We start from the raw sequence: 218025 nt of genomic DNA, 5'->3' as shown, positions 1-218025 counted from the left end.
GTGACCGAGCCGCTGGAGATCATCGTCAAGGGCATCAACGGGGTGGAGCACGTCTACAGCAACACCCGCGACGATGCGGCGATGGTGACGGCGCGCTACGAGGTCGGCACCAGGTCCGAGGACGCCATCCTGCGGGTGCACGAGAAGCTGCGCGCCAATATGGACCGGATGCCGCTCGGCATCGGCGAACCCTTGGTGATCGGCCGCGGCATCGACGACGTGGCGATCCTGTCGCTGACGCTTTCGGCTGCCCCGGGGCAGGAGGTCACGGCCAACGACCTGACCCGGCTGGCGCGGGTGTTGCAGGCGGAACTGGCGAAGGTGGACGAGGTCGGGCTGACCTATCTGGTGGGCGAGGCGCCCGAGGCGATCCGCATCGCGCCCGACCCCGACCGGCTGGCGCTTTACGGCATCACGCTGCAACAGCTGGCGGGCAAGGTGGCGCAGGCCAACCGCACCCTGAACACCGGACGCTTGCGCGACGGCGGCGGGCAGGTCGATCTGGTCGCCGGCCAGACCCTGCAGGCCCCGGCCGAGGTGGCGGGCCTGTTGCTGACCGCCCGCGACGGGCGGCCGGTCTATGTGGCCGACGTGGCCGAGGTCTCCTTCGTTCCCGACACCTCGGACCATATCGTCCGGCGGGTGGAGAAGGACGCCGAAGGCGCGATCCACGACAGCCCGGCGGTGACGCTGGCCATCGCCAAGCGGGCCGGGGCCAATGCGGTGGTGGTGGCCGAAGAGGTGCTGCACCGGCTGCATGCGCTGGAGGAGGGGCTGATCCCCGATACGGTGCAGGTCTCCGTCACCCGCGACTACGGCGAGACGGCGAACGAGAAGGCCAACGAGTTGCTGTTCCACCTCGGCCTGGCGACGGTCTCGATCATCGCCTTGGTCTGGCTGGCCATCGGCCGGCGCGAGGCGCTGGTGGTCGCCATCGTCATCCCGGTGACGATCCTGCTGACGCTCTTCGCCGCGCAGGTGATGGGCTACACGCTGAACCGGGTTTCCCTGTTCGCGCTGATCTTCTCGATCGGCATCCTGGTGGACGATGCCATCGTGGTGATCGAGAACATCGCCCGCCACTGGGGGATGCAGGATGGCCGCTCGCGCCGCGACGCCGCCATCGCCGCGGTGGCCGAGGTCGGCAACCCCACCATCGTCGCCACGCTGACGGTGGTGGCGGCGCTGCTGCCGATGCTGTTCGTCAGCGGCATGATGGGCCCCTACATGTCGCCGATCCCGGCCAATGCCTCGGCGGCGATGATCTTCTCCTTCTTCGTGGCGGTGATCATCACCCCCTGGCTGATGGTCAGGATCGCCGGGCGGGCGAAGCTGGCCCATGGCGACCACGCGGCGGGCGGCGTCCTCGGCCGCGCCTATGCCGCGGTCGCCCGCCCGGTGCTGCGCAGCCGCGGCCGGGCGCTGGCCTTCCTGCTGGCGACGGTGGTGCTGTCCTTCGGCTCGCTCGGCGCGCTTTACACCCGCGACGTGACGGTGAAGCTGCTCCCGTTCGACAACAAATCCGAACTCGCGGTGATGATCGACCTGCCCGAGGGCGCCGCGGTCGAGGCCACCGACCGGGTGGCGCAGGACGTGGCCCGCGCGGTGCTGGCGCTGCCCGAGGTGCTGTCGGTGCAGACCCACGCCGGCACCCCCGCGCCCTTCGACTTCAACGGCCTCGTCCGCCACAGCTTCAACCGGGCCGAGCCTCAGCTGGGCGAGGTCTCGGTGCTGCTGGCGCCCAAGCACGACCGCGACCGCAGCAGCCATGCCATCGCGCTGGACCTGCGCCAGCGGCTGGACGGGCTGGCCCTACCCGAGGGCACCAGCCTGAAGGTGGTGGAGCCGCCGCCCGGCCCCCCCGTGCTGGCCACCCTGCTGGCCGAGGTCTACGGCCCGACGCCCGAGGCGAGGCGGGAAGCGGCGGCGAAGATCCGCGCCGCCTTCGAGAGCGTGCCCTTCATCGTCGACGTGGACGACAGCTTCGGGCAACAGGCAAGGCGGCTGCGGCTGGTGCTGTCCACCGACCAGCTGGAATTCTTCGGGGTGCAGGAACAGGATGTCTTCGACACCATCGCCATCCTGAACGGCGGCCAGGTGCTCGGCTATTCCCACCGCGGCGGCGGCCGGCACCCGATCCCCTTGCAGCTTTCGCTGCCCAAGGGCGCGAAGGTGCTGGACGAAGGCTTGTTGACCACGCCAATCCCGGCCAACACCCTGCCGGGCGCGCGGGGGGTGGTGGAACTGGGCGACGTGGTGACGGTGGCGGAGGAGCTGTCCTCCTACCCCGTCTTCCGCCACAACGGCCGCGCCGCCGAGATGGTGACGGCGGAACTGGCCGGCGATTTCGAGGCGCCGCTCTACGGGATGCTGGCGGTGGGCGAGGCGCTTTCGGCGATGGACTGGCCCGAGGGCGCGCCGGTGATCGCGCTGCACGGCCAGCCCGAGGACGAAAGCCATGTCACCCTCTTGTGGGACGGCGAATGGGAGGTGACCTGGGTCACCTTCCGCGACATGGGCGCGGCCTTCGGGGTGGCGCTGCTGGGGATCTACATCCTTGTCGTGGCGCAGTTCGGGTCGTTCCGGCTGCCCTTGGTGATCCTGACGCCGATCCCGCTGACCTTCCTCGGCATCATCTTCGGCCACTGGGCCTTCGGTGCACCGTTCTCGGCCACCTCGATGATCGGCTTCATCGCGCTGGCGGGGATCATCGTGCGCAACTCGATCCTGCTGGTGGACTTCATCCGCCATGCCACCCCGCCGGGCGCCCGCCCCTCTGTGGACACGCTGATCGAGGCCGGGTCGATCCGGTTCAAGCCGATCCTCTTGACCGCCATCGCCGCGATGATCGGGGCGGTGGTGATCCTGGCGGACCCGATCTTCCAGGGCCTCGCCCTTTCGCTGCTGTTCGGACTGCTGACTTCAACCCTGCTGACGGTGCTGGTGATCCCCGCGATCTACCGGGTCTTCCGCAGCTGACCCCTCAGGAAAGGACCCTGACATGAACCTCGACCGCTCCGTCACCCTCTTCGCCGGCATCATGGTGCTGGTCTCGGTCGCGCTGACCCTCTGGGTCTCGCCGCTGTTCGTCTGGCTGACCGTCTTCGTCGGCGCGAACCTGATCCAGTCGTCCTTCACCGGCTTCTGCCCGGCGGCCATCGTTTTCCGCAAGCTGGGCATCAAGTCGGGCTGCGCGTTCCAGTAACGGTTTCGCTCGTCGTGCGCCTTCGGCTTCTCCTCGCGAGGAGCGTCGAAGACGCCGACGAGACCCTCACAGCCGCGCCAGCGCCTCGGCCAGCAGCGCCTCCGGCGGCAGCCGGGCGTCCAGCGTGAGCGCTTCGTCGGGGCCGGGCGGCTCCAGCGTTTCATACTGGCTGTCCAGCAGGCTGGCCGGCATGAAATGCCCGCGCCGCGCCGCCATCCGCGCCGCGATCGCCTCCTTCGGTGCGGCGAGGTGCAGGAAGCGCACCCCGCCCGCCTCCCGCAGCCGGTCGCGGTAGGCGCGCCGCAGCGCCGAGCAGGCCACCACCACCGGCGCCCGGTCGCGCAGCACCGCGGCCACGCGGTCCAGCCAGGGCGCCCGGTCGGCATCGGTCAACGCCTCGCCCCGCGCCATCTTCGCCCGGTTGGCGGGCGGGTGCAGGTCGTCGGCATCGACAAAATCGGCCCCGAGGCGCTCGGCCAAAGCCTCCCCCAGCGTGGTCTTGCCGCAGCCCGAGACGCCCATCACCACCAGCCGCAGCATCGCCTAGTCCTTCAACAGCAGCGCCAGCGCGGCGCAGGTCAGCACCACGCCAAAGGCCACCAGCGCCGGCGGCCAGCTGCCATGCAGCGCCAGTTCCCACAGGATCACCCAGGAGGGCACCAGATAGGTATAGGCCATCACCTTCGCCGCCGGCAGCCGCAGCGAGGCGAACTGCACCAGCCAGGTGGTCGAGGCGGTGGCGGCGATGGAGACATAGGCCAGCGTGATCCAGACGATGCCGGGCAGGGCGGCCCAGTCGGTGTCCCGCAGCGCGGGCGCGGCCCAGAGGGCCAGCACCACCGTCCCCCCGGCCATGGTCAGGAAGGTGGACACGATGGCGCTTTCGCCGCGGTTCAGCCGGCGGACCAGCGCGGCATAGGCGGCATGGGCGGCGCAGCCCCAGAAATAGATCGCCTCGCCCCGGCCGATCTCCAGCCGCATCAGCGCGCCGAGGTCGCCGCGGAAGATCACCCACAGCGCCCCGGCGGCGCCGAGCGCCAGCGCCAGCGCCATCCGCGCGGTGGTGCGCTGGCGCAGGAACAGCCAGCCGAAGCCCGCCGCCATCACCGGCGTCAGGGTGAAGACGGCGGCGGTGGGCACGGCGGCGGCGGTCTTCAGCCCCTCGAACATCAGCACGAAATAGGCGGCCATCAGGCCCCCGAGCACCGCCCACCGCCAGGGCGCGTTGGTGGCCGCGGCCCGGGTGCCGCCCGCCGTCCGCGCCACCCCGGCCAGGATGCCGGCGGCGATGGCGAAGCGCAGCGCCGACAGCACCGCCGGATCGACATGCGGCGCGGCCATGGCGCCGAGCGAGAACGACCCGGCGACGAGGGCCGAGAAGGCCAACATGGCGGCATGGCCCTGCCGGGATCGCGTCATTGCAGGCGGCCTTCGGAGAATCGCGATGCGGGTCCCTTGGCGAAGGCCATCGCCTTCGCCACAGCGCACCATCGCAACCCTCCCGGCCGGGCCCCAAAGGCCCGGCCAGCGCCCGGCCCGGCGGGCGCTACTCGCCCGCCGGGCCGGGCGCTGGCCTCACAGGGTCTCTCGCCGGGATGTCTCCGGGTGAACCGCTGCGCACGGGCGAGGGCGAGGCAGTGCCTCGCCTTCTTCCGCCCGAAACCGCCGCCGCCTCGCTTCAGTTGCACAGCCGCCAGCCCTTCGCCGCGTCTTTCAGATGCGCGAGGAAGGCCTGCACCTTGCGGGTGCGGTGCAGGTCGACATGGGTCACCAGCCAGAGCGGCGATTCCCACTCCGGCCGCGGCGCCATCACCTCGACGAGGGACTCGTCGCCATGGGCGCGGAAGGCCGAGAGGAAGCCGATCCCCGCCCCCTGCCGCAGCGCCTGCTCCATCGCCTGCGGCTCGCCGGTGCGGAAGGTCAGCGCGGTCTCCGGCACCCTTTCGCGCAGCCAGCGGTAGAACGGCGCCCGCGCCGCCTCGCTGTCGGCGACGATGAAATGGTGCGCGGCAAGGTCGTCCTCGGTCGCCGGCAGGCCGTGGGCCTCGGCATAGCTGCGGGCGGCGTAGAGGCCGGTCCTGATCCGCACCAGCGGCTGCACCACGTTGTCCGGTTCCTCCGGCGCCGACCCGGCGCGGATCGCCACATGCGCCTCGCCATAGTCCAGCCGGAACAGCCGCATGTCGGTCAGGAAGCGCACCACCAGCTGCGGATGCTGGGCCTGGAACTCGGCCAGCACCGGCACCAGCAGGTCGGCGATCCCGGCGATGGAGGTGACGATCAGCTCGCCCTGCACCGTCTCGCCATGGCCCTTGATGCGGTTGGCCAGCTGGACGAACTGCTCGTCCGCCGCCTGCGCCACCGTCAGCAGGTCGCGCCCCGCCTCGGTGGGGGTATAGCCGCGGGCGTGGCGCTGGAACAGCTTCACCCCCAGCCGGGCCTCCAGCGCGTCGATGTGGCGGATGACGGTGGCGTGATGCACCCCCAGCACCTCCGCAGCGCCCGAGACCGTCCCCAGGCGCGCCACCTGATAGGCGGTGCGCAGCTCGTCCCAGTTCTGCATGGTTCCTCCCTGTGCGCTGCCGCACATCTGAATCCGCCGCGGCGGGAAAGGCAAGGGGGAGGGAGCGCGGCAGCGAGGTCCGCCCCGGCCCTCACTGGCGAAGGCGCGTGCCTTCGCCACGGCGCACCGCTTCCCCTTGTCCGGCCGGGCCTCAAAGGCCCGGCCAGCGCCCGCCCCGCCCTCGGCGGGCGCTTCTCGCCCGCCGGGTCGGGCGCTGGCCTCTCCGGGTTCAGGGCTGACCGGTTTCCGGGTGCAGCCGCCGCGCACGGGCGGGGCGAGGCAGTGCCTCGCCTTCTCCCGCCCGCCCCTACGGTCCGGTCAGCAGGCTCCGAACGGCCGATGCATTGCTCGGGCCGCCCCGCCATCGGGCGGCATGTGCCTTGACTCCCGCCCCCGCCCGGCGTATCGCCCGAGCCAATTCCCCGGAGGCCCAGGCTTCCGGTCCCATGGGCATTGCCCGGGATCGCCATCCGTCAGCGCGTCGCGCCCACGGGTGCCTTCCGGCTTTGCAGACGGGAACCGCCGCCCCATATCGGGGCAAACCGCAAGATGAGGTGACGCGATGTTCGAAAGCCTGTCAGAACGCCTCGGCGGCGTCTTCGACCGCCTGACCAAGGCCGGCGCGCTGACCGAGGCCGATGTCGTCACTGCCCTGCGCGAGGTGCGGGTGGCGCTGCTGGAAGCCGACGTCTCCTTGCCGGTCGCGCGCGACTTCATCAAGCGGGTGCAGGAAAAGGCCACCGGCTCGGCCGTCACCAAATCCATCACCCCAGGCCAGATGGTGGTCAAGTTCGTCCATGACGAGCTGACCCGGGTGCTGAAGGGCGACGGTCCCGCCGAGGCGCTGAAGATCGACAACCCGCCCGCCGCGATCCTGATGGTCGGCCTGCAGGGCTCGGGCAAGACCACGACCACGGCCAAGCTGGCCAAGCGGCTGAAGGAGAAGAACGGCAAGAAGGTGCTTCTCGCCTCGCTCGACACCAACCGCCCGGCGGCGATGGAGCAGCTTGCCATTCTCGGCACCCAGATCGGGGTGGACAGCCTGCCCATCGTCAAGGGCGAGACCGCGGTGCAGATCGCGAAGCGGGCGAAGACGCAGGCCAGCCTCGGCGGCTACGACGTGCTGTTCCTCGACACCGCCGGTCGGCTCCACATCGACGATGTATTGATGGACGAGGTCCAGGCGGTGCGCGACATCGCCGTTCCGCGCGAGACGCTGCTGGTGGTCGACGGCCTGACCGGGCAGGACGCGGTGAACGTGGCCTCGGAATTCGACGGCAAGGTCGGCATCTCCGGCGTCGTCCTGACCCGGATGGACGGCGACGGCCGCGGCGGTGCGGCGCTGTCGATGCGGGCGGTGACCGGCAAGCCGATCCGCTTCGTCGGCCTCGGCGAGAAGATGGACGCCATCGAGCCCTTCGACCCCGAGCGCGTCGCGGGCCGCATCCTCGGCATGGGCGACATCGTGGCGCTGGTCGAGAAGGCGCAGGAGACCTTCGAGGCCGAGCAGGCCGAGCGGATGGCCCGGCGCTTCTCCAAGGGCCTGTTCAACATGAACGACCTGCGGATGCAGCTGGAGCAGATGCTGAAGATGGGCGGGATGCAGGGCCTTATGGGGATGCTGCCCGGCATGGGCGGCATGGCCAAGAAGGCCGAGGAGGCCGGCTTCAACGACCGGATGCTGCGCCGGCAGATCGCGCTGATCAACTCGATGACCAAGCGCGAGCGGGCCAACCCAGACATGCTGCAGGCCAGCCGCAAGAAGCGGATCGCCGCCGGGGCGGGGCTGGACGTGTCCGACCTGAACAAGCTGCTGAAGCAGCACAAGCAGATGGCCGACATGATGAAGAAGTTCGGCAAGGGCGGCGGGATGAAGCAGATGATCCGCCAGATGATGGGGAAGGGCGGGATGCCCGACCCGTCGAAGATGTCGCCCGAGCAGCTGGCCGAGGCGGCCAAGGGGATGCAGCAGGGCCTGGGCGGCATGGGCGGCGGGATGCCCCCGGGCATGGGCGGCCTGCCGCGCGGCATCACCCTGCCCGCGGGGCTTTCGGGGCTGATGAAGAAGAAATGACTTGGCGTCTGGCGCAGGATGATGACGGCTGCCCGGTCCTTGAGACCGCGCGCCTGCGCCTGCGCAAGCCGACCATGGCCGACATCGAGCCGAGCTTCCGCTTCTGGTCCTCCGACCGTTCCCGCCTGATGGGCGGGCCGTGGACGATGGAGAAGCTGCGTGCGGAAACGCAGGGCCTGCTGGACCAATGGGCGAAGCAAGGCTTCGGCCTCTTCACCGTCACCCGTCCTGGGTCGGACGAAGGCATCGGCGGCATCGGTCCCTTCTTCCCCGACACCCACCCCGAGCCGGAACTGGGGTGGAGCCTGTGGAACCCGCAGGACGAGGGCCGGGGCCTTGCGCACGAGGCCGCCGCGGCGGCCCGCGACTGGTTCTTCGCCACCTCCGGCCACCGCACCGCGGTCAGCCATACCGATCCGCAGAACCACCGCTCGCACCGGCTTTGCGAAAGGCTGGGCGGCGTGGTCGATCCCGACGCGCCGCATCCCTACGGCGACGAGCCGAACCTGGCCTACCGCTACTTCGGGGGCACCGCATGATCGCCCTGTCCGGTATCCCGGTGATCGAGACCGGACGGTTGCGCCTGCGCGCGCCGCGGCTGGCGGACTTCGACCATTGGGCGGAGTATTTCGCCTCGCCCCGCTCGGTGCACGAGGGCGGGCCGAAGGACCGATATGCCGCCTGGCAGCATTGGGCCGCCGATGTCGCCCTTTGGGTGCTGAAAGGCTACGGCCCCTTCGGCGTCGATGACCGCGCGACCGGTGCCTATATGGGCGAGGTCGGCATCTACCACGGCGAGGGCTATCCGGCCCCGGAACTCGGCTGGTTCGTGGTGCCCGCCGCGGAAGGCCGCGGCATCGCGCTGGAGGCCGCCCATGCCGTGCTGGGCTGGGTCCGCCAGACCTTCGACTGGCCCCATATCACCAATATCATCGAGCCCGCCAACACCCGCTCCATCGCCCTCGGCCTGCGGCTGGGGGGCGTGATCGACCCCGCGCTGCCCGGCATCGACCCCGGCGACGTGGTGATCCGGCACGACCTGCGGGGTGCCGCATGATCGCCCTGTCCGGCATCCCGGTGATCGAGACCGAACGGCTGCGCCTGCGCGGGCCGGAGCCTGCGGATTTCGAGCCTTTCGCCGCCTTCATGGCCAGCCCCCGCTCCGCCCGCGTCGGCGGGCCGGTCTCGCGCGCGCAGGCCTGGCGGTCCTTCGGGCATCTGGCCGGCCACTGGCTGATGCGCGGCTATTCGATGTTCGTCCTGGCCGACCGCGCCAGCGGCGCGCCGCTCGGCATGGCCGGCCCCTGGTTCCCCGAGGGCTGGCCCGAGCCGGAGATCGGCTGGTCGATCTGGGCGCCCGAGGCCGAGGGCAAGGGCCTGGCGCATGAGGCCGCGCTGGCCGCCCGCCGCTTCGCCTACGATAGCCTCGGCTGGACCACCGCGATTTCGCTGATCGTCGAGGGCAATGCCCGCTCCGAGGCATTGGCCCGCCGGATGGGCTGCATCCACGAGGGCGAGTTCACCCACGAAAGCCTGGGCGGCAGCCGGATCTTCCGCCACCCCGGCCCGGAGGCCCTGGCATGACCCGCGCCCCGCACGAGACCCCGATCCCCGGCCCTGCCGCCGATTTCGCCGCCGCGCTGTCGGCGCATCTGCCGGTGCTGGAGACCGAACGTCTGCGCCTGCGCGCGCCGCGGCTGGCGGATTTCGACGCCTGGGCGGAAATCTTCTGCGGCCCGGCCGGCCCCGACCTGGGCGGCCCCTTCACCCGGGACGAGGCCTTCACCGAATTCGCCGCCACCGTCGGCACCTGGCTCCTGCGCGGCCACGGCCCCTGGGCGGTGGAGCCGCTCGCGGGCGGCGATGCCCTCGGCTTCGCGCTGATCGGGTTCGAGCCGGGGGACCGCGAGCCGGAACTCGGCTGGCTGTTCCGCCCCTCCGCGCAGGGACAGGGCCTGGCGCAGGAGGCCGCCGCTGCCGCGCTGGCCCATGCCCGTGCGCTGAACCTGCCCGGGCTGGTCAGCTATGTCGCCACGGGCAATGAACGCTCGGCCCGGCTGGCGCAGCGGCTGGGGGCGACGGCGGAAAGCGAGGAGGACGGCGCGATGCTGTTCCGCCACGCCATGGCCGGGGAATCCCGCAAGGACACGCAGACCGGAGGAGCCGACTGATGGACGCCGCGACCAGAGCCGCCAGCCTTCTGCTGGAACACCGCGCCTCGATCGACCGGCTGGACGCCATCCTCGTCTTCACGCTGGCCGAAAGGTTCAAGCGCACCCAGGCCGTGGGCAAGCTCAAGGCCGAACACGCCCTTCCGCCGTCGGACCCGGCGCGCGAAGCCCGGCAGATCGAAAGGTTGCAGCGCCTGGCCGAAGAGGCCGACCTCGACCCGGAGTTCGCCCGGAAATTCCTGAACTTCATCATCAGTGAAGTGATCCGACACCACGAAAGTTTCCAGAAGTAGGGCGGGGTTCCCCGTCCAAACCAGCCATCCAAAGGAGAAAACCCATGGCTATGAAAATCCGTCTCGCCCGCGGCGGCTCGAAGAAGCGCCCGTTCTACTCGATCGTCGCCTCCGACTCGCGCATGCCGCGCGACGGCCGCTTCATCGAGAAGCTGGGCACCTACAACCCGCTGCTGGCCAAGGACGACGAGAAGCGCGTCGTGATGAACCTGGAGCGCGTGCAGCACTGGCTGTCGCAGGGCGCCCAGCCGACCGACCGCGTGGCCCGCTTCCTGGAAGCCGCCGGCGCCCGTCCGAAGACCGAACGGTCGAACCCCAAGGCCGCCGTCCCCGGCAAGGCCATGGCCGAGCGCGCCGCCAAGAAGGCCGCCCGTTCCGCGGCGCCCGCCGAGGAATGATGATCCCCGGCCTGGGCCTCGTCCGGCGCACGATCACGCTTGCCCTCTGCGGCGCCGCCTTCTGGGCGGGGCTGAAGATCGGGCAGGCGGGGCAGGCGGATGCCTGCCTCGATGCCGGCGGGGCCTGGGACCGGCGCGGCTTCTGCAACGGGGTTGCACCATGAGCGAAGAGCGCGTCTGCGTCGGCGCCATCGCCGGGGCCTTCGGGGTCCAGGGCGAGGTGCGGCTGAAAAGCTTCTGCACCGAGGCCAGCGACATCGCCTCCTACGGCCCGCTGTGGACGAAGGACGGCAGCCGCAGCTTCACGGTCAGGCTGACCCGCCCGGTCGCGGGCGGCCTCGGCGCCCGGCTTTCGGGCGTCGCCACCAAGGAGGAGGCCGATGCCCTGAAGGGCACCGAGCTTTACGCCGACCGCGCCCGGCTGCCCAAGCTGCCGGACGACGAGTTCTACCATGCCGACCTGATCGGCCTGCGGGTGCGCGATACTGGCGGCGCCGAGATCGGCACGGTGACGGCCGTGCACAATCATGGGGCGGGCGATATTCTCGAAATTCGCCTGAATGGTCCCAAATCCGCCCTTCTTCTGCCATTTACGGTTGCAACGGTCCCGACTGTGGATGTTGCAGGTGGTTCGATGGTCGTCGACGTGCCCGAGGGGCTGGACTGACAGCCGCTTCCCTCGGGCCGGGCGGCCAGGCCCCTGCCCGGGTTGGAGAGGGATCGGATGGCCATTCGGGCAAGACTGCTGCAGGCGGCGACGGCGCTGCTGTATTTCGGGCCGCTCCTGGCCGGGCTGTCCGGCTACGGCTGGGCCATGCTGCCGCCCTTCGTCTCGCTCTTCGTGTTCTGGCTGGTGCTGTTGCGCCCGCATCACTGGCCGCAGCGCAACCGCGACTGGCTGGACCCGCAGATGCTGCTCTCGGCGTTGACCCAGGTGCTGACGCAGGTCCTGCTGGTCGCCGTGCTGTTCGGCATCGGCCGCGGCATCGGCGGCGTCACCGGCCACCTGCCGATGCTGCACCCCTTCCTGCCGCTGGCGGTGTCCTTCCTGGCGGTGCCGGTCTCGCGGCTGGTCTGGAACGGCGAGAGCGCGCTGGCCCGCGGACTGACGCTGGACCGGGCGCTGAAGCCCGGGCCCGCGACGCCCCGGCAGCCTCCCCATGCCAGCCCCGAGGAGGAGGTGGCACCGCTCCTCGCCCTTGCCGGTGACGCGCCGCTGGCCGAGGTCGGCCCGCTGCTGGACGACGTGCTGGACGAAGCCGACGCCTGGCAGCGGCTGGCGCTTCTGGCCGATGCGCTGGAGGCCGCGCCGTCCCGCCACGCCGCGCTGCGCGAGGCGATGATGATCTGGGCGACCGAGCCCGAGCGTTTCGCCGCCAACACCACCCCCACCGCGATGCGCGCCGCCTTCCGCGCCGCGGGGACCGACCGGGCCGCGCTGCGCCTGCTGCTGCCGCGCGCCGCGGCGCTGGCCCGGATGCTGCCCGACCGCCAGCCGCAATTCCCCGACCGCGCCGCGCTGGAGGCGCTGGCCGCCGGCGGCCTGCCCGGCCAGCTGGCCGCCGACCACGCCGCGCTGATGGGTGCGCTCGGCCACCGCGCCGCGCCGCGGGCCAAGGTCCGTCCCCGGATCGGAACCCTGCTGCCGACCTAGCCCCCTTGATGCCGGGCCGGAATCCCCGGATAACCCGGCCATGACCGATCCCGCCGCCCCTCCGAAGCCGAAAAGCCACGGCCGCCTGTCGATCGGCGCCAGCCTGACGCCGCGCGACCTGATGGCAGGGCCGCCGCGCCTGCAGGGCGCCTTCGAGGCACGGGTGATCACGCTGTTCCCCGAGGCCTTCCCCGGCACGCTCGGCCTGTCGCTGACCGGCAAGGCGCTGGACAGTGGCCTCTGGCGGCTGACGCCCATCCCGCTGCGCGACTTCGGCCAGGGCCGCCACCGCAATGTCGACGATACCCCGGCCGGCGGCGGCGCCGGCATGGTGCTGCGCGCCGATGTCGTGGATGCCGCGCTGGCCGCCGCGATGCAGGGCGCGCCGGAGGACCGGGCGCTCTGGCCCGTCCTCTATCTTTCCCCGCGCGGGCAGCGCTTCGACCAGCCGATGGCCCGTCGCCTGGCCGCCTGCCGCGGCCTCACCCTGCTCTGCGGCCGGTTCGAGGGGGTGGACCAGCGCGTCCTCGACGCCCGCGGCATCGAGGAGGTCTCCTTGGGCGATTTCGTCCTGACCGGCGGCGAGATCGCCGCGCAGGCGATGCTGGACGCGGTGGTGCGGCTTCTGCCCGGCGTCCTCGGCAATGCCGCCTCGACCGAAGAGGAAAGCTTCTCCGACGGCCTGCTGGAACACCCGCAGTTCACCCGCCCGCAGGTCTGGGAAGGCCGGGAAATTCCCGCGGTGCTGACCGGCGGCAACCATGCCGAGATCGCCCGCTGGCGCCGCGCGCTGTCCGAGGCGCTGACGGCCGAGCGCCGCCCCGACCTCTGGGCCGCGCATCGGGCCCGCAAGGGCAGCTGAAGGCCCCACGCCGCGCTTGACCCGGGCCCCCGCCCGCCCTATACGCCCCCGGTCCGGGGCCATCAGGCCGCCGGACCCGATTCCCTTTGCCTGCCCGCCTTCTTCGGCGGGGCCACCGCGAAGGGGCGGCAGATCGAAAAGCAGGCGCCACCTCCGGCGGGCTCGTCGCAAGACGGGGACCCGAGAGAAGACCGGGAGCTCTGGCACGGCATCACCTCTGCGGGACCACCGCAGGCAGATATGGAGACCGGCGCATGAACCTCATCGCCCAGATCGAGGCGGAGCAGATCGCCGCCCTCGGCAAGACCATCCCCGACTTCAAGGCCGGCGACACCGTGCGCGTCGGCTACAAGGTGACCGAAGGCTCGCGCTCGCGGGTGCAGAACTACGAAGGCGTCTGCATCGGCCGCAAGGGCGGCGCCACGCTGGCCGCCTCGTTCACCGTCCGCAAGATTTCCTTCGGCGAAGGCGTGGAACGGGTGTTCCCGCTCTACTCGACCAACATCGACTCGATCGAGGTGGTCCGCCGCGGCCGCGTCCGCCGCGCCAAGCTCTACTACCTGCGCGCCCGCCGCGGCAAATCCGCCCGGATCGCCGAAGACAGCACCTACAAAGCCAAAGCCGAATAAGGAGGGCCGGAGAGATGAAAGAGGGCATTCACCCCGACTATCACTTCATCGAAGTGAAGATGACCGACGGCACCACCTACCGCACCCGCTCCACCTGGGGGAAGGAAGGCGAGACGCTGTCGCTGGACATCGACCCGCTGTCGCATCCGGCCTGGACCGGCCAGTCGGCCAAGCTGATGGACACCGGCGGCCGGGTGTCGAAGTTCAAGAACAAATACGCGGGCCTCGGCTTCTGAGCCTTTCCGCCGCGAAGGACAGGGGCGCGCCGCAGGGCGCGCCCTTTTCCGTTGGGGGAGCTCGTCGCCGGCTTCGCCGCTCCTCGCGGGGCGGCGACGGGCGCATGAAATGCGACGAGGAGCGTTTCGTCGAGCTGTGCCCATCTCTCCTGACACCACGCTGTCAGCAGCGCCGTGATCTTCCTTGCCTCCCCAAACCTGCGAGGACGCAAGATGATGAACCGCACCCCCGTCAATCCCTGGCCCTGGTCGCTGGCGCTCGGCTACAACCAGGCCGAACTGGTCGCCGGCGCCCGCCGCCAGCTGACCTGCGCCGGGCAGACCGCCGTCGATGCGACCGGCGCGCCGCAGCATCCCGGCGACATGCGCGCGCAGCTGGGGCTGGCGCTGGATAACCTCGGCCAGGTGCTGGCCGCCGCCGGGATGGGCTTTGCCGACATCACCCGGCTGATGGTCTATACCACCGATGTCGATGCCTGCATGGCCGCCTTCGACCTGCTGGGCGCCCGCCTCGGTGCCGCCGGGGCCCGCCCGCCGATGACCCTGCTCGGCGTCGGCCGCCTTGCCCTGCCCGGCCTGCTGGTCGAGATCGAGGCCACGGCGGCGGATTGACCTTCCGGCGCGGTGCTGCCGGCTTGCGCCCGGCCGGTGTGCCATGGCAAGCTTGCCCCATTCACCGGACCCCGACCGATGCGCCGCGCCGAACGTCTTTTCCGCCTCGTCCAAGAATTGCGCAGCCGGGGCGTCAGCCGGGCCGGGGATCTGGCCCGGCATCTGGAGGTCAGCCCCCGCACCGTCTACCGCGACATCGCCCATCTCCAGGCCTCGGGCCTGCCGATCGAGGGCGAGGCCGGGATCGGCTATCTGCTGCGCCCCGGCTTCGACCTGCCCAATGTTGCCTTCACCCACGACCAGATCGCCGCCCTTGCCGCCGGCCTGTCCTTCGTGGAACGCAACGGCGACGGCGACCTGGCCCTTGCTGCCCGCGAGGTGCGGGCCAAGCTGCAGGCCGGGATGCCGCAGCCCGAGGCCCGCGTCCTGGCCGATGCGCCCTATTTCGCCGTTCCCCGGCCTGCGGCGACGCCGCCCCATGCCGCCGCCCTGCGCCGGGCGATCCGCAAGCGGCGCGTGGTCCTTTTGTCCTACGCCGACGGGGCCGGCCTCCGCTCGGACCGGCGCCTCCGCCCGCTGGCGCTCTGGACCTTCGCCGAGGGCTGGATGGTCACCGGCTGGTGCGAGCTGCGACAGGATTTCCGCACCTTTCGGCTGGACCGCATCCGCAGCCTGACCCCGACCGAGGAAACCTTCGCCGAGGAAGAGGACAAGAGCCTGGCCCTGTTCCTTGCCCGCGACGCCTGCCACGGGCCGCAGGGCTGACCCGCCAAGGCCCCCTTGCCCCCGAGCCTTTCCTTGAGTAGCCCCCTTCCCCTATAGTCGCCCGGCGGAATGTCGCCGAACAGGGGACGCGCGGGGCAGGGGTTCAGGCATGGCGCATATCATCGTTGTCGGCAACGAGAAGGGGGGCTCGGGCAAGTCCACCACCTGTATGCACGTCGCCACCGCGCTGGCCCGCATGGGCCACCGGGTCGGCGCGCTGGACCTCGACCTGCGGCAGAAGACTTTCGGCCGCTATGTCGAGAACCGCCGCGCCTGGATGGCGAAATCCGGGGTGAAGCTGCCCTCGCCCGATTACCGCGACCTGCCCGAGGCCGACCCCGCCACGCTGGCGCCGGGCGAGAACCCCTTCGACCAGCGGCTGACCGCGGCGGTGGCGAACATGGACCCGGTGAAGGACTTCATCGTCATCGACTGCCCGGGCAGCCACACCCGGCTTTCGCAGGTGGCGCATTCGCTGGCCGATACCCTGGTCACGCCGATGAACGACAGCTTTGTCGATTTCGACCTGCTGGCCCGGATCGACGCCGAGACCGGCAAGGTGAAAGGCCCCTCGATCTATGCCGAGATGGTCTGGGGCGCGCGGCAGTTGCGGGCGCAGGCCGGGCTGCGGCCGATCGACTGGATCGTGCTGCGCAACCGCCTCGGCGCGCAGCAGATGCACAACAAGAAGAAGGTGGGTGCGGCGCTGGAAGATCTGTCGCGGCGGATCGGCTTCCGCGTGGCGCCGGGCTTTTCCGAACGGGTGATCTTCCGCGAGCTGTTCCCGCGCGGCCTGACGCTTCTGGACCTGAAGGACACCGGCGTCGACCAGTTGAACCTGTCGAACATCGCCGCCCGGCAGGAATTGCGCGACCTGATGGCCGCGCTGCGGCTGCCTAATGTGACAGTCCAGTTCTGAACAGCACGGCGCGGGCGACGGTGACCTGTCTCACCCCGCCCATCCGCTGCAGGCGCAGGTCGAAGGCGGATTGCGCCTCCGCCTGTTTCGGGCGGAAGAGGCCCAGCTTCTGCAGGATCGTCAGTGCCTTCGCCATGGTGCGTCTCCTTCCGTTCGCGCTTTCGATGGCCCCGTTCTGCCGCCGGAGCCGGGCAGCTTTGTGGCGGGGCGAAGGGGAAAGCGGGGCTTTCTTCGACCCTGCGGTGACAGATTGTTTCCCGGGGTTGAGCAGCCGGGGCGGAAGATGCCAGATGGCGGCAAGGACAAGAAGGGGCCGGGACCATGGCGAACATGCTCTACGACGCGCTTTTCGCGCCGCTGCGGGGGCGGGAGGGGGCGTTCCTGATCCTGGCGGACGGCAGCGCGCTGTCGGGCCGGGTGTTCCATGCCATGCTGGCGCGGGCGGCCCATGCGCTGCGGGCGGCGGGGGTGAAGCCCGGCGACCGGGTGGCGGTGCAGGTGGCGAAGTCGCCGCAGGCGCTGGCGGTCTACGGCGCGGCGGTGGCGGCGGGCGCGGTCTTCCTGCCGCTGAACACCGCCTATACCCCGGCCGAGGTGGCGTATTTCCTCGGCAACGCCACGCCGCGGGTCTTCCTCTGCGACCCCGCCCGCGAGGAAGCGCTGACGCCCGTGGCGGCTGGGCAGGGCGCGAGGCTGATGACGCTGGACGGGACGGGGCAGGGGTCCTTCGCCGAGGCAATGGAGGACCAGCCGGAGGAGATCGCGGCGGAGCCGCGGGGGCCGGAGGATCTGGCGGCGATCCTTTATACCTCGGGCACCACCGGGCGGTCGAAGGGGGCGATGCTGACGCACCGCAACCTGCTGTCGAATGCCGAGGTGCTGGCCGACCTCTGGCGCTTCACCGAAGACGACGTCCTGCTGCACGCCCTGCCGATCTTCCACACCCACGGCCTGTTCGTGGCCTCGAACATCGCGCTTTTGACCGGCGGCAGGATGATCTTCCTGCCCGGCTTCGACCTGGAGGCGGTGCTGCGCCTGATGCCGCAGGCCACCGCGATGATGGGGGTGCCGACCTTCTACACCCGGCTGCTGGACGATCCCCGCTTCACCCGCGACCTGACCGCGGGGATGCGGCTGTTCGTATCCGGCTCGGCGCCCCTGCTGGCCGAGACCCACCGGGCCTTCGAGGCGCGGACCGGCCACCGCATCCTCGAACGCTACGGCATGACCGAGACCAACATGAACACCTCCAACCCCTATGAGGGCGAGCGGCGGGCCGGGACGGTCGGCTTTCCGCTGCCCGGGGTGGACCTGCGGATCATGGCGGAGGGCGCCGAAGTGGCGCCGGGCGAGGCCGGGGTGATCGAGGTGCGCGGCCCGAACGTCTTCGCCGGCTACTGGCAGATGCCGGAGAAGACGGCGGAGGAACTGCGGCCGGACGGTTGGTTCATCACCGGCGACATCGGGAGGCGGGATGCCGAAGGTTACGTGCAGATCGTCGGCCGGGCGAAGGACCTGGTGATCTCGGGCGGCTTCAACATCTATCCGGTGGAGGTGGAGGCGGAACTGGACGCGCAGCCCGGCGTGCTGGAAAGCGCGGTGATCGGCCTGCCGCACCCGGATTTCGGCGAGGCGGTCTTCGCGGTGCTGGTGCCGCAGCCGGGCGTCACGCTGGACCCGCAGGCGGTGCTTGACGGATTGCGCGACCGGCTGGCGCGGTTCAAGCAGCCGAAGGCTGCGGTGGTGGTCGAGGCGCTGCCGCGCAACGCCATGGGCAAGGTGCAGAAGGCGGACCTGCGCAAGACCTATGCCGGGTGGTTCGCCGGCTGACGAATTTTCTCCGAAAATTCAGGCTATTGAACGGATTCCACGCCTGTTGCCGATGGCGGATCGAGTATTTGGACCAAGGTGAAAGGGCTTCATCTTGGTCCAAATACTCCCGCCGGAGGCGCAGGTTTCAACCCTCGCTGCCTTCGGAAAGCTCGCTCTCCAGGAACCGCTCGAAGGCATCCAGGTCCAGCGGCTCGAACTGGCCGAAGCCCTGCATCCAGACGGTGGCGGCGCGCATCGCGTCGGGCTCCAGCTTGCACCAGATCACCCTTCCGCGCTTCTCGCGGCTGATCAGCCCGGCTTCGGCCAGGGTCTGGAGGTGCTTGGAGATCGCGGCGAGGCTTTGCTGGAACGGCTGCGCCACGTCGGTGACAGCCATGTCGTCCTCCAGCAGCATGGTCAGGATGGCGCGGCGGGTGGGATCGGCCAGCGCGGCGAAGATGGTGTCGAGGCTGGGGGCAGGGGGCGGAGCCATGCGGCGACTATCGGGGCGCCTGGCGGATTGTCAACCGGATGGTTGAATATGCGCGGGGTGCGGGATGGGCGCGGCGGGGCTGCGACCGGCCCGATCCATGGTTACAAATCCAAGCTATATCAATGGGTTGGTTCCGGGATGCCCCTGCTTGACTCGGCCCCCTCGCGCCCCTATTACCGCCCGTGACTGCCGGAAGGGGGCATCCATGGCTTCGGAACCCGATCCTGAGCGACTGCGGGCGCTGGAACAGCGTCTTGCCGCCGCGAAGGGCAAGCCGAAGCCGGAACGTTCCCGGACGGCGAAGGGCTTCTCGCAGGGCGAGGTCGCCTACAGGATGGTGATCGAGCTGGCGACCGGCATTCTGGTCGGCGTCGGCATCGGTTACGGGCTGGATGTGCTGTTCGGCACCCTGCCCGTCTTCCTGGCGATCTTCTCCCTGGTGGGCTTTGCCGCGGGGGTGCGCACCATGCTGGGCACCGTGCGGCAGGTGCAGGAAAAGACGGACGCGGCCGAGGCCGCCGGGCGTGAGAGGGACTGAGACGTGGCGACGGGCACCGAAGAACACGGCGGCGAGGCAGGCGGTCTGGCCATCCATCCGATGGACCAGTTCATCGTCAAGCCGCTCTTCCGCGACATCGAGCCGGGCACCTGCGTCCCCGCCGACGGCATCACCGAGGGCTGCGTCAAGTGGTATGAGGTGACCAACGTTACACTGTGGATGGGCATCGCCGTCCTGGTGCTGATCGGTCTCTTCGTGCTGTCCACCCGGCATCGGGGCATCGTGCCCTCGCGGCTGCAATCGGTGGCCGAGCTGTTCTACGGCTTCATCCACAACATGGTCGAGGAAGTGACCGGCCACGAGGGCGCGAAGTTCTTCCCCTATGTGATGACGTTGTTCATGTTCATCTTCCTGGCCAACATCCTGGGCCTGATCCCGATGAGCTTCACCACCACCTCGCATATCGCGGTGACGGCGGTGCTGGCGATGATGGTGTTCCTGACCGTCACCCTGGTCGGCTTCTGGCGCAAGGGCATCGGCTTCCTGTCGATGTTCTGGGTCTCTTCGGCGCCGCTGATCCTGCGGCCGGTGCTGGCAGTGATCGAGGTGATCTCCTATTTCGTGCGCCCGCTGTCGCACTCCATCCGTCTCGGCGGCAACCTGATGGCGGGCCACGCCGTGATCAAGGTCTTCGCGGGCTTCGCCGGCGTGATGGGCGTTGCCTCCATCGTTCCGATCGCCGGGATCGCCGCGGTCTACGGGCTGGAAGTCCTCGTCGCGGCCGTCCAGGCCTATGTCTTCACCATTCTGACCTGCGTCTATCTTCGCGACGCGGTGGGCGACGCCCATCACTAAGGTCCGATACCCAACCTCAAGCCATTCCAATCCATAGGAGAATCATCATGGAAGGCGAACTCGCGCTCCTCGGCAAATACATCGGTGCCGGCCTGGCGACCATCGGTCTCGGCGGCGCCGGCATCGGCGTGGGCCACGTCGCCGGCAACTTCCTGGCGGGCGCCCTGCGCAATCCCTCGGCCGCTGCCAGCCAGACCGCGACCCTCTTCGTCGGCATCGCCTTCGCGGAAGCCCTCGGGATCTTCTCGTTCCTGATCGCGCTCCTGCTGATGTTCGCCGTCTGATCTTCCAGGCCTGATTTCCGGGCCAGTCCATGGGCTGGCCCTGGTTCCAAGGGTTCAGGAGAGACGACATGGCAACCGACGCAACTGCCGAGGCGGGAAAGTCAGCGGGCCTGCCCCAGCTGGATTTCACGACTTGGCCGAACCAGATCTTCTGGCTTCTGGTCACGCTGGTCGTGATCTACCTCGTGCTGTCCAAGGTGGCCCTGCCGCGCATCGGCGCGGTGCTGGCCGAGCGCAAGGGCACGATCACCAACGACTTGGCGGCGGCGGAAGAGCTGCGGCAGAAGGCGGTGGAGGCCGAGCGGGCGTTCAACGAGGCGCTGGCGACGGCGCGGGCCGAGGCGGCGAAGATCGTCGCGGCGGCCAAGGCCGACATCCAGAAGGACCTGGATGCCGCCACCGCCAAGGCGGATGCCGAGATCGCGGCCAAGGCGGCGGACTCGGAAGGCAAGATCGCCGAGATCCGCGCCGGTGCGCTGGAGGCGGTGGAAGCCGTCGCCAAGGACACCGCCAGGGAACTGGTGACGGCGCTCGGCGGCTCTGCGGATGCGCGGGCGGTCACGGCGGCGGTTTCCGCCCGGCTGAAAGGGTGAGGCGATGAAGAAGCTTTCGGTTCTTTTCGCGCTGGCGGGTTCCCCGGCCCTTGCGGCCTCCGGCCCGTTCTTCAGCCTGCAGAACACCAACTTCGTGGTGCTGGTGGCCTTCCTGCTCTTCGTCGGCTTCCTGGTCTACATGGGCGTGCCGAAGATGCTGGCCGGGATGCTGGACAAGCGCGCGGCCACCATCAAGGCCGAGCTGGACGAGGCCCGCGCCCTGCGCGAGGAGGCCAAGTCGGTGCTGGCCTCCTACGAGCGCAAGCAGAAGGAAGTGGCCGAGCAGACCGAGCGCATCATCTCGACCGCGAAGGAAGAGGCGATGGCGGCGGCCAAGCAGGCCAAGGCCGATCTGCAGGCCTCCATCGCCCGGCGCCTGGCCGCGGCCGAGGACCAGATCGCCAGCGCCGAGGCGGCCGCGATCAAGCAGGTGCGCGAGCGCGCGGTTGCAGTGGCGGTGGCTGCGGCGGGCGACGTGCTGGCCAAGCAGATGACCGCGGACAGCGCTGCGGCCTCCATCGACGAGGCCATCGCCCAGGTGGATGCCAAGCTGCACTGAGCCTTCGGGCCGCATGATACCGAGACCCCGGTGCCGCAGGGCGCCGGGGTTTTCGATTTTTCGGCGAAAAATCGAGATCAGCGCGCGTTTTCGTGGTCCAGCCGCTGGCGGGCGATGGCCTCGTTCCGCTCGGCCCGCAGCACGTCCTGGAAGCTCTGCTCGACATAGCTCAGATGCGCCTCCACCGCGGCGCGGGCGGCGGCGGCGTCGCGAGACTGCAGCGCCCGGTCGATTGCCCGGTGCTGCTCCAGCAGCAGGTCGCGGGTGGTGCGGTTGCGGAACAGCATCCGGCGGTTGTAGAACACGCCCTGCCGCAGCAGATCGAACATCGAGCGCATCATGTGCAGCATGATGACGTTGTGGCCGGCTTCGATGATCGCCATGTGGAACTCGGCGTCGAGCGCCGCCTCGTCGGCGGGGTCGCGTTTCAGATGCGCGGCCTCCATCCGGGCGAGGATCGCGCCGATCACCTTCAGGTCGGTGTCCGATCCGTGCCGCGCCGCACGTTCGGCGGCCAGCCCCTCGATGTCGCGGCGGAAGGCGAGGTAGTCGAAGACCGCCTCCTCGTGGCCGGCGAAAAGCCGGGTCAGCGCCGGCGGGAAGGCGGGGGCAAGCGTCTCGGAGACGAAGACGCCGGAGCCGGCCTTGCTGGACAGCAGGCCGCGGTCGGAAAGCTCGGCGATGGCCTCGCGCAGCGAGGGGCGCGAGACGTCCAGCCGCGCGGCTAGGTCGCGTTCGGCCGGCAGGCGTTCGCCGGGACGCAGGATGCCGCGCAGGATCAGCTGCTCGATCTGGCGGACGACCGAGGCCGAAAGCTTCTCCGGCGTGACTTTCTGGAACGGCATGGCACCCCCGCGGCTGGTGCGAAAATATGGCCGCCTCGCCCGGGGTCAATGGAAAAGGGGCCGGAAGACCGGCCCCTTTCGCGCGGATGCGGGCGGGATCAGGCCGTCGGCCGGATGATGATCTCGACCCGGCGGTTCTTGGCGCGGCCCTCGGGCGAGAGGTTCGAGGCGACCGGCTGGTCCTCGCCGCGGCCATAGGCGGTGATGCGGCCGTTCGGCACGCCGCTTTCGCGCAGGATGTTGGCGACCGAGACGGCGCGGCGCTGCGACAGGTCCTGGTTGTAGGCGGCCGAGCCGGTGTTGTCGGTATGGCCGATCACCTCGACCCGGCTGTTGGGGTATTTCACCAGGCTGGCGGCGACGGTCTTGATGTCGCGGGTCAGGTCGGGGCGCAGGCTGGCGCTGTCGGTGGCGAAGAGCAGGTCCTGCGGCATGTTCACCACCAGGTAGTCGCCGTGGTTGGTGACCGAGATGTTCGACGACAGCGAGCCGCGCAGTTCGGCGGCCTGGCGGTCGAGGTCGGCGCCGATCAGCGCGCCGGTGCCGGCGCCGATGGCGCCGCCGATCAGCGCGCCCTTCAGCTCGTCGCCGTCGCCCGAGGCGGCGACGCCCGCTGCGGCGCCCAGAAGGCCGCCCACGACGGCGCCGCTCTTGGTGCGGGCGTTGGGGTCGTTGGGATAGGCATTGGGATCGACGCAGGCCGTCAGGGTCAGGAGGCCGGCCGCAGCCAGCAGGATCGGGGTCTTGGTCATGGATACGCTCGTTGCCAGTTGTTCTGGCCCGGTGCTCCGGGCTTGGCCTCAGCCTATAACATGCGCGGGCGGGACGGCACAGGGGCAAGCCCCGATGCGCGGGGTTCTGCCGAGCGCCGCGCCGGTCACATCCTTGTGCGGTCACATCCCGGTCCGCGCCGCCTCCCAGGCCAGCATGGCGCGCTTGCGCGGGAGCCCCCAGTGATAGCCGCCGAGCGCGCCGTCGCGGCGGATGGCGCGGTGGCAGGGGATCAGGAAGGAGATCGGGTTCCTGCCGACCGCCGTTCCCACCGCCCGGTGCGCCGCCGGATGGCCGATGGCGCCGGCGATGTCGGCATAGGTGGTGACATGGCCGGTGGGGATGGCCAGCAGCGCCTCCCAGACCTTGATCTGGAACGGCGCGCCGATCAGGTGCAGCGGCGCGCGGCGGCCCTCGCCGGCGCCGAAGGCGGCCTCGGCCCAGGGGGCCAGGGCGGTGGGGTCCTCGGTGAAGGTCGCGCGGGGCCAGCGGCGGGTCATGTCCTCCATTGCCGCCTCGGCCCCGCGGTCGTCGGCAAAGCCGATGCCGCAGATGCCCTTGGCGGTGCCCATCACCAGCGCCTGCCCGAAGGGGCTGTCGAACCAGCCCCAGCGGATCTCCAGCCCTTCGCCGCCGCGGGCATAGTCGCCGGGGCTCATCGCCTCCCAGGTCAGGAACAGGTCGTGCAGGCGGCCGGTGCCGGAGAGGCCGAGTTCATGCGCCGTCTCCAGCGTGGTGTGGCGTTCGGCCAGCAGGCGGCGGGCGTGGCCGAGCGTCAGGTATTGCTGATAGCGCTTGGGCGAGACGCCGACCCACTGGCTGAAGGTGCGCTGGAAATGCGCCGGGCTCATGTTCATCCGGGCGGCGAGGCCGTCCAGGGTGAGGCCCGGAGGGGCCTCGTCGATCACCCTCAGGGCGCGGCCGATCACGGCGTAATGGTAGGCGGGGGACTGGTCGGTCATGGCGGAACTCCTTGTCAGTGAAGATAGGAGGGGTGAAGGATGTCCGCGACCCGTTTCCTGCGGCTAAGAGGCTGGCCCATCTGGACCGGGCGGGAAAAGGCGAGGCGCTGCCTCGCCGCCGCCCGTGCGCGGCGGCTGCACCCGAAAACGGTGGGGCATGAAACCCCGAGAGGCCAGCGCCCGACCGGGCGGGCGTGAAGCGCCCGCCAGGGGGCGGGCGGGCGCTGGCCGGGCCATTGAGGCCCGGCCGGTCCTGGTCGAACCGTGGCGATGTGGCGAAGGCACGCGCCTTCGCCAAGACGGTCTTCCACCCCCACCTTGCCGCCGCTGCGCATTCGTGCTGGAAACGACCCATGGTCAGGCAGCTCGAATACCCCGCCATGAAGGCCCTGTTCACCCGGTTCCGCGAGGCGGAGGCCGAGCCGAAGGGCGAGTTGGAACATCTCAACGCCTTCACCCTGCTGGTGGCGGTGGCGCTGTCGGCGCAGGCCACCGACAAGGGCGTGAACCGGGCCACCCGCGCCCTCTTCGCCATCGCCGACACGCCGGAGAAGATGCTGGCCCTGGGCGAGGCGGCGCTGACCGATTACATCAAGACCATCGGCCTTTACCGCAACAAGGCCAGGAACGTCATCCGGCTTTCCCAGCGGCTGATCGAGGTCTACGGCGGTGAGGTCCCCTCCTCCCGCGCGGCGCTGATGTCGCTGCCGGGGGTGGGGCGCAAGACCGCGAACGTGGTGCTGAACATGTGGTTCCGCCTGCCCGCCCAGGCGGTGGACACCCATATCTTCCGCGTCGGCAACCGCACCGGCATCTGCCCCGGCAAGGACGAAACCGCGGTCGAACGCGCCATCGAGGACAACGTCCCGGCCGAGTTCCAGCAGCACGCCCACCACTGGCTGATCCTGCACGGCCGCTATATCTGCTTGGCACGCAAGCCGAGATGCGGCATCTGCCCGATCCGGGAATGGTGCCTATACGAGGACAAGACGACATGAAGACCTATCAGGTGGTGGGCATCGGCAACGCGATCGTGGATGTCTTCTCGACCGCGGACGACACATTCCTGGACCTGATGGGCATCGGGAAGGGCATCATGCAGCTGGTCGAGCGCGAGCGGGGCGAGATGCTCTACGCCGCGATGAAGGACCGGCGGCAGGCGCCCGGCGGCTCGGTCGCCAATACCATCGCCGGGATCGGCGCGCTCGGGCTGTCGACGGCCTTCATCGGCCGGGTGCACGACGACGCGCTCGGCCGGTTCTACGCCCAGACCATGGCGGCCGAGGGCACCGATTTCGTCAATGCCCCGGTGCCGGGGGGCGAGCTGCCGACCTCGCGCAGCATGATCTTCGTCTCGCCGGACGGCGAGCGGTCGATGAACACCTACCTGGGGATCTCCTCGGAGCTCGGCCCCGACGACGTGTCGGAAAGCGTGGCGGGCGGGGCGGGCATCCTGTTCCTGGAGGGCTATCTCTACGACAAGGACAAGGGCAAGCAGGCCTTCGAGCGGGCGGCGCGGCTGACCCGCGCCGGCGGCGGCAAGGCCGGGATCGCGCTTTCCGATCCGTTCTGCGTCGACCGCCATCGCGACAGCTTCCGCCGGCTGGTGAAGGAACTGGACTACGTGATCGGCAACGAACACGAATGGACCTCGCTCTATCAATGCGACCTGTCGGCGGCGCTGGAGCAGGCGGCGGCGGATGCAGGCACGGTGGTCTGCACCCGGTCCGGCCACGACGTGGTGCTGGTGCGCGGCGACGAGCAGGTGGTGGTGCCGGTCCGGCGCGTGGTGCCGGTGGATGCCACCGGCGCAGGCGACCAGTTCGCCGCCGGCTTCATCTACGGCTTGGCCACCGGCGCCCCGCTGGAGGTGGCGGGCCGCATGGGCTGCGTCGCCGCGGCCGAGGTGATCGGCCATTTCGGCGCCCGGCCCGAGGTGGAGGTGATGGCGCTGTTCCGCAAGGCCGGGCTGGTCTGACCGTTTCGGCGGGGAAATCCCGCAGTTGTTCATGGCCGGAAGTGGTTATATGATCTGACCAATTCACCGGGGATCAGCCATGGACATGCCGTCGCCCGACGCCAGCATCCTTGCCCGCAAGGCCCGCATCTTGGCGCGGCTGGCCGCTGTCCTGCCGAAAGACGCGCTGATCGGCGACGAGGCCGAGACCCGGGCCTACGAATGCGACGCGCTATCCGCCTATCGCTGCCTGCCGCTGGCCGTGGTGCTGCCGCGGACGACCGCCGAGGTCTCGGCCGCGCTGCGGGTCTGCCATGAGGAGGGCGTCCCGGTCGTGCCCCGCGGCGCCGGCACCTCTCTGGCCGGGGGCGCGATGCCGACGGCGGATTCGGTGATCCTCGGCCTTGCGCGGATGACCGCGGTGCTGGAGACCGATTACGACAACCGCTTCGTCCATGTCGAGACCGGGCGGACCAACCTCTCCGTCACCGGCGCGGTGGAGGCGGAGGGGTTCTTCTACGCCCCCGACCCCTCCAGCCAGCTGGCCTGCGCCATCGGCGGCAACATCGCCATGAATTCCGGCGGGGCGCATTGCCTGAAATACGGGGTGACGACCAACAACCTCTTGGGGGTGCGGCTGGTGCGGATGGATGGCACCGTGATCACCCTGGGCGGACCCTGGGGCGAGCCTTCGGGACTGGACCTGCTGGGCGTGGTCTGCGGCTCCGAAGGGCAGCTCGGCGTGGTGACCGAGGCCTGGCTGCGCATCCTGCCGAAGCCCGAGGGCGCGCGGCCGGTGCTGGCGGGGTTCTCCTCGAACGAGGTGGCAGGGGCCTGCGTGGCCGACATCATCCGGGCGGGCATCCTGCCGGTGGCGATCGAGTTCATGGACCGCCCCTGCATCCGCGCCTGCGAGGCCTTTGCCCGCGCCGGCTACCCGGAGTGCGAGGCGCTGCTGATCATCGAGGTCGAGGGGTCGGAGGCCGAGATCGCCGAGCAGCTGGGGCGCATCCGCCAGATCGTGCTGGCCCACGACCCGGTGGAGTTCCGCGAGGCCGGCGACGAGGACGAGGCCCGCCGCATCTGGCTGGGCCGCAAGTCGGCCTTCGGCGCCATGGGGCAGATCAACGACTACATGTGCCTGGACGGCACCATCCCGGTTTCCGCCCTGCCGCTGGTGCTGCGGCGGATCGGCGAGATGAGCCGCGACTTCGGGCTGGAGGTCGGCAACGTCTTCCACGCCGGCGACGGCAACATGCACCCGCTGATTCTCTACGATGCCAACAGGCCCGGCGATCTGGAGCGCTGCGAGGCCTTCGGGGCCGAGATCCTGAAGCTCTGCGTCGAGGTGGGCGGTTGCCTGACCGGCGAGCATGGCGTGGGGATCGAGAAGCGCGACCTGATGGGGGTGCAGTTCTCGGCCGCTGATCTGGAGGCGCAGATGCGGGTGAAGGATGTGTTCGATCCGGGCTGGCTGCTGAACCCGGCGAAGGTGTTTCCGCTGGCGGCAAGTGCCGGGCGGCGCGCGGGTTGAAAGCGCCGGGGGCCAGCCCCCGGACCCCCGGAGTATTTTTGTCGAAAGGAAGACAGGGGACATGCGCCCGGCAAGCGAAGCGGAACTGGCGGAGGCGGTGGCCGGGTCGGTGGGGCCTCTGGTGATCCGTGGCGGCGCGACGCGGTTTGTCGGCGGTGCAGAGGGGGAGGTGCTGCAAACCTCTGGCCTTGCCGGCGTGGTCCTCTATGAGCCGGCGGCGCTGACGCTGGTGGTGCGGGCGGGGACGCCGCTGGCCGAGGTGGAGGCGCTGCTGGCGTCCGAGCGGCAGCGGCTGGCCTTCGAGCCGCCGGACCTGCGGGGGCTGCTAGGGCGCGAGGGGGTGTCGACCATCGGCGGGGTGGCGGCGGCCAATGCCAGCGGCCCAAGGCGGGTGCAGGCGGGGGCTTGCCGCGATGCGATGATCGGGGTGCGCTTCGTCACCGGCCGCGGCGAGGTGGTGAAGAACGGCGGCCGGGTGATGAAGAACGTCACCGGCTACGATCTGGTGAAGCTGATGGCCGGCAGCCATGGCGTCCTCGGGGTGCTGAGCGAGGTCTCCTTCAAGCTGCAGGCGATGCCGGAGGCGGAGGCGACGCTGGTGCTGGAGGGGCTGGACGATGCCGCCGGGCTGGCGGCGCTGCGCCGGGCGCTCGGCTCGCCCTTCGATGTTTCGGGCGCGGCGCGGGTGGCCGGGCGCTCGCTCTTGCGGGTCGAGGGGATGGCGGGGTCGGTCTCCTATCGCCTCGGGCGGTTGCGGCAGATGCTGGCGGGGGATGCGACGGTGCTGGAGGGGACCGCAAGTGCCGCACTGTGGCGGGAGGTGCGGGAGGTGACGGCGCTGGCCGGCAGGCCGGGCGACCTGTGGCGGCTGGCGCTGGTGCCCTCGGCGGCGGCGGAGGTAGCGGCGGCGGTCGGCGGCGAGGCGGTGTTCGACCGCGGCGGCGGGCTGGTCTGGCTGCTGCTGCCGGAGGGGCAGGGGGAGGCGCTGCGGACGGCCATCGCCGGGCGCGGGCAGGCCGCGCTGATCCGGGGCGCCGGGGCCTCGCCCTTCGCACCGGAGGCGGCGGAGGTGGCGGCCCTGTCCGCCGGGCTGAAGGCCGCGTTCGATCCGCGCGGCATCCTGAACCGGGGGTTGATCTGATGCAGACCTCCTTCACCCCCGAGCAGTTGCAGGACCCCGGCATCGCCCGGGCGAACGAGATCCTGCGGGCCTGCGTCCATTGCGGCTTCTGCACCGCCACCTGCCCGACCTATCAGGTGCTCGGCGACGAACTCGATAGCCCCCGCGGCCGCATCTACCTGATCAAGGACATGCTGGAGGCCGGGCGGCCCGCCGACGAGAAGACGGTGAAGCACATCGACCGCTGCCTGTCTTGCCTCGCCTGCATGACCACCTGCCCGAGCGGGGTGCATTACATGCATCTGGTCGACCACGCCCGGGCGCATGTGGAGCGGACCTATCGGCGGCCGCTGATGGACCGGCTGCTGCGGGCGGTGCTGGCGCGGCTATTGCCCTATCCCGAGCGGTTCCGGCTGGCGCTTTTCGCCGCCAGGCTGGCGCGGCCGGTCCGGCGGCTGGTGCCGGATGCGCGGGTCAGGGCGATGCTGGAGATGGCGCCGAAGCGCATTCCGCCGGTCAGCCGCAACGACGATCCGCAGGTCTTCCCGGCGGAAGGCGCGGCAAGGATGCGGGTGGCGCTGCTGACCGGCTGCGCGCAGAAGGCGCTGGACACCGACATCAACGATGCCACCATCCGGCTGCTGCGAAGGCTGGGCTGCGAGGTGGTGGTGGCGAAGGGCCAAGGCTGCTGCGGGGCGCTTACCCACCACATGGGCAAGGAGGCGCTGGCCCACACCTCTGCCGCCGCCAATATCCGCGCCTGGATGGCCGAGAAGCGCGGGGCGGGGCTGGATGCGGTGGTGATCAACACCTCCGGCTGCGGCACCACGGTGAAGGACTATGGCCACATGTTCCGCAACGATCCCCTCGCCGAAGATGCGGCCACGGTGGCCGGAATGGCGAAGGATGTCAGCGAGCTGCTGGTCAGGCTGGGCCTGCCCGAGGGCGCCCCGAAGGGCCTGCGGGTGGCCTATCACGCCGCCTGCTCCCTGCAGCACGGCCAGCAGGTGAAAGCCGCGCCGAAGGACTTGCTGAAGCGGGCGGGCTTCGAGGTGGTGGAGCCGGCGGACAGCCACCTCTGCTGCGGCTCGGCCGGGACCTACAACCTGTTGCAGCCGGAGATCAGCGCCGAGTTGAAGCGGCGCAAGGTGGCGACGCTGGAGGCCAAGGCGCCGCAGGTGATCGCTGCCGGCAACATCGGCTGCATGATGCAGATCGGATCGGGCACCGGCGTGCCGGTGGTGCATACCGTGGAACTGCTGGACTGGGCCACCGGCGGGCCGAGGCCGCGGGCGCTGGCGGAGTGACCCGCCACAAAAGTGCCCGAATTTTCCCCTAGCCCGCAGGGACACCAGCAGGAGACGCCATGCGCCCGATCTTCGCCCTCGTCCTCGCGCTCCTGGCGGCCCCTGCGACGGCCCCCGCGATTGCCGAGGACAGCGGGCTGGTGGGGATGCTGACGGCGGACGACGCCCGCGGCTGGGAGTCGGTCGGCAAGCTGATGATGGGGCGGCGGGGCTTCTGCACCGGGGTGCTGATCGACCCGCAGCGGGTGCTGACCGCGGCGCATTGCCTTTACGACAAGGAGACCGGCGCGCGGACGCCGGACGACCAGATCAGCTTCCAGGCCGGCTGGCGCAACGGAAGGGCCGAGGCCTATCGCGGCGTCCGCCGATCCGTGCCGCATCCCGACTACATCTATTCCGGCGAGGACGAGATGGAGCGGGTGGCCTATGACCTTGCGCTGCTGGAGCTGGACCAGCCGATCCTGCTGCCGCAGCTGCCGCCCTTCGCCACCGACGTGCGGCCCGGCACCGGCGCCACCGTCAGCGTGGTCAGCTATGCGATGGACCGCGCCGAGGTGCCCTCGATCCAAGAGGGCTGCGCGGTCATCGCCTCCACCCGGCCGGCGCTGATCCTGTCCTGCGACATCGACTTCGGCTCCTCCGGCGCGCCGGTGTTCTCGGTCGAGGGCGGGGTGGCGCGGGTGGTCTCGGTGATCTCGGCCAAGGCCGAGATGGAGGGCCGGAAGGTGGCGCTGGCGGTGCCGCTGGAGGAGCCGCTGAAGGTGCTGGAGGCCGAGATGGCGAAGGAAGGCGCAGGCCGCGCCGCCGGGGTCCGGGTGATCAAGGGCGGGCTTTCGGGCGGCGCCAAGTTCGTCTCGCCATGAGGTTTGCGGTCCTGCTGGCAGCCCTGGCAGCGCCGGCGGCGGCCGACAATACCGGCCTGGAGCCACTGACCCGGCGCGAGCAGTTGCTGGGCTGGGAGGCGGTGGGGCGGCTGGACCTCGGCGGCGGCAATTTCTGCACCGGCACGCTGATCGCCACCGACCTGGTGCTGACCGCGGCGCATTGCGTCCATGGCGCGGACGGCCAGCCCGAGGACCCGGGGCGGATGGTCTTCCGCGCCGGCTATGCCGGGGGCGAGGCCATCGCGGAATCGCTGGTGCGGCGGGTGGCGGTGCTGCCGGGTTATGATCCGCTGTCGCCGGTGTCGCAGCGGAACGTGCAGAACGACGTGGCGCTGCTGCAGCTGACCTCGGCGATCCCGGCGGCGGTGGCGGCGCCCTTCGTGGTGAAGGCGCCGGGCACGGGCGATGCGGTCTCGGTGGTCTCCTACGCCGTGGGGCGCGAGGAGATGCTGAGCTGGCAGCGCGAATGCCGGGTGCTGGAGCGGTCGGGGCCGCTGGTGGCGCTGGATTGCGACGTGACCTTTGGCGCCTCGGGCGCGCCGGTGCTGGACCGGAGCGGTGGACGGGCGCAGATCGTGGCGATCATCTCGGCGGGTGGGCCGACCGAGCGCGGGCAGCTGGCCTTCGGGATGGAACTGCCGGGCGCGGTGGCGGCGCTGAAGAAGCAGCTGGCGACCGGGCAGGCGCTGGTCGGAATCTCCGAGCCGGTGTCCCGGCCCGGCGTCCGCCGGATCGGCACCGGCGACGGCAGCAGCCGCGACATCGGCGCGAGGTTCGTCTCGCCGTAGGGGCGGTCCCGGGCTTGACCCAAACGCTTCCGCTCGGGCCGGCGGTCTCGCAGGGTGGGGGCGACCCTACCACCGCCGGCTGCCTTGGCGAAGGCCATCGCCTTCGCCACCGCGCACCGTTTCAACCGGGACCGGCCGGGCCTCAAAGGCCCGGCCAGCGCCCGCGGCCACCGTCTCCGGGCGAACCCATCCGCACGGGCGGGGGCGAGACAGCGCCTCGCCTTCTCCCGCCCGCCTCCGCGTCGCAGAAGCTCGTCCCCCGGGGGTCTTGAATCCCCGCCCCGCCTTCCCCAGATCATCCGCATCCGGGCGCCACGACAGGGCCCGGGGAACCCGCCCGGCCCCGCGATGGGGCGGGCACCAGACGCATCGCTTTCGTGAAAGGATGACCCATGCGCAGCTTCGATTTCGCTCCGCTCTACCGTGCCACCGTCGGCTTCGACCGGGTGGCCGACCTGATGGATCGGGTGCTGTCGGCCGATGTGGCCCAGCCGACCTATCCGCCCTACAACATCGAGAAGACCGCCGAGGATGCCTATCGCATCTCGATCGCAGTCGCGGGCTTCACGCCCGAGGAACTGTCGGTCGAGGTGAAGGACGGCCATCTCTACGTCGCCGCCCGCAAGGCCGAGGCCGACGCCGAGAAGACCTACCTGCACCGCGGCATCGCCACCCGCGCCTTCGAGCGCCGCTTCGCGCTGGCCGACCATGTGAAGGTGACGGGCGCGTCCCATGAACACGGGATGCTGCACATCGACCTGGCCCGGGAAATCCCCGAGGCCGCCCGTCCGCGCCGGATCGAGATCTCCCGGCCGGCCGAGGCCGCCCCGGCCATCGAAGCCAAGGCCGAAACGGTGAACTGATCCCGTCCGACGGATGAGGAAGGCCCGGGCATCGCCGCCCGGGCCTTTTTCTTTTGCTCCTCGTGCGCTTCGCTTCTCGTCGCCGACGACAAGCCGAAGGCGAAGGAGGAGGGGCTCAGCGGTCCAGCGTGGCCGCCAGCCGCATCAGGTTCACCGCCTCGATGCGGTAGCCGTAGGGGTCCTCGCCCCGGGCCGACAGCGCCAGCTCCACCGCCTGGTCCCACCCCCAGTCGCCCAGATAGACCGACCCTTGCAGCAACTGGCCGAAGCCGGCGACGGCGGCGGCGAAGCGGGCCTCGTCGGTGGCGGGCTCCTGCCCGGTGATCGGCGTCTCGATCAGCTGGCTGTCCTCGGCCCCCGGCGCCTTCCAGCGCAGCCGCAGGAAGCCGAGTTCCCCTTCGGTCGGCCCGGCCGGGGCCGCGCCATAGCGCAGCGGGTCGTTCAGCAGCGCGTCCGACCCCGGGGCCGTCACCTCGTAGATCGCCGTCACCTGCAGCCCGGCGCCGATCTCGCCCGCGTCCACCTTGTCGTTGTTGAAATCCTCGCGCTTCAGCGCCCGGGTCTCGTAGCCGATCAGCCGGTATTCCGCGACCTGCGCCGGGTTCCATTCGACCTGCACCTTCACATCCTCGGCGATGGCGAAGAGCGCGCCGGTCAGCTGGTCCACCAGCACCTTCCGCGCCTCGGACAGCGTGTCGATATAGGCGGCCTGGCCGTTGCCGTTCTGCGCCAGCGCCTGCATCGTGGCATCGTCCAGGTTGCCGCGCCCGAAGCCAAGGACCGAGAGATACACCCCGTCCTGCGCGCGCTTCTTCGCCACATAGGCCGTCAGCCCCTCGGGGTCCGACACGCCGACGTTGAAGTCGCCGTCGGTCGCCAGCAGGATGCGGCTGACCTCGCCTTCCGCCTGCATCCCCTTCGCCACCTGATAGGCCAGTTCCAGCCCCTCCGCCCCGGCGGTGGAGCCGCCGGCGGTCAGGTTGTCCAGCGCGGCAAGGATGGCGTCGCGGTCGGCGGCCTTGGTCGGCGGCAGCACCTGACCGGCGGACCCGGCGTAGGTGACGATGGAGATTTCGTCCTCGGGCCGCAGTTCCGGCAGCATCAGCGCCAGCGACTGTTTCAGCAGGCCCAGCTTGTTGGGGTCCTCCATCGACCCGGAGGTGTCGATCAGGAACACCAGGTTCAGCGGCGGCCGCGCCTCGGTCTCCGGCAGGGCGCCTTGCAGCCCGATGGTCACCAGCCGCGTGCCCTCGTTCCAGGGCGTCGGCATCACCGAGACGGTGGTGCGGAAGGCCTGGCCGGGTTCCGGCACCGGGTAGGCATAGGGGAAGTAGTTCACCATCTCCTCGACCCGCACCTGCTCGGGCGTTGGCAGCATCCCCATGTTCAGGGTCGACCGCACGATGGCGTAGCTGGCGGTGTCGACATCGGTCGAGAAGGTGGAGACCGGCTCCTCGGCGGTGATCTTCACCGGGTTGGCCTCGGCGGTGGAATATTCCTCGGTGTCCGGCAGCGGCAGCGGCTGGATGTCGGGAACCGGGGCCGGGGCGGCGGCGGGTGCAGCCAGATAGGGTGCGCCCGCTTCCTCGGCCATGATCCCGTCGGCTGCGCGTTCCTTCCTGACCCGGGGCTGGCCGCCGGAGCCCAGGTCGGCCTCCGCCTCGGCGACGACCGCGGCCGCATCGGCCCCGGCCGGAGCCTCGACCGCCGGGGCGGCGTCGGCGGAAGGTTCGGCGGGCTGGTCCGGGGCCGGGGCGGCAAGGCGCGCGTCGTCCTCGGCCGGGGCAGCGGCGGTCCCTGCCGGTGCGGGGACCGGGACCGGCGCCGTGGGGGCTTCGGTCTTGGGGGCCACCGGCGGGGTGTTGTTGCGGGTGGCGGGCAGGATGACGGCCACGCCGATCACCAGCGCCGCGACGGAGGTGGAGGCCGCAAGGGCGGGCCGGGAGGTGAGGAAATTCAGCATGGAAAGCACTCCGTTCAGGAACCCCGCCCTTTGCGGGCGGTCCTGACTGGAACGCGAAGGCGCGGTGCTTCCTTGGAGGCGGTCGAAATTTTCCATCGCCAGCTTCAGCGCGGCCTCGCGGGCCTGCGGATCGGCGGCGGGAGCGGCGCGCAATGCCGCCTTGAGGGCCTTGAGATCGAGGTCGTCGCTCATTTCGCTTCCTCCGCGGCCATGGCCTTCAGCCGCTTCTTCACCTCCGACATGCGCCAGGCGATGGTGCCTTCCGAAACCCCGAGGACTGCGCCCGCCTCGGCCTGGGTCATCTCTTCCCCGAGGACAAGCGCCACCGTGTCGCGCAGTTCCGGCGACAGCCGCCGCATCGAGACGGTCAGCCAGTCCAAGGCTTCCGCCTGGGTGGCGATCTCGTCCTGCCGGGCGATCTCCCAGTCGCCCCAGCCCTGCGCAGCCCTGGCCCGCGTGGCCTGCCGCCGCCGCAGGTCGTGCGCGGCGTTGACCACCACGCGGTAAAGCCAGGTGGTGAAGCGCGCCTCGGCCCGCCAGCCGCGCAGCTTGGCGGGCAGGGCGGCGCAGATGTCCTGGGTCAGGTCCTCGGCCTCGGCCTTGCTGCCGGTCAGCCGCCAGGCCAGGCCGTGAATGCGGTCGTAGTGGCGCGCGACCAGCGTGGCGAAGGCCGCGCGGTCGCCCTGCGCGGCGGCAAGTCCAAGGGTTTCGTCGGCCGTGTCCATCAGCATGATGGATAGCAGACGCGCGGGCGGCGGCAATCCTTGGGCCGCGCGGGGCCGATTTCCTCTCTCCGCCGATCCCCCGGCCCTCGCCTTGCCTGCCCCGCCCGGCTCGCCTAGGCTGGCGCCATCCCCAGACATGCGGTGGTTCATGCGTGCCCTGATCGCCCTTTGCGCCTTTCTCTGCCTCGCCCTGCCCGTGCTGGCGCAGGACGCCGGACTGGTCCGCGCCGATGCGCCGGACTGGGTGGACGACCTGCCGCTGCCGGCGGTGGACGAGACGCTGCTGGCGCAGTCGCTGGACGGAGTGCATTACATCCTGTCGGACCACCAGCGGCACTGGCAGGGCGACACTGCGCTGTCCTATGCCCGCACCGCGCTTCTGGTCACCGACCGGGCGGGGCTGGAGCGGGCGGCGACGATCAGCTTCGACTACGATCCCCGCTTCGACCGGGTGGTGCTGACCCGGCTGGCGGTGATCCGCGGCGGCAAGGAGATCGACCTGCGCGACAGCCTGCGCGAAGAGGTGCTGCGGCGCGAGGAGCGGCTGGAGCAGGGCATCATCGACGGCACCCTGACCGCCTGGATCCAGGTGCCGGACCTGCGGGTGGGCGACATCGTCGACTATGCCAGCATCCGCGAGATGAAGCCGATGGTGGCCGAGGGCGAGCGGGCGGTCTGGTCGGTGCTGGAATGGGGCGTGCCGGTGCAGCTGTCGCGCACCGTGGTGCTGTGGCCCGAGGACTGGGGCTTCAACCAGGCGCCGCTGCCGGAGCGGGTGACGCATGTCTCCTCGCCGGTCGCCGGGGGGCTGGTGCGGCACGAATGGCAGCGGGTCAACCATGTGCCCGAGCGGTGGGAGGACAACATTCCCCCGGGGCATGAGGAGGGCGCGATCCTGCGGCTGTCGGCCCTGACGGACTGGGGCCCGATCTCTGCGGCGGTGACGCCCTACTATGCTGCCGACTATCCGCTGACCCCGGAATGGGATGCGAAGGTGGCCGCCATCGCCGCGGCCAGTGAAGACCCCGAGACCCGCGCTTTCGCGGCGCTGCGGCTGGTGCAGGACGAATTGCGCTATGTCTCGCTGTCGGTGGGCGCCGGCGGCTACTGGGCGCGCAAGCCGCAGGAGGTGATCGCCTCGGGCTTCGGCGACTGCAAGGACAAGGCGCTGCTGCTGGCGGTGATCCTGAAGCGGCTGGGGCTGGAGGCGGCGGTGGCGCTGACCGACGTGGACGCCGGTCCCGCCCTGCCCGGGGAAGTGCCGATGCTGGGCGCCTTCGACCATGCCATCGTCCGGATCTGGCACGACGGCCGCGCGCATTGGGTGGACCCGACCGCCAGCCACCAGGGCGGCGGCTTCGACACCGCCGCCCCGCCGCCCTTCGGCTGGGCGCTGCCGCTGACCGGCCCGGAGCAGCTGGAGCTGGAGCCGATCCCGGTGACGCCCGAGCAGGGCTGGTCCACCGACGTGACCGAGACCTATGCCTTCACCGCGCTTGGCCTGGGGCTGGAGGTGCGGTCGGTCTATCGCGGCGGGGCGGCGGATTCGATGCGGCAGAAATGGGCGACCAACCCGGCCTCCGCCCTGTCGCGCGACTACCTGGACTATTACGCCGGGCGCTATCCCGGGCTGGTGATGGTCCGCGAGATGGAGATGCGGGACGACCGTGCGCAGAACCGGCTGGAGATGGTGGAACGCTACCTGCTGCCGCAGGAGGCGCTGCGCGGATCGGCGGTGGAGCGGGACTTCCCCTTCGGCACCGAGGATTTCGCCTCCAACCTGCCGGAGCGGCTGACGGGGCCGCGGCGGGCGCCGCTGGACGTAGGCGGCCCGGCGATCTTCCGGCACCACATCCGGGTCGGCAATGCGCCGATGGAGTTCATCGCGCCGGACCCGGTGCGGTTGGCCAACCCGGGCTTCCGCTTCAGCCTGACCGCCGGCGACAGTCCGGCCGGGACGCTGGCGCTGGACTGGGAATACCAGCGCAGCGGCGCCCCGGTGCGGCCCGAGATGGCGGCGGCGGTGATCACCGACGGCCGCCAGGTCAGCGACGCCACCTGGTTCAGCTGGGATGTCTCGCCCGATCCGGGCTTCGGCCCGTAAGCGAAAAGGCCCCCGTCCCGCGAAGGGACAGGGGCCGGGGCCTGCCCGGCGGGGGCGTCAGTAGAGCAGGCCGTCGTAGAGCGCATAGACCCCGCCGGCCGAGTTCAGGTGGCCGGAGGCGCCCGAGGCGCGGGCATAGGCGACGATGGCATTGTAGGTGCCCGGGCCGAAGGACCCGTCGATGCCGCCGTGGTAATAGCCGTAGGCCCGCAGGCTGCGCTGGATCGCCTTGCGCTCGGCCCTGGAATAGCTGTTGAAGGCCTGCGCCGCCGGGGTCGAATAGACCGAGCCGTAGCGGGGCGTGTCGTAGCGCGGCCCGGGGTCGCGGTAGACCGGCTCGCGGTAGGTGGGCGCGGCCTTGCGGTGGCGGTTGTTCTCGATCAGTTCGTCGATGATGATCGCGGTCAGGGCGCCGGCGACGAAGCCCTGTTCCTTCTTGCCCCAGGCATGGGCGGGGGCGGCGGCGGTTGCGGCCACCGCAAGCGCGGCGGCGGTGGCGATGGCCTTGGTGTTGAAGAGCGGCAGCATGTCCGGTCCTTTCCATGAACGGTTCTGCACCCGAGCAGTGGTGCGATGGGGCCAATCTGGGACGCCGCGCCCTGCTAGGCAAAATCGCCGGGGCGTTATCGGATAGCGGCAGGGATTCCAGAGGGTTGCACGGCGCCGGACAGCGAAAAGGGGCGGGTCCCCGCGGACCCGCCCCCTGCCGTTTCCTGCCCCTGAAGCGGGACTCAGATGCTGAGGCAGATGTATTTCATCTCCAGGAAGTCCTCCATCCCGTGGCGGCTGCCCTCGCGGCCGAGGCCGGATTGCTTGACCCCGCCGAAGGGCGCGACCTCGGTCGAGATGATGCCGGTGTTCACGCCGACGATGCCGTATTCCAGCGCCTCCTGCACCCGGGTGATGCGGCCGATGTCGCGGGCGTAGAAATAGGAGGCCAGGCCGAAGATGGTGGCATTGGCCTTCTCGATCACCTCTTCCTCGGTCTCGAAGCGGAAGAGCGGGGCGACCGGGCCGAAGGTTTCCTCGTTGGTCACGATCATCTCGTCGGTGACGCCGGTCAGCACGGTCGGCTGGAAGAAGTTGCCCCCCAGCTCGTGCCGCGCGCCGCCGATCTCGACCTTGGCGCCTTTCGAGGTGGCGTCGGCGATATGCTCCTCGACCTTCTCGACAGCGGCGAAGTTGACCAGCGGGCCGAACTGCACCTCTTCCTTCAGGCCGTCGCCGACCTTCGACCGCGCCACCGCGTCGCGCAGCTTGGCGGCGAAGGCGTCGTAGACGCCGGACTGGACATAGATCCGGTTGGCGCAGACGCAGGTCTGGCCGTTGTTGCGGAACTTCGACATCATCGCGCCCGCCACCGCCGCATCCAGGTCGGCGTCGTCGAAGACGATGAAGGGCGCGTTGCCGCCAAGCTCCATCGAGCATTTCAGCACCTGCTCGGCGGCCTGGCGCAGCAGGATGCGGCCGACCTCGGTGCTGCCGGTGAAGGTCAGCTTGCGGATCAGCGGGTTCTCGCAGAACTCCTTGCCGATCTCCGAGGATTTCCGCGAGGTGATCACCGAGAAGATGCCCTTCGGCAGCCCGGCCCGTTCCGCCAGCACCGCCAGCGCCAGCGCCGACAGCGGCGTCTCGGCGGCGGGGCGGGCGACGAAGCCGCAGCCTACGGCCAGCGCCGGGCCGCATTTGCGGGTGATCATCGCGTTGGGGAAGTTCCAGGGCGTGATCGAGGCGACGACGCCGATCGGCTGGCGGATCACGGTGATCCGCTTGTCGCGCTGGTGGCCGGGGATGGTCTCGCCGTAGACGCGCTTGGCCTCTTCGCCGAACCATTCGATGAAGCTGGCGCCATAGGCGATCTCGCCCTTGGCCTCGGCCAGCGGCTTGCCCATCTCGGCGCAGAGGATGATGCCCAGGTCGTCCTGGTTCGCCATCATCAGGTCGAACCACTTGCGCATGATGACGGCGCGTTCCTTGGCGGGGCGGGCGGCCCAGTCCTTCATCGCGGCATGGGCGGCCTTGATGGCATGGGCGGCCTCGGCGCGCGACAGGTCCGGGACCTCGCAGATCACGTCGCCGCGGGCGGGGTTGACCACCGGGAAGGTGGCGCCGTCGGCGGCATCCACCCATTCTCCGGCGACATAGGCCTTGGTGGCCAGCAGCGAGGGATCATTCAGCAGGTCGCGCAGGTTGGTCACGGAATCGAGCATGGGAGCCTCCGTTCGAAAGGGATGCCGCGGGATGCCACGGCGGGGGCCGTGTTGTCCAGTTCCGTGCCGGGATTAGGTCCAGTTGGCGCCGCAAGTCGCCGGGGGCTGGAGGGATGCCGGGCACTCGTCGGGCACTTCGTGTCCTCCTCGTGAGATCTCGCGAAGAGTGCACGAAGTGCTCGATGAGCCTTGTCAGCCGTTGGCGTGCATCCGCTCGATATAGGCGCGCATCTCCTCGGCCTCCTGCCGGGCGTCGCGCAGCCCGTCCATCGCGGCGCGCAACTCGGCCTCGGTCTGGGCGATCTGGTTCATCAGCTCGCCCTCGCGCTGCTCCAGGTAGATCACCGCCTGGTCGCGGACCTCCTCGGCCTCGTGCAGGGCCTGGGCCATGCGGTCCATCTCGGCCAGGTCGTTGCCGGCCACCCGGGCGAAGCGGTGCAGGAGCCAGTGGGTGAACCAGCCCATGGCGAAGGCCAGAAGCAGGATGATCGCGGTGGCGATGACGAATTCGGTGCGGTTCATGCCCTGTCTTGTCCTGTCTTCAGCCGTCCTGCGTCTCGGGGCGCGGCTTCGGCCGTATCGTCTTTTCCGTCGGCGCGACAGAGGGCGAGGTGTCGCCCGAGAAGTCAGGCCCCTCCGCCGCAGGCGCGGCAGCGGGGGCGGCGGCGGCGGTTTCCCCGGCCGGCGCGGCGGCGGCCAGCTTCGGCACGAATTCGATCCGCCGGTTGGCCTCGCGCCCTTCCTCGGTGCCGTTGTCGGCGATCGGCACGCCCTCGCCATAGCCGACCGCGGTCATGCCCGAGACATCGACCCGCCGCCCTTGCAGCGCCAGAAGCACCGCCTCGGCCCGGGCCTGGCTGAGGGCCTTGTTGCCGCTCTCCGACCCTTGCGCGTCGGTATGCCCGGCGATCTCCATCGGCAGGGCGGGGCAGTCCTTCAGCACCTCGGCCAGCTTGGCGATCACCGGCAGCGAGTCGCTGCTGATCTCGGCCGAGCCGGGGGTGAAGGTGATCTTCTGCGCCGAGACCACGGCCTTGACCTCGGCCGCGCATTCCTCGGGCGTGGGCAGAGCGGCGAAGGGGTCCAGCTCCTCGTCATAGGTCACGTCGACGCGGAAGGTCTGGCCTTGGCCCAGCTTGCCCGACAGGATCTGCGTCACCCGGGCGCGGGCGTCCAGGCTGCCGGCGACGCCCTTCACCTCGACGGTGTCGGCGCGCACCAGGAGGTTGCCGTCGTGCAGCACCGCCAGCGCCTCCAGCCCGGCCAGCACCCGGATCGGCCAGCCGTCGGGCAGGTCGGGGTCCAGCCGGGTGGCGACATAGACCTTCGAGGCGCCGAAGGAGGCGCGGGCGAAGGCGTCCACCGCGGCCTGCTGCGCCTCGTCGGTCAGCCGGCCGCGCAGTTCCACCCGGCCTTCGGGCGTCAGCTTCGCGGTGAATTCCGCCGGGCCCTGCGCCGCTTCCTTCTTCGGCAGCTGCGCATCCAGCGAGAAGACCGGCGGCAGCGCCGCGCGCAACTCGCCCACCACCCGGTCGAAATCGCCCTGCGCCACGCTGTCGCCCGCCAGCAGGCTGACATCGGCGTCGGAGAAGGTCAGCGTGGCATTGCCCAGTTCCGCCACCGCCTTGATCCCGGCCGCCACGCCTTCGGCCCAGCGGGGGGTGGGGACGCCCAGGCCGATGGTGCAGTCGGCCCCCGCGGGCAGGCCCGCCGCTTCGGCCGCGCGCAGGATGGTCAGGCGGGCGCGTTCGCTGTCGGCGGCGCAGGCGTCGAAGCGGGCGCCCTGGTCGTCCTTGATGAAGCGCAGGGTGAAGGGCGTCAGCACCGGCCGCGGCGCCGAGATCTCCAGCACCAGCCGCAGCCCCTCGGGCCGCCGGGCGTTCAGCGCGGCTTCCAGCTGGCGCTTCTCGGCGGCGCTTTCGGCGATGGCCGTCACCTCCACCCGGTCGGCCGCGACCGAGACCTTGGAGCGTTTCAGCATCTTCAGCGCCTCGATCCCGAAGGTCAGCGCGTCGTTCCAGGCCTCCGGCGCCGGCCAGGCGGCGGCCTCCAGCAGGTTGTCGACCTCGATCCCCGGTGTCATCGCCTCGGCGGCGGCGACCAGCGCGGCCTCGTCGATGCCGCCGGCCTCGGGCTGTTCGGGCAAAAGGCCGATCAGCTGGATGCCGTCGTCGTTGCGCAGCATCTCGACCGAGAAGCGCGGGGCAGCCAGCGCCGAGGCCGGCGTCACCTCCAGCGAATCGCGGATGCGGCTGGAATCGACCAGGGTGCCGACCAGGTTCAGCGCCCGGAACCGCGCCCGTTCGTCCGGCGCGGTGCCGGCGAGATGCACCTGCAACCCGTCCGAGGCCACCGTCACCCAGTCCATCCCCGCGGCCTGCAGGCCCGAGGAGACCACGGCATCCGACCGCATCTCGATCACCAAGGCCGAGAGGAAGGCGACGACCAGCATCACCACCCCCGCGGCCGCGAAAGCCGGCGCGGCCAGAAGCGTGGAGGACAGGCGGAGAAGGCGCTTCGGCAAGGGTCACTCGTGCAGGCGGGAGTCGGGCAGGCGGGGAGTCGGGGGCCGGCCCCCCCTGCTTCCTAGGGCGATTGTCCGGCCGGATCAATCAGACCAGCGCGGCTGCGGCAAGAAACAGCACAAGGATCAGCCCGGCGTCGCGGTTGGACTTGAAGATGCGCAGGCAGGAGGCCGGGTCGTCGGGGCGCAAGAGCCGCATCTGCCGGACCATATGCGCCCCCATCGCCCAGACCCCGGCCAGCACCAGCAGCATCGGCCAGGGGCCGCGGGCGGCGGGCAGGGTGGCGATGACGGCGGCCATCAGCAGCAGCACCGCCAGCAGCAGGAAGCCCGCCAGCCAGCGCCCGGCATTCTTGCCGAACAGCCGGGCGGTGGACTTCACCCCGATCAGCGCGTCATCCTCCTTGTCCTGCAGGGCGTAGATCGTGTCGTAGTAGAGCGTCCAGCTGATGCCGGCGGCATAAAGCAGGAAGGCTCCGGGCGGGACCTGCCCGGCATGGGCGGCCCAGGCCAGCAGCGCGCCCCAGTTGAAGGCGAGGCCGAGGAAGGCCTGCGGCCACCAGGTGAAGCGTTTGGCGAAGGGATAGATCGCCACCAGCGCCAGCGAGCCGACGCCCAGGGCGATGGCGAGGCGATTGTAGCTGAACAGGATCAGCGCGCCGATCAGGGCCTGCACCGCCATCCAGACCAGCGCCTGCTTCACCGTGACCTGGCCGGAGGGCAGCGGGCGGCTTCGGGTGCGGGCGACCGAGCCGTCGATGTGCCGGTCGGTGATGTCGTTCCAGGTGCAGCCGGCGCCGCGCATCAGCAGGGCGCCGATGCCGCAGCCGGCGGCGATCCACAGGTCCCAGGGCCGGAAGCCGTCGACATTCGCCGCCAGCGCCACGCCCCAGAGGCAGGGGATATAGAGCAGCCATGTCCCGATCGGCCGGTCCGCTCGGCTGAGCCGCAGGAAGGGGCGGGTGCGGGGCGGGGCGAAGCGGTCCACCCAGTTGCCTTTCGGCGCATCGGCGACTTGCCCGGGCTGCGCGGGCTCTGGCGTTCCGGTGTTATGGGACATAGGTTTCCCCCATGGCAGAGCGACAGGTCCGACTTCACATAGACCAGCCCCTTCGCCCGGGGCAAGCCGTGGCCCTGTCCGAGGGCCAGGCGAACTATCTTTTCGCGGTGATGCGGCTGCCGGTCGGCGCCCCGGTGCTGCTGTTCAACGGCCAGGACGGCGAATGGCGGGCCGAGGTGGCCGAAGCGGCGAAGCGCCGGGGGGTGCTGGTCTGCCGCGAGCAGGTCCGGCCGCAGGTCCTGCCCCCCGACCTCTGGCTGCTGTTCGCGCCCCTGCGCAAGGAGCGCACCGCCTTCCTGGTGGAAAAGGCTGTGGAGCTGGGAGTGCGGCGGCTTCTGCCGGTGGCGACCCGCTACCTTTCCGGCGACCGCTTCCGCGCCGAGAAGGAGCGTGCCCATGCGGTGGAAGCCGCCGAGCAATGCGGCGCCACCTTCGTGCCGGAGGTCTGCGCGTTGCAGCCGCTGGAGAAACTGCTGTCCGGCTGGGATGGCCGCCGCCTCTACTGGGCCGACGAGGCGCTGGCGGGGCAGGGGGCGGACTGGCCCGGCGCCCCGGGCGACCCGGCGGCGATCCTGATCGGCCCCGAGGGCGGCTTCGCGGCGGAGGAACGCGAGCGGCTGCGCGTGCTGCCCTTCGTCACCCCCGTCTCGCTCGGCCCCCGCATCCTGCGGGCCGAGACCGCGGCGCTGGCGGCGCTGACCCTATGGCAAGCCCGCTTCGGGGACTGGCAATGACCCCTCGTGCTTTGGCCGGGCGGGAACAGGCGAGGCACTGCCTCGCCCCCGCCCGTGCCCGGCATGTCACCCGGAAACCTGTCGGCACGAAACCCCGGGAGGCCAGCGCCCGACCCGGCGGGCGAGAAGCGCCCGTCGGGGGCGGGGCGGGCGCTGGCCGGGCCTTTGAAGCCCGGCCGGGAAGGTTGAACCGTTGCGCTGTGGCGAAGGCGATGGCCTTCGCCAGACCGGCCGGGCAGGCCCCGCGATGACCGGCATCCGTCCCGAGATGCGCGACCGGCTGGAGCGCTGGTCGGAGCCTGCCCTCGGCGCGGCGGTGCTGGCGCTCGGCCTCTGGACTGCCACCCGCGGTGGCTGGCTGCTGGCGGCGGGGGGCGGCATGGTCGCGGCGCTCGGCGCCGGCTGGCTGGTCCTCGGCCTGCGGCGGCTGCGCTTCCGCGGCCAGGGCGATGCGCCGGGCCTGGTGGAGCTGGACGAGGGCCGCGTCACCTACATGGGCCCGCGCATCGGCGGCAGCGTCAGCCTGGATGAGTTGACCGAGATCCGCCTGCTCACCCTGCGGGGCCGCCGGGCCTGGCGGCTGCGGCAGGCCGACGGGGAGGTGCTGCTGGTGCCGCTGGATTCCACCGGGGCCGAGGCGCTGTTCGACGCCTTCTCCACCCTGCCGGGCCTCAGCTCCGCCGCGCTGGTCGCCGCCCTGTCGGGCGAGGGCCCGGCCACCGGCCAGACCCTTCCCGCCCCCGGCGCGGCCGACCGGCTGGTCTGGCGGCGTCCGGGCCGCGGCATGGCCCCGCTGTAATTCTGCCATGACCTTTTGTGATGATTTCGCCGGGTCCCTTGACTATCCCTGATCGGCAAGACACCTGTGTCCGCCGAAACGACCTGTCCCCCAGACGGAGCCTGCCCATGTCCATTCCCCAGTCCGGCGGCGGACCGATCGAGAGCTTCGACCAGCTGGCGGGCCTGCTGGAGTCCGGCTGCAAGCCGCGCGAGCAATGGCGCATCGGCACCGAGCACGAGAAATTCGGCTGGCTGACCGACTCGCGCCTGCCGCTGCCCTATGCCGGCGACCGCTCGATCTCGGCCCTGTTCGCGGCGCTGGAGGCGCGCTTCGGCTGGTCGCCGGTGCGCGAGGGCGACAACACCATCGGCCTGACCCGCAACGGCGCCAACATCAGCCTGGAGCCCGGCGGCCAGTTCGAACTCTCCGGCGCGCCGCTGGTCTCGGTGACGGAGACCGCGGCGGAGCTGGACAACCACCTGGAGGAGGTGGCGCAGATCGCCGGCCCCCTGGGCATCCGCTTCATGTCCATCGGCGCCGCGCCGGACTGGACCCACGCGCAGATGCCGGTGATGCCGAAGGGGCGCTACCGGCTGATGACCGATTACATGGGGCGCGTCGGCACCCATGGCACCCAGATGATGTATCGCACCTCCACCGTGCAGGTGAACCTCGACTACGGGTCCGAGGCCGACATGGTGCAGAAGCTGCGGGTGGCGCTGGCGCTGCAGCCGGTGGCGACGGCGCTGTTCGCCTCCTCCCCCTTCTTCGAGGGCAAGGAAAACGGCCACAAGAGCTGGCGCTCGCGCATCTGGCGGGGGCTGGACGACAGCCGGACCGGGATGCTGCCCTTCGTGTTCGAGGACGGGATGGGCTTCCAGCGCTATGCCGACTGGGTGCTGGATGTGCCGATGTATTTCGTCTACCGCGACGGGAAATACATCGACGCGCTCGGCCAGTCCTTCCGCGACTTCATGGCCGGGAAGCTGCCCGCCCTGCCGGGCGAGAAGCCAACGCTGTCGGATTGGGCCGACCACCTGACCACCGTCTTCCCCGAGGCGCGGGTGAAGAAATACATCGAGATGCGCGGCGCCGATGCCGGCAGCCGGGCGCATCTGGTGGCGCTGCCGGCGTTCTGGACCGGGCTGATGTATGACCAGACCGCGCTGGACGCCGCCTGGGACCTGGTGAAGGGCTTCGACGCCGAGACCCGGCAGGGCCTGCGCGTCGCCGCCTCGGTCTCCGCCCTGCAGGGCGAGGCCGGCGGGGTGAAGCTGCTGGACCTGGCGCGCGCTGCGGTGGCCTTGTCGCAGGCCGGGCTGGCCGCGCGCGGCCATGGCGAGGAGCGGCTGCTGGCGCCGCTGATGGAAAGCCTGGCCTCGGGCAGGGTGCAGGCCGACCGCTGGCTGGAGCTGTATCGCGACGAATGGGGCGGGTCGCTGGCCCCGATCTACGAGGCGGCGAGCCTTTAGGGACGATTTCCGCGCGGATTTCGGTGCGTCACCGCTCCGGCAGATCCAGCCAGGGCTTGCCGTCCTTCCAGCCGCCGCGGACGAGGCGTCCGGGCCGGCCCATCTTCGGGAATTCGGCGATCCGGTCGCGGAAGCGGTCGTTGCTGACCACGATGGCATCGGCGTCGCTGGCGTGGGTCAGCAGGAACGGGTCGGCCTGGGTGCCCTTCGGCACCACCAGCACGCGATCCGCGCCGATCCCCAGCAGCGCGCCGAAATCGCCGTCATGCAGGTAGCGGCCGGTCAGCTTGTAACCGGCATTGGCATCGAAGATCACCCCGGCGCGGTAGCCGCGGCGGTCCAGCAGGTCCAGCACCGCGATCACCGGGCCGAGCCGGGGCGTGTTGTCCTGCCAGTGCATGACGTTCGAGCCGTCCACCACCGCCTGCGGCCGTGCATCCGCCTCATGTGCCGATCTCCGGCTCCGGGCCAGCAGAAGCAGCAGGATTGCCAGCAGCACCAGCCCGAACAGCCCAAGGAGCAGTCCGTCGCTCATGTCAGCCCTGCGGCTTCTTCTGCCCGATCTTCGGCTCGGTCCCGGCCTTGAGGCGGGCGAGGTTGGCGGCGTGGCGGATGTAGATCAGCACGGTCAGGATCATGGTCAGCAGCAGCATCCGGCCGTGGTCGAAGGCGAAGAGCCAGAGCGGCGACAGCGCCGCCGCCACCAGCGCGCCGACCGAGGAGATGCGGGTCACCGCCACCGCCACCGCCCAGGTGGCGCAGCAGGCCAGCCCGACGCGCCAGTCCAGCGCCAGCATCAGGCCGAGGAAGGTCGCCACCCCCTTGCCGCCCTTGAACCCCAGCCAGACCGGATAGAGATGGCCGAGGAAGGCGGCCAGCCCCGCCAGCTGCGCGGCATCCTCGGCGCCCAGGAAGGCCCGCGCCAGCACCACCGCCAGCGCGCCCTTGCCGCCGTCCAGCAGCAGCGTCGCCAAAGCCGCGCCCTTGTTGCCGGTGCGCAGCACGTTGGTGGCGCCGATGTTGCCCGAGCCGATCCGGCGCAGGTCGCCCAGCCCCATCGCCCGGGTCACCAGCACGCCGAAGGGGATCGACCCCAAGAGATAGGCCAGCACCGCCGTCAGGACCAGCGTGTCGGTTGCAGTCACCAGTTCCGGCATGTCCGTCCCCTCAGGCGGCGAAGACCTGCGCGCCGCCGACCCATGTCGCCAGCACCTTACCCTCCATCCGCGCGCCGTCGAAAGGGGTGTTCTTCGACTTCGAGCGCAGGGCGAAGCGGTCCAGCTGGAACGGCGCGTCGGGGTCGAACAGCACCAGATCGGCCGGGGCGCCTTCCGCCAGCCGCCCCTGCGGCAGGCCCAGGCGGCGGGCGGGGTTCAGCGCCATGGCGCGGAACAGCGCGGGCAGCGTCAGGTGACCGCCGTGGTAAAGCCGCATCGCCGCGGGCAGGAAGGTTTCCAGCGCCACGGCGCCGGTGGCGGCCTCCTCGAAGGGCCGGCGCTTCGATTCCTCGTCGGCCGGGGTGTGGAAACTGGCCACCACGTCGATGGTGCCGTCCGCCAGCGCGGCGATGACGGCCTGCCGGTCGTCCTCGGATCGCAGCGGCGGGGTCAGCTTGAAGAAGGTGCGGTAGTCGCCGACGTCGAATTCGTTCAGCGTCAGGTGGTGGATCGAGGTCCCCGCCGTGACATCCAGTCCCGCCGCCCGGGCGCGTTGCAGGGCGGGCAGGGCGGCGGCCGTGGTGATCTGGTCGGCGTGGTAGCTGGCGCGCGTCATCTCGACCAGCGCGAGGTCGCGCTCCAGCCCCATCCGTTCCGCCAGCGGCGTCACCGCGGGCAAGCCGCGGAGAGAGGCGAACTTGCCGGAGGTCGCCGAGGCGCCCTTCGACAGGCCAGGCTCCTGCGGGTGGCCGACGACCAGCGCGCCCAGGGAGCGGGCATAGGTCAGCGCGCGGGACAGCGCCTTGGTGTCGGGCGCCACCGCGAAGACATCGGTGAAGGCCACCGCGCCGGCGTCCAGCAGGAAGCCGATCTCGGTCATCTCGCGCCCCTCGCGGCCCTTGGTCAGGGCGGCCATGTGGCGGATGCGCACGGGGGCGGATTCGGCGGCGCGGCGGGTGACGAATTCCAGCACTTCAGGGGTGTCGATGGCGGGCAGGGTGTCGGGCCGGGCGATGATCGTGGTCACGCCGCCCGCCGCCGCCGCGAGGCCCGCCGAGCGGAAAGATTCCCGGTGCCGCTCGCCGGGCTCGCCGATCTTCACCCCCCAGTCGATGATGCCGGGGGCCAGGCACTTGCCGCCGCACTCCACCACCTCGGCCCCCTTCGGCAGCTTCGCGTCGCGGCCGAGGATCGCGCCGTCGCGGACCGTCAGGCTGCCGGGGCTGTCGGTCCCGGCCTCGGGATCGATCAGGCGGGCGTTGGCGAAATGCAGCGTGGTCATCTGTCCGGTCTCTGTCTGGCCCGTCGGTCCGGGCGTGTAGGGGCGGCGGCGGCGTCTGTCCAGCCGGTCTAGGGCCTGCCGCGGCGGCGGAAGAGGTAGAAGGCCGCCGCGCCCATCAGGAAGGGGATCGGCGAGCCCTCGGAGATGGAGAGCGCCAGCGTCGCCACCAGCCCCAGCCACAGCGCCCAAGGTGGCGGGCCGCGCCGCGGCTGCGGCCGGTCCCGCGCCGGGTCGAGCCGCTGGCCCCGGCCGGCGGGGGGCGGCTCCGCGCGGTCGGCCTCGACCGTCTCTGGCGCGGGATCGGGCCGCACGGGCTCGGGCAGGAAGACCGGCGGGCCGTCGCGGTCGGCGTCGGGGCCGGTCATCCGCGCCCCGCCACGGTCAGAATCCGCCGGGCCGCGGCCTGCGGGTCGGAGAGGTATTTCATCAGATGCTTGTCTCCTGACAGGGTGACGATCTGCACGGCGCCGAGGAAGGGTCGGGCAAGGCGCAGCTGCGCCAGCGGAATGCTGCGGCCCGCCGGGCCGATCAGCCGGCGGCCGGTCAGCAGCCAGCGGTCGGACAGCGCCTCGGAGGCCAGATAAGCCGCCCGCGCCGCGATGGCGATCGCCGCGCCGATCGGGCCGGCCGCCGGAAAGGGATTGCCCTGCCAGATCAGCACCAGCCCCGCGACGGTGCCCAGGACCACCGCCATCACCAGATGCGCCTTCCAGTAGACCAGCCGGTCGGCGCGGAACTCCTCCAGCACCGCCTCGTCCGGGTCCGGCCGGACCGCGTGCCCCATGATCCCGTCCGGCTCGATCCGCGCCATCGCTATCCCATCAACACGAAGAGAGTGGTGAAGACGGCCAGGAAGACCAGCACGGCCACGGCTACCATGCCGCCCTTGCGCATGTCGTCCTTCGAGGGCTTGCGGTCAGGGTTCATCGCGGGGCCTTCCCGTCCGGGGCGGCGTAAAGCGCGATCAGATGCGCCATGGTCTTGCGATTCAGCAGGCGGAAATGCAGGCGGCTGCCATCGGGGGCGGTGAAGGTCAGGCCGCGCCAGCCGCCGGACCAGTAGGGCTGGGGCCAGGTGCCGGCCCGCGGCAGCGACTGCAGCCGGGGCGCCCCGGCGAAGGGATGGCGGCGGACGAGGATGCGGCGGTCGGTCAGCGCATAGGCATCCCGCGCGAACAGGAAAAAGGCGCCTGCGGGAAAGGCAAGCACCGGCAACACCGCTGGCCCGGCGACGAGGCTGAAGAGGAAGACCGAACCGGCAAAAATCGCGGTTCCGGTAAAGTCCGGCCGGCCGGACCACAGAAGCACCTCGCCGGAGGTAAGAAGACCGGGCCAGTCGGGCGTCGCCGCCGGGTCCGCGGTGACCGATGCTCCGGCAGGTTCAGGCGCCAGCAATCCGCTCACACCATCGTCCCCACGATCTTCCGCCCGCGTTCCGCCCGCAGGTTGCGGGCCAGCAGGTCCATGCAGGCCATGCGCACCGCCACGCCCATCTCCACCTGGTCCTGGATCACCGAGCGGTTGATGTCGTCGGCCAGGTCGCCGTCGATCTCCACCCCGCGGTTCATCGGTCCTGGGTGCATCACGATGGCCTCGGGGCTGGCGTGGGACAGCTTCTCGGCGTCCAGCCCGTAGCGGTGGTAATACTCGCGCTCCGAAGGGATGAAGCCGCCGTCCATCCGCTCCTTCTGCAGCCGCAGCATCATCACCACGTCGGCGCCCTTCAGCCCCTCGCGCATGTCGTCGAACAGCTCGCAGCCGAAGGCGTCGACGCCCGAGGGCATCAGCGTCGGCGGCGCGATCAGGCGGATGCGGTTCTCCATCTTGTTCAGCAGGATCAGGTTCGACCGGGCCACGCGGCTATGCGCGATGTCGCCGCAGATCGCCACCGTCAGCCGCTGGATCCGCCCCTTCGCCCGCCGGATCGTCAGCGCATCCAGCAGCGCCTGGGTCGGATGCTCGTGCCGCCCGTCGCCGGCGTTCAGCACCGCGCAGTTCACCTTGGACGCCAGCAGGTTCACCGCTCCCGAAGAGGGATGCCGGACCACCAGCAGGTCCGGGTGCATAGCGTTCAGCGTCAGCGCGGTGTCGATCAGCGTCTCGCCCTTCTTCACCGAGGACTGGGCCACCGCCATGTTCATCACATCCGCCCCCAGCCGCTTGCCCGCCAGCTCGAAGCTGGCCTGGGTGCGGGTGGAGTTCTCGAAGAACATGTTGATCTGCGTCATCCCGGCCAGCACGTCGGACTGCTTCACCGTGCGGCGGTTCAGGTCGACATAGCGGTCGGCAAGATCGAGGACGGTGGTGATTTCCAGCGGCGCGAGCGGTTCGATGCCAAGCAGGTGGCGGGCGCGGAAGGCCATGGGGGAGGTTCCCTTCGGTTTCGCCCGGCTTAGCGCAAAGCGGGCGAGGGGGGCAAGCCTTGCCGCCCCAGCCGCCGCGGCCTACCCTCCGGCCCATGGGAATCGCCTCCGACATCGCCGCCGACTGGCACGCCGCGCTGGCCGCGCTGGCCTGGCAGCTGGACGCGGGGGTGGACGAGGCGCTGTCCGATACCCCGGTGGACCGCTACGGCCTGCCCGAGGCGCAGCCGGCGCCGCGGCCGGCCGCCGCTGCCCCTGCCGCAAGGCCCCAGACCCCGACGCCGGAGCCGGTGCGCACCGCACTCGACCCGGTGGCCGTCGCCGCCGCCGCCGCTGCGGCCGCCCGGACTCTGGACGACCTGCGCGAGGCGGTGGCGGCCTTCGACCTTTGCGAGTTGAAGAAGGGCGCGCGCAACACCGTCTTCTCCGACGGCAACCCCGCCGCGCGGCTCTTGATCCTGGGCGAGGCGCCGGGGCGGGACGAGGACCTCGCCGGCCGCCCCTTCGTCGGCCGGGCCGGGCAGCTCTTGGACCGGATGTTCGCCGCCATCGGCCTCAGCCGGCAAAGCCCGGATGCCGAAAGCGCGCTCTACATCACCAATGTCATGTTCTGGCGCCCCCCCGGCAACCGCGACCCGGAGCCGGCCGAGATCGCCATGATGAAGCCCTTCGTCCTGCGCCATATCGAGCTGGCTGACCCGCAGGTGATCGTGGTGATGGGCAACACGCCGCTCTCCTGCCTGACCGGCCACCGCGGCATCCTGCGGGCGCGGGGCAACTGGACCACCGCGCTGGACCGGCCGATGCTGCCGATGACCCACCCGGCCTATCTGTTGCGCAACCCCGCCGCCAAGCGCGATGCCTGGGCCGACCTGCTGGCGATCCGGGAAAGGCTGCGGGGATGAGGCCGGCCTTGCAGCGAGGGAGCAGAGCATGGGCATAGACGAGAGCAAGGACTTCATCCCGGTCCGCATCGCGGTGCTGACCGTCTCGGACAGCCGCGGGCCGGAGGACGACCGCTCGGGCGACACGCTGGCCGAACGGCTGACCGGGGCGGGCCACATCCTTGCCGCCCGCGACCTGCTGCCCGACGACCGCGACCGCATCGCCGCCCGGCTGCGCGACTGGATCGCCGATCCGGGCGTGGATGTGATCCTGACCACCGGCGGCACCGGCCTGACCGGCCGCGACGTGACGGTCGAGGCGCATCGGGACGTCTACGAGAAGGAGATCGAGGCCTTCGGCACCGTCTTCACCCTGGTCTCGATGCAGAAGATCGGCACCTCCGCCGTGCAGAGCCGCGCCTGCGGCGGGGTGGCGGGGGGGACCTATCTCTTCGCCCTGCCGGGCAGCCCCGGCGCCTGCCGCGACGCCTGGGACGAGATCCTGCGCTGGCAGCTGGACTACCGCCACCGCCCCTGCAACTTCGTCGAGATCATGCCGCGGCTGGAGGAGCACAAGCGGCGGAAGTGAGGCGGGGAGAGCTGCTCGGGCGGAAAGAGGAGCAGGAAGCTCCATTCTCCGTCCTGCAAATATCCCCGCCGGAGGCTCTCCCGGCAGGGCCGGGCGCTTGCCTCAGACCACCAGGAAATTGGTGAACTGCCAGGAATCATCTTCGTCGCGGTCCTCGGCGAAGCTGTTGATCCGGTGCGCAAGCGGGGTCCAGTCGGTGTAGTGGCACTCGATCCGGCCCAGGTAGGGGCGCTGGACCTCAAGGCAGCGGGCGTGGTCCATCTCGTCGGCCTCGACGATGCCGGCCCGCGGGTTCTCGGCCGCCCAGACCATGGCGGCCAGCACCGCGCTGGTGACCTGCATCCCGGTGGCGTTCTGGTAGGGCGCCAGGGCCCGCGCCTCGTCGCAGGAGAGGCGGGAGCCATACCACATCGCCCCTTTCGCGTGGCCGTAAAGGAGCACGCCGAGGTCGTCGCCGCCTTCGGTGATCTCCTCGGCGGTCAGGATATGGGTCCGGGTCGGCAGCTGCCCGGCGCCCTTGACCTCGTGCAGCGAAAGGATGGCGTCGTTGCAGGGGTTGTAGGCGTAGTGGCAGGTCGGGCGGTAGATGGCGCGGCCGTCCTGCCAGACGGTGTAATAGTCCGGGATCGACAGCGCCTCGTTATGGGTGATGACATGGCCGAACTGCGGCCCGTCGGGGCACCAGCTGCGCACGCGGGTGTCGGCGCCGGGGCGGTCGATCCAGATCGCATAGCCGGGGCCATGGTCGAAGGCGTGGCCCTGCGGCGGCAGCTTCTTCTCATGCGTGCCCCAGCCCAGTTCGGCGGGCTGGAAGCCTTCGGACAGCAGGCCGTCCACCGACCAGGTGTTGACGAAGACGCCCTTCGGCTTCGGCCGGGCCGAGACCTGGGTGTCGCGCTCGGCGATATGGATGCCCTTGACGCCGAGGCCCTGCATCAGCGCCGCCCAGTCATCGCGGCTGCGCGGGTCAGCCGGAACGCCGGTATCCGCGGCCAGCCGCAGCAGCGCCTCCTTCAGCAGCCAGGACACCATGCCGGGATTGGCCCCGCAGCAGGAGACCGCGGTCGGCTTGCCCTTCGACGCCGCGGCCAGCGCCCGCACCTTCTCGCGCAGCGGATAGTTGGTGCGGTCGGCGTTCGGCAGGGCCGAGCCGAAGTAGAAGCCGGGCCAGGGCTCCACCACCGTGTCGATGTATTGGACGCCGATTTCCTGCGCCAGCAACATCAACTCGATGGAATCCACGTCGACCGACAGGTTGACGATCATCCCCTTCCCCTCGGGGAACAGGCCGCGCAGGGTTTCGGCGAAATTCTCCGGCGTCAGCGCCAGCTGCAGGTGGCGGATGCCGTGGTCGCGCAGGAGATGGGAGAAGTCGCCCGAAGGCTCGATCACCGTGAACCGGCTGCGGTCGAAGCCGATGTGCCGCTCGATCAGCGGCAGCACGCCCCTGCCGATGGAGCCGAAGCCGATCATCACCAGCGCGCCGTCGACCGTCGCGTGAACCTCCTGCGTCATCCGCCCGTCCTTTCCTTCAGTGTTCCTTGGCCTTCGAGGTCAGCCAGTCCATCAGCGCCAAAAGCACGCCGGAGACGACGAAGGTCAGGTGGATGATCACCATCCACTGCATCGTCTCGGCGCTGGCGGCATGGGCCGGGTCGCCCTTGCCGAGCGACATGAAGACCTTCAACAGGTGGATCCCCGAGATCGCCACGATCGAGGCGATCAGCTTCATCTTCAGCCCGGAGAAATCCACCTTGCCCATCCAGCCCGGCCGGTCGGCGCCGGTGTCGAAGTCGAATTTCGACACGAAGTTCTCGTAGCCCGAGAACAGCACGATCAAGAGCAGGTTCGCCGCCAGCGACAGGTCGATCAGCGTCAGCACCGCGAGGATGGCCTGGTCCGCCGTCAGCTCCAGCACCTTCGGCAGGTAATAGGCCAGCTCCTTGACGAAGATCACCGCCAGCAGCGCCAGCGAGACCGAGAGGCCCAGATACATCGGCGCCATCAGCCAGCGGCTGGCGAAGAGCGTGCGCTCGAAGCTGTTCTCGATGGAGGGTTTGCCGCTCATGCTGTCCTCGGGCGCGTGGAATGGAAAGGGCCGCAACCTCGCGGCGCGGCCCCTGTGGGATGGGTGCGCCGGGCGCACCTTATCCGTTAGTTCTTGGCGTAGTATTCGACCACCAGGTTCGGTTCCATCTGCACCGGATAGGGCACGTCGCCCAGGCCCGGGGTGCGCACGAAGGTGGCGGTCAGCTTGTTGTGGTCGACTTCCAGGTAGTCGGGCACGTCGCGTTCGGTCAGGGCGATGGCCTCGGCGATGGCGGCCATCTGGCGCGACTTCTCGCGGACCGAGACCACGTCGCCTTCCTTCACCCGGTAGGAGGCGATGTTCACCGGCTTGCCGTTCACCAGCACATGGCCGTGGTTGACGAACTGGCGGGCGGCGAAGACGGTCGGCACGAACTTGGCGCGGTAGACCACCGCGTCCAGGCGGCGCTCCAGCAGGCCGATCAGCATCTCGCCGGTGTCGCCGCGGACGCGCTCGGCCTCGGCATAGATCTTGCGGAACTGCTTTTCGGTCAGGTCGCCGTAGTAGCCCTTCAGCTTCTGCTTGGCGCGCAGCTGGGTGCCGAAGTCGGACAGCTTGTTCTTGCGGCGCTGGCCGTGCTGGCCGGGGCCGTATTCGCGCTTGTTCAGCGGCGATTTCGGGCGGCCCCAGATGTTTTCGCCCATGCGGCGGTCGATCTTGTATTTGGCAGCGGTGCGTTTGGTCATCGCTGATCTCCTTCTTTCGGTTCCAGAAGGGCGTTGTCCTCTCCTCCGGACCTGATCCGGGGGCGACAGGTCATCCCCTTGCGGGGGCCGCCAACACCAATGAAAAGCCCCGGAATCGCTTCCGGGACCATGGGGGGCTTATAGGGGCGATTCCGCCGGTGTCAACCATAGGCTCGTCGTGCGCCTGCGGCTTCTCCTCGTGCGCGCCCCGAGGAGGAACGAAGTTCCCGGCGAGGCTTCATGCCGCCCGCGTCTCGTGCCGCAGGATCGCCGCCTCCGACGACGACAGGTTGCGCCGCGCGTAGTCGCCGTAGGAATGCGGGTTGACCTCGATCCCCGGAAACAGGCCCAGCAGGCCCGCGCGGTCGTGCGGGTCGATGGTGTCCAGCGCGGTGTTCGACGGGTGGAAGCTTTCGGTCTCCATCCCGTTGGCGAAGATCACGTTGTGGCGGTCCAGCAGCAGGTGGATGTAGGTCACCTCGCGCGCGGCCAGGTCGACGGCGATGGACTGGTCGTTCACCAGGTCCTCGGCCGCCACCAGCACTTCGGCGCTGTTGAACAGCGCCTGCGCCGCCGGGCCGCGCAAGAGCATCCGGTGCTGCGGCGAGACCCAGAGGTCGTCCTCCGGCCTGCCCTGGCCAAGCGCCCCGGCGCGGAAGCGGATCGGCCGCAGATGCGGCATGGCGTAGAGCCGGGCGCCGGTCATCCGCCGGCTGCCGCGCCACAATATCTCCTGCGGGCCGTTGTCCTTGGTCTGGATCAGGTCGCCCGGGCGCAGGTCGTCGATCAGCCGCGGGCCCTCGGGGGTCAGGATGCGGGTGCCGGGGGTGAAGCAGATCACCCCGCCGCCCGCGCGGTCGCCCGCCGCCCCGCCGGAGCGGTCGATCTGCGCCCGCACGATCCAGAGGTCGCGGTCGGCCGGCGGCGGCGTGCCCAGGAACATCAGCAGCCGGGCGCCGCTGTCGGGCACCGGCAGGATGGTGACCGGATAGCTTTGCAGCCCGTCGGTGACGATGAAGCACTGGTCCGGCATCTCCTCCGGCTCCTCGCGCGTCTCGTCCCGCTCTTCCGTCCCTACCGCGACACCGATCAACCGCTGAACCATGCGCGCCGCCCGCTGGCGCATGTCCGCCGCCCCTTCGGCCCCTTCCAGAAGCAGAACCCCGCCCGGCGCGTCGATGCGCACGGCATTGCCCGTCCAGCGCCAGGCGGCGCCGACCGTCAGCATGTCCAGGGTGGCGGCGCTGACGCCGTCCACTTCGGTCTGTGACCAGGAGATGACGAACGTGGCTTTTACGCCCGTTCCCATAGCCTGTTTGCCTGCTCGTTCTTATTCTTTTATTGGGCCGAGGTTAGCAGGCGCGGGCCGGCTTGGCTATGACGTTCCTGCCACAGTTTTGCCGTAAAATCGGTCAGAAATTCAACTGAAGGTTGATGGAGCCGACCGTCTGCGCCTCGGGCTGGCCCTCGAATTCTTTGCCGAGCCGGGTCAGCCCGAACAGGACCGAGCGGCGGTCGCCCTGCCAGGCGATGCCTGCCCGCAGCCGCGAGCGGCTGTCGCTCAGCACCGCCGCGCCGCCTTCGGGCAGCAGCTCGCTGTCGAAGACATGCGCCACGTCGCCGCCGAGGAGGAAGCTCCACCCCGGTTCCGGGCTGCCGGCCACGGCGCGATAGCGCTGGCCGGTGGTGTGCTCGCGGATCATCAGCGCGCCGCGGCCGTAGCTGCCGAAGGCAAGGTCCAGCCCGCCGCGGACGAAGGTCTCCAGTCCCGCCTGCGCCTCGGCGAAGGGGCGGATGGTGGCGTCGCCCAGGCGGAAGCTGCGGCCGGTCTCCAGCACCAGCGTCGGGTGGAAGCCGTTGGCGATCTGGTCCGAGGCTACCCGCGGCCGCGACATGCCGAAAAGGTCGTGCAGCGCGTCCTGCAGGTCGCTGATCCCCGTTTGCTCGCCGCTGATCGCGAGGTCGAGGCCCAGGCTGGTCTCCAGCCCCGCCGTCTGGAAATGGCTGTGGACGCCGAAGGCCAGCACGCCGGCATAGCGGCGGTCGCCGGGGGCGGCGACGGTCAGGTTCTCGGGCGCGATGATCTCGGCCCGGGCGCGGAATTCCAGGATCTCGCCGAAGCGGCCGGGCAGTTCGCCCGACCAGGACGGGCCGCGGACCCGGCTGACCGTGTAGCTGCCGGTCCGCCAGCGGTCCTCGAGGTCGCCGAGGCCGTCGTTGGTGAACATGCGGCCCCAGCCCAGCGTCACCCGCTCCTGCGTCGAGGCAGGCGCCGCCAGCCCGCACAGCAGCACCGCCGCCAGAAATCCCCTGATCTTCATTCCGTCCCCTGCCCTTGGCCGTTCCGGTCCAGCCAACACGGCGACTGTGGCCGGGATCGGGCGGCTCTGTGGCCTTTCGCAGGTCTTTGCCTCATGCCCGCCCCGCCGCCCCGGACAGTGTCACCGGGTCGATCCCCAGCAGCCGCAGGGCGCCGGCCCATTTGGCGGGGTTGGCCTCGCGGAACACCAGCTCCGCCCCCGCCTCGCAGACCAGCCAGTCGTTGCGCAGGATCTCCTCCTCCAGCTGCCCCGGCCCCCAGCCGGAATAGCCGAGCGCCAGCAGCGCCAGTTCCGGTCCCGCGCCGCTGGCCAGCGCCTCCAGGATGTCCAGCGTGGCGGTCATCCGGTAGCCGCCCGGCACTTCCATCCCCGGCTCGGCCTGGCCGTTCCAGTCGTCCGAATGCAGCACGAAGCCGCGGCCGCGTTCGACCGGGCCGCCGAAATGCACCCGGATGTCGCGGCCGGGGGCGGAGGCGCGGATGCCCAGATGCTCCAGCAGCCCGGCGAAGGACATCTCGGCGGCGGGCTTGTTGACGATCAGGCCCATGGCGCCCTCGGCGGAATGGGCGCAGATCAGGATCACGCTGCGCTGGAACCGCAGGTCGCCCATGCCCGGCATGGCGATCAAGAGCTTGCCCGCAAGGTCCCCCGCGATCTGTTTTCCGGCCATGGGCGCCTCCTCGCCCCCAGAATGCCCGGCGGGCGAGGGATGCTCAAGCGCGAAGGGGCTGCGGCAGCGGCGCCACAGATCACGTCTCGTCGCCCGGAAGTGATTTCCAGCCCCCGCCCGGGCCGCCTATCTTGCCCGCCATGATCCGCCTTCCCGCCCTTGCCGCCCTGATGCTGCTTGCCCTTCCGGCCCTGCCGCCCGCCGCGCAGGCGCGCACCGCCAGCCAGGACGAGGTGCTGTCGGCCGCCCTGCTGCCCGGCTGGCAGACCGGGACCGGCGCGCATATGGCCGGGCTGCGGCTGGACCTGGCGCCGGGATGGAAGACCTACTGGCGGTCTCCGGGCGACGCCGGCATCCCGCCGCAGTTCGACTGGTCGGGGTCCGAGAACCTGAAGTCGGTGCGCATCCACTGGCCGGCGCCGACGGTGTTCCACACCAACGGCTACCAGACCATCGGCTACAAGGGCGGCGTGGTGCTGCCGGTCGAGCTGGTGGCGCGCGACCCCTCGCGCCCGGTGGTGCTGCGCGCCCGGGTGGAGCTGGGAATCTGCCGCGACATCTGCGTCCCGGCCTGGCTGGACCTCTCGGCCGAGGTGGCCTCTCCGGGCGCCCCCGACGCGGCGATCCGCGCCGCGCTGGCCGCCCGCCCGGCCACCGCGGCGGAGGCGGGGCTCACCGGCATCTCCTGCGCCGTGGAGCCGATCGCCGACGGGCTGCGGGTGACCGCCACGCTGGCGCTGCCGCGCCAGAGCGGCGCCGAGGCGGTGGCCTTCGAGACCGGCGACCCGCGGGTCTGGGTCTCGGAGGCGCAGACCGGGCGGCAGGGGGACAGGCTGGTCTCCACCGCCGAGATGGTCGGCCCCGGCGGCCAGCCCTTCGCGCTGGACCGCTCGGCGCTGGTGCTGACGGTGATCTCGGACCGCGGCGCGGTGGAAATCCGCGGCTGCCCGGCGCCGTGAGCCGCCGCACCCTTTATCGCAACGGCTGAGGACGGCTCCGGTGACGATGGAGCCTGATCGGGACGGAATGCCCCGGGCAGGCGCTTGCGGAACCCTCTGGCCTTGCCGGGGCGGGGCGGGTAAGAACCGGGCCTGTCCCTGGGGGAGAAGATGACCAACCTGATCCGTCCGCAGCCCGGCATCCTCGAGATCGCGCCCTATGTCGGCGGCAAGGCGGCCGTGGCCGGCGTCGCCAATGCGGTGAAGCTGTCCTCGAACGAGAACCCCTTCGGCGCCTCGGAAAAGGCGCGCGAGGCCTATCTGCGCGCGGTGCACAGTCTGCACCGCTACCCCAACACCGACCATGCCGAACTGCGCGAGGCCATCGCCGAGGTCCATGGCCTCGACGCCGCCCGGGTGATCTGCGGCGTCGGCAGCGACGAGATCATCCAGCTTCTGGCCCAGGCCTATGCCGGGCCGCGCGACGAGGTGGTGTTCACCGAGCACGGCTTCCTGATGTATCGGATCTCGGCGCTGGCGGTCGGCGCCACGCCGGTGCAGGTGGCCGAGCGCGAGCGGGTGACCGATGTCGACGCCATCCTTGCCGCCTGCGGCCCGCGGACGAAGCTGGTGTTCATCGCCAACCCGAACAACCCCACCGGCACGATGATCGCCCCGGCCGAGGTGGAGCGGCTGGCCGACAAGCTGCCGCGGCAGGCGATCCTGGTGCTGGACGGCGCCTATGCCGAATATGTCGAGGGTTTCGACGGCGGCCTCGCGCTGGTGGAGGCGCGGCCGAACGTGGTGATGACGCGGACCTTCTCCAAGATCTACGGCCTCGGGGGCTTGCGGATCGGCTGGGGCTACGGCCCGGCCGAGATCGTCGACGTGCTGAACCGCATCCGCCAGCCCTTCAACCTGTCGGCGGGCCAGATGGATGCCGCCACCGCGGCGGTGCGCGACCAGGACTGGGTGGCGAAATGCCGGGCCGAGAACGCCCGGATGCGCAGCTGGCTGGCCTCGGCGCTGGCCGAGGCGGGGGTGCCTTCGGACGTCTCCGCCGCCAACTTCATCCTCGCCCGCTTCGCCAGCGTCGAGGAAGCGCAGGCCTGCGACGCCTTCCTGCAATCGGAAGGGCTGATCGTGCGGCAGGTGGCGGGCTACAACCTGCCGCATTGCCTGCGCATCACCATCGGCGACGAGGCCAGCTGCCGCCGGGTCGCCCATGCCGTCGCCCGCTTCAAGGGGGCGAAATGAGCGCGGTCTACCAGCGGGTGGCGCTGATCGGCCTGGGGCTGATCGCCGGCTCCATGGCCCATGCGATGCGCGCCCGCGGGCTGGCGGGCAAGATCGTCGGCCATGCCCGCTCGGCCGAAACCCGGGCCATCGCGCGGGAACTGTTCTGCGACGAGGTCTGCGAGACGGCGGCCGAGGCGGTGCGGGACGCCGACCTGGTGGTGCTGGCGGTGCCGGTGGGCGCGATGGAAGAGATCGCGGCCGAGATCGCCCCGCATCTGAAGCCGGGGGCGGTGGTCACCGACGTGGGGTCCGTCAAGGGCGCGGTGGTGGAGGCGGTGGCGCCGCACATGCCGGACGGCGTGCATTTCATCCCCGGCCACCCGCTGGCGGGGACGGAATATTCCGGCCCCCGCTCGGGCTTCGCCACCCTGTTCCAGAACCGCTGGTGGCTGCTGACGCCCTTGCCCGGGACCGATGTCACGGAAATCGCCCGGCTGCGCGGGCTGCTGGAAGCCATCGGCGCCAATGTCGACGAGATGGACGTGGCGCACCATGACCTGGTGCTGGCGGTGGTCAGCCATGTGCCCCATGCCATCGCCTATACGATGGTCGGCGTGGCCGACCACATGCGCCGGGTGTCGCAATCCGAGGTGATCAAGTATTCCGCCAGCGGCTTCCGCGACTTCACCCGCATCGCGGCCTCGGACCCGGTGATGTGGCGCGACGTGTTCCTGACCAACAAGGAGGCGGTGCTGGACATCCTCGGCCGCTTCGCCGAGGAGCTGTTCGTCCTCCAGCGCGCCATCCGCATGGAGGACGGCGACCACCTGCACGCCTATTTCACCCGCACCCGGGCGATCCGCCGCGGCATCATCGAGGCCGGGCAGGACACCGCCGCACCGGACTTCGGCCGGGGGGCCGAGCCGCCCAGGGGGGCGTGACGATGCGGGCGGCGCTGCTGCTGGTCCTGCTGGCCTGCGCCGGAATGGCGCGGGCGGAAGAGATCGGCAGTTCGCCGCGGCCGCCGCCCAATCCGGCCTATGCGCAGCCCGCGGCGGCCGCTCCGGCGGCAGAGCCCGAAGCCGCGCCCGAAGCGGTGATCGCGGTCTCGCTGCGGCCCCGGCCGCGGCCGAGGGCAATCGCCGAGATGGTGGCGGCCGCCGGCGCCGGGGCGGGCGGCAAGGGGCTGGACCTGGCGGCGATGGTGCCGGAACCCGACGAGCCTCCCCCGCCGCCGAAGAAGAAATCGAAGGCGGACCGGGCGAAGGAACGGGAGACCGCCTCGAAGAAGGGCTCGGTCTGCGGGGTGGCGGCGATCAAGGGCGAGAAGATTGCCCCGATCAAGGCCAAGGTGAAGGGCTGCGGGCTGAAGGACGGGGTGCGCGTCACCAGCGTCTCCGGCGTGCGGCTGAGCCAGGGCGCGACCATCGACTGCGCCACCGCCAAGGCGCTGAACACCTGGGTGCGCGAGGTGCTGCAGCCGGCCTATGGCGGCCATGTGGTGGAGCTGCGGGTGGCGGCGCATTACATCTGCCGGCCGCGCAACAACAAGAAGGGCGCCAAGGTCTCGGAACACGGGCGCGGCAAGGCCATCGACATCGCCGGGATCGTGCTGGACAGCGGCAAGGCGGTGATGGTGCTCGGGGGCTACGACAAGCGGCTGCGCAAAGTGCACAAGGGCGCCTGCGGCATCTTCGGCACCACGCTGGGGCCGGGCTCGGACGGCTATCACGAGGACCACCTGCATTTCGACACCGCGGATTACCGCAGCGGGGCCTATTGCCGGTAAAGCGGATTTTCGTCGAAAATCCGGGCACGATCCTTCGGCGAAGGATCGTTCAGCCGACGGGGCGGCGCAGCATCGGCGCCGGGCCCAGCGGGAAGGGGCCGAGCGACATCCGCCCGCCCTCCATCACCAGGGGCAGGGCCAGCACCTCGGGGTCCTTGCTTTCGGCGGCGATGGCGCGCAGGAAGTTCCCGATGGTGGGGGCGACTTCCGGCTTGATGGTGCCGGTGGCGACCAGCAGCGCCGGCAGCCGGTCCCAGCCGCGCAGTTCCAACAGGATGCGGCCTTCGGCATGGCCCTCGGCATCGGCGGCGATGCCGCCTTCGGCATGGAGCGTCAGGGCGCCCCAGCCGAGGTCCAGCGCGCGGATTTCCACCGCGTCCAAGAGCGGCGGCAGGCTGCCGGAGTGGCGGTTCAGCGGCGCGGTCAGGCGCAGGCCGATGTCGCCCTCGATCCGCTCCGCCTCGGCGGGCAGGTCGGCGCCGGCAAGGGCGGCAAGGAAGGCCGGACCGGGCCGCAGGGGGGCCAGGTCGAAGGCCAGCGCATAGCTAGCGGGGCCGCGGGCGGGGTCCTCGGTCAGGGCGAGGGCGATCTCGCCGAAGCCGATCTGCCAGCCGAGGTCCGACTGCGCGGTCAGCCCGGCGGCCGAGGCCCCCAGCCGCCGCAGCGGCAGGTCGGGATCGGGGGCGGAGGTCAGCCGGACGCGCAGCGCGTCGGAGGTCAGCGCGACGGTCTGGCCGGACAGGGTGACGACCTGCTGCGGCGGCAGTTCTGCCGTCAGCACCCAGGGCGCCCAGGTCGCGGCATGGAGGCGCAGGGAAGGCGCCTGCCAGCCGGCGCCGGAGACCGGATCGGCCAGCTTCACACCCGTCGCCCGCAGGTCCAGCCGGGCGGGGAAGCCGCCGACCGAAAGCGTGGCGACCTCGGCCTGCATCCCCTGCGCCCGGGCCCCGGCCAGTGCCTGGTCCGCCCCGCGCTCGATCGCCAGCTTGGCGGCGAACCAGCCGCCGCAGGCGACAAGCAGCAGCACGACGACAAGCCATTTCAGAAACCGCATCGCCCGCCCTTTCTCATGGCCTTGCCCCGTGATCTACAGGGCGGGCTACAGGAGGGCCAGCCTTGCGCGAAACCATGTGGGTTTTCGGCTATGGATCGCTGATCTGGAACCCGGAATTCCCGGTGGCGGAGCGGCGCATCGCCCGCGCGGCCGGCTGGCACCGCAGCTTCTGCATGAGGTCGATCCACCACCGCGGCACGGTCCGGGACCCCGGGCTGGTGCTGGCGCTGGACCGGGCCGAAGGCGCGCATTGCGACGGCGTGGCCTTCGCGGTGGCGCCGGGGGCAGAGGCGGAGACTCTGGCCGGACTGCGCGCGCGGGAGCTGATCTCCTCGGCCTATCTGGAGACCACCTTGCCGCTGGCGACGGCGGCGGGCGAGGTGCAGGCGCTGGCCTATGTGATCGACCCCGACCATGTGCAGTATTGCGGCGGGCTGGACCTGGAGGACCAGGCGCGGATCATCGCTCGGGCCGCGGGCGGGCGCGGGGCGAACCGCGATTACCTCTGGTCCACCGCCGCGCATCTGGCGGAGCTGGGGATCGCCGACCCCGATCTGGAATGGCTGGCGGAGCGGGTGCGGGCGCTGGCCGGGTAGGCCTCCTCGTCCGGCTTCGCCGGCTCGTCGGCATTTCGTCGTAGGGTGAGGATGTCGTTCCGCGGTTTCCATGGCGAAGGCCATCGCCTTCGCCACAGCGCAACGCTTCCCCTTGTCCCGGCCGGGACCATAAGTCCCGGCCAGCGCCCGCCCCGCCCTCGGCGGGCGCTTCTCGCCCGCCGGGTCGGGCGCTGGCCTCTCGGGGTCTTGGGACACCCGTCTCCGGGTGCAACCGTCCCTCACGGGCGGGGGCGAGGCAGTGCCTCGCCTTCTCCCGCCCGAACACAGGGGAGGGGGGTGAACCCCGCCCTACGGGTTCCGCCGCGGGAACCTCCGCCGCGCCGGAATCGCCTTGGGCCGGCGCGGGCGACCTGCTAACCTGCCGCCAACCAGACAACGAGGGCAGGCAGAGCCGGAATGCAGCGACCCGAGACCGAGCCGGGCACCACCTTCAGCCAGCCCATCCGCGCCATCACCACGATGCTGGTGGTCTGCCTTCTGGTGGGCACAGGGGCCTGGGTGATCCACGGGATGGTGATCGACATCATCCGCACCAACCCGCTGCTGAACGGGCTGATCGCCTTCGTCTTCGTCCTCGGCGTGATGACCTGTTTCTGGCAGGTGCTGATCCTGGCGCAGTCGGTCAGCTGGATCGAGAATTTCGTCCGCCGCGTCCCCGGCGCCGAAGAGGCTGCGCCGCCCCGCCTGCTGGCGCCGCTGGCCGCGCTGCTGCGGTCGCGCGGCGCGGCACGGATGACGCTTTCCTCCTCTTCCGCGCGGTCGATCCTCGACTCGGTGGCGCAGAGGGTGGACGAGGCGCGGGACATCACCCGCTACCTGATCAACCTGCTGGTCTTCCTTGGCCTTCTCGGCACCTTCTGGGGGCTGGCGACCACCGTTCCGGCCGTGGTGGACACCATCCGCAGCCTCGCCCCGGAAGAAGGCGAAAGCGGCCTCGATGTCTTCGGCAAGCTGATGACGGGGCTCGAAAGCCAGCTGGGCGGGATGGGCACGGCCTTCTCCTCCTCGCTGCTCGGCCTTGCCGGGTCGCTGGTGGTGGGGCTCTTGGAACTGTTCGCCGGCCATGGCCAGAACCGATTCTACCGCGAGCTGGAGGAATGGCTGTCCTCGATCACCCGCATCGGCCTCGGTTCGGACGGGGCCGAGGGCGACCAGTCGGCGGTGGCGCAGGTGCTGGACCATATGGCCGGGCAGATGGAAAGCCTGCAGGAGCTGTATGTCCAGTCCGACGCCGCCCGCATGGGGGTGGAAGAGCGCATCGGGGCGCTGGCCGCGGCGGTGGACCGGCTGGCGGCGGGGATGGAGGCCGACCGCAACCAGACCGCGCAGCAGGGCGCCGCGCTGGCCGAGGTGATGGGGCGGCTGGCCGAGGGGCAGGAGCGGCTGATCCGGGCGCTGGCCGCGGCCGAGAACGGGGTGGATGCCGAAAGCCGGATGCGGCTGCGGTCGATCGACACCCAGCTGCTGCGGATCCTGGAGGAGATGTCGGCCGGCCGGCAGGAGGCCGTGGCCGACCTGCGCAGCGACATGGCCGGGCTGGTGGCGGCAATCCGCCACCTGGGCCGCGGCGCCGTCGGCCGGGGCTGAGCCATGGCCCTGTCGCGCCACCGCCGCGATTCCAGCATGATCTGGCCGGGCTTCGTCGATGCGGTGACGACGCTCTTGATGGTGCTGATGTTCGTGCTGACCATCTTCACCGTCATGCAGTCGGTGCTGCGCGACACCATCACCACCAAGGACAACGAGCTTTCGGCGCTGACCGATCAGGTGGCGGCGCTGTCCGAGGCGCTGGGGCTGGAACAGAAGCGGGCGGCGGGATTGCAGTCCGAGGTGGGGGAATTGCGGGCCTCGCTGACCGCCGCGCTGGCGGAGGGGGAGCGCCGGGCGGGCGTGATCGCTGGACTGGAGGCCGATCTGGCGGCGCGGGAGGGCGAACTGGCCGAGGCGCGGGTGCGGATCACCGATTTCGAGGCGCAGGTGGCGGCACTGCTGGGCCAGCGCGACAAGGCGCTGGCCGATCTGGCGGTGGTGACCGGGGAGCGTGACGAGTCGCAGGCCCGGGCCGAGGGGCTGGCGGCCTCGGTCGCCGAGCTGGAGGCGGCGAAGGCGAAGCTGATCACCGAGGCCGAGGCGGCGCAGCTGGCGCTGGCCTCTCTGCGCGACGAGATCGACGCGCAGGCCGAGGCCGCCCGGCTGGATGCGGCGAAGCGCGCGGCGCTGGAGGCGCTGGTCAAGGACTTGCAGGCCAAGGGCGCGGAGGACGCCGCTGCGCTGGAGTCGGCGAAGACGGAGCTGTCCGAGGCCGAGGCGGCGCGGCTGGTCGATGCGGCGGCGCTGGACGCCCTGCGCAAAAAGCTGGAAGGCGCCGATGCCGAACTGACCGCGATGACGCTGGCGCTGGAGGAGGAACGCAGGCGGGCGGAGGAGACGCTGACCCTGCTGGCGGCCGCCCGGACCGAGGCGGCGCAGGCGGCGGGCGAGAAGGATGCCGCGCTGGCGGCGGCGGAGACCGCGCTGCTGGCGGAGCAGGAGAAGGCGCTGGCGGCGGCGCGCGAGGTGGAACTTCTGAACCAGCAGATTGCGGCCCTGCGGTCGCAGCTGGGATCGTTGCAGCAGGTGCTGGACGAGGCCGAGGCGCGGGATGCCGAGGTGCAGGTGCAACTGGAATCCTTGGGGACGCAGCTGAACTCGGCGCTGGCGCAGGTGGCGGCGGAGCAGAAGCGCCGGGCGGAACTGGAAGAGGCCGAGCGCAGGCGGCTGGAGGCCGAGAAGGCCGACCTCGAACGCTTCCGGTCGGAATTCTTCGGCCAGCTCTCCACCCTGCTGCAGGGCCGCGAGGGCGTGCGCGTGGTCGGCGACCGCTTCGTCTTTTCCTCGGAGGTGCTGTTCAACCCGGGCTCGGCCGACCTGGCGCCGGAGGGGCGGGCGCAGATCGCCGGGGTGGTGCAGATCCTGGACGAGATCCGCGGCGAAATCCCCGAGGGCATCGACTGGGTCATCCGGGTGGACGGCCATACCGACAACATCCCGCTGTCCGGCACCGGCGAGTTCCGCGACAACTGGGAATTGTCCCAGGCCCGGGCGCTGTCGGTGGTGCGCTTCATGCAGCAGGAGTTGGGCTTCCCGCCCGAACGGCTGGCCGCCACCGGCTTCGGCGAATACCGCCCGGTGACGCCGGGCGACAGCGCCGAGGCCCGGGCGCAGAACCGCCGGATCGAGCTGAAGCTGACGGAGAGATGACGTGACCCTTGCCGCCGAGATCGAAGCCTGCGAACGCGCGGTCTGGCAGGCGCTGGCCGATGGCGATGCGGCAGCGGACCGGGCTGCGCTGGCGGCGGATTTCCTCGGGCTTTACCCGGACGGCTTCGCCGGGCGCGAGGACCATGCCGGCCAGCTGGCCCGCGGGCCGACGGTGGCGGAGTTCGCGCTGTCGCAGCTGCGGGTGCTGCCGCTGGGGCCGGACCATGCGCTGATCGCCTATGCCGCCCGCTACCGCAGGCCGGGCCGCGGCGCCGACGAGGACATGTATGTGAGCTCGGTCTGGCGTCGCCGCGGAGGGGGCTGGGAAAACCTGTTCAGCCAGGACACCCCCGCCATGGGCGACCGCCTGCCTTGAGGCCGGTCAGACGCCGGTGAACAGCAGGTCGAGGGCGCGGATGATGCTGTCGCGGCAATGGGCCAGAGACCCGCATGATTTTTTCAGCAGCGACGCAGGCACGGCGGCCAGCGACTGCACCAGAATCGCATGAGGCTGTTCGGCAAAATGCACGACGGGCGAAATTCCGGCGGGCTGGGGCCGGGCCTTGCTCAGGGGGACCAGAGGCGCAATCACCCTGGTTGCCAAACCCTCGTGCAGGTCATCCTGCAGCAGCACGGCAAGAGAGCCGTTCGGCAAGCGGAAGACATCGAACTGCGCCGCCATTCCAGTCAGAACACCCGGTATTCGGCCAGCGGAAGGCCGTTCTCCTCGATCCAGGTGTTGTAGTTCTTGATCGCCTCGGCGTTCTCGCGCTTCCAGGCCTCGGCCCGGGCCGCCTTCAGCGCGGCGGCGACGCCCTGTTCGGCAGCGCGGGAGACGTTGACGCCGAGCGCCTTCGCCTCGTCCAGCAGGGCGGCGTCGAGGGTCATCGAGGTGGAACGGCGGGCGGGCATGGCGGGGCCTTTCGGGGGAACCGTGAAATCATAGCGGAAAACATACCGCAGGACCATACCGCCTCGCAAAGCAAAACCCCCGCCGGAGCGGGGGTTTTCGGTCTCATTCCGCCGTCAGCAGCGGCGGCTTCTGGTTGGCGATCCGCGGTTTCTGCGGCTCCTGCACCTGCAGGTCGATGGCGCCGTCCTTGACCGCCACCTTCACCACGCCGCCCTTGACCAGCCGGCCGAACAGCAGCTCCTCGGCCAGGGGCTTCTTGATGTGCTCCTGGATCACCCGGGCCAGCGGGCGGGCACCCATCTTGTCGTCGTAGCCCTTGTCGCCCAGCCAGGCTGCCGCTTCCGGCGTCAGCTCGATATGGACGTTGCGGTCGATCAGCTGCGCCTCGAGCTGCAGCACGAACTTCTCGACCACCTGCAGGATCACCTCCTTCGGCAGGGCCGAGAAGCTGATCACCGCGTCCAGGCGGTTGCGGAACTCGGGGGTGAAGGTGCGCTCCACCGCCGCGGTGTCCTCGCCCTCGCGCTTGTCGCGGCCGAAGCCGATGGCGGCCTTCTGCATGTCCGCCGCGCCGACGTTCGAGGTCATGATCAGGATCACGTTGCGGAAATCCACCGCCCGTCCGTTGTGGTCGGTCAGCTTGCCGTGGTCCATCACCTGCAACAGGATGTTGTAGACATCCGGGTGGGCCTTCTCGATCTCGTCCAGCAGCAGCACGCAATGCGGATGCTGGTCGACGCCGTCGGTCAGCATCCCGCCCTGGTCGAAGCCGACATAGCCGGGCGGCGCGCCGATCAGGCGGGAGACCGCGTGCTTCTCCATGTATTCCGACATGTCGAAGCGCAGCAGTTCCACCCCCAGCACCTGCGACAGCTGCTTGGCCACCTCGGTCTTGCCCACCCCGGTCGGGCCGGTGAAGAGATAGTTGCCGATGGGCTTCTCCGGCTCGCGCAGGCCGGCGCGGGCCAGCTTGATCGAGGCGGACAGCGCCTCGATGGCCTTGTCCTGCCCGAAGACCAGCCGTTTCAGCGTCTTCTCCAGGTCGCGCAACACCTCGGCATCGTCCTTCGAGACGTTCTTCGGCGGGATGCGGGCGATCTTGGCCACCACGGCCTCGATCTCGCGGGTGCCGATCACCTTCTTGCGCTTCGATTCCGACAGCAGGTGCTGCGCCGCCCCGGCCTCGTCGATCACGTCGATGGCAGAGTCGGGCAGCTTGCGGTCGTTGATGTAGCGCGAGGCCAGTTCCACCGCCAGCTTCACCGCATCGGCGGTGTAGCGCAGGTCGTGGTGGGTCTCGAAATGCGGCTTCAGGCCCATCAGGATCTTGATGGTGTCGGGAATCGAGGGCTCGTTCACGTCGATCTTCTGGAAGCGCCGCGAAAGCGCGCGGTCCTTCTCGAAGTGCTGGCGGAACTCCTTGTAGGTGGTCGATCCCATGCAGCGCAGCTTGCCGCCCTGCAAGGCCGGTTTCAGCAGGTTGGAGGCATCCATCGCCCCGCCCGAGGTCGCGCCGGCGCCGATCACGGTGTGGATCTCGTCGATGAAGAGGATGGCGTCGGGGTGATCCTCCAGCTCCTTGACCACGGCCTTCAGCCGTTCCTCGAAATCGCCGCGATAGCGGGTGCCGGCCAGAAGCGCGCCCATGTCGAGCGAGAAGATCGTGGCGCCGGACAGAACCTCCGGCACTTCCTTCTTCACGATCTTCCAGGCCAGCCCTTCGGCGATGGCGGTCTTGCCGACGCCGGGGTCGCCCACCAGCAGCGGGTTGTTCTTGCGGCGGCGGCAGAGGACCTGGATCGCCCTTTCGACCTCGGCCTCGCGGCCGATCAGCGGGTCCACGTCGCCCTTGATCGCCTTGATGTTCAGGTCGACGCAATATTTCGACAGCGCCGATTCCTTGGCCTCGCCGGCCTCGGCCTTCGGGGTCTCGTGATGTTCCTCGGCCCCCTGCACCGGGCGGGATTCGCCGAAGGACGGGTCCTTCGCCACGCCATGGGCGATGAAGTTCACCGCGTCGTAGCGGGTCATGTCCTGCTCTTGCAGGAAATAGGCGGCGTTCGATTCGCGCTCGGCGAAGATCGCCACCAGCACGTTCGCGCCCGTCACCTCGGTCCGGCCCGAAGACTGCACATGGATCGCCGCGCGCTGGATCACGCGCTGGAAAGCGGCGGTCGGCACGGCTTCCGACCCTTCGACATTGGTCACCAGCGTGGACAGGTCGTCGTCGATGAAATCGGTCAGGGTCTTCCGCAGCTCGTCGAGATCGACCGAGCAGGCGCGCATCACCCGTGCGGCATCGGGTTCGTCGATCAGCGCCAGCAGCAGGTGTTCCAGCGTGGCGAGTTCGTGGCGGCGGGCATTGGCCAAGGCCAGCGCGCCGTGGATGGCTTGCTCGAGCGTGGACGAGAATGACGGCACTTTCGCGTGCTCCTGTAACTCGGGGCAGGTCGGGCCGCTGCAAGGGCCTGATCCAACCGTGGCCTCATGTGGTTAAGGATCGGTTTTATTCCGCGCACTTCAAGGGCAATTTCACAGCAAGGCCCTTTTCGGCAACCAAAGTCATCAATTGTGATGACGGGGACTCATGAAGCGGGTCAGAACCTGTCCTTCCGTTTGCGGATTTCGGCGAAGACCTCGACATCGGGCGCATCGGGCATCCCCACCGCGGCCTTCATCCCGGGCAATCCTGCACGGAGGAAGGGGTTGGTTGCCAGTTCTTCGGAAAGCCGCGAGGGCATGGGCAGGCGGCCTTCGCGGCGCATCCTCTCCAGAGCCTCGACCCGCAAGATAAGCGCGGGATTGTCGGGTTCAAGGGTCGCGGCGAAACGCAGGTTGCCGGTCAGGTAGTCGTGGCCCGAGCAGACCAGCGTTTCCGGCGGCAGCGCGGCGAGCTTTCCGAGGCTCTGCCACATCTGGGCGGCGCTGCCCTCGAACAGCCGGCCGCAGCCGGCGGCCATCAGGCTGTCGGCGGTGAAGGCCAGGCCGGAGGCCGGGAAGTGGAAGGCGAGATGGCCGCTGGTGTGGCCGGGCACCGCGATGACGGTGCCCTCCTCGCTGCCGACGGCGATGCCGTCGCCCTCGCGCAGCGCCCGGTCCAGGGGGGGCAGGCGGTGGCTGTCGGCGGCGGCGCCCCAGACCTGCGCGCCGGTGGCGGCGCCGATCTGCGGGACGGCCTGGATATGGTCGTCGTGGTGATGGGTCAGCAGGATCAGGTGCAGCGGCCAGCCCCGTTCGCGCAGCTTGGCGAGGATCGGCCCGGCCTCGGGCGCATCGACCAGCGCCACGGTGCCGGTTTCGCCGTCGCGGACCAGGAAGGCGAAGTTGTCGGTCAGGCAGGGGATGGTGACCAGTTCGAGCGCCATGGTTTTTTCCGCCTCCGTCGCTAGATTGGGCACCAGAGTGACCCCAAGGGCGGCGGACCGCAATGCACCTCGACGTGCTGGACCTGCGCAACTTCTATTACCGGACCCAGCTGGGCCGGGTGGCGCAGCGCGCGATCCGCGACCAGGTGGTGCGGCTGTGGCCGCCTGCCGCCGGGCAGACGGTGGTGGGCTTCGGCTTCGCCGTGCCGCTGCTGCGGCCCTACCTGGCCGAGGCGCGGCGGGTGATCGGGCTGATGCCGGGGCCGCAGGGGGTGATGCCCTGGCCGGCGGGGATGGCGAATGTCTCGGTCCTCTGCGAGGACACCTCCTGGCCGGTCTCCACCGGCTTCGTCGACCGGCTGGTGCTGATGCACGGGCTGGAGACCAGCGAGCAGCCCTCGGCCGTGCTGGAGGAATCGCACCGGGTGCTGGGGCCGGGGGGCAAGGCGCTGTTCGTGGTGCCGAACCGGGCTGGGCTGTGGTCGCGGCGGGACGGCACGCCCTTCGGCTATGGCCGGCCCTATTCCGGCGCGCAGCTGGAGGCGCAGCTGAAGCGCCACGGCTTCACGCCCGAGCGCAGCCTGACCGTGCTGCACGCCCCGCCGAGCAACGCGCCGTTCTGGCTGCGCACGGCGGCGTTCTGGGAAAGGGCGGGGCGGCGGCTGCCCTGGCTGTCGGGCGGCGTGCTGATGGTCGAGGCGTCGAAGCAGGTCTATGCGCCGACGCGCGGCGGCCTGGGCGCGGTGGTGAAGAAGCCGCTGAAGGTGCTGGAGGGCATCCGCGGCGGCACCGGCGAGCCGGCGCTGAACCGCGGGCCGGGGGCGGCGGGCTGACCCTTCAGATCACCCGCACCCGGGTGCCGACCGGGCAAAGCTCGAACAGTTCCGCGATCATCTCGTTGTAAAGGCCGATGCAGCCGTCCGAGGATTTCCGCCCGATCTTCCGCGTGTCGTGGGTGCCGTGGATGATATAGGCCGGCCAGGAGAGATACATCGCATGGGTGCCCAGCGGATTCTCCGGCCCCGGCGGGATCGGCTTCCAGTCCGGGTAGCGCTCCATCTGCGAGGCGGTGGGGGTCCAGCTCGGCCCCACCTTCTTGCGCACGATCTCGGTATGGCCGCGCTTGGTCAGCTCGTCCGAGATCGGCACCGAGGTCGGGTAGAGCCGGTGCCCGCTGCCGTCCGCGTTCCACCAATGCAGCGCGCGCGAGGCGGTGTCGGCCACGATCATCGGCCGGCCCGCCGCATCGAAATGGTCTCGCCAGTCCTGCATCCGGAAGCCGGAGGCGTTGTTGCGGTTGGTCTGGCCGGTTTCGGCCCGTGCCATCGCGGGAACCGTCAGCGCGACCGCCGCTCCGAGGGTCAGCACGCCGCGGCGGGTCAGGGAATGGGTCATGCGGGCCTCCTGCCTGTTCTGCCTGTCTTGTCCGGTCCGTTGTGTCGGCCGGGAGGGAGCCGGGGTCAACCGCCGCGGGGGCCGGGTCACGCCCAGTTGAAACCGCCGTGAGGCGGCATTTTCAAACCGCTTGCGGGAGGCAGCGCTAACAGCGGCGAAATGACGTCCGCCAAGGTCAAGTTTCGGTGAGCAACCCGGTTGCGGGGTCGGGATTGCTCTGCTAAGGACGCCCGCGATATCGGGATTTGAACGGGCTCTCTGCGCCATGGCGGCCATCGCCATGACCGGCAAGGTAAGGCCCGCGACATGGGAAGGGATGACGTGTCCGAACCAGCTTCTGTTTCCGCAGGAATCGCCGCCCGCTACGCCAGCGCGCTTTTCGAGCTGGCCAGGGATGCGGGCGCGCTGAAGGCGCTGGACGCCGATGCCGAGGCGCTGAAGTCGGCGCTGGCCGCCAGCCCGGAGCTGTCGGCGATGATCGCCTCGCCCGTCATCAGCCGCAGCGAGCAGGCCGCCGCCATTTCGGCCATCGCCGCCAAGATGGGGCTGAACCCGCTGACTGCCAACACGCTGGCGCTGATGGCCGACAAGCGCCGCCTCTTCGTGCTGCCGCAGTTCCTGGCCGAACTGGCCAACCTGATCGCCGCCGAGAAGGGCGAGATCACCGCCGAGGTCACCTCTGCCGCCAAGCTCACGGCCGCGCAGGCCAAGAAGCTGGCCGAGACGCTGAAGGCCAAGGTCGGCAAGACCGTGAAACTGAACGCCACCGTCGATGAAAGCCTCATCGGCGGACTTATCGTCAAGCTGGGCTCGACCATGATCGACACTTCGGTCAAGTCGAAGCTCGCTTCCCTGCAGAATGCCATGAAAGAGGTTGGGTGATGGGAATCCAGGCTGCTGAGATCTCTGCGATCCTGAAAGAGCAGATCAAGAACTTCGGCAAGGACGCCGAAGTGGCCGAAGTCGGCCGCGTGCTGTCGGTCGGCGACGGCATCGCCCGCGTCCATGGCCTCGACAACGTGCAGGCCGGCGAGATGGTGGAATTCCCCGGCGGCATCCGCGGCATGGCGCTGAACCTGGAAGTCGACAACGTCGGCATCGTGATCTTCGGCTCCGACCAGGACATCAAGGAAGGCGACACCGTCAAGCGCACCAAGGCCATCGTGGACGTGCCCGCCGGTGACGGCCTGCTGGGCCGCGTGGTCGACGCCCTTGGCAACCCGATCGACGGCAAGGGCCCGATCGCCGCCACCGAGCGCCGCGTCGCCGACGTGAAGGCCCCCGGCATCATCCCGCGCAAATCGGTGCACGAGCCGATGGCGACCGGCCTCAAGGCCGTGGACGCCATGATCCCCGTCGGCCGCGGCCAGCGCGAGCTGATCATCGGCGACCGCCAGACCGGCAAGACCGCCGTGGCGCTGGACACGATCCTGAACCAGAAGACCTACAACGAGGCTGCCGGTTCCGACGAATCGAAGAAGCTCTACTGCATCTACGTCGCCGTCGGCCAGAAGCGGTCGACCGTGGCGCAGCTGGTGAAGAAGCTGGAAGAGACCGGCGCCATCGCCTACACCATCGTTGTCGCCGCCACCGCCTCGGACCCGGCGCCGATGCAGTATCTGGCGCCCTTCTCGGCCACCGCGATGGCGGAATACTTCCGCGACAACGGCCGCCACGCCCTGATCATCTACGATGACCTGTCGAAACAGGCGGTGTCCTATCGTCAGATGTCGCTGCTGCTCCGCCGCCCGCCGGGGCGCGAGGCCTATCCGGGCGACGTGTTCTACCTGCACTCCCGCCTGCTGGAGCGTTCGGCCAAGCTGAACGAGGATTTCGGCGCCGGCTCGCTGACCGCGCTGCCGATCATCGAGACCCAGGCCGGCGACGTGTCGGCCTATATCCCGACCAACGTGATCTCGATCACCGACGGCCAGATTTTCCTTGAGACCGAACTGTTCTACCAGGGCATCCGCCCGGCCGTGAACACCGGCCTCTCGGTGTCGCGCGTGGGCTCCTCGGCCCAGACCTCGGCGATGAAGTCGGTGGCCGGCAAGGTGAAGCTGGAGCTGGCGCAATACCGCGAGATGGCGGCCTTCGCGCAGTTCGGCTCCGACCTCGACGCGGCGACCCAGCAGCTGCTGAACCGCGGCGCGCGTCTGACCGAGCTGATGAAGCAGAACCAGTATTCGCCGATGACCAACGCCGAGATCGTCTGCGTGATCTACGCCGGCACCAACGGCTATCTCGACAAGATCGCGGTCAAGGACGTCAGCCGGTTCGAGGCTGGCCTGCTGCAGCACCTGCGCACCAAGGGCAAGGCGCTGCTGGACGACATCACCAGGAACGACCGCAAGGTTGCGGGGGATCTGGAAAAGGCGATCCGGGCAGAACTGGACGCCTTCTCCAAAGACTTCGCCGTCTGAGCGCCCTGAAGGAGAAGCCAGATGGCCAGCCTCAGGGACCTCAAGAACCGGATCTCCAGCGTCAAGAACACGCGGAAGATCACCAAGGCGATGCAGATGGTCGCCGCCGCGAAACTGCGCCGGGCGCAGGAAGCGGCCGAAGCCGCACGTCCCTATGCCGAGCGCATGGGGGCGGTGATCGCCTCGCTTGCGGCGGGGCAGGGCAATGACGGGCCGAAGCTGCTGGCCGGCAACGGCCGGGACCAGGTCCACCTTCTGGTGGTGATGACCTCGGAGCGCGGGCTCTGCGGCGGCTTCAACTCGTCGATCGTCAAGCTGGCCCGGGCTCGGGCCAACGAACTGGCGGCGGCGGGCAAGACGGTGAAGATCCTCACCGTCGGCAAGAAGGGCCGCGAGCAGTTGAAGCGCGACTGGTCGTCGGCCTTCGTCGGCCATGTCGACCTCAGCGAGGTGAAGCGCCTCGGCTATGCCAACGCGCAGTCCATCGCGCGCGAGGTGATGGCGGCCTTCGAGGCCGGCGAAGCCGATGTGGTGACGATCTTCTACAACCGCTTCCAGTCGGTGATCGCCCAGATCCCGACCGAGCAGCAGATCATCCCGGCCAGGTTCGAGTCGACCGGCGCCACCGCGCTTTACGACTACGAACCCTCGGAAGAGGCGATCCTCGCCGACCTGCTGCCGCGCGGGGTGGCAACGCAGATCTTCACCGCTCTGCTGGAAAACGGCGCCTCGGAACAGGGCGCGCGGATGTCCGCCATGGACAACGCGACGCGCAACGCGGGCGACATGATCAACAAGCTGACGATCCAGTTCAACCGGAGCCGTCAGGCCGCGATCACCACCGAGCTTATCGAAATCATTGCGGGCGCCGAGGCGCTCTGACGAAACCGGAGTAACAGACAATGGCAAGAGCCCCGAAAGCTTCCGCCGCCGCGGGTAGCGGCAAGGTCACCCAGGTCATCGGCGCCGTCGTCGACGTGCAGTTCGACGGTGCCCTGCCCGCGATCCTGAACGCGCTGGAGACCACCAACAACGGCAAGCGCCTGGTGCTGGAAGTCGCGCAGCACCTGGGCGAGAACACCGTCCGCACCATCGCCATGGACGCCTCGGAAGGGCTGGTCCGCGGCACCCCGGTGACGGATCTCGGCGCGCCGATCTCGGTGCCGGTGGGCGACGCCACCCTGGGCCGCATCCTGAACGTCATCGGCGAGCCGGTGGACGAGAAGGGCCCGGTCGTGGCGACCGAAACCCGCGCCATCCACCAGCCCGCCCCGGCCTTCAGCGAGCAGGCGACCGAAAGCCAGGTGCTGGTCACCGGCATCAAGGTCATCGACCTGCTGGCTCCCTATGCCAAGGGCGGCAAGATCGGCCTGTTCGGCGGCGCCGGCGTGGGCAAGACCGTGCTGATCATGGAACTGATCAACAACATCGCCAAGGTGCACTCGGGCTATTCCGTGTTCGCCGGCGTGGGCGAGCGGACCCGCGAGGGCAACGACCTCTACCACGAGATGATCGAGTCGGGCGTCATCAAGATCGACAACCTGTCGGAGTCGAAAGTGGCGCTGGTCTACGGCCAGATGAACGAACCCCCGGGGGCCCGTGCCCGCGTCGCGCTGACCGGCCTGACGCTGGCCGAGCAGTTCCGCGACCAGTCCGGCACCGACGTGCTGTTCTTCGTCGACAACATCTTCCGCTTCACCCAGGCCGGGTCCGAAGTGTCCGCCCTTCTGGGCCGTATCCCCTCGGCTGTGGGCTACCAGCCGACGCTGGCCACCGACATGGGCGCGCTGCAGGAGCGGATCACCTCGACCAAGGCGGGCTCGATCACCTCGGTGCAGGCGATCTACGTGCCGGCCGACGACCTGACCGACCCGGCGCCGGCAACCTCCTTCGCGCACCTCGACGCCACCACGGTGCTGTCGCGCGCGATCTCGGAACTCGGCATCTACCCGGCGGTGGACCCGCTCGACTCGACCTCGCGTCTGCTGGACCCGGCGGTGATCGGGCAGGAGCACTATGAGGTGGCGCGTTCGGTGCAGGGTATCCTGCAACGCTACAAGTCGCTTCAGGACATCATCGCCATCCTCGGGATGGACGAACTGTCCGAAGAGGACAAGCTGACCGTCAGCCGCGCCCGCAAGATCCAGCGCTTCCTGTCGCAGCCCTTCGACGTGGCCAAGGTCTTCACCGGCTCGGACGGGGTGCAGGTGCCGCTGGAGAAGACCATCGCCTCGTTCAAGGCCGTGGTTGCCGGCGAATACGACCACCTGCCCGAGGCCGCCTTCTACATGGTCGGCGACATCGAGGAAGTGAAAGCCAAGGCCCAGAAACTCGCCGCGGCTGCGGCGTAAGGGGGAGAGATGGCAGGCACCCTGCAATTCGACCTGGTTTCCCCGGAGCGGAGGCTCGCCTCCGTCCCGGCGACCGAGGTGCAGATCCCGGGCGCCGACGGCGACATGACGGCGATGGAGGGGCACGCCCCCACCATCACCACCCTGCGCCCCGGCATCCTGAAGGCCGTCTCGGCCGAAGGGACCAAGGCCTATGCGGTGACCGGCGGCTTCGTCGAGATCGGCGCCGGCTCGGTCTCGGTCCTGGCCGAGCGCGCCGTGCCGGTGGAAGAGCTGAGCGCCCAGCTGATGGACCAGCTGATCGCCGATGCCTCCGAGGCGACCGCCGTGGCGGTGGACAAGGACAGCGCCGACAAGGCGATGGCCGACCTCCTGGCGATGAAGGCCGCCGCCGGCTTCTGATCCCGGCCTCCTGCGACCGAAGGCCCCGCCCGCCGGGGCCTTTCTTTTTTCATTCCATCATTTTGCCGCTTTCGGGCAATATCCCGCGGCGGGTTACGGAGACTGGCGGCATGAAGCGCATCGGCAACGGCATCGGCATCCTGCAGGGATCGCGGGTGCTGTTTTCCGATTTCGCCGACGGCGGTGTGATGTGGACCGGCAGCGGCGACCGCGAGAGCCGCTTCCTGGTCTCGTTCAAGCCGCCCTTCCGCGAGGTGCCGGCGGTGACCGTGGGCATCTCGATGTGGGACATGGACCACAAGACCAACTCCCGCGCCGACATCACCGCCGAGAACGTCACCGCCAGGGGCTTCCACATCGTGTTCCGCACCTGGGGCGACACCCGCGTGGCGCGGGTGCGGGCCGACTGGCTGGCCATCGGCGCGGTGAAGGACGACGACGACTGGGACGTGGCGTAGGGCGAAGCCCGGCGCCACAGGCCCGGGTTTCACTCCTCCGCTTTCTCCGACCCCGGAGGAAGCATCTTGCCGGTCAGCCAGAGGCTGATCAGGAAGACCAGCGTCCCGCCGATCAGGTCGATCAGATAATGCCCGCCCTGCGCCAGCGTGGCAGGGATCATGAACAGGTTTGCCAGCGCCAGCGGCGCGAAGACGAAGGTCCGCCAGGCGAACCACGTCACCATCAGAGCCATGATCATGTGATAGGAGGGAAAGGCGACCACGCCCGAGATGCTTTGCAGAGTGATGACGGGAAGGCCGTTGCGGACCAGCTCCATGAAATAGGCCCCGACCGCGGGCGAGATGTTCATCTGCATCAGCAGGTTCTTGTCCATCCCGGCCGGCACATAGGCCGAAGGGCCGATGCTGGGCAGCAGCCACCAGATGCCGATGGCAAGCACCATCGTCACGATCCCCATCGTCAGCAGACGGTAGAGCGCCCGGTCGCGCCGCAGGAAGGCCAGCAACAGGACGAGGAAGACGATTTGCCCTAGGGCGGTCGGATAGAGATACCCCAGCCCTTGCAGGACGCCCGGAAAGCCGCCCAGCCAGGCCACGAAATCCGGCCAGTGATAGCCGAGGGCGGCATCGACGGCCTGCAACTGGTGGTCGATCAGAGGATTGGCCAACGGGAACAGCGCGAAAATGAAGATGGCCGACAGGGCGGTGAAGCCCATGAAGATGCCGATGCTTATGGCCGCCAGCCCCAGCCGCGGCGCAGCCTTCCGGTTGCGGGCGTAAAGCCCGGTTGCCACCAGCGCCAGCGCAGCGGCAATGCCCGGTGCGAACTCGTCCCATGCGACGGCGGTTCCCTTGACCCAAGCCAGAAGCAGGGTGGCGAGACCGAGCAGACCGATCGCTCCTGTCAGAAGCCGTTCCTCCGCCCGCATGTGCAGGAAGGCCGGAGGGGGCAGCAGGCCCCCCGCCGTTGCGTGTCCCGCACTCACAACCGGTTTCGCCGTCATTCCAAGCCGCCCCTTTGCCATGGCTGTCGGGCGGCAACCTGCCGGGGCAATATGGCCCGATCAGGGCGGAAAATCCGCGAAAGCGCGGCGGTTACCCCCGCGGGTAAAGCCCCTCGTAGATCGGGGTCAGCGTTTCGGTCTCGAACAGGCTGGAGACCGACATGCCGCCCCAGATGTTCAGGATCGCCTGGGCGAACATCGGCGCCGTCGGCACCACGCGGATGTTCTTCGCCGCCAGCACCTTCTCGCCCTGCTCGATGGAATCGGTGATCACCAACGATTTCATCACCGAGTTCGACACCCGCTCCACCGCCGGGCCGGACAGCACGCCATGGGTGATGTAGCTGTGGACCTCGGTCGCCCCCGCTTCCATCAGCGTCTCGGCCGCCTTGCACAAAGTGCCGGCGGTGTCGCAGATGTCGTCGACGATGATGCACTTGCGGCCCTTCACGTCGCCGATGACGGTCATCCCCGCCACCTCGCCCGCCTTCTCGCGCCGCTTGTCGACGATGGCGAGGGGGGCGGTGATCCGCTTCGCCAGTTCCCGCGCCCGCGCCACCCCGCCCACGTCGGGCGAGACGATCATCAGGTCCTCCATCTGGCCCTTGAAGTGGTGCTCGATGTCCAGCGCGAAGACCGGGCTGGCGTAGAGGTTGTCGACCGGGATGTCGAAGAAGCCCTGGATCTGCGCCGCGTGCAGGTCCAGCGTCAGCACCCGGTCCACCCCGGCGCCGGCGATCAGGTTGGCGACCAGCTTGGCGCTGATCGGCGTGCGGGCCTTGGCGCGGCGGTCCTGGCGGGCATAGCCGAAATAGGGGATGACGGCGGTGATCCGGGAAGCAGAAGACCGACGCAGGGCGTCGGTCATGATCAGCAGTTCCATCAGGTTGTCGTTGGCCGGGTTCGAGGTCGGCTGGATGACATACATGTCCTCGCCGCGGACGTTCTCGAACACCTCGACGAAGATCTCCTGGTCGTTGAAGCGTTCCACCCGCGCGTCCACCAGATTGACGCTCATCCCCCGGTGCATCGACATCCGCCGGGCGATCGACTTCGCCAGGCTGAGGTTGGCATTGCCGGAGATCAGCTTCGGCTCGGTGATGGCGGGCATGGGAAACTCCGGGAGCAGGGGCGGAATCGGTTGCGCGCGGGATAGCACCGGCAGGGGGCCGGGCAAAGGGGCCAGGGCAGGAAAACCGGCTTTGCGGCAGGAAGACTTGATCCTGCCGCGGCGGGCGGGCTATTCCGGCCCGGCTGATCCGAAGGTGTTCCCCCATGACTGCCGATCCCCACCCCACCGCCGAGGCCCCGCACCGCCATTGGGACTGCGGCGGCGCGCGTCCGGTGCTGGCGCTGCATTGCAGCCTGGCGCATTCCGGGGCCTGGGCCGGGCTGGCGATGCGGCTGCGGGGGATCACCCTGACCGCCTCGGACCACCCCGGCCACGGAAGGGCGGCGGATTGGGACGGGGTGCAGGACTACCATGCGCTGTGCACCGCGACGGCCACGGCGCTGGCGCGGCAGCTGGCGGTGGACGGCCGGATCGACCTTTTCGGCCACAGCCTCGGCGGCACCGTCGCGCTGCGCATCGCGCTGGAGAACCCCGGGCTGGTGCGCAGCCTGGTGCTGGTGGAGCCGGTGCTCTTCGCCGCCGCCCGCGGCAGCGCGGCCTTCGACCGGCTGCCGCTGTTCCACGGCGACCTCATGCGGATGATCGCCGAGAACCGCCCGGCCGCCGCCGCCCGCTTCCATGCCGAATGGGGCGCGGCCCCGGCGCTGGCCGACCTGCCCGAGCGGCAGCGGCGCTACATCACCGAGCGCATCCACCTGATCCCCGCCGCCAACCCGGCGCTGGTGGAGGACAATGCCGGCATGACGCGGCCCGGCGGACTGGAGGGGCTGGAGATGCCGGTGCTGCTGGTCGAGGGGGCGGAAAGCCCCGAGATCGTCGGCGCGATCCACGACGCGCTGGCGGCGCGGCTGCCGCGGGTCGCACGGTTGGCGGTGCCGGGGGCGGGGCATATGGTGCCGATCACCCATGCCGGTGCGGTGGCACCGGCGGTGCAGGCGCATCTGGACGCCAGCTGAGCCGATTTTTTCGGAGAAATCGCCGGGATCAGCCGGCGCCGAAGGCCCGCAGGAAGGCGTCCACCTCCGCTTCCGTCGTGGACCAACTGGCGACCAGCCGCGCGCCCTCGCGCCCTTCGGGCAGGGTCCAGTCGTAATAGTCCGCGCCCGCCGCCTTCAGCCGCGCATGGGTGCCCTCGGCCCATTCGGGGAACATCATGTTGGCCTCCACCGGATGGTTCTGCACCACCTCGTTGCGGCCGGCCAGGCCCTCGGCCAGCCTTGCGCCCATGGCATTGGCGCGTTCGGCCAGCCGCAGCCAGAGGCCGCCGTCCAGATAAGCGTCGAACTGTGCCGACAGGAAGCGGTGTTTCGAGAACAGATGGCCGCCGCGCTTGCGCCGCAGCTCGAACTCCCGGGCGCGGGCGGGGTCGAAGATCACCACCGCCTCCACCCCCAGGCAGCCGTTCTTGGTGCCGCCGAAGGAGAGGACGTCGATCCCCGCCTTCCAGGTCATCCCGGCCGGGGTGGCGCCGGTCGCCACCAGCGCATTGGCGAAGCGCGCGCCGTCCAGGTGGCAGGGCAGGCCCTTGGCCTTCGCCAGGGCGGTCAGGGCGGCGATTTCCTCCGGGGTATAGGCGGTGCCGGCCTCGGTCAGGTTGGTCAGTGTCAGCATCCCGGTCTGCAGCGAATGCACCCCGCCGGCGCCGATCCGGTCCAGTTGCGCGGACAGGGCGGCGGGGGTCATCTTGCCATGCGCCCCGTCCACCAGCACCAGCTTGGCCCCGCCGGCGTAGAACTCCGGCGCGTTGCATTCGTCCTCGGCGACATGGGCATGGCGGTGGCAGAAGACCGAGCCCCAGGGCGGCGTCGTCAGCGCCACCGACAGCGCATTGGCGGCGGTGCCGGTGGCGACCAGGTAGACCGCGGCCTCCGGCGCCTCCAGCACCTCGCGCACCCGGTCGCGGACCCGCTCCATCAGCGCATCCGCGCCGTAGCTGCGGGCATAGCCTTCATTCGCACGGACCAGCGCCGCCATGATCTCCGGCGCGGCGCCGGAGGTGTTGTCGGAGGCGAAGAACATCAGGGCGTCTCCTCGATGATGTAGTCTTCCCAGTCCTCCTCGGGGACCGCATGTTCGGGCACGGTCATGCCGCGCACCGAATGGCCCGAGGCATGGGTGCTTTCGGGATCGCCGGTGATCAGCGGATGCCAGTCGGGCAGCCGCTCGCCCTGCCACAACAGCTTGTAGGCGCAGGTGGCGGGCATCCAGTAGGCCACCTTCGGCAAGGTCTTGGGCGTCAGGAACACGCATTCCGGCACGAAGCGGCGGCGGTTGGCATAGTCGGTGCAGCGGCAGGTGGCGTCGTCCAGCAGGCGGCAGGCGATCGAGGTATAGGCGACCTCGCCGGTATCCTCGAACTCCAGCTTGTTGAGGCAGCACTTGCCGCAGCCGTCGCAGAGCGCCTCCCATTCGCCGGGGGTCATCTGCTTCAGCGGGACGGTTTCCCAGAATTTCGGGCGCAGCGCGGTCATGGGCCGCAAAGTGCGATTTCCGCGCGGAAACCGCAACCGGACTTCGCGTGAAGTCCGACGGTCAGAGCGAAAGGCGCATCAGCGGGCGGCCGTCCTTCACCGCCGCGACTTGCCGGAACCCGGCCTTGAGAAAGACCGAGGTCGAGCCGACGAAGAGGCCCACCGATTTCGACTGCTTGGCGCGGTCCATCGGCGCGGCCTCCAGCAGGCGCGCGCCGCCCTGCCGGGCGAAGGCGATGCCTTCGGCCAGCATCGGATGGCTGAGGCCCTTTCCGCGCTGATCGCTGCGGAAGAAGAAGCAGGAGACCGCCCAGACCTGCGGGTCTTCGGCGGGCGCGTCGGGCAGCGGGCTGGAGACGCGGCCGGGGTTGTTCCATTCCGGCACGTCGGCGCGCGGGCCGATCTGCATCCAGCCGACCGGCTGCCCGCCGCGGAAGGCCAGCAGTCCCGGCGGCGGGCCGCGGCGGATGCGGTCCAGCATGACCTCGCGCTTCTCCTCCCCGCTCATCGCCTGCCGCTGCTTCGGCCGCAGCCGGAAATGGGTGCACCAGCAGCCGTAGCAGGCGCCCTGCGGGCCGAAGAGCGCCATGAAATCCGGGATCAGCTCCGGCGTCAGCGGCTGGATGCGCAGGTCTTCCATCGGGCTCTCCTGTGGCCCCCGCAGGATGTTGGCGTTGCGTCCGGCCGTCAATCAGGCCGAAAGGATCGCCGCGCCCGGGCGCAATCGGCGTTCATCTGCTCGATCAGCGCCGGCAGGCCGTCGAACTTCATCTCGTCGCGCAGGTAATCCACCAGCGCGACCGAGAGGTGATGGCCGTAGAGGTCGCCCTTGAAGTCGAGGAGGAAGGTTTCCAGGTTCGGCACCTCGCCACCGAACATCGGCCGCACGCCAAGCGAGGCCGCGCCCATGTAGCTGCCGGCCTGCGGGCCGGTCAGCACATCGACCTTGACGGCATAGACCCCGAAGCGGGGCAGGTGCAGCCCGGTCAGCGCCATGTTGGCGGTGGGGAAGCCAAGCTCGCGGCCGCGCTTCTCGCCATGGACGATCTCGCCCTCGATCCGGTGCAGGTGGCCCAGCATGTCGGCGGCGTCGCGGGGGCGGCCCTCGCTCAGCGCCTGGCGGATGGCGGTGGAAGAGACCTCGCGCCCGCCGATCTGCACCAGGGGCGCGATGGTGGTGGCGAAGCCGAGGCGCCGGCCGAGCGCCGTCAGGTCGTCGGCCGTTCCCGCCCGGCCCTTGCCGAAGCGGAAGTCGGCGCCGACGACGATGTGGCGGATGCCGAGGCCGCGGGCCAGCACCTTTTCGGCGAAGTCCTCGGGCGTCAGCGCGGCGAGGGCGCGGTTGAACTGCAGCTGATACAGCTGCTCCACCCCCAGCTTCGCCAGCCGGTTGGCCCGCGATTCGGCGTTCATCAGCCGGAAGGGCGGGCTGTCGGGGGCGAAGACCTGGCGGGGATGCGGCTCGAAGGTGATGATGCCCAAGGGCCCCTTGCCGCGGGCGAGGTCGATCACCGACTGGTGCCCCAGATGGACGCCGTCGAAATTGCCCATGGCGACCGAGGCGCCGCGCGCCGCGGGGTCAAGCCATTGCCAGTCCTGGTGAATCTGCATCCGCGCCCTTTGGTCGGGCGCGGTCTGCGCCCCTAGTCGAACTTGCGGCTCGGCGCCAGAACCAGCGCCTCGCCCTTCAGGACCACGGTTTTACCCACCGAGGCCCAGGTTTCAAGGGTCACCCGGCGTTTCGCGTGGTCGATGGCCAGCACCTTCACCTCGGCCGTCACCCGGTCGCCGGGGCGGACGGGGGCCATGAACTTCAGGCTCTGGCCCAGGTAGACGGTGCCGTGGCCCGGCAGCTGCTCGCCGATCACGGCGGAAATCAGCCCGGCGGTCAGCATCCCGTGGGCGATGCGGCCCTCGAAGATGGTGTCCTGCGCATAGGCATCGTCCAGATGCACCGGGTTGCGGTCGGTGGAGACCTCGGCGAAGAGCTGGATGTCGCGGTCGGTGATCTCCTTGGTCAGGGAACGGGTCATCCCGATCTCCAGATCCTCGATGCAGATCGTGCCGCGCGGCAGGTTGTGGGTGCTGTCCAGCATCATGGCGAATCCCTTGGTTGCGGGAAGGGTAGCAGATGCTGCGGCGCAGAACAAATTCTTTGCGCAAGAAACGAATACTTGGACGCAGGGCGGCGTAATTATGTTTCCGCTGCGCTGCGGTAGGTCAGCGCAGGTGCCCCATGGCGAAGCTGGGCGACAGCCGGCGTTCGGTCAGCCAGGCCTCCAGCAAGGCCTTGTCGGGGCGGGCGGACTCCGTCCCGAAGGCGGAGGTGTCGATGCCGCCGGTGATGAAAAGGGTGTCCAGCCCCTCGGCGATGCCGCCCTGCACGTCGGTGGCGATGCCGTCGCCGATGCAGAGCACCTGCGGCTCGCCCGGCCGGATCGCGGCAAGGCGGCGGCGGGCGAGATCGTAGATCGGCGGATGCGGCTTGCCGAAGTAGAGCGCGCGGCCGCCCATCTGTTCATAGTCACGCGCCAGCGCGCCGGCGCACCACAGCCGCTGGTCGCCCATGTCCACCACGATGTCGGGGTTGGCGCAGAGCATCGGCAGGCCGAGCGTCTTGCCCATCAGCAGCGCGGCGCGGTAGTCGGCCGGCGTCTCGGTCAGGTCGTCGCGCAACCCGGTGCAGACGATGCCCTCGGCCTCCTGCATCGGCACCCGCCGGATCGGCGGCTGCGCGGCGGCGTATTCGGCGATGTCGGCGGCGAAGTCGGTGAAGAAGGGCTCGTCCTTTGCGGCGCCGATGTGGTGGACCCTGCGGCCGACGGCGCCCGAGACCAGCGCATATTGCGCGGCATCGCCGGAGGTGACCACCTCGTCCCAGGCGTCGCGCGGCACGCCCATCCGGTCCAGCTGCGCCACCACCGAGGGTTGCGGCCGCGGCGCGTTGGTCAGCAGCACCACGGCGCCGCCGCCGCTGCGGAAGGCTCGCAGCGCGGCGACGGCGGCGGGGAAGGGGGCCTTGCCGTTGTGCAGGCAGCCCCAGAGGTCGCAGAAGACGGCATCATAGCGCGGGGCGATCTCGGCGAGGCTGGCGATGATCTCGGTCATGGGCGGCCCTTTCCCGCGGTGCGCGGATTTTCGACGAAAATCCGGGCGCTTACAGTTTCAGCGCCGGAATGATCTGCTTCTTGCGGCTCATGATCCCGGGCAGAACCACGGTGTTGCCGGAGACCTTCGCACCGAAGGACGCCTCCGCCAGCTGCTTCACCAGATCGTTCGGCACCAAGAGCGTCGCCTCTTCCTTCAGGATGTCGACCACGAACAGCAGCACCTGGTCGGCGCCGTCTTCCTTCGCCACCGCTTCCATCGACGCCATCAGGCTGTCCTTGCGGTCCAGCACCAGCTTCGGCGCGGTGGTTTCCAGCACCGAGACCCGCAGTTCCTTGCCGGCGACGTTGTATTCCTTGCTGTCCATCCGCAGCAGTTCGGCATCCGAGAAGGCGGACACGTCGGACTTCGCCTCGAACATCGCGGTGGCAAGGTCGGCGATCTTCACGCCCAGGTCGGCGGCCAGCTTCTCGGCCACGGCCTTGTCATGGGCGGTGGTGGTGGGGCTGCGGAATTCCAGCGTGTCCGACAGGATGCAGGACAGCATCGCGCCCTTGATCCCCTTCGGCGCCTTGGCCACCGCATCGCCCATCAGGTCGTGCATGATGGTCGCGGTGCAGGCCAGCGGGCGGATGGTGATGTCGATCGGGGTCTTGGTCTTCAGCCCGCCGACCAGCATGTGGTGGTCGATGATGGCCTGGATCCTGGCCTCGTTGACCGAGGGCGGCAGTTCGGCCGGGTTGTTGGTGTCGACGATCACCACCTTGTCCTCGGCGGTCACGTCTGCGATGATTTCGGGCTTGTCGAGGCCCCAATGCTTCAGCACGAAGGCGGCCTCGGTGTTCGGCTCTCCCAGCAGCACGGGCTTCGCGGGGGTGCCCTGCACCTCGTTCAGATACCAGGCCCAGATGATGGGCGAGCCGGTGGAGTCGGTGTCGGGGGATTTGTGGCCGAAGACGAGCGTGGTCATGGTTTTCTCGCGGGGTATGTGGGTCTGGCGCGGCTTATAGGGGCCGGGGCCGGGATTGTCATCCCCGGCGCGGGCGGAGGGCGGCGGGATGCTGCAATGCAGCAGCGGCGGCGCTGACTTCCTTGGCGAAGGCCATCGCCTTCGCCACGGCGCGACGGTTCAACTGGACCGGCCGGGCCCCAAAGGCCCGGCCAGCGCCCGCCCGCCCCTCGGCGGGCGCTTCACGCCCGCCGGTCGGGCGCTGGCCTCTCCCGGTTTCGTGCTGCCACAGTCTCCGGTCGAACCCTCGCGCACGGGCGGGGCGAGGCAGTGCCTCGCCTGTTCCCGCCCGAACCGGCGGCAGCTCAGCCCCGGCGTGCCGACCACAGGATATGGCCGACCACCGCCGCCAGCACCAGTCCGCCGCCGACCAGCGTCGCGGGGCCTGGCGTCTCGCCGAAGACCAGCCAGACCCAGAGCGGCGTCACCGGCACTTCCAGCGCGCCCACCAGCGCGGTCTCCACCGGGCTGACGCGGCGCGAGCCGAAGACGAACAGCGCGAAGGCCAGCGAGGAATTGATCAGGCCGAAGGCGGCGGTCAGCGACAGGTCCCAGGCGGTCAGCCCCGCGGTGGTGGCGAAGGGCAGGCAGATGGTCGAGGCCCACAGCGCCGAGACGATACCCGCCGCCAGCGCCGGCAGGCCCGGATTGGCGCGCGAGATCAGGATCAGCGCCGCCATCGACAGCACCATGCCGAAGCTCATCAGGTCGCCGGCCAGGGTGCCCTCGCTGCCGAGGCCGACCATGACCGCCGACCCCGCCGCCGCCACGACCGCGGCGACCAGCGCCGCCAGGCCCGGCGGTTCGCGCAGGATCAGCCAGCCGAGACCGGCGGCGACGAAGGGCAGGGTGGCGTAGATGATGGCGACATGGGCGATCGAGGTGGATTTCAGCGCGCCGACGAACATCAGCATCCCCAGGCCCGAGCAGAAGGCATAGGCCCACCCCGCCCGGCCGAGGCGGGCGAAATCGCCGATCCCGGCCCGGCCGCGGGTCAGCGCCAGCAGCAGGACCAGCCCGGCCGCGCCGGCCCATCCGCGCCACATGATCACCGTGGGCGTGTCCAGCGCGATGGCGCGGGCGAACAGGCCCGCCGTGCTCCAGGCAAGGGTGGCGCCGAGAAGGAGGAGAAGGCCGAGCCTGCGCTCGGCCGTCATTGCGGCCCGGTCAGCGGGGTGACGGTCCAGCCGTTGCCTTGCAGCAGGTTCAGCACCCCTTCCTCGCCCGACAGGTGCAGGGCGCCGAAAGCCACCACCACCGGCCCTTCGGCCGCCGCCGCCTCGATCACCGGAATCCAAGCGCGGTTGCGGCTGTTCATCAGCACCTCCTCCAGCACCGCCATCTCGGCATCCACCTGTTCGCGGGTATAGCCGGGCGCGTCGTAGGACATGTGGCGCATCAGTTCCCACATCAGCCGGCCGTCGCCGTCGAAATAGGCGTCGGCGAGGGTCTCGGAGAAGTCGGTGATGCTGTCCTCCATCGCCAGCGTCTGCTCGATCATGGCGATCTGGTCGGCTTCCGACATGGCGCCGAAGATCGAGAACACGGTGTCGTAGGGCTCCAGCGCGCGGACGGGCACGCCGGCGGCAAGGGCGCTGTCGATCAGCTGTGCGTCGAGGCCGTTCGGATCGACCATCGCCTCCATCGCGCAGGGCGGCACGGCGAGGAGGACGGTGACATACCAAGGCCGGAACTTGGCGGCCATGAAGGGCGGCACGCCGCGGGCGCGGGCGGCCTCGGCCAGCCGGTCCCAGGTCTCGGGCGGCAGGATCTGGTTCAGCGCCGGGCCGTCGGTGATCACCATGACCGAAGGGTCGCGGCCCATGTGCTGCTGCAGCGCCTTCTCCTCTTCCGGCCCGGCCTCGACCAGCAGGGCGGTGGCCCCGGCGATCTCGGGCGCGAAGCGGGCGACGGTGGCGCCGTGGCGCGGGTCCTCCAGGTGATAGGTGCCGAGGATGATGATCCGGTCCTCCCCGCGCTCGGCCTGCCAGAAGTTGCCGCGGGCGAAGGGCTGGGCATCGGCCAGCGCGGTGACCGCCGCGCGCTCCTCGGCCGGCATCAGGTCCAGCAGGTTCAATCCATGGCATTCGGCCCCCGCGGAGGGGGCGGCGAAGGCGGCGGCCAGCAGCGCCAGACCGGCCAGGGCGTTCGGGAAACGGACCATCGGATACCTCCTGCGACGGCCGGCAGGATGGCATTGCGGCGCGGGAAGGGAAAGCGCCGCGACCGGCGATTTTTCCGCGCCGCTTGGGTGTTGACTCGAAGCGCCCTCTTGCCTAGATCATCCGCCGTTAGCACTTGCCTGGGGTGAGTGCCAACAGTTTCAACCTGGAACCCAAGGGAGAGTTGCCAGATGGCTTTCAAACCGCTGCATGACCGCGTTCTGGTCCGTCGCGTCCAGTCCGAGGAAAAGACCAAGGGCGGGCTGATCATCCCCGATACCGCCAAGGAAAAACCCGCCGAGGGCGAGATCGTCTCGGTCGGCGAGGGCGCGCGCAAGGATTCGGGCGAACTGATCGCCCCCTCGGTCAAGGCCGGCGACCGCGTGCTGTTCGGCAAATGGTCGGGCACCGAAGTCACGCTGAACGGCGAAGAGCTGCTGATCATGAAGGAAAGCGACATCCTCGGCATCATCGCCTGAGATCGCTTTCCCAACCGCAATAAATTCCAAGGAGAACAGCAATGGCTGCCAAGGACGTCAAATTCCAGTCGGATGCCCGCGACCGCATGCTGCGCGGCGTCAACATCCTCGCCGATGCCGTGAAGGTCACCCTGGGCCCGAAAGGCCGCAACGTGGTGATCGAGAAGTCGTTCGGTGCGCCCCGCATCACCAAGGACGGCGTGACCGTCGCCAAGGAGATCGAACTTCAGGACAAGTTCGAGAACATGGGCGCCCAGATGGTGAAGGAAGTCGCTTCCCGCACCAATGACGAGGCCGGCGACGGCACCACCACCGCCACCGTGCTGGCCCAGGCCATCATCAAGGAAGGCCTGAAGTCGGTTGCGGCCGGCCTGAACCCGATGGACCTGAAGCGCGGCATCGACCTTGCCACCACCAAGGTCGTCGAGGCGATCAAGGCCGCCGCCCGTCCGGTCAAGGACTCGGATGAAGTCGCCCAGGTCGGCACCATCTCGGCCAACGGCGAAGCGGAAATCGGCCGCCAGATCGCCGACGCGATGCAGAAGGTCGGCAACGAGGGTGTGATCACCGTCGAAGAGAACAAGGGCCTGGAAACCTCGACCGACGTGGTCGAAGGGATGCAGTTCGACCGCGGCTACCTGTCGCCCTACTTCGTCACCAACGCCGACAAGATGATCGCCGAGCTGGAGGATGCCTACATCCTGCTGCACGAGAAGAAGCTGTCGTCGCTGCAGCCGATGGTGCCGCTGCTGGAAGCCGTGATCCAGTCGCAGCGCCCGCTGGTCATCGTGGCCGAGGACGTGGAAGGCGAGGCTCTGGCGACCCTGGTCGTCAACAAGCTGCGCGGCGGCCTGAAGATCGCCGCCGTCAAGGCCCCGGGCTTCGGCGACCGCCGCAAGGCCATGCTGCAGGACATCGCCATCCTGACCGGCGGCCAGGTGATCTCGGACGACCTCGGCATGAAGCTGGAAAATGTCGGCATCGACATGCTGGGCCGGGCCAAGAAGGTGTCGATCAACAAGGACAACACCACCATCGTCGACGGCGCCGGTGACAAGGCCGAGATCGAGGCCCGCGTGGCGCAGATCCGCGCGCAGATCGAGGAAACCACCTCGGACTACGACCGCGAGAAGCTGCAGGAGCGTGTGGCCAAGCTGGCGGGCGGCGTTGCCGTCATCCGCGTCGGCGGCATGACCGAAGTCGAAGTGAAAGAGCGCAAGGACCGCGTCGATGACGCGCTGAACGCCACCCGTGCGGCGGTTCAGGAAGGCATCGTGGTCGGCGGCGGCGTGGCGCTGGTGCAGGCCTCGAAGGCTCTGGACGGCCTGAAAGGCGCGAACAGCGACCAGGAAGCCGGCATCGCCATCGTCCGCCGCGCGCTGGAAGCGCCGCTGCGCCAGATCGCCGAGAACGCCGGCGTCGACGGCGCCGTGGTCGCGGGCAAGATCCGCGAATCCTCGGACCCCTCGTTCGGCTTCAACGCCCAGACCGAGGAATACGGCGACCTGTTCAAGTTCGGCGTGATCGACCCGGCCAAGGTGACCCGCACCGCGCTGGAAGACGCGGCTTCGGTGGCCTCGCTGCTGATCACCACCGAGGCGATGATCGCCGACAAGCCGGCAGACAAGGCCGCTGCCCCGGCGATGCCCGGCGGCGGCATGGGCGGCATGGACTTCTGATCCATCCCATCCGGGAAACAGGGAAGGGCGGCCCCCGGGCCGCCCTTTTCCTTTGCCAGACGGGTCCGGTTCTGCGCAGACTGGCGCATTTCCAGCCGGAGGACGCGACGATGGCCGACCCCGCCAAGCAGATGAAACACAACCAATATGTCATTATCTTCATGAGTGCGGTGCTGCTGTTCGGCGCCTTCAATGCCGTGATGGTCACCGCAGACGAATACGATCCCGGGTTCTATGTCTGGTTCAAGATCGCGCTGGATGCGGCGATGACCGGGCTTCTGGTCGTTCTGCTGATCGTCGTCGCGCGCGGGGCGGACACCGGCGGGTTGAAGGGGCTGGCGCTGCTGGTGGGGCTGGTCGGTCTCGCCGCCGGGCTGGTGAAGCTGGCGGCGCGGTTCTCCAGCGACCACGGCTGGTGGACCGGGCATTTCAACTACGCGCTCGGCTGAGCCGCCGGTCAGGCGGGGTCGGGGCGCGAGATCGCCACGATTTCCAGCGCCATGTCCCCCGCCGGCCGCTTCCATGTCACTTCGTCGCCGACCTGTGCGCCCAGAAGCGCGCGGGCCAGCGGCGAATGCGGGGCGATGCGGCCGAGGGTGGCATCGGCCTCGTCCTCGCCGGTGATCTCGTAGGTGGTCTCGGCGCCGTCTTCGTCCGCCACCGTCACCCGCAGGCCGAAGGCCACCTCGGACAGGTCGTGCGCCGCCGGATCGACGAGGATCGCCGATTTCAGCCGAGCCTCCAGCCAGCGGATGTCGCGTTCCGCCGCCGCCTCGGGCAGCTTGTCCAGCCGGTCCTCCCGCGCCTTCAGCGCCGCGAGGTCGGCCTGACGCGCCGCCAGCCGGTCCTGCAGATCGCGCAGGCCCCGAGGGGTGACGTAGTTCGGATGCGGCGACAGCGGCAACTCCGGCAGGTCGGGCCGGTCGGCGCCCGCATCCTCGTTCACGAAGGCGCGGCTCATCGGACGATCTCTTCCAACGGATCGTAGAGACAGGTATCGCCCCAGGCGGCCTCGGGCAGGAGGTCTGGCTTGAACCGGATTTTCCCGGAGGCGAGTTCCACCCGCGAGAAGAACCGGCGCTCGGTCACCACGCCCTCGGGGTCCTGCCAGGCGTCGTCCAGCGCGCCGGAGCGCAGGGTGCAGCGGAAGTAGAGGTCGACCTGATGGAAGCCGGTGGCGGGGTCGTGGAATTCGTTCACCAGCGCGGCGGGGCCGACCTCGACCTCAAGCCCGGTCTCCTCGCGCACCTCGCGGATCAGGTTCTCGGGCAGCGACTGCCCGGCCTCGCAGCCGCCGCCGGGGGCGCACCAGAGGTCGGAGCGGCCCTCGGGGTAGGCGTTGACCAGCAGCAGCCGTTCCTCGGCATCGAGGATCAGGGCGCGGACGGCAAGGCGGGGCTTCGGGCGGATCATCGGCGCAGGGTGCGACGGCGGGCGGGGCTTGTCCAGCCCGCGCCGGCTCTTGCGCCCGCCGGGGATGCGGGCATGATCGGCGGCATGAGCGATCCCGCATCCCCCGCCGCCGAGAGGGTCATCCTGGTCCACGGACTGGCGCGCAGCAAGCATTCGCTGGCGGCGATGGGGCTGGCGCTGAAGGCCGCCGGCTATGCGGTGGAAAGCGCCGCCTATCCGTCCACCAAGGCGCCGCCGGACGACCTGGTGCAAGGTGTTGCCCGCGCCTTCGCCGCGCCCTGGCAGGGGGTTACGCATTTCGTCGCCCATTCGATGGGCGGCATCCTGTTGCGCGACTGGCTGGCGCGCGGCCATCCGCCGGGGCTGGGGCGGGTGGTGATGCTGGCGCCGCCGAACCACGGATCGGAACTGGTGGATGCCCTGGGCGACTGGCGGGTGTTCCGGCTGGTGAACGGGCCGGCGGGGCTGGCGTTGGGGACGGGGCCGGACAGCTGGCCGAACCGCCTGCCGCCGCCCGACTATCCGCTGGGGGTGATCGCCGGCAGCCGCTCGGTCTCGCCCTGGTTCTCGCAGTTGCTGCCGGGGCCGGACGACGGCAAGGTGACGGTGGCGAGCACAAGGCTGGAGGGGGTGGCGGACCACATCACCCTGCCGGTCAGCCACACCTGGATGATGGTGAACCCGACGGTGATCCGCCAGGTGCTGCATTTCCTGCGCGAGGGGCGGTTCCAGCGCGAGGGGGAGGCCGGGACGGAGGGGTGAACTTGGCCCATGACCCGGTAGGGCGGGGTTCACCCTGCCGTCCGCGGTTTCCTTGGCGAAGGCGCGTGCCTTCGCCATAGTGGGTCATTTCAACTGGACCGGCCGGGCCTCAATGGCCCGGCCAGCGCCCGCCCCGCCCTTGGGCCAGGCGCTTCTCGCCCGCCCGGTCGGGCGCTGGCCTCTCGGGGTCAGGCTGATGAGTTTCCGGTTGATCCGCCACGCACGGGCGGGGGCGAGGCAGTGCCTCGCCTCATCCCGCCCGAGGCAATGCGATGGCGGGGTGAACCCCGCCCTACCCCCGGACCACCCGGTTCGCATGCCCCATCTTCCGGCCCGGCCGGGCCTCGCCCTTGCCGTAGAGGTGCAGCGCCACGTCGCGTTCGCGCAGCAGGGCAGGGATGCGGGCGATGTCGTCGCCGATCAGGTTCTCCATCACCACATCGGCGAAGCGGCTGCCGTCGCCCAGGGGCAGGCCCGCCACGGCGCGGATGTGCTGCTCGAACTGGTCCACCGCGCAGCCCTGCTGCGTCCAGTGGCCCGAGTTGTGGACCCGGGGCGCGATCTCGTTGACCAGAAGGCCGCCGGGGGTGACGAACAGCTCCACCCCCATGACGCCGACGTAGTCCAGCGCGTTGAGGATGCGCGCCGCCAGCAGCACCGCGTCCGAGCGCTGCGCGGCGGACAGGCGGGCGGGGACGGTGGTGCTGCGCAGGATGCCCTCGCGGTGCACGTTCTCGCCCGGGTCGTAGGCGGCGACCGAACCGTCCAGCCCGCGGGCGGCGATGACCGAGACCTCGCGGTCGAAGGCTATGAGCCCCTCCAGCACCGAGGGCGCGCCCTGCATGGCGGCCCAGGCGGCGGGGATCTCGGCCTCGCCGTTCAGCCGGACCTGACCCTTGCCGTCATAGCCGAGCCTTGCGGTTTTCAGGATCGACGGGCAGCCGAGCCGGGCCACCGCGGCGCGCAGGTCGTCCTCGGACGTCACCGCGGCCCAGGGGGCGGTGTGCAGCCCGAGGTCGTTCAGGAAGGACTTCTCCGACACCCGGTCCTGGCTGACCGCCAACGCCCGGCGGTCGGGGCGGATCGGGCGGAGGCTTTCCAGAAGGTCCAGCGCCGAGGTGGGGACGTTCTCGAATTCATAGGTGATGACATCGACCGCGGCGGCGAAGGCGCGCAGGGCGGCCTCGTCTTCGTAGGGCGCGGTCGTCACCGCATGGGCCACGTCGCCCGCCGGCGCCGCGCCGGGCTCGAAGATGTGGCAGCGGTAGCCCAGCCGGCTGGCCGCCACCGAGAGCATCCGGCCCAGCTGGCCGCCGCCGAGGATGCCGATCACCGATCCGGGGGGCAGTTCACTCATCCTTCGGCTCCTCGGGGATCGAGGCCGACAGCGCCGCCCGCCAGGCGTCCAGCCGCTCGGCCAGCGCGGGGTCGGAGACCGCAAGGATCGCCGCCGCCATCAGCCCGGCATTCGCGGCCCCCGGCGCGCCGATGGCCATGGTGGCGACCGGATAGCCCTTGGGCATCTGGAGGATCGAATAAAGGCTGTCCACCCCCGACAGCGCCTTGGTCTGCACCGGCACGCCGATCACCGGCAGCCGGGTCTTCGAGGCCATCATCCCGGGCAGATGCGCCGCGCCGCCGGCCCCGGCGATGATCACCTTCAGCCCGCGCGCCACGGCGGTCCGGCCGTAGTCCCACAGCCGGTCCGGCGTGCGGTGGGCAGAGACGATCTTCGCCTCGTGGCCAACGCCCAGCTGGTCCAGGATCAGGGCTGCCTCCTTCATCGTGGCCCAGTCGGACTGGGACCCCATGATGATGCCGACGGGTGGGGTCATGCGTGCCTCCGTTCCTCGCTCGGGCCGCGCATATACCGCCGGCCTGCGCGGGGCAAGGTTGCGCGCAAAAGGGAAGGGGCGCGGCCCATTCGCCGCGCCCCGCTGCCCCTGGGGTTCTGCCCGGGTATGCCTCCCGGTTGCGGCCCTGGCCCGCCTCAGAACTTCATCACATAGGAAATGCCGGCGACCAGCGGATCGACCTCGACCTTGCCGATCGGCGAGCCGTCCAGCGTCACGTCGCTGTCGATGTCGATGTAGCGCAGGTCGAAGCGCACCGCGCGCTTGTCGTCCAGCGCCCAGTCGGTGCCCAGATGGGCGGCAAGGCCGAAGCTGTCCTCGATCTTCAGCTCGTGCCCGGCCATGCGCTCCTCGAAGAAGGCGGTGTAGTTGACGCCGAGGCCGACGAAGGGCTTCAGCGCCCCGCCGGTCGGGAAGTGCCAGTTCAGCGTGACGGTGGGCGGCAGGTGCTTGGTCTCGGCGGCATAGGCGCCGGCGAGGTTGATGCCGTGCTTGAACGGCAAGGCGCCCAGAAGCTCGATCCCCAGGTTGTCGCGGATGAAATATTCGACGGTGATCGAGGGGCGGGTGCTGTTGTCCACCGTGGCGGCCGCGCCGGCCAGGGTGCCGTTGTCGCTTTTCGGGGCCACCACCGCGGCACCGAAGCCGATGGTCAGGTCGCCCGCCGACTGGGCCAGCGCCGGGCCGGCCAGCAGCGCGGCGGCAAGGGCGGTTGCGGAGAGGAGGGAGGAATGCGTCTTCATGGTCGGAACCTTCTGTCTTGTGCAGGCGCAGGCTTGGACCGGCGGCCGGCCCGCGACGTTGACGTGGATCAAAAAGGCCCCGGTTCCGCCTGCGGCATTCCGTAGCGGTAAGATATTGATCTGGAATGATTAAATATATCTCAAGAATGTTCGTTTCCGCCGCCGCCGCCCCTTCCCCCCGGCCCGGCGGCGGACTAGTCTTTCCCGGCGGGCAATCGGCAGAAGGTGCGGGATGCGGGGTGTTCTCGGGGCGGTGATGGCGGGCTTCCTGGCGACCGCCCTGCCTGCGGCAGCCGAGACCGCGGCGATCTGCCAGCGCGGGGCGCAGGCCGGCACCGTGCCCCTGGACTACCTGCTGCACCTGGAGGGGCGGGAATATCACGACCTGGTATTGCAGCGGATGGACCCCGCCGCCTTCGACCCAGGCCCCTCTGCGGCCTGGGAGGAGTATCTGCGCGGCGCGGTGCTGGCCGAGGCGATCGAATGGCCGGGGGTGCTGGCCGACAAGGCCGCCGACCTGCCGCCCGCGGCGCATGACCTGCCCTGGCTGGTGATGCTGGCCGATCTGGAGACCGGCATCTTCGGCCCGGCCGAGGTGCTGCTGACCCGGCCGCAATCCATCCTGTTGCCCGACATCCTGCCGCTGATGGAGCGGCACGGGCTGGCGGAAGAGGTGGCGGTGCTGCGCGAGGGCATGGCGCTGTTCCCGGAATGGGGGCTGAACCCGGCCGAGCGGCAGCTGGCGATCTACAGCGTCGAGGGCGAGATCGTCGACGCCCGGCGGGAAGAGGCGCTGCGCGACCTGGACGCCCGCTATCCGCGTAATGGCCGGGCGATGGCCGCCGCGGTGGCGCTGCTGCAGGGCCAGCCGGAACTTGCGCAGCTCTACCGCGCCCGGCTGGACGCCATGGGCGACGAGGCGCGGCTGGACCACCTGGTGCTGGTGCTGCGGCGCGATTGCCTGCCGGCCTGGCTCTATGCCGCCGAGGAGGTGGAGGCGGCCTATCTGTCGCTCGGCTCCGCCCAGGCGGGGCTGTTGATGATGGACGATCTGGCGCAGGGGCTGGACGGTGCCCTGCCGCAGATCTGGCTGGACAGCAGCGGCTCGGCGCTGGCGCTGCATCTGTTGCGGGTGCTGGAGCTGCGGAACGAGACCGCGCTGGTCGAGGGGCTGCGCCGGGTGCTGGCCGAATTCCCCCGACCCTTCCCGCGCGACGGCGAGGCGCGGTGGTCGGCGATGGACGGCTTCGGCCCCGAGACCTGGAACCGGCTGGACACGGCGCTGCCCGAGGATGCCTACGACCTGATCCGCAGCGCCATGCTGTCGCTGGCACGGGATTCGGGGTTGCTGCCGTAGGAGCGCCCCTCCGCCCCACCCGGTTTCTGTGGCGAAGGCCATCGCCTTCGCCACAGCGCTACGGTTCAACCTTCCCGGCCGGGACCATAAGTCCCGGCCAGCGCCCGCCCGCCCCTCGGCGGGCGCTTCTCGCCCGCCCGGGCGGGCGCTGGCCTCTCGGGGTTTGGCGTGACCAATGCTTCCGGGTGCAGCAGCCGCGCACGGGCGGGGGCGAGGCAGTGCCTCGCCTTCTCCCGCCCGCGGATGACGGGCAACGGGGTGCCCCCCGGCGTAGGGCGGGGTTCACCCCGCCATTCCACCGCCCTTACGCGATGATGTCGGGGATCAGCTGGTCCTCGATCCGGGTGATCGCGTCCTTCAGCGCCAGCTTCTGCTTCTTCAGCCGCCGCAGCGTCAACTGGTCGGGCCGGCCGGTGGTCTCCAGCGCGTGGATCGCCTCGTCCAGGTCACGGTGCTCGCGGCGAAGCACTTCCAGCTTCACCTTCAGCATTTCCTCGAAGCTCATCTCGGAGGGCGCGTTCATGGCTGCGACTCGGGGTCCCCTGGCTCTTTTGATCAATCATATAGCGCGTCCGCGGCAATTTTTGAAGGAATCTCGGGGGCTGCCCGCCGATTCCGCAGCGCGGCGACTTGCGGCGCGCCAGCCGCTTTCCCATATTCATTCCAAGGACGCCGGTGCCCGCGAAGGGGCCGCGCTCCGGGCATGTCGCTTGAACCAAGGGCAGACCGATGACGAAACTGAGTTTTGGGGCCCACCCCTTCCTTCTGGGCTTCGAGCAGCTGGAACGGCTGGTCGAGCGCACCGCCAAGTCCGGGGCCGAGGGCTATCCCCCCTACAACATCGAGGCGGTGACCGAGAACGCCTATCGCATCACCCTTGCGGTGGCGGGCTTCCGCGAAGAGGATCTGTCGATCACGGTCGAGGACCGTCAGCTGGTGATCCGCGGCCGCCAGGCCGACGACAGCGGCGAACGGGTCTTCCTGCATCGCGGCATCGCGGCCCGGGCCTTCCAGCGCAGCTTCGTGCTGGCCGACGGGGTCGAGGTGGCGGGGGCCGGCATGGAGCATGGCCTGCTGAACATCGACCTGCGCCGGAACGTGCCGGAGACCGTGGTCCAGACCATCCGCATCGGCAAAGGAGGTGCGAAATGAACACGCCTTTCGACGCTCTGCCCCAGGGCAGCAACCGTATCGTCTATGTCCGCCCCGTGCAGGTGGCGGACCTGCCGGAAGAGGTCCGCGCGCAGATCGAGGGGACGGATGTGATCTATTCCGTCCATGCGCCCGACGGCCAGCGGCTGGCGCTGGTGGCCGACCGCAGCATGGCCTTTCACCTGGCGCGCGCGCATGACTTTGCGCCGGTGAACGTCCACTGACCGCCCTCTGACGGGCCCCGGCGCGGCGACGGAAAGCCGCCGCGCCGCCGTATCACCTTCGGAAACGCGCCCGGCCGAAGGAGAGAAGGCATGAAGACGACCACCGGCTACAGCGGCGCACAGATCGCGCTGCACTGGCTGATCGCGGGCGGGGTCCTGTTCAATTACATCGTCAGTTCCGGCATGGGCCGGGCGCTGCATCAGCGGCTGGAGGGCGCGGAGATTTCCGTCCCCATCGCCGGGCTGCATGTCTGGATCGGCGCGGCGGTGCTGGCGCTGGTGGTCCTGCGCATCGGGCTGCGGCTCTTGCGCGGCGGCCCGGCGGTGGAGAAGGGGGCCTTGGGCAAGGCGGCCTCGGCCGTGCATGGCCTGTTGTATCTGCTGATGCTGGCGGTGCCGGTGTCCGGCGCCGCGGCCTGGTTCGGCGGGGTGGAGGCGGCGGGCGATCCCCATGGGATGCTGGCCAACCTGCTGGTCCTGCTGGCCGGCGCCCATGCGCTGGCGGCGCTGTTCCACCACTACGTGATGAAGGACGGCGTGCTGCGGCGGATGCTGCGGCCGGCGTAAGGAACGCAATTTTCTTGGAAGAAAATTGTCAAATTCCTTCCAAGGAATTTGGGCGCGGTCAGAGGCCCGCGCCCTCGTCCAGCCCCAGCATCAGGTTCAGGTTCTGCACCGCCGCGCCCGAGGCGCCCTTGCCCAGGTTGTCCAGCACGGCCACCAGCACGGTCGCCCCGGTCTCGGGGTTGCCGTGCACCGAAAGCTCCATCCGGTTGGTGTCGTTCAGCGCCTGCGGCATCACCCGCGGCTGGTGGGCGGCCGCATCGACCACGGTCACGAAACGCTCGCCGGCGTAATGCGCCCGCAGCGCCTCTTCGGCGCGGGCGGCCCCGCCGGGCAGCGACAGTTCCACCGCCACCGCCATGCCTTGCGCATACTGCCCGACCGAGGGCACGAAGACCGGCGGGCGGACCAGCCTGGCGTAGCCGGTGATCTCGGGCAGGTGCTTGTGGGCCTGCCCGGTGCCGTAGAGGAAGGAGCCGGTGACGGCGCCCGACTCGAATTCCTCGATCATCGCCTTGCCGCCGCCGGAATAGCCCGAGACGCCGGAGATGGCGATCTGCGCCCCGGCCTCCACCACGCCGGCATCGACCAGCGGGCGCAGGAGGGCGATGGCGCAGGTGGACCAGCAGCCGGGGTTGCTGACGCGGGCGGCCGCACGGATCGTCTCGCGCTGGCCCTGCGCCAGTTCGGGGAAGCCGAAGGTCCACCCGGGGGAGGTGCGGTGGGCGGTGGAGGCGTCGATCAGCCGGGTCTTCCCGCCGGCGGCGTCGCAGGCCGCGACGATCTCCTTCGCCGCCGGGTCTGGCAGGCAGAGGATCGCCACCTCGGCCTCGGCGAAGGCGGCCAGCCGGGCGGCATTGTCCTTGCGCAGCGCGGGGTCGATGCGGACCAGCGCGATGTCGTCTCGCCGCTCCAGCCGCTCGCGGATCTGCAGGCCGGTCGTGCCGACATCGCCGTCGATGAACACCTTGCGCGCCATGGTCGCCTCCTTGCCGTCCGCCCCGGGGGATATAGTCGCTTGCGGCGGGCGTGCAATGCGAAACGGCCGCTGCAAGCCGGGGGAGCCGCGGTTTGGCCGGGCGGGATGAGGCGAGGCATTGCCTCGCCCCCGCCCGTGCGGGGCGGTTGCACCCGGAAACGGGAGTGACAAGAGACCACAGAGGCCAGCGCCCGCCCGGGCGGGCGAGAAGCGCCCGCCGAGGGGCGGGCGGGCGCCGGCCGGGTGCTTTGGGCACCCGGCCGGGAAGGTGGCAATGGCACCGCATGGCGAAGGCGATGGCCTTCGCCAAGGGGGGCGGGGCGGGGGAACCGCCAACCGCCTCCGGCTCAGGCCTTGATCAGCCCCATGCTTTCCAGCTTCAGGATCACCTGATGGGCGCAGTGGTCGACGTCCACGTCCTGGGTGTCCACCCGCAGTTCGGGGTTCGCCGGGGTCTCGTAGGGGTCGGAGATGCCGGTGAATTCCTTGATCTTGCCCTCGCGCGCCAGTTTATACAGGCCCTTGCGGTCGCGGCGCTCGCATTCCTCGATGCTGGTCGCCACATGCACCTCGACGAAGGCGCCATAGGCCTCGATCATCTCGCGCACCGCCCGCCGGGTGGCGGTATAGGGCGCGATCGGGGCGCAGATGGCGATGCCGCCGTTCTTGGTGATCTCGGACGCGACATAGCCGATCCGCTTGATGTTGATGTCGCGGTGTTCCTTGCTGAACCCCAGTTCCGAGGACAGGTGCTTCCGCACCACGTCGCCGTCCAGCAGCGTCACGGGGCGCCCGCCCATCTCCATCAGCTTGACCATCAGCGCATTGGCAATGGTGGACTTGCCCGAGCCGGAAAGCCCGGTGAAGAACACCGTGAAGCCCTGCTTCGCGCGCGGCGGCGAGGTGCGGCGGAGTTCGGCCACCACCTCGGGGAAGGAGAACCAGTCGGGGATCTCCAGCCCCTCGCGCAGGCGGCGACGCAGCTCGGTGCCGGAGATGTCCAGCACGGTCGATCCCTCGGGAACCTCGTCTACCGGGAAATACTGCGCCTTTTCCTGCACATAGACCATCTGTTTGAAATCGACCATCTGGATGCCGATCTCCTCCTGATGCTTGCGCACCAGCTCCTGCGCGGCATAGGGGTCGTAGAAATCCTTGCCCTGGCTGTTCTTGCCCGGTCCGGCATGGTCGCGGCCGACGATGAAATGCGTCACCCCGTGGTTCTTGCGGATGATGGCGTGCCACAGCGCCTCGCGCGGGCCGGCCATGCGCATCGCCAGACCCAGAAGCGACATGGTGGTGGTCGAGGCCGGATACTTGTCCAGGATCGCCTCGTAGCAGCGCACGCGGGTGAAATGGTCCACGTCGCCGGGCTTGGTCATGCCGACGGTCGGGTGGATCAGCAGGTTGGCCTGCGCCTCGCGGGCGGCGCGGAAGGTCAGTTCCTGGTGGGCGCGGTGCAGCGGGTTGCGGGTCTGGAAGGCGACGATCTTCTGCCAGCCCATCTTGCGGAAGAAGGCGCGCAGCTCGTTCGGGGTGTCGCGGCGGCTCTTGAAGTCGTAGTGGACCGGCTGCTGGATGCCCGTCACCGGCCCGCCGAGATAGACCTTGCCGGCGGTGTTGTGCAGGTAGTTCACCGCCGGATGCGCCACGTCGTCGGCGCCGAAGACCTTCTCGGCCTCGTTCGCCTTGTTCGGCACCCATTTGTCGGTGACCGACAGGATGGCGAGGATCACCCCCTCGGCATCGCGCAGCGCGATGTCCTGGCCGGGCTCGATCTTCTCGGCGAAGACCTCGGTGACGTCCAGCGTGATCGGCATCGGGAACAGCGCGCCGGAGGCCAGCCGCATGTTCTCGACCACGCCGTCGTAATCGGCTTCGGACATGAAGCCCTTCAGCGGGGTGAAGCCGCCGTTCATCAGCAGTTCCAGGTCGCAGACCTGCCGCTGGGTCAGGTCCCAGGACGGCAGCGCCGCCGCCTCGTGCTTCAGCTTCTGGGCGGATTCGTAGGAGACGTAAAGCTCCGGGATCGGCGCAAGGTTGTTCTGCATGGCCTCTGTCCTGTGTTTTGCGGGGAGGAGAGTCGCGTCCTCACCCGTCAGTTCGGCGTGAAGGGCGTGATATTCGGCAAGTTTCCCTGCCAGAAAGCGGTCGACCAGCCGCGCCTTCTCGGCGCCGCCGCGGGGGGTCAGCGCATAGGCGAGGCGCTGGCGCCGGTCGGTGATGGCGTTGCGGTCGGTCACCTGAATCAGCCCGGCCTCGGCCGCGGCGCGAAGCTGGGCGTTCAGGCTGCCCAGGCTGATGCCGAGCGCCTGCGCCGTGGCGCGCTGCGAAGCCTCCGGCGCGCGGTCGAGCTGGCGCAGGAGGCGGAAGAGCTGGTCTTCCTCGGGCAGGGCGGGGCGGGAGGAGGCGGGCATCGGAGCGGGGACTGTGGCATTCGCAACTGTGTTCAATGATGAACATATTCCATATGGCGCCGCCGGAGGAAAGCGAAAGCTGCATTTGCCGGCGAAAAAGGCGATTTTCCCGCTAAGGGCGCGGCAGAAGGGTCACAGTCCCGCGGGGAAAGGCCGCGGCGGACCGGCCTGTCGCAGCAGCCCGGGCCGGAAGATCACGACATGCGTCAACTCGGGCCGCGAGCGCGAGGAATAGAGCATCCCTTCCGCCCCCGCCGCCCGCGCCGCATCGGAAAAGGCCCAGGTCGGGGAAGGGACGCCCGCCGCCCGGAGGTCCTGCCAGACCGCGGAAACCCCGGGCTGGCCGCGCAGGTCGGCCAGCCGGGCGGCGGCAAGCTGCAGGGGCACGATCTCGCGCGGCGGATCATCGGCGCGCAGATAGCGGCGGATCGCCACGGCGCAGCCCTCGGGCGTCAGCGAGGCGTAAAGGGCGAACTGCCCGGACTGGTGGAAGCGCCCCTCCGGGGCCGAAGCCGGCGCCAAGGGGTCGGCGCCGCGGAAAATCGCCCGGAACAGCGGTCCGGCATGGGGCAGGAGGGGCGGCGCCTCGGGGGCAGGACCTCCCGTCATCGCTCAATGCCCCGCCAGGAACCTTTCGGCGTCCAGCGCGGCCATGCAGCCCATGCCGGCGCTGGTCACCGCCTGGCGGTAGATGTGGTCGGTCAGGTCGCCGGCGGCGAAGACGCCGGGGATCGAGGTGCGGGTGCTGCCCGGCTCCACCTTCACATAGCCGCCGTTGTGCAGCTCCAGCTGGTCCTTCACCAGTTCCGACGCCGGGGCATGACCGATCGCCACGAAGAAGCCGTCGCAGGGGATGTCGGTCACTTCGCCGGTCTTGACGTTGTGGGCGCGCACGGCGGTGACGCCGAGCGGCGCCTCGGTCCCCAGCACCTCTTCCACCGTATGGTTCCACAGCACCTGGATCTTCGGGTGCTTGAACAGCCGCTCCTGCAGAATCTTCTCGGCGCGGAAGCTGTCGCGGCGGTGGATCACCGTCACCTTGCTGGCGAAATTGGTCAGGAACAGCGCCTCTTCCACCGCGGTGTTGCCGCCGCCGATCACCACCACTTCCTTGCCGCGGTAGAAGAACCCGTCGCAGGTGGCGCAGGCCGAGACGCCGAAGCCCTTGAACTTCTCCTCGCTGGGCAGGCCCAGCCATTTCGCCTGTGCGCCGGTCGCCAGGATCACCGCATCGGCCAGATAGGTGGTGCCGGAATCGGCATGGGCCTTGAACGGCCGGGCCGAGAGGTCGAGCGAGGTGATATAGTCGCTGACCACCTCGGCCCCCATGGCGCGGGCATGGGCCTCCATCCGCACCATCAGGTCGGGGCCCTGCACCTCGGTGTCGCCGGGCCAGTTCTCCACTTCGGTGGTGATGGTCAGCTGGCCGCCGGGTTGCAGGCCCTGCACCAGCACCGGGTTCAGCATGGCGCGGGCGGAATAGACCGCCGCGGTATAGCCCGCCGGGCCGGACCCGATGATGAGAACCCGCGTATGTCTTTCGGCCATGACCGTCCCCCGGAATTGCAGCCTGCCCGATATAGGCAAAGCCTTGCCGGGCCGAAAGCCCCGAATGCTTGCCGAAAAGGCGGCTGCGACGAAACGCGGCGCGGTGCGCGGGGGCAGTGGACGAAAGAATATTGCGCGGATCGGCGCAACCGCCTAGAAGGCGGGCAACCAGGGAGAGAGCAATGGCCGGACACAAGCTGGACCCGATCGACCGGCGCATCCTTGCCGAGTTGCAGGCCGACGGCCGGATGACCAATGTGGAACTCGCCAGCCGCGTCGGCATCTCGGCCCCGCCCTGCCTGCGCCGGGTGCGCACGCTGGAGGAGGCGGGCTACATCACCGGCTACCATGCCGAGATCGACGCCCGCGAACTGGGCTTCGAGGTCGCCGTTTTCGCCATGGTGCGGCTGAACTCGCAGGCCGAGGCCGACCTGTCCGCCTTCGAGGCCCGCTGCCGCGCCTGGCCGCTGGTCCGCGAATGCCACATGCTGAACGGCGAGATCGACTTCATCCTGAAATGCGTCTCGCCCGACCTGTCCACCTTCCAGAGCTTCCTGACCGGGGAACTGCTGAAGGCCGAGAACGTGGCGAACGTGAAGACCAGCCTGGTGATCCGCTGCGCCAAGGACGAGCCCGGCGTGCCCTTCGACGTGCTGGAGGCGCGGCTGGCCCGCAGCGCCTGAACGCCGCTCGTCGATGGCCTTCGGCCACTCCTCGCCGGGACCCGCGAAGAGCGCATGAAATGCGGCGATGAGACTGTCCCAAAACGGAAAACGGCCCCTTGTGGTGCCAGAGGAGCACCGGGGCCGTCTTTCCCGTCTCCCCCGAGCAGGGGGCGGGCACATTTCCAGCGGCCTGGCCCTTGCGGGTCTTACACGCCTGCCGGCACTGATACTGTCGCAGCGGGACAACTGCTGCGTGTAAATCTGTCACCAATATGGCCCGCTGTCAAACCTCGGGCGCGTTTCGGGCCGCGTCCCTGGACGATGCCGGTTGCCCGCCCGGCATTGTCCCCTTCTTTCGCACAATCGGCCGGGGGACCGGCGCGAATTGTGGCAAATCGATTCGGATCAGCGGGCGGCGAGGGCGGTCTTGCCGAAGAGCCCGACCTCGCGGCGCGGTGCCGGGCGTTCCTGCGGCGCGGCGGCTTCGGCCGTCGCGGCGGGGCGCCTGCGCTGGCCGCGCATCCAGGGAAAGGCCGGCAGCGGCTCGGCCGAAGCGGCGATCACCGAGCGAAGCCAGCGGCGTTCGGTCCTGATGTCCTGGGTCATGGTCTGTCTCCTCTTGGCTCTGCGGCCTTGAACTGAGGATCGCGGACCAATGCGGCGGCTGTTGGACGGATATTTGCCGGATTGGGGCCAATTCCGGGCGGGCGACAATCCGGCGCAAAAGCCGCCATCGTTGCCGGAATTGCGAGTTTTCGGCGAAAACTCGGGACAATCGGGCCGGTGTTGCCCGAACTGTTTCCCGGATTGCGGCAATCCGGTGGCGGCTACAGCCGGATGGCCGAGATCAGCCTTCCATAGTCGGCCTCGCCGGCATGGGTGGTGCGGCGGTAGGAATAGAACCGCTCCGAATCGCGGTAGGTGCAGTGGCGCACCCAGTCCGCCTGTCCCACCCCGGCCGCGCGCAGCCGGTGCAGGCCGAAGCCGGGCAGGTCGAACAGCAGCCGATCGCCCTGGCCGTTGGCGAAGAAACGGGTGTAGGCCGGGTCCTCGTCGCGGAAGGCGTCGAGGAATTCGGGGCCGACCTCATAGGCGGCCTGGCTGATGCAGGGACCGATCACTGCGGAAATCGCTTCGCGCTTCGCGCCGAGAGTCTCCATCGCCGCCACCGTCGCCTCCAGCACCCCGTCCAGCGCGCCGCGCCAGCCGGCATGGGCGGCGCCGATCACCCCGGCCTCCGGATCGGCGAACAGCACCGGCTGGCAATCCGCCGTCAGCACCGCCAGCGCCAGCCCGGGCGTGGCGGTCACCATCGCATCCGCCCGCGGCCGGTCGGACAGCGGGCCGGCGACCGTGACCACATCCGCCGAGTGCACCTGGTTCACCGTCACCAGCGCCTGCGGCGCCACCCCCATCGCCTCGGCCGCGCGGGCGCGGTTGATCGCCACGATCTCCGCCTGGTCCGACGAGCCCGCGCCGCAGTTCAGCCCGGCGAAGATGCCCGAGGAGGCCCCGCCCTTGCGGGTGAAGAAGCCGTGGCGGGCGGGCAGGGCGTCGGAGGTGATGATTTCCAGCATCATGGTCAGGGGGCGAATCCGGGCGGCGGCGGGGCGGCGGGCGGAAAGACGGCGAGCGCCTTGAACAACTCACCCATTTCCTCCGGGTCGGTCAAGCGCCGCTCTGCCGCCCGATGCGCGGTGAGCGCTTGACCGTCCAGACCGGCGGCCAGCCGGTCGGCCCGGGCGGCAAGGCCGAGGGCAGACAGCAGCGCGCCCTGGGTGGTGTAGCGCGTGGCGGCGGGGGCGGCGGCCAACGCCAGCGCCTCGAAATCGACATGGGCGGTCAGGTCGGCTTCGCCGGGGGCCTCCAGCGGATCGGCGAAGGCATGGGCCCGCAGCGCCTGGAAGGTATCGCCGCGCGAGCGCCAGCCGCCATAGTCCACCACCAGCGCCAGCCCGCCATGGCCGGCGATGCGGGCCGCCAGTCCGGCCATGATCGGCGCGGCGGCGGGGCAGGTCTCGACCACATCGCCTTCCTGCGTGTCGGCCAGCCGGTGTGCCAGCAGGGCCAAGGGGGCAGGGGGTGCGCGGCCGAGGGTCAGCCGGCCGGCGTCCAGCCCGACCATGGTCTCGGACCAGCCGTCGCCCGCCCGGGTGAACTGGCGGATCGGCAGGGCGTCGAAGAATTCGTTGGCGACCAGGAACAGCGGCTGGCCGGGCAGGTCCTCCACCCGGTCCAGCCAGTCCACCGAATGGGTCCCCAGCGTGGTCCGCTGCACCTGCCGCAGCCGGGGAGAAACCTCGACCAGCATGACCCGCGCCGCGTCCTGGAAGCCCGGCACGCCGCGGGTGGCGCGCAGCAGGTCGGCCATCAGGGTGCCGCGGCCGGGGCCGAGTTCGGCCAGGGTGAAGGGCGCGGGCCGGCCGAGGTCCAGCCAGTATTGCGCCAGGCAAAGGCCCAGCAACTCGCCGAACATCTGCGAGATTTCGGGGGCGGTGGTGAAGTCCCCGGCGGCGCCGAAGGGCGCGCGGCTGGTGTAATAGCCGTGCTGAGGGTGCAGCAGGCATTCGGCCATGTAGTCGGACAGCCGCATCGGCCCGGTGGCGGCGATGCGGGCGGCGAGAATCTCCGCCAGCGCCGTCATGCCGCCTGCCGGGCGCGGGTCAGGACCCACAGGCCGATGAATATCATCGGCAGGCTGAGGCATTGCCCGGCGGTCAGCCCCCAGCCGCCGACATGCAGGTAGAGGCCGAGCGGATTGCCCTCGGCCACGAATTGCGCATCCGGCTGGCGGACGAACTCCACCAGGACGCGCGCCGTGCCGTAGCCGGCGACGAAGAGGCCCATGATCCGCCCCGGGAAGCGCAGCCAGCCGCGGCGGTATGCCAGCCACAGCACCGCGGCGCCGAGCAACAGCCCCTCCAGCGCGGCTTCGTAAAGCTGGCTCGGGTGGCGGGCGCAGAGGCCGGCGATGCCGGGGCAGGTCTGGGCGGCGTCGCCGGGGAAGACCACGCCCCAGGGCAGGTCGGTCGGGCGGCCCCAGAGCTCGGCATTGATGAAGTTGGCGAGACGGCCGAGCAGCAGCCCCGGAGGCACCGAAAGACCCATCAGGTCGCCCAGCCGCAGCATCGGGATGCCCTCGGCCCGGGCGAAGAGGACGCCGGCGGCGGCGACGCCGAGGAAGCCGCCGTGGAAGGACATCCCCCCCTCCCAGACCCGCAGGATCGCCAGCGGCTCGGCGGCGAACTTGGCGGGCTCGTAGAACAGCACATAGCCGATGCGGCCGCCGAGGATGACGCCGAGGATCACCCAGGTCATCAGCCGCTCCAGCTGGTCGCCGGTCATCGGCGCTGCGCCGCCCCAGAGATCGGCGCGGCGCAGGGTGCGGGCGGCGATCCACCAGGCCAGGACGATGCCGACCAGATAGGCCATCGCATACCAGCGCAGCGCGAAGGTCATGCCGAAGACGGAAATGGAGAAGATCTCGGGCGAGATGTCGGGGAAGGGGATCATGCCGGTCTCCGCTGCTTCGGGGCTTGATGCGGGCCGGGTGCGGCGAAGTCAACCGGCTGGCAGCCTTGTGAAGGGGGACGGGCCGGCGCATATAGGGGTGGTGACAGGAGGCCCTTCCATGCAGACGCGCAACAAGTTCCTCGACGACATCAGCCAGCTGATGACCAATGCCATGGGCGTGGCGCAGGGCGCGAAGACCGAGGCGGAGACGGCGATGAAGTCGCTGGTCGACCGCTGGATGGCCGACCGCGACTTCGTCACCCGCGAGGAATTCGACGCGGTGCGGGCGATGGCGCAGAAGGCCCGCGAGGAGAACGAGGCGCTGAAGGCCCGGCTGGATGCGCTGGAGGCTGCGGCGGCGAAGAAGAAGGGCTGACGATCCTGTCTAGCGAAGGATAGGGGCGGAGGCGTGTGTCGTCTGTCGGCCTGCCCCCGCCTGTCCTCCCTGCGCAGGCGGGAATCCATCTTCCGACATCCGTTTCCTGGGTCCTCGCCCGCGCGAGATGACAGTTCTTGTTGTGGTGAGGACAGCGGGAAGCCCCGTGCCGCGGGTCTGCCGCCTGTAGGGCGGGGTTTAACCCGCTGCTCCACGGTGTCCTTGGCGAAGGCGCGTGCCTTCGCCATAGCGCAACGTATCAGCCAGACCTGCCGGGCCCCAAAGGCGCGGCCAGCGCCCGCCCCGCCCTCGGCGGGCGCTTCTCGCCCGCCGGGTCGGGCGCTGGCCTCTCGGGGTCTCGTGCTGCCACCGTCTCCGGGTGCATCCGCCGCGCACGGGCGGGGGCGAGGCAGTGCCTCGCCTGTTCCCGCCCGCGGCGGGGTGAACCCCGCCCCTACATGCTTGCGCTTAACCCCGCTCTACGCCCGGAACAGCCGGAACGCGGCCGAGGCGGCCCAGCCGGAGACGGCCGCCAGCATCAGCGAGACCAGCCCGTAGATCAGCGGCTGTTCGCGGGCCATGTTGTAGACCATCCGCTCCAGCCCCGCCTTGCGCACGTTGATCTGGCGTTCCTGGCTGGCCACCACCTTGCCCCCGCGCAGCAGGAACAGGCGAACCTTGTAGATGCCTTCGGTCAGGTTGGCGGGCAGCACCACGTCGGTGCGGAACAGCGTCTGCTCGGTCAGCTGCACCCGGTTCTCCATCAGCCGGTAGCGGCCCTCGCCGGTGCGCACCCGCATCATCGCCTCGACGAAGGCTTCCGAGGCATCGGCCTCGGCGGTGATGCCGACGGCGCGGATCACCCGGTCGATGGTGATGCCCTGGCGCAGGTTCTCGGTCGCCGAGAGGATGTCGTGCAGGTGCCCCGTGGTGGCGACCGCGTAGAACGAGGGCGCGCTGTCCACCGCGATCGAGGCGTTGTTGACCCAGATGCCCCAGACCCGGTCCTTGCGGCGCACCATCAAGGGCGTCGCCGGCCCCTCGATGGTGACGATCACGTCCAGCCGACCCTCGGGCGGCGGGCTGTCGCGGCGGACGGCGCCGTAGACCAGGATCTCGGACCCGTCGAAATCGGCGGTGATCGAGACGCGGTTCTGGCTGAGACCGGCGACGATGGTCTCCGGCGGCTTCTCCTGCGCCCCGGCGGGGCCGGCGAGCAGGCAGAAGGCGAGGAGGAGACGGCGGATCACGGCAGCACCCCCGGCATCACCGAGTAAAGCTCGGCCGGGCGGATCAGCAGGTCGGCGGCAATGCGCAGCGCCACCGCCAGCACCAGGAGCGACAGCAGGATGCGCAGCTGCTCGGCCTTCAGCCGCAGCCCGACCCGGGCGCCGATCTGCGCTCCGATCACCCCGCCGAAGATCAGCACCAGCGCCAGCATCATGTCGACGGTCTGGCTGGTGACGGCGTGCATGACGGTGGTGAAGGCGGTGACGAAGATGATCTGGAACAGAGAAGTGCCGACCACCACCTTGGTCGGCATCCCCAGAAGGTAGATCATCGCCGGCACCATGATGAAGCCGCCTCCGACGCCCATGATCGCGGCCAGGAAGCCGACCAGCGCGCCGACCAGCACCGGCGGGATGACGCTGATGTAAAGCCCGCTGGCGCGGAACTTCATCTTCAGCGGCAGGCCGTGCACCCAGTTGTGGACATGGGCGCGGCGGACCGGCGCATTGGGCTTGCGGCTGCGCAGCAGGGCGCGCAAGGACTCCTGCAGCATCATCGCGCCGATCAGGCCGAGGAACAGCACGTAAGAGAGCTGCACGAAGAGGTCGACCTGCCCCTTCGCCTTCATCCAGGCGAAGACCCAGATGCCGATTCCCGACCCGCCGACGCCGCCCGCCAGCAGGACGAAGCCCATGCGGAAGTCCACCGCCTTGCGCTTCAGCTGCGCCAGCACACCCGAGACCGAGGAAGCCACCACCTGGTTCGCCCCGGTCGCCACGGCGACGGCGGGGGGAACGCCGATGAAGAACAGCAAGGGCGTGATCAGGAAGCCGCCGCCCACGCCGAACATGCCGGACAGAAAGCCGACGATCCCCCCGATCCCGAGGATCAGGAAGGCATCGACCGAGACCTCGGCAATCGGGAGGTAGATCTGCATCGCGCCGGACGGGATAGGGAAGACTTGTCCGAGGGTTGCGCCCCTTTGGCGGGGAAGTCAAATGCACAAAGGCGTCATTCCGGCGCAGAGAGGAAACGCCTCAGGATGCGTTCCAGTTTTGCCGCACCCAGGGGGGCCATGGCCTTGGTGTGGTCGTGGCTGATCCTCTCCTCCGACAGTCCGGCGGCCATGTTGGTGATGGTCGAGACGGCGGCGACCTCCAGCCCCAGGAAGCGGGCCAGGATCACCTCGGGCACGGTGGACATGCCGACCGCATCGGCGCCGAGGGTCCTCAGCAGGCGAATCTCGGCCGGGGTCTCGAAGGAGGGACCGGAATACCAGGCATAGACGCCTTCTTTCAGCGCGATGCCCTCGGCCGCGGCGGCTGCCCGCAGGGCGGCGCGCAAGCGCGGGGAATGGGCGTCGGTCATCGGCACGAAGCGGGCGTCTGTCCTTTCGCCGATCAGCGGGTTCAGGCCGTTGTAGTTGATGTGATCCGACAGCAGCATCAGGTCGCCCGGCGGGATGTCGGGCCGCAGCGACCCGGCGGCATTGGTCAGGATCAGCCTGTCGGCGCCGAGCGCCTTCAGCGTTTCCAGCGCGCCGCGCATCGCGGCGGGGTTGCCGTTCTCGTAGTAATGCTCGCGGGCGCCGAAGACGGCGACGCGGACGCCCTCCAGCAGGCCGACGTGCAGATGCGGGTTGTGGCCGGAGACCTGCGCCCGGGGAAAGCCCGGCAGGTCGGCATAGGGGATCGCCGGGCCGTCTACCGCCTGCGCCAGATGCCCGAGGCCGGAGCCGAGGATCAGGCCGAGGCGGACGGGCTCCTCTCCGGCACGGGCGCGGATCAGGGCGGCGGTCTCGGTCGGTTCGGTCATCGCGGGTCCTCGGCTGCGGCTGGTGACGCGAGGATACGGCCATCCGCGAACAGGCTGCCACCTCTTTCTGCCAAGGCGGATGGGCAACCGGCGCCAGCTTCGTCCGGCTTATTTGGCGAAGGCGCGTGCCTTCGCCACAGCGCAACGGTTCCATCTGGACCGGCCGGGCCTTCAATGGCCCGGCCAGCGCCCGCCCCGCCCCCGGCGGGCGCTTCTCGCCCGCCGGGTCGGGCGCTGGCCTCTCGGGGTTATGTGTGACCAGCGTTTCCGGGTGCTACCGCTGCGCACGGGCGGGGGCGAGGCAGTGCCTCGCCTGTTCCCGCCCGCCGGGCCGCAGTCCTACCCGTGCAGAATGCCGATCCCCGCCGGGACCATGGGCTTGCACGAAGGCTGGCGGCGGGGTAGGGCGCGGCCATGGGACAGCTGGTCGAGACCGTGGTGGAGGACGAACGCTGGGCCGGCCTTGGCCTCGACGCCCTGGCCGAGGCCGCGGCGCGGGCGGCGCTTTCCGGGCTGGGGCTGGCGGCGGACGGCTTCCGCATCGCTCTCCTGGCCTGCGACGATGCCCGCATCGCCGGGCTGAACGCCGATTTCCGCGGCAAGCCTGCGCCCACCAACGTGCTCAGCTGGCCCTCCGAGGAACGCGCGGCGGAGTTCGTCGGCGAGGAGCCGGAGCGGCCGGAGGCAGGGACGGAGGATAACCCGGAGGACCTGGGCGACATCGCCATCTCCTGGGAGACCTGCGCCCGCGAGGCGGCCGAGCAGGGCAAGCCGATGGAGGCGCATGTCGCCCATCTGGTCGTCCATGCCGTGCTGCATCTTCTGGGCTACGATCACGTCGAGGACGAGGATGCCGCGCTGATGGAAGGGCATGAGGTGCGGATACTTGCGTCCATGGGGCTTCCTGACCCATATTGAGCAGGCACCCGCGGGACGGGTGTTTTTCGGACAAAGGACCGATGGGCAGTAGCACCGAAGGGTCGTCTGCGGCGCAAGGAGCGGCGTTGCAGGACACGGCCGACGAAGACCCTCCAGAGGCCGCAGGACGCGGCTTCTTCGGGCGGATCCTCTCCGCCTTCACCCCGACAGCCGAGCCGGACGACACCCCGGCGGCCTCTGCCGCACCTGCCGCCAGCGCCGGCCTCGGTGCGCTGCGACGGATGCGGGTGGACGACGTGGCGATCCCCAAGGCCGAGATCGTCGCCGTGCCGCTGGACATCGGCAAGGACGAACTGGTCGAGGTGTTCCGCCAGCACGGCTTTTCCCGGGTGCCGGTCTACAAGGGCACGCTGGACCACCCGCAGGGGCTGGTCCACCTGAAGGACCTGGCGCTGACTCATGGCTTCGGCGCCAACGGGCGGTTCAGCCTGAAGCGGCTCTTGCGGCCGATCCTCTACGCCCCGCCGTCGATGCCGACCGGCGTCCTGCTGCAGAAGATGCAGAAGGAGCGGGTGCACATGGCGCTGGTGATCGACGAATACGGCGGGGTCGACGGCCTCGTCACCATCGAGGACCTGATCGAGACCGTCATCGGCGAGATCGAGGACGAGCATGACGAGGTGGAAGGCGCGCTGTGGAAGGAGGAGAAGCCGGGGGTGATCCTGGCCCAATCCACCGCGCCGCTGGAGGAGATCGAGGCCGCGCTCGGCCTGAAGCTGCGGCAGGAGGGCGAGGACGAGGAGATCGACACCATCGGCGGGCTGGTCTTCCTGCGCGCCGGCCGGGTTCCGGCCCGGGGCGAGGTGGTGGACCACGAAAGCGGCGCGCAGATCGAGATCGTCGATGCCGACCCGCGCCGGATCAAGCGGCTGCGGATCCGGCTGCCCGCGACTGCGGCAGGCCCGGCGGCGGAAGGCTGAATGGGCCTGCGGCGCTGGCTCTGGCCCGGGCGGGGACCTGCGGCGCTGGCCTTCGGGCTGGGGGCCGTGGTCGCGCTCGGCCAGGTGCCCTTCGGGGTGCAGGTGCTGGCGCTGCCGGCGCTGTGCGGGCTGCTGCATCTGCTGTCGCGTGAGGCGGCCCCGCGCGCCTTCGCACTGGCGCTCATCGCAGGTGCGGGGCATTTCGCGCTGGCGCTGAACTGGATCGTCAATCCCTTCTTCGTCGACCCCTGGGTGCATGGCTGGATGGCCCCCTTCGCCGTGGTGCTGCTGGCCTTCGGGCTGGGGCTGTTCTGGGCCGGGGCGGCGGCGCTGGCCGCGGCGCTGACGGCCCCGGGGCGGCTGCGGCTGCTGGCGCTGGTGACGGCGCTGGCGCTGGCCGACCTGCTGCGGGGCCATGTCTTCACCGGCTTTCCCTGGGCGCTGTTCGGCCATATCCCGCTGGACACCCCGGCCGAGCAACTGGGCGCGCTGGTCGGCGGCTATGGCATGGGCGCGGTGGTGCTGGCGCTGGCCGCGCTGCCGCTGGCCTGGCCGCGGGCGGGAACGGTGGGGGCCTTAGCGGCCATCGCGGCGGTGCTGGTCTGGGGCCATGCGCGCCAAGGGCTGGAGGCCGCGCCGCCGCCCGGAGGGGTGGTGCGGCTGGTGCAGCCCGCCGTGGTGCAAAGCCTGAAATGGGACCCGGACGAGGCAAGGGCCACCTTCGACGGCCTGCTGGAGCTGACCGTCGCCCCGCCGCAGGGCGCGGTGCCCGACCTGGCGATCTGGCCCGAGACCGCGGTGCCTTTCCTGCTGGCCGAGGGCGAGGGCGCGGCGCTGGCGATGGGATCGCTCGGCCTGCCGGTCGCGGCGGGCTATCAGCGGGTGGAGGGCGAAAGGGCCTGGAACAGCCTGGCGCTCTTCGGCCTCGGCGGCAGCATCGGGCAAAGCTACGACAAGATCCACCTCGTCCCCTTCGGCGAATACATCCCCTTCGGCGACCTGGCCTTCCGCCTGTTCGGCCTGCGCGCCTTTGCCGCCCAGCAGGGATTCGGCTACACCGCGGGGGAAGAGGCGCGGCTGGTGGACTTCGGCCCCGGCCTCGGCCCGGCCCGGGTGCTGATCTGCTACGAGGCGATCTTCCCCGGGGAGGTCGGCACCCCGGACCGCCCCGGCTGGCTGCTGCAGGTGACCAACGACGCTTGGTTCGGCACCCTGACCGGGCCTTACCAGCACTTCGCCCTCGCCCGGCTGCGGGCGATCGAGCAGGGGCTGCCGCTGGTGCGGGTGGCGAACACCGGGATCAGCGCCGTGGTCACCGCCACCGGGCAGCTGGCGCCCGACACCGCCGGCGTCCCCGCGCGGATGGGGATGGGCGCGCGCGGCACGGTGGACGCCGCGCTTCCCGGCGCGCTGCCGCCGCCGCCCTATGCCCGCAGCGGGGACCTGCCGCTGCTGCTGATGTTGCTGGCGGGGCTCGCTTTCGCCGCCCTGCGGGCGCGCGCCGGCAAGCGCCCTTGAAACTTCGCCTGCAAGCGCGTAACCGGCGGGCATCCTTTCCGTCACAACGGCTTCCTGGCGTGGCGGTTTAACCCAACGGAGCACCTTTCCCATGAGCCGCAAGTCCTATGTCTTCACCTCCGAATCCGTGTCGGAGGGGCATCCCGACAAGCTGTGCGACCGCGTGTCGGACGCCGTGCTGGACGCTTTCCTGACCGAAGATCCGAATGCCCGCGTGGCTTGCGAGACCTTCGCCACCACCAACCGCGTGGTGGTGGGCGGCGAGGTCGGCCTCTCCTCGAAGGAGAAGACCCAGGCGATGATGGAGCGGATCGACGGCATCGTCCGCGACTGCGTCCGCGACATCGGCTATGAGCAGAAGAAGTTCCACTGGGAAAAGATCAAGGTCCACAACTACCTGCACGAGCAGTCCGCCCATATCGCGCAGGGGGTGGACCGCGACGGCGCCGGCGACCAGGGCATCATGTTCGGCTATGCCTGCACCGAGACGCCCGAGCTGATGCCGGCGCCGATCCAGTATGCCCATGCCATCCTGCGCCGGCTGGCCGAGGTGCGGAAATCCGGGCAGGAGCCGACGCTGGGGCCGGACGCCAAGTCGCAGCTGTCCCTGCGCTACGAGAACGGCAAGCCGGTGGAGGTGACCTCGATCGTGCTGTCGACGCAGCATACCTCGAAGCGGCAGACCTCGAAGGTGATCCGCAAGATCGTGGAGCCCTATATCCGCGAAATCCTGCCCGAGGGCTGGCTGACCAAGAAGACCGAATGGCACGTCAACCCGACCGGCACCTTCGTGATCGGCGGGCCCGACGGCGACGCCGGGCTGACGGGCCGCAAGATCATCGTCGACACCTATGGCGGCGCCGCGCCCCACGGCGGCGGGGCCTTCTCGGGCAAGGACCCGACCAAGGTCGACCGCTCGGCGGCCTATGCTGCGCGCTATCTGGCGAAGAACGTGGTGGCGGCGGGTCTGGCCGACCGCTGCACGCTGCAGGTCTCCTACGCCATCGGCGTGGCGAAGCCCTTGTCGATCTACGTCAACACCCATGGCACCGGCACGGTGGAGGAAGCCGCCATCGAGAGGGCGGTGATGGAGGTGATGGACCTGACCCCGCGCGGCATCCGCACCCATCTGGGCCTGACGAAACCCGTCTACGCCCGCACCGCCGCCTACGGTCATTTCGGCCGCGAAGCCACGGCGGACGGCGGCTTCAGCTGGGAGAAGACCGATCTGGTCGAGGCGCTGAAGAAGGCGGTCTGAGCGCCGGGCTGCGGGCTCGGAGGGCCTTGAGCCCCCGCTCGCCCGCGCTGCCGCGGAAGGTTGCGACGGCGGCTCCGCAAGGGGCCGCCGTTTCGCGTGTCACCGCTTCACCTCTTGCAGCGTGTTGCCGCCATCCACCACCAGCGTGGTGCCGGTGACATAGGAGGCTTCGTCCGAGGTGAGGAACAGCGCGCAGGCGGCGACCTCCTCCGGGGTGCCGGGGCGGCCCACCGGCGTGGCGCGGCCGGCCCGCAGCTCCATCCGGCTGGAGCTGGCGGTGGCGATCCAGCCGGGCAGGACGGCGTTGCAGGTCACGCCGCGGCCGCCGTATTCCAGCGCGATGGACCGGGTCAGGCCGGTGATCCCGGCCTTGGCGGCGGCATAGGCCGAGGCGCCCGCGAGGGCGACCAGCGGGCCGGTGACCGAGGCGATGTTGACGATCCGGCCGAAGCCGCGGTCCGCCATCCCCGGCAGGGCGGCGCGGCAGCAGTGGAAGGGGATGGTGAGGTTCAGCGCCATGTGATGTGCCCAAGCCTCGTCTGACCAGCCCGCCAGCGGCTGGTGCTTCACGCGCTTGCCCGTCTGCACCATGCCGGCGTTGTTCACCAGAACTTCGACCGGGCCGAGCCGTGCCTCGATGGCGGCGAAGAGATCGCCGACCTGCGCCGGGTCGGTCAGGTCGGCGACATGGGACATCGCCGACAGCTCAGCGCCGCGGTCATGGATGCGCGGGGTGGTCGCGGTGAGGCAGACCCGCGCCCCTGCCGCCGCCAGCGCGCGGGCGATGGCGAAGCCGATTCCCTCGGCGGACCCCGCCCCGGTGACCAGCGCCACCCGTTCCTTAACGCCTGCCATGCCGCACCTCTCCTGCCCCGCTTTGCGGCACAGGATGCCGGAATATCGGATAAGTGCAATTCCGGGTCGATTTCGATCTCTCCGAAAACCCGGTCCTGCAAGGATTCTCCATACACGCGGAATTGCGCGGGCGCTCATGGCCCGCCCTTCCCCTTGTCGGCACCTGTCCTTATATGGGAGCGCCCCGCCCGGCATCGCCTGAGTCGCGGGGCTGACCCATTCGCAAGGACCCCACCGCATGTCCATCCTTTCCGGCCTTCTCTCGTCCGACATGGCGATCGACCTCGGGACGGCCAACACGCTTGTCTACATCCGCGGCAAGGGCATCGTGCTGAACGAGCCCTCGGTGGTGGCCTATCACAACAAGGACGGCAAGAAGCAGGTGCTGGCCGTGGGCGAGGACGCCAAGCTGATGCTGGGCCGCACCCCCGGGTCCATCGAGGCGATCCGGCCGATGCGCGATGGCGTCATCGCCGACTTCGACTCCGCGGAAGAGATGATCAAGCATTTCATCCGCAAGGTGCACAAGCGCACCACCTTCTCGAAGCCGAAGATCATCGTCTGCGTGCCGCATGGCGCCACGCCGGTGGAGAAGCGGGCGATCCGCAACTCGGTCTTGCAGGCGGGTGCGCGGCGGGCCGGGCTGATCGCCGAACCCATCGCGGCGGCCATCGGGGCGGGGATGCCCATCACCGAACCCACCGGCAGCATGGTGGTGGACATCGGCGGTGGCACCACCGAGGTGGCGGTTCTCAGCCTTGGCGACATCGTCTACGCCCGCTCCGTCCGCGTCGGCGGCGACCGGATGGACGAGGCGATCATCTCCTACCTGCGCCGGCACCAGAACCTGCTGATCGGGGAATCCACGGCCGAACGGATCAAGACCAGCATCGGCACCGCGCGGATGCCCGACGACGGCCGCGGCTCCTCGATGCAGATCCGCGGGCGCGACCTTCTGAACGGGGTGCCGAAGGAGACCGAGATCAACCAGGCCCAGGTGGCCGAGGCGCTGGCCGAGCCGGTGCAGCAGATCTGCGACGCGGTGATGCAGGCGCTGGAGGCGACGCCGCCCGATCTGGCCGCCGACATCGTCGACCGCGGCGTGATGCTGACCGGCGGCGGCGCGCTTCTGGGCGACCTGGACCTGGCGCTGCGCGAGCAGACCGGGCTGTCGATCTCGGTCGCCAACGAGTCACTGAATTGTGTTGCGCTCGGCACCGGGAAAGCACTGGAATACGAAAAGCAGCTGCGGCACGTCATCGACTACGACAGCTGATCTTCGCGGGGCGACCCGCCCCTGAACGACAGCGCAGGATGGCGAGGCGCGCTTGGCCAGGAAACCCACAGGACCGGAAGACTATTCCCGCCCGCTGCGCCGCCTGCTGGTGGCGCTCTTGGTGCTGCTTCTGCTGGGCCTGTTCCTGCTGTGGCGGATCGACAGCCCGCGGGTGGAGCGCTTCCGCTCGGCGCTGGTCGATGCGGTGGTGCCCAACATGGAATGGGCGCTGGTGCCGGTCAGCAAGGCCGCGGGGATGGTGGAGAATTTCCAGTCCTACGACCGCATCTACGAACAGAACCAGGAGCTGAAGCGCGAGCTGCAGAAGATGACCGCCTGGAAAGAGGCGGCGCGTCAGCTGGGCGAGCAGAATGCGCGGCTTCTCGACCTGAACAAGGTGCGGCTGGACCCGAAGCTGACCTGGGTCACCGGGCAGGTGCTGGCCGACAGCGGCAGCCCGTTCCGCCAGTCGGTGCTGCTGAACGTCGGCGCCCGCGACGGCATCCGCGACGGCTGGGCGACGATGGACGGCCTGGGCTTCGTCGGCCGCATCTCTGGGGTGGGAGAGCGGACCAGCCGGGTGATCCTCTTGACCGATTCCAACAGCCGGGTGCCGGTAACGGTGCAGCCCTCGGGCCAGCGGGCGCTGCTGTCGGGCGACAATTCCGCCATGCCGATCCTGGAGTTCATCGAGGATGCCGACGAGATCGCCCCCGGCGACCGGGTGGTGACGGCGGGCGACGGCGGCGTGCTGCCGGCGGGCCTGCTGGTCGGCCAGGTGGTGCGCGACACCGACCGGCGGCTGCGCGTGGTGATGTCGGCCGACTACCAGCGGCTGGAGTTCCTGCGCGTCCTGCGCAGCCATGAGCTGGAGCCGATCACCGATCCCGGCGGGCTGATCGCGCCGCCGCTGCTGCCCTCCACCCCCGAGCCGGTGGTGGATGCCGAGGGCGAGGCCGCGGCCCCGCCGGTGGCGGGCGGCGGCGACGTGGGCGAAAGCGGCTCGGGCGATGCCGAGGCGGGCGGCAGCGATGGGGGCGGCTGATGATCAGCCTCTGGCGGGCCGCGCATTGGGGCTACCGCGCGCTGTTCCTGGGCCTCGCGCTCTTGCTGCTGTTCCTGCGGCTGCTGCCCCTGGGCAGCGATGCGGGGCGCTTTCCGGGGCCGGACCTGATCTTGTGCATGATCATGGCCTGGGTGATGCGCCGGCCCGATTATCTGCCGGTCTGGCTGATCGCCGCCGTGGTGCTGGCCGAAGACCTGATCCTGATGCGTCCGCCCGGACTCTGGACCGCGCTGGTGGTGATGGGGTCCGAGTTCATCCGCTCGCGCGCCGCACTCACTCGTGAGTTGAACTTCCTGGTGGAATGGCTGCTGGTGACGGGGCTGATGATGGCGATGCTGCTGGCCTACCGGCTGGTCTTCACCCTGGCGCTGCTGCCGCAGCCGCCCTTCGGCTTTGCGGTGGTGCAGGTGCTGTGGTCGACGCTGGCCTATCCGCTGGTGGTGGGCGCCTCGCGGCTGGTGCTGGACCTGAGAAAGCCCGCGACGGGCGAAACCGACGATTACGGGAGGCGGCTGTGAGACGCACCCAGAAGGAAAACGAGGACAGCGCCCGCGGCATCACCCGCCGCACGCTGATGATGGGCGGGGCGATGGCGGCGATGGTGGCCGCCCTCGGCGCCCGGCTGCGCTATCTGCAGGTGGACCAGGCCGACGAGTTCCGACTGCTGGCCGAGGAGAACCGCATCAACATCCGGCTGATCCCGCCGCGGCGGGGGATGATCTTCGACCGCAACGGCAAGGTGATCGCCGGCAACGAACAGAACTACCGCGTGGTGGTGACGCGCGAGGATGCCGGCGACGTGGACCTGGTGATGCGGCGGCTGGCGGCGCTGATCCCGATGACGGCCGAGGAGCTGGAGGAATCCATCGCCGCGGTGAAGAAGCATTCCGCCTTCGTGCCGGTGATCGTCAAGGACCGCATCAGCTGGGAGGACTTCTCCAAGATCGCCATCAACGCCCCGGCCCTGCCCGGCGTGGTGCCCGAGATGGGCCTGTCGCGGCAATATCCGCGCGACACCGACTTCGCCCATGCGGTCGGCTATGTCGGTCCGGTGTCGGAAAAGGACCTGGAGGGCGAGACCGATCCCGATCCGGTGCTGCGGCTGCCGAAGTTCCAGATCGGCAAGATCGGGGTGGAAAAATGGATGGAATCCACCCTGCGAGGTTCGGCCGGGACAAAACGGATCGAGGTCAACCACGTCGGCCGGGTGATGCGGGAACTGGAGCGGCGCGAGGGCGTGCCCGGCGCCGACATCCGGCTGACCATCGACGCCGACGTGCAGAACTTCGCCCAGGCCCGGCTGGGCGAGGAAAGCGCGGCCGCGGTCGTGATGGATGTCAGGAACGGCGACATCATCTGCATCGCCTCCTCGCCCTCCTTCGATCCGAACCTCTTCGTCCGCGGCATCAGCCATGCCGACTATGCCGCGCTGACCGAGCACGACCACCGGCCGCTGGCCAACAAGGCGGTCTCGGGCGCCTATCCGCCGGGATCGACCTTCAAGATGGTGACCGCGCTGGCGGCGCTGGATGCGGGCGCCATCGACGCCGGCTACAAGGTGCGTTGCCCGGGCTATCTGGAATTCGGCGGGCGGCGCTTCCACTGCCATTCGCGCGGCGGCCACGGCACCGTCGGCCTGACCCAGAGCCTGGAGAAAAGCTGCGACGTCTTCTACTACGACGTCTGCCAGAAGGTCGGCATCGAGAAGATGGCCGAGATGGGCAAGCGGCTCGGCCTCGGCATCCGCCACGACCTGCCGATGTCGGCCATCACCGAGGGCATCATGCCCAACCGCGCCTGGAAGCAGGAGCGGCACAAGGCCGAATGGCGGATCGGCGACACCATCAACGCCTCGATCGGGCAGGGCTATGTGCTGGCCTCGCCGTTGCAGCTGGCGGTGATGACGGCGCGGGTGGCCAGCGGGCGGGCGGTGTCGCCGCGGCTGGTGCGGATGATCGGCGCCGAGGAGACCCCGGTGGCCGATGCGCCCGACCTGGGGATCGCCGCCGAGCATCTGGCCATCGTCCGCCGCGGCATGTTCGACGTGGTGAACGGCTCCAGCGGCACCGGGCGCTCCAGCCGCATCGCCGATCCGGCGCTGGTGATGGCGGGCAAGTCCGGCACCAGTCAGGTGCGCAACATCTCGGCCGCCGAGCGCGCCCGCGGCGTGGTGTCGAACGAGCAGCTGCCGTGGAACCGGCGCGACCATGCGCTGTTCGTCGGCTATGCGCCCTATGACGACCCGCGCTATGCAGTGGCGGTGGTGGTGGAGCATGGCGGCGGCGGCGGTGCCGTGGCCGGCCCCATCGCCCGCGACGTCCTGCTGCGGGCGCTGTCCGACGGGCTGCCGCCGCTGTCGGCCTATCCGGCGGCGCAGCGCGGCCGGATCGAGACCATGCTGAAGGAACTGCCGCTGCGCGATCCCGTCACCGGCGCCGCCCCCGACCGCGAGAGGGCGTGATGAGCTTCCTGGAAAGCCGCATCAAGTTCGTGCCCACCGGCATCCGCAAGGTGCTGTATCTGAACTGGCCGATGATCCTTCTGACCGCGGCGGTGGCCTCGGTCGGGGTGCTGATGCTCTGGTCCATCGCAGGCGGCGATTTCGACATCTGGGCCCGGCGGCAGGCGCAGGTCTTCGGCGCCGGCATGGTGCTGATGCTGATCGTCGCCATGGTGCCGATCTGGTTCTGGCGCAGCATGGCCGGGGTGGCCTATGTCGTCTCGTTCCTGCTGCTGCTCTACGTGGAGTTCCGGGGCGAGACCAACATGGGCGCGCAGCGCTGGATCGACTTCGGCTTCCTGCAGTTCCAGCCGTCCGAGATGATGAAGTTCACCCTGGTGATGCTGCTGGCGGCCTATTACGACTGGCTGGACACCCGCAAGACCTCGCGCCCGCTGTGGGTGCTGCTGCCGGTGGTGCTGATCCTGGCGCCGACGGTGCTGGTGCTGATGCAGCCGAACCTCGGCACCTCCTTGATGCTGATCCTGGGCGGGGCGGCGGTGATGTTCGCGGCCGGCGTCAGCCTGTGGTATTTCGCCGCCGTCGCCAGCCTGACGGTGGCGGCGGTGGCAGGGGTGTTCCTGACCCGCGGCACGCCCTGGCAGTTCCTGCACGACTATCAATACAAGCGGATCGACACCTTCCTGGACCCTTCCGCCGATCCCCTGGGGGCGGGCTACAACATCCTGCAGGCGAAGATCGCGCTCGGGTCGGGCGGATGGTCCGGCAAGGGCTTCATGCAGGGCACGCAGAGCCGGCTGAACTTCCTGCCGGAGAAGCACACCGATTTCATCTTCACCACGCTCGCCGAGGAATTCGGCTTCGTGGGCGCCTTCTCGCTGCTGGTGCTTTATGCGCTGATCATCGGCTTCTGCCTGGTCTCGGCGCTGCAGAACAAGGACCGCTTCTCGTCCTTGCTGATCATCGGCGTGGCGGGGAACTTCTTCTTCTACCTTGCCGTCAACCTGTCGATGGTGATGGGCATGGCCCCGGTGGTGGGGGTGCCGCTGCCGCTGCTGTCCTACGGCGGCTCGGCGATGCTGGTGATCTTGGTCGGCTTCGGGCTGGTGCAGAGCGCCCACGTCCACCGGCCGCGCTAGGCGGAGAGTGCCGGGGGTTTCACACCCCCGGACCCCCGTGGAGTATTTGGGCCAAGAGGAAGGGGATCAGAGGATCTTCTGCCCCGTCTTCGCCCAGTCCTTCATGAACTGGTCGATGCCCTTGTCGGTCAGCACATGGCTGGCCATCGCCTTGATCACCGAGGGCGGGGCGGTCATCACGTCGGCGCCGATCAGCGCGCATTGCGAGGCGTGGTTCACCGTGCGGACCGAGGCGGCAAGGATGTTGGTCTCGAAGCCGTAGTTGTCGTAGACCTGCCGGATGTCGCCGATCAGCTCCAGCCCGTCGAGGTTGATGTCGTCCAGCCGGCCGATGAAGGGGCTGATGAAGGTTGCCCCGGCCTTGGCGGCCAGCAGCGCCTGGTTCACGCTGAAGCACAGCGTCACGTTCACCATCTTCTCTTCGCCCGACAGCACCTTGCAGGCCTTCAGCCCGTCCCAGGTCAGCGGCACCTTGACGGCGATGTTGGGGGCGATCTCGGCCAGCTTGCGGCCCTCGGCGATCATCTCGTCGGCCTTCAGCGCCACCACCTCGGCCGAGACCGGGCCTTCGACGAAGGAGCAGATTTCCTTGGTCACTTCCAGGATGTCGCGGCCGGATTTCAGGATCAGCGAGGGGTTGGTGGTGACGCCGTCCACCATGCCCAGATCGTGCAATTCGCGGATGGCATCGACATCGGCGGTATCGACGAAGAATCTCATGGGGCGGCTCCTTTGCGGGATGGCGGGGGTGGAGGTGTCTCGGTCGCGGCGGTATTACCGCAAACGGGGGCGGCGCGAAAGGGTGCGTCGCCGGGATATGTTGGCGCTAACAGTGACCGAGCGGCAGTTCATCGCGGGCGAGACGGTGGGGGTCCTGACCACGGAACCCCTGGGCCGCGTGCTAGACTATCGCGCGCCGGAGGGCGGCTGCGGAACGGGAGATTTCGTCGAGGTTCCCCTTGGCCCGCGCCGGGTGCTGGGGGTGGTCTGGGGGCCGGGGCAGGGGGATTGGGACCCGGCCAAGGTCCGCCCGGTGAACCGGGTGCTGGACGCCGCGCCGATGCGCGAGGAGCTGCGGCTGTTCCTGCACCGCGCCGCCGACTACACGCTGACGCCGCTGCCCGCCATGCTGCGGCTGGCCACCCGCGCGCCGGGACTGGGCGACCCGCCGGGGATGCGCAAGGTCTATCGCCTGGCCGGCCCGGTGCCGAACCGGCTGACCGAGGCCCGGCACCGGGTGGTGGAGGCGCTGCGTGGCTGGGGCGGGGCGGCGGTGACGCTGGGCGAACTGGCCGAGGCGGCGGCCTGCGGCACCGGGGTGGTGAAGGGCCTCGTCCAGCTGGGCGTGGTGGCCGAGGAGGAGGCGCCGAAGGACCTGCCCTATCCGCGGCTGGACCCCTCCGGCCTGATGCGGCTGGAGGGCGATCAGGTGGCGGCAGGGGATGCCCTGGCCCATGCGGTGGCGGCCGGGGAGTTTCAGGCGGTGCTGCTGAAGGGCGTCACTGGCTCGGGCAAGACCGAGGTCTATCTGGAGGCGGTGGCGGAAGCCTTGCGCCGCGGCCGGCAGGCGCTGGTGCTGCTGCCGGAAATCGCCCTGACCGCCGATTTCCTGTCCCGGGTCGAGGCCCGCTTCGGCGCCCGCCCGGCCGAATGGCACTCGGGCGTCACCATGACCGAGCGGCGGCGGCTGTGGCGGATGCTGGGGCAGGGCGAGGCTTCGCTGGTCGTCGGCGCGCGGTCGGCGCTGTTCCTGCCCTTCCGCGACCTCGGGCTGATCGTGGTCGATGAGGAACACGACACTTCCTACAAGCAGGAGGATGGCGTGCTCTATAACGCCCGCGACATGGCGGTGCTGCGGGCCTCCATCGCGGGCTGCCCGGTGGTGCTGTCCTCGGCCACGCCCTCCTTGGAAAGCTGGGCCAATGCCGAGGCGGGGAAATACCAGCGGCTGGACCTCGGCGCCCGCTTCGGCGCGGCGGAGATGCCGCGGATGCGGGCCATCGACATGCGGGCGGAACGGCTGCCGGCGAACCGCTGGATCTCCGACATGCTGGCGAGAGGAGTGGCCGAGCGGGTGGCGCGGGGGGAACAGGCGCTGTTGTTCCTGAACCGCCGCGGCTATGCGCCGGTGACGCTCTGCCGCGCCTGCGGGGCGCAGGTCGGCTGCGACCATTGCGATGCCCGCATGGTGGAACACCGCTTCCTGAAGCGGCTGTTCTGCCACCAATGCGGCGCGACGAAGCCGGTGCCGGCCACCTGCCCCTCCTGCAAGGTCGAGGGGCGGATGGCGGCGGTCGGCCCGGGGGTGGAGCGGCTGGCCGAGGAAGTGGCGGAGCGTTTCCCGGGGGCGCGGCTGGCGGTGCTGTCCTCGGATCTGTTCGGCTCGGCCCGGGCGCTGAAGGAGCAGATCGCGGCGATTGCCGAGGGCGGGGCCGACATCGTGATCGGCACCCAGATCGTCGCCAAGGGCCACAACTTCCCGCTGCTGACGCTGGTCGGCGTGATCGACGCCGACCTCGGCCTGCAGGGGTCGGACCTGCGGGCGGCGGAGCGGACCTTCCAGCTGATGCGGCAGGTGGCGGGCCGGGCGGGGCGGGCCGAGAAGCCGGGCGAGGCCTGGCTGCAGACCCACCAGCCCGAGCATCCGGTGATCCGCGCCATCCTCGGCGGCGACGAGGAGGCGTTCTGGCGCGCCGAGGCCGAGGAGCGCCGGATGCAGGGCGCGCCGCCCTATGGGCGGATGGCGGGGATCATCCTCTCCGGTCCCGACCTCGGCGCGGTCTTCGATGTGGGTGGGGACCTTGCCCGCCGCGATGCCCCCCTGCGCGCCGTGGGGGCCGAGGTCTTCGGGCCGGCCCCCGCCCCCATCGCCCGCATCCGCGGCCGGCACCGGGTGCGGCTTCTGGTCAAGGCGCCAAAAGGTGCGGCGCTGCAACCTGCGCTGGCGCAATGGGTGGCGCAGGTGCGGCTGCCGGCCAACCTGCGGCTGGCCATCGACATCGACCCGCAGAGCTTCTTCTGACCTTGCTTGCAGTTTTCCGGTATCTGCCGCGGAGGAGCGGAAAGTGCAGCCTTGCAACGCCATCTGCAAAATGCCGCGCAAGGGGCGGAAAAGATATGCGGCGCTGGCGCGGGCCGCTGCTATAGTCGCCGGCAATCGAAAAAGAAGAGCCGGGCGAGCCTTGTGATGATCGAACCTGACCTGCGCGACCGCATCCTCGCGGAACCCGAGACGATTCTGGAAGACCGCGACCTGATGAACGCGCTGGTGGCCGCGAACGAGCGCGCCATGGGGGCCAATATCGTCGACCTGCGCGGCATCGCCATGCAGCGGCTGGAGACCCGGCTCGACCGGCTGGAGGACACCCACCGCGGCGTCATCGCCGCGGCCTACGAGAACCTGGCCGGCACCAATCAGGTGCATCGGGCGATCCTGCAACTGCTCGACCCGCTGGATTTCCAGGAGTTCCTGCGGGTGCTGACCGGCGATGTCGCCGCCACCCTGCGGGTGGATTGCGTGCGGCTGGTGCTGGAATCGGTGCAGGACGCCGAGGACCCGGCGCTGCGCCGGCTGGGCGATGTGCTCTATGTCGCCGAGCCGGGGTTCGTGGCGAATTACGTCGCCGCCGGCCGCAACGTGCCGCTGCGCCCGGTGACGCTGCGGCAGGTGATGCCGGAGAGCGATGCGCTTTACGGCGACCGGGCGGGCTATATCCGGTCCGAGGCGCTGCTCAGGTTGGATTTCGGCAAGGGGCGGCTGCCGGGGATGCTGGTTTTCGGGGCGGAAGATCCGCATCAGTTCAAGCAGACCCATGGCACCGACCTTCTGGCCTTCTTCGCCGGCGTGTTCGAACGGACGATGCGCCGCTGGCTGTCGTGACCGGGCTGGCGATCTCGGAGGAGGTCCGGGCGGCGCTGGCCGACTGGCTGGCGCAGATCGCCGCGCTGAAGGGGGCAAGCCGCCACACCGTCGAGGCCTATTCCCGCGACGTGGCGCGCTACTTGTCCTTCCTTGCGGGGCATCACGGCGGCACCATGGGCCTGCGCGGCATCGTCGAGACCGAAAGGATCGACCTGCGGGCCTGGATGGCGCATGAGCAGAACCGCGGGATCGGCGCCCGCTCGCTGGCGCGGGCGCTGTCCTCGGTGAAGGGCTTCACCGCCTGGGCCTCCGACCGGCTGGGGGAAGAGGCGACCACCGTCCTGTCCGCCCGCGGCCCGAAATACCGCCGCAAGCTGCCCCGTCCCTTGTCCGAGGAAGGGGCGGCGGAGATGCTGGAGACCGTCGGCCACCAGGCCCGCGACGACTGGCAGCAGGCCCGCGACGTGGCGGTGGTGACGCTGCTTTACGGCTGCGGCTTGCGGATCTCCGAGGCGCTGTCCCTGACCGGCGCGCAGCATCCGCTGCCGCAGGTGCTGCGCATCACCGGCAAGGGGGCCAAGACCCGGCTGGTGCCGACCCTGCCCGCAGCGGCGCAGGCGGTGGCGGATTATGTCCGGCTCTGCCCCTGGGACCTGGCCGGGGACCAGCCGCTGTTCCGCGGCGCCCGCGGCGGCCCGCTGTCCCCGCGCCCGATCCAGCTGGCGATGGAGAAGGCCCGCGCCCAGCTGGGCCTGCCCGCCACCGCGACGCCGCACGCGCTGCGCCACAGCTTCGCCACCCACCTGCTGTCCGCCGGCGGCGACCTGCGGGCGATCCAGGAACTGCTCGGCCATGCCTCGCTGTCCACCACCCAGGCCTATACCGCGGTGGATGCCGGCCGGCTGATGGAGGTCTACGAGCGCGCCCACCCGCGGGCATCATGAATTCCCGACGCGCAGCCGCATTGCGCCCGGCACGGAATTGGTTCATCAAAAGAATATGTCAGACCGTCTCAAGGCCCTGTCCGTCCACCTGCTGACTGCCACCGGCGCGGTGCTGTCGATGTTCGCCATGCTCGCCGCGGTGGAGGGCAAGTGGAGCCTGATGTTCCTCTGGCTGGTCGTCGCGCTGATCGTTGACGGGATCGACGGTCCGCTGGCCCGCAGATACGACACCCAGAAGAACTGGCCCACCTATGACGGCGTCCTGATGGACCTGATCGTCGATTACCTGACCTATGTCTTCATCCCCGCCTTCGCCCTGTTCAAGTCCGGCCTGCTGTCGGGCTGGACCGGCTGGCTGGCGATCATCGTGATCTGCTACGGCTCGGTGGTCTATTTCGCCGACACCCGGATGAAGACCAAGGACAAGAGCTTTGCCGGCTTCCCCGCCTGCTGGAACATGGTGGTGCTGGTGCTGTTCGCGGTGGCGCCGTCGCAGAGCGTGATCCTGATCGTGGTGGTCGGGCTGACGGTGACGATGTTCACCAACCTGAAGTTCATCCACCCGGTGCGGACGAAACGCTGGCGCGAACTGTCGCTGGCGATGTGCGTGCTGTGGATTGCCTTCGCCACCTGGGCGGCCTGGGTGGATTTCGCCGAAGGCAGCCTGGCGCATTGGGGATTGATCGTGACCTCGCTCTACCTTGCGCTGGCCGGGATCGCGCAGCAGGTCATTCCCGAAGGCATCCGGCGGGTGCGCTGACGATCCTTCGGCGAAGGATCGTTTTTCGGGTTTTCGGCGAAAACCCGTTCTTACAACCGCGACAGCACCACGCCCGCGACGATCACCGCCGCGGCCAGCGCCTTCTCCCGTGTCATCCGCTCGTTGAACCCCAGCCAGCCGATCAGCACCGCGAACAGGATCGAGGTCTCGCGCAGCGCCGCCACCAGTGCGATGGGAGCGAAGGTCATCGCCCAGACCGAGACCGCATAGGCGCCGTAGCTGGCCGCCGAGGCCACCGCCCCCATGCCCCAGGCCCGGGCGTCGCGCGGGATCACCCGCAGCCCGCGCAGCGCCAGCATCCCGCAGGTGAAGAACAGCCCGTCGGCGACGAAGACCCAGGCGACATAGGCCGCCGGCACCCCGGAAATCCGCGCGCCCATGCCGTCGATCATCGTGTAGCTGGCCGTCGCCAGCGCCGAGCCGAGCGCGAAGGGCAAGAGCCGCCGGTCCTCGCCGCTGGTGAAGACGCCGCGGGCCATCAAGAGGATGCCTGCCGCCAGCACCGCGATGGCCATGTATTGCCGGCCGGTGACCGCGTCGGCCAGGACGAAGGCCCCGACCAGCGCCACGATCATCGGCGCGGCGCCGCGGGCGATGGGATAGACCCGGGACAGGTCGCCGCGGTCGTAGGCGTAGGACAGGAAGAACTTGTAGGCGAAATGGGTGCAGCCGGCGCCGATCACCCAGGGCACCGCCTCCAGCGCGATGGGGGGCGAGACGGCGATCACGGCCAGGCCGATGGGAACCTCGACGATGGAAAGGATCACCATCCCCCCCACCTTGGAGGTGCCCAGCTTGATCAGTGCGTTCCACATGGCATGCAGGAAGGCCGCGGCCATCACCGCCAGGAAGACCGCGAAGCTCATGCCGCCACCCGCATCAGGGCCACTCCCGCCAGGATCAATCCGCCCGCCACCGCCTTGTCGCGGCCCATGGGCTCGTGGAACAGCCGCCAGCCGATCAGCATGGCGAAGAGGATGGAACATTCCCGCAGCGCGCCGACCAGGGCGATGGGGGCCTGGGTCATCGCCCAGACCACCACGCCATAGGCGCCCAGCGAGGCCGCGGCGGCCAGCGCGCCCCGGCCCCAGCCCGCGGGCGATACCCGGAACGGTGCGGTGCCCCGCAGCGCGGCGACGGCCAGCCCGAAGAACAGCCCGTCCAGCGCGAAGGTCCAGCCGAGGAACATCGTCAGATGCCCCGCCGCCCGCGCGCCGAGGCCGTCGACCAGCGTATAGCCGGTGGTCATCACTGCCGTCGCCAGCGCCCAGGGGATCAGCCGCCGGTTCTCGCCGGCCCGGATCGCGCCGCCCGCCATCGCCATGATGCCGGCGACCAGCACCAGCACCGCCGCCACCTCACCGGCCGTCAGATGGTCCGCCCCGACCAGCGCCGAGGCCGCCAGCACCATCAGCGGCGCCGAGCCGCGAGCCAAGGGGTAGACCCGGGACAGGTCGCCGTGGTCGTAGGCGGCGGAGAGGCACAGCTTGTAGGCGGTGTGCAGCGCGGCGGCGGCGATGAGCCAGGGCCAGACCCGCGCCGGCGGGAAGGGGGCGAAGGCCAGCATCGCCAGCCCGATGGCCCCCTGCACCAGCGCCATCACCAGCAGGTTCTGCAACCGCGACCCGCCGGGGTTGCCGGTGCGGATCAGCCCGTTCCAGGCCGCATGGAGGAAGGCCGCGCCCAGAACGGCCAGGAAGACGCCAAGGCTCACGGTCGCGCGCCTGTGATGAAACTGTCATGCGCAGGGCTACAGGGCCTTTGCGGCCGCCGCAAGCCGGGTTCAGATCAGCAGCCCCGCCGCCCCTTCGTGGCGCAGCAGCGCCACCTTGGTCTCCACCCCGCCGGGGGCGGAGAAGCCGCCGAGCGTCTTCGCGCCGAGGATGCGGTGGCAGGGGATGATGATCGGGATCGGGTTCGCGCCGCAGGCCTGCCCCACCGCCTGCGCGGGCGCGCCGACCAGGGCGGAAATCTCGCCATAGGTCCGGGTCTCGCCGAAGGGGATCGCGGCCATGGCGCGGCGGACGGCGGCGTTCAGCCCCTCGCCCCAGTCCAGCGGCAGGTCGAAGGCCTGCCGCGCGCCGGCGAAATACTCGGCCAGCTGGCGCAGCCCCTCGGCCTCCAGCGCCGTCGGCTCCGTTTCGGCCGCCCGCCAGTCCAGCGCCACGATCCGCCCCGCGCTTTCGCGCAGCGAGACCGGACCGAAGGGAGTGTCCAGGGTGCCGGTCACGGGAAGTCCATCACCAGTTGCGGCCTGGCCTCGCCGTCGTAGGAGGCGTCCACCTCGTAATGCCGCAGCTGGAAGCCGCCGTCGCGCAGAACCCAGGCGCCGGCATCATAGGCATCGCCGATGCCGCGCCAGTAGCCGGTGGCGGACAGCAGGCCGGTGGCCGGGTCGAAGCTGCCGTTGACCACGAAGCTGCGGGCGGTCCAGCCGGTGACGGTGATTTCGCGGACGGGGCTTTCGAAATCCTCGGGGTCCTCGTTCACCGGCGCCACCGCGGGCTGCGCCAGCGCCAGCGGCACGATGCCGTCGAACTCGGTCCGCAGCAGGAAAACATCGGTCAGGTTGTAGGCGCCGATGTTGCAGCGGAATTGCCAGAGCGTGACCTGCTCCGGCTCGGTCACCGACCAGGGCATGGTCACGTCGAAGCGACGGGGCGGCTCGATCAGGCTGCCGTCCTCGGCGAAGGCGGCCATGCAGCTGTCCGCGAAGGCGGCGGAAAAGGCGGCGACGGCGCGGTCGTTCAGGGAGTCGGGCAGCGGGTCGGCCAGGGCGGCGGGGGCCAGGACGGCCAGCAGGCAGGGCAGGGCGGGGCGCAGCATCAGGATCTCCTCCGCCGGCCATGCTGCCATGCCCCGCCGCGGGTTCCAAGCCGGATCAGCCCGCCGCAGCCCCCGGCGCGGCGATGCCGAGCGGCGCGAAGGCCTCGCGCAGCAGCGCCGCCATCCCCTCCAGCGCCGGCGAGGTGCCGCGCGGGTTCCGCCGCAGCAGCACCCGGGCGCTGTCCACGTTGGAATAGCCGTCGGCCACCGTCAGCTCGCGGCAGCCGGCCGGGATGGTGCTGCGCGACAGCGGCGCGATGGCCATGCCGTTCATCGCCGCCAGCCGGAAGCCGCCCGCCATGTCGCAGGTCCAAGCCGGGCGCCAGTCGATCCCCTGCCGGTTCAGCGACAGTTCGGCATAGTCCCGGCTCCAGTCGGACTTGAAGTAGACCGCCACCGGCACCGGCCGGCGCAGGTGCTGTTCATGGTGCAGCGAAGTGACCCAGACCGTGGGATCGACGCAGAGGACCTCGCCCTCCTGCACATAGGCCCAGTCGTAGATCACGGCGATGTCGATCAGGTCGTCCTCCATCGCCTGCAGCAGCGCCGAGGAATGATCGACCCGGACCGAGACCTGCACCCCCTCGTGCCGTTCGTCGAAGGCGGCGAGGGCGCGCGGCAGCACGGTGCCGGAATATTCGTCGGGGATGCCCACCCGCACCGGCCCGACCAGCGGCTTTTCCCGCAGCGCGAGGACGGCCTCGTCCAGCGTCTCCACCACCCGGCGGGCATAGGGCAGCAATTGCTCGCCCCGCGGCGTCAGTTCCACCCCGCGCGCCTGGCGGAGGAACAGCGGCTGGCCGAGGTTCTGTTCCAGCCGCTTGATCTGCAGGGAAACCGCGGATTGGGTGCGGAACAGCCGCGCCGCGGCATGGGTGACCGAGCCGGTATCGGCCACCGCCAGGAAGCTGCGCATCAGGTCGCTGTCGAGCGGATTGTGCATCGGCTACCCATGAGTCAAGTTCATGTCACCTATTAAACCTATTCGTTTGTGAAATGTCAAAGCCGGGCCCATATCTGGCGGGCAGATCAATAGGAGGCCACCATGTTCACCCGTCTTGTCACCCTGCTGCAGCTGCGCCGCTCGACCGCGTTCCTGCTGGCGCGGGTCGATGACCGGCTGCTGGACGACATCGGCCTGTCGCGCGCGGAGCTGATGGAGATGCATATGGGCATCTCCGCCCTCGACCGGGTGGCCCGCGCCAATGCATACCCGTTGGGCAAGGCACTCCCTGTCGCGGTCTGACGGAGGCTTGCGCGGGGGCGATGCGCCCGCATCCCCCCGCGCCTTTCTTTCCCGCACAGTTTTCCCCGCCCGCTCCGGCGGGGATTTGCGTTGTGGTGTCCGGGTTCCATGGCGAAGGCCATCGCCTTCGCCACCATGCACCATCTCAACCAGACCGGCCGGGCCCCAAAGGCCCGGCCAGCGCCCGCCCCGCCCTCGGCGGGCGCTTCTCGCCCGCCGGGTCGGGCGCTGGCCTCCCGGGGTTTGGAACCGCTGCCGTTTCCGGGTGCAACCGTCTCGCACGGGCGGGGGCGAGGCAGTGCCTCGCCTTCTCCCGCCCGGCCGGAGCCGTGTGCCGAACGCGATCCGCGTCAGCCGAGCGCTTCGTTGCAGCGCTTGCAGGTGCCGGGGTGCCTGTGGCTACCGACATCCGGCAGGATCTGCCAGCAGCGCTGGCATTTCTCGCCCGGCGCCGGCTCGAAAACCACGCCGATGCCCGGCACTTCCGGCAGGCGGAAGGCTTCGGCGGGCTCGGGGTCGGCGGTCAGCTGGATGCCGCTGGTGATACAGAGGTTGGCGAAATCCACCGATTTCAGCGCCGCAAGGATCGCGGTATCCGCCACATGCACCACCGGCGCCGCCTCCAGGCTGGCGCCGATCACCTTGGCGGTGCGCTGCACCTCCAGCGCGCCGGTGACCACCCGGCGGGCGGCGCGGATGCCTTCCCATTTTGCCGCCAGCGCGTCGTTGCGCCAGCTGGCCGGGGTGTCGGGGAAGTCCTGCAGGTGGACGGACGAGCCCTCGCCCGGGTGCCGGCACAGCCAGACCTCCTCCATGGTGAAGACCAGAATCGGCGCGGTCCAGACCGTCAGGCGCTGGAACAGCAGGTCCAGCACGGTGCGGCAGGCCCGGCGGCGCAGCGACGTCGGCGCGTCGCAGTAGAGCGCGTCCTTGCGGATGTCGAAATAGACCGCCGACAGGTCGGTGGTGCAGAAGGCGAACAGCTTCTGGAACACGCCCTGGAAGTCGTAGGCGGCATAGCCCGCCCGCACCTCTTCATCCAGTTCCGCCAGCCGGTGCAGCACCCATTGCTCCAGCTCCGGCATCTCCTCCGGCGCGACCTTCTCGGCCTCGGTGAAGCCGGCGAGGTTGCCCAGCAGGAAGCGCAGCGTGTTGCGCAGCCGGCGGTAGCTGTCGGCCACCCCCTTCAGGATTTCCTTCCCGATCCGCAGGTCCACCGTGTAGTCGGACAGCGCCACCCAGAGCCGCAGGATGTCGGCGCCGTATTCGCCGATCACCTCCTGCGGGGCGACGGTATTGCCGAGCGATTTGGACATCTTCATGCCCTTCTCGTCCAGCGTGAAGCCATGGGTCAGCACGCCCTTGTAGGGCGCCCGGCCCTTGGTGCCGCAGGCTTGCAGGAGCGAGGAGTGGAACCAGCCGCGGTGCTGGTCGGTGCCTTCCAGGTAAAGATTGGCGATGCCGTCCTCGGTGCCGTCCGGCCGGTCGCGCAGCACGAAGGCATGGGTGGAGCCGGAGTCGAACCAGACGTCCAGCACATCCATCACCTGGTCGTAATCGGACGGATCAACGATGCCTTGCAGCATCTTCTCCTTGAATCCTTGCACATACCAGACATCGGCGCCCTCGGCCTCGAAGGCGGCCACGATGCGGGCGTTCACTTCCGGGTCGCGCAGCAGGAAGTCCGGGTCGGTCGGCTTCGCCCCCCTCTTCACGAAGCAGGTCAGCGGCACGCCCCAGGCGCGCTGGCGGCTCAGCACCCAGTCCGGCCGCGCCTCGATCATCGAATGCAGCCGGTTCTTGCCGGTCTCGGGCGTGAAGGTGACCAGATCGCGGATCGAGGTCAGCGCGCGTTCGCGGATGGTGTTGCCGTAGTTGGACTGGCCGTCCTCGATCCGGCGGTCGATGGCGGCGAACCATTGCGGAGTGTTGCGGAAGATCAAGGGCGCCTTCGACCGCCAGGAATGCGGGTAGGAATGCTTCAACTTGCCCTTCGCCAGCAGCGCGCCCGCCCAGGCCAACTGCTTGATCACGCTGACGTTGGCCGGGCCTTCCTTACCCTCGGGCGTCAGGATCGCCTGCCCGCCGAACACCGGCAGGTCGGCGCGGTAGGAGCCGTCGGGCTCGACGTTCCAGGTCATCGGCAGGCCGAACTTCTGGCCCAAGGCATAGTCGTCCTCGCCATGGCTGGGCGCGGTATGGACGAAGCCGGTGCCCGCATCCTCGGTGACGTGATCGCCGGGGAGCATAGGGACATCGTAGTCCCACTCGCCATTGGCCCCTTCGATGCCGCGGAAGGGATGCGCCAGAACCAGCCCGCGCAGTTCCTCGGCGGAGACGCCGCGGACCCGCCGATACATCCCCTCGGCCAGCTTCGCCGCGGTGAAGACGCTTTCGGCCAGCTTGTCGGCCATCAGATACAGCCCGCCCGGAACCGCGTTCGATCCCTCGGGCGCCCCGGTCACCTCGTAAAGCCCGTAGGCGATGTCCGGGTTGTAGGCCACCGCCCGGTTCTGCGGGATGGTCCAGGGGGTGGTGGTCCAGATCACCACCCGCGCGCCGTGCAGCCCGCTGTCCGCCGCGGCCGAGACCACCGGGAAGCCCACCCAGATCGTATGCGAGGTGTGGTCGTGATATTCCACCTCCGCCTCGGCCAGGGCGGTCTTCTCGACCGGCGACCACATCACCGGCTTGGACCCCTGATAGAGCGTGCCGTTCATCAAGAGCTTCATGAACTCGGCCGCGATCACCGCCTCGGCGTGGTAGTCCATGGTCAGGTAGGGCCGGTCCCAGGCGCCGGTCACCCCCAGCCGCTTGAACTCCTCGCGCTGGATGCCGATCCAGCCCTCGGCGAACTTGCGGCATTCCTGGCGGAAGGCCACCACGTCCACCTCGTCCTTGTTCAGGCCCTTGGCGCGGTATTGCTCCTCGATCTTCCATTCGATCGGCAGGCCGTGGCAGTCCCAGCCGGGGACGTAGCGGCTGTCCTTGCCCATCATCTGCTGGCTGCGGACCACCATGTCCTTCAGCACCTTGTTCAGCGCATGGCCGATGTGCAGGTGGCCGTTGGCGTAGGGAGGCCCGTCATGCAGCACGAAGGAGGGGCGGCCCTGCTTCTCGCGCAGCCGGTCGTAGATGCCGATCCGTTCCCACCGGGCCAGCCAGTCGGGCTCGCGCTGCGGCAGGCCGGCGCGCATGGGAAACTCGGTTTCGGGCAGGAAGACGGTGTCGCGGTAGTCGGGGGCAGAGGTCTCGGGCGTGTCGGCGCACATTCGGGAAATTCCTTGCGGAGGATGTTCGGTCGGAGAGTCGGACGGAATTTGCCCCGGCGGCCGGATCAGGCCGCCGGGCCGGTAATTCGCAAGGGGAACCGGCCGCATCGCATGGCGCGCCTTATAGGCGCTGCGCCCGGCGCGGTCCAGAGCGGCCGGCGGCAGCGGCTTTCCCCACTGGACAGCGCGGCGGGGATGGGTCTCCCTTCGGTGCAAGGAGGATTTGCCATGGAACGGATCACCATCGCCGCGGTTCTGGCGCTGGCCGCGGGGGCGGCCGGGGCAGAAGGGCCGCGCCTTGCCTCGCAGGTGCCGGGGCTCGCGGTGCTGCCGCTGACGGACCTGCCCGCCGCCCCGGGCACGAAGGAGGAGCGCCAGTATTGCAGCCATCTCTTCGCCGACCCGCAAAACGCCGCGGGCCGCGCCGTCCGCGACAAGGGCTGGGAGGTGACGGGCGAGGTCCCCCTCGGCCCCTGGACCGCGGTCAGCTTCGTCGGCGGCTGGCTCCCTTCCACCTCGGGCACCTGCGACCTGACCGAGGGCAACATCGGCCTGTTCTCCGGCGCGCAACTGGTCGGGCTGGTCTATTCCGCCGACCCGGAGGACCAGCTGATCGGCCATGCCACCGCCTTCGGCCCCTCCGGCCTGCGGATCTTCGACGGCTCGGTCCTGCCCGGCCCGGTCGCCGACCTGCGGCTGATCGGCACGGATGTGGCCGTCACCCCTCCCGCGCCGGAGGAGCCGGTCTGCGGCAGCGCGACCGTGCCCTATCTCCACGGCCTGCCCATCGACATGGCCCGTGGCCTGCTGGCGGAGTATGGCTGGCAGCCGGTGCCGCAACCCGCCGCCGTCTCCGGCCTGGCGCAGGCGATCGCCGCCGCCGGGGTGACCGAGGTGGAGGACTGCGCCGGCACCGGCTTCGGCTTCTGCTCCTATGTCTACCGGGGGCCGGCGGGCGGATTGTCGGTCGTCACCGCCGGAGAGCCGAGCGACGACTACGGCCTGCCCGCCGTGGTCGGCCATTCCGTCCAATGCGGCGGGCAGCTGCCGGCGGGCAATGGACTCGACCTGCCTTCCGCGGCAGAATGAGCGCCATGAAGGAACCCTCGCTCAACGTCCTGGGCGGTCCGCTGGAGGCCTGCTCCACCGCGCCGATGACCGGCTTCTTCCGCGACGGCTGCTGCAACACCGGCCCGCAGGACCGCGGGCTGCACACCGTCTGCGCCCTGATGACGGCCGAGTTCCTGGCGCTGTCGAAATACCTGGGCAACGACCTGTCGACGCCGCGGCCGGAATATGGCTTCCCGGGGCTGAAGCCCGGCGACCGCTGGTGCCTCTGCGCCGCCCGCTTCCTGCAGGCGCATGAGGAGGGGGCGGCGCCGCAGGTCCGGCTGGCCGCGACCCATATCAACACCCTGCATGTGGTGCCGCTGGAGATCCTGCAATCCTGCGCCGTGGACGCGCCGTAGGGCGGGGTTCACCCTACCGATCCACCGATGCCATGGCGAAGGCCATCGCCTTCGCCACCGCGCCACGCTTCCCCTTGTCCGGCCGGGCCTCAAAGGCCCGGCCAGCGCCCGCCCCGCCCTCGGCGGGCGCTTCTCGCCCGCCGGGTCGGGCGCTGGCCTCTCGGGTTGTGTGCCGCACCGTCTCCCGCTGAACCCATCCGCACGGGCGGGGGCGAGGCAGTGCCTCGCCTCATCCCGCCCGGGGCCGTCCGCGCAATGGCCTGCGACACCCCATCCCCTTGCACCTCCGCCCCGGCAGAGGGACAACGGCCCCATGATCCCGCCGCGCTTTCCCATCACCGAACAGCAGATCGAGTCTGTCGTGGCCGAGTTCTACGGCCTGATCCGCCAGCACCCCGCGCTCGGCCCGGTCTTCGCCAACCATGTCGCCGACTGGCCCGAGCACGAGGCCAAGATCGCCCGGTTCTGGAAGAACGCCATCCTGTTCCAGCGGGTCTACGACGGCAATCCGATGGCCGCGCACCTGCAGGCGGGCGATGTCCGGCCCGGCATGTTCGGTCCCTGGCTGGGCCTCTTCGATTCGGTGCTGGAGCGGCAGCTGCCGCCCGAGACCGCCGCCGCCTGGTCGGCGCTGGCGCATCGGATCGGTTCCGCCTTGCGCTACGGGCTGCTGGACAGCGGCCCGCGCGACCAGCCGCCCTCACTTCGCTGAGGTTATTTCGCCGATAGGGCCGGCTGCTTCGCGGGGGCGGGCAGCGCCAGCGGCGGGCGGATCGCGCCCTCGTCCCGCATCAGGTCGTCGATGAACAGGCTGAGAAGCTGCGGCCGCCCCGAGACCCCGGCCTTGCGGTAGATCGCATTGGTCTGCGCCTTCACCGTGCCCTCGCTGGTCTGGCGCACCGCGGCGATCTCGGCGGTGCTGAGGCCCTTGATGGCGAAGAGCGCCACGTCGCGTTCGGCCGCGGTCAGCGCCCATTCGGCGAAACGCTCCTCCAGCAGGCCGTGGAAGGCGCCCGAGGCGCGGCGCAGGCTTTCCTCGGCGCGTGCCCGGTCGCGCAGCGCCCGCCGCAGCGCCAGCCCGCCGAGGCCGAGGCCGATCAGCAGGCCGGCGGCGGCGCCGACTTCCAGCAGCTCCCGCAGTTCCCAGGGCATCGGCCCGAAGGGCAGGCCCAGGACCGAGGCCAAGATGTCCGACACGAAGAACAGGGCGCAGGCCAGCTGCACCAGGAAGACGAGGGCAAGGAGCCAGGGCCGTCTCATGCCCGCCCCCCGCGGCCCGGGCGATCAGTCGTCATCGTCGCCGCCCCCGCCGTCCGAACCGCCGCCGCGGTCGTCGTCGTCCCGGTCGTCGTCGCGGTCGTCATCCCGGTCATTCCGGTCGTCGCCGTCGCCCTGATCGTCCCGGTCATCGTCGTCGCCGTCCCAGTCGTCCCAGTCGCCGTCCGCATCGCCTTGGCCGCGGGCGATCCAGAGGTCGCGCAGGATCTCGCCCGTTACCGGGTTGACGATGATCTCGCGCCGCCCGCCGTCCTTGGTGGCCAGGATGCGGACCCGGCCGAGGAAGGTGCGGCCGACCTCGGTGATGCGATAGCCCTTGCGCTTCAGCTCGCGCACGATGTCGTCCGAGCGGTCGCGGGCCTCGGCCATACCCGCCGCCGCCATGCCGCCGACCAGCGCGGCCAGAAACACCCTGCGCCTCATCCCCTGCCTCCGCCGTGCCGGGCCATCCTTGCCGAAAGGCGCCCCCCCGGGCAAGGCCGGGGAAGGCGCAGCTCCGCCGATGGGCGGATCAGTCGTCGTCGCGGTCGTCGTCACGGTCATCCCGATCATCGCGGTCCCGATCATCGTCGCGGTCGTCCCGATCATAACGGTCATCCCGGTCGTCATCGCGATCATCATCCCAGTCGTCGCGATCATCGTCCCGGTCCTCGAAATCGCGCGCGGTGTCGCGGATGTCCACCCCGGTGCGCCCCTGTTCGCGGCGCGAGGCGCGGTCGGTGTCGTGGTCCAGGACCGTGCCGGTGGCTGCGTCGTAGACGGTCTCGATCTTGACCTCGCCGCGCACCGCCTCGACCTCGATCTGGGTCGGCCCGCGCTTCACCTCGATCCAGCTGTAGCCCTGGCGCTGCAGGTCGGCGACCAGCGCCTCGGTGTCCACCGCCGCCAGCGCCGCGCTGCCGCCGAGGCTGAGTGCTGCCGCAAGAACGATCCGTTTCATCTTCGATTCCTTTCCGGTTCGGGGCCCTGCTTCGGGCCCGGGAGCCGTGCCCCATCGGCACGGAGACGAACCAGCCGTGCCCAAGCGGCAAGGGAAATTGGCGCGAGGTTTAGCCGGGATGCAATAAACCTCGAGCACAAGGGCATAAACCGGGGTTTATGGGCCTGGAAATGCACGAAGCCCCGCCGGGGACGGGGCCTCGTGGCGTCATTTGCAGGAAGGGTCAGACCTTCATCGTCACGCCCAGGTGCTTGGCCACGGTGAAGATGTCCTTGTCGCCGCGGCCGCACATGTTCATCACGATCAGGTGGTCCTTCGGCAGCGTCGGCGCGATCTTCGTCACATGGGCCAGCGCATGGGAGGGCTCCAGCGCCGGGATGATTCCCTCCAGCCGGCAGCACAGCTGGAAGGCCTCCAGCGCCTCGGCATCGGTGATGGAGACGTATTTCGCCCGGCCCACCTCGTGCAGCCAGGCGTGCTCCGGCCCGATGCCGGGATAGTCGAGCCCGGCCGAGATCGAGAAGCCTTCCAGAATCTGCCCGTCCGGGTCCTGCAGCAGGTAGGTGCGGTTGCCGTGCAACACCCCGGGCCGCCCGCCGGTCAGCGACGCGCAATGCTCCATCCGGTCGTCCACGCCCTTGCCGCCGGCCTCGACCCCGATGATGTTGACCGTGGGATCGTCGAGGAAGGGGTAGAACAGCCCCATGGCGTTCGACCCGCCGCCGATGGCGGCCACGACCGTATCGGGCAGGCGGCCCTCGGCCTCCTGCATCTGCCAGCGCACCTCCTTGCCGATGATCGACTGGAAGTCGCGCACCATGGCGGGGTAGGGGTGCGGGCCGGCGACGGTGCCGATGCAGTAGAAGGTGTCGCGGACATTGGTCACCCAGTCGCGCAGCGCGTCGTTCATCGCGTCCTTCAGTGTGCCGCGGCCGCTGGTGACGGGGATCACCTCGGCCCCCAAGAGCTTCATGCGGAAGACGTTTGGCGCCTGCCGCTCCACGTCATGCGCGCCCATGTAGACCACGCATTTCAGCCCGAACTTGGCGCAGACCGTGGCGGTGGCGACGCCGTGCTGGCCCGCCCCGGTCTCGGCGATGATCCTTGTCTTGCCCATGCGGCGGGCGAGGATGATCTGCCCCAGCACGTTGTTGATCTTGTGCGCGCCGGTGTGGTTCAACTCATCGCGCTTCATGTAGACCTTGGCGCCGCCGAGATGTTCGGTCAGCCGCGGCGCGAAATAGAGCGGGCTCGGCCGGCCGACGTAATGCTTCCACAGGTCGTCCATCTCGGCCCAGAAGCTGGGGTCGGTCTTGGCGTGTTCGTAGCGCGCTTCCAGGTCGAGGATCAGCGGCATCAGCGTCTCGGAGACGAAACGCCCGCCGAAGATGCCGAAGCGGCCCGCCTCGTCGGGGCCTGTCATGAAGCTGTTCACACCGTCCTCGGCCATCGTCCCGCACTCCCCTGCCTGTCCTGCCGGTGTAGCGCCCCGGGCCGGCGGAGAAAAGGGGGCGCTGCCCCCTCGGCCTTCGGCCTCACCCCCGGGATATTTTTCGTCCAGAAAGAGGAGAAGGCCCTTGTCCTCTTTCTGGACGAAAATATCCCCGCCGGAGGCACCCCGAGGAGGAGCGCGCAGGCGCGACGACGAGAGGAAAGGCTTGCGGCGCAGCCGCGCGATCTACTTCGGTCAGCGCAGGACCGGAACGGCGGGGGCGAAGGCGGCCTGGGCGAAGGCGGCGATCTTCGCGGCGTCCTTCACCCCGGGCGCGCTTTCCACGCCGGAGGAGACATCGACCTGCCGGGCATTGGTCAGCCGGATCGCCTCGGCCACGTTGGCCGCCGTCAGGCCGCCCGCCAGCATCCAGGGCCGCAGCCAGCGCCGCTGCGCCACCAGCCGCCAGTCGAAGGCCAGGCCGTTGCCGCCCGGCAAGGCCGCGCCCTTCGGCGCCTTGGCATCGACAAGGATCTGATCCGCCACCAGCGAGTAGTCCAGCACGGCGGCAAGGTCGCCCTCGTCGGCCACCCCGACCGCCTTCATCACCGGCAGGCCGTAGCGGACCTTGATCTCGGCCACCCGGTCGGGGCTCTCCTTCCCATGCAGTTGCAGCATGTCCAGTGGCATCGCCTCGATGATCGCGTCCAGCGCGGCGTCCTCGGCATCGACCACCAGCGCCACCTTGCACAGCCCCTCCGGCGCGGCCAGCGCCAGCGCGCGGGCCTCGGCCAGCGTCACGAAGCGCGGCGATTTCGGGAAGAAGTTCAGCCCGACATAGGCCGCCCGCGCCGCCACCGCCGCGGCAAGGTCCTCGGCCCGGCGGATGCCGCAGATCTTCACCCGGACATCGGCCATCACCCGCGCCCGTTCTCCAGAAGCGCCAGCACCTCGTCCTTCGGTCCTTCCTTCTGGTCGCGCAGCACGGCGAGTTCGCGTTCCAGCCGCGTCACCTCGCGCGCCTTGCCGCGGGCGGTGGAGCGGATGCGCATCTCGCGGAACCATTCCCAGACGAAGCCGATCAGCACCCCGAGCGCCACCGAGCCCAGGATCACCAGGAACAGCGGCAGCTGCCAGACATGGTCCAGCCCCAGCAGCGCACCCATGTCCTCGGGCAAGAGCCGCACCGGGACCGAGGCGCGGTTGGCCAGCGCCAGCACCAGAAGCGCCAGCCCGGTGACGGCGATGAACAGAAGCCTCATATAGCGCAGCATCGGCAGCCCCCCTTGCGGACATGCCCCCTTATCGGCCGTCCCGGGGCGGCCTGCAAGGGCGCGCCCGGCGGCGGATGGTCACTTGCCGTTCAGCCGGTCGCGCAACAGCTTGCCGGTCTTGAAGAAGGGCACCTTCTTGTCCTCGACCTTCACCGCCTCGCCGGTGCGGGGGTTGCGGCCCATCCGTGCGTCCCGCGCCTTGACCGAGAAGGCGCCGAAGCCGCGCAGTTCCACCCGGTCGCCCTTGGCCAGCGCCTCGATGATTTCCTCGAACACCGTGTTGACGATGCGCTCGACATGGCGCTGCGTCAGGTGCGGGTTCTCGTCCGCGATCTTCTGGATCAGTTCAGACCTGATCATCCTGGTCCCCCCTGTGGCCGGACCTTCGGGCAGCGGCCGCCACGTTGTTATCCGGGCCGACTATAAGGGCATCTTTCCCCGCCTGACAAACGAAAACGGGGACTTGGCCGCGGGCCGCGCCGCCCTTCGCCAAAGCGAAAGGCCCCGCGCGACGGCGGGGCCTTCCGGTGTTTTTCGGCTGCGCGGAAGCGGATCAGCCGCGATCCTTCAGCGCGGCGCCGAGGATGTCGCCCAGCGAGGCGCCCGAATCGGAGGAACCGTATTGCTCCACGGCTTCCTTCTCTTCGGCGATCTCGCGCGCCTTGATCGACAGGCCCAGCTTGCGGGTCTTCGGGTCGATGTTGGTGACGCGCACGTCCACCTTGTCGCCGACCTGGAAGCGCTCCGGCCGCTGGTCGCTGCGGTCGCGCGACAGGTCCGAACGGCGGATGAACGACTTCTGGCCGTTGTAATCCACCTCGATCCCGCCGTCCTCGATCGCCGAGACCGCGACGGTGATGACCGAACCGCGCTTCACGCCGTCCACCGCATCGGTGAAGGTGTCCTCGCCGAGCGCCTTGATCGACAGCGAGATGCGTTCCTTCTCGACATCCACCTCGGTGACGGCGGCTTTCACCACGTCGCCCTTGCGGTAGGACTGGATCGCCTCTTCGCCGCGCTGGTCCCACGACAGGTCGGACAGGTGGACCATGCCGTCGATGTCGCCGTCGAGGCCGACGAACAGACCGAACTCGGTGATGTTCTTGACCTCGCCCTCGATGACCGAGCCCACCGGATACTTCTCGACGAAGACTTCCCACGGGTTGCGCATGGTCTGCTTCAGGCCCAGCGACACCCGGCGCTTGGCCGAGTCGATCTCCAGCACCATGACGTCCACTTCCTGCGAGGTGGAGACGATCTTGCCGGGGTGGACGTTCTTCTTGGTCCAGCTCATTTCCGAGACGTGGACCAGGCCCTCGACGCCGGCTTCCAGCTCCACGAAGGCACCGTAGTCGGTGATGTTGGTCACGCGGCCCTTGTGGACCGAGCCGATGGGATAGGCTTTTTCCACGGCATCCCACGGGTCGGACTGGAGCTGCTTCATGCCCAGGCTGATGCGGTGGGTTTCCTTGTTGATCTTGATGACCTGGACCTTGATGGTCTCGCCGATCGACAGGATCTCGGACGGGTGGTTGACGCGGCGCCAGGCCATGTCGGTGACGTGCAGCAGGCCGTCCACGCCGCCCAGGTCGACGAAGGCGCCGTATTCGGTGATGTTCTTCACCACGCCGTCCACGACCTGGCCTTCGGACAGGTTGCCGATCACTTCCGCACGCTGTTCGGCGCGCGATTCTTCCAGGATGGCGCGGCGCGACACCACGATGTTGCCGCGGCGGCGGTCCATCTTCAGGATCTGGAACGGCTGCTTCATGCCCATCAGCGGGCCGGCGTCACGCACCGGGCGGACATCGACTTGCGAGCCCGGCAGGAAGGCGACGGCGCCGCCCAGGTCGACGGTGAAGCCGCCCTTGACGCGGCCGAAGATCGCGCCGTCGACGCGCTGCTCGGCGGCATAGGCTTTTTCCAGCCGGTCCCAGGCTTCCTCGCGGCGGGCCTTCTCGCGGCTGATCTGCGCTTCGCCGCGGGCGTTCTCCACCCGGTCCAGATAGACCTCGACGGTATCGCCCACGTTGATCGACGGGGCCTCGCCGGGGTTTGCGAATTCCTTCAGGTCGATGCGGCCTTCCATCTTGTAGCCGACATCGATGATGGCCTGGCCTGCCTCGATGGCGATGACCTTGCCCTTGACGACAGTGCCCTCTTCCGGGGTGTCGATCTCGAAGCTCTCCTTCAGGAGGGCTTCAAATTCTTCCATTGCGTTCTTGGCGCACATGCGGGTTTTCATCCTTTAACGGTTGTGTCTGGCCATGCGGTTGGCTCCGCCGGTCTTTGCTGGCCCTGGAAAAAGCCGGACACCCCCGGGGAAACCGGAAGGGGCACGAGTCCTTTCAGGATGGGCGGCCTATAACGACTCGGGGCCCGAAGGGCAAGGAAGAAGGCGGGATCAGCCCCGGCCTTCGCCGATCCGGGCCGAGACCGCGGCGCAGGCGGCCGCCACCGCCGCGCCGATCTCCATGCCGGTGGTGTCGATCAGCACCGCGTCTTCGGCCGGCCGCAGGGGGGCATCGGCGCGGCCCATGTCGCGGGCGTCGCGTTCCTTCACCTCGGCCAGCACGCGCGTCTCGTCGCCGCCGACCTCCAGCCAGCGGCGGTGCGCCCGCACCTCGGGGCTGGCGGTGACGTAGAGCTTCACCTCGGCCTCGGGGCAGATCACCGTGCCGATGTCGCGGCCGTCCAGCACCGCGCCGCCTTCCCGCCGGGCGAAGCGGCGCTGGAACTCGACCAGCGCCGCCCGCACCTCGGAGATCGCCGCCACCCGGCTGGCGGCCTGCCCGGCCTCCAGGCTGCGCAAGCCGTCGCGGGACAGGTCCTCGGGCCGCAGGGCGCGGGCCGCCGCGACGGGGTCGCCGCCGATCGCGCCGACGGCGCGGTAGAGGAGCCCGGTGTCCAGATGCGCCAGCCCGAAGCGCTCGGCCACCGCGCGGCTGATGGTGCCCTTGCCCGCTGCCGCCGGCCCGTCGATCGCCACCGTGAAGATCATCGCCCGTCCCCCAACCCCGAGTTTTCGCAGAAAACTCGTAATCTGATTTTCGACGAAAATCAGGTCCGCAGGATCTTTTCCATCGGCCGACCCCTGGCCAGTTCGTCCACCAGCTTGTCGAGATAGCGGATTTCCCGCATCAGCGGCTCCGCGACCTGTTCCACCCGCACCCCGCAGACCGTGCCGGTGATCAGGCTGCGCTTCGGGTTCATCGCCGGGGCGCGGGCGAAGAAGGTCTGGATGTCCAAACCCTGCTCCAGCGCCCCGGCCAGTCCCGCCGCGTCGTAGCCGGTCAGCCAGAAGATAACCTGATCCACCTCCGCGCGGCTGCGGCCCTTCTTCTCGGCCTTGGCGACCAGCATCGGATAGACCTTGGCGAAGGCGGTGGCGAAGATCCGATGCTGCGCCATTCCCCTCACCCCCGCCGGATCGCCGCGCCGAGGCCGTTCATCAGCCCCTCGAACACCGGGAAGGAGGTGACGATGGGGCTGCCGTCGTCCACCGCGATTTCCCGCTTCGCCGCCATGCCGGCGACGAGGAAGCTCATGGCGATGCGGTGGTCCAGGTGGGTGCGGCAGGTGGCCCCACCCGGCATCCCGCCCGGGCCCATGCCATGGACGACCAGCACGTCCTCTTCCTCCTCGACCCGCACCCCGCAAGCCTCCAGCCCGCGGGCCATGGCGTCGATGCGGTCGCTTTCTTTGACCCGCAGTTCCTTGACGCCCCGCATCACCGTCCGCCCCTCGGCGAAGGCGGCGACGACCGAGAGGATCGGGTATTCGTCGATCATGCTGGGCGCGCGCTCCTCCGGCACCTCGATGCCCTTCATCCCGGGAGAGAAGCGGACGCGCAGGTCGGCCACCGGCTCGCCACCCTCTTCCCGCGGGTTCTCGAAGTCGATCAGGGCGCCCATCTCGACCAGCGTCAGGTAGAGGCCGTTGCGGGTCAGGTTCTGGCTGACGCCGGGAACGCGGATGTCCGAGCCCTCGACGATCAGCGCCGCGCAGGTCGGGAAGGCGGCGGAGGAGGGATCGCGCGGCACCGCCACCGTCTGCGGCCGCAGTTCCGGCCGGCCCACAAGGGTGATGACATGGCCCTCCGGCCCCTTCTCCACCGACAGTTCGGCGCCGAAGCCGACCAGCATCCGTTCCGAATGGTCCCGTGTCGGCTCGCGCTCGATCACCACCGTCTCGCCGGGGGCGTTCAGCCCGGCCAGCAGCACGGCGGATTTCACCTGGGCGCTGGCCACCGGCAGCGCGTAGCGCACCGGAACCGGGTCCGCCGCGCCGATCACCGTCATCGGCAGCCGTCCGCCCTTGCGGCCCCAGGCCTGGGTGCCGAACAGCGACAGCGGATCGGTGACCCGCCCCATCGGCCGCTTCCGCAAGGAGGCGTCGCCGGTGAAGGTGGCGGTGATCGGCGTCGTCGCCATCGTCCCCATGATCAGCCGCACGCCGGTGCCGGAGTTGCCGCAGTCGATCACGTCCTCCGGCTCGCGGAACCCGCCGACGCCGACGCCGTGCACCGACCAGGCGCCCTCGCCCTGCCGGGTGACGGTGGCGCCGAAGGCCCGCATCGCCGATGCCGTGTCCAGCACGTCCTGCCCTTCCAGCAGCCCGGTGATCCGGGTTTCGCCCACCGCCATCGCCCCGAAGATCAGCGCCCGGTGGCTGATCGACTTGTCGCCCGGGATCAGCGCGGTCCCGCTCAGCGCCCCCGCCTTGGCAGAGATCATCGGTTGGGCTTCACCATGGCCGGACATGCGCTTCTCCTTGCGGTTCGGCCCGCTGATAGCGCAAGCGGCGACAACGGTCCAGCGGCGGCGCGGGGCGGAAGCCGGGGACGCTCCGCGGGGAGTATTTATGGTCAAGAGGAAGCGGCATGGCCTTCCTTTCGATCCCAAATACTCCCGCCGGAGGCTCCTGCGGTTACAGCCTGCGGAAGGTCAGGTAATGGGGACTGCGCCCCTCGCGCAGCGCCTTCTGCTCGTAGCGGGTGGAGAGCCAGTCCTCCCATTCCTCGCCCGCGCCGCCCTGGCGGACCAGCGCGAAGCCGGCGGGGGGCACTTCTTCCAGCGTCTGGCGGACGTAATCGGGGATGTCGGTCGCCACCCGGAACTCGGCCCCCGGCGCGGTGACGCGGGCCAGCGGCAGCAGGTAGTCCGGCGTCACGAAGCGGCGGCGGTGGTGGCGGGCCTTGGGCCAGGGATCGGGGTAATTGAGGAAGACCTTCGACAGGCAGGCGTCGGGCAGAACGTCGAAGACCTCGCGCACGTCGCGGGGATGCAGCGACAGGTTGGTCACCCCCTCGGCCCGGATCTTTCCCAGCAGCATGGCGATGCCGTTCACGAAGGGCTCGGCGCCGATGATATGCACCTGCGGGTTCCGCGCCGCCATGTGCACCAGATGCTCGCCGCCGCCGAAGCCGACCTCCAGCCACAAGGGCTTGCCGCCGGCGAAGGACAGGTCCAGCGGCGCGCGGGACGGGTTCTCCGCCTCGGTCACCCCCCTCAGCGTCAGTGGCCCGAGGTCCTGGGCCAGATAGTCCTTCTGGCTGGCCCGCAGCGTCTTGCCATGGGTGCGGCCATAGAAATTGCGGCGGGGAGGGGTAGGGCTGTCTGACATGCGCGCGCCATAAGCCGGGGCAGGGGGGCGGTCAAGCGCAGGCGGCCCACAGTTCGGAGGCGGTCAAAGCTCCGATCTGCAGGGAGAGAGGCCATGGCGTGGCGGGTTTGGAGATGTGGTGGAGTCGGCCGCAGCCTTGGAAACTGCAATCCGTTCATCCAACCTGGCATGTCCCAGGGTTGACCTCGCAATCGCCCGGTGATGAATGGGACTGGATCGGGGAAACAGGGATTTCCGAATGCCGGCAAGGCTCCACTGGGCATGGCATGAGCCAAAGCGGATGAGGAGGCTGCTCACCGTCGAAGATCACCTGCTCTGGTCCTATTCGATGCTCAGCGTATCCCGAGAGGCGATGCAACGGATGCAGGGGGGTGAGACGAACCCCTTCCCCGGAGGTCGCACCAAAGCCGCCAATATCCTGATGTCGAAATACCAGGATGGCAGAAAGAACATCACAAGTCTTGATCGGGATGACGCTCTCGCCCAGAACGGAAGCCATGTATGCGCACATTTCGGCTGTATCGCGCCGCGCTATCATATGGATCATCTGATTCCGAGAAGCCGGTTGTCCGGCGACTACATACCCTTGAACCAAGTGAGATCCTGTCCGCGCTGCAACACCAGCCGCGGTAACGGCGACCTGATGGGATGGCACCGAAGCAACGCAACCTTTCCGAGCCTGGGAATACTGCGACGCTATCTGAAGCTCTGCTACTTCTACGCCCAACGCAACGACTGCCTTCAAGAACCGGTAGATGAGGCGGTGGCAAGCGGGTTGCCGTTTGAACCGCGGAACCTGCCCCGTCTGTTTCCGCCGGTGCAGGTTCTCATTTGGGACTACGCCTATCCGGCTTGACACCATGCAAGGCTGGTAGCTCTGCTCCTGAGAGACAACCGGCAGGATGGGCGCGGCCCATCCTGCCGTGCCTTTCATTCCCCGTGATAGGTGACGGTCTTCACGTCCTCGCCCGGCGCGGTCTTCTGCCGGCGGACGATCAGCCGGTTCAGCGCGTTGATATAGGCGCGGGTCGAGGCGACGATGGTGTCGGTGTCGGCCGAGGATCCGGTGACGATCCGCCCGTCCTCCTCCAGCCGCACCGAGACCGTGGCCTGCGCGTCCGTCCCCTCGGTCACCGCATGGACCTGATAGACCTGCAGGTTGGCCTTGTGCGGGAACAGCATCTTCACGCACATGAAGGCTGCGTCGACCGGGCCGTCGCCGGTGGCGTCGATGTGATGGTCCACCCCGTCGATCGACAGCACCATGTCGGCCTCCTGCGGGCCCTCGGTGCCGCAGACCACCCGCAGCTTCTTCAGCTGCAGGTATTCGTGGGCATCGTTGGTCTGCTCGTCCGAGACCAAGGCGATCAGGTCCTCGTCGTAGACCTCCTTCTTGCGGTCGGCCAAAGCCTTGAACCGCACGAAGACATCGTTCAACTGGTTGTCGGCCAGGTCGACCCCCAGTTCCTTCAGCTTGGCCCGCAGCGCGGCGCGGCCGGAATGCTTGCCCATGGCGATGTTCTTGACCGTCAGCCCGATATGCTCGGGCTTCATGATCTCGAAGGTCTCGACGTTCTTCAGCACGCCGTCCTGGTGGATGCCGGATTCGTGGACGAAGGCGTTCTTGCCGACGATGGCCTTGTTCGGCTGCACCACGAAGCCCGAGACGGTGGAGACCCGGCGGCTGAGGTGCATGATCTTGGTGGTGTCGATGCCGGTGCGGTAGGGCAGGATGTCGTTCCTGACCCGCAGCGCCATCACCACCTCTTCCAGCGCGGTGTTGCCGGCGCGCTCGCCGAGCCCGTTGATCGTGCATTCGATCTGCCGGGCGCCCGCTTCCACCGCCGCCAGGGCATTGGCGGTCGCCATGCCGAGGTCGTTGTGGCAATGGGTGGCGAAGGTGATGGTGTCGGCGCCGGGCACCCGCTCCAGCAGCATCCGGATGATCTTGGCCGATTCCATCGGGTAGGTGTAGCCGACGGTGTCGGGGATGTTGATGGTGGTGGCGCCGGCCTTGATCGCGATCTCCACCACCCGGCACAGGTAGTCGGCCTCGGTCCGCGTCGCGTCCATCGGCGACCATTGCACGTTGTCGCAGAGGTTGCGCGCATGGGTCACGGTGTCGTGGATGCGCTCGGCCATCTGGTCCATGTCCAGGTTGGGGATGGCGCGGTGCAAGGGCGAGGTGCCGATGAAGGTGTGGATGCGGGGGCTGCGGGCGTGCTTCACCGCCTCCCAGCAGCGGTCGATGTCCTTGGGGTTGGCGCGGGCCAGGCCGCAGATGGTGCTGTTCTTCGCGCGCCGGGCGATCTCGGACACCGCGGCGAAGTCGCCCTCGCTGGCGATGGGGAAGCCCGCCTCGATGATGTCCACCCCCATCTCGTCCAGGAGGCCGGCGATCTCCAGCTTCTCCTCGTGGGTCATGGTGGCGCCGGGGCTCTGCTCGCCGTCGCGCAGCGTGGTGTCGAAGATCAGGACGCGGGGTTGCGTGGTGGTGTCGGCCATATCTGGTATTCCTTCGGGTCTTAGCCTGTGGTCGCGGTCAACGGGCGCTGGTCACCTCCGAGCGGTCGCGCCCGAGGGCACGCTCAGAGGCGGCTAAGAAGGAGCAGGCCAAGGGAGACCTGCGGGCAAAAGCCCGGCGTCCGGCAACGGATATGCGATCCCTTGGTCATGGCGCGGGACTATACGGAGGAATCCGGCGAAGAAAAGGGGGGTTCTCGGGGCGGCCGGCGGTTTTCCGATTGCGCGGCTTCGCCGCAAGCCTTTTGTCTCGCCTCTGCGCCTTTCAGGCGCAACCGGCTCGGACGTGCCTCCGGATATTTAGGGGCAGGTGAACGGAGAAGAGGTCTTCTTCAAATTCACCTGCCCCAAATATCCTCAGGGGGTTTGGGGGCAGAATGCCCCCATCAGTCGACAGCAGCCCCAGGCAACTCTGCTGGCCACAACTAAAGGAATGCGGCGGCAGCCGCTCCTTCGGGTCACGGATTGGCCGCGGGCTCCTCGGGCGTCGCGCCTTCCGCGGGAGCCGCGCCGTCGGCGGGGGCCTCGGGGGTGCCTTCCGGGGCGGCGGTCAGGATGCCATCCTGCCAGATGCCTTCCGCCACCTGGCCGGTCTTGTAGGTCATCCTGCCCGGCCCGCTGCGCTTGCCCGCCTTGAAGCTGCCCTCGTAGATGTCGCCCGAGGGATAGGTCGCCTTGCCCGTCCCGTCGATCTCGCCGGCCTTCCACTCGCCCACATAGGTGAAGCCGTCCGGCATCCGGATCTCGCCCTGGCCCTCGCGCAGGCCGGCCCTGAAGCTGCCGGTGTAGGTGGTGCCGTCCGGGTAGGTCGCCGTGCCGACGCCCTCGCGCGAGCCGGCCTTCCAGTCGCCCTCGTAGCGGTAGCCGTCCGGGTAGGTCATCACCCCGGTCCCCTCGGGCCGGGCGGCGACGAAATCGCCCTCGTAGACCAGGCCGTTGGCATAGGTGGCCTTGCCCTTGCCCTGGATCACCCCCTTCTCCCATTGCCCGGTATAGGTGGACCCGTCCGGATAGGTGATCGCGCCCTGGCCCTGCGCCTGGTCGGCCGCCATCGCGCCGACATAGACCGAACCGTCCGGATAGGTCACCGAGCCGGTGCCCTCCATCCGCCCCTCGACCCAGGAGCCTTCGTAGCGGAAACCGTCCTTCGCCGTGAACAGCCCCTGGCCGTGGCGGCGGTCGGCCTTGAACTCGCCCTCGTAGACATCGCCCGAGGCATGGGTGACCTTGCCCCTGCCCTCGCGCTGGCCGTTGACGAAGGGGCCCTCGTAGACATCGCCGTTGGGCTGGGTCAGCTTGCCGGTGCCGTTGATCTGCCCCCCCGACCAGTCGCCGGTGTAGGTCAGACCGTTCGGCATCACCAGCGTGCCCTTGCCCGCGCGTTCGCCCTTGACCAGCCCGCCCTCGTAGACGGTGCCGTCCGGGTAGGTGATCCTGCCCTGGCCCTCTTTCACCCCAGCCACCCAGTCGCCCTCGTAGCGGTAGCCGCCGGGGTTCTCGATCGTGCCCTTGCCGTGGTGCTGGCCGTTCTCGAAGGCGCCGGTGTAGACCGCGCCGTTGGCATAGCTGGCCTTGCCCTCGCCGGTCATCTTGCCGGCCACCCAGTCGCCCTCGTAGGTGCCGCCGTCGGCGAAGGTGATCTTGCCCTTGCCCTGCGGCTGGCCCTTGTCGAAGGCCCCCTCGTAGACCGAGCCGTTGGGGTATTTCGCCACGCCCTGGCCCTTGATCTCGCCGGCCACCCAGTCGCCGGAATAGCTGTAGCCGTTGGGCAGGGTATAGGTGCCGGTGCCGTCCTGCCTGCCGTTCCAGAAGGTGCCCTCGTAGACCGAGCCGTCGTCGTAGGTCTTGGTGACCACCTCGCCCTCGGACTGGGCCAGGGCGGGGCCTGCCGCCAGCGCCGTCAGCAGAAGAAGGGCCGTTACCTTGCGCATCGGTGTCTCCATCCGGGCGAATCCGGGGGGAAGGGTAAGACGCCGCCCTTGGCGCTGGCAAGCCGGGCCGCTACAACCGCCGGGAACGATTGGGCCCCGGACCTGGAGACGCGCGATGACCGATACCTTCCGCCTTATGCTGGCGCAGGCCGATCCCACGGTCGGCGACATCGCCGGGAATGCGGCGAAGGCGCGGGAATACTGGGCGAAAGGCCGCGCGGCGGGCGTCGACATGGTGGCGCTGACCGAGATGTTCGTCACCGGCTACCAGACCCAGGACCTGATCCTGAAGCCGGCCTTCCAGCGCGCGGCGCTGGACGCCGTCGAGGCGCTTGCGCGGGATTGCGCCGATGGCCCGGCGCTGGGGATCGGCGGGCCGGCGGTCCGCGACGGCCGGCTGTTCAACGCCTGGTGGGTGCTGCAGGGCGGCCGGGCCACCGCCATGGTGCTGAAGCATCACCTGCCCAACGATGCGGTCTTCGACGAGAAGCGGGTCTTCGCCTCGGCCGATGTCGCCGGGCCCTATGTGGTGAACGGGGTCCGCATCGGCACGCCGATCTGCGAGGACGCCTGGCACCCCGACGTGGCCGAGACCCTGCAGGAGACCGGGGCCGAGATTCTGCTGGTGCCGAACGGCAGCCCCTACCATCGCGGCAAGCCCAATCTGCGGCTGAACCTGATGGTGCAGCGCGTGGTCGAGACCGGGCTGCCGCTCTGCTATCTCAACATGGTGGGCGGGCAGGACGATCAGGTCTTCGACGGCTCCTCGATGGTGCTGAACCCCGGCGGCCATCTGGCGGTGCAGATGCCGCAGTTCGACGAGGCCACGGAGATCGTCACCTTCCGCCGCGGGCCGGAGGGCTGGCGGGCCGACGAGGGCACGAAAGCGCCGATCCCGCCCATCGGCGAGGCGGATTACCGCGCCTGCGTCGTCGGCCTTGGCGACTACATGCGCAAGACCGGCTTCTCGAAGGCCCTCCTCGGCCTCTCCGGCGGCATCGACAGCGCCATCGTCGCCGCCATCGCCTGCGATGCGCTCGGGCCGGAGAACGTCCGCTGCGTCATGCTGCCGTCCGAGTTCACCTCGGCCCATTCGCTGGAGGACGCCACGGCCGCGGCCCGCGCCCTCGGCTGCCGGCTGGACACCGTGCCGATCTCGGGCACGCAAGCGGCGGTGGGGCAGGCGCTGGCGCCGCTGTTCGAGGGCACGGAGCCGGGCATCACCGAGGAGAACATCCAGTCCCGCCTGCGCGGGCTTCTCCTGATGGCGCTGTCGAACAAGTTCGGCGAGATGCTGCTGACCACCGGCAACAAGTCGGAAATGGCGGTCGGCTATTGCACCATCTACGGCGACATGAACGGCGGCTACAACCCGGTGAAGGACATGTATAAGACGCGCATGTTCCTGACGGCGAAATGGCGGAACGAGAACCACCGGCCCTGGATGGAGGGCCCGGCGGGCGAGGTGATCCCGGAGCGGATCATCACCAAGCCGCCCTCGGCCGAGCTGCGGGCGAACCAGACCGACCAGGACAGCCTGCCGCCCTACGAGGTGCTGGACGCGATCCTGGAGGGGCTGGTGGAGAAGGACCTCTCGGTCGCCGAGATCGTGGCGCAGGGCTTCGACGCGGCCACGGTGAAACGGGTGGAGCACCTGCTTTACATCGCCGAATACAAGCGCTTCCAGTCCGCCCCCGGGGTGCGGCTGACGCAGAAGGCGTTCTGGCTCGACCGCCGCTATCCCATCGCCAGCCGCTGGCGCGACGGGACATGAGCCTCGCGCTCTACACCGCCGCCGCGCTGGCCGAGATCGCCGGCTGCTTCGCGGTCTGGGCCTGGTGGAAACAGGGCGCCTCGGCCTGGTGGCTGCTGCCCGGCCTGGCCTCGCTGGTGGCCTTCGCCTGGCTGCTGGCGCTGACCCCGGCCGATGCCGCCGGCCGCAGCTACGCCGCCTATGGCGGGATCTACATCCTCGCCTCGCTGCTCTGGCTCTGGCTGGTCGAGGGGCAGCTGCCCCGTCCCACCGACAGCCTCGGCGCCGCGCTGGCGCTGGCCGGGGCGGGCGTCATCCTCTGGGGCGCCCGGGGGTAGGAGATTGCGCGCCTTGGCTCGCGCAAGCCTTTCGTCTCGCCTCTGCGCGCAAGCGCGCAACCGGCTCGGAGGTGCCTCCGGCGGGGATATTTATCGGACAGGTGAAATGATGCAGAGGTCTTCCTGATTTCATCTGTCCATAAATATCCTCAGGGGGTTTGGGGGCAGAATGCCCCCAATGGCGCGGCAGCCGTCAGACCTCCACCGCCGTCGTCTCCGGCCGCAGCCGCATCACGTCCTCGGGGCGGCAGAGCTGGGTGGCGTCGGTCATCACCGCCGCCGCCGCGGCCGCGGCGCCCATGGCCAGCGCCTCGGCCTCGTCCTGGCCGCGGGCCTTGGCCAGCACCAGCGCCGCGACGAAGCTGTCGCCGGCGCCGACGGTGGACTTCACCTTCACCTTCGGTGCCGGCGAGAACAGCCGCCGCTCCACCGTCGCCAGCACGTTGCCGTCCGATCCGCGCGCCACCACCACCTGCCGCGCCACCCCGGCCCGCGCCAGCCCCTGCGCGAAATCGGCGGTGTCCCTGCGGCTTTCCAGCTTTCCCCCGGTCAGGCTCTCGGCCTCTTCCGCGTCCATCCGCAGCACTTCCAGCCCCGGGATCGGATTGCGCACCGCCTCGTTCAGCGGCTTGCCCGAGGTGTCCAGCACCACCCGGCTGCCCGGCATCGATTCGGCCAGTTGCGCCGGGAAATCCGCCGGCACCCCCGGCGGCTGGCTGCCGGAGATCACCGACAGGCCGCCCGGCCGCGCCGTGGCGCGCAGCAGGGTGAAGACCCGCGCCCGCTCGGCCTCGCCCCAGACCGGCCCCGGCAGCATGAAGCGGAACTGCTTTCCGGTCGTCCCCTCGGTCACCGTCAGCGACTGCCGGGTCTCGCCGGGGCCGAGGATCGACAGGAAGGTCACTCCCGCCGCCCGGATCAGCCCGGCCAGCCGGTCGCCGGTCAGCCCGCCGATGGCGACCAGCGCCAGGCTGTCGCCGCCGAGCGCCCGGATCGCGCGACTGACGTTCAGCCCGCCGCCGCCCGGATCCAGCAGCGGATCGGTGCAGCGCAGCTTCTGGCCGGGCAGGATCTCCGGCACCTCCGTCGCCATGTCCAGCGCGGGGTTCAGCGTCAGCGTCAGGATCGGGCTCTGCTCGGGCATCGGGGACCTCGGGTTCTGTTACCGCTATCATACCCCCGGGCGGCGGCGGTGGAAACACCCTGCCGCGGCTCTGCACCGGCGCACCCTTGCTGCGCGGACCTGGGGAATAGCCGGAACCCGGGGCGGGCCGTAGATGTTGGCCAATGGAACCCCGAACAACCGGAGAGCGCAGATGCCTGCCGTGAAACTCGCCATCGTCTATTACTCCACCTACGGCACCGGCCACACCATGGCCGAGATCGCCGCCGAGGCCGCCCGCGCCGCCGGCGCCGAAGTGCGGCTCTTGCGCGTGGCCGAGACCGCGCCGCAGGAGGTGGTGAACGGGCAGGAGGGCTGGAAGGCCGCCGCCGAAAAGCAGAAGGACATCAAGGTCGCCACGCCCGAGGACCTGGTCTGGGCCGACGCCTTCCTGTTCTCCTCGCCCACCCGCTACGGCCAGGCCGCCAGCCAGATGCGCGCCTTCATCGACACTTTGGGCCCGGTCTGGCAGCAGGGCGCGCTGGCGAACAAGCCGGTCAGCGCCATGACCAGCGCCGGCAACCCGCACGGCGGGCAGGAGGCGACGATCCTCGGCCTCTACACCAGCTTCATCCACTGGGGCAGCCTGATCGCGGCGCCGGGCTACACCGACGCGGCCGTGGGCGCGGCGGGGGGCAACCCCTATGGCTACAGCCACACCCAGGGCGCGCCCTTCGACGACAAGGCCAAGGCCGCCATCGGCCACCAGGCCAGGCGCCTGGTCGAGATCGCGGCGAAGCTGCAGGGCTGAGGCCGTTGGGGGCATTCTGCCCCCCATGCCATCGGTTTCTCGAACCGATGGCGAAACCGCTGGCATACCCCTGAGGATATTTGTGGCAGGTGAATTTGAAGAAGAACCCTTCTGCCTTTCACCTGCCCTTAAATATCCCCGCCGGAGGCAAGCCCGAGCCGGTTGCGCGGAACGCGCAGAGGCGAGACGAAAGGCTTGCGGCGAAGCCGCTCCTTGCAGCGACGGCCGCCGTCCTCACCCCGCCAGCAGGTGCTGGTAGCTCTGCGGCACGAAGCGGAAGCCGTCTCCAGATGCCTCGGCATAGCCCACGGCCGGGAAGGGCATGTGGTAGCCGATGAAGGGGATGCGGTCGGCGGCGATCATGCCGAAGACCTTCTTCCGCGTCTCCGCCCCCATCGCCTTGTCGGCGTCGAAGCGCACCTCCCAGTCCGGCCGCTGCAACGAGAAGACGTAGTGGTTGGCGGTGTCGGCGGTCAGCGCCAGCCTCTGGCCGTCGGATTCCACCATCCAGGCCATGTGTCCGGGGGTATGGCCGGGCGCCAGCAGCGCGGTGAGGCCGGAGACGGGGCTGCCGCCGTCGTCGAGGAAGGTCGTCTTCTCCGCCAGCGGCTTGACGTTCTTGTCGAAGCCCTCGTTCCCCGCGGCGGCCCAATGGTCGTATTCCGCCGTTCCGGTGACATAGCGGGCGTTGGGATAGAAGGGCGTCGCCCCGTCCGCCGCCATCAGCCCGCCGATATGGTCGCCGTGCATATGGGTCAGCACCACGATGTCCACCTGCTCCGGCCCGATCCCGGCGGCGGCCAGCGCCGCGCCGGTGCCCTCGGCCGAAAGCCCGGTGTCGAACAGCACCAGCTCGGCGCCGGTGTTCACCAGCACCGGGGTGAAGAAGTTCTGCGTCCGGTCGGCGGGCAGGAAATTCGCCTCGGCCAGCGCGGCGAAATCCTCGGGGCTGGCGTTCAGCCCGAAGGTCTCCTGCGGCTTGTCGGTGGTGCGGGTGCCGGCCAGCAGCGCGGTGACCTCGAAGGCGCCGAGGGGGAAGCGGTGGAACAGCGGCTGGCTGCCGCCCTGCATCTCGGCCCGGGCGAGGGCGGGGCCTGCCCCCAGGACGGGGGCCAGCGGAAGGGCGGCGGCGGCGATCAGCGCCTGTCGGCGGGACAGTCCGGTCATGCGATCCTCCTTCGGTTGATCCCGAAAGGATAGGCCGATCCCGGCCCGCGGCCCTTCACAGCGCCGTCATCTGGCGTGCATCAGCGCACAACCGGATGTGCATCATTCCCACCAGCGGTCGATCTCGGCGATCTCGGCATCGGACCAGCCGAAGTGATGCGCCAGTTCGTGGACCACCACATGGGTGACCAACTCGCCGATCGAGACATCGCCGCGCTCGGCCCATTCGTCCAGGATCGGGCGGCGGAACAGCCAGATCAGGTCGGGATGCTGCGGCTGGTCGGCGCTGGACTTCTCGGTCAGCGGGATGCCCTCGTAAAGCCCGGTCAGCTCGAAGGCGTCGTTCAGGTCCATCGCCTCCAGCACCTCGTCGGCGGGGAAGTCCTCGATCCGCAGCACCACCTGGGTGGCGGGGGTGCGCCAAGGCTCGGGCAGGGTGGAGACGGCCTCGTGCGCCAGCTGTTCGATCAGGGCAAGCGAGGGGGCGATGGTGTCGGGCGTGGGATTGGTCATGGCGGCAGGCTAGCGGCAAAGCCGGGGTGACGGAAGGCTCATGCCGTGTCAAGATGGCGGGAGGAGGGGCGATGGCCCAGAAGACGCAGAGCGCCCCGTTCGACCGCGCCGCATGGGAGGCGGGGCTGGAGCCCGCGCTGCGCGCCGAGGCGGCGGCGCTGCTGGCGCTGTTCTCGCGCGCGACGGGCTGGGAGCCGCGGCTCTGGGGCGGCTCGATGGTGGGCTTCGGCCGTTATGCCTATCGCTACGCCAGCGGCCATGCCGGGGAACCGCTTGCCACCGGCTTCGCCGCCCGCAAGATGGAATGGTCGGTCTACATCCTGCCGGGTTATGCCGACCACGGCGCGATCCTTGCGCGGCTGGGGCCGCACCGGGTAGGCAAGTCCTGCCTCTACCTGCGGCGGCTGGACCGGGTGGACATGGCCGCGCTGGAGGATCTGGTCCGGGCGGGGCTTGCCGATCTGGCCCGGCACTGGCCGGTGTATCCGGTCTGACGGGCCGCAGGGCCGGGCGCGCGCCCTCAGGTCTTCCCTACCCGTTCTCCTTCAGCACCTGTCCCGCCAGATAGAGCGAGCCGCAGATCAGCACCCTGGCCTGCGGGGTGATCGCCACGATCCGGGCCAGCGCCTCGGCGACCGATCCGGCGGCCTCGGCCTGCAGCCCGGCCGCGCGCGCCGCGTCGCGGGTGGTCTCGGCGGGAAGGGTGTTCGGCTCGCCGGGGATCGGCACCGCCCAGAGTTTCGCGGCATGGGCAGCGAGGGGCCGCATGTAGCCCTTCACGTCCTTGGTGTTCAGCATCCCGCAGATCAGATGGGTCTCGCGGGCGGGCATCCTTGCCAGCGTCGCCGCCACCGCCTCGCCCCCCGCCGGGTTGTGGCCGCCGTCGAGCCAGAGTTCCGCCCCCGGCGCGCTGTCCGCCAGCGGGCCCCGGCGCAGCCGCTGCATCCTTGCCGGCCAGACCGCCCGGGTGACGGCCGCCTCGGCCGCCGCCTCGTCACGGCCGAGCAGGCGCAGCGCGGCAATCGCCGCCCCGGCGTTCTGGATCTGGTGGGGGCCCGGCAGGTTCGGCAGCGGCAGGTCGAGCAGGCCGTTCTCGTCCTGATAGACCAGCCGGCCGCGTTCTTCCGAAACGCTCCAGTGCTGGCCATGCACCCAGAGCGGCGCGCCCAGCCGGGCCGCCTTGGCCTCGATCACCGCCAGCCCCTCGGGCTCCTGCGGGCCGACCACGCAGGGGACGCCGCGCTTGATAATCCCGGCCTTCTCGCCGGCGATCTCGGCCAGGGTTTCGCCCAGGTATTGCTGGTGGTCGATGGAGACCGGGGTGATGATGGTCAGCCGCGGCTTCTCCACCACGTTGGTGGCGTCCAGCCGCCCGCCGAGGCCCACTTCCAGCAGGGTGAAATCCGCCGGGATGCGGGAGAAGGCCAGAAGCGCGGCGCAGGTGGTGATCTCGAAGAAGGTGATCTCCTCGCCGCCGTTCGCCGCCACGCATTCGTCCAGGAGCGCCGCCAGCGCAGGCTCCGCGATCAGGTCTCCGGCCAGCCGGATGCGTTCGTGGAACCGCGCCAGATGCGGCGAGGTATAGGCGTGGACCCTGGCCCCGCCCGCCTCCAGCCCCGCCCGGATCATCGCCTGGGTCGAACCCTTGCCGTTGGTCCCGGCGAGATGGATCACCGGCGGCAGCCGGGTCTCGGGATGGCCGAGCGCGGCCAGCAGGCGATGCACACGGGTAAGCGTCAGGTCGATGACCTTGGGGTGGAAGGTCATCATCCGCTCGAGAATCAGGTCGGAGCCGGCGGGCGATCCGATGGTCTTGGTCACGCCTTGGCCTCCTCGGCCACCGGCTCGGGCGCGGGCGGGGCGAGGTCGCCCTTCACCGCCGGGGGCTGGCCGGTCAGCATCCGCAGGATCGTCACCAGCTCGTCGCGCATGTCCTTGCGGTGCACCACCCGGTCCAGCATCCCGTGGTCCAGCAGATATTCGGCGCGCTGGAAGCCCTCGGGCAGCTTCTCGCGGATGGTCTGCTCGATCACCCGGGCGCCGGCAAAGCCGATCTGGGCGTTCGGCTCGGCGATCTGCACGTCGCCCAGCATGGCATAGCTGGCGGTCACCCCGCCGGTGGTCGGGTGGGTCAGCACCACGACATAGGGCAGCCCGGCCTCCTTCAGCATCTGCACGGCGACGGTGGTGCGCGGCATCTGCATCAGCGACAGCATCCCCTCCTGCATCCGCGCCCCGCCCGAGGCGGAGAACAGCACCAGCGGCTTCTTCACCTTCACCGCCCGCTCGGCCGCGGCGATGATGGCATTGCCGACATACATCCCCATCGACCCGGCCATGAAGCCGAAGTCCTGCGCCGCGGCGATCACGCCGGTGCGGCCGATCTCGCCCTCGGCCACCAGCATGGCGTCCTTCTCGCCGCTGGCCTTCTGCGCGGCCTTGATCCGGTCGGGGTATTTCTTCTGGTCGCGGAAGCCCAGCGGGTCCGCCACCGGCTCGGGCACCTTCACCTCGGTGAAGATGCCGCCGTCGAACAGCGCCTTGAAGCGGTCGCGGGGGGAGATCGCCATGTGGTGGTCGCAGTTCGAGCAGACGTTCTGGTTCGCCGCCAACTCGCGGTGGAACAGCATGGTCCCGCATTCGGGGCATTTGGTCCACAGGTTCTCGGGCACCTCGCGGCGGGAGAACAGCGAGTTGATCTTGGGGCGGACGTAGTTGGTGATCCAGTTCATGCCTTGCAGGCCCTTCCGGTCGCGGCGGTCGTCTTCGAGATAGTCCGGCGGGGGGGCAAATGCAATCGGCAGGGGGCGGGGGCGGTCCGGCGGGAAGTGGCGGGGGGTCTGCCTTGCGGGGCGGGGCGACGGTCGGTTTCCTTCCGATCAAGATTGAGCCACCCGTGGCATCGAGAGCTAAGTGAGCGCTTTTTTGGGGGGGACGTAGGCCGGCCTCTAGTCATCGACAAATTTTTGCCGCTCTTCTGCAACATAAGACCCCGGAAGATTACTTCCGGGCACTCGGAGCAACCTTTGTCCAACACAAGTTTTCAGGAGCGTTTGCAACGCATCAGCGCCACTACACCGCAGCCAATGGTGCAGGGCAGCGGGCAAGGTCGTCCCGGCAAGGTGGGGATTGGTCGCATCGGCATGGCTGGGGCTGCTATGGTGCTTGGCCTGCAGATCGTGAAACTCGCCAATGAGAACTATGAAGCGATCCGCGACAGCCATGGCTTGGCGGCAGTTGCTGGAACCGCCCTTGTCGGCATGGTGATTGGCCTGACTGGGATCGTGCTGATCATACGCGCCTGCTTCAAAACCTTTGTTGCGTCCGCTGCCGTGGCGGAACATCAGGTGGGCCACTCATGTCCCGTCAGGAAGCCATCGAAGGCCGCACAGGTGCTTTTTTCACTTATGGGCTTTGCATTCGGCGTGATCTCATGCCTTGGCCTTGCCGTGGCGGCAGCCGCGCGGGTCATCGAAACAGAACAGGCACATGCCTTTTCATCTGGCAGCATCCTCGTCGCGTTTAGCTTCGCATTGGTATCAGTGCTCATCGGGCTGAGCGGGCTCTTTGCGCGCGGTCGCGGACTATTGCGTGTGCCGGTTTACTTCATGTTCGGGTGGATTCTGGCCTTCGTCACGTTCCGTATGATAAGGGTCAACTTGCTCGAATGGGAGCCGTTTACCAGCCATTTCCAGTAGGAAAGCAAGCCCTCAGGTCGGCTTTCGGTTGCGACGGCGCATACTTTTTCCTCGTGGTCTCTTACGCCACATGACCGTCAGCAACGGGCTCAAACCGACATCGCGCCTGGGGGAATACCTGATATGCTGCACCTGATATGCTGCGCAGGGCCGGGGGCATTTGCGGTGTCGGGAACGGGTCGGATGCCAGCTTCAACCAGCACGTCCGGCCGGTCGCCCCCCTCACGCGATCACAGCCGCCGCCGTGCCCGCAGCGCCGCGCCGATGGTGCCGTCGTCGAGGTAGTCGAGCTCGCCGCCCACCGGCACGCCCTGCGCCAGCGTCGTGACCTGCGCGGGCGTCGCGGCCAGCGCCTCGGCCAGGTAATGCGCGGTGGTCTGGCCGTCCACCGTGGCGGCCAAGGCCAGGATCACCTCGGTCAGCCCTTCCTCGCCCACCCGCCGCACCAGCCGCGGGATGCCGAGTTCGTCGGGCCCCACCCCGTCCAGCGCCGAGAGCGTGCCGCCGAGCACATGGTAGCGGCCGCGGAACACCTGCGCCCGTTCCATCGCCCAGAGGTCGGCGACATCCTCGACCACGCAGACCTCGCCAGTCGCCCGGGCCGGGTCGGCGCAGATCGGGCATAGCTCCTCGGTCGAGATGTTGCCGCAGACCCGGCAGTCCTTGGCCGTCAGCGCCACATGCGCCATCGCCTGCGCCAGCGGCGCCATCAGCTGCCCCCGCTTCCCCAGGAGCGCCAGCACCGCCCGCCGGGCCGAGCGCGGGCCGAGGCCGGGCAGCCGGGCCATCAGCTCGATCAACGCCTCGATGCCCGGATCGTCGGCCCCGGCCATGGTTCAGAACGGCAGCTTCATGTCGGCCGGCAGGCCGAGCGCCTCGGTCATCCGGCGCATTTCCTCCGCCTGGCGGGCGGCGCCCTTGCCTTGCGCGTCCTTGATCGCGGCGAGGATCAGGTCCTCGATCACTTCCTTCTCCGTCGGCACCAGGATCGAGGGGTCGATGTCCAGCCCCGTCACCTCGCCCTTCACCGTCACCCGGGCCTTGACGAGGCCGGCCCCGGCCTCGCCGGTCACCACGGTGCGGGCCATCTGCTCCTGCATCTCGGCCAGCCTGGCCTGCATCTCCTGGGCCTTCTTCATCATGCCCGCCATGTCGCCCAGGCCGCCCAGGCCCCCGAGACCCTTGAACATCGCAATCTCCTTTTGTTCCTTCCCCAGATACGGGGACAGCGGCATCGGTGCAAGGTTGCCGCCACAGCGGGGTCCCGATTTCCGCGCGGAAATCGGACCGGAATTCGCGCGAATTCCGGTGTGCGGCGGGCCGGTCACTCCTCGAACGGGTCCCAGTCGTCATCCACTTCCGGCTCCGCCTCCGGCAGGGCCTCGGCCGCGGCCTGGGCGGCAAGGTCCTCGGGCCGGCGGACAGCGGTGATCTTCGCGCCGGGGAAGGCGGTGAGGACGGCCTGCACCAGCGGGTTGTCCTCGGCTTCCGACTTCAGTGCCCTGTCCTGCGCCTCCCGCGCCTCGGCGATGGTCGGCGCGCCGCCGGAGCCCGTCACCGACACCCCCCACCGCGCCCCGGTCCAGCCCTGCAGCCGCTGGCCCAGCCTTGCGGCAAGGTCGGGCTTCGCCTCCGGCACCGGCTCGAACTCGATCCGGCCGGGGGAGTAGCGCACCAGGCGGACGCAATCCTCCACCTCCTTCAGCAGCAACATGTCGCGCTTGTCCCGGATCAGGTCGATCACCGCATCGAAGCTGGCGTAGACCTGCAACTGCCCCTCGGCCAGCGCCGGCGCCGCGGCCGCCATCACCGGCCCGCGCATCGGCGCGGCGGGCGCGCGCATCATCGCGCCATGCACCGGGCCGCCCCCGGCCGGAGCGCCCCCGGGCGCGCCGCCCGAAGGCCGCGGCCCATCGGTCAGCCGCTTCACCAGCGTCTCCGGGTCCGGCAGTTCGGCGACATGGGTCAGCCGGATCACCGCCATCTCGGCCGCCATCATCGCATTGGGCGCAAGGCCCACCTCCTCCATCGCCTTCAGCAGCATCTGCCACATCCGGCCAAGGCTGCGCATCGACAGCCGCCCCGCCATCTCCAGCCCCCGGGACCGCTCGTCCGGCGGCACGGTCGGGTCCTCCGCCGCCTCGGGCGTGATCTTGATCACCGAGATCCAGTGCGACACCTCGGCCAGGTCGCGCAGCACCGCCATCGGGTCGGCGCCATCGGCATATTGCGCCGCCAGTTCCGACAGCGCCGCCGCCGCGTCGCCGCGCATCACCATGTCGAACAGGTCCAGCACCCGGCCGCGGTCCGCCAGCCCCAGCATGGCGCGGACCTGGTCCACCGTGGTCTCCCCGGCGCCATGGCTGATCGCCTGGTCGAGGATCGAGGTCGCATCCCGCGCCGACCCCTCGGCCGCCCGGGTGATCAGCGCCAGCGCGTCGTCGCTGATCTGCGCGCCCTCGGCGGTGGCGATCTTGCGCAGGAGCGCGATCATCACCTCCGGCTCGATCCGCTTCAGGTCGAAGCGCTGGCAGCGGGAAAGGACCGTCACCGGCACCTTGCGGATTTCGGTGGTGGCGAAGATGAACTTCACATGCGCCGGCGGCTCCTCCAGCGTCTTCAGCAGCGCGTTGAAGGCCGAAGTCGACAGCATGTGCACTTCGTCGATGATGTAGATCTTGTAGCGCGCGCTTGCCGCCCGGTAGTGGACCGAGTCGATGATCTCGCGGATGTCGCCGACCCCGGTGTGCGAGGCCGCGTCCATCTCCATCACGTCGACATGGCGGCCCTCCATGATCGCCACGCAATGCTCGCATTTGCCGCAGGGTTCCGTGGTCGGGCCGCCGCTGCCGTCGGGGCCGATGCAGTTCAGCCCCTTGGCGATGATCCGCGCGGTGGTGGTCTTGCCGGTGCCGCGGATGCCGGTCATCACGAAGGCCTGGGCGATGCGGTCGGCGGCGAAGGCATTGCGCAGGGTGCGCACCATGGCATCCTGGCCGACCAGATCGGCGAAGGTCTCGGGCCGATACTTGCGGGCCAGGACCTGATAGGCTTTCTCGGGGGCGTCGGACATCGGGGACTCGGGACCTTCGGGTTTGCGCGCGCCAGACTAGGGCGCGGGCCGGGCAAGGTCCACCGGGAAGGAGGGCGGATGGCGCTGATGATCGCGAGCCTGCCGGCGGGCGGCGGGGAACTGGCGCTCTGCCCGATGCCGGGGCGGGGCGGAGCCTATGGCGCCGACCTGCGCGAGGTGCTGGCCTGGGGGCCGGGACTGGTGCTGACCATGGCGACGGCGGAGGAACTGGCGGCGAAGGGTGCGGGGGATCTGGCGGAGGACCTTGCCGCCCATGGCATCCGCTGGCGGCACCTACCGGTGGCGGACTTCGGCCTGCCGGAGGCGGCGGTCGCTTCGGCCTGGCCGGCGGTTGCCGCTGAGGCGAGGGCGGTGCTGGCGGGCGGCGGCCGGGTGCTGGTGCATTGCCTGGGCGGCTGCGGCCGGTCGGGCATGGCGGTGCTGCGGCTGCTGGTCGAGACCGGCGAGGCGCCGCAGTCCGCGTTGGCCCGCCTGCGCGCCGTCCGCCCCTGCGCGGTGGAGACCGAGGCGCAGTTCCTCTGGGCCTCGGCCGGGTAGGCTAGGCCTGTCCGCGCAGGCTGGCGACCGGGGATTGCCGGTAGGCCATCCAGGCCGGCAGCGCCGCCAGCAGCGCCGCAGCGGCCAGCAGCAGCCCCAGCCCGGCGAAATCGGCCGCGGCCAATTCCACCGGCAGGTCGAAGCCCTGCCGGTCGGCGATCATGCGGGACAGCAGCCGCGCGGCCAGCCAGCCGAGGACGAGGCCGAGTGCGACGCCGCAGGCGATCAGGGCAAAAAGCTCGCTCCAGACCAGCGCGAAGATCGCCCCCCGCGGCGCGCCGAGCGCCCGCAGCGCGCCGATCTGCCGCCGGCGCTGGCCGACATGGGTGATCGTCACCAGCAGCAGCGCCGCCGCCACCAGCCCCTGCGCCGCCGCGGCCACGGCGGCCAGCACCTGCCGCGCATCGCCCAAAGTGCCGTAAAGATTGGTCAGCACCTCGGCCGGGAAGATCGCCAGGGTGCCCTCCTCTACCCGATAGTCCTGCCGCAGCCGGTAGGCATCGGCGATGCTGGCGGGCTTCACCAGAATGGCCGGAACGTCGGGGGTTTCGCCATCGTGCCAATCCTCGGCCAGCGGCGCATCGGGGTCGAAGCCGGCGTGGCCGTGGTCATGGTCGTGATCCTCTTCCGCATGGTCGTGCGCTTCCTCCCCATGCCCCGCTTCCATCCCGTGCACATGCCAGACCGCCTGGATCGGCACCAGGATGGCGCGGTCCCAGGGGGTGCCGGTCGGCTCCAGCCGGCCCACCACGCGATAACGCACCTCGTCGTGGTCATGGCCGATCTCGCCATGGGTCGGGGTGATCCCGTCCCCAAGCGCCAGATCGACCCGCGCGCCGATCACCGCCTCGCCCTCGGCAGCGAACATCCGCCCTCCGGCGAAGCCGGGCGCGGTTTCGGCGATCAGCCGGGTGGTGGTGCCGACCACCGGATGGCCGCGGTGGAAATCGCCGAAGCCCACCGGCGCCGCCCAGGCCACGCGGGGATCGTCCTGCAACCCGGCCAGCACCTCGCCCGGCACCAGCGGCAGCGCGGCGGGTTGCAGGAAGACGGTGGAGAGCACCAGCTGCGTCTCGCTGCCCGGCGCGCCGATCACCAGGTCGAACCTGTCGGCGGCCCGGGCGCTGCCCAGCCGCAGCGCCCGCTCCTGCAAGGTGACGCCGGTGCCGAGCGCCACCGCCAGCGCGATCAGCAGCACGACGACGAAGGACCCGGCCTTGAGCCGGCCGAGATCGGCAAGGATGAAGCGCAGCATCAGGCGGCCCTTTCGGTGTCGTCGCGGATCAGTCCGCCGGCCAGCGCGATGCGGCGGGGCAGGCGGGCGATCAGGCCGGGATCGTGCGAGACCACGATCAGCGTCGCCCCGGTCCGCTGCGCCAGCCCGTCCAGCAGCGCGCCGAGGGCGGCGGCGTTGGCCGGGTCAAGGCTGGCGGTCGGCTCGTCCGCCACGATCACCCCCGGTTGGCGCAGCAGGGCACGCGCGACGGCGACGCGCTGCATCTCGCCGCGCGAAAGGGTTTCGACCTTCTGGCCGGGGCGGGTCAGGCCGACCTCGGCCAGCAACTCGCCCGCCCGGTCCGCCATCGCCCGGTCGGCGACGCGCGCCAGACGGGCGGGCAGCAGCACGTTCTCCAGCGCCGACAGCCCGGGAAACAGGTGGAAATCCTGCATCACCAGCCCGATGTTCGCCCCTCGCCAGCGGTCGCGCGCGCTTTCCGACAGCGCGGCGATGTCGGTGCCGCCCCACAGCACCCGGCCGCGGCTGGGGCGCTCCAGCCCGGCGATCACGTTGACCAGCGTCGACTTGCCCGAGCCGGAGGGGCCGGCGACGGCCAGCCTGCCGCCCGCAGGCAGCGTCAGCTCGGGGATGTGCAGGGCGGGGGCGTCTAGGCCGGGGAACAGCACCTGGATGCCGGAAAGATGCAGGTCGGGCATGGCTCAGACCGTCTCGAACCGCGCGTCGCGCAGGCGCAGCTGGCTGAGGAAGCCGGTGTCCGGGTCCATCCAGGACCCGCGCTCCAGAACGCCCCGCGCCTCGATCCGCTGGTTCGGATCGGTGAAGGTCTGCTTCGCGCGCAGGTAGACCACCAGGATGTTGTCCGGCCAGTCGGCATCGGTGGAGCAGAAGGGGCAGAGCGCCATCGGGATTTCCGTCAGCACGAAGAAATCCGCCTCGGCCTTCAGCGGCGGGGCCATGAAGCCCTGGATGGTCACCTCCTGCCCGGTCAGGTCCTTCACCTTGTCGGAGAACTCCAGCCCCAGCGGGCCGAAGGAGGCGTAAAGCTCGTCGAAGGACAGCTGCGCCGCCGCCCAGGCCGGGCGCAGCGCCGGGAGCGAAAGCCCGGCGGCCATCGCGGCCAGCCAGGACCTGCGGGTGAGAAGGGCGTCGGTCATCCTGTCCTCCGATGGATGCGGCCGCCCGGGAGAAATCCGGGCGGCCGCGTCTCGATCCTTACTTCTGCGCCGCGCCGAGGGCGAAGACATCGGCCAGCACCCGGTAGACGTCCGACTGCTCCATGTAGCCCTTGAACGCCTCGGCGCCGGGGCCGGAAGCCTGCAGCACCATGTCGTCCACGGAATGGACCGCGGTGTCGTTCGCGCGCGGCAGGTTGCCCTCGCGCAGCACCGCGCCGGGCCAGTCCTTGTAGGCCTCGTTGGCGACGTAGTTGCCCTCGGCATCCTGGATCGCCGGGACGAAGGGGCCGTCCAGCTTGGCGCCCCAGGTCTCGTAGTAGTCCGGGAAGTTCGAGGCGAAGATCGCCAGCGGCCGCTTCACGTCCACGCTGTCGGGATAGCCGTCGCCGTCGGCATCGACATAATCGGGGAAGCCCGCGTCGTCGTAGACGCCGACCTTCTCGCGCATCTCGTCGCCCGGCTTCTCGGTGTCGATGGTGCCGATCAGCGAGACGCCGTGGGTATGGTCGCCCGTCACCACCACCAGCGTGTCGGGGTTCTTCGCCGCGAAGTCGCGCGCCACCGCGACGACATGGTCAAGCTCGATGGTCTCCAGCACCGAGCGTTCCCAGTCCATCGGGTGGGACATCTTGTCGATCAAGGCGCCTTCGACCATCAGGAAGAAGCCGTCGGGGTTCTTCGACAGCTGCTCCAGCGCGGCGGTGGTCATGTCCACCAGCCCCGGCTGGTCGGGGAACTTGTCCACGGTGCCCTTCTTCAGCTGCTCGCGGTCCAGCCAGGTGTCCATGTTGCCGGTATGGAACAGCCCCAGCACGCGGCCGGTGTTGCTGCCCGAAGCCGCCGCCAGCTCTTCCTTCGTCGTGGCGATGGAATAGCCGGCGTCGCGGAACAGCTGGATGTAGTCCTTGTCGTCCTTGCGCTTCGAGCCCGGCACGTCGGCCTTGAGGAAATAGGCCGAGCCGCCGCCCAGGACCACCTCGGGCAGCAGGTCGTGGAACATGCCGACGATCTCGGCCTTGTCGCCGCGCTTGCGGGTGTGGGCGACCACGGCGGCCGGGGTGGCGTCCTCGATCTCGGCGGTCGAGACGATGCCGATGGATTTCTTCGTGGTGCGGCGCAGCGCCTCGGCGATGGTCTCCACCTTCGGGTCGTCGAAGCTGTCCGGCGTGCGGTCGGCATAGACGCCGAGCGCGTTCACCCTGCTCTTGTGCCCGGTCATGTAGGCCGAGGCGGTGTTGGCCGAATCGGTGGCGATGGAATGGGTCGAGGAGGTGCCGATGAAGGCCATGAACTCCAGGTCGTCCATCGCCAGCCGGCCGTTCGCCTTGCCCCCGGTCATGCCCTTGGCCATGATCCGGGCCGAGGTGCGGTGCGCGACCGACAGGCCGTCGCCGATGATGAAGATGATGTTCTTCGCCTTGGGCACCCCGGCGGTGCCGTAGACCTCCCAGGTGACCGCCTTGGCCTCGTCGCCCGCCTTGACCTCGACGGCGTAGCTGCCCGGCTCGGCCAGCGCCAGGTCGCGCAGGATCAGGGCGGAGCCGAGGACGGTATCGTCCTCGCCCTTCTCCTCGGCCACGAATTCGGCCGGCTTGCCGAAGACCTCGGCATAGGGCTTGCCGTTCACGGTGACGGCGATGTCGGCCTCGGCATGGACGGCGTCCAGCTCGACCTTGAAGTCGAAGGGCGACCCGGCAAGGATCGTCGCCCGGTCGAGCGGATAGATCTCGGCGGCCTGGACGGCGCCCGCAAGGATGGTGCTGGCCGCAAGGGCGGCAAGGGTGATGCGCATGGATACCTCTTCGGGGTTCGTGCAAATGGTCCCGCAGCCGCTCTAGCCGCCTTCCGTGACAGCAAGGGCGCAGGCGGATGACAGTAGGATGAAGCCCGCGGGCTGCTTGGGCCTCCCGCAGGATGGAAATCCTGCAGGAATCCGCTGACTCGCAGGTTTTCCTGCATAATGCTGAACCGACGCAAGGAAGGCTGCGACCCCATGACCCTGCTCACCCGCATCCAGGACAGTTCCGAACGGCTGACCGCCTCGGACCGCCGCATCATCGAGGTCCTGCTGGGCCAGCAGGGCGAGGCGGTGTTCCTGTCGGCCGCGCAGCTGGCGGAACGGGCGCAGGTGCACGAGACCACCGCTACCCGGCTGGCGCAGAAGCTGGGCTTCAGCGGCTATCCCGAGCTGCGGGCGCAGTTGCAGAAGGAGATGATGGCGGGCCAGGACGCCGCGGCGCGGATGCGCCGCTCGGTCGCCAAGGTGGCGGACGGCAGCTATCTGGCCGATCTGGTGCAAAGCGAGCTGGCGGCGCTGGAGCAGCTGGCCCGCAGCGTCGCCCAGTCGGACGTGGACATCGCCTCGGACATGATCGTCGCGGCGCGGCGGGTGTTCATCTTCGCGCAGGGCCATGCCACCGCGGTGGCGGCCTTCCTGCAACGGCGGCTGGACCGCTTCGGCATGGCCACGGTGATGCTGACCGGCCGCGGCCGCGACATCGCCGAGCGGCTGACCGGCCTCGGGCCGGAGGACCTGGTGCTGGTGCTGGCCTTCCGCAAGCAGCCTGCCGACTATGCGGCGCTGATGGGCCATGCCGCGCAGGTGGGCGCGCCCACGCTGCTGATCTCGGACCTGGCGGGGCCGACCATGACCCCGCCGGCCGGGCATCTGCTGGCCGCCCCCCGCGGAAGGTCGGGCACCGAGTTCCAGACCCCGATCGTTCCCCTGACCATCGTCAACGCCATCTTGCTGACCATCGCCGGCCGGCACGAGACCCAGGTCGTCGCCAAGCTGGAGGAGCTGGCGGGCCTGTTCGACCGCTTCGGATGACAACCATCTCTGGGAGGAGAGACCATGTTCAAGACCTTGAAGGCCGCGCTTCTGGCGGCGGCCTGCGTCCCCGGCCTGGCCGCGGCGCAGGATCTGGACCGGATGTCCAGCGATGAGCTTTATGCGCTGGCGAAGGAGGAGGGGACGGTGACCGTCTTCTCGCTCTCCAGCCGCATCGCCCGGGTGGAGAAGGCCTTCGAGGAAGCCTATCCCGGCATCGACCTGATCGGGCTGGACCTCAGTTCGGCCAAGCAGATCGCCCGGGTGGTGGCCGAGCAGGAGGCCGGGGTCCATGCGGTGGACGTGCTTTACATGGCCGATGCGCCGGTGGTGCTGCGCGACCTCTTGGCCCCTGGCCGCATCCACACCTATGTGCCGCCGCGGGTGGCCGACCAGCTGGACGCGCAGTTCAAGGCCCCGCTGCTGGTGCACCGCCTGTCCACCAAGGTGCTGATGTATAACGAGGCCGCCTACCCGGACGGCAGCCCGATCACCAACCTCTGGCAGCTGACCCTGCCGGAATGGCGGGGCAAGGTGATGATGGTCGATCCCACCCAGCGGGGCGAATTGCTCGACCTGCTGACCGAGATCGCGCTGCATCCCGACGAGATGGCCGCCGCCTGGAAGGCGCAGTTCGGCACCGACATCGAGGTGGACGGCGACCTGACCGGCGCCGGAGAGCAGTTCATCCGCAACCTGTTCCTGAACGACCTGGTGCTGGTGTCGAACAGCGACGACCTCAGCAAGGCGGTGGGGACCAAGGACGCCACCGACCCGCCGGTCGGCTTCGGCACCTATTCCGACCGCCGCGACAATGAAGAGGAAGGCTGGGCCCTGCAGGTCGCCAACGATGTGGAGCCGGCGAACGGCATCCTGTTCCCGGCGGTGCTGGCGGTGGCGGACAAGGCCCCGAACCCGGCGGCGGCGCGGCTGCTGATCGACTTCATGTTCGGCGACGACAGCGCCGACGGCGGCCCCGCCTTCGCGCCCTTCAACGTGCCGGGCGACTATGCCACCCGCACGACCATCGCCGACGACCCGGATTCGGTGCCGCTGGAGGAACTGAACGCCTGGACCATCAACACCGAGGCGGTGGCCGAGAACCGCGCCCGGATCGCCGACCTGATCATCACCCTGCAATGAGGCAGGCGGGACGCGGCCCGATGGCCGCGTCTCTCACCGGCGGAGATTTCCCATGTCCCTGCAAGCCACCGCCCCGCCGCCCCGGCGCCGGCTGCTGACCTCGCGCCGGCTGGTGCCGCTGTTGATGATCCTGATCGTCGGCGTGCTGGTGCTGGCACCGCTGCTGCGCATCGGTCTCGCCACGCTGACACCGGCGGGGCTGGAGGCCTGGGGGGCCGTGCTGGCAAGCCCGATGTCGCCGAATCTGTGGTGGCGGCCGCTGATGAACACGCTGGTCCTCGGCCTCGGGGTCTCGGCCGGCTGCCTGCTGCTCGGCGGCTTCACCGCCTGGCTGGTGGTGATGACCGACGTGCCGGGCCGCCGCCTGCTGGGCGTGATGCACACGCTGCCCTTCATGATCCCCAGCTTCGCCGCCGCGCTGGCCTGGGGCACGCTGTTCCGCAACAGCCGCATGGGCGGGTCGTCGGGCTTCTTCGAGGCCAACGGCTTCATAATCCCCGACTGGCTGGCCTGGGGCCTCGTGCCGGTGCTGATCGTGCTGATCGCGCATTACTATTCGCTGGCCTACACCATCATCGCCGCCGCGCTGTCCTCGGTCGGCGCCGATCTGGTGGAAGCCGCGCAGATGACCGGCGCGCGGCGGCCGCGCATCTTCTTCGGCATCGTGCTGCCGGTGGTGACGCCCGCGCTGGTCTCGGCCGCCTCGCTGACGCTGGCGGGGGCGGTGGCGAATTTCGCCGCGCCCGCGCTGCTGGGGCTGCCGGTCAGGATGCAGACCCTTTCCACCCGCCTCTTCGGCATGATCGAGATCGGTCAGGCCGAGCGCGGCTTCGTGCTGGCGCTGCTGCTGATCGCGGTCTCGGGCGTGTTCCTGTTCCTGTCGGACCGGCTGGTCTCTGGCCGGCGCGCCTTCGTCACCGTCACCGGCAAGGGTGGCCGCACCCGGCGCTTCCCCCTCGGCCGCTGGCGCTGGCCGCTGTTCGCCGCGGGGTTCGGGCTGGCGATGCTGACCACGGTGGTGCCGGTGGTGGTGCTGGTGGCCTCCAGCCTGGCGCCGCAGACCGGGGCTTTGTTCTCGAACTGGACGCTGCATTTCTGGCTGGGCGAGGGCGGCGGGCAGATCGCGCAAGGGACCGCTGGCATCTTCCGCAACCCGGTGCTGATCGGGGCCTTGGTCAACACGCTGAAGCTGGGCGTGGTGGTGGCGCTGATCTCGATGGTGCTGGGGCTGGCGCTGGCCCATACCATCACCCGGAACAAGGGCACGGTGCTGGCCAATGTCCTGTCGCAACTGGCCTTTCTGCCGCTCCTCATCCCCTCGATCGCTTTCGCCGCCGCCTATATCGCGCTCTTCGGCGCGCCGCTCGGCCCGCTGCCCTCGCTCTACGGCACCTTCACCCTGCTGGTGATCGCCGCCGCCGCCCACAACCTGCCCTATGCGGTGCAGGCCGGGCGCTCGGTCCTCGGGCAGATCTCCACCGACCTGGAGGAAAGCGCCCGCCTGACCGGGGCCGGGCCGCTGCGGCGGATGTGGGCCATCGTCTTCCCGCTGGCGATCCGCGGCCTGCTGGCCGGCGCGATCCTGGTCTTCGTCAAGATGGTCCGCGACCTGTCGCTGGTCGTCCTTCTGTTCAGCGCCACCTCGCCGGTGCTGTCGATGGTGGCCTACCGCTACGCCGCCGAGGGCTTCATGCAATTCGCCAATGCCATCACCGTGCTGATCCTTGCGATCTGCCTTGCCGCCTCGCTGGTCGCGCAGGCGCTGCAGGCACGGGTGCAGAAATGGAAGGACTGACCGCCATGCCCGCCGTCCGGACCGAGCCGCAGGATGCCATCCGCATCACCGGCCTTGCCAAGCGCTTCGGCGACTTCACCGCCATCCCCGACCTTTCGCTCGCCGTGCCGCCCGGGTCCTTCCTGGTGCTGGTCGGCCCCTCCGGCTGCGGCAAGTCCACGCTCCTGCGGATGCTGGCCGGGCTGGACGAGCCTTCGGCGGGCGAGATCGCCTTCATGGGGCAGGTGGTCTCCTCCGGTGCCGGCGGGGTGGTCGCCGACCCGCGGAAGCGCAACGCCGGGCTGGTGTTCCAGTCCTATGCGCTGTGGCCGCACATGACGGTCGCCGGCAACATCGGCTGGCCGCTGAAGGTGGCCGGCTGGGACAAGGCCGCCCGCGAGGCGCGGATCGGCGAGGTGCTGGCGCTTCTGGGCATCTCCGCCCTGCGCGACCGCTATCCGGCGGAAATCTCGGGCGGCCAGCAGCAGCGCGTCGCCATTGCCCGCACGCTGGCGCCGAAGCCCGCGATCCTGCTGTTCGACGAGCCGCTGTCGAACCTCGACGCCAAGCTGCGGATCGAGATGCGCAGCGAATTGATGCGCATCCACCGCGCCACCGGCGCCACCTCGGTCTATGTCACCCATGACCAGGTGGAGGCGATGACCATGGCCACCCATGTCGCGGTGATGAACCAGGGCCGCGTGGAGCAGTTCGGCCCGCCGGCCGCGCTGCTGAAGCGGCCGGCCACCACCTTCGTCGCCACCTTCCTGGGCACGCCGCCCGGCAACCTGCTGCCCGCGCGGCGGCAGGGGGACATGCTGGTCCATGCCGGCATCCCGCTGGCCCCCGCCGCGCTGGCGCAGGGCCGCGACGAGGTGCTGCTGTTCTACCGCGCCGAGCAGATTTCCACCGCCAAGGCCGCCGGCCGCCCGGCGATCCGGGCCGAGTTCTCCGAGGCCGCGCCGATGGCCGGGCGGGTGATGGTGACGGCGCTGCTCGGCCCGATCCGCCTTTCCGCCATCACCGAAGACATGCCCGACGCCCACCCGGGCGACGGGATCGACCTCACCCTCTGCGGCACGCCGGATGCCGTCTTTGCCCTGTCCGGCGAAAGGATCGAATGATGCGCCTAATCCTGATGCGCCACGGCGAAACCACCTGGAACGCGGAATCGCGGCTGCAGGGGCAGGACAATTCCCACCTGTCCGAGCGCGGCATCCAGCAGGCCCGCGGCTTCCGCGCCTTCGTGCGGGCGCTGAGGCCGGCGCGGGTGGTGTCCTCGGACCTCGGGCGCACCCGGCAGACCGCCGAGCTGATCGGCCATGGCACCTGTCCCTCGGACCCGCGGCTGCGCGAATGGGACATGGGCAGCTGGACCGGCCGCACCAAGCCCGAGCTGATCGCCGCCCATGCCGATCTCTACCACGCCTGGCGCGCCGGCACTTACACCCCCGAGGGCTGCGAGCCCTGGGAGGTGTTCCGCGACCGCGTTGCCGCCGGCCTGCGCCACTGGCTGGCGGCCGGCGAGGGGGACCTGCTGGCGGTGGTCCACGGCGGGGTGATCCGGGCGGCGCTGGACGCCTTTTTGCAGATCCCGCCGTCGCGGGTGATCCCGGTCACCCCGGGCACCGGCACCCTCCTCAGCTTCCCGCCGGGCGACTTCGCCGCCGCGCAGCTGGAGGGTTACAACATCGGCGCCGTGGTCCCCGACCTCACCGTCGCCGACTGACCGGGCCGCCCGCCGCCGCCCGCCGCGGTGCCGGGCGGGCTCCCGCCATCCCGACGGATTTTTCTCCGCAGGTTTCCGCTCATGCGCCGGGGCCGCCCCGCGGCTCACATGATTGTTGCTGCTCCGCTGCGGGGCCGGGCCTGCATACTTGCCTCCCATCTCCCCTGCGGCATGATGCGACCGCAACGCGCCGCCCCGGAATTTCGAGGCCCCGATGACCCTTGCCCCTCTCTCGCGAACCTTTGTCTCCCTGCTGGCCCTCGCCCCCGCCGCGGCCCTGGCGCAGGATTTTAACGCCGAGCCGCCGAACGCGCCGGACTACCGCCCCGCCTTCGAGGGCCAGACCCGCGCCCCGGTGATCGCCGATGCCGAGCCGGAGCGCAGCGTGGTCGCCTCCGGGCTGGACAACCCCTGGGGCATGGAGGAACTGCCGGACGGCAGCTGGCTGGTGACGGAAAGGCCCGGCCGGATGCGGATCGTCGGCCCGGACGGCAGTATCTCGGAGCCGGTGTCCGGCCTGCCGGAGGTCTTCGCCGAAGGCCAGGGCGGGCTGCTCGACGTGGCGATCCGCGACGATTTCGCCGAGACCCGCCGGGTGTGGTGGAGCTATGCCGAACCCCGCGAGGGCGGGCTGAACGGCACCGCCGTCGCCACCGGCACGCTGTCGCCCGACGGGCGCGAGATGACCGGGGTGAAGGTGATCTTCCGGCAGGAGCCGGGCTGGGCCTCCAAGCTGCATTTCGGCTCGCGGCTGGTCTTCGCGCCGGACGGGGCGCTGTTCGTCACCACCGGCGAACGCTCGGTGATCGAGGCGCGGCCGCTGGCGCAGGACGTGTCCACCCATCTGGGCAAGGTGCTGCGGATCGACCCCGAGGGCGGCCCGGCCGAGGGCAACCCGGAGATTCCCGGCGGGCAGCCCGAGATCTGGTCTTACGGCCACCGCAACCTGCAATCCGCCGCCATCGGCCCGGACGGCGCGCTCTGGACCGTGGAGCACGGGCCGCGCGGCGGGGACGAGTTGAACCGGCCGGAGGCGGGCAAGAACTACGGCTGGCCGGCGATCGTCTACGGTCTGGAATACGACGGCACCCCGGTCGGCGAGGGGCTGACCCAGGCCGAGGGGATGGAGCAGCCCATCTATTACTGGGACCCGGTGATCGCCCCCAGCGGGCTGGCCTTCTACGAGGGCGGGCTGTTCCCGGGCTGGGAGGGCAGCGCGCTGATCGGCGGGCTGGCCGGGCAGGCGCTGGTGCGGCTGGAGATCGCGGACGGCCGCGTCACCGGCGAGGCGCGCTACCTGCAGGGCTTCGCCCGCATCCGCGACGTGGCGGTAGCCCGCGACGGATCGGTGATGGTGCTGACCGACGGCGAGGGCGGCCAGCTGATCCGGCTGACCCCGGGCGGGGGCTGACCTTGCGCCGATGGAATGGGGAGGGGTGAGAGGCTGGACAACGACCCAAGCGGGGCTCGTTACGGCTGCTTCCTTCCGGACCTGACCGGGTTGGCGAGGCGCTCGCCCGCGCCAACCTCTCGCCGCCGGATATAGGGGGCGGGCGTCGGATTCGCAAGCGCAAGGACGGGCGGCGGAGCGGGGGCCGATTTTCGGCGAAAATCGGGGCCGTCAGATCAGCCCGGCCATGCGGGCGCCGGTCAGCAGGTCGGGCGCCAGATGATGCGCCCACCGGCCCTGCGACGGGGCGATGTCCGGCACCTGCACCACCACGCAGCCGGCGCGGAAGGCGGCCTCGGCGCCGGTCTCGCTGTCCTCGAACACCAGGCAGCGGGCGGGCTCCACCCCCAGGAGGCGCGCGGCCAGCAGATAGGGGGCCGGGGCGGGCTTCGGCGCCTCCACGTCGTTCAGGGTGACGACATGGGCGAAGGACTGCGCGATCCCGGCGATCCGCAGCTTGCGGTGCGCCCAGTGATGGCCGGTGGAGGTGACGAGGACCCGCGGCAGTTCCGGCCCGGCCAGCAGCTCCATCGCGCCGGGCTTCAGCGGCAGGCCCTCTTCCACCCGGGCGTCGAAGCTGGCGCGCCAGTCGCGGTTCACCGCGTCGAGGTTTGCCTGCGGCAGGGCGGCGCGGAGGATGGCGGCGGTGGTGGGTTCGTCCTTGCCAATCAGCCCATGCATGAAGGGCTCGTCCACCGGATGGCCATGGGCGGCGAAGGCGGCGATGCCGGTGGCGATGGCGATGGATTCGGTGTCCACCAGTGTGCCGTCGAGGTCGAAGAAAAGCGCGTCATACATGCGAGGGGGTATCCGGCCGGGGGAAATGGGGTCGGGTCCTTCCTTGCCATGGAGGGGCGGCGGGGGGAAGGGGGGCGGGACATCCGATCCCGCCTTGCCCTTGGCGAAGGCGCGTGCGTTCGGCCGATGATGTAGGGCGGGGTTCACCCCGCCGCCCCTTTTTGCTTCCTTGGCGAAGGCGTGTGCCTTCGCCACAGCGCAACGCTTCCCCTTGTCCGGCCGGGCCTCAATGGCCCGGCCAGCGCCCGCCCGCCCCTCGGCGGGCGCTTCTCGCCCGCCCGGGCGGGCGCTGGCCTCTCGGGGTCTCGTGCTGCCACCGTCTCCGGGTGAACCGTCCCGCACGGGCGGGGGCGAGGCAGCGCCTCGCCTGATCCCGCCCGATCAGGGCGCCGTCCCGCCTACAGATACAGCCGCAGCCGCTGGAAGCCCTCCGCCGTCAGCCCCGCCCCCTCGGGGCGCAGGTGCGCGGCCTCGGAGCGGTGCTCCATCGCCTCCGGCCCGGAGTCGTAAACCACGCTGGTGCCGGGCAGCGGGCGCAGCGACCAGCCCTCGGCCGGCGCCAGCGTGTCGGGGCCGATCCGGCCCTGCCGCAGGATGTGGTCGCGCAGGATGGCGGTGCACAGCTCGTGCCGGTCCAGCACCACCTCGAACGGCCCGCCGCCGAGCGCGCCGCTGGCGCGGAAGCTGTTGGTGACCAGCACGAAGCGGTCGTCGGGCCGCACTGGCACGCCGCCCCGCCGCAGCTCCAGCACCCGCCGCGCCTGCGGCCGGACCAGTGCGCCGCGCGGGTCGTAGCGGGCAGGAAGGCTGGGATCGATCCGGTAGCTGATGCCGATCACGGTGGTGAAGGCATGGGCGGGGAAGGCCGGGTCGATCAGCCGCTGCTCCGCCCGCCCCGGCACCACCTGCGCATAAAGCGCGGCGGCGCGTTCCAGCTCCTCGGCCAGCTCCGCGCCGGTGACCAGCACGCCCACCACGGTGTTGGGAAAGGGATAGAGGTCGAAGACATGGCGCACCGACAGCGGCCCCGGCGCGATGCGGGTGTAGTTCAGCGGCCCGCCGCGGCCGCCGGCGCGGTAGGGGGTGGCGGTGGCCAGCACCGGCAGCCCCTCCCATGCCGTCCCGGCCAGCGCCCGGCGGGCATGGTCGATCTTCGCCAGTCCCAGCAGCCGCAGCGCCGCCACATCCGCCACCTGGGCGAAGGCGGTGGAGAGCGCCACTTCGGTCCGTCCCAGTTCCCGCCGGGTCCAGGCCAGCGCGGCGCGGTGGTCGGGACCGACGGCCCGGCGCAGCTCCTCGGCATGGCGGCGGATCGCCGCCGCCGGCAGGCCCGCCGCCACTTCGGACACGCTTTCCGCCCGCACCTCGGCCCCGGCGACGGTCCAGCTGCCGGCCCCGCGGCGCAGCCGCAGGTCCATGATGCCGAGGTGCGAGCCGGAATGCCCCGGCTGCACCACCGGCTTGCCCGCCACCCGGCCGGCGGCGGCGTCGACGCGGGCATCCGGGTGCAGCCCGCGGTGGGGAAAAACCAGATGGCTGTGGCCGAGCACCAGCGCGTCGATCCCCGGCAGTTCGGCCAGTTCGATGCCGATGCCCTCGCGGCCGCCGGGTCCGGCCAGCCCGGTATGGGCGAGGCAGATCACCAGGTCGGCCCCGGCCCGCCGCAGCTCGGGCAGCCGGGCGCGGGCGGCCTCGACCATCGGCCGGGCGTCGAGGCGGCCGGAGAGATGGGCCTGGTCCCACCGCAGGATCTCGGGCGGGGTCAGGCCGAGGATGCCGATGCGCAGCCGATGCGGCCGGCCGCTGCCGTCGGCCAGCACCCGGTCGAGGATCGCATAGGGCGGGGCCAGGGTGTCGTCCTCCAGCGGCCCGCCTTCGCCGCGGCGGCGCAGGACATTGGCCGAGACCACCGGGAAGCGCGCCTCCGCCAGCGCCCGGTCCAGCACCGGCAGCCCGTAGTTGAATTCGTGGTTGCCCAGCGTCGCCGCGTCATAGGCCAGCGCGTTCATCGCGCCGATCACCGGATGGACACGGCGGCGGCCGCCCTGCGCGGCCAGGTCGGCCAGCGCCGAGCCCTGCAGGAAATCGCCGTTGTCCAGCAAGAGCGCCCCCGGCGCCCCGGCCCGGGCCGCGGCGATCAGGCCGGCCATCTGCGCCAGCCCCTGCCCGTGCAGCGGGCGGTTGGCGGCATAGTCGTAGGACAGGATGTTGGCGTGCAGGTCGGTGGTGGCCAGCACCCGCAGCAGAACCTCGTCCTGCCGGTCGGCTGCCGGTTCCGGCAGGGGGGCCGTTTCCGCAGGCTGCGTCAGGGGTTCGGGCTCGCGCTCCGCCAGGCCCGCGGCCAGTTTCAGGAGGGTGGCGCCATGGCGCGCAGGTCTCACCTGCACCCCCGGAAAAGTTCTTTCGGACCCAAGGCTTGACGCAGCACGTGACGCTGACCCGGTGAGAGGAAATCACGCTTCGGATCGTGTCATGAAGAAGGCGGGCGGGACAAGCAAAGTTTGAATGTCAGTGAAATATTTCAACGCATAATTGTTCGATGATGTGGGGCGGAGGCCCTGTTCCTGCGCCGGCACCGGGCCATTTGCGCCTCTTCGCGCGGCATGGCATGACTTGCGCGCCAAAGGGGCTGTGGCCGGGGTGCTACAGCCTGCCGGGCGGGGCAGGGGAAGCGGGCGATGCAGCAGGCGGAACAGGTGACATTCGGCGGCTCGGGGCTGGACCGCAGGCAGCAGCTGCGCGGCGATCCGCAGTCGCTGGCCGCGGCCTGGGCGCGGGCGCTGGTGCTGCCCTACTGGCGCGGCCGCCCGCTGGTCTCGGGCGAGGAGGTGGCCGCCCCGGCCTGGCTGCCCTCCTCCCACCCGCTGGTCGCCGATGCGGCCGAGCCGGTTCTGCTGGGCGAGGACGAGGGGCACTTCCGCTTCGCCGTCGATGTCTCGGCCAGCCTGCCGGAGGCGCTGCCTATTGGAGGCCCCTTCGACTCCGGCCGCCAGCCGCATCCCGCCCTGCCGCCCAACCAGGGCTTCGCCGACCTGCGCGGCATCATGGCCGGGCTTTCGCCGCGGCAGGCGGAACTGGCGATCATGGGCAAGGCGCTGATCGAATGGCACCGGAGCCATGGCTTCTGCGCCGCCTGCGGGACGCGCAGCGCCATGGCGACGGGCGGCTGGCAAAGGACCTGCCCCGCCTGCGCCGCGCCGCATTTCCCGCGCACCGATCCGGTGATCATCGTCCTGGTCACCCGCGGCAACCGGGTGCTGCTGGGCCGCAGCCCCGGCTGGCCCGAGGGGATGTATTCGCTGCTGGCCGGCTTCATGGAGCCGGGCGAGACCATCGAGGCCGCCTGTCGCCGCGAGGTGCTGGAGGAGACGGGCATTCCTCTCGGCGCGGTCTCCTACCTTTCCTGCCAGCCTTGGCCCTTCCCGGCCAGCCTGATGATCGGCTGCCGGGCCGAGGCGCTGGACGACCGCATCACGCTGGACCCGGTGGAGCTGGAGGATGCGCTGTGGCTGTCGCGCGAGGACCTGGCGCTTGCCTTCGCCGGCGGCTTGCCCCAGATCAGCCCCGCGCGGCGCGGCAGCATCGCGCAATTTATCCTGAACGCATGGCTTGCCGATCGTCTCGATTGAGACGACATTGACGGAAACGGGCGAGGGGCCGGAGAAGAGATGAAGCTGACCACCCGACAGGACATCGAGGCGCCGCTGGATTTCGTCTATGCGCAGCTGACCGATTTCGACCATTTCGAGCGGATGGCGATGCGCCGCGGGGCCGAGGTGGAGCGGACCGACCGCCTGCGCAGCCCGGGCGTCGGCATGGCCTGGCGCATCCGCTTCGCCTTCCGCGGCCGCCCGCGCACGGTGCAGGTGCGCTTCGCCGATGCCGAGCCGGGGGCGCATCTCGCCTGGGCCTTCGACAGCCCCTCGCTGGCGGGCACCGCGCAGGTCGAGCTGGTCTCGCTGTCGCCGCGCCGGACGCGGATGACGGTGGTGTCGGAGGTGAAGCCGAAGACGCTGGCGGCGCGGCTGCTGGTGCAGTCGGCGCGGCTGGCCAAGGGCCGGGTGCAGCGCAAGCTGGATGTGGCCAGCGGCCAGCTGGCCAACATGATCGAGGAACAGGCGCGGGGGGCGGCGCGGGCGTAGCGGCGGCGCTGCGATCCTGTCATTTCCGCGCAGGCGGGGTCTATCGGCCCGGGCGCACTCCGTCACCCGCTCCCCCCTCCGTTGTTTCCTTGGCGAAGGCGTGTGCCTTCGCCATCATGCAACGCTTCCCCTTGTCCCGGCCGGGCCCTCAAGGCCCGGCCAGCGCCCGCCCCGCCCTCGGCGGGCGCTTCTCGCCCGCCGGGTCAGGCGCTGGCCTCTCGGGGTTCAGGGCTGCCAGTGTTTCTGGGTGATATGTCCCGCACGGGCGGGGGCGAGGCAGTGCCTCGCCTTCTCCCGCCCGGGGGAGGCGGGGTGAACCCCGCCCCACGGCCGCACGGCTCTTAAGGCGGGGATCGCCCCGCCCTCTCACCCGCGCCGGCGGTCGGCCGGATAGACCCCGAGCAGCGTCACATGGGTGGTGAAGAAGCCCAGTTCCTCCAGCGCGCGGGCGACGGGCGGGTCCTCGGGGTGGCCCTCGATGTCGGCGTAGAACTCGGTCGCTGTGAAGCTGCCGCCGACCATGTAGCTTTCCAGCTTGGTCATGTTCACCCCGTTGGTGGCGAAGCCGCCGAGCGCCTTGTAGAGCGCGGCCGGGATGTTGCGCACCCGGAAGGTGAAGGTGGTGATCATGTGCTCGGCGCGGCGGCTGGGATCGGCCTCGCGCGACATCACCAGGAAGCGGGTGGTGTTGTTCTTCTGGTCCTCGATCTGCGGCACCAGCACCTCCAGCCCGTAGATCCGCGCCGCCAGCTCGCTGGCCAGCGCGGCGCGGGACGGGTCGCCCGCCCCGGCCACCTCACGGGCGGCGCGGGCGTTGTCGCTGCTGACCACGCCCTTGATGCCGTGGGTTTTCAGGAAGCCCGCGCATTGCGGCAGGATCACCACATGGCCATGCGCCTCGCGCACCTGCTCCAGCCGGGCGCCCTTCACTCCCAGGAGGTTGACATGGACCCGCACGAAGGCCTCGTCCACGATGTGCAGTCCGGCCTTGGGCAGCAGCGAATGCACGTCGGCCACCCGGCCGTAGGTGGAATTCTCCACCGCCAGCATACCGAGGTCGACGTCGCCCGCGCGGGTCATCTCCACCACGTCCTCGAAGGTCTGGCAGGGCACCGGCTCGAAATCCGGGCGGGCCTGGGCGCAGGCCTGGTGGGAATAGGCCCCCAGCTCCCCCTGGAATGCGATGCGTCCTGCCATGTCCGGGCTCCTTCGGCGACACTTCCCCCGAAAAGGGGCAATCGGTCGCGCTCCTACACCTTGCGTCCCCCCGGGGGAAGCGGTTAGAAACCGGCCCAACCGACGACCAAGGGATGCGCGCGACATGTTCGACACGATGACGATGACCAAGGCGGTGGCGGGCGTCTGTGGCGCGCTGCTGGTGTTTCTGCTGGGCAACTGGGTGGCCACCGAGCTTTATGCGATGGGCGGAGGCGGCCATGGCGGCGGCCACGGCGAAGAGGGCGAGCTGACCCAGGCCTATTCGATCGACACCGGCGCCGCCGGCGAATCCGCGGGCGGCGAAGAGGCCACGGTGGATGTGGCGGCGCTTCTGGCCGCGGGCGATGCCGCCGCGGGCGAGAAGGTCTTCGGCAAGTGCAAGGCCTGCCACAAGATGGACGGCACCAACGGCACCGGCCCGCATCTGGACGGCGTGGTCAACCGCGCCAAGGCCTCGGTCGAGGGCTTCAGCTATTCCGAGGCGCTGAAGGCCATGGCGGCCGACGCCTGGACCCCGGAAAACCTGTTCGCCTTCCTCGAAAGCCCCAAGGGCTATGCCCCGGGCACCAAGATGGCCTTCGCCGGCCTGCCCAAGCCCGAGGACCGCGCCAACCTGATCGCCTATCTGGCCGCCCACTGACGGCGCCGGACCACCGGATCTCCGGGGCCGCTCCGCAAGGGGCGGCCCTTTTCCTTTGGCCGGGATCGTATGGCGAGGGCGATGGCCTTCGCCGGAAAGCCCGGGCCGGGGAACAACCGACTGTTGCTGCCCGACCCCCGATCACAGTCTCGCGCGGGGGGATTTCCGGGCCTTTGCGCTTGGCAAAGCCGGGCTTAGCATGGTCAATGGCGGGAACCGGGACGGAAGGACGGAAGAATGGCAGAACGGGCAGTCACGCGGGCGGCGGAGAGGACGGCAGGGCAGGGGCTTCGCGCCACGGCCCTTGCGGTGGGGGCGATGATCTGCGGGCTTGCGCTGGCCACCGCCGCGCGGGCCGAGGAGAAGGTGATCACCTCGCACGGCATCTCGACCTTCGGCGACCTCAAGCTGCCGGCCGACTTCACCCACCTTCCCTATGTCAACCCCGACGCGCCGAAAGGCGGCGAGATCAGCCAGTGGGCGCCCGGCAGCTTCGATTCGTTCAACCCCTATGCGATCGCGGGCAATGCCGGGGCGCTGTCGTCGATCCTTTACGAATCCATCCTGTCCGGCACGGCGGATGATGTCAGCGCCGCCTACTGCCTGCTGTGCGAGACGATGGAATATCCCGAAGACCGATCCTGGGTGATCTTCAACCTGCGCAAGGACGTGACCTTTTCCGACGGCAGTCCCTTTACCGCCGAAGACGTGCTGTTCAGCTACGAGCTGTTCCGGGACAAGGGCATTCCCGAATTCCGCAGCGTGTCGAACGGGAAATACCAGTCGGTCGAGGTGCTGGACCCCTACCGGATCAAGTTCACCTTCACCCCCGGCACGCCGTTCCGCGACATGCCGGTGAACGCGGGCGGCACGGTCATTTTCTCGAAGGCGCATTACGAGGCCAACAACCGCGATCTTGAAAAATCGAGTTTCGAGCCCTTCCTCGGCACCGGCCCCTATGTGCTGGAAAGCTACAGGCCGGGCCAGCAGATCATCTACAAGCGGGACGAGGACTACTGGGGCGAGACCCATCCGCTGAACGTCGGGCAGAACAATTTCGACCGCATCCGGATCGAATACTTTGCCGATGACAATGCGGCGATGGAGGCGTTCAAGGCGGGCGTCTACACCTTCCGCAACGAAAGCTCGGCCAAGCAATGGGCGACGGGCTACGGCTTCCCGGCGGTCGCGGCACGCGACGTGATCAAGGCCGAGCTGCCCTCGGGCGATATCGCCGGCGGCCAGGCCTTCATCTTCAACCTGCGGCGCGAGCAGTTCCAGGACCCGCGGGTCCGCGAGGCGATCGGGCTGATGTTCAACTTCGAATGGTCGAACGAGACGCTGTTCTACGGCATCTTCTCGCGCATCAATTCGATCTGGGAAAACTCGGACCTCGCCGCGACGGGCGTGGCCGGGCCGGACGAAGTGGCGATCCTGCAGCCCCTGGTCGACGAGGGGCTGCTGCCCGCCGGCATCCTGACCGACGAAGTTCCGATGGCCCCGGTGTCGTCCAAGGACAACGCGCTGGACCGCAGGAACCTGCGCAAGGCCTCGGCCCTGCTGGACGAGGCGGGCTGGACGGTGGGCGATGACGGGATGCGCCGCAATGCCAAGGGCGAAACCCTGCGCATGGCGATGGTCCATTCCCGCACCGACCTTTTGCCGGTCTGCAACGCCTTTGTCCAAAACCTGCGCGCTTTGGGCGTGGACGCCAGCTTCGACATCATCGACGATCCGCAGTTGCAGCAACGCGCCAGCCCGCCGAATTTCGATTTCGACGCGCTGCCGACGACCGTGGTGAACGGCGGGCTGGAACCGGGCGGCGTGCTGAAACAGGCCTGGTCCTCGGTGGCAAAGGACAATTCCAGCCGCAACCGCATGGGCTATGCCGATCCGGCGGTGGACCGGCTGCTGGAGGTGGCAGAGGCCGCGACCTCGCGCGAGGAGCTGCGCGCCGCGATCCGGGCGCTGGACCGCGTGCTCCGGTCGCAGCACGTCGTGGTGCCGCGCTATTTCAAGAAGATTCATACCGTGGCCTATTTCGACATCTACGAGCACCCCGAGACGCTGCCGCCCTATGCTCTGGGCGAATTGGCCTTCTGGTGGTACAACCCCGAAAAAGCCGACGCGCTGAAGGCAAAGGGCGCGTTGAAATAAGCAGGAACGGGCAGGACTTTGGGCGCCTATATCTTACGCCGTCTGGCATTGGTCATCCCCACCTTGTTCGGGGTGATGGTGATCAACTTCGTGCTGACGCAGTTCGTTCCGGGCGGCCCGATCGAACAGATCCAGGCCCGGTTCGAGGGCGAGGGCGACGCCATCCAGAGCCTGGGCGGAACCGCGGGCGGCGGCGTGCAGGAAGAGGGCGGCTATGTCGGCAGCCGCGGCCTGCCACCCGAATTCCTGGCGCGGCTCGAGTTGCAGTTCGGCTTTGCCCGCATCGTCTGCGACGAGGGCTTTGCCGGAGTGCCGTCGATCACCGCGCCGGAATGCCGCAAGGAGCCGATCCCCGCGACCGAACGGTTCCTGATCATGATGGGCAACTATCTGACGCTGGATTTCGGGCAAAGCTACTTCCGCTCGATCTCGGTCGTCGATCTCGTTCTGGAAAAGATGCCGGTCTCGATCACGCTGGGGCTGTGGTCGACGCTGATCGGCTATCTGATCTCGATCCCGCTGGGCATCCGCAAGGCGATGAAGGACGGCTCCAGCTTCGATACCTGGACCAGCGGCATCATCATCGCCGCCTATGCGATCCCGTCCTTCCTGTTCGCCATCGTGCTGATGGTGGTCTTCGCCGGCGGCAGCTATTTCCAGTGGTTCCCGCTGCGCGGCCTGACCTCGGAGAATTTCGACCAGCTGTCGCCCCTGGGCAAGGTGGCCGATTACCTGTGGCATATCGTGCTGCCGGTCACGGCGCAGCTGATTTCGGCCTTTGCCACCCTGACGCTGCTGACCAAGAACAGCTTTCTGGACGAGATCAAGAAGCAGTATGTGATGACGGCCCGCGCCAAGGGCCTGTCGGAAAACCGGGTGCTTTACGGCCATGTGTTCCGCAATGCCATGATGCTGGTGATCGCGGGCTTTCCTTCGGTCTTTCTGGGCGTCTTCTTCGGGTCGGCCCTGCTGATCGAGACGATCTTCTCGCTGGACGGGTTGGGGCAGCTTTCGTTCAAGGCCGCCGTCGAACGCGACTATCCGGTGATGTTCGGCACCCTCTTCGCCTTCGGGCTGATCAGCCTTGTCGTCGGGCTCCTGTCGGACCTGATGTATGTCTTCGTCGATCCCCGCATCGACTTCGCCAGGCGCGAGGGCTGAGGGATGGCGCTGTCGCCGCTGAACCAGCGCCGCTGGCGCAACTTCAAGGCCAACCGCCGGGCGCTGTGGTCGCTGATCCTGCTGGGCTTCCTCTACGGCCTGTCGCTGTTCGCGGAACTGCTGGCGAACGATCACCCTCTGCTGGTGCGCTACCGGGGCGAGTGGCACACGCCCTTCCTGAACTTCTACTCCGAACAGACCTTCGGCGGCGACCTGCGGACAGAGGCCGAATACGCCCTGCCCGAGGTGCAATGCCTGATCATGTCGGCCGGCGCGCTGGAGTGCTGGGACGACCCCGAGGGCATCCTGGCCGAGGTCGAGGAAAAGGGCACCGTCCTCGGCCAGCCGGTGGACAAGGGCTTCATCCTCTGGGCGCCGATCCCCTACAGCTACCAGACCATCGTCAACACCCGCGGCGTGGCGCCGGGGCCGATCACCGCGCAGAACTGGCTCGGCACCGACGACGCCAGCCGCGACGTGCTGGCCCGGGTGATCTACGGTTTCCGGCTGTCGATCACCTTCGCACTGGTGGTCACCGCCATCTCCTCGGTCCTCGGCATCGCCGCCGGGGCGATCCAGGGCTATTTCGGCGGTGTCGTCGATCTGGTGTTCCAGCGGCTGATCGAGATCTGGTCCTCGATCCCCTCGCTTTACGTCATCATCATCCTGTCGGCGGTGTTCTCCCGATCCGTGACCCTGATGGTGCTGCTGATGGTGCTGTTCGGCTGGACCGCGCTTGTCGGCGTGGTGCGGGCCGAGTTCCTGCGGGCGCGCAACTTCGAATATGTCCGCGCGGCCAAGGCGCTTGGCGTCGGCGACATGGCGATCATGTTCCGCCATGTGCTGCCGAACGCCATGGTCGCCACGCTGACCTTCATGCCCTTCCTGATCGTCGGCACTATCAGCGCTTTGGCGGGGCTGGACTACCTTGGCTTCGGCCTGCCGGCCTCGGCGCCCTCGCTGGGCCAGCTGGCGCGGCAGGCGCAGCAGAACCTGCAGATGCCGTCGCTGGCCTTCGTGGCCTTCTTCACCTATGCCATCATGCTGACGCTGATCGTCTTCATCTTCGAGGGCGTCCGCGATGCTTTCGACCCGCGGAAGACCTTCAGATGAGCCTGCTTTCCGTATCGGACCTGAACGTCCGTTTCTCGCAGGACGGCCGGCTGATCGAGGCGGTGAAGGGTGTCTCCTTCACCGTGGACCGCGGCGAGACCGTGGCGCTGGTCGGCGAAAGCGGCTCGGGCAAGTCGGTGACGGCGCTGTCCACCGTGGGCCTCTTGTCGGACAACGCCAGCACCTCCGGCTCCGTCCTCTGGCAGGGCAAGGAGATGCTGAACGCGCCGGAGCCGACCCTGCGCGCCATCCGCGGCAACGACATCAGCTTCATCTTCCAGGAGCCGATGACCAGCCTCAACCCGCTGCACACGATCGAGCGGCAGCTGGGCGAAAGCCTTGCCCTGCACCAAGGGCTGAAGGGCGATGCCGCCCGGGCGCGGATCGTCGACCTGCTGACCAAGGTCGGCATCCGCGACCCGGAAAGCCGGCTGACCGCCTATCCGCACCAGCTGTCGGGCGGGCAGCGGCAGCGGGTGATGATCGCCATGGCGCTGGCCAACGGGCCGGAACTGCTGATCGCCGACGAGCCGACCACCGCGCTGGACGTGACGATCCAGGCGCAGATCCTGGACCTGCTGGCCGGCCTCAAGCGCAGCGAGGGGCTGGCGCTGCTGTTCATCACCCACGACCTGAACATCGTCCGCCGCATCGCCGACCGGGTCTGCGTCATGCAGGGCGGCCAGATCGTGGAACAGGGGCCGACGAAGGAGATCTTCGCCGACCCGCAGCACCCCTATACCCGGAAGCTGCTGGCGGCCGAGCCCTCCGGCACGCCCGATCCCGTCGCCGCCGACGCGCCCAAGGTGGTCGGCGCGGAGGCCCTGCGGGTCTGGTTCCCGATCCACAAGGGCCTGTTGCAGCGCACCGTCGGCCATGTGAAGGCGGTGAACGAGGCCACGCTTTCGGTCCGCGCCGGCGAGACGCTCGGCGTGGTGGGCGAAAGCGGCTCGGGCAAGACCACGCTGGCGCTCGGCCTGATGCGGCTGATCTCGTCGCAGGGGGAAATCCGCTTCCTCGGCAACCGGATCGACAAGGTGCGGGGCGGCGCCTTGCGGGGCTTGCGCCGCGACATGCAGATCGTGTTCCAGGACCCCTACGGCAGCCTGTCGCCCCGGATGACGGTGGGCGAGATCGTGGCCGAGGGGCTGGGCGTTCACGGCAGCCCGGACGGGCAGGACCGCGGCCGCATGGTGGCCGACATCCTGCGCGAGGTGGGCCTGGACCCCGCCATGGCACAGCGTTACCCGCACGAATTCTCCGGCGGCCAGCGCCAGCGCATCGCCATCGCCCGCGCCATGGTGCTGCGGCCGAAGCTGGTGGTGCTGGACGAACCCACCAGCGCGCTGGACATGACGGTGCAGGTGCAGATCGTCCAGCTTCTGCGCGAATTGCAGCGGAAATGGGGGCTGGCCTATATCTTCATCAGCCACGACCTGCGGGTGATCCGCGCCATGGCCCACAAGGTCATGGTGATGCGGGCGGGCGACGTGGTGGAGGCGGGGACGGCGGAGCAGGTCTTCACCGCGCCGCAGGCGGACTATACCCGCGCGCTGATGGCCGCGGCTTTCGCCGGCCACGGGGCGGACGGATGAAGATCCTGTTCGTCCACCAGAATTTCCCCGGCCAGTTCCTGCACCTCGCCCCCGCCCTTGCCGCCCGCGGCCACGATTGCCGGGCGCTGACCGATGCCGGCAACACCCGCGCCTCGCCGATCCCGGTCTGGCGCTACCGGCACGCGGCCGAGAAGGTCGATCCCGCCGCCACCCGGCTGGGGCGCAACTACACCACCATGTCGGACCGCGGCGTCACCGTCGCCCGCGCCTGCCTGCAACTGCGCGAGCGCGAGGGCTATGTGCCCGACGTGATCTTCGGCCATTCCGGCTGGGGCGAGACGCTGTTCCTGAAAGAGGTCTGGCCCGAGGCGAAGCTCTTGATCTATGCCGAGTTCTACTACCGCGGCCGCGGCGCCGACGTGGGCTTCGACCGCGAGTTCGGCCCTGCCTCCTTCGACCAGGTGATGATCGCGCAGGGGCGGACCGCGCATCTGGGGCAGGCGCTGGCCCATGCCGACAAGGGCGTCTCGCCCACCTTCTGGCAGGCCTCGACCTATCCGCCGGCTCTGCGGTCGATGATCGAGGTGGTCTTCGACGGGGTGAACACCGATGCGCTGGCCCCCGATCCTACCGCCAGCCTGACCCTGCCGGACGGGAAGGTGCTGCGCGCGGGGGACGAGGTGCTGACCTTCGTCAACCGCAACCTGGAGCCCTATCGCGGCTACCACATCTTCATGCGGGCGCTGCCGCAGGTGCTGGCGGCGCGGCCCGACGCGCAGGTGGTGATCATCGGCGGCGACGAGGTGTCCTATGGCGCGGCGCCGAAGGAGGGCAGCTGGAAGGAGGTCTTCCTGAACGAGGTGAAGGACCGGCTGGACCTGTCCCGGGTGCATTTCCTCGGCAAGGTGCCCTATCCGCAATTCGTCTCGGCCCTTCAGGTCAGCCGCGTCCACGCCTACCTGACCTACCCCTTCGTCCTCAGCTGGTCGATGATGGAGGCGATGGCGGCGGGCTGCCTTGTCGTCGGCGCCAGGGTGCCGCCGGTGGAGGAGGTGCTGCGCGACGGCCACAACGGAAGGTTGGTCGATTTCTTCGACGTGGAAGGCTGGAGCCGGGTGCTGACCGAATGCCTTGCCGACCCCGCTGCGCAGGACCGCCTGCGCGCCCAGGCCCGCCGGACGGTGCAGGAGCGCTACGACCTGACCCGGGTCTGCCTGCCGAAGATGGTGGCGCTTGTGGAAGGGCTGGGGCCGAAGGGGTAGGTCGGGCGGCCGCGGTTTCCTTGGCGAAGGCTATCGCCTTCGCCACAGTGCACCGTTTCAACCCGCCCGGCCGGGCCCCCAAGGCCCGGCCAGCGCCCGCCCCGCCCTCGGCGGGCGCTTCTCGCCCGCCGGGTCGGGCGCTGGCCTCTCGGGGTTCAGGGCCACCACCGTCTCTGGTTGACATGCCGCGCACGGGCGGGGGCGAGGCAGTGCCTCGCCTTTTCCCGCCCGGCCAAACGACGGCTCAAGCCTGGAGGAGTGCCCGCCGTCCCCTCAGGTGATCTTCTCCAGCCGCTCCTTGGAGATGTCGCCCGGCACGATGGTGATGGGGATCGGCAGGTTGCCCGAGTTCCGGCTCATCGCCGTGACCAGCGGCCCCGGTCCGTGCTTTTCCGTCCCCGCGCCGAGGACCAGCACCCCGATGGCCGGGTCGTCGTTGATCTGGCCCAGGATCTCGGTCACCGGATCGCCCTCGCGGATCACCAGTTCGGGGTTCACCCCCTGCTTGTCGCGCATCCATTTGGCGAAGACCTCGAAATGCGCCTCGATCCGCTCGCGCGTTTCGGCGCGCATCAGGTCGGCCACGCCCATCCAGTGCTGGTATTCCTCGGGCGGGATGATCGAGAGGATGACCACCCCCCCGGCGGTATGGGCGGCCCGCAGCGCGGCGTAGCGCATGGCGTTCAGGCATTCGCGGCTGTCGTCCAGCACGACGAGGAATTTCCGCATATGTCTCTCCCTTTGCCCGCGGATCATCCCCGCCGCGGGCCGGAAACGCAAGCCTCAGCCGGCAGGGGCGGCCTTCGCCTCGGCCTCGGGGTAGTGGAAGGCCAGCAGGATCGAGCGGGAAAGGTTCAGCACCATCAGCGCTGCCCAGAGGCCATGGTTGCCCGCGGGCAGCAGCAGGAGCAGCGCCAGCAGGTAAAGCGCGGCGCAGCGCAGCGTCGCCCGGCGCATGGTGCGGGTCAGCGTGGCGCCGATGAAGACCCCGTCCCAGGTCCAGGCCGCCGAGCCGACCAGCGGCGCGGCGATGAGCCACCACAGATGCTCCCGCGCCTCGGCCCGCACCTCGGGTGCGCGGGCCATAAGGTCGATGATCGCCGGCCCCGCCGCCCAGAACACCAGCGCCAGCAGCGCCGCGCCGGCAAAGCCCCAGAGCAGCGCCAGCCGCGTCGCCTGCCGCACCGCGCGCGGCACGCGGGCACCGACGGCCTGGCCGACCAGCGTCTCGGCGGCGAAGGCGAAGCCGTCCAGCGCATAGGCTGTGATCTCCAGGAACTGCAGCAGCACCTGGTTGGCGGCCAGCGTCACGTCGCCCTGCCGCGCGCCGAGGAAGATGAAGCTGGTGAAGCAGAGTTGCAGCACCACCGAGCGGATCATGATGTCGCGGTTCACGTCCAGCATCAGCCGCAGCGCCTGCGTATCTGTCAGTCTGGCACGGGCGGCGGCGAAGACCGGGCCGCGGAAGGCGCCGCGGCAGAGCCAGAGGCCGAGGGCCAGCCCGGTCCACTCCGCGGCCAGCGAGGCGAAGGCGACCCCCGGCACGCCCCAGCCGAGGCCGAGCACGAACCACAGGTCCAGCCCCATGTTCAGCCCGTTGATCCAGAGCTGCACCATCACCATCCCGCGCGGCCGTTCGGTCGCCAGCAGCCAGCCGGTGACGGCGTAAAGCCCGATGGTGGCGGGGGCGCCCCAGATGCGGATCGACAGATAGGTGGTGGCCAGCGACTCGACCTCGGCGCTGCCCGGGGCGATGCGGAAGGCGGCCCAGATCAGCGGCGCCTGCAGGACGATCAGCACCAGCCCGGCCGCGGCCGCCACCAGCAGCGCCCGCAAGAGGATGGCCGCGGATTCCGCCCCGTCGCCCCGCCCGTGCGCCTGCGCGGCCAGGCCGGAGGTGCCCATGCGCAGGAAGCCGAACAGCCAGTAGACCGTCGCCAGCACCACCGCACCCAGCCCGACCGCGCCGATGGGCGCCGCCAGCCCCATCTGCCCGACCACGCCGGTATCCACCGCTCCGATCAGCGGCACGGTGGCGTTCGACAGCACGATCGGCCCGGCGATGCGCCAGATCCGCCGGTTGGTCATCGGCCCGGGATCGAGGACGGGTCGGCTCACCGCGCGCCTTCGGGCATCAGGAAATGCCCGGTGCCCTGCGCGAAGAGGCGGACGCGGTCCTCCTGCCAAGCCTCCACATGGACCGAGGCATAGCGCCGGCCCTGCCGCACCACCCGCGCCTCGGCGAAGCTGTCGCGCGACAGGCCGGGGCGCAGGTAGTCCACCGTCAGGTCGATGGTTTTCGGCAAGGGCGGCAGCGGGTCCTCGGCGGTCAGGCCCGACCAGACCAGCCCGAGGATCGCCGTGGCCTCCAGGAAAGCCGCGGTGACGCCGCCGTGCAGCGCCGGGATCACCGGATTGCCGATCAGCATCGGCGAGAACGGCAGCACCGCGGTCAGCCGGTCGCCCGCGGTCTCGAACCGCAGGCCGAGGAAGCGCAGGTAGGGGATGCCTGCCGCCAGCCCGTTCAGCCTTTCGGTTCGCGCGGTCATTTCGCCCGCTCCACCGTGAAGGCGCCGGTGGCCATGGCGACGGGGCGGCTTTCGTCCTCGTCCGTCGCGGTGACGCGGACGAAGGCGACGGACCGGGTGACATGGTGGCATTCGGCCCGGGCGCGGATCGCCTGTCCCGGGGTGGCGGGGCGCATGTAGTCGATCCGCAGGTCCAGCGTGGCGGTGGTGGCGGTGTTGGCCGGGTGGCACATCACCGAGGCGCCCGAGGCGGTGTCCATCAGCGTCGACACCGCGCCGCCGGCGATCACCCCGGTCGCCGGGTCGCCGACCAGCCGCGCGTCGTAGGGCATCAGGATCGTCGCCCGGCCCTCGCCGATCTCCTCCACCACCAGCCCGAGCGCGCGGGCATGGGGCAGGGCGGCGATGAACTGCTGTGCCTGGCTGGTCTGCGCTTCGGCCAAGGTCTTCCCCCTGCTGCGTTTCCGCCACCGTTATTGGCCCATCCCCGCCGGCGCGCAAGTGTCGCGGCCGCCTTTCCCTGCGTCCGCTCAAGACGGTTGAGATTGCGGGGCGTCCCGCATAGCCTTCGGATCAGGCGGGGCCGGGGACTGGCGGGGAAGACTGGCAGGGGCTGGAATGACGACCGAGCGGCTGAGTTTCAAGGAGATGTGCGCGAAGTTCGAGGTGACGCCGCGGACGCTGCGCTACTACGAATACATCGAGCTGCTGGCCCCCGAGAAGGAGGGCCGCGCCCGCTTCTACGGCCCGCGCGAGGTGGCGCGGATGAAGCTGATCCTGCGCGGGCGGCGGTTCGGCTTTTCGCTGGAGGAGATCCGCCAGTGGCTGCTGGTCTACGGCAAGAAGGGCGAGAAGCAGCAGCTGGGCCAATGGCTGACGCTGGCCGACCGCCAGCTGGTGGAACTGGAACGCCAGCGGGCGGAGCTGGACGTGACCATCGCCGATCTCAAGGCGCTGCGGGCGACCGCGGTGGAGGAGATGACGAAGCTGGGCGAGGGGTAGGGAGCAACTCGCCGATCCGGCGCCCTTGGCGAAGGCCATCGCCTTCGCCATCGTGCAACGCTTCCCCTTGTCCGGCCGGGCCTCAAAGGCCCGGCCAGCGCCCGCCCCGCCCTTGGGCCAAGCGCTTCTCGCCCGCCGGGTCGGGCGCTGGCCTCCCGGGGTTGTGTGCTGCCATCGTCTCCGGTTGAACCGCTGCGCACGGGCGGGGCGAGGCAGTGCCTCGCCTGTTCCCGCCCGCGGAAAGGGATGGCGGGGGGAACCCCGCCTACGATCCCCGCCCCTCCCCCCAACCGCAAACCCCACGATCTGACCCCGCGTCGCCTTTACCCGTGACGTGACGTTATGCTTACCTTAACGTCAAGCGCGCTGGTATCCGCTGGACCGCACCCCCATCTGCCCCGGCAGTTGCAGTGCGTGCAGATGAGACACCCATGACCGAACCCGACCAGATGACGATCCGCGAAATGTGCGACGCCTTCGACGTCACGCCGCGGACGCTGCGCTTCTACGAAGCCAAGGAATTGCTGAACCCGATCCGCCTCGGCACCCGCCGCCTTTACACCCGCCGCGACCGCGCCCGGCTGAAGCTGATCCTGCGCGGCAAGCGCTTCGGCTTCAGCCTGGAGGACATCCGCCAGACCCTGGACCTCTACGACCGCGAGGGCGGCAACTCGACCCAGCTGCTGCGAACCTGGCAACTGGCGCAGGACCGCCTCGCCGCGATGGAGGCGCAAAGAGCCGAGCTGGACGAGGCCATCGCCGAGTTGAAGGCCGAGCTGGAAGCCAGCGCGCCCGCGATCGAAAGCCTGAAGAAAGCCGCCGCAGAGGCGCCCGAAGACCACTGAGAGGGAGAGACCGACCATGCCCAGCTACACCGCCCCCGTCGCCGACATGCAGTTCCTGCTGCAGGAGGTGCTGAAGGTCACGACAAGCGATGTGCCGGGCTACGGCGACCTCGACGCCTCCTTCACCTCCGCCGTGCTGGAGGAGGCGGGCAAACTCGCCTCCGAAGTGCTGGCGCCGCTGAATGCGGTGGGCGACCGCGAGGGGTGCGTGCTGGAGAACGGCGTGGTCCGCACCCCCACCGGCTTCAAGCAGGCCTTCGAGGCGGTGAAGCAGGGCGGCTGGACCGCGCTGGACGCCGCGCCCGAGCTGGGCGGGCAGGGCCTGCCCTACCTGATGCACACCGCGGTGAACGAGACCTTCGTCTCGGCCAACATGGCCTTCAACATGTATCAGGGCCTGACCCACGGCGCCTATTCGGCGATCCTGGTGCACGGCACCGACGAGCAGAAGGCGAAATACCTGCCGAAGATGGTCTCCTGCGACTGGACCGGCACCATGAACCTCACCGAGCCGCATTGCGGCACCGACCTCGGCATGATGCGGACCAAGGCCGAGCCGCAGGCGGACGGGTCCTACCGGATCACCGGCCAGAAGATCTTCATCTCGGCGGGCGATCATGACATGGCCGAGAACATCATCCATCTGGTGCTGGCGAAGGCCCCGGGCGGCGGCGAGGGGACCAAGGGGATTTCCCTTTTCATCGTGCCGAAATTCCTGGTGAACGAGGACGGGTCGCCGGGCGCCCGCAACGCCGTCTCGGTCGGCAAGATCGAGGAGAAGATGGGCATCCACGGCAATGCCACCTGCGTGATGAACTACGACGGCGCCACCGGCTGGCTGCTGGGCGAGCTGCACAAGGGGATGCGGGCCATGTTCACCATGATGAACGAGGCCCGGCTCGGCGTCGGCCTGCAGGGCTATGCGGTGGCCGAGGCCGCCTACCAGAACGCGGCGGCCTACGCGAAGGAGCGGCTGCAGGGCCGCGACGTGACCGGGGCGAAGAACCCCGATGGCCCCGCCGACCCGCTGATCGTCCACCCCGACATCCGCCGCAACCTGATGGAGCAGAAGAGCTTCGTCGAGGGCGCGCGGGCGCTGACCTTCTGGGGCGCCGCGCTGATCGACGCGGCGCATCGCAAGGGCGATGCCGATGCCGACGGGCTGGTCGGCCTCTTGACTCCGGTGATCAAGGGCTTCCAGACCGACATGGGCTTCGCCATGGCGGTGCAGGCCCAGCAGGTCTTCGGCGGCCACGGCTATATCGAGGAACAGGGCATGTCCCAGTTCGCCCGCGACGCCCGCATCGCCATGATCTACGAAGGCGCCAACGGCGTGCAGGCGCTGGACCTGGTGGGGCGCAAGCTGGCGGCGGACGGCGGAAAGCACGTCATGGCCTTCTTCGAGATGGTGAAGGCCGAGTGCAAGGCGCATGACGGCGACGAGCGGATGAAGCCCTTAGTCGAGCCGCTGAAGGCGGCGTCCAAGCAGATGCAGGCGGCGGGGATGTTCTTCATGCAGAACGGCATGAAGAACCCCAATGCGGCGCTGGCCGGAAGCTACGATTTCATGCACCTGATGGGGCATGTCTGCCTGGGCCTGATGTGGACCCGGATGGCCAAGGCGGCCTTGACGGCGCTGGACGAGGGCCGCGGCGACCGCGGATTCCTGGAAACCAAGCTTGCCACCGGGCGCTTCTACATGGCCCGGCAGCTGCCGCTTTGCGCCTCCCACCTGGCGCGGATCGAAAGCGGCGCCGATCCGGTGATGGCGCTGGCGGCCGAGGCGTTCTAGGCTGCGGGGGACCCGATCCTTCTCCGAAGGATCGGCGCCCCGTCCTGCCCGAGGTGCCCGATGCCCAGACGTTTCCGCCTGACCCGCCGCTTTCCGGTCGCCATGACGGAAGACGGCTACCGCCGCCTGAAACGCTTCGCCGCCGAGGCGGGGCTGGACGAGGGCGAGGCGCTGTCCTTCCTGTTCGAGAATTTCGACTCGGTGACGGACAAGGACAACCTGACCCACCGGATGCGGCTGTTCAATTCGGAGCTTGAGGCGCGCAAGCGGTAGGGAGTGCGCGGGGTGGGAAGTGCGGATGCCTCCGGCGGGAGTATTTGGGCCAAGGTGAAATGGCATGTCCACCCCGCCCCGACTGTCCGGATTGGCTACCGGGGCTTCGGGGCGGGGCTTCACCTCGGGCGGTCATCGGCTCTCCAGCCTGCACCGCAAGCCGGAGAATGACGTGGGAATCATTAACAAGTCCTTATTCATCTTGGCAAAAATACTCCACGGGGGTGCGGGGGTGTGAAACCCCCGCCTCCGACGGCAGAGAGGGGAACCACGGATGACAGCCCAACTCCACTGTTTCGGCGAATCCGGCAATGCCTATAAATGCGCGCTGGCGCTGGAGATGACCGGCACGCCCTGGCAGCCGGTCCATGTCGATTTCTTCCGCGGCGCGGCGCGCTCCCCGGACTTCCTGGCCCTGAACCCGATGGGCGAGGTGCCGGTGCTGGTCGACGGTGGCGAGGTGCTTACGCAATCCGGCCTCATCCTCCAGCACATCGCCGAAAGGACCGGCAGGCTCGGCGGCGCGACCGAGGCGGAGCGGCGCGAAATCTGGCGCTGGATCCTCTGGGACAACCACAAGCTCTCGACCCAGGCCGGCACCTGCCGGTTCCTGATGAACTTCCTCGCCCCCGAGAAGCGGCCCGAGGGTGTGGCGCCATTCCTGCAAGGGCGGCTCAAGGCGGCCTATCGGGTGCTGGATGCCCACCTGCAGGGCCGCCACTGGATCGTCGGGGACGGCCCGACCATTGCCGACCTCTCCTGCTGTTCCTACCTCTATTACCCCGAGCCCTTCGGCTTCGCCCGCCCCGACTGGCCGGAGATCGACCGCTGGCTGGACCGCATCGCCGCGCTGCCCGGCTGGAGGCATCCCTACGACCTGATGCGCCGCGCCTTTCCGGGCGCGTGACGCAGCGAAACCGTTGCGCGACCGGGGCGGCAGGGACCAGAAACGGATAAGGGCTCCCGGTGCCCGACCCGGCGCCCGACCTGACGGAGGAAAGACATGACCGAAGCCTTCATCTACGACGCCTGCCGCACCCCGCGGGGCAAGGGCCGCGCCGACGGCGCGCTGCACGAGGTGACCTCGGTCGCCCTTTCCGCCGGCATCCTGAACGCGGTGAAGGAGCGGAACGGGCTGACCGGCCATGCCGTCGAGGACGTGATCTGGGGCAACGTCACCCAGGTCGGCGAACAGGGCGGATGCCTCGCCCGCAGCGCCGTGCTGCTGTCGGACCTGGACGAAAGCATCCCCGGGCTGGCGATCAACCGCTTCTGCGCCTCCGGCATGGAGGCGGTGAACCTGGCCGCCAACCAGGTCAGGGGCGGTGCGGGCCAGGCCTATATCGCCGGCGGGGTCGAGATGATGGGCCGGGTCGCCATGGGCAGCGACGGCGCCGCCATCGCGGTGGACCCGACTCTGGCGATGAAGACCTATTTCGTGCCGCAGGGCATCTCGGCCGACATCATCGCCACCGAATACGGCTTCACCCGCACCCAGGCCGATGCGCTGGCGGTGGAAAGCCAGCGCCGGGCGGCGGCGGCCTGGGAGGATGGGCGGTTCGCCAGATCCATCGTGCCGGTGAAGGACCGCAACGGCCTGATCCTCCTCGACCGCGACGAATACATGCGTCCCGGCACCGACCTGGCCGCGCTGGCGAAGCTGGAGCCCAGCTTCAAGGCGATGGGCGAGGTGATGCCCGGCTTCGACAAGGTGGCGCTGATGAAATATCCCCACCTTGAACGGATCGAACATATCCACCATGCGGGGAATTCCTCCGGCATCGTCGACGGCGCCGCGGCGGTGCTGATCGGAAATGCGGAATTCGGCAAAGCCCACGGGCTGAAACCCCGCGCCCGCATCCGCGCCACGGCGAAGATCGGCACCGATCCGACGATCATGCTGACCGGCCCGGTGCCGGTGACGCAGAAGATCCTCAAGGAGGCCGGCATGTCGATTTCGGACATCGACCTGTTCGAGGTGAACGAGGCCTTCGCCTCGGTCGTGCTGCGCTTCCTGCAGGCCTTCGACGTGGACCCGGCCAAGGTCAACCCCAACGGCGGCTCCATCGCCATGGGCCACCCGCTGGGCGCGACCGGGGCGATCATCATCGGCACGCTCTTGGACGAGCTGGAGCGGACCGGCAAGGGCACCGGCCTTGCCACGCTCTGCATCGCCTCCGGCATGGGCGCCGCGACCATCATCGAGCGCGTGTGATGCCCAAGCTGGACCCCGAAGACGCGCCGCTGAAGACCGGCTCGACCTACCCCGAACCCTATGCGGCCATGATGAAGGGCCGGTCCTCGCGCCGGCTGGGCGATCTGGCCGGGCTGACGCAGTTCGGCGCCAATCTGGTGATGCTGGAGCCGGGGGCGGTGGCCAGCTTGCGCCACTGGCATCAGAACGAGGACGAATTCGCCGTGGTCCTGTCCGGCGCGCTGGTGCTGGTGGAGGACGAGGGCGCGTTCCCGATGGCCCCGGGCGAATTCGCCGCCTGGAAGGCGGGTGTGCCGAACGGCCACCGTTTCGAGAACCGCTCGGACGCGCCGGCCAGCTTCCTGATCGTCGGCACCAAGGCGCCGAAGGAAGTGGCGACCTATTCCGACGTGGATTTCCGCATGGAGATCGAAGGCGGCAGGGAGGTTCGTCACACCTACCGCGACGGCAGCGACTGGCAGGGGCCGCGCTGACCGCCCGAACGAAACATCCCGCGGGGGCAGGCGTCCCCGCCTCCGATACCGGACAGGAGGACCCGATGACCGATTTCACCTATGCCGTCGATGCCGATGGCGTCGCCACCATCACCTGGGACGTGGCCGCGAAGAGCATGAACGTCATGTCGCTGGCCGGCTTCGCCGAACTGAGCGGCCATGTCGACGCCGCCCTGGCCGATCCGGCCGTGAAGGGGGTGATCATCACCTCCGGCAAGAAGGATTTCGCCGGCGGCATGGACCTGAACGTCATCGCGCAGATGCGGGCGGGCGGGGCGCAGGCGATCTTCGACGGCGTGATGCAGATGCATGGCGTCCTGCGCAAGATCGAGCTGGCGGGGATGGATTTCAAGACGAAGAAAGGGGGGAAGCCCATCGTCGCAGCCCTGCCGGGCACCGCGCTTGGCATCGGGCTGGAGCTGCCGCTGTCCTGCCACCGCATCATCGCCGCCGACAATCCGAAGGCGAAGATCGGCCTGCCGGAGATCATGGTCGGCATCTTCCCCGGCGCCGGCGGCACCACAAGGCTGAGCCGCAAGCTGGGGGCGATGATGGCGGCGCCCTTCCTGCTGGAGGGCAAGCTGAGCGACCCGAAGGCCGCCAAGGCTGCCGGGCTGATCGACGAGGTGGTCCCGGCCGGGGACCTGCTGGCCCGGGCCAAGGAGTGGGTGCTGGCGGCGAAGGAGGCCGATCTGGTCAAGCCCTGGGACGACAAGGGCTACAAGATGCCCGGCGGCGCGCCTTATCACCCGGCGGGCTTCATGACCTTCGTCGGCGCCTCGGCCATGGTGAACGGCAAGACGCAGGGCGTGTTCCCGGCGGCCAAGGCGCTGCTGGCGGCGGTCTACGAGGGCGCGCTGGTGCCCTTCGATGCGGCGCTGCGGATCGAGGCGCGGCATTTCACCTCCGTCCTGATGAACCCGTCGTCCTCGGCGATGATCCGCAGCCTCTTCATCAACAAGGAGGCGCTGGAGAAGGGCGCCAACCGGCCGAAGGTTGAGGACCAGACGGTCAGGAAGCTGGGCGTCCTCGGCGCCGGGATGATGGGGGCGGGGATCGCCTATGTCGCCGCCAATGCCGGCATCGAGGTGGTGCTGATCGACGCGACGCAGGAGGCGGCCGACCGGGGGCGCAAGCACTCCGAGGACCTGCTCGACAAGGGCGTGAAGCGCGGCAAGGTGACGGCGGAGAAGAAGGCCGAGGTGCTGGGGCGGGTCACGGCCACCACCGATTATGCCGCGCTGCAGGGCGTGGACCTGATCGTGGAGGCGGTGTTCGAGGACCCGAAGGTCAAGGCCGAGGTGACGAAGAAGGCCGAGGTGGCGGCGCCCGGCGTGGTCTATGCCACCAACACCTCCACCCTGCCGATCACCGCGCTGTCGGCGGCTTCAAGCCAGCCGGAGAACTTCATCGGCATCCATTTCTTCAGCCCCGTCGACAAGATGATGCTGGTCGAGATCATCCGGGGCGAGAGGACCGGCGAGGTGGCGGTGGCCAAGGCGCTGGATTTCGTCCGCCAGATCAGGAAGACCCCGATCGTGGTCAACGACGCCCGCTTCTTCTACGCCAACCGCTGCATCATCCCCTATATCAACGAAGGCATCCGCATGGTGGCCGAGGGGGTGGAGCCGGCGCTGGTGGAGAATGCCGCCAAGCTGGTGGGGATGCCCTTGGGCCCGCTGCAGCTGGTGGACGAGACCTCCATCGACCTGGGCGTCAAGATCGCCAAGGCGACCAGGGCGGCGATGGGATCGGACTATCCCGACGGCGCGGTGGACGAGGTGCTGTTCTGGATGGCCGACCACGGACGGCTCGGCCGCAAGGCCAATGCCGGCTTCTATGCCTATTCGGACAAGGGCGAGCGTCAGGGCCTGTGGGAGGGGCTGGCGGCGAAATATCCGCTGGACAAGATGCAGCCCTCGCTGGCCGACGTGCAGCACCGGCTCTTGATGGCGCAGGTGCTGGAGGCGGTGCGGGCGCTGGAGGAAGGCGTGCTGACCGACATCCGCGAGGGCGACGTGGGCGCCATCCTCGGCTGGGGCTTCGCCCCCTGGTCGGGCGGGCCGTTCAGCTGGCTGGACATGATCGGGGCGGCGCGGGCGGTGGAGATATGCCGCGGTCTGACCGCGCAATTCGGCAAGCGCTTCCACGCGCCGAAGCTGCTGGTCGAGATGGCGGAGAAGGGCGAGACCTTCTACAGCCGGTTCGGGGGCGAGAAGGCGGTGGCCTGAGCACCGAGGCGGTTTCTCTGGCGAAGGCGTGTGCCTTCGCCACTGTGCAACGGGTCAGCTTGACCGGCCGGGCCCCCAAGGCCCGGCCAGCGCCCGACCCGCCCCCGGCGGGCGCTTCTCGCCCGCCGGGTCGGGCGCTGGCCTCTCGGGGTTTTCGCTGCTGCCGTTTCCGGGTGCAGCCGTCGCGCACGGGCGGGGCGAGGCATTGCCTCGCCTTTTTTCGCCCGACCCGGTCTTGGTTCGGGTGGGCGGGTTTACGGGTCGAAGCGATAGCCGAAGCGGGCGATGTCCTCGGCGCAGTCCTCGGCCACCAAGGCCGCCGTTTCCCCGGTGTAATACACCCGCCAGTCCCGGCCTCGTTCGCTCTCGTTCGCCCGCGGCAGGGCCAGGCGGAAGCCGAGATGCGCCTCGAAGGGCTGCACCTCCTCGGCGAAATGCTCCAGCCTTATGAACAGGCTTGCCTTCTCCTGCCCCGAGGGCAGCCGCAGATAGGCGCCGTAGGGCCAGAGCCGGAAGGCGGCGCGGGTCTGCCGGTGGGCGAGGAAGCCGCCGAAGTCCAGCGCCTTGGCCAGCCCCACCGCCGGATGCGCGAAGCCCTGCGCCCGCAGCCAGTGGTAATAGCTGACCGCCCGGTCCCAGGGGTTGCGCACCAGGGTGACGGTCAGGAAATCCGCGATCTCCTCCGGCGTCACCAGCCCGACCACATCCGACAGGGTGGAGTGCTTCCAGACCCGCCCCGCCGTCTTCACCCCCTTCCAGCGCCCGGCCCGCGCCCGCGCCTTCGGGGTGTCGCCGATCAGGATGTCGTCCTTGGCCGCCCGCGCCTCCAGCGCCAGGCTCAGCGCCGTGCCGCCGGTCTTCGGCACATGCACGAAGATGAACCGGCGGCGGCGCGAGATGATCATGGCGCGATCAGGTTGGGCAGGTCCCGTCCCTCGGCGAAGGCGATCAGGTTGTCCACCGCCATCATCCCCATCGCCTCGCGCACCTCCAGGCAGGCGGTGCCGAGATGCGGCAGCAGGGTGACGTTCTCCATCGCCCGCAGCGCCGCCGGCACCTCCGGCTCGAACTCGTAGACGTCGAGGCCGGCGCCGGCGATCCGCCCGGCCTGAAGCGCCTCGATCAGCGCGGCCTCGTCCACCACGTCGCCGCGGCTGATGTTGACGAAGATGCCCGTCCTCTTCATTGCCGCCAGCGCCCGCGCATCCACCAGATGCCGCGTCGCCGGCCCGCCCGGCACCGCGGCCACGACGACATCCGCCGCCATCGCGGTGGCCATGTCCACCTGCCGCGCCGGGAAATCGGCGGCGACGGTGGAGCGGTTGTGGTAGACCACCTGCATCCCGAAGCCGAAATGGCAGCGCCGGGCGATGGCCTTGCCGATCCGCCCGAAGCCGAGGATGCCCACCGTCTTGCCGGTGACGTGGGCGCCCAGCATCTGCACCGGATGCCAGCCCTCCCATTTGCCGGCGCGCACCATCCGCTCGCCCTCCCCCAGCCGCCGGGCGGTCATCAGGATCAGCGCCAGCGCGATGTCGGCGGTGGCGTCGGTGACGGCCCCGGGGGTGTTGGTCACCGCCAGGCCCGCCGCACGGGCCGCCGCCACGTCGATATGGTTGTAGCCGACGCCGAAATTCGCCAGCAGCCGGGCGCGGGGTTTCGGCACATCGGCGAAGACATCGGCCTGATAGCGGTCGCCAAGGGTGGGCAGGATCACGTCGAAGTCGCGCAAGCTGTCGCGCAACTCCTCGGCCGACAGCGGCGAGGTGCGGTCGCGCAGCACCAGGTCGAAGCGCGCGGCGGCGGCCTCGATCACGCGGTCCGGCAGGCGGCGGGTGACAAGCAGGCGCATCAGAACATCCTTCCCCCCAGCGGCACCTCGTGCCCCGGGCCCAGCAAGACCACTTCGCCCGCCTCGTCGGGAACGCCGAGGACCAGCACCTCGGACATCACCGGGCCGATCTGCCGCGGCGGGAAGTTGACCACCGCCATCACCTGGCGGCCGATCAGCCCCTCCGGCGTATAATGCCGGGTGATCTGCGCCGAAGATCGTTTCACGCCAAGATCGCCGCCGAAATCGACCCAGAGCCTGTAGGCGGGCTTGCGCGCCTCGGGGAAGGGCTCGGCCCTGACGATGCGGCCGACGCGGATGTCGACCTTCAGGAAATCGTCGAAGCCGATCACTTGCCAAGCTCCCGCCCGCGGTCGGCGGCGGCCTTCACCGCGCGGCGCAGCAGCGCCGGGAAGCCGCTGTCGGGGTCCATCAGCACCTGCAAGGCCGCCGCGGTGGTGCCGCCGGGGGAGGTGACGTTGACCCGCAGCTGCTCGGCGCTGTCCGGCGAGCGGAAGGCCAGTTCCCCCGCCCCGCAGACCGTGGCCCGGGCCAGCTGCATGGCGACCTCCGCCGGCAGCCCCTCGGCCACGCCCGCCGCGGCCAGCGCCTCGATCAGGTGGAAGACATAGGCCGGGCCGGAGCCGGAAACCGCGGTCACCGCGTCGATCTGATCTTCGCCTGCCAGCTCCACCACCTGACCCACGGCCTGCATCAGCGCCCGGGCCAGCGCCAGATGGGCCGGCGTGGCATGGGCATTGCCGGCGATCGCGGTGATGCCGCGGCCGACCATGGCGGGGGTGTTCGGCATCGTCCGCACGATGGGGGTGCGGTCGCCCAAGGCGGCCTCGAAGCTGGCGATGGTCGTCCCGGCGGCGATGGAGACGAAGAGCGTGCGGCCGTTGCCGAGCGCTTGCAGGGCGGGCAGCGCCGCCCCCATCATCTGCGGCTTCACCGCCAGCAGCGCCACCGCGGGGGCGGGGGGAATGCCCTCGTTCAGCCGCACGCCGGTGCCTTTCAGCCAGTCGCTCGGGTTCGGCTCCATCACCCGGACCGAAGCCGCGGGCAGCCCCGCCTCCAGCCAGCCCGCCAGCAGCGCCGAGCCCATCTTGCCGCAGCCGAGCAGCACAAGCCCTTCGCGGGCCACGGTTTCCAGTGTCATGAGCACCCCCTTTGCGGGGGAGGAGGTTAGACCGGGACCGGGCGGCACGGAAGCCCGTTCAAGACGAAATCCGCGCGGATTCCGGTCCGGTTTCCGCGCGGAAACCGGCGCGTCAGGCCCGTCCGTAAGCCTCGGCGATGGCGACCTTCATCGCCTCGGCCGGGGTCTTCTCGCCCCAGGCGGCCATCTGGAAGGCCGGATAGAAGCGTTCCGCCGCCATCACCGCGCCGGCGATCAGCCGGTCGATCTGTTCCGGCCCCGCCACCTGTCCGCCGGCAAGGCAGAGGCCGTAGCGCCAGACCATCAGCTTCTGCTCGGCCCACCAGGTGAAGGCGCCGGTCCAGACCATGTCGTTGCAGCGGTTCAGCACGTCGTAGAGCGCGCCGAGGCGGTCCTCCGGCGGCTCCATCTCGAAGGTGCAGATCAGCCGCAGCGTCTCGTCCTGCGGACTCCAGGCCAGCGTCAGCGAATAGGTCCGCCACTGGCCCTCGACCGCCATGGCGATCTGGTCCTCGGTCACGCGGTCGAATTCCCAGTCGTTATGGGTGGCCAGCGTCTCGACGATGTCGATCGGATGCAGGTCCTCGTTCAGCAGGAACTCTTCGGAAAGCGACATTGCCCGGCCTCATCATGATGCCCTTGCGGCCATGGAGACCCCAAGAAGCTGGGTGTCTGGCAAGGGTCAGCGTTTGCTCGACGCGCCCTTACTAGATATAGTGCTGGGGCCGGGGAAGCCTGTAAAGCGAATTCTTGCAAATTCTTCTGTGGAAAAGACGGGGTCTGCCGCTGTGGCAATGACGGAAACCCGGCCCGAATTCGTATCGGCCGATTAACCTTGCCACGCGACCCCATACCTCCTAGGCCGGTCGGGGCGGCACTTCGCCGCCACAGGAGGCGACCATGACGATGTTCTCGCAGAAGGCGCCGTTCGATCTGACCGAGTTCCTCGGCAAGCCCGCAACCCCCGAAGCCCGCAGGCTGCGCGCGTCGCTGCGCCGCAAGCACTGGCTGCCCGGCGTCCAGGCCGAGGGCAATGCCCTTGTCCCGCCGGCTTCGCCGTCCAAGGCCGCGAAGGCGGGCGGCAAGGGGGAATGACGGCATCTGTCGGCCAGCGCGCGGATCAACCGCCGGCATGACGATGGCGGGCCGCAAGGGCCCGCCATGAGGGTTGTCCAATGGCTGCTCAGTAATTCCCCGGCGGGTCGCTGGCGGGGAAGGACTCGTCGTTCTGCTCGTCCACCATGTCCCATTTCCGGGGCGGAATATCCATTTCCTTCCGCCCGGCGGGGCGGACGTAGTCATGCGGCTTGGGCTTGGCGGGTTTCTTCTCCGCCTCGCCGGCCGGGCCTTTCGGGGCGGTGGCATCCCAGGTCGTCTTCGGATGTTCCATGGCTACCTCCTTCGGGTCGCTGCGGGGAACGGCTGCGGCGGGGGTCATTCCCCGCCGTTGGTGGCGCGGTCGTTCTGGCGGGCCTTGCGGTCGCCCTTCTCGCGGTTGACGCCGCCGGCATTGGCCTCGGCATTGCCAGGGATGGTGTTGGCGTGCTTGCTGGCCGCCTGGTCCATCTTGCGCTTCTGCGCCTCGGCCTCGACGCGGAAGCTGTCCTTCGGGGCGGTCTTGTCCTGATGCGGCTGGGTCATCGTCGGGTCCTCCTTGCGATGGAAAACCACAAGGCGGGCCGGATGGTTCCCGCGCGGGCGCGGCCCCGGCAAAAAGACGGCCCCCGCGCGAGGGGAGGCGCGGGGGCCCGAGATTGGCGGGTCCGGGTCTGGGGAGGCCCGGGCTGAGGGGAAGGGGACAGCCCGCCGCCGCCTTGATGGCAGGCGAAGGATTCAGCCGTGTGACGGCCTCACCCCCGGCCGATCATGCCGACGATCTCTTTTGTCCGCGCCAGGATCGGGGCGGCGATGACATCGGCGCGGTCGGCGCCGTCGCCGAGGATGCGGTCGATCTCGGCCGGGTCCTTCATCAGCCGGTTCATCTCGGTGGTGATCGGGGCGAGTTTCGCCACCGCCAGCTCGGCCAGCTTCGGCTTGAAGGTGCCGAACTGGGCGCCGGCGAATTCCGCCACCACCCCGGCCACCGGCTGGCCCGAGAGGCCGGCGTAGATGTTCACCAGGTTGCGGGCATCGGGCCGGTCCTTCAGCCCCTCCACCGTCTCGGGCAGCGGCAGGGGATCGGTCTTGGCGCGGCGGATCTTCTTCGCGATGGTGTCGGCATCGTCGGTCAGGTTGATGCGGCTGTTGTCGGACGGATCGGACTTCGACATCTTCTTCGTGCCGTCGGTCAGGCTCATCACCCTGGTGGCGGCGCCTTCGATCACCGGCTCGGTGATCGGGAAGAACTCGGTGCCGTAGTCGTGGTTGAACTTGGCGGCGATGTCGCGGGTCAGCTCCAGGTGCTGCTTCTGGTCCTCGCCCACCGGCACCATGGTGGCGTGGTAGAGCAGGATGTCGGCGGCCATCAGCGAGGGATAGGCCAGGAGGCCCAGCGAGGAATTCTCGGCGTTCTTGCCCGAGGTCTTGTCCTTGAACTGGGTCATCCGATACATCCAGCCGATGCGGGCGACGCAGTTGAAGATCCAGGCCAGTTCGGCATGGCCGCTGACCTGGGACTGGTTGAAGAGGATCGAGCGTTTCGGGTCGATCCCGGCGGCGATGAAGGCGGCGGCGGCCTCGCGGGTCTGCTGGCGCAGCTTCTCGGGGTCCTGCCAGACGGTGATCGCGTGCATGTCGACGAGGCAGTAGATCGTCTCGATCCCTTCCTCCTGCTTTTCCACGAAACGCTTCAGCGCGCCGAGGTAGTTGCCGAGGGTCAGCCCGCCCGAGGGCTGGATGCCCGAGAAGATGCGGGGTTTGAAGCTGGCGGCCATGGGGGACTCCGTCTGGAAATCGCAGGCCTCCTCGCGTAATCCATGGGCCGGGGGGCGTCAACGGCCCGCCCGGAAGGAGACCGGATGGACCGCGACCTGAATGCCCCGCCGCTGAACCCGCTGCCCTGGATCGTCTGGGTGCTGGCCCTGCCGCTGATCGCGGTGGAGGTGGTGGTGCAGCTGGGGACCTCCGGCCTGGCCGGGGGGCCGGAGGCCGTGGGCTGGCGGCTGCGGGCGATGGAATGGTTCGCCTTCTCGCCCGATTTCCTGCGCCGGGCGCTGGAGACGGGAGAATGGCCGCTGGAGACGCTCTGGCGGCAGGTCTCCTACGTGCTGGTGCAGGGGGAGGTGACCTCGACCGTCTTCGTGGTGGTCCTGCTCTTGGCCTTGGGCAAGATGGTGGGCGAGGTGTTCCGCTGGTGGGCGGTGGCGCTGGTCTTCGTGGGCTCGGCGGCCATGGCGGCGCTGGTCTACACGCTGGTGATGCCGGGCAACCGGGTGCCGCTGGTGGGCGGCTTCCCGGCGGTCTACGGGCTGATCGGCGCCTTCACCTTCCTGATGTGGGTGCGGCAGGCGGCGACCGGGGGCAACCAGTGGCGGGCCTTCACCCTGATCGGCGTGCTGATGGGGGTGCAGATCTTCTTCGGCGCGATCTACGGCGGCGTGGCCTGGGTGGCCGAACTGGCCGGCTTCGCGACCGGGTTCCTGCTGTCCTTCGTGGTGGCGCCGGGCGGCTGGAACCGGGTGATGGGGCGGCTGCGGAACAGGTAGGGTAGGTGCCCGTCCCGGTTTCCTTGGCGAAGGCGTGTGCCTTCGCCAAGGCGCAACGGTTCACCTTGTCCGGCCGGGCCCCTAAGGCACGGCCAGCGCCCGCCCCGCCCTCGGCGGGCGCTTCTCGCCCGCCGGGTCGGGCGCTGGCCTCGCGGGGTTCAGGGCTGCCAGCGTTTCCGGGTGCTACCGCTGCGCACGGGCGGGGGCGAGGCAGTGCCTCGCCTGTTCCCGCCCGAAGTAGCGGGAGCGATGCCCTACCGCTTTCTGCGCAGGACCGATTTCAGCTCCGGCAGGCTCATCGCGCCGAGGGCGGCCGCGGCGGCGAAATAGGTGGCGATGCCGGCGAGGATGATCCCGCCGAGTGCCGCCGTGCGCGGGCCGGGGGTGGCCAGCTGCCCGGCAAGCGCCCAGGACAGGCCCCAGAGCACCGCGCCCATCAGCGCCGAGGCGGCGATGATCCGCGGCAGCCGGTGCAGGAAGCGGGGGTCGAAGGTGGCGGCCTCTCCCATCTTCCGGCTGCCGTGCCAGAGCTGCCAGACCATCACCCAGGCGGACACCGAAGTGGCGATGGCGGCGGCGAGGAAGCCGAGGACGGGCAAGAGCCCGACCGCCAGCACCACGTTGACCACCATCGACCACAGCGCGAAGCGGAACGGGCTGCGGGTGTCCTCGCGGGCATAATACAGCGGCTGCAGCACCTTCTGCAGCACGAAGGCGGGCAGGCCGACGCCATAGGCGGCCAGCGCCTGCGCGGTGTAGACCGCGGCCTCGGGTCCGAAGGCGCCGCGCTGGTAGACCACGGTGATGATCGGCCAGGCGATCACCACCAGCGCCACCGCTGCGGGCACCGTCAGCAGCAGCGCGAATTCGGTGCCGCGGTTGTAGGCATTGCGCGACCCCTCGTCGTCGCCGGCGCGCAGGCGGCGGGACAGTTCCGGCAGCAGCACGATGCCGATGGCGATGCCGACCACGCCGAGCGGCAGCTGGTAGAGACGGTCGGCGTTGTAGAGCCAGACCATCGCGCCCTCGGTCATCGAGGCGACCTGGCGGCCGACGATCAGGTTCACCTGCACCACGCCCCCCGCCAGCACGGCGGGGGCGGCGATGATGGCAAGGCGCTTCAATTCCGGCGTCAGCACCGGCCGACGGAAGGGCAGGCGGAAGCCGAGGCGGCGCACGGCGATCCAGCAGACCAGCAGTTGCAGCACCCCGGAGACCGTGACCGCCCAGGCCAGCGTCCGCCCCATGTCCCAGCCGAAGCGGTCGGCCAGCAGCATCCCGGCGATCAGGCTGAGCGACAGCAGGATGGTCACCGCCGAGGTGACGAGGAAACGCCCCATCGCGTTCAGCATCCCCGACAGGAGCGCGGTCAGCGAGATGAACAGGATATAGGGAAAGGCGATCCGCCCCAGGGTGACGGCAAGATCGAACCTCTCGTCCCCGGCGAAGCCGGAGGCCATCATCAGCACCAGAAGCGGCATCGCCAGCATGGCGATGGCCGAGAAGACGGTCAGCAGCGCGGCCATGCCCCAATAGGCGTCGCGGGCGAAGGCTTCCGCGTCCTCGCCGGCCTCGGACTTCTTGGCGAACATCGGGATGAAGGCGAAGTTGAAGGCGCCCTCGGCGAAGAAGCGGCGGAACATGTTGGGCAGCGACTGCGCCACCACGAAGGCCTCGGCCACCGGCCCGTCGCCCAGGAAGCGGGCCATCAGGATGTCGCGCACCAGCCCGGCGATGCGGGACATCAGCGTCCAGAAGCCGACGGTCAGGAAGCCCGAGATCAGGCGCATGGGTTTCATTGGGCGGGGCCTTTCGGGGCTTCGGTCCCGGATCGCTCGTCGAGCACTCCGTGCACTCCTCGCGGACCGGCGTCTTGTTCGTCGGCTGCTTCCTGCGCTGCTTGCAGGGAAAGGGCAAGCCGAGGAGTGCACGGAGTGCTCGACGAGGCGGGGGTCATCCCTGCGCCCGCTCCGCCCCCTCGGCGATGGCGGCGCGCAGTTTCTTCTCCAGCGCCTCCTGCTTGGCCTTCTGGTGCAGCTTCAGGCCGAACATGTCCTTGACGTAGAAGGTGTCCACCACCTGCGCGCCGTAGGTGGCGATCACCGCCGAGACGATGGAGATGGTGTTGTTGGCCAGCGTCCGGGTCAGGTCATACAGCAGGCCCGGCCGGTCGCGGGTGTCGACCTCGATGATGGTGTAGATGTCCGAACCCTCGTTGTCGAAGGTGATATGGGTGGGGAAGCGGAACTCGCGCTCGCGCTTCTTCACCTTGTCGCGGTCCTTCAGCGCCTCGCGCGGCATCACCTCGCCCTTCAGCGTGCGCTCGATCATCTGGCGCAGCCGGGGCAGGCGCGAGACCTCGTAGGGCTTGCCCTCGGCGTCCTGCACCCAGAACACCGGCGTGGCGTAGCCGTCCTTGGAAGTATAGGTCCGCGCGTCCACCACGTTGGCGCCGACCAGCGCCAAGGCCCCGGCGAGGCGCGAGAAGATGCCGGGATGGTCGGCCAGCGCGAAACAGGCGCGGGTGGCGTCGCGGTCGGGATCGGGATGCAGGTCGATGCGGATCTCGTCGTCGGCCAGCCCGCGCAAGAGGGTGGCGAAGACCGCATGGGTGTCGGTCATCAGCCCCTGCCAATAGGGCGGGTAATGGCGGGCCAGTTCCGCCCGCAGGTCCTTGGCGTCCCAGTCGGAAAGCCGCTCGCGCAGGGCGCGCTTGGCCTCGTCCTCGCGGTTCTCGCGGTTGACCCGTTCCAGCCCGCCTTCCAGCGCCGCCGCTGTCTCCTTGTGCAGCTGGCGCAGCAGCATGGCCTTCCAGTTGTTCCAGGTGTTCGGCCCGACGCCGCGGATGTCGCAGGTGGTCAGCACCGTCAGCAGGTCCAGCCGTTTCCGCGTCTTCACCGCCTTGGCGAAGTCGCGCACGGTGCGCGGGTCGCCGATGTCGCGCTTCTGCGCCATGTCGGACATCAGCAGGTGATAGCGCACCAGCCATTCGACGGTCTCGCATTCCTCCTCGGTCAGGCCGAGGCGGGGGCAGACCTGCCGGGCTATGCGGGCGCCGAGGATGGAATGGTCCTCCGGCCTGCCCTTGCCGATGTCGTGCAGCAGCAGCGCGACGTAGAGCACCCGGCGGTTGACGCCCTCCTTCAGGATCGAGGACGACAGCGGCAGGTCCTCGACCAGCTCGCCGCGCTCGATCTGGGCGAGGATCGAGATGGTCTGGATGATGTGCTCGTCCACCGTGTAGTGGTGGTAGACGTTGAACTGCATCATCGCCACGATCGGCTCGAACTCGGGGATGAAGGCGGCGAGGACGCCGAGTTCGTTCATCCGCCGCAAGCTGCGTTCCGGGTTGCCGTGCTTCAGCAGCAGGTCGAGGAAGATGCGCGCGGCCTCGGGGTCCTCGCGCATGTCGTCGTCGATCAGGTGCAGGTTGGCGGCGACGATCCGCATCACGTTGGGGTGGATCAGGTAGCCGGTGCGCAAGCCTTCCTCGAACACCCGCAGCAGGTTCAGCTTGTCCTGGAGGAAGGCCCTGGGGTCCTTCAGGTCCAGCCTTCCCTGCACCAGCTTGTAGCCCGGTTTCACCCTCTTGGTGCGGCGGAAGATGCCGAACAGGCTGGCCTCGCGCTTGGCGTGGCGGGCTTCCAGCTCGGTCAGGAAGATGCGGGTCAGTTCGCCGACGCGGGTGGCGTGGAGGAAGTAGTCCTGCATGAACACCTCCACCGCCCGCCGTCCGCGCTGGTCGGAATATCCCATCCGTGCCGCCACCTCGACCTGCAGGTCGAAGGTCAGCTGGTCGGTGGGGCGCTTCGCGATGTAGTGCAGGTGGCAGCGGACGGCCCAGAGGAAATCCTCGGCCCGGGCGAAGGCCTCGTATTCGTCGCGGGTGAAGAGACCCGCATCGACCAGGCCCGAGGCGCGGGGCACGCGGTGCAGATATTTGCCGATCCAGTAGAGCGTCTGCAGGTCGCGCAAGCCGCCCTTGCCCTCCTTGACGTTGGGTTCCAGCACATAGCGCTGGCCGCCCTGTCTTTTGTGCCGGGCGGTGCGTTCGGCCAGCTTGGCCTCGATGAATTCGGGGCCGGAGTTGCGGAACAGCTCGCCCCAGAGCCGGTCGGCCAGTTCGGCGGCCAAGGGCGCGTGGCCGGCGATGAAGCGGTGCTCCAGCAGGGCGGTGCGGATGGTGATGTCCTCGCGCCCCAGCCGGATGCAGTCCTTCACCGTGCGGCTGGCATGGCCGACCTTCAGCTTCAGGTCCCAGAGCAGGTAGAGCATGGTCTCGATCACCGATTCCGCCCAGGGGGTGATCTTCCACGGCGTCAGGAACAACAGGTCCACGTCGGATTGCGGCGCCATCTCGGCGCGGCCGTAGCCGCCGACGGCGAGCACGGCGATGCGCTCGGCCTCGGTCGGGGAGGGCAGCGGATGCAGGTGCTGCGACACCGCAAGGGCAGCGATCACCAGCCCGTCGGTCAGATGCGCCTGCGAGGTGATCAGGTGCCTTGCATGGCGCGGGTCGTTGGCGAAGCCGGCCTCCAGCACGGCGTTGGCCCGGGCCTTCGCTTCGGCCAGGTGGCGGGTGGCGATGCCGCGGGCGGCGCGCGGATCGGTGCCCGGCGGCAGTTCGGCCAGGATCGCGGCCATCACCGCGCGCGGGTCGATGATCTGGTCGGGGGGCATCAGCAGCGGCCCCCCGGCCAGCGGTCCTTCGGAAAGGGCGGACGGGGCGATGGCCCCGGCCGGATCAGAAGCCGGCGCCGGCGAAGCTGCGGGGGGCGGGGTCAATCACGAAGACCTGGTTGTTGCGGATTTCGGCGATGGCGAGGCCGCGCTCGTTGCTGCCGTCGGGGCGCAGGCGGAAGATGCCGGTGACGCCGACGAAGCCCGCGTTCTGGGTCAGCCCGGCGGCGCCGAGGCCCTTGCCGGATTTCGCCAGCGCGCCGATGGCGGCGATGCCGTCATAGGCGAGGCCCGCGATCGGCAGCGGCGTCTCGCCATAGGCGGCCTGGTAGCGGCTCTGGAACTGGGCGTAGAGATTGGGGTCCGGCATGGCGAACCAGCCGCCCTGCACGCCGGGCAGCGACAGCGTGGCCGAGGGGATGTCCCAGCGGGTCAGGCCCAGGAACTTGGTCGCCGAACGGTCCAGCCCGCTGTCGATCAGCGTCTGCGACAAGAGGGGCAGCGCACCGGCGGTGTCGGCGGTCAGGAACAGCGCCGAAGCGCCCGCGCTCCGGGCCGTCGAGACGATCGAGGGCGCGGCGGCGGCGACACCGCTTTGCGAGAATTCGTAGCCGGAGACGGCGACGATGGTGCCGCCGGCGGCGGAGACGCCGCGCTGGATCGCGGCCTTGCCGGCCTCGCCCGCCGCATTCTTGTCATGCACGATCATGATGCGGTTCTTGCCCTGGCGGACGGCATAGGAGGCCAGCCGGCGGGCGGTGTTGGCGAAGGTCGGCCCGAGGACATAGACATTGCCGCCGGCGATGTCGGTGTTGTTCGAGAAGGCGAGGACCGAGATGCCGCGCCCGGCGGCGGCGACGCCGGCCGCATTGGCCTCCTGCGCGAAGACCGGGCCGAGGATGACCTTGGCGCCCTCGTCCATCGCCTTCACCGCCATGGCGCGGGCGGCCTCGGGGCTGCCGCCGGTCTGGTAGACCCGCAGGTCGATGGCGACGCCGGACAGGTCCGCCATCGCCAGCCGCGCCGCGTTTTCCAGCTGGGTGGCCATGGCCGCATCGGTGGCCTGGCCCGAGCCGCCGGGGACCAGAAGGGCGACCTGCACCGGCTCTCCCCGCGTGGTCGCGGGGCCGGCGGAGGGACCCCCGGCCACGCAGCCGGTCAGCGCGAAGGCCGACAACAGCAGGGCGGGCAACGGCAGGCGGCGGGAGAGGACAAGGCGGGCCAAGGACTTGCGGGCCCGGCGGAATGCGGACAACATGGAAAAACCCCGTATCTGGAAAGGCGCGGCGACGTTGGGCAGGTTAATTGGTTCCGATCCCGCTGTAAACGCAGGCAACGCGATTTGCCGGAGGATGCGGTGACCGCCGCGCCCGCCGGGCGCGGGGCAGGCGGCATTCCGCCGGGGCTGCATCTGGTGGCGGTGCCGATCGGGGCGGCGCGCGACATCACGCTCAGGGCGCTGGACGTGCTGGCGGGGGCGGATGTGCTGGCGGCCGAGGACACGCGAACCCTGCGCCACCTGATGGAGATCCACGGGATCGCGCTGAACGGCCGGCCGCTGGTCGCCTATCACGACCACAACGAGGCTGCGGCGCTGCCCCGGCTGATGGCGGCGCTGCGCGAGGGCAAGTCGGTGGCCTATGCGCCGGAGGCGGGCACGCCGCTGGTCTCGGACCCCGGCTTCGGCCTGGCGCGGGCGGCGGCGGCCGAGGGGATCGCGGTGGTGGCGGCGCCCGGCGCCTCGGCGGTGCTGGCGGCGCTGGCGGTCTCGGGCCTGCCGTCGGACCGCTTCCTCTTCGCCGGCTTCCCGCCGGCGGCGGCGGGGGAGCGGGCAAGGTTCATCGCCGAACTGGCCCCGCTGCGGGCGACACTGATCCTTTACGAATCGCCCCGCCGGGTCGGGCGGCTGCTCGGCGAACTGGCGGAGGGGCTGGGAGAGACCCGGCAGGCGGCGCTCTGCCGGGAACTGACCAAGCGCTTCGAGGAGGTGACGCGGGGCACCCTCGGCGACCTCGCCGAACGCTTCGCTGCGGCGGAGCCGAAGGGCGAAATCGTTCTGGTCATCGACCGCGGCGCGGAGGTGCAGGCCGATGCGGCGACGCTGGAGGACCTGCTGCGCGAGGCGATGACCCGGCTCAGCGTGAAAGACGCTGCGGCGGAAGTGGCGGCGAAGACCGGGACCAGTAAGCGAAGCATTTACCAATTGGCGCTAAACCTGTCGGAGAGGTGAAGGAAGGGTGCTATCCTTCCCGCAGGCAGGAGGTGACCATGCCCTTCGATTTCGGTTTCGACAGCGATTTCTCCACGGCCCGGCAGCGGCGGGGCAAACGCTCTTATCTGACCGGGCTCGCTGCGGAAGAAGCGGTCCGCCGCCGCTATCTCGCCGAAGGCTACGATCTGGTCGCCTGCCGCAAGCGCTGTCCCGAGGGCGAGATCGACATATTGATGCGGCAGGGCGCGCAACTCGTCGCCATCGAGGTGAAGTCCAGCGCCACCCACGACCTTGCCATGGAACATGCCTGCCCGGCACAGCTGCATCGGGTGTCGATGGCCTGCGAACGCTGCATGCAGGACATGGCGGGCGAGGGGATTTCCGACATGCGGCTGGATCTGGCGCTGGTCGACGGGCGCGGCCGGATCGAGGTGATGGAATCCTTCCTGTATTTCTAGCGGCGGATCGGGGTTTGCATCCCCGGCGGGCTTGCGCCATCAAGGGGCATCTTTGCGAAGGAGATGCCGATGGCCCTGAAGGTCGCCCTGCAGATGGACCCGATCGGGTCGGTCAACATCAATGCCGATTCGACCTTCCGCATCGGGCTGGAGGCGCAGGCGCGCGGGCATGCGCTGTTCTTCTACACGCCGGACCGGCTGGCCTTCGTCGAGGGGCGGGTTGTGGCGCGCGGCCAGTGGATCGAGCTGCGGCGGGAGGCCGGGAATCACGTCTCCTACGGGCCGGAGGTCGAGGTTGATTTGGCCGATATGGACGTGGTCTGGCTGCGGCAGGACCCGCCCTTCGACATGGGCTACATCACCTCGACCCATCTTCTCGACATGATCCATCCGAAGACGCTGGTGGTGAACGATCCGTTCTGGGTGCGGAACTTCCCCGAGAAGCTCCTGGTGCTGAACTTCCCCGACCTGACGCCGCCGACCGCCATCGCCCGCGACCTGGAGACGATCCGGGCCTTCAAGGCGCGGCACGGCGACATCATCCTGAAGCCGCTCTATGGCAACGGCGGCGCGGGGGTGTTCCGGCTGGACGAGAACGACCGCAACCTGTCATCGCTCTATGAGCTGTTCACCAGCATGAGCCGTGAGCCGATGATCGTGCAGAAGTTCCTGCCCGCCGTCGCCAGGGGCGACAAGCGGGTGATCCTTGTGGACGGCGAGCCCGTTGGCGCCATCAACAGGGTGCCGCAGGCCGGAGAGACCCGGTCGAACATGCATGTCGGCGGACGGCCCGAGAAGGTGGGGTTGACCGAGCGCGACCTGGAGATCTGCCGGGCCATCGGGCCCACCTTGCGCGAGAAGGGGCAGGTCTTCGTCGGCATCGACGTGATCGGCGACTGGCTGACCGAGATCAACGTGACCTCGCCGACCGGGATCCAGGAGCTGGAGCGCTTCGACGGCACCAATGCGGCGGCGCGGATCTGGGAGGCGATCGAGGCGAAGCGGCGGTAGCTCGTCGTGCGCCTTCGGCTTCTCCTCGCGGGAGCGCGGATCGAAACACGGCATCGACGATGCGCGGGTAATTCGGGCTGGTGCTTCCCACGGAAGCGCGGATCGAAACTTGTCGCAGGCCACGGCCAGGGCTTCGCCCAGCTGTCGCTTCCACGCGGAAGCGCGGATCGAAACCCGGGACCGGCGTTGTAGGCCGCAAGCGCATAATGTCGCTCCCCGTGCGGGAGTGTGGATCGAAACAGTCCGTCGACAGTCGTGGTCATGGACGTGCTCCCGTCTCTCTCCACATGTGAGCGCGGATCGAGACACACTGTCCGACGCCGAAACCGAACGGGCGGATGTGTCGCCCCTCGCGGGGAGCCGAGGAGTGCCTGAGGCATCGACGAGGCGGGGTCAGTTGGTCTTCACCGTCAGCCGGTAGCCGATCGCCTCGGCCACATGCGGCTGGCGGA

General features: G+C 69.7%; 230 protein-coding genes, 1 other RNA gene and 1 riboswitch (2 of these 232 running past the window's edge). Of the genes, 115 read left to right on the top strand and 116 right to left on the bottom strand.

Annotated features, from left to right (window positions below; translation table 11 throughout):
- Both G5B31_RS05760 and G5B31_RS05755 read left to right on the top strand, forming a co-directional pair.
- On the top strand, positions 1-2979 hold the 3' portion of the coding sequence (locus G5B31_RS05760; protein ID WP_165014442.1) for an efflux RND transporter permease subunit. Its footprint begins 216 nt before the window's first position; 2979 of the gene's 3195 nt are visible here — the last part of the coding sequence; the start codon falls outside the window, past its left edge; its stop codon occupies positions 2977-2979.
- 22 nt (positions 2980-3001) lie between these two features.
- A complete protein-coding gene (locus G5B31_RS05755) occupies positions 3002-3205 on the top strand; it encodes a DUF2892 domain-containing protein (RefSeq protein WP_165014440.1) in 204 nt (67 codons plus the stop codon).
- A gap of 66 nt (positions 3206-3271) precedes the next feature.
- On the opposite strand, the gene G5B31_RS05750 is transcribed toward G5B31_RS05755, so the two are convergent.
- The 3 genes from G5B31_RS05750 to G5B31_RS05740 all read right to left on the bottom strand — a co-directional run bounded on the left by G5B31_RS05750 (position 3272) and on the right by G5B31_RS05740 (position 5768).
- Positions 3272-3745 (bottom strand): gluconokinase, encoded by a 474-nt coding sequence (locus G5B31_RS05750; protein ID WP_165014438.1) that lies wholly within the window; start codon positions 3743-3745, stop codon positions 3272-3274.
- Positions 3746-3748: 3 nt separating this feature from the next.
- Entirely contained in the window at positions 3749-4624 is an 876-nt protein-coding gene (locus tag G5B31_RS05745) for a DMT family transporter (RefSeq protein WP_240904296.1), read from the bottom strand.
- Positions 4625-4883: 259 nt separating this feature from the next.
- Positions 4884-5768, bottom strand: coding sequence for a LysR family transcriptional regulator (locus tag G5B31_RS05740; RefSeq protein ID WP_165014437.1), 885 nt, complete (start codon positions 5766-5768; stop codon positions 4884-4886).
- Positions 5769-6330: 562 nt separating this feature from the next.
- Here G5B31_RS05740 and ffh point away from each other — a divergent pair.
- From ffh to G5B31_RS05660, 16 genes are all read left to right on the top strand, one after another.
- Positions 6331-7842, top strand: coding sequence for a signal recognition particle protein (gene ffh, locus G5B31_RS05735; RefSeq protein ID WP_165014436.1), 1512 nt, complete (start codon positions 6331-6333; stop codon positions 7840-7842).
- Complete coding sequence (locus tag G5B31_RS05730; protein ID WP_165014435.1) at positions 7839-8381, top strand: GNAT family N-acetyltransferase; 543 nt, start codon at positions 7839-7841, stop codon at positions 8379-8381. Before ffh ends, G5B31_RS05730 begins: the two co-directional genes overlap by 4 nt.
- Positions 8378-8899 carry a GNAT family N-acetyltransferase gene (locus G5B31_RS05725; protein WP_165014434.1) on the top strand — a complete coding sequence of 174 codons (522 nt, stop codon included), beginning with the start codon at positions 8378-8380 and terminating at the stop codon, positions 8897-8899. Before G5B31_RS05730 ends, G5B31_RS05725 begins: the two co-directional genes overlap by 4 nt.
- Entirely contained in the window at positions 8896-9426 is a 531-nt protein-coding gene (locus tag G5B31_RS05720; protein ID WP_165014433.1) for a GNAT family N-acetyltransferase, read from the top strand. The genes G5B31_RS05725 and G5B31_RS05720 overlap by 4 nt, the downstream gene beginning before the upstream one ends.
- Positions 9423-10013, top strand: a complete 591-nt coding sequence (locus G5B31_RS05715; RefSeq protein ID WP_165014432.1) for a GNAT family N-acetyltransferase — start codon at positions 9423-9425, stop codon at positions 10011-10013. Before G5B31_RS05720 ends, G5B31_RS05715 begins: the two co-directional genes overlap by 4 nt.
- Positions 10013-10306 carry a chorismate mutase gene (locus G5B31_RS05710; RefSeq protein WP_394352114.1) on the top strand — a complete coding sequence of 98 codons (294 nt, stop codon included), beginning with the start codon at positions 10013-10015 and terminating at the stop codon, positions 10304-10306. Before G5B31_RS05715 ends, G5B31_RS05710 begins: the two co-directional genes overlap by 1 nt.
- A gap of 44 nt (positions 10307-10350) precedes the next feature.
- Positions 10351-10704: a 30S ribosomal protein S16 gene (rpsP, locus tag G5B31_RS05705; protein ID WP_165014431.1), complete on the top strand. Its 354-nt coding sequence runs from the start codon at positions 10351-10353 to the stop codon at positions 10702-10704.
- Complete coding sequence (locus G5B31_RS05700; protein ID WP_165014430.1) at positions 10704-10868, top strand: hypothetical protein; 165 nt, start codon at positions 10704-10706, stop codon at positions 10866-10868. The genes rpsP and G5B31_RS05700 overlap by 1 nt, the downstream gene beginning before the upstream one ends.
- Positions 10865-11371 carry a ribosome maturation factor RimM gene (rimM, locus tag G5B31_RS05695; protein WP_165014429.1) on the top strand — a complete coding sequence of 169 codons (507 nt, stop codon included), beginning with the start codon at positions 10865-10867 and terminating at the stop codon, positions 11369-11371. Before G5B31_RS05700 ends, rimM begins: the two co-directional genes overlap by 4 nt.
- Positions 11372-11428: 57 nt before the next feature.
- Complete coding sequence (locus tag G5B31_RS05690; RefSeq protein WP_165014428.1) at positions 11429-12358, top strand: hypothetical protein; 930 nt, start codon at positions 11429-11431, stop codon at positions 12356-12358.
- A gap of 40 nt (positions 12359-12398) precedes the next feature.
- Complete coding sequence (gene trmD / locus G5B31_RS05685; protein ID WP_165014427.1) at positions 12399-13220, top strand: tRNA (guanosine(37)-N1)-methyltransferase TrmD; 822 nt, start codon at positions 12399-12401, stop codon at positions 13218-13220.
- A 254-nt stretch (positions 13221-13474) separates the two neighbouring features.
- Entirely contained in the window at positions 13475-13849 is a 375-nt protein-coding gene (gene rplS / locus G5B31_RS05680) for a 50S ribosomal protein L19 (RefSeq protein WP_165014426.1), read from the top strand.
- Positions 13850-13863: 14 nt separating this feature from the next.
- Positions 13864-14085 (top strand): 50S ribosomal protein L31, encoded by a 222-nt coding sequence (rpmE, locus tag G5B31_RS05675; RefSeq protein ID WP_165014425.1) that lies wholly within the window; start codon positions 13864-13866, stop codon positions 14083-14085.
- Between the two features lie 213 nt (positions 14086-14298).
- Positions 14299-14697, top strand: coding sequence for a RidA family protein (locus G5B31_RS05670; RefSeq protein WP_240904295.1), 399 nt, complete (start codon positions 14299-14301; stop codon positions 14695-14697).
- Between the two features lie 78 nt (positions 14698-14775).
- Positions 14776-15462: a YafY family protein gene (locus G5B31_RS05665; RefSeq protein WP_165014424.1), complete on the top strand. Its 687-nt coding sequence runs from the start codon at positions 14776-14778 to the stop codon at positions 15460-15462.
- Between the two features lie 109 nt (positions 15463-15571).
- Positions 15572-16381: a division plane positioning ATPase MipZ gene (locus G5B31_RS05660; RefSeq protein WP_165014423.1), complete on the top strand. Its 810-nt coding sequence runs from the start codon at positions 15572-15574 to the stop codon at positions 16379-16381.
- Here the strand turns inward: G5B31_RS05660 and G5B31_RS05655 are convergent.
- Entirely contained in the window at positions 16359-16517 is a 159-nt protein-coding gene (locus tag G5B31_RS05655) for a hypothetical protein (RefSeq protein ID WP_165014422.1), read from the bottom strand. The genes G5B31_RS05660 and G5B31_RS05655 overlap by 23 nt on opposite strands.
- Positions 16518-16702: 185 nt before the next feature.
- Here G5B31_RS05655 and G5B31_RS05650 point away from each other — a divergent pair, with 185 nt between their 5' ends.
- Complete coding sequence (locus G5B31_RS05650; protein WP_165014421.1) at positions 16703-18211, top strand: malonyl-CoA synthase; 1509 nt, start codon at positions 16703-16705, stop codon at positions 18209-18211.
- Positions 18212-18338: 127 nt separating this feature from the next.
- On the opposite strand, the gene G5B31_RS05645 is transcribed toward G5B31_RS05650, so the two are convergent.
- On the bottom strand, positions 18339-18686 hold the full coding sequence (locus G5B31_RS05645; protein WP_165014420.1) for a helix-turn-helix transcriptional regulator: 348 nt from the start codon (positions 18684-18686) through the stop codon (positions 18339-18341).
- 205 nt (positions 18687-18891) lie between these two features.
- On the opposite strand from G5B31_RS05645, the gene G5B31_RS05640 reads away from it, so the two are divergent.
- The 5 genes from G5B31_RS05640 (at position 18892) to G5B31_RS05620 (ending at position 21476) form a co-directional block, all read left to right on the top strand.
- Positions 18892-19224: an AtpZ/AtpI family protein gene (locus G5B31_RS05640; RefSeq protein ID WP_165014419.1), complete on the top strand. Its 333-nt coding sequence runs from the start codon at positions 18892-18894 to the stop codon at positions 19222-19224.
- Between the two features lie 3 nt (positions 19225-19227).
- Complete coding sequence (locus tag G5B31_RS05635) at positions 19228-20040, top strand: F0F1 ATP synthase subunit A (protein WP_346763882.1); 813 nt, start codon at positions 19228-19230, stop codon at positions 20038-20040.
- A gap of 47 nt (positions 20041-20087) precedes the next feature.
- Positions 20088-20324, top strand: coding sequence for a F0F1 ATP synthase subunit C (locus G5B31_RS05630; RefSeq protein WP_165014418.1), 237 nt, complete (start codon positions 20088-20090; stop codon positions 20322-20324).
- A gap of 68 nt (positions 20325-20392) precedes the next feature.
- Positions 20393-20917 carry a F0F1 ATP synthase subunit B' gene (locus tag G5B31_RS05625; RefSeq protein WP_165014417.1) on the top strand — a complete coding sequence of 175 codons (525 nt, stop codon included), beginning with the start codon at positions 20393-20395 and terminating at the stop codon, positions 20915-20917.
- A 4-nt stretch (positions 20918-20921) separates the two neighbouring features.
- Entirely contained in the window at positions 20922-21476 is a 555-nt protein-coding gene (locus G5B31_RS05620; RefSeq protein ID WP_165014416.1) for a F0F1 ATP synthase subunit B, read from the top strand.
- A 77-nt stretch (positions 21477-21553) separates the two neighbouring features.
- Here G5B31_RS05620 and G5B31_RS05615 read toward each other — a convergent pair whose 3' ends face one another.
- The 3 genes from G5B31_RS05615 to G5B31_RS05605 form a co-directional block, all read right to left on the bottom strand.
- The gene (locus tag G5B31_RS05615) at positions 21554-22321 is read right to left on the bottom strand and encodes an FCD domain-containing protein (protein ID WP_165014415.1); all 768 of its coding nucleotides are present in this window, start codon (positions 22319-22321) and stop codon (positions 21554-21556) included.
- Positions 22322-22419: 98 nt separating this feature from the next.
- Complete coding sequence (locus tag G5B31_RS05610; protein WP_165014414.1) at positions 22420-23073, bottom strand: OmpA family protein; 654 nt, start codon at positions 23071-23073, stop codon at positions 22420-22422.
- 141 nt (positions 23074-23214) lie between these two features.
- Positions 23215-24054, bottom strand: coding sequence for a bifunctional helix-turn-helix domain-containing protein/methylated-DNA--[protein]-cysteine S-methyltransferase (locus tag G5B31_RS05605; RefSeq protein ID WP_165014413.1), 840 nt, complete (start codon positions 24052-24054; stop codon positions 23215-23217).
- 353 nt (positions 24055-24407) lie between these two features.
- Here G5B31_RS05605 and nth point away from each other — a divergent pair, with 353 nt between their 5' ends.
- The 8 genes from nth to G5B31_RS05565 all read left to right on the top strand — a co-directional run bounded on the left by nth (position 24408) and on the right by G5B31_RS05565 (position 32507).
- The gene (nth, locus tag G5B31_RS05600) at positions 24408-25052 is read left to right on the top strand and encodes an endonuclease III (RefSeq protein ID WP_165014412.1); all 645 of its coding nucleotides are present in this window, start codon (positions 24408-24410) and stop codon (positions 25050-25052) included.
- The gene (locus tag G5B31_RS05595; RefSeq protein ID WP_165014411.1) at positions 25049-26032 is read left to right on the top strand and encodes an adenosine kinase; all 984 of its coding nucleotides are present in this window, start codon (positions 25049-25051) and stop codon (positions 26030-26032) included. Before nth ends, G5B31_RS05595 begins: the two co-directional genes overlap by 4 nt.
- A gap of 79 nt (positions 26033-26111) precedes the next feature.
- Positions 26112-27545: an FAD-linked oxidase C-terminal domain-containing protein gene (locus G5B31_RS05590; protein WP_165014410.1), complete on the top strand. Its 1434-nt coding sequence runs from the start codon at positions 26112-26114 to the stop codon at positions 27543-27545.
- Between the two features lie 61 nt (positions 27546-27606).
- Positions 27607-28686: an FAD-binding protein gene (locus tag G5B31_RS05585; RefSeq protein WP_165014409.1), complete on the top strand. Its 1080-nt coding sequence runs from the start codon at positions 27607-27609 to the stop codon at positions 28684-28686.
- Complete coding sequence (glcF, locus tag G5B31_RS05580) at positions 28686-29972, top strand: glycolate oxidase subunit GlcF (protein WP_165014408.1); 1287 nt, start codon at positions 28686-28688, stop codon at positions 29970-29972. The genes G5B31_RS05585 and glcF overlap by 1 nt, the downstream gene beginning before the upstream one ends.
- A gap of 59 nt (positions 29973-30031) precedes the next feature.
- On the top strand, positions 30032-30835 hold the full coding sequence (locus tag G5B31_RS05575) for a serine protease (RefSeq protein WP_165014407.1): 804 nt from the start codon (positions 30032-30034) through the stop codon (positions 30833-30835).
- Positions 30832-31644 carry a serine protease gene (locus G5B31_RS05570; protein WP_165014406.1) on the top strand — a complete coding sequence of 271 codons (813 nt, stop codon included), beginning with the start codon at positions 30832-30834 and terminating at the stop codon, positions 31642-31644. The genes G5B31_RS05575 and G5B31_RS05570 overlap by 4 nt, the downstream gene beginning before the upstream one ends.
- 392 nt (positions 31645-32036) lie before the next feature.
- On the top strand, positions 32037-32507 hold the full coding sequence (locus G5B31_RS05565; protein ID WP_165014405.1) for an Hsp20 family protein: 471 nt from the start codon (positions 32037-32039) through the stop codon (positions 32505-32507).
- Between the two features lie 115 nt (positions 32508-32622).
- On the opposite strand, the gene G5B31_RS05560 is transcribed toward G5B31_RS05565, so the two are convergent.
- Positions 32623-34662, bottom strand: a complete 2040-nt coding sequence (locus G5B31_RS05560) for a VWA domain-containing protein (RefSeq protein ID WP_165014404.1) — start codon at positions 34660-34662, stop codon at positions 32623-32625.
- A complete protein-coding gene (locus tag G5B31_RS05555; protein ID WP_165014859.1) occupies positions 34659-35195 on the bottom strand; it encodes an RNA polymerase sigma factor in 537 nt (178 codons plus the stop codon). The genes G5B31_RS05560 and G5B31_RS05555 overlap by 4 nt, the downstream gene beginning before the upstream one ends.
- Positions 35196-35343: 148 nt before the next feature.
- On the opposite strand from G5B31_RS05555, the gene G5B31_RS05550 reads away from it, so the two are divergent.
- Positions 35344-37299 carry a DUF3857 domain-containing transglutaminase family protein gene (locus tag G5B31_RS05550; protein WP_165014403.1) on the top strand — a complete coding sequence of 652 codons (1956 nt, stop codon included), beginning with the start codon at positions 35344-35346 and terminating at the stop codon, positions 37297-37299.
- Positions 37300-37356: 57 nt separating this feature from the next.
- Here G5B31_RS05550 and G5B31_RS05545 read toward each other — a convergent pair whose 3' ends face one another.
- The 5 genes from G5B31_RS05545 to ubiA form a co-directional block, all read right to left on the bottom strand.
- Positions 37357-37827: a peptidoglycan-binding protein gene (locus G5B31_RS05545; protein ID WP_165014402.1), complete on the bottom strand. Its 471-nt coding sequence runs from the start codon at positions 37825-37827 to the stop codon at positions 37357-37359.
- Between the two features lie 203 nt (positions 37828-38030).
- Positions 38031-39509 (bottom strand): NAD-dependent succinate-semialdehyde dehydrogenase, encoded by a 1479-nt coding sequence (locus tag G5B31_RS05540; RefSeq protein WP_165014401.1) that lies wholly within the window; start codon positions 39507-39509, stop codon positions 38031-38033.
- Between the two features lie 192 nt (positions 39510-39701).
- A complete protein-coding gene (locus G5B31_RS05535; RefSeq protein WP_165014400.1) occupies positions 39702-40031 on the bottom strand; it encodes a hypothetical protein in 330 nt (109 codons plus the stop codon).
- Positions 40032-40050: 19 nt separating this feature from the next.
- Positions 40051-42033 (bottom strand): OmpA family protein, encoded by a 1983-nt coding sequence (locus tag G5B31_RS05530; protein ID WP_240904293.1) that lies wholly within the window; start codon positions 42031-42033, stop codon positions 40051-40053.
- 88 nt (positions 42034-42121) lie between these two features.
- The gene (gene ubiA / locus G5B31_RS05525) at positions 42122-43093 is read right to left on the bottom strand and encodes a 4-hydroxybenzoate octaprenyltransferase (protein WP_165014399.1); all 972 of its coding nucleotides are present in this window, start codon (positions 43091-43093) and stop codon (positions 42122-42124) included.
- A gap of 11 nt (positions 43094-43104) precedes the next feature.
- Here ubiA and G5B31_RS05520 point away from each other — a divergent pair, with 11 nt between their 5' ends.
- The 3 genes from G5B31_RS05520 (at position 43105) to G5B31_RS05510 (ending at position 46080) form a co-directional block, all read left to right on the top strand.
- On the top strand, positions 43105-43827 hold the full coding sequence (locus G5B31_RS05520) for a 16S rRNA (uracil(1498)-N(3))-methyltransferase (protein WP_165014398.1): 723 nt from the start codon (positions 43105-43107) through the stop codon (positions 43825-43827).
- Between the two features lie 247 nt (positions 43828-44074).
- On the top strand, positions 44075-44626 hold the full coding sequence (locus G5B31_RS05515; protein ID WP_165014397.1) for a hypothetical protein: 552 nt from the start codon (positions 44075-44077) through the stop codon (positions 44624-44626).
- 107 nt (positions 44627-44733) lie between these two features.
- Positions 44734-46080, top strand: coding sequence for a glutamate--cysteine ligase (locus tag G5B31_RS05510; RefSeq protein WP_165014396.1), 1347 nt, complete (start codon positions 44734-44736; stop codon positions 46078-46080).
- A gap of 28 nt (positions 46081-46108) precedes the next feature.
- On the opposite strand, the gene G5B31_RS05505 is transcribed toward G5B31_RS05510, so the two are convergent.
- The 7 genes from G5B31_RS05505 to G5B31_RS05475 form a co-directional block, all read right to left on the bottom strand.
- Positions 46109-46615 (bottom strand): hypothetical protein, encoded by a 507-nt coding sequence (locus tag G5B31_RS05505; protein ID WP_165014395.1) that lies wholly within the window; start codon positions 46613-46615, stop codon positions 46109-46111.
- Between the two features lies 1 nt (position 46616).
- Positions 46617-47237 (bottom strand): glycerol-3-phosphate 1-O-acyltransferase PlsY, encoded by a 621-nt coding sequence (gene plsY / locus G5B31_RS05500; RefSeq protein WP_165014394.1) that lies wholly within the window; start codon positions 47235-47237, stop codon positions 46617-46619.
- Positions 47238-47247: 10 nt separating this feature from the next.
- Complete coding sequence (gene pyrC, locus G5B31_RS05495) at positions 47248-48519, bottom strand: dihydroorotase (protein WP_165014393.1); 1272 nt, start codon at positions 48517-48519, stop codon at positions 47248-47250.
- A gap of 68 nt (positions 48520-48587) precedes the next feature.
- A complete protein-coding gene (locus tag G5B31_RS05490; protein ID WP_165014392.1) occupies positions 48588-48884 on the bottom strand; it encodes a hypothetical protein in 297 nt (98 codons plus the stop codon).
- The gene (locus G5B31_RS05485) at positions 48881-49330 is read right to left on the bottom strand and encodes a hypothetical protein (protein WP_165014391.1); all 450 of its coding nucleotides are present in this window, start codon (positions 49328-49330) and stop codon (positions 48881-48883) included. Before G5B31_RS05485 ends, G5B31_RS05490 begins: the two co-directional genes overlap by 4 nt.
- Before the next feature lie 112 nt (positions 49331-49442).
- Positions 49443-49922, bottom strand: a complete 480-nt coding sequence (locus G5B31_RS05480; RefSeq protein WP_165014390.1) for a hypothetical protein — start codon at positions 49920-49922, stop codon at positions 49443-49445.
- Positions 49919-50881: an aspartate carbamoyltransferase catalytic subunit gene (locus G5B31_RS05475; protein ID WP_165014389.1), complete on the bottom strand. Its 963-nt coding sequence runs from the start codon at positions 50879-50881 to the stop codon at positions 49919-49921. Before G5B31_RS05475 ends, G5B31_RS05480 begins: the two co-directional genes overlap by 4 nt.
- Positions 50882-50976: 95 nt before the next feature.
- Here G5B31_RS05475 and G5B31_RS05470 point away from each other — a divergent pair, with 95 nt between their 5' ends.
- Entirely contained in the window at positions 50977-51786 is an 810-nt protein-coding gene (locus G5B31_RS05470; RefSeq protein ID WP_165014388.1) for a uracil-DNA glycosylase family protein, read from the top strand.
- Positions 51787-51814: 28 nt separating this feature from the next.
- Positions 51815-52354 carry a molybdenum cofactor biosynthesis protein B gene (gene moaB, locus G5B31_RS05465; protein ID WP_165014387.1) on the top strand — a complete coding sequence of 180 codons (540 nt, stop codon included), beginning with the start codon at positions 51815-51817 and terminating at the stop codon, positions 52352-52354.
- Positions 52355-52456: 102 nt separating this feature from the next.
- On the opposite strand, the gene G5B31_RS05460 is transcribed toward moaB, so the two are convergent.
- The 6 genes from G5B31_RS05460 to G5B31_RS05435 all read right to left on the bottom strand — a co-directional run bounded on the left by G5B31_RS05460 (position 52457) and on the right by G5B31_RS05435 (position 58120).
- The gene (locus tag G5B31_RS05460; protein WP_165014386.1) at positions 52457-53869 is read right to left on the bottom strand and encodes a homospermidine synthase; all 1413 of its coding nucleotides are present in this window, start codon (positions 53867-53869) and stop codon (positions 52457-52459) included.
- A 16-nt stretch (positions 53870-53885) separates the two neighbouring features.
- A complete protein-coding gene (locus G5B31_RS05455) occupies positions 53886-54422 on the bottom strand; it encodes a TIGR00645 family protein (protein ID WP_165014385.1) in 537 nt (178 codons plus the stop codon).
- Positions 54423-54508: 86 nt separating this feature from the next.
- Positions 54509-55129 carry a 30S ribosomal protein S4 gene (rpsD, locus tag G5B31_RS05450; protein WP_165014384.1) on the bottom strand — a complete coding sequence of 207 codons (621 nt, stop codon included), beginning with the start codon at positions 55127-55129 and terminating at the stop codon, positions 54509-54511.
- A 238-nt stretch (positions 55130-55367) separates the two neighbouring features.
- The gene (locus G5B31_RS05445) at positions 55368-56438 is read right to left on the bottom strand and encodes a Hint domain-containing protein (RefSeq protein ID WP_165014383.1); all 1071 of its coding nucleotides are present in this window, start codon (positions 56436-56438) and stop codon (positions 55368-55370) included.
- 103 nt (positions 56439-56541) lie between these two features.
- On the bottom strand, positions 56542-57450 hold the full coding sequence (locus G5B31_RS05440; protein ID WP_165014382.1) for a lipid A-modifier LpxR family protein: 909 nt from the start codon (positions 57448-57450) through the stop codon (positions 56542-56544).
- 91 nt (positions 57451-57541) lie between these two features.
- The gene (locus tag G5B31_RS05435) at positions 57542-58120 is read right to left on the bottom strand and encodes a YqgE/AlgH family protein (RefSeq protein WP_165014381.1); all 579 of its coding nucleotides are present in this window, start codon (positions 58118-58120) and stop codon (positions 57542-57544) included.
- Between the two features lie 140 nt (positions 58121-58260).
- Here G5B31_RS05435 and G5B31_RS05430 point away from each other — a divergent pair, with 140 nt between their 5' ends.
- From G5B31_RS05430 to G5B31_RS05415, 4 genes are all read left to right on the top strand, one after another.
- Complete coding sequence (locus G5B31_RS05430) at positions 58261-59079, top strand: protein-disulfide reductase DsbD domain-containing protein (RefSeq protein ID WP_165014380.1); 819 nt, start codon at positions 58261-58263, stop codon at positions 59077-59079.
- A 150-nt stretch (positions 59080-59229) separates the two neighbouring features.
- Positions 59230-60315 (top strand): histidinol-phosphate transaminase, encoded by a 1086-nt coding sequence (gene hisC / locus G5B31_RS05425; protein WP_165014379.1) that lies wholly within the window; start codon positions 59230-59232, stop codon positions 60313-60315.
- On the top strand, positions 60312-61238 hold the full coding sequence (locus G5B31_RS05420) for a prephenate/arogenate dehydrogenase family protein (RefSeq protein WP_165014378.1): 927 nt from the start codon (positions 60312-60314) through the stop codon (positions 61236-61238). Before hisC ends, G5B31_RS05420 begins: the two co-directional genes overlap by 4 nt.
- 2 nt (positions 61239-61240) lie before the next feature.
- Positions 61241-62086, top strand: coding sequence for an extensin family protein (locus G5B31_RS05415; protein ID WP_165014377.1), 846 nt, complete (start codon positions 61241-61243; stop codon positions 62084-62086).
- Between the two features lie 49 nt (positions 62087-62135).
- Here G5B31_RS05415 and G5B31_RS05410 read toward each other — a convergent pair whose 3' ends face one another.
- Positions 62136-63140: a DUF2125 domain-containing protein gene (locus tag G5B31_RS05410; protein ID WP_165014376.1), complete on the bottom strand. Its 1005-nt coding sequence runs from the start codon at positions 63138-63140 to the stop codon at positions 62136-62138.
- A 74-nt stretch (positions 63141-63214) separates the two neighbouring features.
- Between G5B31_RS05410 and G5B31_RS05405 the strand changes: the two genes are divergently transcribed.
- The 4 genes from G5B31_RS05405 to G5B31_RS05390 all read left to right on the top strand — a co-directional run bounded on the left by G5B31_RS05405 (position 63215) and on the right by G5B31_RS05390 (position 67373).
- On the top strand, positions 63215-63736 hold the full coding sequence (locus tag G5B31_RS05405; RefSeq protein WP_165014853.1) for a gamma-glutamylcyclotransferase: 522 nt from the start codon (positions 63215-63217) through the stop codon (positions 63734-63736).
- A 417-nt stretch (positions 63737-64153) separates the two neighbouring features.
- Positions 64154-65344, top strand: a complete 1191-nt coding sequence (locus G5B31_RS05400; protein WP_165014375.1) for a biopolymer transporter ExbB — start codon at positions 64154-64156, stop codon at positions 65342-65344.
- Positions 65345-65347: 3 nt separating this feature from the next.
- Positions 65348-66997 (top strand): peptidoglycan -binding protein, encoded by a 1650-nt coding sequence (locus G5B31_RS05395; protein ID WP_165014374.1) that lies wholly within the window; start codon positions 65348-65350, stop codon positions 66995-66997.
- Between the two features lies 1 nt (position 66998).
- The gene (locus tag G5B31_RS05390) at positions 66999-67373 is read left to right on the top strand and encodes a nuclear transport factor 2 family protein (RefSeq protein ID WP_165014373.1); all 375 of its coding nucleotides are present in this window, start codon (positions 66999-67001) and stop codon (positions 67371-67373) included.
- Between the two features lie 6 nt (positions 67374-67379).
- On the opposite strand, the gene G5B31_RS05385 is transcribed toward G5B31_RS05390, so the two are convergent.
- The 4 genes from G5B31_RS05385 to gloB form a co-directional block, all read right to left on the bottom strand.
- Positions 67380-67679 carry a CcdB family protein gene (locus tag G5B31_RS05385; protein ID WP_165014372.1) on the bottom strand — a complete coding sequence of 100 codons (300 nt, stop codon included), beginning with the start codon at positions 67677-67679 and terminating at the stop codon, positions 67380-67382.
- Positions 67680-67684: 5 nt separating this feature from the next.
- Positions 67685-67909 carry a type II toxin-antitoxin system CcdA family antitoxin gene (locus G5B31_RS05380; protein WP_165014371.1) on the bottom strand — a complete coding sequence of 75 codons (225 nt, stop codon included), beginning with the start codon at positions 67907-67909 and terminating at the stop codon, positions 67685-67687.
- Between the two features lie 103 nt (positions 67910-68012).
- Positions 68013-70331 carry an ATP-dependent Clp protease ATP-binding subunit ClpA gene (gene clpA, locus G5B31_RS05375; RefSeq protein ID WP_165014370.1) on the bottom strand — a complete coding sequence of 773 codons (2319 nt, stop codon included), beginning with the start codon at positions 70329-70331 and terminating at the stop codon, positions 68013-68015.
- 176 nt (positions 70332-70507) lie between these two features.
- The gene (gloB, locus tag G5B31_RS05370; RefSeq protein WP_165014369.1) at positions 70508-71275 is read right to left on the bottom strand and encodes a hydroxyacylglutathione hydrolase; all 768 of its coding nucleotides are present in this window, start codon (positions 71273-71275) and stop codon (positions 70508-70510) included.
- A gap of 62 nt (positions 71276-71337) precedes the next feature.
- Between gloB and G5B31_RS05365 the strand changes: the two genes are divergently transcribed.
- Positions 71338-72108, top strand: coding sequence for a methyltransferase domain-containing protein (locus G5B31_RS05365; RefSeq protein WP_165014368.1), 771 nt, complete (start codon positions 71338-71340; stop codon positions 72106-72108).
- Positions 72109-72112: 4 nt separating this feature from the next.
- Here G5B31_RS05365 and G5B31_RS05360 read toward each other — a convergent pair whose 3' ends face one another.
- Complete coding sequence (locus G5B31_RS05360; RefSeq protein WP_165014367.1) at positions 72113-72670, bottom strand: L,D-transpeptidase; 558 nt, start codon at positions 72668-72670, stop codon at positions 72113-72115.
- Between the two features lie 321 nt (positions 72671-72991).
- On the opposite strand from G5B31_RS05360, the gene G5B31_RS05355 reads away from it, so the two are divergent.
- The 6 genes from G5B31_RS05355 (at position 72992) to G5B31_RS05330 (ending at position 78304) form a co-directional block, all read left to right on the top strand.
- On the top strand, positions 72992-73552 hold the full coding sequence (locus G5B31_RS05355; RefSeq protein WP_165014850.1) for a F0F1 ATP synthase subunit delta: 561 nt from the start codon (positions 72992-72994) through the stop codon (positions 73550-73552).
- Positions 73552-75093: a F0F1 ATP synthase subunit alpha gene (atpA, locus tag G5B31_RS05350; RefSeq protein WP_165014366.1), complete on the top strand. Its 1542-nt coding sequence runs from the start codon at positions 73552-73554 to the stop codon at positions 75091-75093. Before G5B31_RS05355 ends, atpA begins: the two co-directional genes overlap by 1 nt.
- A 21-nt stretch (positions 75094-75114) precedes the next feature.
- Positions 75115-75975, top strand: coding sequence for a F0F1 ATP synthase subunit gamma (locus G5B31_RS05345; protein WP_165014365.1), 861 nt, complete (start codon positions 75115-75117; stop codon positions 75973-75975).
- Positions 75976-75995: 20 nt separating this feature from the next.
- Positions 75996-77444, top strand: a complete 1449-nt coding sequence (gene atpD, locus G5B31_RS05340) for a F0F1 ATP synthase subunit beta (protein WP_165014364.1) — start codon at positions 75996-75998, stop codon at positions 77442-77444.
- Between the two features lie 9 nt (positions 77445-77453).
- A complete protein-coding gene (locus tag G5B31_RS05335) occupies positions 77454-77846 on the top strand; it encodes a F0F1 ATP synthase subunit epsilon (protein WP_165014363.1) in 393 nt (130 codons plus the stop codon).
- Positions 77847-77956: 110 nt separating this feature from the next.
- Positions 77957-78304 carry an H-type lectin domain-containing protein gene (locus G5B31_RS05330; RefSeq protein ID WP_165014362.1) on the top strand — a complete coding sequence of 116 codons (348 nt, stop codon included), beginning with the start codon at positions 77957-77959 and terminating at the stop codon, positions 78302-78304.
- 29 nt (positions 78305-78333) lie between these two features.
- On the opposite strand, the gene G5B31_RS05325 is transcribed toward G5B31_RS05330, so the two are convergent.
- Both G5B31_RS05325 and G5B31_RS05320 read right to left on the bottom strand, forming a co-directional pair.
- Positions 78334-79308 carry a phosphatase PAP2 family protein gene (locus tag G5B31_RS05325; RefSeq protein WP_165014361.1) on the bottom strand — a complete coding sequence of 325 codons (975 nt, stop codon included), beginning with the start codon at positions 79306-79308 and terminating at the stop codon, positions 78334-78336.
- A 91-nt stretch (positions 79309-79399) separates the two neighbouring features.
- Positions 79400-80419 carry a ribose-phosphate pyrophosphokinase gene (locus G5B31_RS05320; protein WP_165014360.1) on the bottom strand — a complete coding sequence of 340 codons (1020 nt, stop codon included), beginning with the start codon at positions 80417-80419 and terminating at the stop codon, positions 79400-79402.
- 164 nt (positions 80420-80583) lie between these two features.
- Here G5B31_RS05320 and G5B31_RS05315 point away from each other — a divergent pair, with 164 nt between their 5' ends.
- Complete coding sequence (locus G5B31_RS05315; protein WP_165014359.1) at positions 80584-81396, top strand: alpha/beta fold hydrolase; 813 nt, start codon at positions 80584-80586, stop codon at positions 81394-81396.
- Between the two features lie 28 nt (positions 81397-81424).
- Here the strand turns inward: G5B31_RS05315 and G5B31_RS05310 are convergent, their stop codons facing one another.
- The 9 genes from G5B31_RS05310 to G5B31_RS05270 form a co-directional block, all read right to left on the bottom strand.
- Complete coding sequence (locus tag G5B31_RS05310) at positions 81425-82459, bottom strand: low specificity L-threonine aldolase (RefSeq protein ID WP_165014358.1); 1035 nt, start codon at positions 82457-82459, stop codon at positions 81425-81427.
- Positions 82459-82911: a YcgN family cysteine cluster protein gene (locus tag G5B31_RS05305; protein WP_165014357.1), complete on the bottom strand. Its 453-nt coding sequence runs from the start codon at positions 82909-82911 to the stop codon at positions 82459-82461. Before G5B31_RS05305 ends, G5B31_RS05310 begins: the two co-directional genes overlap by 1 nt.
- A 61-nt stretch (positions 82912-82972) precedes the next feature.
- Positions 82973-83551: a GNAT family N-acetyltransferase gene (locus tag G5B31_RS05300; RefSeq protein WP_165014356.1), complete on the bottom strand. Its 579-nt coding sequence runs from the start codon at positions 83549-83551 to the stop codon at positions 82973-82975.
- Between the two features lie 47 nt (positions 83552-83598).
- The gene (locus tag G5B31_RS05295) at positions 83599-84522 is read right to left on the bottom strand and encodes a bifunctional riboflavin kinase/FAD synthetase (RefSeq protein WP_165014355.1); all 924 of its coding nucleotides are present in this window, start codon (positions 84520-84522) and stop codon (positions 83599-83601) included.
- 32 nt (positions 84523-84554) lie between these two features.
- The gene (locus G5B31_RS05290; protein ID WP_165014847.1) at positions 84555-85007 is read right to left on the bottom strand and encodes a MaoC family dehydratase; all 453 of its coding nucleotides are present in this window, start codon (positions 85005-85007) and stop codon (positions 84555-84557) included.
- Between the two features lie 124 nt (positions 85008-85131).
- Positions 85132-86019, bottom strand: a complete 888-nt coding sequence (locus tag G5B31_RS05285; RefSeq protein WP_165014354.1) for a TIGR01459 family HAD-type hydrolase — start codon at positions 86017-86019, stop codon at positions 85132-85134.
- Between the two features lie 49 nt (positions 86020-86068).
- Complete coding sequence (locus tag G5B31_RS05280) at positions 86069-86989, bottom strand: manganese-dependent inorganic pyrophosphatase (protein ID WP_165014353.1); 921 nt, start codon at positions 86987-86989, stop codon at positions 86069-86071.
- Between the two features lie 344 nt (positions 86990-87333).
- Positions 87334-88185, bottom strand: coding sequence for a DMT family transporter (locus G5B31_RS05275; RefSeq protein ID WP_165014352.1), 852 nt, complete (start codon positions 88183-88185; stop codon positions 87334-87336).
- Positions 88182-89192 (bottom strand): TraB/GumN family protein, encoded by a 1011-nt coding sequence (locus G5B31_RS05270; RefSeq protein WP_165014351.1) that lies wholly within the window; start codon positions 89190-89192, stop codon positions 88182-88184. Before G5B31_RS05270 ends, G5B31_RS05275 begins: the two co-directional genes overlap by 4 nt.
- Positions 89193-89381: 189 nt before the next feature.
- Between G5B31_RS05270 and G5B31_RS05265 the strand changes: the two genes are divergently transcribed.
- The 3 genes from G5B31_RS05265 (at position 89382) to G5B31_RS05255 (ending at position 91797) form a co-directional block, all read left to right on the top strand.
- Positions 89382-89669, top strand: a complete 288-nt coding sequence (locus G5B31_RS05265) for a co-chaperone GroES (protein WP_165014350.1) — start codon at positions 89382-89384, stop codon at positions 89667-89669.
- Between the two features lie 41 nt (positions 89670-89710).
- Positions 89711-91348, top strand: coding sequence for a chaperonin GroEL (gene groL / locus G5B31_RS05260; protein WP_165014349.1), 1638 nt, complete (start codon positions 89711-89713; stop codon positions 91346-91348).
- 110 nt (positions 91349-91458) lie between these two features.
- Positions 91459-91797 (top strand): hypothetical protein, encoded by a 339-nt coding sequence (locus G5B31_RS05255; protein ID WP_165014348.1) that lies wholly within the window; start codon positions 91459-91461, stop codon positions 91795-91797.
- Between the two features lie 8 nt (positions 91798-91805).
- Here G5B31_RS05255 and G5B31_RS05250 read toward each other — a convergent pair whose 3' ends face one another.
- Complete coding sequence (locus G5B31_RS05250; protein WP_165014347.1) at positions 91806-92309, bottom strand: GreA/GreB family elongation factor; 504 nt, start codon at positions 92307-92309, stop codon at positions 91806-91808.
- Positions 92306-92761, bottom strand: a complete 456-nt coding sequence (locus G5B31_RS05245) for an NUDIX domain-containing protein (RefSeq protein ID WP_165014346.1) — start codon at positions 92759-92761, stop codon at positions 92306-92308. The genes G5B31_RS05250 and G5B31_RS05245 overlap by 4 nt, the downstream gene beginning before the upstream one ends.
- A gap of 84 nt (positions 92762-92845) precedes the next feature.
- Between G5B31_RS05245 and G5B31_RS05240 the strand changes: the two genes are divergently transcribed.
- Complete coding sequence (locus G5B31_RS05240; RefSeq protein ID WP_240904292.1) at positions 92846-93523, top strand: alpha/beta hydrolase; 678 nt, start codon at positions 92846-92848, stop codon at positions 93521-93523.
- A 292-nt stretch (positions 93524-93815) separates the two neighbouring features.
- Here G5B31_RS05240 and G5B31_RS05235 read toward each other — a convergent pair whose 3' ends face one another.
- The 3 genes from G5B31_RS05235 to G5B31_RS05225 all read right to left on the bottom strand — a co-directional run bounded on the left by G5B31_RS05235 (position 93816) and on the right by G5B31_RS05225 (position 96119).
- Positions 93816-94880 carry a 5-(carboxyamino)imidazole ribonucleotide synthase gene (locus G5B31_RS05235; protein ID WP_165014344.1) on the bottom strand — a complete coding sequence of 355 codons (1065 nt, stop codon included), beginning with the start codon at positions 94878-94880 and terminating at the stop codon, positions 93816-93818.
- Entirely contained in the window at positions 94873-95358 is a 486-nt protein-coding gene (gene purE, locus G5B31_RS05230) for a 5-(carboxyamino)imidazole ribonucleotide mutase (RefSeq protein ID WP_165014343.1), read from the bottom strand. Before purE ends, G5B31_RS05235 begins: the two co-directional genes overlap by 8 nt.
- Before the next feature lie 155 nt (positions 95359-95513).
- Positions 95514-96119: an OmpW family protein gene (locus G5B31_RS05225; RefSeq protein ID WP_165014342.1), complete on the bottom strand. Its 606-nt coding sequence runs from the start codon at positions 96117-96119 to the stop codon at positions 95514-95516.
- A gap of 232 nt (positions 96120-96351) precedes the next feature.
- Here G5B31_RS05225 and G5B31_RS05220 point away from each other — a divergent pair, with 232 nt between their 5' ends.
- Positions 96352-97476, top strand: coding sequence for a hypothetical protein (locus G5B31_RS05220; protein WP_165014341.1), 1125 nt, complete (start codon positions 96352-96354; stop codon positions 97474-97476).
- 304 nt (positions 97477-97780) lie between these two features.
- On the opposite strand, the gene G5B31_RS05215 is transcribed toward G5B31_RS05220, so the two are convergent.
- A complete protein-coding gene (locus tag G5B31_RS05215; protein WP_165014340.1) occupies positions 97781-97999 on the bottom strand; it encodes a YdcH family protein in 219 nt (72 codons plus the stop codon).
- A 206-nt stretch (positions 98000-98205) separates the two neighbouring features.
- Between G5B31_RS05215 and G5B31_RS05210 the strand changes: the two genes are divergently transcribed.
- From G5B31_RS05210 to G5B31_RS05200, 3 genes are all read left to right on the top strand, one after another.
- Positions 98206-98628, top strand: a complete 423-nt coding sequence (locus G5B31_RS05210; protein WP_165014339.1) for an Hsp20 family protein — start codon at positions 98206-98208, stop codon at positions 98626-98628.
- Positions 98625-98852, top strand: coding sequence for a DUF1150 family protein (locus G5B31_RS05205; protein WP_165014338.1), 228 nt, complete (start codon positions 98625-98627; stop codon positions 98850-98852). Before G5B31_RS05210 ends, G5B31_RS05205 begins: the two co-directional genes overlap by 4 nt.
- A gap of 90 nt (positions 98853-98942) precedes the next feature.
- Complete coding sequence (locus tag G5B31_RS05200) at positions 98943-99419, top strand: cytochrome b (protein ID WP_165014337.1); 477 nt, start codon at positions 98943-98945, stop codon at positions 99417-99419.
- 58 nt (positions 99420-99477) lie between these two features.
- Here G5B31_RS05200 and argC read toward each other — a convergent pair whose 3' ends face one another.
- The 4 genes from argC to trxB all read right to left on the bottom strand — a co-directional run bounded on the left by argC (position 99478) and on the right by trxB (position 104360).
- Positions 99478-100395, bottom strand: coding sequence for an N-acetyl-gamma-glutamyl-phosphate reductase (gene argC, locus G5B31_RS05195; protein ID WP_165014336.1), 918 nt, complete (start codon positions 100393-100395; stop codon positions 99478-99480).
- Between the two features lie 347 nt (positions 100396-100742).
- The gene (locus tag G5B31_RS05190; protein WP_165014335.1) at positions 100743-102812 is read right to left on the bottom strand and encodes a bifunctional sulfate adenylyltransferase/adenylylsulfate kinase; all 2070 of its coding nucleotides are present in this window, start codon (positions 102810-102812) and stop codon (positions 100743-100745) included.
- A 132-nt stretch (positions 102813-102944) separates the two neighbouring features.
- On the bottom strand, positions 102945-103421 hold the full coding sequence (locus tag G5B31_RS05185) for an RES family NAD+ phosphorylase (RefSeq protein WP_165014334.1): 477 nt from the start codon (positions 103419-103421) through the stop codon (positions 102945-102947).
- A gap of 3 nt (positions 103422-103424) precedes the next feature.
- On the bottom strand, positions 103425-104360 hold the full coding sequence (gene trxB / locus G5B31_RS05180) for a thioredoxin-disulfide reductase (RefSeq protein ID WP_165014333.1): 936 nt from the start codon (positions 104358-104360) through the stop codon (positions 103425-103427).
- A 182-nt stretch (positions 104361-104542) separates the two neighbouring features.
- On the opposite strand from trxB, the gene G5B31_RS05175 reads away from it, so the two are divergent.
- Positions 104543-105043, top strand: a complete 501-nt coding sequence (locus tag G5B31_RS05175; RefSeq protein WP_165014332.1) for an Lrp/AsnC family transcriptional regulator — start codon at positions 104543-104545, stop codon at positions 105041-105043.
- 387 nt (positions 105044-105430) lie between these two features.
- Here G5B31_RS05175 and G5B31_RS05170 read toward each other — a convergent pair whose 3' ends face one another.
- The 4 genes from G5B31_RS05170 to lgt form a co-directional block, all read right to left on the bottom strand.
- Positions 105431-105631: a hypothetical protein gene (locus G5B31_RS05170; RefSeq protein WP_165014331.1), complete on the bottom strand. Its 201-nt coding sequence runs from the start codon at positions 105629-105631 to the stop codon at positions 105431-105433.
- Between the two features lie 221 nt (positions 105632-105852).
- Positions 105853-106602, bottom strand: a complete 750-nt coding sequence (pgeF, locus tag G5B31_RS05165; protein WP_205911828.1) for a peptidoglycan editing factor PgeF — start codon at positions 106600-106602, stop codon at positions 105853-105855.
- A 5-nt stretch (positions 106603-106607) separates the two neighbouring features.
- The gene (locus G5B31_RS05160) at positions 106608-107669 is read right to left on the bottom strand and encodes a class I SAM-dependent methyltransferase (protein ID WP_165014329.1); all 1062 of its coding nucleotides are present in this window, start codon (positions 107667-107669) and stop codon (positions 106608-106610) included.
- Positions 107666-108538 (bottom strand): prolipoprotein diacylglyceryl transferase, encoded by an 873-nt coding sequence (gene lgt / locus G5B31_RS05155; RefSeq protein WP_165014328.1) that lies wholly within the window; start codon positions 108536-108538, stop codon positions 107666-107668. Before lgt ends, G5B31_RS05160 begins: the two co-directional genes overlap by 4 nt.
- A 118-nt stretch (positions 108539-108656) precedes the next feature.
- Between lgt and G5B31_RS05150 the strand changes: the two genes are divergently transcribed.
- Positions 108657-108914 carry an accessory factor UbiK family protein gene (locus G5B31_RS05150; protein WP_165014327.1) on the top strand — a complete coding sequence of 86 codons (258 nt, stop codon included), beginning with the start codon at positions 108657-108659 and terminating at the stop codon, positions 108912-108914.
- A gap of 479 nt (positions 108915-109393) precedes the next feature.
- Here G5B31_RS05150 and G5B31_RS05145 read toward each other — a convergent pair whose 3' ends face one another.
- The 3 genes from G5B31_RS05145 to G5B31_RS05135 all read right to left on the bottom strand — a co-directional run bounded on the left by G5B31_RS05145 (position 109394) and on the right by G5B31_RS05135 (position 111959).
- A complete protein-coding gene (locus tag G5B31_RS05145; RefSeq protein WP_165014326.1) occupies positions 109394-110164 on the bottom strand; it encodes a TIGR02186 family protein in 771 nt (256 codons plus the stop codon).
- Positions 110161-111081, bottom strand: coding sequence for a sulfite exporter TauE/SafE family protein (locus G5B31_RS05140; RefSeq protein WP_165014325.1), 921 nt, complete (start codon positions 111079-111081; stop codon positions 110161-110163). Before G5B31_RS05140 ends, G5B31_RS05145 begins: the two co-directional genes overlap by 4 nt.
- 74 nt (positions 111082-111155) lie before the next feature.
- Entirely contained in the window at positions 111156-111959 is an 804-nt protein-coding gene (locus tag G5B31_RS05135; protein ID WP_165014324.1) for a purine-nucleoside phosphorylase, read from the bottom strand.
- 414 nt (positions 111960-112373) lie between these two features.
- On the opposite strand from G5B31_RS05135, the gene ybeY reads away from it, so the two are divergent.
- The 4 genes from ybeY (at position 112374) to metK (ending at position 116594) form a co-directional block, all read left to right on the top strand.
- On the top strand, positions 112374-112877 hold the full coding sequence (gene ybeY / locus G5B31_RS05130) for an rRNA maturation RNase YbeY (protein ID WP_165014323.1): 504 nt from the start codon (positions 112374-112376) through the stop codon (positions 112875-112877).
- Between the two features lie 41 nt (positions 112878-112918).
- On the top strand, positions 112919-113818 hold the full coding sequence (locus tag G5B31_RS05125; protein WP_165014322.1) for a transporter associated domain-containing protein: 900 nt from the start codon (positions 112919-112921) through the stop codon (positions 113816-113818).
- A complete protein-coding gene (lnt, locus tag G5B31_RS05120) occupies positions 113819-115336 on the top strand; it encodes an apolipoprotein N-acyltransferase (RefSeq protein ID WP_165014321.1) in 1518 nt (505 codons plus the stop codon). It abuts the gene before it with no gap.
- 35 nt (positions 115337-115371) lie between these two features.
- Positions 115372-115419, top strand: a riboswitch (SAM-SAH riboswitch).
- Between the two features lie 8 nt (positions 115420-115427).
- Positions 115428-116594 (top strand): methionine adenosyltransferase, encoded by a 1167-nt coding sequence (gene metK / locus G5B31_RS05115; RefSeq protein ID WP_165014320.1) that lies wholly within the window; start codon positions 115428-115430, stop codon positions 116592-116594.
- Positions 116595-116693: 99 nt separating this feature from the next.
- Here the strand turns inward: metK and G5B31_RS05110 are convergent, their stop codons facing one another.
- Positions 116694-117449, bottom strand: a complete 756-nt coding sequence (locus tag G5B31_RS05110) for an SDR family NAD(P)-dependent oxidoreductase (protein ID WP_205911805.1) — start codon at positions 117447-117449, stop codon at positions 116694-116696.
- A gap of 238 nt (positions 117450-117687) precedes the next feature.
- Between G5B31_RS05110 and G5B31_RS05105 the strand changes: the two genes are divergently transcribed.
- From G5B31_RS05105 to rodA, 5 genes are read left to right on the top strand one after another with little or no spacing between them, the layout of a single operon-like run.
- Positions 117688-118725, top strand: coding sequence for a rod shape-determining protein (locus G5B31_RS05105; RefSeq protein ID WP_165014319.1), 1038 nt, complete (start codon positions 117688-117690; stop codon positions 118723-118725).
- A gap of 52 nt (positions 118726-118777) precedes the next feature.
- On the top strand, positions 118778-119770 hold the full coding sequence (gene mreC, locus G5B31_RS05100) for a rod shape-determining protein MreC (protein WP_165014318.1): 993 nt from the start codon (positions 118778-118780) through the stop codon (positions 119768-119770).
- On the top strand, positions 119770-120309 hold the full coding sequence (locus tag G5B31_RS05095; protein WP_165014317.1) for a rod shape-determining protein MreD: 540 nt from the start codon (positions 119770-119772) through the stop codon (positions 120307-120309). Before mreC ends, G5B31_RS05095 begins: the two co-directional genes overlap by 1 nt.
- On the top strand, positions 120306-122252 hold the full coding sequence (gene mrdA, locus G5B31_RS05090) for a penicillin-binding protein 2 (RefSeq protein WP_165014316.1): 1947 nt from the start codon (positions 120306-120308) through the stop codon (positions 122250-122252). The genes G5B31_RS05095 and mrdA overlap by 4 nt, the downstream gene beginning before the upstream one ends.
- Entirely contained in the window at positions 122252-123391 is a 1140-nt protein-coding gene (gene rodA / locus G5B31_RS05085) for a rod shape-determining protein RodA (RefSeq protein WP_165014315.1), read from the top strand. The genes mrdA and rodA overlap by 1 nt, the downstream gene beginning before the upstream one ends.
- A 66-nt stretch (positions 123392-123457) precedes the next feature.
- Here rodA and fsa read toward each other — a convergent pair whose 3' ends face one another.
- On the bottom strand, positions 123458-124111 hold the full coding sequence (gene fsa / locus G5B31_RS05080; protein WP_165014314.1) for a fructose-6-phosphate aldolase: 654 nt from the start codon (positions 124109-124111) through the stop codon (positions 123458-123460).
- Positions 124112-124208: 97 nt separating this feature from the next.
- Here fsa and G5B31_RS05075 point away from each other — a divergent pair, with 97 nt between their 5' ends.
- The 4 genes from G5B31_RS05075 (at position 124209) to G5B31_RS05060 (ending at position 128957) form a co-directional block, all read left to right on the top strand.
- Positions 124209-126413, top strand: a complete 2205-nt coding sequence (locus tag G5B31_RS05075; protein WP_165014313.1) for a primosomal protein N' — start codon at positions 124209-124211, stop codon at positions 126411-126413.
- Between the two features lie 165 nt (positions 126414-126578).
- On the top strand, positions 126579-127271 hold the full coding sequence (locus G5B31_RS05070; protein WP_165014312.1) for a DUF484 family protein: 693 nt from the start codon (positions 126579-126581) through the stop codon (positions 127269-127271).
- Complete coding sequence (locus G5B31_RS05065; protein WP_394352113.1) at positions 127268-128197, top strand: tyrosine recombinase XerC; 930 nt, start codon at positions 127268-127270, stop codon at positions 128195-128197. Before G5B31_RS05070 ends, G5B31_RS05065 begins: the two co-directional genes overlap by 4 nt.
- A gap of 55 nt (positions 128198-128252) precedes the next feature.
- Positions 128253-128957, top strand: coding sequence for a phosphatidylcholine/phosphatidylserine synthase (locus G5B31_RS05060; RefSeq protein ID WP_165014311.1), 705 nt, complete (start codon positions 128253-128255; stop codon positions 128955-128957).
- A gap of 50 nt (positions 128958-129007) precedes the next feature.
- Here the strand turns inward: G5B31_RS05060 and G5B31_RS05055 are convergent, their stop codons facing one another.
- The 5 genes from G5B31_RS05055 to G5B31_RS05035 all read right to left on the bottom strand — a co-directional run bounded on the left by G5B31_RS05055 (position 129008) and on the right by G5B31_RS05035 (position 132747).
- Entirely contained in the window at positions 129008-129844 is an 837-nt protein-coding gene (locus G5B31_RS05055; RefSeq protein ID WP_165014310.1) for a DMT family transporter, read from the bottom strand.
- Positions 129841-130692, bottom strand: a complete 852-nt coding sequence (locus G5B31_RS05050; protein ID WP_165014309.1) for a DMT family transporter — start codon at positions 130690-130692, stop codon at positions 129841-129843. The genes G5B31_RS05055 and G5B31_RS05050 overlap by 4 nt, the downstream gene beginning before the upstream one ends.
- 69 nt (positions 130693-130761) lie before the next feature.
- Positions 130762-131208 (bottom strand): methylated-DNA--[protein]-cysteine S-methyltransferase, encoded by a 447-nt coding sequence (locus G5B31_RS05045; protein ID WP_165014308.1) that lies wholly within the window; start codon positions 131206-131208, stop codon positions 130762-130764.
- Positions 131205-131804 (bottom strand): hypothetical protein, encoded by a 600-nt coding sequence (locus G5B31_RS05040; protein ID WP_165014307.1) that lies wholly within the window; start codon positions 131802-131804, stop codon positions 131205-131207. The genes G5B31_RS05045 and G5B31_RS05040 overlap by 4 nt, the downstream gene beginning before the upstream one ends.
- 55 nt (positions 131805-131859) lie before the next feature.
- Positions 131860-132747 (bottom strand): LysR family transcriptional regulator, encoded by an 888-nt coding sequence (locus G5B31_RS05035; protein ID WP_165014306.1) that lies wholly within the window; start codon positions 132745-132747, stop codon positions 131860-131862.
- Between the two features lie 102 nt (positions 132748-132849).
- Here G5B31_RS05035 and G5B31_RS05030 point away from each other — a divergent pair, with 102 nt between their 5' ends.
- Positions 132850-133050 carry a DUF1127 domain-containing protein gene (locus G5B31_RS05030; protein WP_165014305.1) on the top strand — a complete coding sequence of 67 codons (201 nt, stop codon included), beginning with the start codon at positions 132850-132852 and terminating at the stop codon, positions 133048-133050.
- A gap of 350 nt (positions 133051-133400) precedes the next feature.
- Here G5B31_RS05030 and ileS read toward each other — a convergent pair whose 3' ends face one another.
- Positions 133401-136322, bottom strand: a complete 2922-nt coding sequence (gene ileS / locus G5B31_RS05025) for an isoleucine--tRNA ligase (RefSeq protein WP_165014304.1) — start codon at positions 136320-136322, stop codon at positions 133401-133403.
- 228 nt (positions 136323-136550) lie between these two features.
- Here ileS and G5B31_RS05020 point away from each other — a divergent pair, with 228 nt between their 5' ends.
- The 3 genes from G5B31_RS05020 (at position 136551) to G5B31_RS05010 (ending at position 138503) form a co-directional block, all read left to right on the top strand.
- Entirely contained in the window at positions 136551-137411 is an 861-nt protein-coding gene (locus tag G5B31_RS05020) for a hypothetical protein (protein WP_165014303.1), read from the top strand.
- Positions 137412-137416: 5 nt separating this feature from the next.
- A complete protein-coding gene (locus tag G5B31_RS05015) occupies positions 137417-137791 on the top strand; it encodes a DUF2237 family protein (protein ID WP_165014302.1) in 375 nt (124 codons plus the stop codon).
- Positions 137792-138104: 313 nt separating this feature from the next.
- Positions 138105-138503: a group III truncated hemoglobin gene (locus G5B31_RS05010; protein ID WP_165014301.1), complete on the top strand. Its 399-nt coding sequence runs from the start codon at positions 138105-138107 to the stop codon at positions 138501-138503.
- A gap of 2 nt (positions 138504-138505) precedes the next feature.
- Here G5B31_RS05010 and G5B31_RS05005 read toward each other — a convergent pair whose 3' ends face one another.
- From G5B31_RS05005 to G5B31_RS04950, 12 genes are all read right to left on the bottom strand, one after another.
- Positions 138506-139051, bottom strand: coding sequence for a helix-turn-helix transcriptional regulator (locus tag G5B31_RS05005; RefSeq protein ID WP_165014300.1), 546 nt, complete (start codon positions 139049-139051; stop codon positions 138506-138508).
- 24 nt (positions 139052-139075) lie between these two features.
- The gene (locus G5B31_RS05000; protein ID WP_165013781.1) at positions 139076-139492 is read right to left on the bottom strand and encodes a hypothetical protein; all 417 of its coding nucleotides are present in this window, start codon (positions 139490-139492) and stop codon (positions 139076-139078) included.
- Positions 139493-139580: 88 nt separating this feature from the next.
- Positions 139581-140009 (bottom strand): PepSY domain-containing protein, encoded by a 429-nt coding sequence (locus tag G5B31_RS04995; protein ID WP_165014299.1) that lies wholly within the window; start codon positions 140007-140009, stop codon positions 139581-139583.
- Between the two features lie 223 nt (positions 140010-140232).
- The gene (gene trpB, locus G5B31_RS04990) at positions 140233-141459 is read right to left on the bottom strand and encodes a tryptophan synthase subunit beta (RefSeq protein WP_165014298.1); all 1227 of its coding nucleotides are present in this window, start codon (positions 141457-141459) and stop codon (positions 140233-140235) included.
- Positions 141460-141696: 237 nt separating this feature from the next.
- Positions 141697-142359, bottom strand: coding sequence for a phosphoribosylanthranilate isomerase (locus tag G5B31_RS04985; protein WP_165014297.1), 663 nt, complete (start codon positions 142357-142359; stop codon positions 141697-141699).
- The gene (locus G5B31_RS04980) at positions 142359-142715 is read right to left on the bottom strand and encodes a LapA family protein (protein WP_346763881.1); all 357 of its coding nucleotides are present in this window, start codon (positions 142713-142715) and stop codon (positions 142359-142361) included. The genes G5B31_RS04985 and G5B31_RS04980 overlap by 1 nt, the downstream gene beginning before the upstream one ends.
- Positions 142716-142793: 78 nt before the next feature.
- Complete coding sequence (gene ihfB, locus G5B31_RS04975) at positions 142794-143075, bottom strand: integration host factor subunit beta (RefSeq protein WP_165014296.1); 282 nt, start codon at positions 143073-143075, stop codon at positions 142794-142796.
- Positions 143076-143268: 193 nt separating this feature from the next.
- On the bottom strand, positions 143269-144948 hold the full coding sequence (gene rpsA, locus G5B31_RS04970) for a 30S ribosomal protein S1 (RefSeq protein WP_165014295.1): 1680 nt from the start codon (positions 144946-144948) through the stop codon (positions 143269-143271).
- 171 nt (positions 144949-145119) lie between these two features.
- Positions 145120-145716 (bottom strand): d(CMP) kinase, encoded by a 597-nt coding sequence (locus G5B31_RS04965; RefSeq protein WP_165014294.1) that lies wholly within the window; start codon positions 145714-145716, stop codon positions 145120-145122.
- A 59-nt stretch (positions 145717-145775) separates the two neighbouring features.
- Positions 145776-146126: a DUF2200 domain-containing protein gene (locus G5B31_RS04960; protein ID WP_165014293.1), complete on the bottom strand. Its 351-nt coding sequence runs from the start codon at positions 146124-146126 to the stop codon at positions 145776-145778.
- A gap of 5 nt (positions 146127-146131) precedes the next feature.
- Entirely contained in the window at positions 146132-147478 is a 1347-nt protein-coding gene (aroA, locus tag G5B31_RS04955; protein ID WP_165014292.1) for a 3-phosphoshikimate 1-carboxyvinyltransferase, read from the bottom strand.
- Between the two features lie 166 nt (positions 147479-147644).
- Positions 147645-148340 (bottom strand): tRNA (guanosine(46)-N(7))-methyltransferase TrmB, encoded by a 696-nt coding sequence (locus G5B31_RS04950; protein ID WP_165014291.1) that lies wholly within the window; start codon positions 148338-148340, stop codon positions 147645-147647.
- A 280-nt stretch (positions 148341-148620) separates the two neighbouring features.
- Between G5B31_RS04950 and G5B31_RS04945 the strand changes: the two genes are divergently transcribed.
- Positions 148621-149196: an HNH endonuclease gene (locus tag G5B31_RS04945; RefSeq protein ID WP_165014290.1), complete on the top strand. Its 576-nt coding sequence runs from the start codon at positions 148621-148623 to the stop codon at positions 149194-149196.
- A gap of 74 nt (positions 149197-149270) precedes the next feature.
- Here G5B31_RS04945 and G5B31_RS04940 read toward each other — a convergent pair whose 3' ends face one another.
- Both G5B31_RS04940 and G5B31_RS04935 read right to left on the bottom strand, forming a co-directional pair.
- The gene (locus G5B31_RS04940) at positions 149271-150845 is read right to left on the bottom strand and encodes a 2-isopropylmalate synthase (RefSeq protein ID WP_165014289.1); all 1575 of its coding nucleotides are present in this window, start codon (positions 150843-150845) and stop codon (positions 149271-149273) included.
- Positions 150846-151321: 476 nt separating this feature from the next.
- Complete coding sequence (locus G5B31_RS04935) at positions 151322-152794, bottom strand: 2-isopropylmalate synthase (RefSeq protein ID WP_165014288.1); 1473 nt, start codon at positions 152792-152794, stop codon at positions 151322-151324.
- Positions 152795-152909: 115 nt separating this feature from the next.
- Between G5B31_RS04935 and G5B31_RS04930 the strand changes: the two genes are divergently transcribed.
- Positions 152910-154568, top strand: coding sequence for an NAD+ synthase (locus G5B31_RS04930; RefSeq protein WP_165014287.1), 1659 nt, complete (start codon positions 152910-152912; stop codon positions 154566-154568).
- Positions 154565-154885 (top strand): YnfA family protein, encoded by a 321-nt coding sequence (locus tag G5B31_RS04925; protein ID WP_165014286.1) that lies wholly within the window; start codon positions 154565-154567, stop codon positions 154883-154885. Before G5B31_RS04930 ends, G5B31_RS04925 begins: the two co-directional genes overlap by 4 nt.
- A 193-nt stretch (positions 154886-155078) precedes the next feature.
- On the opposite strand, the gene G5B31_RS04920 is transcribed toward G5B31_RS04925, so the two are convergent.
- Complete coding sequence (locus G5B31_RS04920) at positions 155079-156029, bottom strand: 1-phosphofructokinase family hexose kinase (RefSeq protein ID WP_165014285.1); 951 nt, start codon at positions 156027-156029, stop codon at positions 155079-155081.
- Between the two features lie 172 nt (positions 156030-156201).
- Here G5B31_RS04920 and wrbA point away from each other — a divergent pair, with 172 nt between their 5' ends.
- Entirely contained in the window at positions 156202-156798 is a 597-nt protein-coding gene (gene wrbA, locus G5B31_RS04915; protein ID WP_165014284.1) for an NAD(P)H:quinone oxidoreductase, read from the top strand.
- Between the two features lie 234 nt (positions 156799-157032).
- Here wrbA and G5B31_RS04910 read toward each other — a convergent pair whose 3' ends face one another.
- Both G5B31_RS04910 and G5B31_RS04905 read right to left on the bottom strand, forming a co-directional pair.
- Positions 157033-157965 (bottom strand): MBL fold metallo-hydrolase, encoded by a 933-nt coding sequence (locus G5B31_RS04910; RefSeq protein WP_165014283.1) that lies wholly within the window; start codon positions 157963-157965, stop codon positions 157033-157035.
- A 102-nt stretch (positions 157966-158067) separates the two neighbouring features.
- A complete protein-coding gene (locus tag G5B31_RS04905) occupies positions 158068-158478 on the bottom strand; it encodes a metallopeptidase family protein (RefSeq protein ID WP_165014282.1) in 411 nt (136 codons plus the stop codon).
- 71 nt (positions 158479-158549) lie between these two features.
- Between G5B31_RS04905 and G5B31_RS04900 the strand changes: the two genes are divergently transcribed.
- A complete protein-coding gene (locus G5B31_RS04900; RefSeq protein WP_165014281.1) occupies positions 158550-158972 on the top strand; it encodes a DUF1801 domain-containing protein in 423 nt (140 codons plus the stop codon).
- A 37-nt stretch (positions 158973-159009) separates the two neighbouring features.
- On the opposite strand, the gene G5B31_RS04895 is transcribed toward G5B31_RS04900, so the two are convergent.
- Positions 159010-160248 carry a folylpolyglutamate synthase/dihydrofolate synthase family protein gene (locus G5B31_RS04895; protein ID WP_205911823.1) on the bottom strand — a complete coding sequence of 413 codons (1239 nt, stop codon included), beginning with the start codon at positions 160246-160248 and terminating at the stop codon, positions 159010-159012.
- Positions 160249-160295: 47 nt separating this feature from the next.
- The gene (gene accD, locus G5B31_RS04890; protein ID WP_165014280.1) at positions 160296-161210 is read right to left on the bottom strand and encodes an acetyl-CoA carboxylase, carboxyltransferase subunit beta; all 915 of its coding nucleotides are present in this window, start codon (positions 161208-161210) and stop codon (positions 160296-160298) included.
- Between the two features lie 294 nt (positions 161211-161504).
- On the opposite strand from accD, the gene G5B31_RS04885 reads away from it, so the two are divergent.
- Positions 161505-162176 (top strand): hypothetical protein, encoded by a 672-nt coding sequence (locus tag G5B31_RS04885; RefSeq protein WP_165014279.1) that lies wholly within the window; start codon positions 161505-161507, stop codon positions 162174-162176.
- 230 nt (positions 162177-162406) lie between these two features.
- On the opposite strand, the gene recR is transcribed toward G5B31_RS04885, so the two are convergent.
- The 3 genes from recR to G5B31_RS04870 all read right to left on the bottom strand — a co-directional run bounded on the left by recR (position 162407) and on the right by G5B31_RS04870 (position 165249).
- Positions 162407-163009: a recombination mediator RecR gene (gene recR, locus G5B31_RS04880; RefSeq protein ID WP_165014278.1), complete on the bottom strand. Its 603-nt coding sequence runs from the start codon at positions 163007-163009 to the stop codon at positions 162407-162409.
- Positions 163010-163012: 3 nt separating this feature from the next.
- Positions 163013-163366: a YbaB/EbfC family nucleoid-associated protein gene (locus tag G5B31_RS04875; protein ID WP_165014277.1), complete on the bottom strand. Its 354-nt coding sequence runs from the start codon at positions 163364-163366 to the stop codon at positions 163013-163015.
- 134 nt (positions 163367-163500) lie between these two features.
- Entirely contained in the window at positions 163501-165249 is a 1749-nt protein-coding gene (locus tag G5B31_RS04870) for a DNA polymerase III subunit gamma/tau (protein ID WP_165014276.1), read from the bottom strand.
- 78 nt (positions 165250-165327) lie between these two features.
- On the opposite strand from G5B31_RS04870, the gene G5B31_RS04865 reads away from it, so the two are divergent.
- Positions 165328-165807 carry a protein-tyrosine phosphatase family protein gene (locus G5B31_RS04865; RefSeq protein ID WP_165014275.1) on the top strand — a complete coding sequence of 160 codons (480 nt, stop codon included), beginning with the start codon at positions 165328-165330 and terminating at the stop codon, positions 165805-165807.
- Position 165808: 1 nt separating this feature from the next.
- Here G5B31_RS04865 and G5B31_RS04860 read toward each other — a convergent pair whose 3' ends face one another.
- Genes G5B31_RS04860 through G5B31_RS04845 form a run of 4 tightly spaced genes read right to left on the bottom strand, consistent with a single transcriptional unit; the run spans position 165809 to position 170014 of the window.
- A complete protein-coding gene (locus G5B31_RS04860; RefSeq protein WP_165014274.1) occupies positions 165809-167062 on the bottom strand; it encodes an ABC transporter permease in 1254 nt (417 codons plus the stop codon).
- Entirely contained in the window at positions 167062-167742 is a 681-nt protein-coding gene (locus G5B31_RS04855; RefSeq protein ID WP_165014273.1) for an ABC transporter ATP-binding protein, read from the bottom strand. The genes G5B31_RS04860 and G5B31_RS04855 overlap by 1 nt, the downstream gene beginning before the upstream one ends.
- A 3-nt stretch (positions 167743-167745) precedes the next feature.
- Positions 167746-168201: a hypothetical protein gene (locus tag G5B31_RS04850; RefSeq protein ID WP_165014272.1), complete on the bottom strand. Its 456-nt coding sequence runs from the start codon at positions 168199-168201 to the stop codon at positions 167746-167748.
- 58 nt (positions 168202-168259) lie between these two features.
- Complete coding sequence (locus tag G5B31_RS04845; protein WP_165014271.1) at positions 168260-170014, bottom strand: alkaline phosphatase; 1755 nt, start codon at positions 170012-170014, stop codon at positions 168260-168262.
- Positions 170015-170215: 201 nt separating this feature from the next.
- Between G5B31_RS04845 and G5B31_RS04840 the strand changes: the two genes are divergently transcribed.
- From G5B31_RS04840 to G5B31_RS04815, 6 genes are all read left to right on the top strand, one after another.
- The gene (locus G5B31_RS04840; RefSeq protein WP_205911804.1) at positions 170216-171052 is read left to right on the top strand and encodes a MurR/RpiR family transcriptional regulator; all 837 of its coding nucleotides are present in this window, start codon (positions 170216-170218) and stop codon (positions 171050-171052) included.
- 24 nt (positions 171053-171076) lie between these two features.
- Complete coding sequence (locus G5B31_RS04835; RefSeq protein WP_165014269.1) at positions 171077-172195, top strand: ABC transporter substrate-binding protein; 1119 nt, start codon at positions 171077-171079, stop codon at positions 172193-172195.
- A 52-nt stretch (positions 172196-172247) separates the two neighbouring features.
- Complete coding sequence (locus G5B31_RS04830) at positions 172248-173990, top strand: iron ABC transporter permease (RefSeq protein WP_165014268.1); 1743 nt, start codon at positions 172248-172250, stop codon at positions 173988-173990.
- 5 nt (positions 173991-173995) lie between these two features.
- On the top strand, positions 173996-175093 hold the full coding sequence (locus G5B31_RS04825) for an ABC transporter ATP-binding protein (RefSeq protein ID WP_165014267.1): 1098 nt from the start codon (positions 173996-173998) through the stop codon (positions 175091-175093).
- Positions 175090-175698: a histidine phosphatase family protein gene (locus G5B31_RS04820; protein WP_205911803.1), complete on the top strand. Its 609-nt coding sequence runs from the start codon at positions 175090-175092 to the stop codon at positions 175696-175698. The genes G5B31_RS04825 and G5B31_RS04820 overlap by 4 nt, the downstream gene beginning before the upstream one ends.
- 214 nt (positions 175699-175912) lie before the next feature.
- A complete protein-coding gene (locus G5B31_RS04815; RefSeq protein ID WP_165014266.1) occupies positions 175913-177109 on the top strand; it encodes a PQQ-dependent sugar dehydrogenase in 1197 nt (398 codons plus the stop codon).
- A gap of 23 nt (positions 177110-177132) precedes the next feature.
- Here G5B31_RS04815 and ffs read toward each other — a convergent pair.
- From ffs to G5B31_RS04800, 3 genes are all read right to left on the bottom strand, one after another.
- Positions 177133-177231, bottom strand: an RNA gene (gene ffs, locus G5B31_RS04810) — signal recognition particle sRNA small type.
- An 88-nt stretch (positions 177232-177319) separates the two neighbouring features.
- Complete coding sequence (locus G5B31_RS04805) at positions 177320-177946, bottom strand: HAD family phosphatase (RefSeq protein ID WP_165014265.1); 627 nt, start codon at positions 177944-177946, stop codon at positions 177320-177322.
- Between the two features lie 398 nt (positions 177947-178344).
- Positions 178345-180327: a 5'-nucleotidase C-terminal domain-containing protein gene (locus tag G5B31_RS04800; RefSeq protein WP_165014264.1), complete on the bottom strand. Its 1983-nt coding sequence runs from the start codon at positions 180325-180327 to the stop codon at positions 178345-178347.
- 297 nt (positions 180328-180624) lie between these two features.
- Between G5B31_RS04800 and nudC the strand changes: the two genes are divergently transcribed.
- The gene (gene nudC, locus G5B31_RS04795) at positions 180625-181575 is read left to right on the top strand and encodes an NAD(+) diphosphatase (RefSeq protein ID WP_165014263.1); all 951 of its coding nucleotides are present in this window, start codon (positions 180625-180627) and stop codon (positions 181573-181575) included.
- Between the two features lie 39 nt (positions 181576-181614).
- Positions 181615-182088: an SRPBCC family protein gene (locus G5B31_RS04790; protein ID WP_165014262.1), complete on the top strand. Its 474-nt coding sequence runs from the start codon at positions 181615-181617 to the stop codon at positions 182086-182088.
- Positions 182089-182454: 366 nt separating this feature from the next.
- Here the strand turns inward: G5B31_RS04790 and G5B31_RS04785 are convergent, their stop codons facing one another.
- Positions 182455-183285, bottom strand: coding sequence for a prephenate dehydratase (locus G5B31_RS04785; RefSeq protein ID WP_165014261.1), 831 nt, complete (start codon positions 183283-183285; stop codon positions 182455-182457).
- Between the two features lie 124 nt (positions 183286-183409).
- On the opposite strand from G5B31_RS04785, the gene G5B31_RS04780 reads away from it, so the two are divergent.
- The 6 genes from G5B31_RS04780 (at position 183410) to G5B31_RS04755 (ending at position 191195) form a co-directional block, all read left to right on the top strand.
- Complete coding sequence (locus G5B31_RS04780; protein WP_165014260.1) at positions 183410-183946, top strand: cytochrome c family protein; 537 nt, start codon at positions 183410-183412, stop codon at positions 183944-183946.
- 237 nt (positions 183947-184183) lie between these two features.
- Positions 184184-186103, top strand: coding sequence for an extracellular solute-binding protein (locus G5B31_RS04775; RefSeq protein WP_240904289.1), 1920 nt, complete (start codon positions 184184-184186; stop codon positions 186101-186103).
- Between the two features lie 18 nt (positions 186104-186121).
- Complete coding sequence (locus G5B31_RS04770) at positions 186122-187264, top strand: microcin C ABC transporter permease YejB (RefSeq protein ID WP_165014259.1); 1143 nt, start codon at positions 186122-186124, stop codon at positions 187262-187264.
- A 3-nt stretch (positions 187265-187267) separates the two neighbouring features.
- On the top strand, positions 187268-188377 hold the full coding sequence (locus tag G5B31_RS04765) for an ABC transporter permease (RefSeq protein WP_165014258.1): 1110 nt from the start codon (positions 187268-187270) through the stop codon (positions 188375-188377).
- Positions 188374-189972 carry an ABC transporter ATP-binding protein gene (locus tag G5B31_RS04760; RefSeq protein ID WP_165014257.1) on the top strand — a complete coding sequence of 533 codons (1599 nt, stop codon included), beginning with the start codon at positions 188374-188376 and terminating at the stop codon, positions 189970-189972. The genes G5B31_RS04765 and G5B31_RS04760 overlap by 4 nt, the downstream gene beginning before the upstream one ends.
- Positions 189969-191195, top strand: coding sequence for a glycosyltransferase family 4 protein (locus tag G5B31_RS04755; RefSeq protein ID WP_165014256.1), 1227 nt, complete (start codon positions 189969-189971; stop codon positions 191193-191195). Before G5B31_RS04760 ends, G5B31_RS04755 begins: the two co-directional genes overlap by 4 nt.
- Before the next feature lie 273 nt (positions 191196-191468).
- Here the strand turns inward: G5B31_RS04755 and G5B31_RS04750 are convergent, their stop codons facing one another.
- The 4 genes from G5B31_RS04750 to G5B31_RS04735 are packed head-to-tail and all read right to left on the bottom strand — an operon-like array spanning position 191469 to position 194166.
- The gene (locus tag G5B31_RS04750) at positions 191469-191924 is read right to left on the bottom strand and encodes a universal stress protein (protein ID WP_165014255.1); all 456 of its coding nucleotides are present in this window, start codon (positions 191922-191924) and stop codon (positions 191469-191471) included.
- 54 nt (positions 191925-191978) lie between these two features.
- A complete protein-coding gene (locus G5B31_RS04745) occupies positions 191979-193283 on the bottom strand; it encodes an MATE family efflux transporter (RefSeq protein ID WP_165014826.1) in 1305 nt (434 codons plus the stop codon).
- Between the two features lie 26 nt (positions 193284-193309).
- A complete protein-coding gene (locus G5B31_RS04740; RefSeq protein ID WP_165014254.1) occupies positions 193310-193744 on the bottom strand; it encodes a PaaI family thioesterase in 435 nt (144 codons plus the stop codon).
- Complete coding sequence (locus G5B31_RS04735) at positions 193741-194166, bottom strand: PaaI family thioesterase (RefSeq protein WP_165014253.1); 426 nt, start codon at positions 194164-194166, stop codon at positions 193741-193743. Before G5B31_RS04735 ends, G5B31_RS04740 begins: the two co-directional genes overlap by 4 nt.
- Before the next feature lie 175 nt (positions 194167-194341).
- Here G5B31_RS04735 and G5B31_RS04730 point away from each other — a divergent pair, with 175 nt between their 5' ends.
- The 8 genes from G5B31_RS04730 (at position 194342) to G5B31_RS04695 (ending at position 202575) form a co-directional block, all read left to right on the top strand.
- Positions 194342-194725 carry a MerR family DNA-binding transcriptional regulator gene (locus G5B31_RS04730; RefSeq protein WP_165014252.1) on the top strand — a complete coding sequence of 128 codons (384 nt, stop codon included), beginning with the start codon at positions 194342-194344 and terminating at the stop codon, positions 194723-194725.
- Between the two features lie 431 nt (positions 194726-195156).
- Positions 195157-195570: a MerR family DNA-binding transcriptional regulator gene (locus G5B31_RS04725; RefSeq protein ID WP_165014251.1), complete on the top strand. Its 414-nt coding sequence runs from the start codon at positions 195157-195159 to the stop codon at positions 195568-195570.
- Between the two features lie 16 nt (positions 195571-195586).
- Positions 195587-197362, top strand: coding sequence for an acyl-CoA dehydrogenase C-terminal domain-containing protein (locus G5B31_RS04720; protein WP_165014250.1), 1776 nt, complete (start codon positions 195587-195589; stop codon positions 197360-197362).
- A gap of 60 nt (positions 197363-197422) precedes the next feature.
- Positions 197423-197635 carry a hypothetical protein gene (locus tag G5B31_RS04715; protein ID WP_165014249.1) on the top strand — a complete coding sequence of 71 codons (213 nt, stop codon included), beginning with the start codon at positions 197423-197425 and terminating at the stop codon, positions 197633-197635.
- 274 nt (positions 197636-197909) lie between these two features.
- The gene (locus tag G5B31_RS04710; RefSeq protein WP_165014248.1) at positions 197910-198542 is read left to right on the top strand and encodes a glutathione S-transferase family protein; all 633 of its coding nucleotides are present in this window, start codon (positions 197910-197912) and stop codon (positions 198540-198542) included.
- A 96-nt stretch (positions 198543-198638) separates the two neighbouring features.
- Positions 198639-199850, top strand: a complete 1212-nt coding sequence (locus G5B31_RS04705; RefSeq protein WP_165014247.1) for an acetyl-CoA C-acetyltransferase — start codon at positions 198639-198641, stop codon at positions 199848-199850.
- Positions 199850-200323: a cupin domain-containing protein gene (locus G5B31_RS04700; protein ID WP_165014246.1), complete on the top strand. Its 474-nt coding sequence runs from the start codon at positions 199850-199852 to the stop codon at positions 200321-200323. Before G5B31_RS04705 ends, G5B31_RS04700 begins: the two co-directional genes overlap by 1 nt.
- 65 nt (positions 200324-200388) lie before the next feature.
- Positions 200389-202575: a 3-hydroxyacyl-CoA dehydrogenase NAD-binding domain-containing protein gene (locus G5B31_RS04695; protein ID WP_165014245.1), complete on the top strand. Its 2187-nt coding sequence runs from the start codon at positions 200389-200391 to the stop codon at positions 202573-202575.
- A 254-nt stretch (positions 202576-202829) separates the two neighbouring features.
- Here G5B31_RS04695 and G5B31_RS04690 read toward each other — a convergent pair whose 3' ends face one another.
- The 5 genes from G5B31_RS04690 to G5B31_RS04670 form a co-directional block, all read right to left on the bottom strand.
- Positions 202830-203480, bottom strand: coding sequence for a sulfotransferase family 2 domain-containing protein (locus G5B31_RS04690; protein ID WP_165014244.1), 651 nt, complete (start codon positions 203478-203480; stop codon positions 202830-202832).
- Entirely contained in the window at positions 203477-204427 is a 951-nt protein-coding gene (locus G5B31_RS04685) for a D-glycerate dehydrogenase (RefSeq protein WP_165014243.1), read from the bottom strand. Before G5B31_RS04685 ends, G5B31_RS04690 begins: the two co-directional genes overlap by 4 nt.
- Positions 204427-204759, bottom strand: coding sequence for a tRNA-binding protein (locus G5B31_RS04680; protein ID WP_165014242.1), 333 nt, complete (start codon positions 204757-204759; stop codon positions 204427-204429). Before G5B31_RS04680 ends, G5B31_RS04685 begins: the two co-directional genes overlap by 1 nt.
- Complete coding sequence (proC, locus tag G5B31_RS04675; RefSeq protein ID WP_165014241.1) at positions 204756-205568, bottom strand: pyrroline-5-carboxylate reductase; 813 nt, start codon at positions 205566-205568, stop codon at positions 204756-204758. The genes G5B31_RS04680 and proC overlap by 4 nt, the downstream gene beginning before the upstream one ends.
- Before the next feature lie 112 nt (positions 205569-205680).
- Positions 205681-206184 carry a YbjN domain-containing protein gene (locus G5B31_RS04670; RefSeq protein ID WP_165014240.1) on the bottom strand — a complete coding sequence of 168 codons (504 nt, stop codon included), beginning with the start codon at positions 206182-206184 and terminating at the stop codon, positions 205681-205683.
- A gap of 284 nt (positions 206185-206468) precedes the next feature.
- Here G5B31_RS04670 and G5B31_RS04665 point away from each other — a divergent pair, with 284 nt between their 5' ends.
- The gene (locus tag G5B31_RS04665; RefSeq protein WP_165014239.1) at positions 206469-206663 is read left to right on the top strand and encodes a hypothetical protein; all 195 of its coding nucleotides are present in this window, start codon (positions 206469-206471) and stop codon (positions 206661-206663) included.
- Positions 206664-206751: 88 nt separating this feature from the next.
- Here the strand turns inward: G5B31_RS04665 and G5B31_RS04660 are convergent, their stop codons facing one another.
- The 3 genes from G5B31_RS04660 to trpS form a co-directional block, all read right to left on the bottom strand.
- On the bottom strand, positions 206752-206958 hold the full coding sequence (locus tag G5B31_RS04660) for a hypothetical protein (RefSeq protein WP_165014238.1): 207 nt from the start codon (positions 206956-206958) through the stop codon (positions 206752-206754).
- A 44-nt stretch (positions 206959-207002) separates the two neighbouring features.
- The gene (locus tag G5B31_RS04655; protein WP_165014237.1) at positions 207003-207209 is read right to left on the bottom strand and encodes a hypothetical protein; all 207 of its coding nucleotides are present in this window, start codon (positions 207207-207209) and stop codon (positions 207003-207005) included.
- A gap of 209 nt (positions 207210-207418) precedes the next feature.
- Positions 207419-208441: a tryptophan--tRNA ligase gene (trpS, locus tag G5B31_RS04650; protein WP_165014236.1), complete on the bottom strand. Its 1023-nt coding sequence runs from the start codon at positions 208439-208441 to the stop codon at positions 207419-207421.
- An 84-nt stretch (positions 208442-208525) separates the two neighbouring features.
- On the opposite strand from trpS, the gene G5B31_RS04645 reads away from it, so the two are divergent.
- A complete protein-coding gene (locus tag G5B31_RS04645; protein WP_165014235.1) occupies positions 208526-209212 on the top strand; it encodes a rhomboid family intramembrane serine protease in 687 nt (228 codons plus the stop codon).
- A gap of 254 nt (positions 209213-209466) precedes the next feature.
- Here G5B31_RS04645 and murJ read toward each other — a convergent pair whose 3' ends face one another.
- The 3 genes from murJ to G5B31_RS04630 form a co-directional block, all read right to left on the bottom strand.
- Positions 209467-211011 (bottom strand): murein biosynthesis integral membrane protein MurJ, encoded by a 1545-nt coding sequence (murJ, locus tag G5B31_RS04640; protein ID WP_165014234.1) that lies wholly within the window; start codon positions 211009-211011, stop codon positions 209467-209469.
- Between the two features lie 154 nt (positions 211012-211165).
- Positions 211166-213997 (bottom strand): [protein-PII] uridylyltransferase, encoded by a 2832-nt coding sequence (locus G5B31_RS04635; RefSeq protein WP_394352112.1) that lies wholly within the window; start codon positions 213995-213997, stop codon positions 211166-211168.
- Positions 213957-215150: a penicillin-binding protein activator gene (locus G5B31_RS04630; protein ID WP_165014232.1), complete on the bottom strand. Its 1194-nt coding sequence runs from the start codon at positions 215148-215150 to the stop codon at positions 213957-213959. Before G5B31_RS04630 ends, G5B31_RS04635 begins: the two co-directional genes overlap by 41 nt.
- A gap of 99 nt (positions 215151-215249) precedes the next feature.
- On the opposite strand from G5B31_RS04630, the gene rsmI reads away from it, so the two are divergent.
- The 3 genes from rsmI to gshB all read left to right on the top strand — a co-directional run bounded on the left by rsmI (position 215250) and on the right by gshB (position 217573).
- Positions 215250-216122: a 16S rRNA (cytidine(1402)-2'-O)-methyltransferase gene (gene rsmI / locus G5B31_RS04625; RefSeq protein WP_346763880.1), complete on the top strand. Its 873-nt coding sequence runs from the start codon at positions 215250-215252 to the stop codon at positions 216120-216122.
- Between the two features lie 38 nt (positions 216123-216160).
- Entirely contained in the window at positions 216161-216562 is a 402-nt protein-coding gene (locus tag G5B31_RS04620; RefSeq protein ID WP_165014231.1) for a YraN family protein, read from the top strand.
- 69 nt (positions 216563-216631) lie between these two features.
- Entirely contained in the window at positions 216632-217573 is a 942-nt protein-coding gene (gene gshB / locus G5B31_RS04615; RefSeq protein WP_165014230.1) for a glutathione synthase, read from the top strand.
- Between the two features lie 393 nt (positions 217574-217966).
- Here gshB and G5B31_RS04610 read toward each other — a convergent pair whose 3' ends face one another.
- On the bottom strand, positions 217967-218025 hold the final stretch of the coding sequence (locus tag G5B31_RS04610; RefSeq protein ID WP_165014229.1) for a YifB family Mg chelatase-like AAA ATPase. It continues 1453 nt past the right edge of the window; the window shows 59 of its 1512 coding nt (coding positions 1454-1512); its start codon lies off the right edge, out of view — the gene reads right to left on this strand; the stop codon is at positions 217967-217969.

The sequence above is a fragment of the Rhodobacter sp. SGA-6-6 genome (assembly GCF_011043545.1).
Taxonomy (GTDB): domain Bacteria; phylum Pseudomonadota; class Alphaproteobacteria; order Rhodobacterales; family Rhodobacteraceae; genus Pseudogemmobacter.
The sequence above is the reverse complement of the archived record's forward strand: the minus strand, read 5'-3'. Positions and strand labels throughout refer to the sequence as shown.

Coding starts and splice junctions, on each gene's coding strand:
- G5B31_RS05755 (WP_165014440.1), top strand. CDS start 3,002: ATGAACCTCGACCGCTCCGTCACCCTCTTCGCCGGCATCATGGTGCTG.
- G5B31_RS05750 (WP_165014438.1), bottom strand. CDS start 3,745: ATGCTGCGGCTGGTGGTGATGGGCGTCTCGGGCTGCGGCAAGACCACG.
- G5B31_RS05745 (WP_240904296.1), bottom strand. CDS start 4,624: ATGACGCGATCCCGGCAGGGCCATGCCGCCATGTTGGCCTTCTCGGCC.
- G5B31_RS05740 (WP_165014437.1), bottom strand. CDS start 5,768: ATGCAGAACTGGGACGAGCTGCGCACCGCCTATCAGGTGGCGCGCCTG.
- ffh (WP_165014436.1), top strand. CDS start 6,331: ATGTTCGAAAGCCTGTCAGAACGCCTCGGCGGCGTCTTCGACCGCCTG.
- G5B31_RS05730 (WP_165014435.1), top strand. CDS start 7,839: ATGACTTGGCGTCTGGCGCAGGATGATGACGGCTGCCCGGTCCTTGAG.
- G5B31_RS05725 (WP_165014434.1), top strand. CDS start 8,378: ATGATCGCCCTGTCCGGTATCCCGGTGATCGAGACCGGACGGTTGCGC.
- G5B31_RS05720 (WP_165014433.1), top strand. CDS start 8,896: ATGATCGCCCTGTCCGGCATCCCGGTGATCGAGACCGAACGGCTGCGC.
- G5B31_RS05715 (WP_165014432.1), top strand. CDS start 9,423: ATGACCCGCGCCCCGCACGAGACCCCGATCCCCGGCCCTGCCGCCGAT.
- G5B31_RS05710 (WP_394352114.1), top strand. CDS start 10,013: ATGGACGCCGCGACCAGAGCCGCCAGCCTTCTGCTGGAACACCGCGCC.
- rpsP (WP_165014431.1), top strand. CDS start 10,351: ATGGCTATGAAAATCCGTCTCGCCCGCGGCGGCTCGAAGAAGCGCCCG.
- G5B31_RS05700 (WP_165014430.1), top strand. CDS start 10,704: ATGATCCCCGGCCTGGGCCTCGTCCGGCGCACGATCACGCTTGCCCTC.
- rimM (WP_165014429.1), top strand. CDS start 10,865: ATGAGCGAAGAGCGCGTCTGCGTCGGCGCCATCGCCGGGGCCTTCGGG.
- G5B31_RS05690 (WP_165014428.1), top strand. CDS start 11,429: ATGGCCATTCGGGCAAGACTGCTGCAGGCGGCGACGGCGCTGCTGTAT.
- trmD (WP_165014427.1), top strand. CDS start 12,399: ATGACCGATCCCGCCGCCCCTCCGAAGCCGAAAAGCCACGGCCGCCTG.
- rplS (WP_165014426.1), top strand. CDS start 13,475: ATGAACCTCATCGCCCAGATCGAGGCGGAGCAGATCGCCGCCCTCGGC.
- rpmE (WP_165014425.1), top strand. CDS start 13,864: ATGAAAGAGGGCATTCACCCCGACTATCACTTCATCGAAGTGAAGATG.
- G5B31_RS05670 (WP_240904295.1), top strand. CDS start 14,299: ATGATGAACCGCACCCCCGTCAATCCCTGGCCCTGGTCGCTGGCGCTC.
- G5B31_RS05665 (WP_165014424.1), top strand. CDS start 14,776: ATGCGCCGCGCCGAACGTCTTTTCCGCCTCGTCCAAGAATTGCGCAGC.
- G5B31_RS05660 (WP_165014423.1), top strand. CDS start 15,572: ATGGCGCATATCATCGTTGTCGGCAACGAGAAGGGGGGCTCGGGCAAG.
- G5B31_RS05655 (WP_165014422.1), bottom strand. CDS start 16,517: ATGGCGAAGGCACTGACGATCCTGCAGAAGCTGGGCCTCTTCCGCCCG.
- G5B31_RS05650 (WP_165014421.1), top strand. CDS start 16,703: ATGGCGAACATGCTCTACGACGCGCTTTTCGCGCCGCTGCGGGGGCGG.
- G5B31_RS05645 (WP_165014420.1), bottom strand. CDS start 18,686: ATGGCTCCGCCCCCTGCCCCCAGCCTCGACACCATCTTCGCCGCGCTG.
- G5B31_RS05640 (WP_165014419.1), top strand. CDS start 18,892: ATGGCTTCGGAACCCGATCCTGAGCGACTGCGGGCGCTGGAACAGCGT.
- G5B31_RS05630 (WP_165014418.1), top strand. CDS start 20,088: ATGGAAGGCGAACTCGCGCTCCTCGGCAAATACATCGGTGCCGGCCTG.
- G5B31_RS05625 (WP_165014417.1), top strand. CDS start 20,393: ATGGCAACCGACGCAACTGCCGAGGCGGGAAAGTCAGCGGGCCTGCCC.
- G5B31_RS05620 (WP_165014416.1), top strand. CDS start 20,922: ATGAAGAAGCTTTCGGTTCTTTTCGCGCTGGCGGGTTCCCCGGCCCTT.
- G5B31_RS05615 (WP_165014415.1), bottom strand. CDS start 22,321: ATGCCGTTCCAGAAAGTCACGCCGGAGAAGCTTTCGGCCTCGGTCGTC.
- G5B31_RS05610 (WP_165014414.1), bottom strand. CDS start 23,073: ATGACCAAGACCCCGATCCTGCTGGCTGCGGCCGGCCTCCTGACCCTG.
- G5B31_RS05605 (WP_165014413.1), bottom strand. CDS start 24,054: ATGACCGACCAGTCCCCCGCCTACCATTACGCCGTGATCGGCCGCGCC.
- nth (WP_165014412.1), top strand. CDS start 24,408: ATGGTCAGGCAGCTCGAATACCCCGCCATGAAGGCCCTGTTCACCCGG.
- G5B31_RS05595 (WP_165014411.1), top strand. CDS start 25,049: ATGAAGACCTATCAGGTGGTGGGCATCGGCAACGCGATCGTGGATGTC.
- G5B31_RS05590 (WP_165014410.1), top strand. CDS start 26,112: ATGGACATGCCGTCGCCCGACGCCAGCATCCTTGCCCGCAAGGCCCGC.
- G5B31_RS05585 (WP_165014409.1), top strand. CDS start 27,607: ATGCGCCCGGCAAGCGAAGCGGAACTGGCGGAGGCGGTGGCCGGGTCG.
- glcF (WP_165014408.1), top strand. CDS start 28,686: ATGCAGACCTCCTTCACCCCCGAGCAGTTGCAGGACCCCGGCATCGCC.
- G5B31_RS05575 (WP_165014407.1), top strand. CDS start 30,032: ATGCGCCCGATCTTCGCCCTCGTCCTCGCGCTCCTGGCGGCCCCTGCG.
- G5B31_RS05570 (WP_165014406.1), top strand. CDS start 30,832: ATGAGGTTTGCGGTCCTGCTGGCAGCCCTGGCAGCGCCGGCGGCGGCC.
- G5B31_RS05565 (WP_165014405.1), top strand. CDS start 32,037: ATGCGCAGCTTCGATTTCGCTCCGCTCTACCGTGCCACCGTCGGCTTC.
- G5B31_RS05560 (WP_165014404.1), bottom strand. CDS start 34,662: ATGAGCGACGACCTCGATCTCAAGGCCCTCAAGGCGGCATTGCGCGCC.
- G5B31_RS05555 (WP_165014859.1), bottom strand. CDS start 35,195: ATGGACACGGCCGACGAAACCCTTGGACTTGCCGCCGCGCAGGGCGAC.
- G5B31_RS05550 (WP_165014403.1), top strand. CDS start 35,344: ATGCGTGCCCTGATCGCCCTTTGCGCCTTTCTCTGCCTCGCCCTGCCC.
- G5B31_RS05545 (WP_165014402.1), bottom strand. CDS start 37,827: ATGCTGCCGCTCTTCAACACCAAGGCCATCGCCACCGCCGCCGCGCTT.
- G5B31_RS05540 (WP_165014401.1), bottom strand. CDS start 39,509: ATGCTCGATTCCGTGACCAACCTGCGCGACCTGCTGAATGATCCCTCG.
- G5B31_RS05535 (WP_165014400.1), bottom strand. CDS start 40,031: ATGAACCGCACCGAATTCGTCATCGCCACCGCGATCATCCTGCTTCTG.
- ubiA (WP_165014399.1), bottom strand. CDS start 43,093: ATGTCCCATAACACCGGAACGCCAGAGCCCGCGCAGCCCGGGCAAGTC.
- G5B31_RS05520 (WP_165014398.1), top strand. CDS start 43,105: ATGGCAGAGCGACAGGTCCGACTTCACATAGACCAGCCCCTTCGCCCG.
- G5B31_RS05515 (WP_165014397.1), top strand. CDS start 44,075: ATGACCGGCATCCGTCCCGAGATGCGCGACCGGCTGGAGCGCTGGTCG.
- G5B31_RS05510 (WP_165014396.1), top strand. CDS start 44,734: ATGTCCATTCCCCAGTCCGGCGGCGGACCGATCGAGAGCTTCGACCAG.
- G5B31_RS05505 (WP_165014395.1), bottom strand. CDS start 46,615: ATGAGCGACGGACTGCTCCTTGGGCTGTTCGGGCTGGTGCTGCTGGCA.
- plsY (WP_165014394.1), bottom strand. CDS start 47,237: ATGCCGGAACTGGTGACTGCAACCGACACGCTGGTCCTGACGGCGGTG.
- pyrC (WP_165014393.1), bottom strand. CDS start 48,519: ATGACCACGCTGCATTTCGCCAACGCCCGCCTGATCGATCCCGAGGCC.
- G5B31_RS05490 (WP_165014392.1), bottom strand. CDS start 48,884: ATGACCGGCCCCGACGCCGACCGCGACGGCCCGCCGGTCTTCCTGCCC.
- G5B31_RS05485 (WP_165014391.1), bottom strand. CDS start 49,330: ATGGCGCGGATCGAGCCGGACGGGATCATGGGGCACGCGGTCCGGCCG.
- G5B31_RS05475 (WP_165014389.1), bottom strand. CDS start 50,881: ATGGCCTTCCGCGCCCGCCACCTGCTTGGCATCGAACCGCTCGCGCCG.
- G5B31_RS05470 (WP_165014388.1), top strand. CDS start 50,977: ATGGGAATCGCCTCCGACATCGCCGCCGACTGGCACGCCGCGCTGGCC.
- moaB (WP_165014387.1), top strand. CDS start 51,815: ATGGGCATAGACGAGAGCAAGGACTTCATCCCGGTCCGCATCGCGGTG.
- G5B31_RS05460 (WP_165014386.1), bottom strand. CDS start 53,869: ATGACGCAGGAGGTTCACGCGACGGTCGACGGCGCGCTGGTGATGATC.
- G5B31_RS05455 (WP_165014385.1), bottom strand. CDS start 54,422: ATGAGCGGCAAACCCTCCATCGAGAACAGCTTCGAGCGCACGCTCTTC.
- rpsD (WP_165014384.1), bottom strand. CDS start 55,129: ATGACCAAACGCACCGCTGCCAAATACAAGATCGACCGCCGCATGGGC.
- G5B31_RS05445 (WP_165014383.1), bottom strand. CDS start 56,438: ATGGGAACGGGCGTAAAAGCCACGTTCGTCATCTCCTGGTCACAGACC.
- G5B31_RS05440 (WP_165014382.1), bottom strand. CDS start 57,450: ATGAAGATCAGGGGATTTCTGGCGGCGGTGCTGCTGTGCGGGCTGGCG.
- G5B31_RS05435 (WP_165014381.1), bottom strand. CDS start 58,120: ATGGCCGGAAAACAGATCGCGGGGGACCTTGCGGGCAAGCTCTTGATC.
- G5B31_RS05430 (WP_165014380.1), top strand. CDS start 58,261: ATGATCCGCCTTCCCGCCCTTGCCGCCCTGATGCTGCTTGCCCTTCCG.
- hisC (WP_165014379.1), top strand. CDS start 59,230: ATGACCAACCTGATCCGTCCGCAGCCCGGCATCCTCGAGATCGCGCCC.
- G5B31_RS05420 (WP_165014378.1), top strand. CDS start 60,312: ATGAGCGCGGTCTACCAGCGGGTGGCGCTGATCGGCCTGGGGCTGATC.
- G5B31_RS05415 (WP_165014377.1), top strand. CDS start 61,241: ATGCGGGCGGCGCTGCTGCTGGTCCTGCTGGCCTGCGCCGGAATGGCG.
- G5B31_RS05410 (WP_165014376.1), bottom strand. CDS start 63,140: ATGCGGTTTCTGAAATGGCTTGTCGTCGTGCTGCTGCTTGTCGCCTGC.
- G5B31_RS05405 (WP_165014853.1), top strand. CDS start 63,215: ATGTGGGTTTTCGGCTATGGATCGCTGATCTGGAACCCGGAATTCCCG.
- G5B31_RS05400 (WP_165014375.1), top strand. CDS start 64,154: ATGCAGCGACCCGAGACCGAGCCGGGCACCACCTTCAGCCAGCCCATC.
- G5B31_RS05395 (WP_165014374.1), top strand. CDS start 65,348: ATGGCCCTGTCGCGCCACCGCCGCGATTCCAGCATGATCTGGCCGGGC.
- G5B31_RS05385 (WP_165014372.1), bottom strand. CDS start 67,679: ATGGCGGCGCAGTTCGATGTCTTCCGCTTGCCGAACGGCTCTCTTGCC.
- G5B31_RS05380 (WP_165014371.1), bottom strand. CDS start 67,909: ATGCCCGCCCGCCGTTCCACCTCGATGACCCTCGACGCCGCCCTGCTG.
- gloB (WP_165014369.1), bottom strand. CDS start 71,275: ATGGCGCTCGAACTGGTCACCATCCCCTGCCTGACCGACAACTTCGCC.
- G5B31_RS05365 (WP_165014368.1), top strand. CDS start 71,338: ATGCACCTCGACGTGCTGGACCTGCGCAACTTCTATTACCGGACCCAG.
- G5B31_RS05360 (WP_165014367.1), bottom strand. CDS start 72,670: ATGACCCATTCCCTGACCCGCCGCGGCGTGCTGACCCTCGGAGCGGCG.
- atpA (WP_165014366.1), top strand. CDS start 73,552: ATGGGAATCCAGGCTGCTGAGATCTCTGCGATCCTGAAAGAGCAGATC.
- G5B31_RS05345 (WP_165014365.1), top strand. CDS start 75,115: ATGGCCAGCCTCAGGGACCTCAAGAACCGGATCTCCAGCGTCAAGAAC.
- atpD (WP_165014364.1), top strand. CDS start 75,996: ATGGCAAGAGCCCCGAAAGCTTCCGCCGCCGCGGGTAGCGGCAAGGTC.
- G5B31_RS05335 (WP_165014363.1), top strand. CDS start 77,454: ATGGCAGGCACCCTGCAATTCGACCTGGTTTCCCCGGAGCGGAGGCTC.
- G5B31_RS05330 (WP_165014362.1), top strand. CDS start 77,957: ATGAAGCGCATCGGCAACGGCATCGGCATCCTGCAGGGATCGCGGGTG.
- G5B31_RS05325 (WP_165014361.1), bottom strand. CDS start 79,308: ATGACGGCGAAACCGGTTGTGAGTGCGGGACACGCAACGGCGGGGGGC.
- G5B31_RS05320 (WP_165014360.1), bottom strand. CDS start 80,419: ATGCCCGCCATCACCGAGCCGAAGCTGATCTCCGGCAATGCCAACCTC.
- G5B31_RS05315 (WP_165014359.1), top strand. CDS start 80,584: ATGACTGCCGATCCCCACCCCACCGCCGAGGCCCCGCACCGCCATTGG.
- G5B31_RS05310 (WP_165014358.1), bottom strand. CDS start 82,459: ATGTTCTTCGCCTCCGACAACACCTCCGGCGCCGCGCCGGAGATCATG.
- G5B31_RS05305 (WP_165014357.1), bottom strand. CDS start 82,911: ATGACCGCGCTGCGCCCGAAATTCTGGGAAACCGTCCCGCTGAAGCAG.
- G5B31_RS05300 (WP_165014356.1), bottom strand. CDS start 83,551: ATGGAAGACCTGCGCATCCAGCCGCTGACGCCGGAGCTGATCCCGGAT.
- G5B31_RS05295 (WP_165014355.1), bottom strand. CDS start 84,522: ATGCAGATTCACCAGGACTGGCAATGGCTTGACCCCGCGGCGCGCGGC.
- G5B31_RS05290 (WP_165014847.1), bottom strand. CDS start 85,007: ATGCTGGACAGCACCCACAACCTGCCGCGCGGCACGATCTGCATCGAG.
- G5B31_RS05285 (WP_165014354.1), bottom strand. CDS start 86,019: ATGACCGAGATCATCGCCAGCCTCGCCGAGATCGCCCCGCGCTATGAT.
- G5B31_RS05280 (WP_165014353.1), bottom strand. CDS start 86,989: ATGACCACGCTCGTCTTCGGCCACAAATCCCCCGACACCGACTCCACC.
- G5B31_RS05275 (WP_165014352.1), bottom strand. CDS start 88,185: ATGACGGCCGAGCGCAGGCTCGGCCTTCTCCTCCTTCTCGGCGCCACC.
- G5B31_RS05270 (WP_165014351.1), bottom strand. CDS start 89,192: ATGGTCCGTTTCCCGAACGCCCTGGCCGGTCTGGCGCTGCTGGCCGCC.
- G5B31_RS05265 (WP_165014350.1), top strand. CDS start 89,382: ATGGCTTTCAAACCGCTGCATGACCGCGTTCTGGTCCGTCGCGTCCAG.
- groL (WP_165014349.1), top strand. CDS start 89,711: ATGGCTGCCAAGGACGTCAAATTCCAGTCGGATGCCCGCGACCGCATG.
- G5B31_RS05255 (WP_165014348.1), top strand. CDS start 91,459: ATGGCCGACCCCGCCAAGCAGATGAAACACAACCAATATGTCATTATC.
- G5B31_RS05250 (WP_165014347.1), bottom strand. CDS start 92,309: ATGAGCCGCGCCTTCGTGAACGAGGATGCGGGCGCCGACCGGCCCGAC.
- G5B31_RS05245 (WP_165014346.1), bottom strand. CDS start 92,761: ATGATCCGCCCGAAGCCCCGCCTTGCCGTCCGCGCCCTGATCCTCGAT.
- G5B31_RS05240 (WP_240904292.1), top strand. CDS start 92,846: ATGAGCGATCCCGCATCCCCCGCCGCCGAGAGGGTCATCCTGGTCCAC.
- G5B31_RS05235 (WP_165014344.1), bottom strand. CDS start 94,880: ATGAGTGAACTGCCCCCCGGATCGGTGATCGGCATCCTCGGCGGCGGC.
- purE (WP_165014343.1), bottom strand. CDS start 95,358: ATGACCCCACCCGTCGGCATCATCATGGGGTCCCAGTCCGACTGGGCC.
- G5B31_RS05225 (WP_165014342.1), bottom strand. CDS start 96,119: ATGAAGACGCATTCCTCCCTCCTCTCCGCAACCGCCCTTGCCGCCGCG.
- G5B31_RS05220 (WP_165014341.1), top strand. CDS start 96,352: ATGCGGGGTGTTCTCGGGGCGGTGATGGCGGGCTTCCTGGCGACCGCC.
- G5B31_RS05215 (WP_165014340.1), bottom strand. CDS start 97,999: ATGAACGCGCCCTCCGAGATGAGCTTCGAGGAAATGCTGAAGGTGAAG.
- G5B31_RS05210 (WP_165014339.1), top strand. CDS start 98,206: ATGACGAAACTGAGTTTTGGGGCCCACCCCTTCCTTCTGGGCTTCGAG.
- G5B31_RS05205 (WP_165014338.1), top strand. CDS start 98,625: ATGAACACGCCTTTCGACGCTCTGCCCCAGGGCAGCAACCGTATCGTC.
- G5B31_RS05200 (WP_165014337.1), top strand. CDS start 98,943: ATGAAGACGACCACCGGCTACAGCGGCGCACAGATCGCGCTGCACTGG.
- argC (WP_165014336.1), bottom strand. CDS start 100,395: ATGGCGCGCAAGGTGTTCATCGACGGCGATGTCGGCACGACCGGCCTG.
- G5B31_RS05190 (WP_165014335.1), bottom strand. CDS start 102,812: ATGCCCGCCTCCTCCCGCCCCGCCCTGCCCGAGGAAGACCAGCTCTTC.
- G5B31_RS05185 (WP_165014334.1), bottom strand. CDS start 103,421: ATGACGGGAGGTCCTGCCCCCGAGGCGCCGCCCCTCCTGCCCCATGCC.
- trxB (WP_165014333.1), bottom strand. CDS start 104,360: ATGGCCGAAAGACATACGCGGGTTCTCATCATCGGGTCCGGCCCGGCG.
- G5B31_RS05175 (WP_165014332.1), top strand. CDS start 104,543: ATGGCCGGACACAAGCTGGACCCGATCGACCGGCGCATCCTTGCCGAG.
- G5B31_RS05170 (WP_165014331.1), bottom strand. CDS start 105,631: ATGACCCAGGACATCAGGACCGAACGCCGCTGGCTTCGCTCGGTGATC.
- pgeF (WP_205911828.1), bottom strand. CDS start 106,602: ATGCTGGAAATCATCACCTCCGACGCCCTGCCCGCCCGCCACGGCTTC.
- G5B31_RS05160 (WP_165014329.1), bottom strand. CDS start 107,669: ATGACGGCGCTGGCGGAGATTCTCGCCGCCCGCATCGCCGCCACCGGG.
- lgt (WP_165014328.1), bottom strand. CDS start 108,538: ATGATCCCCTTCCCCGACATCTCGCCCGAGATCTTCTCCATTTCCGTC.
- G5B31_RS05150 (WP_165014327.1), top strand. CDS start 108,657: ATGCAGACGCGCAACAAGTTCCTCGACGACATCAGCCAGCTGATGACC.
- G5B31_RS05140 (WP_165014325.1), bottom strand. CDS start 111,081: ATGCAGATCTACCTCCCGATTGCCGAGGTCTCGGTCGATGCCTTCCTG.
- G5B31_RS05135 (WP_165014324.1), bottom strand. CDS start 111,959: ATGACCGAACCGACCGAGACCGCCGCCCTGATCCGCGCCCGTGCCGGA.
- ybeY (WP_165014323.1), top strand. CDS start 112,374: ATGGGACAGCTGGTCGAGACCGTGGTGGAGGACGAACGCTGGGCCGGC.
- G5B31_RS05125 (WP_165014322.1), top strand. CDS start 112,919: ATGGGCAGTAGCACCGAAGGGTCGTCTGCGGCGCAAGGAGCGGCGTTG.
- lnt (WP_165014321.1), top strand. CDS start 113,819: ATGGGCCTGCGGCGCTGGCTCTGGCCCGGGCGGGGACCTGCGGCGCTG.
- metK (WP_165014320.1), top strand. CDS start 115,428: ATGAGCCGCAAGTCCTATGTCTTCACCTCCGAATCCGTGTCGGAGGGG.
- G5B31_RS05110 (WP_205911805.1), bottom strand. CDS start 117,449: ATGGCAGGCGTTAAGGAACGGGTGGCGCTGGTCACCGGGGCGGGGTCC.
- G5B31_RS05105 (WP_165014319.1), top strand. CDS start 117,688: ATGTCCATCCTTTCCGGCCTTCTCTCGTCCGACATGGCGATCGACCTC.
- G5B31_RS05095 (WP_165014317.1), top strand. CDS start 119,770: ATGATCAGCCTCTGGCGGGCCGCGCATTGGGGCTACCGCGCGCTGTTC.
- rodA (WP_165014315.1), top strand. CDS start 122,252: ATGAGCTTCCTGGAAAGCCGCATCAAGTTCGTGCCCACCGGCATCCGC.
- fsa (WP_165014314.1), bottom strand. CDS start 124,111: ATGAGATTCTTCGTCGATACCGCCGATGTCGATGCCATCCGCGAATTG.
- G5B31_RS05075 (WP_165014313.1), top strand. CDS start 124,209: ATGTTGGCGCTAACAGTGACCGAGCGGCAGTTCATCGCGGGCGAGACG.
- G5B31_RS05070 (WP_165014312.1), top strand. CDS start 126,579: ATGATCGAACCTGACCTGCGCGACCGCATCCTCGCGGAACCCGAGACG.
- G5B31_RS05060 (WP_165014311.1), top strand. CDS start 128,253: ATGTCAGACCGTCTCAAGGCCCTGTCCGTCCACCTGCTGACTGCCACC.
- G5B31_RS05055 (WP_165014310.1), bottom strand. CDS start 129,844: ATGAGCTTCGCGGTCTTCCTGGCGGTGATGGCCGCGGCCTTCCTGCAT.
- G5B31_RS05040 (WP_165014307.1), bottom strand. CDS start 131,804: ATGCTGCGCCCCGCCCTGCCCTGCCTGCTGGCCGTCCTGGCCCCCGCC.
- G5B31_RS05035 (WP_165014306.1), bottom strand. CDS start 132,747: ATGCACAATCCGCTCGACAGCGACCTGATGCGCAGCTTCCTGGCGGTG.
- G5B31_RS05030 (WP_165014305.1), top strand. CDS start 132,850: ATGTTCACCCGTCTTGTCACCCTGCTGCAGCTGCGCCGCTCGACCGCG.
- ileS (WP_165014304.1), bottom strand. CDS start 136,322: ATGTGCGCCGACACGCCCGAGACCTCTGCCCCCGACTACCGCGACACC.
- G5B31_RS05020 (WP_165014303.1), top strand. CDS start 136,551: ATGGAACGGATCACCATCGCCGCGGTTCTGGCGCTGGCCGCGGGGGCG.
- G5B31_RS05015 (WP_165014302.1), top strand. CDS start 137,417: ATGAAGGAACCCTCGCTCAACGTCCTGGGCGGTCCGCTGGAGGCCTGC.
- G5B31_RS05010 (WP_165014301.1), top strand. CDS start 138,105: ATGATCCCGCCGCGCTTTCCCATCACCGAACAGCAGATCGAGTCTGTC.
- G5B31_RS05005 (WP_165014300.1), bottom strand. CDS start 139,051: ATGAGACGGCCCTGGCTCCTTGCCCTCGTCTTCCTGGTGCAGCTGGCC.
- G5B31_RS05000 (WP_165013781.1), bottom strand. CDS start 139,492: ATGAGGCGCAGGGTGTTTCTGGCCGCGCTGGTCGGCGGCATGGCGGCG.
- G5B31_RS04995 (WP_165014299.1), bottom strand. CDS start 140,009: ATGAAACGGATCGTTCTTGCGGCAGCACTCAGCCTCGGCGGCAGCGCG.
- trpB (WP_165014298.1), bottom strand. CDS start 141,459: ATGGCCGAGGACGGTGTGAACAGCTTCATGACAGGCCCCGACGAGGCG.
- G5B31_RS04985 (WP_165014297.1), bottom strand. CDS start 142,359: ATGGCCGATGTCCGGGTGAAGATCTGCGGCATCCGCCGGGCCGAGGAC.
- G5B31_RS04980 (WP_346763881.1), bottom strand. CDS start 142,715: ATGCTGCGCTATATGAGGCTTCTGTTCATCGCCGTCACCGGGCTGGCG.
- ihfB (WP_165014296.1), bottom strand. CDS start 143,075: ATGATCAGGTCTGAACTGATCCAGAAGATCGCGGACGAGAACCCGCAC.
- rpsA (WP_165014295.1), bottom strand. CDS start 144,948: ATGTGCGCCAAGAACGCAATGGAAGAATTTGAAGCCCTCCTGAAGGAG.
- G5B31_RS04965 (WP_165014294.1), bottom strand. CDS start 145,716: ATGATCTTCACGGTGGCGATCGACGGGCCGGCGGCAGCGGGCAAGGGC.
- G5B31_RS04960 (WP_165014293.1), bottom strand. CDS start 146,126: ATGGCGCAGCATCGGATCTTCGCCACCGCCTTCGCCAAGGTCTATCCG.
- aroA (WP_165014292.1), bottom strand. CDS start 147,478: ATGTCCGGCCATGGTGAAGCCCAACCGATGATCTCTGCCAAGGCGGGG.
- G5B31_RS04950 (WP_165014291.1), bottom strand. CDS start 148,340: ATGTCAGACAGCCCTACCCCTCCCCGCCGCAATTTCTATGGCCGCACC.
- G5B31_RS04945 (WP_165014290.1), top strand. CDS start 148,621: ATGAGGAGGCTGCTCACCGTCGAAGATCACCTGCTCTGGTCCTATTCG.
- G5B31_RS04940 (WP_165014289.1), bottom strand. CDS start 150,845: ATGGCCGACACCACCACGCAACCCCGCGTCCTGATCTTCGACACCACG.
- G5B31_RS04935 (WP_165014288.1), bottom strand. CDS start 152,794: ATGCGCAAGGTAACGGCCCTTCTTCTGCTGACGGCGCTGGCGGCAGGC.
- G5B31_RS04930 (WP_165014287.1), top strand. CDS start 152,910: ATGACCGATACCTTCCGCCTTATGCTGGCGCAGGCCGATCCCACGGTC.
- G5B31_RS04925 (WP_165014286.1), top strand. CDS start 154,565: ATGAGCCTCGCGCTCTACACCGCCGCCGCGCTGGCCGAGATCGCCGGC.
- G5B31_RS04920 (WP_165014285.1), bottom strand. CDS start 156,029: ATGCCCGAGCAGAGCCCGATCCTGACGCTGACGCTGAACCCCGCGCTG.
- wrbA (WP_165014284.1), top strand. CDS start 156,202: ATGCCTGCCGTGAAACTCGCCATCGTCTATTACTCCACCTACGGCACC.
- G5B31_RS04910 (WP_165014283.1), bottom strand. CDS start 157,965: ATGACCGGACTGTCCCGCCGACAGGCGCTGATCGCCGCCGCCGCCCTT.
- G5B31_RS04905 (WP_165014282.1), bottom strand. CDS start 158,478: ATGACCAATCCCACGCCCGACACCATCGCCCCCTCGCTTGCCCTGATC.
- G5B31_RS04900 (WP_165014281.1), top strand. CDS start 158,550: ATGGCCCAGAAGACGCAGAGCGCCCCGTTCGACCGCGCCGCATGGGAG.
- G5B31_RS04895 (WP_205911823.1), bottom strand. CDS start 160,248: ATGATGACCTTCCACCCCAAGGTCATCGACCTGACGCTTACCCGTGTG.
- accD (WP_165014280.1), bottom strand. CDS start 161,210: ATGAACTGGATCACCAACTACGTCCGCCCCAAGATCAACTCGCTGTTC.
- recR (WP_165014278.1), bottom strand. CDS start 163,009: ATGGCCGGGGCCGACGATCCGGGCATCGAGGCGTTGATCGAGCTGATG.
- G5B31_RS04875 (WP_165014277.1), bottom strand. CDS start 163,366: ATGTTCAAGGGTCTCGGGGGCCTGGGCGGCCTGGGCGACATGGCGGGC.
- G5B31_RS04870 (WP_165014276.1), bottom strand. CDS start 165,249: ATGTCCGACGCCCCCGAGAAAGCCTATCAGGTCCTGGCCCGCAAGTAT.
- G5B31_RS04865 (WP_165014275.1), top strand. CDS start 165,328: ATGGCGCTGATGATCGCGAGCCTGCCGGCGGGCGGCGGGGAACTGGCG.
- G5B31_RS04860 (WP_165014274.1), bottom strand. CDS start 167,062: ATGCTGCGCTTCATCCTTGCCGATCTCGGCCGGCTCAAGGCCGGGTCC.
- G5B31_RS04855 (WP_165014273.1), bottom strand. CDS start 167,742: ATGCCCGACCTGCATCTTTCCGGCATCCAGGTGCTGTTCCCCGGCCTA.
- G5B31_RS04850 (WP_165014272.1), bottom strand. CDS start 168,201: ATGACCGACGCCCTTCTCACCCGCAGGTCCTGGCTGGCCGCGATGGCC.
- G5B31_RS04845 (WP_165014271.1), bottom strand. CDS start 170,014: ATGCGCATCACCCTTGCCGCCCTTGCGGCCAGCACCATCCTTGCGGGC.
- G5B31_RS04840 (WP_205911804.1), top strand. CDS start 170,216: ATGACCCTGCTCACCCGCATCCAGGACAGTTCCGAACGGCTGACCGCC.
- G5B31_RS04835 (WP_165014269.1), top strand. CDS start 171,077: ATGTTCAAGACCTTGAAGGCCGCGCTTCTGGCGGCGGCCTGCGTCCCC.
- G5B31_RS04830 (WP_165014268.1), top strand. CDS start 172,248: ATGTCCCTGCAAGCCACCGCCCCGCCGCCCCGGCGCCGGCTGCTGACC.
- G5B31_RS04825 (WP_165014267.1), top strand. CDS start 173,996: ATGCCCGCCGTCCGGACCGAGCCGCAGGATGCCATCCGCATCACCGGC.
- G5B31_RS04820 (WP_205911803.1), top strand. CDS start 175,090: ATGATGCGCCTAATCCTGATGCGCCACGGCGAAACCACCTGGAACGCG.
- G5B31_RS04815 (WP_165014266.1), top strand. CDS start 175,913: ATGACCCTTGCCCCTCTCTCGCGAACCTTTGTCTCCCTGCTGGCCCTC.
- G5B31_RS04805 (WP_165014265.1), bottom strand. CDS start 177,946: ATGTATGACGCGCTTTTCTTCGACCTCGACGGCACACTGGTGGACACC.
- nudC (WP_165014263.1), top strand. CDS start 180,625: ATGCAGCAGGCGGAACAGGTGACATTCGGCGGCTCGGGGCTGGACCGC.
- G5B31_RS04790 (WP_165014262.1), top strand. CDS start 181,615: ATGAAGCTGACCACCCGACAGGACATCGAGGCGCCGCTGGATTTCGTC.
- G5B31_RS04785 (WP_165014261.1), bottom strand. CDS start 183,285: ATGGCAGGACGCATCGCATTCCAGGGGGAGCTGGGGGCCTATTCCCAC.
- G5B31_RS04780 (WP_165014260.1), top strand. CDS start 183,410: ATGTTCGACACGATGACGATGACCAAGGCGGTGGCGGGCGTCTGTGGC.
- G5B31_RS04775 (WP_240904289.1), top strand. CDS start 184,184: ATGGCAGAACGGGCAGTCACGCGGGCGGCGGAGAGGACGGCAGGGCAG.
- G5B31_RS04765 (WP_165014258.1), top strand. CDS start 187,268: ATGGCGCTGTCGCCGCTGAACCAGCGCCGCTGGCGCAACTTCAAGGCC.
- G5B31_RS04760 (WP_165014257.1), top strand. CDS start 188,374: ATGAGCCTGCTTTCCGTATCGGACCTGAACGTCCGTTTCTCGCAGGAC.
- G5B31_RS04755 (WP_165014256.1), top strand. CDS start 189,969: ATGAAGATCCTGTTCGTCCACCAGAATTTCCCCGGCCAGTTCCTGCAC.
- G5B31_RS04750 (WP_165014255.1), bottom strand. CDS start 191,924: ATGCGGAAATTCCTCGTCGTGCTGGACGACAGCCGCGAATGCCTGAAC.
- G5B31_RS04745 (WP_165014826.1), bottom strand. CDS start 193,283: ATGACCAACCGGCGGATCTGGCGCATCGCCGGGCCGATCGTGCTGTCG.
- G5B31_RS04740 (WP_165014254.1), bottom strand. CDS start 193,744: ATGACCGCGCGAACCGAAAGGCTGAACGGGCTGGCGGCAGGCATCCCC.
- G5B31_RS04730 (WP_165014252.1), top strand. CDS start 194,342: ATGACGACCGAGCGGCTGAGTTTCAAGGAGATGTGCGCGAAGTTCGAG.
- G5B31_RS04725 (WP_165014251.1), top strand. CDS start 195,157: ATGACCGAACCCGACCAGATGACGATCCGCGAAATGTGCGACGCCTTC.
- G5B31_RS04720 (WP_165014250.1), top strand. CDS start 195,587: ATGCCCAGCTACACCGCCCCCGTCGCCGACATGCAGTTCCTGCTGCAG.
- G5B31_RS04715 (WP_165014249.1), top strand. CDS start 197,423: ATGCCCAGACGTTTCCGCCTGACCCGCCGCTTTCCGGTCGCCATGACG.
- G5B31_RS04710 (WP_165014248.1), top strand. CDS start 197,910: ATGACAGCCCAACTCCACTGTTTCGGCGAATCCGGCAATGCCTATAAA.
- G5B31_RS04705 (WP_165014247.1), top strand. CDS start 198,639: ATGACCGAAGCCTTCATCTACGACGCCTGCCGCACCCCGCGGGGCAAG.
- G5B31_RS04700 (WP_165014246.1), top strand. CDS start 199,850: ATGCCCAAGCTGGACCCCGAAGACGCGCCGCTGAAGACCGGCTCGACC.
- G5B31_RS04695 (WP_165014245.1), top strand. CDS start 200,389: ATGACCGATTTCACCTATGCCGTCGATGCCGATGGCGTCGCCACCATC.
- G5B31_RS04690 (WP_165014244.1), bottom strand. CDS start 203,480: ATGATCATCTCGCGCCGCCGCCGGTTCATCTTCGTGCATGTGCCGAAG.
- G5B31_RS04685 (WP_165014243.1), bottom strand. CDS start 204,427: ATGCGCCTGCTTGTCACCCGCCGCCTGCCGGACCGCGTGATCGAGGCC.
- proC (WP_165014241.1), bottom strand. CDS start 205,568: ATGACACTGGAAACCGTGGCCCGCGAAGGGCTTGTGCTGCTCGGCTGC.
- G5B31_RS04670 (WP_165014240.1), bottom strand. CDS start 206,184: ATGTCGCTTTCCGAAGAGTTCCTGCTGAACGAGGACCTGCATCCGATC.
- G5B31_RS04665 (WP_165014239.1), top strand. CDS start 206,469: ATGACGATGTTCTCGCAGAAGGCGCCGTTCGATCTGACCGAGTTCCTC.
- G5B31_RS04660 (WP_165014238.1), bottom strand. CDS start 206,958: ATGGAACATCCGAAGACGACCTGGGATGCCACCGCCCCGAAAGGCCCG.
- G5B31_RS04655 (WP_165014237.1), bottom strand. CDS start 207,209: ATGACCCAGCCGCATCAGGACAAGACCGCCCCGAAGGACAGCTTCCGC.
- trpS (WP_165014236.1), bottom strand. CDS start 208,441: ATGGCCGCCAGCTTCAAACCCCGCATCTTCTCGGGCATCCAGCCCTCG.
- G5B31_RS04645 (WP_165014235.1), top strand. CDS start 208,526: ATGGACCGCGACCTGAATGCCCCGCCGCTGAACCCGCTGCCCTGGATC.
- murJ (WP_165014234.1), bottom strand. CDS start 211,011: ATGAAACCCATGCGCCTGATCTCGGGCTTCCTGACCGTCGGCTTCTGG.
- G5B31_RS04630 (WP_165014232.1), bottom strand. CDS start 215,150: ATGTTGTCCGCATTCCGCCGGGCCCGCAAGTCCTTGGCCCGCCTTGTC.
- G5B31_RS04620 (WP_165014231.1), top strand. CDS start 216,161: ATGCCCTTCGATTTCGGTTTCGACAGCGATTTCTCCACGGCCCGGCAG.
- gshB (WP_165014230.1), top strand. CDS start 216,632: ATGGCCCTGAAGGTCGCCCTGCAGATGGACCCGATCGGGTCGGTCAAC.